Annotated in this window: 143 protein-coding genes and 5 pseudogenes; 82 read left to right on the top strand and 66 right to left on the bottom strand. The window is 44.1% G+C overall.

Going from position 1 to position 199,523, the window contains the following annotated elements; translation table 11 throughout:
- A partial coding sequence (locus OH459_RS16240) for a beta strand repeat-containing protein (RefSeq protein ID WP_443088660.1) occupies positions 1-8,430 on the top strand: 8,430 nt, incomplete at its 5' end.
- 50 nt (positions 8,431-8,480) lie between these two features.
- Here OH459_RS16240 and OH459_RS16235 read toward each other — a convergent pair.
- Together OH459_RS16235 and OH459_RS16230 are read right to left on the bottom strand one after the other, a co-directional pair.
- Complete coding sequence (locus OH459_RS16235) at positions 8,481-9,674, bottom strand: class I SAM-dependent methyltransferase (RefSeq protein ID WP_269987675.1); 1,194 nt, start codon at positions 9,672-9,674, stop codon at positions 8,481-8,483.
- A gap of 186 nt (positions 9,675-9,860) precedes the next feature.
- Positions 9,861-11,264 carry a methyl-accepting chemotaxis protein gene (locus OH459_RS16230; RefSeq protein WP_045489065.1) on the bottom strand — a complete coding sequence of 468 codons (1,404 nt, stop codon included), beginning with the start codon at positions 11,262-11,264 and terminating at the stop codon, positions 9,861-9,863.
- Positions 11,265-11,354: 90 nt separating this feature from the next.
- Between OH459_RS16230 and yccX the strand changes: the two genes are divergently transcribed.
- On the top strand, positions 11,355-11,627 hold the full coding sequence (gene yccX / locus OH459_RS16225) for an acylphosphatase (RefSeq protein WP_005446772.1): 273 nt from the start codon (positions 11,355-11,357) through the stop codon (positions 11,625-11,627).
- 73 nt (positions 11,628-11,700) lie between these two features.
- Here yccX and OH459_RS16220 read toward each other — a convergent pair whose 3' ends face one another.
- From OH459_RS16220 to OH459_RS16195, 6 genes are all read right to left on the bottom strand, one after another.
- The gene (locus OH459_RS16220) at positions 11,701-12,030 is read right to left on the bottom strand and encodes a TusE/DsrC/DsvC family sulfur relay protein (protein WP_005446773.1); all 330 of its coding nucleotides are present in this window, start codon (positions 12,028-12,030) and stop codon (positions 11,701-11,703) included.
- A 354-nt stretch (positions 12,031-12,384) separates the two neighbouring features.
- Positions 12,385-13,047: a Bax inhibitor-1/YccA family protein gene (locus tag OH459_RS16215; protein WP_005446774.1), complete on the bottom strand. Its 663-nt coding sequence runs from the start codon at positions 13,045-13,047 to the stop codon at positions 12,385-12,387.
- 354 nt (positions 13,048-13,401) lie between these two features.
- Positions 13,402-14,151, bottom strand: coding sequence for an amino acid ABC transporter ATP-binding protein (locus OH459_RS16210; protein ID WP_005443945.1), 750 nt, complete (start codon positions 14,149-14,151; stop codon positions 13,402-13,404).
- Positions 14,152-14,174: 23 nt separating this feature from the next.
- Positions 14,175-15,272 (bottom strand): amino acid ABC transporter permease, encoded by a 1,098-nt coding sequence (locus tag OH459_RS16205; RefSeq protein WP_005446775.1) that lies wholly within the window; start codon positions 15,270-15,272, stop codon positions 14,175-14,177.
- A gap of 1 nt (position 15,273) precedes the next feature.
- Entirely contained in the window at positions 15,274-16,479 is a 1,206-nt protein-coding gene (locus OH459_RS16200) for an amino acid ABC transporter permease (RefSeq protein WP_005446776.1), read from the bottom strand.
- An 80-nt stretch (positions 16,480-16,559) separates the two neighbouring features.
- Positions 16,560-17,588, bottom strand: a complete 1,029-nt coding sequence (locus OH459_RS16195; protein ID WP_005446777.1) for an amino acid ABC transporter substrate-binding protein — start codon at positions 17,586-17,588, stop codon at positions 16,560-16,562.
- A 461-nt stretch (positions 17,589-18,049) separates the two neighbouring features.
- Between OH459_RS16195 and OH459_RS16190 the strand changes: the two genes are divergently transcribed.
- Positions 18,050-18,970 (top strand): precorrin-2 dehydrogenase/sirohydrochlorin ferrochelatase family protein, encoded by a 921-nt coding sequence (locus tag OH459_RS16190; RefSeq protein WP_005446778.1) that lies wholly within the window; start codon positions 18,050-18,052, stop codon positions 18,968-18,970.
- Between the two features lie 157 nt (positions 18,971-19,127).
- Here the strand turns inward: OH459_RS16190 and OH459_RS16185 are convergent, their stop codons facing one another.
- Both OH459_RS16185 and OH459_RS16180 read right to left on the bottom strand, forming a co-directional pair.
- Positions 19,128-19,610 (bottom strand): YajQ family cyclic di-GMP-binding protein, encoded by a 483-nt coding sequence (locus tag OH459_RS16185; protein ID WP_005446779.1) that lies wholly within the window; start codon positions 19,608-19,610, stop codon positions 19,128-19,130.
- 32 nt (positions 19,611-19,642) lie between these two features.
- Positions 19,643-20,695 carry a 3-deoxy-7-phosphoheptulonate synthase gene (locus OH459_RS16180; RefSeq protein WP_005446791.1) on the bottom strand — a complete coding sequence of 351 codons (1,053 nt, stop codon included), beginning with the start codon at positions 20,693-20,695 and terminating at the stop codon, positions 19,643-19,645.
- A 396-nt stretch (positions 20,696-21,091) separates the two neighbouring features.
- Between OH459_RS16180 and OH459_RS16175 the strand changes: the two genes are divergently transcribed.
- Positions 21,092-21,583: a DUF4442 domain-containing protein gene (locus OH459_RS16175; RefSeq protein WP_017818121.1), complete on the top strand. Its 492-nt coding sequence runs from the start codon at positions 21,092-21,094 to the stop codon at positions 21,581-21,583.
- A 25-nt stretch (positions 21,584-21,608) separates the two neighbouring features.
- On the opposite strand, the gene OH459_RS16170 is transcribed toward OH459_RS16175, so the two are convergent.
- Positions 21,609-22,961, bottom strand: a complete 1,353-nt coding sequence (locus OH459_RS16170) for a hypothetical protein (RefSeq protein WP_005446794.1) — start codon at positions 22,959-22,961, stop codon at positions 21,609-21,611.
- 183 nt (positions 22,962-23,144) lie between these two features.
- Between OH459_RS16170 and OH459_RS16165 the strand changes: the two genes are divergently transcribed.
- Positions 23,145-23,981, top strand: coding sequence for a CvfB family protein (locus OH459_RS16165; protein WP_005446795.1), 837 nt, complete (start codon positions 23,145-23,147; stop codon positions 23,979-23,981).
- 616 nt (positions 23,982-24,597) lie between these two features.
- Here OH459_RS16165 and rsmF read toward each other — a convergent pair.
- From rsmF to OH459_RS16145, 4 genes and pseudogenes are all read right to left on the bottom strand, one after another.
- Positions 24,598-26,037: a 16S rRNA (cytosine(1407)-C(5))-methyltransferase RsmF gene (gene rsmF, locus OH459_RS16160; RefSeq protein WP_269987674.1), complete on the bottom strand. Its 1,440-nt coding sequence runs from the start codon at positions 26,035-26,037 to the stop codon at positions 24,598-24,600.
- A gap of 134 nt (positions 26,038-26,171) precedes the next feature.
- Positions 26,172-28,731, bottom strand: a pseudogene (locus OH459_RS16155) (MlaD family protein).
- On the bottom strand, positions 28,724-29,971 hold the full coding sequence (locus OH459_RS16150; protein WP_026000329.1) for a paraquat-inducible protein A: 1,248 nt from the start codon (positions 29,969-29,971) through the stop codon (positions 28,724-28,726). The pseudogene OH459_RS16155 and the gene OH459_RS16150 overlap by 8 nt, the downstream one beginning before the upstream one ends.
- Before the next feature lie 24 nt (positions 29,972-29,995).
- Positions 29,996-31,792, bottom strand: a complete 1,797-nt coding sequence (locus OH459_RS16145; RefSeq protein ID WP_005446800.1) for an ABC transporter ATP-binding protein — start codon at positions 31,790-31,792, stop codon at positions 29,996-29,998.
- A gap of 92 nt (positions 31,793-31,884) precedes the next feature.
- Here OH459_RS16145 and OH459_RS16140 point away from each other — a divergent pair, with 92 nt between their 5' ends.
- The 14 genes from OH459_RS16140 to rmf all read left to right on the top strand — a co-directional run bounded on the left by OH459_RS16140 (position 31,885) and on the right by rmf (position 53,105).
- Positions 31,885-32,358, top strand: a complete 474-nt coding sequence (locus OH459_RS16140) for a GAF domain-containing protein (protein WP_005446801.1) — start codon at positions 31,885-31,887, stop codon at positions 32,356-32,358.
- A gap of 98 nt (positions 32,359-32,456) precedes the next feature.
- Positions 32,457-33,083 (top strand): RNA chaperone ProQ, encoded by a 627-nt coding sequence (gene proQ, locus OH459_RS16135; RefSeq protein WP_005446802.1) that lies wholly within the window; start codon positions 32,457-32,459, stop codon positions 33,081-33,083.
- Positions 33,084-33,100: 17 nt separating this feature from the next.
- On the top strand, positions 33,101-35,095 hold the full coding sequence (prc, locus tag OH459_RS16130; protein ID WP_005446803.1) for a carboxy terminal-processing peptidase: 1,995 nt from the start codon (positions 33,101-33,103) through the stop codon (positions 35,093-35,095).
- A 209-nt stretch (positions 35,096-35,304) separates the two neighbouring features.
- Positions 35,305-35,970: a hypothetical protein gene (locus tag OH459_RS16125; protein WP_005446804.1), complete on the top strand. Its 666-nt coding sequence runs from the start codon at positions 35,305-35,307 to the stop codon at positions 35,968-35,970.
- 232 nt (positions 35,971-36,202) lie between these two features.
- On the top strand, positions 36,203-38,809 hold the full coding sequence (pepN, locus tag OH459_RS16120) for an aminopeptidase N (protein WP_269987673.1): 2,607 nt from the start codon (positions 36,203-36,205) through the stop codon (positions 38,807-38,809).
- A 66-nt stretch (positions 38,810-38,875) separates the two neighbouring features.
- Positions 38,876-39,094 (top strand): DUF2835 domain-containing protein, encoded by a 219-nt coding sequence (locus OH459_RS16115; RefSeq protein WP_005446806.1) that lies wholly within the window; start codon positions 38,876-38,878, stop codon positions 39,092-39,094.
- A 199-nt stretch (positions 39,095-39,293) separates the two neighbouring features.
- Positions 39,294-44,135, top strand: a complete 4,842-nt coding sequence (locus OH459_RS16110; protein ID WP_269987672.1) for an NAD-glutamate dehydrogenase — start codon at positions 39,294-39,296, stop codon at positions 44,133-44,135.
- A gap of 304 nt (positions 44,136-44,439) precedes the next feature.
- Positions 44,440-45,450, top strand: coding sequence for a quinone-dependent dihydroorotate dehydrogenase (pyrD, locus tag OH459_RS16105; RefSeq protein WP_017190185.1), 1,011 nt, complete (start codon positions 44,440-44,442; stop codon positions 45,448-45,450).
- Positions 45,451-45,619: 169 nt separating this feature from the next.
- On the top strand, positions 45,620-46,162 hold the full coding sequence (locus OH459_RS16100; RefSeq protein ID WP_017190184.1) for a cell division protein ZapC: 543 nt from the start codon (positions 45,620-45,622) through the stop codon (positions 46,160-46,162).
- Between the two features lie 511 nt (positions 46,163-46,673).
- Positions 46,674-48,797 (top strand): bifunctional 23S rRNA (guanine(2069)-N(7))-methyltransferase RlmK/23S rRNA (guanine(2445)-N(2))-methyltransferase RlmL, encoded by a 2,124-nt coding sequence (rlmKL, locus tag OH459_RS16095; RefSeq protein ID WP_053053148.1) that lies wholly within the window; start codon positions 46,674-46,676, stop codon positions 48,795-48,797.
- 7 nt (positions 48,798-48,804) lie between these two features.
- Positions 48,805-49,056: a glutaredoxin family protein gene (locus OH459_RS16090; protein WP_009702647.1), complete on the top strand. Its 252-nt coding sequence runs from the start codon at positions 48,805-48,807 to the stop codon at positions 49,054-49,056.
- Positions 49,034-50,953: an ABC transporter ATP-binding protein gene (locus OH459_RS16085; RefSeq protein WP_005446816.1), complete on the top strand. Its 1,920-nt coding sequence runs from the start codon at positions 49,034-49,036 to the stop codon at positions 50,951-50,953. The genes OH459_RS16090 and OH459_RS16085 overlap by 23 nt, the downstream gene beginning before the upstream one ends.
- A gap of 7 nt (positions 50,954-50,960) precedes the next feature.
- Positions 50,961-52,760 (top strand): DUF3466 family protein, encoded by a 1,800-nt coding sequence (locus OH459_RS16080; protein ID WP_059678566.1) that lies wholly within the window; start codon positions 50,961-50,963, stop codon positions 52,758-52,760.
- A gap of 171 nt (positions 52,761-52,931) precedes the next feature.
- The gene (rmf, locus tag OH459_RS16075) at positions 52,932-53,105 is read left to right on the top strand and encodes a ribosome modulation factor (protein ID WP_005446820.1); all 174 of its coding nucleotides are present in this window, start codon (positions 52,932-52,934) and stop codon (positions 53,103-53,105) included.
- A 171-nt stretch (positions 53,106-53,276) separates the two neighbouring features.
- On the opposite strand, the gene fabA is transcribed toward rmf, so the two are convergent.
- Both fabA and OH459_RS16065 read right to left on the bottom strand, forming a co-directional pair.
- Positions 53,277-53,795 carry a bifunctional 3-hydroxydecanoyl-ACP dehydratase/trans-2-decenoyl-ACP isomerase gene (fabA, locus tag OH459_RS16070; protein WP_005390081.1) on the bottom strand — a complete coding sequence of 173 codons (519 nt, stop codon included), beginning with the start codon at positions 53,793-53,795 and terminating at the stop codon, positions 53,277-53,279.
- A gap of 70 nt (positions 53,796-53,865) precedes the next feature.
- The gene (locus OH459_RS16065) at positions 53,866-55,506 is read right to left on the bottom strand and encodes a Lon protease family protein (protein ID WP_269987671.1); all 1,641 of its coding nucleotides are present in this window, start codon (positions 55,504-55,506) and stop codon (positions 53,866-53,868) included.
- A gap of 211 nt (positions 55,507-55,717) precedes the next feature.
- On the opposite strand from OH459_RS16065, the gene matP reads away from it, so the two are divergent.
- From matP to OH459_RS16045, 4 genes are all read left to right on the top strand, one after another.
- The gene (gene matP / locus OH459_RS16060; protein WP_005446823.1) at positions 55,718-56,167 is read left to right on the top strand and encodes a macrodomain Ter protein MatP; all 450 of its coding nucleotides are present in this window, start codon (positions 55,718-55,720) and stop codon (positions 56,165-56,167) included.
- Positions 56,168-56,177: 10 nt separating this feature from the next.
- Positions 56,178-56,489, top strand: a complete 312-nt coding sequence (locus OH459_RS16055) for a DUF3634 family protein (protein ID WP_005446826.1) — start codon at positions 56,178-56,180, stop codon at positions 56,487-56,489.
- Between the two features lie 115 nt (positions 56,490-56,604).
- Entirely contained in the window at positions 56,605-56,928 is a 324-nt protein-coding gene (locus tag OH459_RS16050; RefSeq protein ID WP_009697844.1) for a hypothetical protein, read from the top strand.
- Between the two features lie 131 nt (positions 56,929-57,059).
- On the top strand, positions 57,060-58,274 hold the full coding sequence (locus OH459_RS16045) for an HDOD domain-containing protein (RefSeq protein WP_269987670.1): 1,215 nt from the start codon (positions 57,060-57,062) through the stop codon (positions 58,272-58,274).
- A gap of 137 nt (positions 58,275-58,411) precedes the next feature.
- Here the strand turns inward: OH459_RS16045 and OH459_RS16040 are convergent.
- Positions 58,412-58,926 (bottom strand): annotated as a pseudogene (locus tag OH459_RS16040) (helix-turn-helix domain-containing protein); the annotation flags it as partial.
- A 293-nt stretch (positions 58,927-59,219) separates the two neighbouring features.
- Here OH459_RS16040 and OH459_RS16035 point away from each other — a divergent pair.
- The 4 genes from OH459_RS16035 to OH459_RS16020 all read left to right on the top strand — a co-directional run bounded on the left by OH459_RS16035 (position 59,220) and on the right by OH459_RS16020 (position 65,157).
- Positions 59,220-60,674, top strand: a complete 1,455-nt coding sequence (locus OH459_RS16035) for a tyrosine-type recombinase/integrase (protein WP_269987669.1) — start codon at positions 59,220-59,222, stop codon at positions 60,672-60,674.
- Positions 60,658-62,205 carry a hypothetical protein gene (locus OH459_RS16030; protein WP_269987668.1) on the top strand — a complete coding sequence of 516 codons (1,548 nt, stop codon included), beginning with the start codon at positions 60,658-60,660 and terminating at the stop codon, positions 62,203-62,205. The genes OH459_RS16035 and OH459_RS16030 overlap by 17 nt, the downstream gene beginning before the upstream one ends.
- The gene (locus OH459_RS16025; protein WP_269987667.1) at positions 62,202-64,646 is read left to right on the top strand and encodes a hypothetical protein; all 2,445 of its coding nucleotides are present in this window, start codon (positions 62,202-62,204) and stop codon (positions 64,644-64,646) included. Before OH459_RS16030 ends, OH459_RS16025 begins: the two co-directional genes overlap by 4 nt.
- 67 nt (positions 64,647-64,713) lie before the next feature.
- Complete coding sequence (locus OH459_RS16020) at positions 64,714-65,157, top strand: hypothetical protein (RefSeq protein WP_269987666.1); 444 nt, start codon at positions 64,714-64,716, stop codon at positions 65,155-65,157.
- Positions 65,158-65,745: 588 nt separating this feature from the next.
- Here OH459_RS16020 and OH459_RS16015 read toward each other — a convergent pair.
- From OH459_RS16015 to OH459_RS16000, 4 genes are read right to left on the bottom strand one after another with little or no spacing between them, the layout of a single operon-like run.
- Positions 65,746-79,713, bottom strand: coding sequence for a non-ribosomal peptide synthetase (locus OH459_RS16015; protein WP_269987665.1), 13,968 nt, complete (start codon positions 79,711-79,713; stop codon positions 65,746-65,748).
- A complete protein-coding gene (locus OH459_RS16010) occupies positions 79,710-86,432 on the bottom strand; it encodes a non-ribosomal peptide synthetase (RefSeq protein ID WP_269987664.1) in 6,723 nt (2,240 codons plus the stop codon). The genes OH459_RS16015 and OH459_RS16010 overlap by 4 nt, the downstream gene beginning before the upstream one ends.
- Positions 86,433-86,435: 3 nt before the next feature.
- Positions 86,436-93,224, bottom strand: coding sequence for a non-ribosomal peptide synthetase (locus OH459_RS16005; RefSeq protein ID WP_269987663.1), 6,789 nt, complete (start codon positions 93,222-93,224; stop codon positions 86,436-86,438).
- Positions 93,225-93,237: 13 nt separating this feature from the next.
- Positions 93,238-94,152, bottom strand: coding sequence for a TauD/TfdA family dioxygenase (locus OH459_RS16000; protein WP_223156690.1), 915 nt, complete (start codon positions 94,150-94,152; stop codon positions 93,238-93,240).
- A gap of 172 nt (positions 94,153-94,324) precedes the next feature.
- Here OH459_RS16000 and OH459_RS15995 point away from each other — a divergent pair, with 172 nt between their 5' ends.
- From OH459_RS15995 to OH459_RS28320, 3 genes are all read left to right on the top strand, one after another.
- On the top strand, positions 94,325-94,525 hold the full coding sequence (locus OH459_RS15995; RefSeq protein ID WP_017189274.1) for an MbtH family protein: 201 nt from the start codon (positions 94,325-94,327) through the stop codon (positions 94,523-94,525).
- 34 nt (positions 94,526-94,559) lie between these two features.
- Positions 94,560-96,857 carry a TonB-dependent siderophore receptor gene (locus OH459_RS15990; RefSeq protein ID WP_269987662.1) on the top strand — a complete coding sequence of 766 codons (2,298 nt, stop codon included), beginning with the start codon at positions 94,560-94,562 and terminating at the stop codon, positions 96,855-96,857.
- A 65-nt stretch (positions 96,858-96,922) separates the two neighbouring features.
- A complete protein-coding gene (locus OH459_RS28320; RefSeq protein ID WP_354405236.1) occupies positions 96,923-97,639 on the top strand; it encodes a thioesterase II family protein in 717 nt (238 codons plus the stop codon).
- Here the strand turns inward: OH459_RS28320 and OH459_RS15985 are convergent.
- The 8 genes and pseudogenes from OH459_RS15985 to OH459_RS15950 all read right to left on the bottom strand — a co-directional run.
- Entirely contained in the window at positions 97,570-98,280 is a 711-nt protein-coding gene (locus OH459_RS15985) for a 4'-phosphopantetheinyl transferase family protein (protein WP_269987661.1), read from the bottom strand. The genes OH459_RS28320 and OH459_RS15985 overlap by 70 nt on opposite strands.
- A gap of 45 nt (positions 98,281-98,325) precedes the next feature.
- Positions 98,326-98,928 (bottom strand): nitroreductase family protein, encoded by a 603-nt coding sequence (locus OH459_RS15980; RefSeq protein ID WP_017189271.1) that lies wholly within the window; start codon positions 98,926-98,928, stop codon positions 98,326-98,328.
- Entirely contained in the window at positions 98,903-100,459 is a 1,557-nt protein-coding gene (locus OH459_RS15975) for an ATP-binding cassette domain-containing protein (protein WP_269987660.1), read from the bottom strand. Before OH459_RS15975 ends, OH459_RS15980 begins: the two co-directional genes overlap by 26 nt.
- Positions 100,446-101,510, bottom strand: coding sequence for an ABC transporter permease (locus tag OH459_RS15970; protein ID WP_269987659.1), 1,065 nt, complete (start codon positions 101,508-101,510; stop codon positions 100,446-100,448). Before OH459_RS15970 ends, OH459_RS15975 begins: the two co-directional genes overlap by 14 nt.
- Positions 101,507-102,562 carry an ABC transporter permease subunit gene (locus OH459_RS15965; protein ID WP_017189268.1) on the bottom strand — a complete coding sequence of 352 codons (1,056 nt, stop codon included), beginning with the start codon at positions 102,560-102,562 and terminating at the stop codon, positions 101,507-101,509. The genes OH459_RS15970 and OH459_RS15965 overlap by 4 nt, the downstream gene beginning before the upstream one ends.
- Before the next feature lie 2 nt (positions 102,563-102,564).
- Positions 102,565-104,376: an extracellular solute-binding protein gene (locus tag OH459_RS15960; RefSeq protein ID WP_269987658.1), complete on the bottom strand. Its 1,812-nt coding sequence runs from the start codon at positions 104,374-104,376 to the stop codon at positions 102,565-102,567.
- The gene (locus tag OH459_RS15955) at positions 104,376-106,025 is read right to left on the bottom strand and encodes a cyclic peptide export ABC transporter (protein WP_269987657.1); all 1,650 of its coding nucleotides are present in this window, start codon (positions 106,023-106,025) and stop codon (positions 104,376-104,378) included. The genes OH459_RS15960 and OH459_RS15955 overlap by 1 nt, the downstream gene beginning before the upstream one ends.
- Positions 106,026-106,185: 160 nt before the next feature.
- Positions 106,186-106,323, bottom strand: a pseudogene (locus tag OH459_RS15950) (IS256 family transposase); the annotation flags it as partial.
- Positions 106,324-106,420: 97 nt separating this feature from the next.
- Between OH459_RS15950 and OH459_RS15945 the strand changes: the two are divergent.
- A pseudogene (locus OH459_RS15945) lies at positions 106,421-106,788 on the top strand (regulator).
- A 29-nt stretch (positions 106,789-106,817) separates the two neighbouring features.
- Here the strand turns inward: OH459_RS15945 and OH459_RS15940 are convergent.
- Both OH459_RS15940 and OH459_RS15935 read right to left on the bottom strand, forming a co-directional pair.
- Entirely contained in the window at positions 106,818-108,554 is a 1,737-nt protein-coding gene (locus OH459_RS15940; protein ID WP_269987656.1) for an ATP-dependent nuclease, read from the bottom strand.
- Positions 108,555-108,927: 373 nt separating this feature from the next.
- Entirely contained in the window at positions 108,928-109,182 is a 255-nt protein-coding gene (locus OH459_RS15935) for a hypothetical protein (RefSeq protein ID WP_269987655.1), read from the bottom strand.
- A gap of 222 nt (positions 109,183-109,404) precedes the next feature.
- Here OH459_RS15935 and OH459_RS15930 point away from each other — a divergent pair.
- A pseudogene (locus OH459_RS15930) lies at positions 109,405-110,014 on the top strand (group II intron maturase-specific domain-containing protein); the annotation flags it as partial.
- 507 nt (positions 110,015-110,521) lie between these two features.
- Here OH459_RS15930 and OH459_RS15925 read toward each other — a convergent pair.
- From OH459_RS15925 to OH459_RS15915, 3 genes are all read right to left on the bottom strand, one after another.
- Complete coding sequence (locus OH459_RS15925) at positions 110,522-112,252, bottom strand: response regulator (RefSeq protein WP_188015144.1); 1,731 nt, start codon at positions 112,250-112,252, stop codon at positions 110,522-110,524.
- The gene (locus OH459_RS15920) at positions 112,242-113,429 is read right to left on the bottom strand and encodes an FIST signal transduction protein (RefSeq protein ID WP_005445769.1); all 1,188 of its coding nucleotides are present in this window, start codon (positions 113,427-113,429) and stop codon (positions 112,242-112,244) included. Before OH459_RS15920 ends, OH459_RS15925 begins: the two co-directional genes overlap by 11 nt.
- 113 nt (positions 113,430-113,542) lie before the next feature.
- Positions 113,543-113,899: a hypothetical protein gene (locus tag OH459_RS15915; RefSeq protein ID WP_005445770.1), complete on the bottom strand. Its 357-nt coding sequence runs from the start codon at positions 113,897-113,899 to the stop codon at positions 113,543-113,545.
- Between the two features lie 256 nt (positions 113,900-114,155).
- On the opposite strand from OH459_RS15915, the gene ccoN reads away from it, so the two are divergent.
- From ccoN to uspE, 10 genes are all read left to right on the top strand, one after another.
- Positions 114,156-115,583 (top strand): cytochrome-c oxidase, cbb3-type subunit I, encoded by a 1,428-nt coding sequence (ccoN, locus tag OH459_RS15910; RefSeq protein WP_005445771.1) that lies wholly within the window; start codon positions 114,156-114,158, stop codon positions 115,581-115,583.
- 12 nt (positions 115,584-115,595) lie between these two features.
- Entirely contained in the window at positions 115,596-116,216 is a 621-nt protein-coding gene (gene ccoO / locus OH459_RS15905) for a cytochrome-c oxidase, cbb3-type subunit II (protein WP_009697800.1), read from the top strand.
- Positions 116,217-116,225: 9 nt separating this feature from the next.
- The gene (locus tag OH459_RS15900; protein WP_005429887.1) at positions 116,226-116,399 is read left to right on the top strand and encodes a cbb3-type cytochrome oxidase subunit 3; all 174 of its coding nucleotides are present in this window, start codon (positions 116,226-116,228) and stop codon (positions 116,397-116,399) included.
- Positions 116,399-117,373 (top strand): cytochrome-c oxidase, cbb3-type subunit III, encoded by a 975-nt coding sequence (gene ccoP / locus OH459_RS15895; RefSeq protein ID WP_005429865.1) that lies wholly within the window; start codon positions 116,399-116,401, stop codon positions 117,371-117,373. The genes OH459_RS15900 and ccoP overlap by 1 nt, the downstream gene beginning before the upstream one ends.
- A gap of 89 nt (positions 117,374-117,462) precedes the next feature.
- Positions 117,463-117,939, top strand: coding sequence for a FixH family protein (locus OH459_RS15890; protein WP_005445775.1), 477 nt, complete (start codon positions 117,463-117,465; stop codon positions 117,937-117,939).
- A 4-nt stretch (positions 117,940-117,943) separates the two neighbouring features.
- Positions 117,944-120,307, top strand: a complete 2,364-nt coding sequence (locus tag OH459_RS15885; RefSeq protein WP_005445777.1) for a heavy metal translocating P-type ATPase — start codon at positions 117,944-117,946, stop codon at positions 120,305-120,307.
- A 14-nt stretch (positions 120,308-120,321) separates the two neighbouring features.
- On the top strand, positions 120,322-120,486 hold the full coding sequence (gene ccoS, locus OH459_RS15880; protein WP_005429857.1) for a cbb3-type cytochrome oxidase assembly protein CcoS: 165 nt from the start codon (positions 120,322-120,324) through the stop codon (positions 120,484-120,486).
- Positions 120,487-120,495: 9 nt separating this feature from the next.
- A complete protein-coding gene (locus tag OH459_RS15875) occupies positions 120,496-121,173 on the top strand; it encodes a sulfite exporter TauE/SafE family protein (protein ID WP_005445779.1) in 678 nt (225 codons plus the stop codon).
- A 90-nt stretch (positions 121,174-121,263) separates the two neighbouring features.
- The gene (locus OH459_RS15870) at positions 121,264-122,010 is read left to right on the top strand and encodes an FNR family transcription factor (protein ID WP_005445781.1); all 747 of its coding nucleotides are present in this window, start codon (positions 121,264-121,266) and stop codon (positions 122,008-122,010) included.
- Between the two features lie 181 nt (positions 122,011-122,191).
- Positions 122,192-123,139: a universal stress protein UspE gene (gene uspE, locus OH459_RS15865; protein WP_005445783.1), complete on the top strand. Its 948-nt coding sequence runs from the start codon at positions 122,192-122,194 to the stop codon at positions 123,137-123,139.
- A 111-nt stretch (positions 123,140-123,250) separates the two neighbouring features.
- Here uspE and ttcA read toward each other — a convergent pair whose 3' ends face one another.
- The 4 genes from ttcA to OH459_RS15845 form a co-directional block, all read right to left on the bottom strand.
- A complete protein-coding gene (ttcA, locus tag OH459_RS15860; RefSeq protein ID WP_269987654.1) occupies positions 123,251-124,144 on the bottom strand; it encodes a tRNA 2-thiocytidine(32) synthetase TtcA in 894 nt (297 codons plus the stop codon).
- A 198-nt stretch (positions 124,145-124,342) separates the two neighbouring features.
- Positions 124,343-125,005, bottom strand: a complete 663-nt coding sequence (locus OH459_RS15855; RefSeq protein WP_269987653.1) for a DUF2987 domain-containing protein — start codon at positions 125,003-125,005, stop codon at positions 124,343-124,345.
- Positions 125,006-125,022: 17 nt separating this feature from the next.
- On the bottom strand, positions 125,023-125,859 hold the full coding sequence (locus OH459_RS15850) for a glucosaminidase domain-containing protein (RefSeq protein ID WP_017190160.1): 837 nt from the start codon (positions 125,857-125,859) through the stop codon (positions 125,023-125,025).
- Positions 125,852-126,649, bottom strand: coding sequence for a hypothetical protein (locus tag OH459_RS15845; protein ID WP_005445789.1), 798 nt, complete (start codon positions 126,647-126,649; stop codon positions 125,852-125,854). The genes OH459_RS15850 and OH459_RS15845 overlap by 8 nt, the downstream gene beginning before the upstream one ends.
- Positions 126,650-127,050: 401 nt before the next feature.
- On the opposite strand from OH459_RS15845, the gene potA reads away from it, so the two are divergent.
- The 5 genes from potA to OH459_RS15820 all read left to right on the top strand — a co-directional run bounded on the left by potA (position 127,051) and on the right by OH459_RS15820 (position 132,204).
- Entirely contained in the window at positions 127,051-128,166 is a 1,116-nt protein-coding gene (potA, locus tag OH459_RS15840) for a spermidine/putrescine ABC transporter ATP-binding protein PotA (RefSeq protein WP_009697791.1), read from the top strand.
- Positions 128,147-129,007 carry a spermidine/putrescine ABC transporter permease PotB gene (potB, locus tag OH459_RS15835; RefSeq protein ID WP_005441590.1) on the top strand — a complete coding sequence of 287 codons (861 nt, stop codon included), beginning with the start codon at positions 128,147-128,149 and terminating at the stop codon, positions 129,005-129,007. The genes potA and potB overlap by 20 nt, the downstream gene beginning before the upstream one ends.
- Positions 129,007-129,777 carry a spermidine/putrescine ABC transporter permease PotC gene (gene potC / locus OH459_RS15830; RefSeq protein ID WP_005389180.1) on the top strand — a complete coding sequence of 257 codons (771 nt, stop codon included), beginning with the start codon at positions 129,007-129,009 and terminating at the stop codon, positions 129,775-129,777. Before potB ends, potC begins: the two co-directional genes overlap by 1 nt.
- A 106-nt stretch (positions 129,778-129,883) precedes the next feature.
- Positions 129,884-130,915: an extracellular solute-binding protein gene (locus OH459_RS15825; RefSeq protein ID WP_005445792.1), complete on the top strand. Its 1,032-nt coding sequence runs from the start codon at positions 129,884-129,886 to the stop codon at positions 130,913-130,915.
- A 251-nt stretch (positions 130,916-131,166) separates the two neighbouring features.
- Complete coding sequence (locus OH459_RS15820) at positions 131,167-132,204, top strand: extracellular solute-binding protein (protein WP_005445793.1); 1,038 nt, start codon at positions 131,167-131,169, stop codon at positions 132,202-132,204.
- 445 nt (positions 132,205-132,649) lie between these two features.
- Here OH459_RS15820 and cobB read toward each other — a convergent pair whose 3' ends face one another.
- Positions 132,650-133,381: a Sir2 family NAD+-dependent deacetylase gene (gene cobB, locus OH459_RS15815; RefSeq protein ID WP_009697787.1), complete on the bottom strand. Its 732-nt coding sequence runs from the start codon at positions 133,379-133,381 to the stop codon at positions 132,650-132,652.
- A gap of 120 nt (positions 133,382-133,501) precedes the next feature.
- Between cobB and OH459_RS15810 the strand changes: the two genes are divergently transcribed.
- A complete protein-coding gene (locus OH459_RS15810; protein ID WP_005445797.1) occupies positions 133,502-133,684 on the top strand; it encodes a hypothetical protein in 183 nt (60 codons plus the stop codon).
- Between the two features lie 109 nt (positions 133,685-133,793).
- Here the strand turns inward: OH459_RS15810 and OH459_RS15805 are convergent, their stop codons facing one another.
- The 9 genes from OH459_RS15805 to OH459_RS15765 all read right to left on the bottom strand — a co-directional run bounded on the left by OH459_RS15805 (position 133,794) and on the right by OH459_RS15765 (position 142,699).
- On the bottom strand, positions 133,794-134,210 hold the full coding sequence (locus tag OH459_RS15805; RefSeq protein ID WP_005427687.1) for a membrane protein: 417 nt from the start codon (positions 134,208-134,210) through the stop codon (positions 133,794-133,796).
- A complete protein-coding gene (locus OH459_RS15800; RefSeq protein ID WP_005445799.1) occupies positions 134,194-135,246 on the bottom strand; it encodes a formate dehydrogenase subunit gamma in 1,053 nt (350 codons plus the stop codon). Before OH459_RS15800 ends, OH459_RS15805 begins: the two co-directional genes overlap by 17 nt.
- 13 nt (positions 135,247-135,259) lie before the next feature.
- Positions 135,260-135,868 carry a formate dehydrogenase FDH3 subunit beta gene (gene fdh3B / locus OH459_RS15795; protein WP_005427693.1) on the bottom strand — a complete coding sequence of 203 codons (609 nt, stop codon included), beginning with the start codon at positions 135,866-135,868 and terminating at the stop codon, positions 135,260-135,262.
- 11 nt (positions 135,869-135,879) lie between these two features.
- Positions 135,880-138,735 (bottom strand): formate dehydrogenase subunit alpha, encoded by a 2,856-nt coding sequence (locus tag OH459_RS15790; protein WP_050937638.1) that lies wholly within the window; start codon positions 138,733-138,735, stop codon positions 135,880-135,882.
- Positions 138,736-138,745: 10 nt separating this feature from the next.
- Complete coding sequence (locus tag OH459_RS15785) at positions 138,746-138,946, bottom strand: twin-arginine translocation signal domain-containing protein (protein WP_005427585.1); 201 nt, start codon at positions 138,944-138,946, stop codon at positions 138,746-138,748.
- A 73-nt stretch (positions 138,947-139,019) separates the two neighbouring features.
- A complete protein-coding gene (locus tag OH459_RS15780; RefSeq protein WP_017190157.1) occupies positions 139,020-139,652 on the bottom strand; it encodes a TorD/DmsD family molecular chaperone in 633 nt (210 codons plus the stop codon).
- Between the two features lie 9 nt (positions 139,653-139,661).
- Complete coding sequence (locus OH459_RS15775) at positions 139,662-141,323, bottom strand: 4Fe-4S dicluster domain-containing protein (protein WP_005441573.1); 1,662 nt, start codon at positions 141,321-141,323, stop codon at positions 139,662-139,664.
- Positions 141,324-141,633: 310 nt separating this feature from the next.
- Positions 141,634-142,257 (bottom strand): DUF3306 domain-containing protein, encoded by a 624-nt coding sequence (locus OH459_RS15770; RefSeq protein ID WP_020197407.1) that lies wholly within the window; start codon positions 142,255-142,257, stop codon positions 141,634-141,636.
- The gene (locus OH459_RS15765) at positions 142,247-142,699 is read right to left on the bottom strand and encodes a DUF3305 domain-containing protein (RefSeq protein ID WP_009697781.1); all 453 of its coding nucleotides are present in this window, start codon (positions 142,697-142,699) and stop codon (positions 142,247-142,249) included. Before OH459_RS15765 ends, OH459_RS15770 begins: the two co-directional genes overlap by 11 nt.
- A 327-nt stretch (positions 142,700-143,026) precedes the next feature.
- On the opposite strand from OH459_RS15765, the gene OH459_RS15760 reads away from it, so the two are divergent.
- Positions 143,027-143,851: a formate dehydrogenase accessory sulfurtransferase FdhD gene (locus OH459_RS15760; RefSeq protein ID WP_005427802.1), complete on the top strand. Its 825-nt coding sequence runs from the start codon at positions 143,027-143,029 to the stop codon at positions 143,849-143,851.
- 284 nt (positions 143,852-144,135) lie between these two features.
- Here OH459_RS15760 and OH459_RS15755 read toward each other — a convergent pair whose 3' ends face one another.
- Positions 144,136-145,728 (bottom strand): ABC-F family ATPase, encoded by a 1,593-nt coding sequence (locus OH459_RS15755; protein ID WP_005427581.1) that lies wholly within the window; start codon positions 145,726-145,728, stop codon positions 144,136-144,138.
- A gap of 400 nt (positions 145,729-146,128) precedes the next feature.
- Between OH459_RS15755 and OH459_RS15750 the strand changes: the two genes are divergently transcribed.
- Positions 146,129-148,474, top strand: a complete 2,346-nt coding sequence (locus OH459_RS15750) for an ATP-binding protein (RefSeq protein WP_239969409.1) — start codon at positions 146,129-146,131, stop codon at positions 148,472-148,474.
- Between the two features lie 2 nt (positions 148,475-148,476).
- Positions 148,477-149,355 carry a mechanosensitive ion channel family protein gene (locus tag OH459_RS15745; protein ID WP_005427576.1) on the top strand — a complete coding sequence of 293 codons (879 nt, stop codon included), beginning with the start codon at positions 148,477-148,479 and terminating at the stop codon, positions 149,353-149,355.
- 100 nt (positions 149,356-149,455) lie between these two features.
- Here the strand turns inward: OH459_RS15745 and OH459_RS15740 are convergent, their stop codons facing one another.
- Complete coding sequence (locus OH459_RS15740) at positions 149,456-151,498, bottom strand: sensor histidine kinase (protein ID WP_017190154.1); 2,043 nt, start codon at positions 151,496-151,498, stop codon at positions 149,456-149,458.
- Positions 151,488-152,939, bottom strand: a complete 1,452-nt coding sequence (locus OH459_RS15735; protein ID WP_005445819.1) for a sigma-54-dependent transcriptional regulator — start codon at positions 152,937-152,939, stop codon at positions 151,488-151,490. Before OH459_RS15735 ends, OH459_RS15740 begins: the two co-directional genes overlap by 11 nt.
- 343 nt (positions 152,940-153,282) lie before the next feature.
- Here OH459_RS15735 and OH459_RS15730 point away from each other — a divergent pair, with 343 nt between their 5' ends.
- The 6 genes from OH459_RS15730 to OH459_RS15705 all read left to right on the top strand — a co-directional run bounded on the left by OH459_RS15730 (position 153,283) and on the right by OH459_RS15705 (position 158,250).
- Positions 153,283-154,101 carry a substrate-binding domain-containing protein gene (locus OH459_RS15730; RefSeq protein WP_005445821.1) on the top strand — a complete coding sequence of 273 codons (819 nt, stop codon included), beginning with the start codon at positions 153,283-153,285 and terminating at the stop codon, positions 154,099-154,101.
- A gap of 6 nt (positions 154,102-154,107) precedes the next feature.
- Positions 154,108-154,806 carry an ABC transporter permease gene (locus tag OH459_RS15725; RefSeq protein ID WP_005445822.1) on the top strand — a complete coding sequence of 233 codons (699 nt, stop codon included), beginning with the start codon at positions 154,108-154,110 and terminating at the stop codon, positions 154,804-154,806.
- 43 nt (positions 154,807-154,849) lie between these two features.
- Complete coding sequence (locus OH459_RS15720; RefSeq protein WP_005445824.1) at positions 154,850-155,569, top strand: energy-coupling factor ABC transporter ATP-binding protein; 720 nt, start codon at positions 154,850-154,852, stop codon at positions 155,567-155,569.
- Positions 155,547-156,134: a molybdenum cofactor guanylyltransferase MobA gene (gene mobA, locus OH459_RS15715; RefSeq protein ID WP_182878382.1), complete on the top strand. Its 588-nt coding sequence runs from the start codon at positions 155,547-155,549 to the stop codon at positions 156,132-156,134. Before OH459_RS15720 ends, mobA begins: the two co-directional genes overlap by 23 nt.
- A complete protein-coding gene (locus OH459_RS15710; RefSeq protein ID WP_269987652.1) occupies positions 156,131-157,909 on the top strand; it encodes a bifunctional molybdopterin-guanine dinucleotide biosynthesis adaptor protein MobB/molybdopterin molybdotransferase MoeA in 1,779 nt (592 codons plus the stop codon). Before mobA ends, OH459_RS15710 begins: the two co-directional genes overlap by 4 nt.
- A gap of 74 nt (positions 157,910-157,983) precedes the next feature.
- Entirely contained in the window at positions 157,984-158,250 is a 267-nt protein-coding gene (locus tag OH459_RS15705; RefSeq protein WP_005377584.1) for a DUF2960 domain-containing protein, read from the top strand.
- A 165-nt stretch (positions 158,251-158,415) separates the two neighbouring features.
- On the opposite strand, the gene nagK is transcribed toward OH459_RS15705, so the two are convergent.
- Both nagK and OH459_RS15695 read right to left on the bottom strand, forming a co-directional pair.
- Positions 158,416-159,324, bottom strand: a complete 909-nt coding sequence (gene nagK, locus OH459_RS15700; protein WP_009697775.1) for an N-acetylglucosamine kinase — start codon at positions 159,322-159,324, stop codon at positions 158,416-158,418.
- A 172-nt stretch (positions 159,325-159,496) separates the two neighbouring features.
- Complete coding sequence (locus tag OH459_RS15695) at positions 159,497-160,246, bottom strand: tRNA-uridine aminocarboxypropyltransferase (protein ID WP_017190151.1); 750 nt, start codon at positions 160,244-160,246, stop codon at positions 159,497-159,499.
- 180 nt (positions 160,247-160,426) lie between these two features.
- Between OH459_RS15695 and OH459_RS15690 the strand changes: the two genes are divergently transcribed.
- Together OH459_RS15690 and OH459_RS15685 are read left to right on the top strand one after the other, a co-directional pair.
- Complete coding sequence (locus OH459_RS15690) at positions 160,427-161,245, top strand: sterol desaturase family protein (protein ID WP_009697773.1); 819 nt, start codon at positions 160,427-160,429, stop codon at positions 161,243-161,245.
- A complete protein-coding gene (locus OH459_RS15685) occupies positions 161,242-161,466 on the top strand; it encodes a DUF7661 family protein (protein WP_269987645.1) in 225 nt (74 codons plus the stop codon). Before OH459_RS15690 ends, OH459_RS15685 begins: the two co-directional genes overlap by 4 nt.
- A 6-nt stretch (positions 161,467-161,472) precedes the next feature.
- Here the strand turns inward: OH459_RS15685 and OH459_RS15680 are convergent, their stop codons facing one another.
- From OH459_RS15680 to OH459_RS15655, 6 genes are all read right to left on the bottom strand, one after another.
- The gene (locus tag OH459_RS15680) at positions 161,473-161,691 is read right to left on the bottom strand and encodes a hypothetical protein (RefSeq protein WP_009699322.1); all 219 of its coding nucleotides are present in this window, start codon (positions 161,689-161,691) and stop codon (positions 161,473-161,475) included.
- A gap of 37 nt (positions 161,692-161,728) precedes the next feature.
- Positions 161,729-162,109 carry a hypothetical protein gene (locus OH459_RS15675; RefSeq protein ID WP_049536024.1) on the bottom strand — a complete coding sequence of 127 codons (381 nt, stop codon included), beginning with the start codon at positions 162,107-162,109 and terminating at the stop codon, positions 161,729-161,731.
- 51 nt (positions 162,110-162,160) lie between these two features.
- The gene (locus tag OH459_RS15670) at positions 162,161-162,616 is read right to left on the bottom strand and encodes a hypothetical protein (protein ID WP_234352399.1); all 456 of its coding nucleotides are present in this window, start codon (positions 162,614-162,616) and stop codon (positions 162,161-162,163) included.
- 89 nt (positions 162,617-162,705) lie between these two features.
- Positions 162,706-163,176, bottom strand: a complete 471-nt coding sequence (locus tag OH459_RS15665; protein ID WP_269987641.1) for a hypothetical protein — start codon at positions 163,174-163,176, stop codon at positions 162,706-162,708.
- Positions 163,173-163,589 (bottom strand): NUDIX hydrolase, encoded by a 417-nt coding sequence (locus tag OH459_RS15660; RefSeq protein WP_269987639.1) that lies wholly within the window; start codon positions 163,587-163,589, stop codon positions 163,173-163,175. The genes OH459_RS15665 and OH459_RS15660 overlap by 4 nt, the downstream gene beginning before the upstream one ends.
- 249 nt (positions 163,590-163,838) lie before the next feature.
- Positions 163,839-165,857, bottom strand: a complete 2,019-nt coding sequence (locus OH459_RS15655; protein WP_269987637.1) for a methyl-accepting chemotaxis protein — start codon at positions 165,855-165,857, stop codon at positions 163,839-163,841.
- 141 nt (positions 165,858-165,998) lie between these two features.
- On the opposite strand from OH459_RS15655, the gene OH459_RS15650 reads away from it, so the two are divergent.
- The gene (locus tag OH459_RS15650) at positions 165,999-166,487 is read left to right on the top strand and encodes an NlpC/P60 family protein (protein ID WP_045489279.1); all 489 of its coding nucleotides are present in this window, start codon (positions 165,999-166,001) and stop codon (positions 166,485-166,487) included.
- Positions 166,488-166,520: 33 nt separating this feature from the next.
- On the opposite strand, the gene OH459_RS15645 is transcribed toward OH459_RS15650, so the two are convergent.
- The 3 genes from OH459_RS15645 to OH459_RS15635 all read right to left on the bottom strand — a co-directional run bounded on the left by OH459_RS15645 (position 166,521) and on the right by OH459_RS15635 (position 169,105).
- Positions 166,521-166,865 (bottom strand): DUF3802 family protein, encoded by a 345-nt coding sequence (locus OH459_RS15645; RefSeq protein WP_005445842.1) that lies wholly within the window; start codon positions 166,863-166,865, stop codon positions 166,521-166,523.
- A 309-nt stretch (positions 166,866-167,174) separates the two neighbouring features.
- Positions 167,175-168,137, bottom strand: coding sequence for a GGDEF domain-containing protein (locus OH459_RS15640; RefSeq protein ID WP_005445843.1), 963 nt, complete (start codon positions 168,135-168,137; stop codon positions 167,175-167,177).
- Positions 168,137-169,105 (bottom strand): response regulator, encoded by a 969-nt coding sequence (locus tag OH459_RS15635; RefSeq protein WP_045489276.1) that lies wholly within the window; start codon positions 169,103-169,105, stop codon positions 168,137-168,139. The genes OH459_RS15640 and OH459_RS15635 overlap by 1 nt, the downstream gene beginning before the upstream one ends.
- 224 nt (positions 169,106-169,329) lie before the next feature.
- Between OH459_RS15635 and OH459_RS15630 the strand changes: the two genes are divergently transcribed.
- Together OH459_RS15630 and OH459_RS15625 are read left to right on the top strand one after the other, a co-directional pair.
- Positions 169,330-170,196 carry a fructosamine kinase family protein gene (locus tag OH459_RS15630; protein ID WP_005445845.1) on the top strand — a complete coding sequence of 289 codons (867 nt, stop codon included), beginning with the start codon at positions 169,330-169,332 and terminating at the stop codon, positions 170,194-170,196.
- 252 nt (positions 170,197-170,448) lie between these two features.
- On the top strand, positions 170,449-170,643 hold the full coding sequence (locus OH459_RS15625) for a CPXCG motif-containing cysteine-rich protein (RefSeq protein ID WP_005427574.1): 195 nt from the start codon (positions 170,449-170,451) through the stop codon (positions 170,641-170,643).
- A 114-nt stretch (positions 170,644-170,757) separates the two neighbouring features.
- Here the strand turns inward: OH459_RS15625 and OH459_RS15620 are convergent, their stop codons facing one another.
- The gene (locus OH459_RS15620; protein WP_005445847.1) at positions 170,758-171,369 is read right to left on the bottom strand and encodes a riboflavin synthase; all 612 of its coding nucleotides are present in this window, start codon (positions 171,367-171,369) and stop codon (positions 170,758-170,760) included.
- 282 nt (positions 171,370-171,651) lie between these two features.
- On the opposite strand from OH459_RS15620, the gene OH459_RS15615 reads away from it, so the two are divergent.
- A complete protein-coding gene (locus OH459_RS15615) occupies positions 171,652-173,022 on the top strand; it encodes an MATE family efflux transporter (RefSeq protein ID WP_005445850.1) in 1,371 nt (456 codons plus the stop codon).
- A gap of 106 nt (positions 173,023-173,128) precedes the next feature.
- Positions 173,129-174,145 carry a DUF3080 domain-containing protein gene (locus OH459_RS15610; RefSeq protein WP_269987628.1) on the top strand — a complete coding sequence of 339 codons (1,017 nt, stop codon included), beginning with the start codon at positions 173,129-173,131 and terminating at the stop codon, positions 174,143-174,145.
- A gap of 7 nt (positions 174,146-174,152) precedes the next feature.
- On the opposite strand, the gene OH459_RS15605 is transcribed toward OH459_RS15610, so the two are convergent.
- The gene (locus tag OH459_RS15605) at positions 174,153-174,995 is read right to left on the bottom strand and encodes a DNA ligase (protein WP_005445862.1); all 843 of its coding nucleotides are present in this window, start codon (positions 174,993-174,995) and stop codon (positions 174,153-174,155) included.
- 316 nt (positions 174,996-175,311) lie between these two features.
- Between OH459_RS15605 and OH459_RS15600 the strand changes: the two genes are divergently transcribed.
- The 16 genes from OH459_RS15600 (at position 175,312) to OH459_RS15525 (ending at position 193,675) form a co-directional block, all read left to right on the top strand.
- Entirely contained in the window at positions 175,312-175,632 is a 321-nt protein-coding gene (locus OH459_RS15600) for an STAS domain-containing protein (RefSeq protein ID WP_005445863.1), read from the top strand.
- Positions 175,633-175,661: 29 nt separating this feature from the next.
- Complete coding sequence (locus tag OH459_RS15595) at positions 175,662-176,510, top strand: OmpA family protein (RefSeq protein ID WP_005445864.1); 849 nt, start codon at positions 175,662-175,664, stop codon at positions 176,508-176,510.
- Positions 176,507-178,606, top strand: a complete 2,100-nt coding sequence (locus tag OH459_RS15590) for an SLBB domain-containing protein (protein ID WP_009697760.1) — start codon at positions 176,507-176,509, stop codon at positions 178,604-178,606. Before OH459_RS15595 ends, OH459_RS15590 begins: the two co-directional genes overlap by 4 nt.
- Positions 178,606-179,295, top strand: coding sequence for an AAA family ATPase (locus OH459_RS15585; RefSeq protein ID WP_269987623.1), 690 nt, complete (start codon positions 178,606-178,608; stop codon positions 179,293-179,295). Before OH459_RS15590 ends, OH459_RS15585 begins: the two co-directional genes overlap by 1 nt.
- Before the next feature lie 12 nt (positions 179,296-179,307).
- Positions 179,308-179,691: an Hpt domain-containing protein gene (locus OH459_RS15580; protein WP_009697758.1), complete on the top strand. Its 384-nt coding sequence runs from the start codon at positions 179,308-179,310 to the stop codon at positions 179,689-179,691.
- A gap of 213 nt (positions 179,692-179,904) precedes the next feature.
- Positions 179,905-181,446 carry a sigma-54-dependent transcriptional regulator gene (locus OH459_RS15575; protein ID WP_269987621.1) on the top strand — a complete coding sequence of 514 codons (1,542 nt, stop codon included), beginning with the start codon at positions 179,905-179,907 and terminating at the stop codon, positions 181,444-181,446.
- Complete coding sequence (locus OH459_RS15570) at positions 181,421-182,497, top strand: glycosyltransferase family 4 protein (RefSeq protein WP_269987620.1); 1,077 nt, start codon at positions 181,421-181,423, stop codon at positions 182,495-182,497. Before OH459_RS15575 ends, OH459_RS15570 begins: the two co-directional genes overlap by 26 nt.
- Positions 182,498-182,649: 152 nt before the next feature.
- A complete protein-coding gene (locus tag OH459_RS15565) occupies positions 182,650-183,834 on the top strand; it encodes a glycosyltransferase (RefSeq protein ID WP_009697755.1) in 1,185 nt (394 codons plus the stop codon).
- A 10-nt stretch (positions 183,835-183,844) separates the two neighbouring features.
- Positions 183,845-185,017 carry a glycosyltransferase family 4 protein gene (locus tag OH459_RS15560; protein ID WP_269987618.1) on the top strand — a complete coding sequence of 391 codons (1,173 nt, stop codon included), beginning with the start codon at positions 183,845-183,847 and terminating at the stop codon, positions 185,015-185,017.
- Complete coding sequence (locus tag OH459_RS15555; protein WP_269987616.1) at positions 185,010-186,431, top strand: lipopolysaccharide biosynthesis protein; 1,422 nt, start codon at positions 185,010-185,012, stop codon at positions 186,429-186,431. The genes OH459_RS15560 and OH459_RS15555 overlap by 8 nt, the downstream gene beginning before the upstream one ends.
- On the top strand, positions 186,428-187,813 hold the full coding sequence (locus OH459_RS15550; protein WP_039840926.1) for an O-antigen ligase family protein: 1,386 nt from the start codon (positions 186,428-186,430) through the stop codon (positions 187,811-187,813). Before OH459_RS15555 ends, OH459_RS15550 begins: the two co-directional genes overlap by 4 nt.
- Positions 187,814-187,909: 96 nt before the next feature.
- Positions 187,910-189,034 (top strand): glycosyltransferase, encoded by a 1,125-nt coding sequence (locus OH459_RS15545; protein WP_269987614.1) that lies wholly within the window; start codon positions 187,910-187,912, stop codon positions 189,032-189,034.
- The gene (locus tag OH459_RS15540; protein ID WP_005445897.1) at positions 189,031-190,458 is read left to right on the top strand and encodes a GumC family protein; all 1,428 of its coding nucleotides are present in this window, start codon (positions 189,031-189,033) and stop codon (positions 190,456-190,458) included. The genes OH459_RS15545 and OH459_RS15540 overlap by 4 nt, the downstream gene beginning before the upstream one ends.
- Positions 190,459-190,717: 259 nt before the next feature.
- On the top strand, positions 190,718-191,830 hold the full coding sequence (locus OH459_RS15535) for a glycosyltransferase (protein WP_269987612.1): 1,113 nt from the start codon (positions 190,718-190,720) through the stop codon (positions 191,828-191,830).
- Positions 191,827-193,026 carry a glycosyltransferase family 2 protein gene (locus OH459_RS15530; RefSeq protein ID WP_009697749.1) on the top strand — a complete coding sequence of 400 codons (1,200 nt, stop codon included), beginning with the start codon at positions 191,827-191,829 and terminating at the stop codon, positions 193,024-193,026. Before OH459_RS15535 ends, OH459_RS15530 begins: the two co-directional genes overlap by 4 nt.
- Before the next feature lie 10 nt (positions 193,027-193,036).
- A complete protein-coding gene (locus OH459_RS15525; protein ID WP_026000326.1) occupies positions 193,037-193,675 on the top strand; it encodes a sugar transferase in 639 nt (212 codons plus the stop codon).
- A 29-nt stretch (positions 193,676-193,704) separates the two neighbouring features.
- Here the strand turns inward: OH459_RS15525 and OH459_RS15520 are convergent, their stop codons facing one another.
- Positions 193,705-194,094, bottom strand: a complete 390-nt coding sequence (locus OH459_RS15520) for an ATP-binding protein (RefSeq protein ID WP_029788494.1) — start codon at positions 194,092-194,094, stop codon at positions 193,705-193,707.
- A 315-nt stretch (positions 194,095-194,409) separates the two neighbouring features.
- Between OH459_RS15520 and OH459_RS15515 the strand changes: the two genes are divergently transcribed.
- Positions 194,410-198,810 carry an SslE/AcfD family lipoprotein zinc metalloprotease gene (locus tag OH459_RS15515; protein WP_269987609.1) on the top strand — a complete coding sequence of 1,467 codons (4,401 nt, stop codon included), beginning with the start codon at positions 194,410-194,412 and terminating at the stop codon, positions 198,808-198,810.
- 206 nt (positions 198,811-199,016) lie between these two features.
- Positions 199,017-199,409, top strand: coding sequence for a hypothetical protein (locus OH459_RS15510; RefSeq protein ID WP_017190126.1), 393 nt, complete (start codon positions 199,017-199,019; stop codon positions 199,407-199,409).
- Positions 199,410-199,523 lie beyond the last annotated feature (114 nt).

Genomic DNA, 199,523 nt, shown 5'->3' with positions numbered 1-199,523 from the left:
GCTTCGATTGATGACGAAGTCTACGAAGGTCCAGAGAACTTCACGGTAGACGTGACCGGTCTTGGTCCTGTTCAAGGTACCGATACGGGCACAGCCACTATCGTCGATGACGGTACAGGGCCAGACCCAGATCCGGACGACGACCGCCCAACGGTTTCTATTAGTGATGCAGGCACAATTAACGAAGGTGACACTGCTAACTTTGTTGTCTCACTGACCAATGAATCTGAAGCGCCAGTTGAAGTGCAGCTCGACCTTAACCTTGGTGATACCGAAGCAGGTGACCTTGGTACCCTTGAATACAACACTGGCTCAGGATGGGTTGCAGTGCCTGTCGATGGCATAGTAAGCGTTCCTGCTGGTATGACTCAATTCGATGTTCGAATCGCATCGATTGATGACGAAGTCTACGAAGGTCCTGAAAACTTCACGGTAGATGTGACCGGTCTCGGCCCTGTTCAAGGCACTGACACGGGCACAGCCACTATCGTCGATGACGGTACAGGACCAGACCCAGATCCGGATGATGACCGCCCAACGGTTTCTATTAGCGACGCTGGCACGATTAACGAAGGTGACACCGCCAACTTCGTTGTCTCGTTAACTAATGCATCAGAAGCCCCAGTCGAAGTTCAACTCGACCTTAATCTTGGTGACACCGAAGCAGGCGACCTCGGCACTCTTGAATACAACACGGGCTCTGGTTGGGTTGCCGTCCCTGTCGATGGCGTAGTGACTGTACCTGCAGGCTTAACTGAGTTCGATGTACGAATCACTTCGATTGATGACGAAGTCTACGAAGGTCCTGAAAACTTCACGGTAGACGTGACCGGTCTCGGCCCTGTCCAAGGTACCGATACGGGTACTGCAACCATTGTTGATGATGGTACGGGGCCAGAGCCAGATCCGGATGATGACCGTCCAACCGTATCTATTAGCGATGCTGGCACGATTAACGAAGGTGGCACTGCTAACTTTGTTGTCTCACTGACCAATGAATCTGAAGCGCCAGTTGAAGTTCAACTGGATCTTAATCTCGGTGACACCGAAGCTGGCGATTTAGGTACACTAGAGTACAACACGGGCTCTGGTTGGGTTGCCGTCCCTGTCGATGGCGTAGTGACTGTACCTGCAGGCTTAACTGAGTTTGATGTGCGTATTGCATCGATTGATGACGAAGTTTATGAAGGCCCAGAGAATTTCACCGTAGACGTAACAGGTCTTGGTCCTGTCCAAGGTACTGACACAGGTACCGCAACCATCGTTGATGACGGTACTGGCCCAGATCCCGATCCGGATGATGACCGTCCAACCGTATCTATCAGTGATGCTGGTACGATTAACGAAGGCGATACTGCAAACTTTGTTGTATCACTGACCAATGCTTCTGAAGCCCCAGTCGAAGTGCAACTCGACCTTAACCTTGGTGACACGGAAGCTGGCGATTTAGGCATACTCGAATACAACACAGGCTCAGGTTGGGTTGCAGTACCCGTTAGTGGTGTAGTGACTGTACCAGCAGGCTTAACTGAGTTCGATGTACGAATCGCATCGATTGATGACGAAGTATACGAAGGTCCAGAGAACTTCACGGTAGACGTGACCGGTCTTGGTCCTGTTCAAGGTACCGATACGGGCACAGCCACTATCGTCGATGACGGTACAGGGCCAGACCCAGATCCGGACGACGACCGCCCAACGGTTTCTATTAGCGACGCTGGCACAATTAACGAAGGTGACACCGCCAATTTCGTTGTATCACTGACCAATGCTTCTGAAGCCCCAGTTGAGGTGCAACTCGACCTTAACCTCGGTGACACCGAAGCAGGTGACCTCGGTACTCTTGAGTACAACACCGGCTCAGGTTGGGTTGCCGTTCCTGTCGATGGTGTAGTAAGCGTTCCTGCTGGTATGACTCAGTTCGATGTTCGAATCGCATCGATTGATGACGAAGTCTACGAAGGTCCAGAGAACTTCACGGTAGATGTGACCGGTCTTGGTCCTGTCCAAGGCACTGATACGGGCACAGCCACTATCGTCGATGATGGTACGGGGCCAGACCCAGATCCGGACGACGACCGCCCAACGGTTTCTATCAGTGATGCTGGCACGATTAATGAGGGCGATACTGCCAACTTCGTTGTATCACTGACCAATGCTTCTGAAGCGCCAGTTGAGGTTAAACTCGACCTTAACCTTGGTGATACCGAAGCAGGCGACCTTGGTACCCTTGAATACAACACTGGCTCAGGTTGGGTAGCCGTTCCTGTTAATGGTGTGGTGAGTGTACCAGCAGGGTTAACTGAGTTTGATGTACGAATCGCTTCGATTGATGATGAAGTCTACGAAGGTTCTGAAAACTTCACGGTAGACGTAACTGGTTTAGGTCCTGTGCAAGGTTCCGACACGGGTACAGCAACCATCGTCGATGACGGTACGGGGCCTGACCCCGATCCGGATGATGACCGTCCAACGGTATCTATTAGTGATGCTGGTACGATTAACGAGGGCGATACCGCCAACTTCGTTGTCTCATTAACTAACGCTTCTGAAGCCCCAGTCGAAGTGCAGCTCGACCTTAATTTTGGTGACACCGAAGTGGGCGATCTCGGTACTCTTGAATACAACACTGGTTCAGGTTGGGTAGCCGTTCCTGTCGATGGCGTAGTGACTGTACCAGCAGGCTTAACTCAGTTCGATGTGCGTATTGCTTCTATTGATGACGAAGTCTACGAAGGTCCAGAGAACTTCACGGTAGACGTAACAGGTCTTGGTCCTGTCCAAGGCACTGATACGGGTAGCGCAACTATTGTTGATGACGGTACTGGTCCTGATCCCGAACCGGACGACGACCGTCCAACGGTATCTATCAGTGATGCAGGCACAATTAACGAAGGTGACACCGCCAACTTCGTTGTCTCGTTAACTAACGCTTCTGAAGCCCCAGTTGAGGTGCAACTCGACCTTAACCTCGGTGACACCGAAGCAGGTGACCTTGGTACCCTTGAATACAACACTGGTTCAGGATGGGTAGCAGTGCCTATCGATGGAATAGTAAGCGTTCCTGCTGGTATGACTCAATTCGATGTACGAATCACTTCTATTGATGACGAAGTCTACGAAGGTCCAGAGAACTTCACCGTAGACGTAACAGGTCTTGGTCCTGTTCAAGGCGCTGATACGGGTACCGCAACTATTGTTGATGATGGTACGGGCCCAGATCCCGATCCGGACGACGACCGTCCAACGGTATCTATCAGTGATGCTGGTACGATTAACGAAGGCGATACCGCCAACTTCGTTGTCTCTCTAACTAATGCATCAGAAGCCCCAGTCGAAGTGCAGCTCGACCTTAATCTTGGTGACACCGAAGCAGGCGACCTTGGTACCCTTGAATACAACACTGGCTCAGGTTGGGTAGCCGTTCCTGTTAATGGTGTGGTGAGTGTACCAGCAGGCTTAACTGAGTTTGATGTACGAATCGCATCGATTGATGACGAAGTTTATGAAGGTCCTGAAAACTTCACGGTAGACGTAACTGGTTTAGGTCCTGTCCAAGGCACAGGCACAGGTACCGCAACCATCGTTGATGACGGTACGGGACCTGATCCCGATCCGGATGATGACCGTCCAACGGTATCTATTAGTGATGCTGGTACGATTAACGAAGGCGATACCGCCAACTTCGTTGTCTCGTTAACTAATGCATCAGAAGCCCCAGTAGAAGTGCAACTCGACCTTAACCTTGGTGATACCGAAGCAGGTGACCTTGGTACCCTTGAATACAACACTGGCTCAGGTTGGGTAGCCGTTCCTGTTAATGGTGTGGTGAGTGTTCCTGCTGGTATGACTCAGTTCGATGTTCGAATCGCTTCGATTGATGACGAAGTCTACGAAGGTCCTGAAAACTTCACGGTAGATGTGACCGGTCTTGGTCCTGTTCAAGGCACTGATACGGGGACCGCAACCATTGTTGATGACGGTACGGGACCTGATCCCGATCCGGACGACGACCGCCCAACGGTATCTATCAGTGATGCTGGAACGATTAACGAAGGTGACACCGCCAACTTCGTTGTCTCGTTATCTAATGCATCAGAAGCTCCAGTGGAGGTTCAGCTCGACCTTAACCTTGGTGATACCGAAGCCGGTGACCTCGGCACTCTCGAATACAACACTGGCTCAGGTTGGGTAGCCGTTCCTGTTAATGGTGTGGTGAGTGTTCCTGCTGGTATGACTCAGTTCGATGTTCGAATCGCTTCGATTGACGACGAAGTCTACGAAGGTCCAGAGAACTTCACGGTAGATGTGACCGGTCTCGGCCCTGTTCAAGGCACTGACACGGGTACCGCAACCATCGTCGATGACGGTACAGGGCCAGACCCAGATCCGGACGACGACCGCCCAACGGTTTCTATTAGCGATGCTGGCACGATTAACGAAGGTGACACTGCCAACTTCGTTGTCTCGCTCACTAACGAGTCTGAAGCTGCGGTTCAGGTTCAGCTTACTCTTAACACTGGTGACACCGGAGTGGGTGATCTAGGCACGCTTGAATATAATACTGGTTCCGGCTGGGTTGCAGTTCCGAATGATGGTTTAGTCACGGTACCAGCAGGCTCGACTCAATTTGATGTTCGAATTGATACCCTGAACGACGCAGTGTTTGAGCAGGATGAGGACTTCAGTGTTTCTGTTGTAGGCGTTGGTCCTGTATTGGGCTCTGATGTCGGTAATGCAACAATTATCGATAATGATGCACCTCCAGCTATTTCCGACGTTATCGATGCGGTTGTTTCAGAAGAAGGGTTAACCGATGGTATACCTGATTCCACGGGTTCTCCTACCGATACTACAAATGCAGCCAGCTTCTCAGGGTCATTTACAGTTGGAGACCCGGATACAGCGAATGTTTCAGTCGTTCTTTCTGGTCCAAATACACTCACATCAGGTGGAGAGCCTGTGTCTTGGGCATGGAACAGCAATACTCAAACATTGACGGCTTCTACTGCGAGTTTAGCTGTTGTTGCAACTGTTGTTCTCACGGAGCCCGCTGTCTCAGGACAAGGTTCTTGGGATTACAACATCACACTGTTTGAACCTCTCGATCATCCGGTGAATGATGTTGAGGATATCATTGACTTTGATTTGCAGATCTCGGTCAGTGATGGTCAAACCACAACGTCTGAAAGCCTCAATGTTATTGTTGAAGATGACCGTCCATCAGTACCAAGTAACGTGCCAGTAGTAGACGTTACAAACTTGGATATCCCCGATGTTATAACTGGACAAGTGAGCTTTACAGGTAATGGTGCAGATTCTTTCAGTAGAACGTTTGGTGACGTTGTTGTAACGGCCGAAGGTTTTATTTCGGATGAATCGGTGACGCTTGGCGCAGCACAAGTCAATCAGTCTTCGGATGGTATTGGGGTTAAAAGCTCAGGTGACAACGGCTTCCCGTTAGATAATGAGGTCGATTACCGTTTTGCTAACAATCAAGGTGTATCTGAAAAACTCATCATAGACTTGGGTGATAAAGTTGCATTTGGTGCGGAAATTGAGTTTGCCAAAATGTTTGGAGGTGAATTAGAAGAAGGGGTCGCATCATTCTATCGAGATGGCGTGCTAATTGCTCAACAAACCTTTACTTCTGATGCTCAAAGTGGTGATTTCGCAGCAAACTTTAGTGTTCAGCAAGGTGGCTTTGATCAGATCATTCTAGAAGCAACGGATAACGGTAATGGACCGAATATTGAAGATAATAGTGATTTTACTGTTAAATCCATTACCTTTATCGGTTCTGATGGTGGTATTCCAATCGCATCCGCAGAGGGAACAATTAGTTCTACATACGGTGCAGATGGTCCGGGCGTAACAGCTTTAACGGGTGCGGAATCAGGTTTACAGACGGCAGGTGGAGACGATATTACAGTCAGCGTCGACGCGCAAAACCCTAATCGTTTAGTTGGTTCAACAGATAATGGTGTTGCGTTCGAAGTGCAGTTTACACCGAGCACAGGCAAGTGGGAGTTCATCCAATATGAGCCACTCAGCGAACCTATTGGTGATGGTGATATTGACTTCGAGTACACAGTAACGGATGCCGATGGAGACAGTGTTACGGGATCATTTGCAGTTAACCCTGCTATCCCACCAACCATTTCTGGTGCAGTAGCACTTAATGTGTCTGAAGAAGGTTTACCTGATGCGAATGCCGACAATGGAGCATTAGCTGGTTTTATTGATACAACAGATTCCACGAATGATACTGGCTCACTTACATTGGGAGCAACTGTGGAATCCGTCACATTGGGCTTACCAACGACGCTAATTTCAAGTGATGGAGATGCATTAGTTTGGACGCTCTCAAACAACGATAAGACACTTACGGGCTCTGCAAGCGGTCAGCCAATTATTGAGGTGTCGGTTGACGATCTTGGTAATTTATCGACAGAGCTACTAGGAAAAGTCGATCATCCGGATAGTGGTGGCGAAGACGTAATTGATTTAGAAGTTCCAGTGATTGCGTCAAACGCACTTGGTATTACTAGCTCTGCAACTGCTACGGTCGCCATTGAAGATGACTCTCCATTTGCTGAAACGGTTGTTGAAGACGTTAATGCGATGCAAACAACAGGTTCCAACGTTCAGTTGATCCTGGATGTATCAGGATCGATGGGGTGGGATTCAGTTACTGGTTCAAGTTCAAATGTTGTAACTTCGCGTCTTGATGTACTGAAAAGCGCATCGATAGCCTTGTTATTAGAATACCAATTACTTGGAGATACTAAAGTTCAAATCACAACCTTCAGTAGTAATGCAAATGTACTTGGCGAAGATGGTGTTGAATCATCAGATAACAGCTTACCTAATGATTTAACAACAATTTGGATGGATGTTGATCAAGCTATCGCACTGATTAATAGCTTAACTGCAGGTGGCGGTACGGATTACGACGATGCCGTTGCACTTGCTGCCGAAGATGATGTTTGGGGTAATCCTGAGCTACTTGCGGATGCAAACAACCTTAGCTACTTCCTATCGGATGGTAATCCTAGCTCTACCGGGAATCAGATTGATGCAACAGAACAGTCGGATTGGGAAGCGCAGCTAGAGCAATATAATGTAACAGCGCTCGCTTACGGTATTGGTACCGGAGCTGCAACTCAGTTCTTAGAGCCTGTTGCTTATGACGCTAATAATCCAATAGATAAACAAATCGACCCAATTATCGTTCCGGATATTAATAGCCTTCCAGCGATACTCATCCAATCGATCGTAACGCCAATAACTGGTGCTTTAGGTTCGACTGTTATGGGGGGAAGTGCGTCGTTCTTTGGTGCTGATGGCGGCTATGTATCGTCATTTAACTATGGTGGCGTAACGGGTATTACGGTGACGTTTGATGGTACGACTATTACGGTGGATGATGACGCTAACAACACTGGAGCGACAACCATTGTTGATGCAGTTGAAGATACCGTAACGATTGTAGTGGACAGTCAAAACTCTGTTGTTATTGATTTAAACACAGGTGAATACACCTTCTTTGCTTCATCGATTGCGGTTGCTACTCAGTTTGACTTTGATTACGTACTGACTGACGGCGATGGTGATACTACAGCAGAAACCGTTTCATTTGATTTGGAGCCAAACTCTGTTGAAGCTGTAGATGACACAGCATCAACACCTGAAGGGACGCCAATTGTGGTTGATGTACTTTCAAACGATACCAACAGCGACAATGCGGCTACACTAACGTTGGCTGACGCAGTTGTTGATCCAAGTAAAGGTCAAGTACTCGTTGTAGATAATCAGTTGGTATTTATCCCTTCAAATAGTTTGGATGATGGAGATAGTGCAAGAATTTCTTATCGAACTGAGTCATCAAACGGTGATTTTGATATAGGGGCGCTTACGGTGTCTGTTACTGCAAGTGTAGGCGCGCCTTCAGGAGTGGGTGGTAATAGTGATGATACTCTTGTTGGTACAGCTAGTGCCGATATCTTACTTGGAGAGGAAGGAGAAGATACTATCTCGGGCAATGCGGGGGAAGATATCATCATAGGAGGTCTAGACGATGATATCCTGACCGGTGGTGCTGATGGTGATGTGTTTGTTTGGACTCAAATGGATAATGCAGTGGATTCAGTCACAGACTTTGATGCGTCGGAAGGCGACAAACTCGAACTTAGAGATTTGTTCGATGATGTTTCTGGTACCGATATGTCGACGCTGCTTGATGATTTTGAGTCTGGTGACTTCTCTGGACAAGTGAATGGTATTACCTTGTCTGTAACGGAAGATTCTGGAGACTCGACCCTAACCATTAATAAAGGGGGTCAGCAGTTAGATATCAACTTCGATGGCGCATCGGCTGCAGATATTGCCAACAGTATCATTACTAATCTTGAGCAATTGAGAGAATAAAAAAACGGAGCGAAAGCTCCGTTTTCTTTTGAATCTAAAATAGCCAGCGATTAAAGGACTTTACACGCAAAGCCTTTTAGGTAGAAACCTTCTGGGTAAGCGGTATCAGTAGGGTGATCCGCTGCTTGTTCGAAACGTTCCACAAATTTTACTTGGCGATTTGCATCTACTGCGGCATCGGCAATAATTTTTTGGAACAGAACTTGGTCCATCAGACCAGAGCAAGAATAGGTAAGTAGCGTGCCACCAGGGTTTAGAATTTGCATGGCCAACATGTTTATGTCCTTGTAGCCACGACACGCGCCATTTAGTTGTGCTTTGCTTTCAGCAAATTTCGGTGGATCCATGATAACAACGTCGAACTTCGTACCTTGGTCACGGTATTCACGTAGCAGTTTGAACACATCGGCGTTTAGGAATACAGCACGTTTCTTAGAGATATCAAACTCATTCAGCTCTGCATTGAATTTTGCTGTGTCGAGAGCAGGTTGTGATACATCTGCGTTAATAACACGTTTCGCGCCACCTTTTAGCGCGTACAGACCAAAACCACCTGTGTACGAGAAACAGTTGAGAACTTCTTTATCTTTCACGTACTTCATCGCTTGTTGACGGCTATCACGTTGGTCTAAGTAGAAACCAGTTTTATGACCACCAACAATATCTACGCTGATCTTCACGCCGTTTTCTTCAATTACCACTGATTTTGGTGGCTCTTCACCGTGCAATACGCCGATTGTTTCTTTAAGACCTTCTTTCTTACGTACCGCGACGTCAGAACGCTCGTAAACGTTACAACCAGGGAAACACTCAACTAACGCATCAACAATAGCTTGTTTGTTGTATTCTGCACCTGCACTTAGAAGCTGACACACAAAGAAGTTTTGGTAACGGTCGATCGTAACACCTGGCATACCATCAGACTCTGCTGCGATAAGGCGGTAGCCAGTAAGACCGTCGCGGTCGATAACGTCTTCACGAAGAAGCTGAGCGTTGTTGAAGCGCTTAACGAAGAATGCTTTGTTGATCTCTTCTTTTTCAAAGCTCCAAATACGAGCACGAATTTGAGAAGCTGGAGAATATGCTGCTTTAGCTAGCCATTTCCCGTCGTGAGTAAATACATCAACGGTTTCGCCAAGAGCAGGTTCGCCCTCAACTTTACTGATGCCTCGAGAGAAGATCCATGGGTGCTTACGCTTAACCGATTTCTCACGACCTTTAACCAAATAGATAGCAGCTGTCATTTCTTTAGCTCTTGTTGAATTTTGAAAGGGGCGTATTGTCCGGGATGTTGCCCGCAAAAGCAATATCCATCGACAATCCAATCATTTGTAGAGGCTTTAATTATAAACTTGTGAGTGGAATAACGGACGGGTTTTCCAGGCGCAAAAAAGGGCCACCGAAGTGACCCTAGCTATTAGTGTATGTGATTAAGCTTTCAAGCCAGTCAGCAGTGATTCCATAGTGTCACTTTGGGCACGAAGCTGCTCGACATTCTGAGATGTGGTGCTGATCATCGTACACACATTGTTAGCTTGAATGCGGATCTCTTCAACACTCGATGCAATGTTGTCAGCCACTACGCCCTGTTCTTCAGCTGCCGTAGCGATTTGAACGCTGCTGTCAGAAATAGTTTGGTTCTTGTCTGCAAGTGAGCCAATCTCTTGATTCACTTCGGCCATTAGAGTTTGACCTTCATTCGCATTGTGAACTGTTACTTCCATCAACTTAGTCAGTGATTGACTGTTACGTTGTAGCGCTTCAATCATTGCTTGAATTTCGACGGTTGCTTGTTGAGTCCTGCCAGCAAGAGCACGGACTTCGTCGGCTACGACTGCGAAACCACGACCTTGTTCACCAGCACGCGCCGCTTCAATGGCTGCGTTTAGCGCAAGGAGGTTCGTTTGTTCAGAGATACCGTTGATGGTTGTTACCACTTCATCAATCTGCGCCGCGTTTGCATCTAACTCTTCTACCGCTTGAGATGCTGATTGGATCTCAGTGGAAAGGTTGGAGATAGAGTGAAGCGTGTTTTCCACTTTCACCTGACCTGATTGAGCGACGCTGCGAGCATCATCAGTTTGAGTGCTTGAGTCATGAGCCAGCGTTGCTACTTCGCGAATGGTTGATGCCATTTCCTCTGTTGCGCTTGCCAGCGAATTCAAGTGCTCTTGTTGCGTGTTAGAGATTTCAGAACTGTTTTGAATAGATAGGTTTAGATCTGAGCTGATTTGCTGCATAAGCGCCACAGACTCCTGAATCGACTGAACCATCTTTTGTTCACGATCGGCAACTTTATCGATCGTAATAGCAATCTCACTAAACTCGTCACGAACAGGGAAAAAGTTCATACGAGCAGTTAAATCGCCGTTTGCCAATGTGTTTAGTGCTTTGTTCATTGTGAACATCGCACCACCGATGAACGTCATGATGTAGTAAACGCCCATTGCAATGATAAACAGAGTGATAAGAATAATGCTTACTTGCGTTGTAGATAGTGCTGTCCATAGCGACTGTTCGTGGTTAGCAACGAGACTAAAAGCCCCATTCATAACAGAAACAGCTTCTGGACCTGTACCGAAAGCAATCGTATCTGAACTTGAGATTAGGCTAGCAACTTGAGATTGCGAGAGATTGCCTGCCTCGATAAGACCTTTCATTAATATCAACTCTTCCTGATATAAGTCAGTAATGAGTGAGTCTGCGGCACTGTTCAAAACGAGAGTTAGGATGACTAATGCGATGAGAGGGAGCAAGAAGAGTAGGTAGAACTTTTCTTGAATCTTTAAATGGATGAGATATTTGTCAATCCAACGGAAAGGAATTTCTTTCATAATTATTATAACCATATAAAAACCCACTATCCTTAGTGGGGTAAATAGACGGAAATAATATATCACTCAAATTTAGGGAGCGGTATACGGATGGTACTAAAGTGTGAGAAGTTTCTGATAGTAGGTCACGTACAAGGTGTAGGATTTCGATACCACACATCACATCAAGGCTTGAAACTGGGTTTAACCGGGTACGCGAAGAACTTAAACAACGGAGATGTTGAAGTAATTGCCTGTGGCACCGATGAACAAATCGCGGCGTTTTCTAAGTGGTTGGAAGATGGTCCGCGGACGGCAACGGTTGACAGTGTCACTCAAGAGAGTGTGTCTTATAAGCCTTTCCGCGGATTTAAGATCTTATAGCTCCAAGCGCAGTAACTCGATAAGCAACAGCTTTACACGCTGGGCTTGTCGACGTGGCGTTGAGGCGGGCGGTTTATAAGCATTTAGCAGGTTTTGGCAGACCAGCTAGCTTAGTCGCTTGCTTTGCAGGACCTTTCTTGAAAAGTTTGAACAGATACTTGCTGTTTCCTTTCTCTGGACCATGCGCTTTTTCCATCGCTTTAACCAGCATTCTTACAGCTGGTGATGTGTTGAACTCTTCATAGAAATCACGCACGAAGTGAACCACTTCCAAATGCGCCTCTGTCAGTTCAATTTCTTCTTCTTTTGCTAGAAGCTCTATCATGCCTTCTTCCCACTGTGTGTGGTCAAGTAGGTAGCCTTGAGCATCAGTTTCAATTTCTTTGCCGTTATAAACGAACATAGCTCTATTTCCGCTAAGTAACCATTGATAAGTATAGGGTAGCGTAGAGGCTGGCTTGTGCTCAACAAAAGAATCTGTTGAGTCGACTGAGCGAATTAAATTCATACGATTCAACATATTAAACTGTGGGCGATAATCGTTAAGCTTACACCTTTTGATTTATGCAATAAAATGTAAACCTATGCAGGTTGTTAGAAAATTCTCGGGGTGAGTATTTCTATTTTTGCATGAGTATTCAATTTGTTGTTTGAAGGGGCGGTGTAAAAAGGAAGGTAACATCCACAAGGTAAGGTGCAAAGAAAAAGCCCGAAGTACAACTTCGGGCTTTTTGGAGCTTCAATTCAATCTGACGGTTTAGTCGTCGTTCATGATACCTAGAATGCTTAGTAGGCTGATGAAGATGTTGTAGATTGAAACATACAGCGTAATTGTCGCAGAGATATAGTTTGTTTCGCCGCCACGGATGATGCCTTGAGTAGTCATCAGGATTGCCATGGTAGAGAAAACAATAAACAAGCTGCTCATTGCTAGGTGCAGGATAGTAGATTGGATGAAGATACTCGCAATCATACCCACAACTAGAACTACGAACAGTGACAGCATTAGACCACCCATCATAGATAGGTCACGCTTAGTTGTCAGTGCGTAAGCAGAAGCTGCCATGAATGACAGAGCAGTACCGCCAAGTGCTGTTAGCACAACGTCGCCCATGCCAGCACCGATGTACATGTTTAGAATTGGACCGATGGTGTAACCTAAGAAACCCGTAAATAGGAATGTAAATACAAGACCCATGCTGTTGTTACGGTTCTTTTCAGTCAGGAATAGTAGACCGTAGAAACCGACCAACATTAGGATGATACCTGGACGTGGTAGGTTAAACGCCATCGATACGCCAGCAACCAGTGCTGACCATAGTAGAGTCATAGAAAGTAGTGCATATGTATTACGCAATACTTTGTTGGTTTGTAGAGCACTCTCTTGAGTAGTAGTGCGAGAAAACATAGGACTGTTCATAATCTTCCTCTATAAGGGACTGTCTTATCTTTAATATATAGACATATATGGGCCCGATAGTTCAAAAAATCAAGCCCGCCACATGTACATCTAGAACAAAATAATAATAGAAATAATGTGTTATGTATGTGGCAACTTGTAACACAATATTACCGCCTTGCCTAGCGGAGAAAGGCTTATTATTCAAAGCTCTGAAGACCAGTTCACGCAGAATGTTGTAACGTTGCGCAAATTTACAACGCGTTGAATCAACTGGACTTTCGTAACATGGTCTGTTTGCCAGTATGAGAGTAAAGAAAAAGCGCTGATATTTAGTTCAGCGCTTTGTCGGTTATCTCGGTGTTCAGAATGCGTTTAATGGTGAAGAATCTGAGCCAAGAAGTTCTGTGTACGATCCGATTGCGGGTTCTCAAAGAAATCGACAGGATTGTTTTCTTCGATGATTTCCCCCGCGTCCATAAAGATGACTCGGTCGGCGACTTCTTTTGCAAAGCCCATCTCGTGCGTTACACATAGCATGGTCATGCCTTCTTCCGCCAGTTCTACCATTACGTCAAGTACTTCACGCACCATTTCTGGGTCCAGTGCAGAAGTTGGTTCATCAAACAGCATCACTTTAGGGCTCATACACAAAGAACGAGCAATGGCTACACGTTGCTGCTGACCACCGGAGAGCTGCCCCGGATACTTGTCCGCTTGATCGGGGATCTTAACGCGCTCTAAGTACTGCATTGCGATGGCTTCGGCTTCTTCTTTTGGCATTTTCTTCACCCAGATAGGGGCAAGCGTACAATTCTCCAAAACCGTTAGATGAGGGAAAAGGTTAAAGTGCTGGAAGCACATACCCACTTCACGACGAACCGCCTCAATGTTTTTCAGGTCTTCTGTAAGTTCAGTACCCGACACATAGATGCTGCCAGCTTGATGCTCTTCCAGACGGTTGATACAGCGAATCATGGTCGATTTACCAGATCCGGATGGTCCACAGATGACGATTTTTTCGCCTTTCTTAACGTCTAGATTGATATTCTTTAGTACGTGAAACTCACCATACCACTTATTCATGTCCTTCAACTGGATCATATAATCTTGTTGTTGCGTCATAATACGTCCTTGATCTTGATGAGTTATCGTTTGTGACCGGTATGCAATTTGTTTTCAAGCCATATCGAGTAACGTGACATGCCAAAACAAAATACCCAAAACACTAACGCGACAAATACATAACTTTCTGTTGCGAAGCCTAGCCATTCAGGGTCGGTATTCGCAGCTTGCCCAATGCCCAGTACGTCAAACATACCAATAATAAGCACAAGACTGGTGTCTTTAAAGAGACCGATAAAAGTGTTCACAATAGAAGGGATAGTGATCTTAAGCGCCTGTGGCAAAATGATCAGTCCCATCTTCTTCCAATAGGTAAGACCGAGAGCGTCTGCCGCTTCATATTGTCCTTTCGGGATCGCTTGCAAGCCACCACGTACCACCTCTGCCATGTAAGCCGCACTGAACATAACCACACCGATAAGTGCACGGATTAGCTTGTCAGTTTCTGAGCCTTGAGCCAAGAACAGAGGTAACATCACTGATGCCATGAACAGTACAGTAATGAGTGGGACACCACGCCACACTTCGATGTATACAGTACAGATACTGCGGATGATTGGCATATCTGAACGTCGACCCAGGGCAAGCGCAACACCGATTGGAAGGGAGACGACGATACCAACGAGTGCAATGATCAAGGTTACTAGTAGACCACCCCATTTGTGCGTTTCAACCACTTCAAGACCGAATACTCCACCATAAAGCAAGGCTGCAATAATGAATGGGTAAATGTTTACGAAGAACAACCAAATCCAAATGCGTTTCGGCGTTTTCTCATAAGCAAGTAGCGCAGTAAAAATCGCCAATGTGATGTAGAACAGGCGAGGGCGCCAGAGTTCCGCTTCCGGATAGAAGCCATACATGAACTGTTCCCAACGGACGCTAATAAAGACCCAACATGCGCCTTCACGTGTACAGTCGTCTCTCGTTGTGCCAACCCAGTCTGCATTGATAAACGCCCAATCAACAATGTTCCAAAGAGCAGAAAATACGATATAAGCCAGAATCAACGTCACGATGGAGTTGATTGGTCCATTGAATAGATTTTTGCGTAGCCAACCTACGACACCAACAGTGTTTGCTGGCGGCGGGAGATCAGGCTGAAATTGATGTGTACTCATATTATCTCTCCACCAGCGCAACTTTACGGTTATACAAGTTCATTAACGCAGAAGTGATTAAACTCAACGTCAAGTAAACGCCCATGGTCATCGCGATAATTTCGATCGCTTGTCCAGTTTGGTTCAGCGTAGTTCCTGCGAACACAGAAACCAAATCTGGGTAACCAATCGCCATTGCCAGGGAAGAGTTCTTTGTTAGGTTCAGGTATTGGCTAGTAAGAGGAGGGATGATGATACGTAATGCCTGAGGGATCACGACCAGCTTCAGAGTTTTTGTGCGTGGTAAACCAAGCGACATTGCTGCTTCAGTTTGACCATGACTCACAGCGTTAATACCAGAGCGTACAATCTCTGCGATAAACGATGCAGTATAGACGCTTAACGCAAGTAGAAGTGCAGCCAGTTCAGGAATGATACTGATACCACCTCGGAAGTTAAAACCTTTTAATTCTGGGTACTGCAAAGAAATTGGCATGCCAGCAAGGAAGTAAACCACTAAAGGAAGCGCGATTACTAAGCCAAATACGATGCGACCCATCGGAGTTTGTTGACCTGTTAAACGTTGCTTGTTGTTCGCCCATACATTGATCAAAATGCTTGCGATGATACCTATGACTAGTGCCGCGACGACGAAGCTACTACCAGCCTCCATGACAGGTGCAGGGAAATACAGCCCGCGTACATTCAAAAAGATAGCTTCGCCAAGGCTCATACTTTGCCTTGGTGATGGTAGAGCTTGAAGAACCGCGAAATACCAGAAAAAGATTTGCAGAAGTAGTGGGATATTTCGGAAAGTTTCAATATATACCGCTGCTAATCGGCTCACCAACCAGTTTGATGAGAGACGAGCGATACCCATAACAAAACCAATAACGGTTGCTAGGACAATACCTAACACTGAAACCAGCGCCGTATTGAGTAGACCAACGACGAAAGTACGCCCATAAGAAAACGTTTCGTCGTATTCGATAAGAGTCAGACCAATACCAAAGCCTGCTTCTTGATTAAGAAAACCAAAACCTGTTGCGATACCACGGGCATCAAGGTTCGTCAGTGCATTATTAATGATTGTGTAAAAGAAAAATACCAGTGCAGCTACGGCAATGATCTGGAAAATAGCGGAACGAAAAGCTGGATTATAAATCAGGCTCTTACTTCCGCTTGGTTTGGACATCGTACTTGGCGATGTATCATTCGTCGGTTTCATACAGCGATAACCTCAAACCCTTATTTATAGATTCACTCACGAAAAAGGGCGGCATAAACCGCCCTGTGATAATCGTTGTATTAGCGGATTGGTGGTGCGTACATGAAACCGCCCGCATTCCAAAGTGCATTCACACCACGAGAAATCTTCAGAGGTGAACCTGTACCAACCGTACGCTCAAAGCTTTCGCCGTAGTTACCAACTTGCTTAATCACTTGGTAGCCCCAATCGTCGCGAATGCCTAAACCTTTACCCTTCGGACCATCTACGCCAAGAATACGTTTGATGTTTGGATCTTTTGATTTCAACATCTCATCGGCATTTTTAGAGGTAATGCCGTATTCTTCCGCGTTCACCATCGCAAACAGAGTCCACTTCGCAATATTGAACCATTGATCGTCACCTTGACGTACAACAGGACCTAGAGGCTCTTTAGAGATGATTTCAGGAAGAACGTTAGCTGAAGAAGGGTCTTTCAAGTTCAGACGTAGCGCATACAAACCAGATTGGTCTGTCGTTAGTACGTCACAACGACCAGCATCAAAACCTTTAGAGGTTTGCGCTGCCGTATCAAATACTACAGGTTTATACGCCATACCTTGGTTACGGAAGTAGTCCGCAAGGTTAAGCTCGGTAGTGGTACCTGACTGCACACAAACTGATGCGCCATCAAGTTCTTTCGCACTTGAAACACCAAGATCTTTCTTAACCATGAAACCTTGACCGTCGTAATAGTTTACGCCAACAAAGTTCAGACCAAGAGCCGTATCACGGTGTAGAGTCCAGGTGGTGTTACGTGAAAGCACATCGATTTCACCCGATTGAAGCGCAGTGAATCGTTCTTTCGCGGTTAGGGGTACATATTTAACTTTTGTTTTATCCCCAAGAACGGCTGCAGCCAGTGCTTGGCAATATTCTACGTCGATACCTTCCCATTCACCTTTTGAGTTAGGGTTTGAGAAACCAGGTAGACCGGTACTTACGCCACAAGTAAGGAAGCCTTGTTTCGTGACTTTGTCCAGAGTAGTGTCTGCTGCTTGAGCTGAGGTAGCCATCATTGCAGTAGAAGCCGCTACGACGGAAGCAAGAACTGTTAGTTTGTTTGCCATTTGTATCCTTCCTGTATGATCCATGTTTAATCAGGAGCGACCTGATACAACGTGTCCAATTCGTTAGTGTTTTCGTCCTACATGATTGATTTTCGAAGAAACGGCAATCGCTAAATCAATCAGTTATAAGCGTAGGAAAGGATTTGCTAATTCTCAAATATATAATTTAAAAAGAGTTTTGGAGAGAAGTCACAAAGCGCCTTGCGATTTAGGATGACGAAATGTTAATTGTTTGTAAATAGTGCAACTAATTGCCAGATTGGTGCATCAGAACAATCGATAAAAGAGTGATTAAAACAGAAGGATAAAAGTTTGTTATTAAAAGTGTCATTAGTGTAGGGTGGCTATGTCAGCCGAAAATTTGAACAAAAATTATTTGTGAAGCCGAAACAAGGTGAAGTGGTTGCCCCATTTTTGGTAGCATGAATTTAGACAGTTATTTGAAGTGATCATGGATTGAAATGCGATATTTTCCTCTGTTCTTAGATTTAGTAAATAAACCAGTATTGGTTGTTGGTGGCGGTGAAGTAGCAAGCCGCAAAGTGGAAGCATTGCTCAAAGCCGGAGCAGACGTCACGATTGTCTCCCCAAGCCTTGTCGACTTTCTTGATAAGCTTGCTCAAGAGCAGCAAGTGCGATGGATTCAACGTTTTTATTCAAGTGACATTGTCACTAACTCATTCATTCAAGTATGGGCGACAACGGATAACCCGGAGCTTAACCATCAAGTGTATAAAGACGCAAAAGAGTTAGGTATTTTAGTAAACGTCGTCGATGACAAACCTTATTGTGATTTCATTACGCCTTCGATGATTAACCGCGGTCGTATTCAAATTGCCATCTCGAGTGGCGGTGCATCTCCAGTATTGATCCGAAACATCCGTGAAAAGCTAGAAGCCATCCTGCCGCAAAATATGGGACTGATGGCAGAGTTCGCCAACTCAAAACGTAACTCTATTAAAGAGGCATTACCAAGTGTCGATTTGCGTCGTAAATTTTGGGAGAACTACTTTTCGCACCCCGAGGTGGAAAATGCACGTGATAACCGTGAGCTGGAAACCATCTATCAAGAAACCATGACTAAGCCATTAGACGAGACAGGAAGCTGCACTTGGATTCAGGTAGGTAAAGACGTTGAAATGCTGCCTATTAAAGCCGTGCGCTACATGCAGCAGGCGGAGTTAGCGCTTCACTCAACCAAATGCGAAGCAAATGTGATGGAGTTAGTAAGAAGAGATGCGGAGCGTGAGGCATTTTCGAGTGCAACAGAGCTCTCAGATATGCTCAGAAAAGCCAAAGAAGAGAAGCTTCGTGTTTGTATCTTCGTTCCTTATGGAACAAGTGAGTTTTCACTTCTGCAAGGGCAAGACTTGGTAATCTAAGCTTTGTTATCTAGATACAAGTTCGTTATCTAAATTAGTTATCAAAAATAGACGCTTAGATTACTCACAACACATACAAAAACGCCGACGAATATCTCGCCGGCGTTTTTTATTCCACTGTTCTCATTCTCTACATTAAGAGAGTAGGAGAGCGCAATTAATCACGGAAGTTGTTGTACTGGAATGGGATACCCATCTCAGCTTCACGGATCGTTGCAATCGTTGCTTGCAGATCGTCACGCTTCTTACCCGTTACGCGCAGTTTGTCGCCTTGGATAGATGCTTGAACTTTAAGCTTCGCGTCTTTGATTAGTTTAACTAGCTTTTTCGCGGTAGGCGTATCGATACCTTGGCGGAACGCAATGTTTTGGTGCCAGTTCTTACCCGTCGCTTCTGGATTTTTTGCATCCATAGCGTTCGCATCAATGTTACGCTTCGCCAAGTGGCTACGTAGGATGTCACGCATTTGCTTTAGCTGGAACTCGCCTTCTGCTGACACTTTTACATTTTCTTCTACTAGCTCAAAGCTCGCATTCACATTGCGGAAATCGAAACGAGTAGACAGTTCACGGTTAGCGTTATCAACCGCGTTACGTAGTTCAACGGTATCGATTTCTGAAACAATATCAAACGATGGCATGAAGATTCCTTGATTATCTTGTTATAGGGAAATTACTTACTGGATTTTACTGCGGCTGCCAGCATGTCTAGCATCGTTTCAGTATCATCCCAACCTAGACATGGGTCAGTAATCGATTGACCGTAAGTTAGGTTGTTAATATCAGTCATTGGCTGATTGCCTTCAATAATGAAGCTCTCTGCCATGATACCCGCAATGCGAGTGCTGCCTGATTTAATTTGTTCACAAATGTCTTGTGCAACATCAATTTGTTTGCGGTGTTGCTTCTGACAGTTCGCATGACTGAAGTCTACAATCAAACGTTGTGGTAAGTCGAATTCAGCAAGTGCATCACACGCTTGTTTTACAGACGCTTCATCAAAGTTAGGACCTTTCTCACCACCACGAAGAATGATGTGACCATAAGGGTTACCACTAGTGCGGTATACCGTCATACGCCCATTCTTATCTGGAGAGTAGAAGTAGTGTGATGCTTTAGACGCACGAATCGCATCAATTGCGATTTTTACGTTACCGTTAGTACCGTTCTTGAAGCCTACTGGACAAGATAAAGCAGAAGCCATCTCACGGTGGATTTGAGACTCAGTCGTACGAGCGCCAATTGCACCCCACGTAATCAGATCTGCAATATACTGACCTGTGATCATATCAAGAAACTCAGTAGCTGTAGCAAGACCAAGCTTGTTGATATCCAGTAGCAGTTTACGTGCTTTATGAAGACCCGCTTCAAGTGCGTATGAGCCATCTAGGTTAGGGTCAGTGATAAGACCTTTCCAACCAACAACAGTACGAGGTTTTTCAAAGTAAGTACGCATTACGATAAATAGCTCGTCTTTGTACTTATCTTGGATATTCGCAAGGCGAGTTGCGTAATCGATTGCCGCTTCAGTGTCGTGCACAGAACACGGACCAACGATAGCAAGGATACGGTCATCCTCACCAGTTAAAATCTTTTCAATTTGACGACGAGATTGAGCGATGCGATCAGCTACATCATCAGTGATTGGATGTACGCTGCCTAGCTCTGCGGGTGTCGGCATTGGACCCAAAGGTTGGGTTCTCAATTCATCTGTTTTTATAGGCATGTTATAGCTTTATTCTCTATTGCGAAGCGGTAAAGATAACGGAATTATAGTTAGGAATAAACCGTTTCACGGGATTCTTATCTGTTAAATACCGAAATGTATGTAATGCTGTGGCTATTCATTAATGATAGTTATGTATAAATGACAAAAACCGATAAGGAGATCAATACATAGTCGTTTGAATTTATAACTACTTTTTCTATTCGATAACACGTATTTTTGCAAAAAGAAGCTTGGAGGCTAGGTATTCTGGGTGTTTCATATCCAACTTTAGAACTCGATAGAAAGAAACCGTTTGCGAAATTCCGTAGCTAGATCGATTTGTTATTAACAATTCTTTGACATTTTGGTGCTTCATTGATTAACTGGTCAGACTAGTTTGGTAAGGAGACCAAAATGTTATCTGCTGTTCGCCGTGCAAACCTTTATCTCAACTTATTCGGTTTTTCAAAAGTTCCGCTCATTTGGTTATGCCGCCCGAAAATTCTTGCGATCGATGATCAACATGTGGAGGTTAGAATCCCACTGAGAAGAAGAACCAAGAATCATCTTAACAGCATGTATTTTGGCGCGCTTGCCGTTGGTGCTGATGTGGCAGGTGGTTTTCTTGCGATGAGTAAGGCCCAAGAACAAGGGGAGCGCATTTCTCTGGCATTTAAAGGAGTAACGGCTGAGTTTTTAAAACGCCCTGAAGGCGATGTGCATTTTGTATGTTACGATGGTCCTTTGATTGATGAAATGCTTCGTATGACTCTAGAAACAGGTGAACGTATCAATCGAGATGTTAAGATCACCGCATTGTGTCCAAGTATTAATGGTGACGAACCAATGGCGGAGTTTTCCTTGACGCTTTCCATAAAAAAAGCAGCTCAAAGACAAGCTGCTTAATTTCTCAATAACGACTTATGACGTTCTAGTTCAATTCTATTTTCTCAATAGACACAATCTTCGAACGGTTTAAAACCACTTTCCAACGATAGTAAACAGGTTCATCGGTGTGGTTGTCTTCTTTGACAATCACATTGAGCAAGTGGCGTTTCTCAACAGATTCCTTACTCACTTGCCCTTCGTTTAATCGATATACGCGGTTCGAGCTTTTGTCCATTAAACGAATAATCGGGCGTAAACTCATGTTTAATGTCTCACGAGTTTGCTCGTAACCACTTAAGAACAATGATGTCGCCATCTCTGTTTTCGCATGATAGTGAAGGATTTGTTCTTCCCGTTGAACAACTCGTTTTTTACGAATGTTCTGAATACGATCAGGTAGGCTTGAAAGAGAACGGTAATCTAACCATTCCAATTTACGACCCACAACTTTCTTTGTCGTTGGGTCCATGTACTTCTTACGCCACTTTGGCTTACCTTTGCGGATCCAACGCCACATAGCGTCGCGCAGGTCATCTTTAAAGATTTCACGTAGGGCGTAGATAAACGACATCGCGATGATGAAAGATGCAGAAATCTCTCCTAAGTAATCTCGGGCAAGAATAACGGTACTCGTCACGACCACCATCACCAGACCTGTTGCGATGCCTTTAATCGCTCGTTTGATGTTATTACCCATCGACATCGTTTTTTCACTCAAAACGATAGGGTGTTCAATCAAACGTCTTAACAAACGCATTTTGTTCGATAAACGAGTCACATCTTCAACAACGCTTGCAGAGTTGTAATTGTTTAGCTTTCGGTGCGCTTGCTCTTTCTCACACAGTGTAATCAAGCGTTCCTTGATCGTGCTGTAATCTCCTTCACGAGGCAGGTGAGCAACAAGGGATAGGAATTTTTGCTCTGTGTACCAAGACAAGTAATTATCGATGTTAACGTAGTAGCGCTTAAGGTTTTCCTCATAAGGAATCGAACGGCGAAGACGTTTAAGGATGTCGAGCGTCAGTTCAATGACTTCATCTACTTCCTCTGCCGTGACGCTGTCACTCTCATGTTTATTTAGTGCGGCAACAGCTTTGTCGAGCGCGATAACGTATTGATACGCAAACAAACTCAAACTTACACGGTACTGACGGTTAGATAAGCGTCCACGTTTGGCTAGGCGACTGTGGACCAAAGGAAGCAGTACTTCAGTACTGTAATAAGATCGTTTTTGCGTGATCGAAGTGTAGTAGAACTCAGACTCACTGATGATGTCGGAATTTAAACCTAACTCACCAGGGATGAAAATATAGATATCAAGGTCGAGCGTTTTACTCTTTGCCAACGCATGGCTAATTTTTAAAGTTACCGAGTCTTGTTTGTCGACAGTGACCAAGGAAAGCTCCTGATTTTGCTAAAGCATCCTATACCCATAAGCGTCCGTTAATTGAATTAACTTAAGATCGGACTAGGATAAATTGTTGAACTAACACAGCATAACAGAGAGGTTTGCTTTTCTCTCTGATTTTCTTGTTAGTTTGGGTATAATTCCCTGTAAATTTAAAAAGAGACAAATTCGATGATTAAAATTGGTCAAATTAACAGCTTAGAAGTCATTAAAACGGCTGATTTTGGCGTATTTCTGGATGGCGAAGACTACGGTTCTGTATTGCTGCCTAATAAGTATGTACCTGAAGGTACAGAACTTGGCGCGCACCTAGATGTATTTCTTTACTTTGATTCAGAAAGTCAGCTAGCTGCGACCATTGATAAACCAATCGCTCAAGTCGGCGAATGGGGACTAATGAAGATCGAAGGCATCAATAAGACTGGTGCGTTCGTAAACTGGGGTATTAAAGAAAAAGACCTTCTTATCCCATTCAGTGAGCAACGCGCTCGCTTTACTGCAGGTCAAAATATCCTAGTTTACGTTTATACAGATAAGGCATCTGGTCGTATTGTAGGTACAACTAAGTTCAATAAATGGCTAGATAAAACGCCGGCTAACTACGAAGTGAATGAGCAAGTTGATCTGATTATCGCAGAGCGTAGCCAACTTGGTTATAAAGCCATCGTGAACGGCGAACACTGGGGCATGATCTTCCCATCGGATGTGTTCGGTAAGCTGTTTATTGGTAAGAAGCTGAAAGGTTACATTAAGCAAGTTCGTGAAGATGGCAAGATTGATCTAGCGCTACAAAAAGTTGGCGTAGCGAAGATGGATGATCTTTCTAGTAAAGTGATTGAGTTACTAGAAAAAAAAGGCGGCTTCTTGCCTCTAAACGATAAATCTTCTCCTGAAGCGATTTTTGAAGCGTTCCGCACCAGTAAAGGTACTTACAAGAAAACCATTGGTGGCTTGTACAAAGCAGGTAAGATCGTTATTGAAAAAGACGGTATCCGTTTAGCCGAGTAAACAGATTCACAGCTGATGAAAATAGTGTTGGCTGGTGGACTAGTGAGTTTTTCCTTTTGGGTAATTATACCCAAGTAACCTCGAGATGCTAGGTTCAGCGAGAATGACTTGGTTTGTAGACGCGGCGGCGATTTAAAGATCTAGTCATTCTAAATCAAGAATCGGCAACAAAGTATACAAGCCAAGGCAGCTCGCCCTTTGGGAGCGTGTCATTGACCCGATTGCTACGTCAAACAACTTGGAAAGAGCTAGCTATTACACTGCGTTGTTTTCCTTACTCTCGAATCAATGACAACGCTCTGAATCCTGCATCTTGAAGTCACTTGGGTATAGCTCATATAGGGAATGCATCAGTCAAAAAAATGGCCCAAACTCGTCCTTATTTTGGGCCTAGGGGAAACGGCTCCTTTATAGAGCCTGCGCTAAACTTTTTGACCAACACATATTGTCGGTTAAACATAGAGAGAAATGCCGTTTCAAAGCGATGCTTTGATACATTCAGTTTAGTACAGGGCACTCGGATCGCTAGTGAACCCAGTTCCAATCATGCTTTAGAACCAAAAAGCCATCGTAAATACGATGGCTTTTCATTTATTTATAGTATTTCACTTTGCTACTAAAATAAGTTCTTATCTCGCACTAATTCACGTGGAAGACCATTTTTAACGCGGTTACTTACCCATTTCCCAAGACCAATAATCGCGCCTTCGTACTTCACGAGCACTTCGCCTTTACCCGTTTTCATATCTGTTGGAATGTTTTGCGGGCGAACATCGCGACCCATGTACCATTCTCGAGCTTCTTCAATCGTTAACTCAATTGTGTTTTTCTCGTTACCAGTTGCTAGAGCAGTTGCCACTTGATGTTGCCAGCGGTAACCGTTTTTGTGCGCTTCGGCGATTTTAATGCCCATACGCGAAAAGCGTAATTCGCCAATCATAGGTTCTAGCGCGTCAGGGAAAAGCCAAACGTCTTTATCGCGGATCCAAACCGTGCTGTCATCTGGTAGTTCGATGCCCATCGTGTTTTGTAACTGCTTAGCGATTTCTGCTGATTCTTTGTTAGACGCTTTTACAAATGGGAATTTACCCATACGTTTTTTTACTTGTGGCGCTTCTACTGCTGCAAGCTTACGAATTCTAGCTACGAAGAAGCCTTCACAGTCATAAACCTGAGGGAAGATATGTAAGAAGCCTTCTTCTGTTAACGCCGCTTCTGCATTTTCAAACAGATCTTTTAAGCTCTCGAACTGAACTGCGTCACCAAAAGTTTCTTTAAGGTGATGGCAAACCTGTTGGTTCTCTTCGGTACTCAACGTACAGGTTGAATAAACCATCACGCCACCTGGCTTAAGAGCGTGGAAAGCACTTTCAATCAGATCTTTTTGTGTGTCTGCAATTTCAATCACCGACGCTTGCGTCCAGTTCTTCATTGCGTCTTCGTCTTTTCGAATCGTACCTTCACCAGAACATGGCGCATCCAATAGAACCGCGTCAAATTGTTCTGGGAGCCAGCCACCAAACACACGACCATCGAAGTTACTTAGCGCCGCATTTCGCACGCCACAACGCTCTATGTTGGCATGAAGTACTTTTACACGACTCGCGGCGTATTCATTCGCGACCAAAACGCCTTCGTTGTTCATCAACGCAGCAATTTGCGTTGTTTTAGAACCAGGGGCAGCTGCGGTATCGAGAACCGCGTCGTAGGATTCATCATCCATGAACAGGGCAGAGACAGGCATCATTGAGCTTGCTTCTTGAATATAAAATAGCCCTGACATGTGCTCAGCAGTGTTACCTAGTGGGACAACAACCGATTCATCCGCTTCGATCCAAAAACCCGTATCACACCAAGGAACCGGAGAAAGCGTCCAGCCTTTTGATTCTGCACGTTCCAAAAACGCTTCTACGCTGATCTTCAACGTATTAACACGAATACTTTTGCGTAATGGCTTTTGGCACGACGCGATAAAGTCTTCCATGTTGAGGTGAGCAGGGAGAATAGTTTGGATTTTTTCCAGAAAAGCTTCTGGGATGTAAACGTTAGAATGCAAAGTGAAGTCTCGATTGCAGAATTTGCCGCAAATAATATACGAAAGCGGATCAGAAACGAATAGCCAGCAAGGTTTGAGCAATAAAAAAGAGCAGCGATTGCTGCTCTTTACGTCGATAATTTTCTCTAAAAGCACTATGGTTTTGGAATAGCAGTGCGCCACTGAGTCCAACTCTCTTCTGCTTGAGGGTATAAGTAGAAAGATTGCCCTTGTTTTGCCGCTGGTGGAATTTGTGATTGCTCAGGGGTTGAGAAAGCAATGCCGCCACGAACTAAGCTGTCAAATGTACCTGCTTTGATGTTTGCGCCTCCTAGACCAATAGAGACATCTACGCCTGAGACATTCCAGAACACACTGTTTTGACGAACAAGATATGCATATGCGGGCTTTATCTCGATTTTTGTTACCACTCGATCAGCAAACTCACCCAAGCTGACACTCGTTACACTGCCTACTTCCATTTGTCGATATAGGATAGGGGTTCCAACTTGAACTGAACCACGTTGCTCACTTTGCAGTGTGAATGACACTCCTTGTTGTGCTTGCTGGCTTTTCGCTAAATCAAACTTGAATTTCGCGGCGCCATTACCAGGTTCAACACTGATGGATTTTGATACTAACGCGCCTAAGTTCTTCACGCCACCCAGCCCAATTTCAGGTTCCGTTAGCCAGAAGTGTGACCCGGTAACGGCGATATTGTCGACATATTCAGGAAGAATGCGCGCGGTGACTTCCACCATTTCACGACGAAAGTTTGGAACGACTAGAGTAACTTCACCGACCTTAACACCTTGATATTTAATTGGCATACCTTTGGTTACTTCTTGACTGCCATCGGTTTCTAACGCGATAACTCGACCAAACTTACGTGCTTGGTTCTGATCGTTGTATAGCTTCCAACGTTGACCCACTTTATTCTCAATGCCCGGAATGGAGTCAAAAGCAATACCACCTTTGATCAAAGTTTTAAGAGGGTGAGCTTTGACGGTGATACCAGCAAGAGAGGCATCAATCTCTACACCAGAACGGTTCCAAAATACCGTCTGTTCACTGAGTAAGTGCGCGTATCGATTTTCAATGGTTGCTTTGACGATCACGCCACCATCGACCAGATTGAAATCAGATACGCTGCCAACTGGCAAATTGCGGTAGAGCAGAGGGCTACCTTTAGAAATCGGTGGTAACTCAGATGCAAAGAGAGTCAGCGTCTTAGAGCCAGATTGATTGTACTGTGCAAGCTCCGCTAGAGAAGCGCTCTGGAACAATTGGTATTCTTTCTGGATTTGTTCTTGTCCTTGGCTAACGAAGCTGATTGAACCAGTGAGAAGCTGCTTAGCTGGAGGTACTGTGACACTCAATCCTGACTCTGTAAGTTCTGCAGAAGCACTGCCTGTCACGTAGAAACGGTTGTTCGATTTTATTAGATGCTTGTACTCATTGTCGATAAGGACATCCATGAACACTTCATGCTTTGCCGCTTGCGCTTGTTTTTCATCAAGCAAACCGACTTTAATGATCGAGCCAACGACAATGCCTTTGTAAAGTACGTTTGCACCGCTGTCTAAGCCAAAGGAGTTATCAGAAACGAGGCGAATTGCAATCGACTTCTGCTGTTGCTGATTAAATACATTCTGGCGAATGGCAGTAAATCGTCGAGATCTTTCACCTTCACCCGGGACGATGGTTAAAAAGTTTCCGCGGACAAGGTTTGCGATATTCTCAACACCAGAAAGGGAAACTTTTGTTTCTTCAAGAACAAAACGTGTGCCAGAAGTCAACATATCGCTGAAAGCAGGTTGGATTGCAGCAGACGCTAAAATCACTTCACGACCTTCAGATAGGCTTAAATCGGTGATTTGTCCTACTTCAATCCCGCGGTACATGATAGGTGCGCCTTCGCCGCTAATTTTGTTGTCATCAGGAAGCGCGATTTTGATTGGAATACCGCGCCCCGCAGTTTTAAGGTCTTTATAAAGACGGAACTCGGTATTCTCTTCAACGGGTTCGCCATCATCTGGCGAGTCAACAGCAATAGCGCCACCAAGTAGGGTGCTGATACTGCTCTTGTATATTGGCTTGAATGGTTATGGACTTCGCATCATCATTCAGTTGATAGCTGAACACTTCACCAATCGGAATCTTTTTGTAGACGATTTGCGAGCCAATAGAAACGCCGCCCAAGTCTCGGCTTTTCAACTTAATGTTCAGACCTTGAGTGACTCGTAAGTCGGTAGGAGCCGATTCCAAAGCATGAAAAGTGGTTTCAAACTGTTCACCATCACCTGGCTGGATAGAAATGTAGTTACCAGAAACCAACGCATCAAGACCAGACACGCCGGTTAAACTTGCTGTTGGTTTTACTAACCAGAAACGCGTTTTATCGTTCAGCAGTTTCGTCGCTTCAGGGTAGATATCAGCGTCGACATAAATGCTGCCTAAATCTTCAGACAGGTTAATGTCGCGCACCATTCCCACTTCTAAACCTTGATAGCGGATAGTGGTTCGTCCAGCGACCAAACCCGCAGCATCGGAAAAATAGATTTGTACACGCTGTCCTGCGTCATGAATTGATTTCACAACAAGCCAGCCAGCTAAGACCATAGTCAAAATCGGCAACAACCAAAGGGGAGAAATACCTTTACTCCTCTTTACATCTGGCACATATGACGTTTGAGAACTGTTCTGATCACTCATTAATTGACTCTTTTTCTGATTGTGTTGGGGCTTGGTCCCAAATAAGCCTTGGGTCAATGCTCTCCGCCGCAAGCATTGTTAAAACGACCACCAGACCAAACGCAACAGCGCCATAACCCGGTGTGAAGTCGAGAATTTGTCCACGATCGACCAACGTCATCATGATAGAAATAACAAACAAATCCATCACTGACCATTTGCCGATCCATTTTACTGCAAAGTAAACCATCATTCGTTGTCTTCTAAACACCGAACGTTTGAATTTGATACATAACAAGATGTAAGTCAGGCCGAGAATCTTAGCCACAGGAACGACGATACTGGCAACAAAAATGATAACCGCGATTCCGTACATACCGTTTTTAACTAAGCCTGCCACGCCTGAAAAAATAGTGTCTTCCAAGCGCTTACCGTTTGTCAGCAAAATTGAAATCGGAATCAAGTTGGCAGGGAAGATCGCAATCGTCGCTGCAATTAAATATGCCCACGTTTTTTGGATAGAATTTGGTTTACGGTGGTAAAGCGCGTGATGGCAACGATGGCAGTTTTCGCCTTCAGGTTGCGATAAGTGGCACTCGTGACAATGCACATCTTTGTGTTCGAAGTCGTAACTGTTTTCAGGTTGCCATGCTTCCCAATAACGACGAACACTAATGCGAGAGATCAACAGAACCGTAAAAACTTGTAATAGAACAAGACCAATTAAGCCCGGTCCAACAAAAATATCGGAGTAATCTTGCAGCTTAAAACAAGAGATTGCGATGCTCACAAGGAACACATCCAACATTACCCAGTGTTTTAGGTGTTGGATTAACCATAATGAAACGCGAAGCCCTTTAAACCAACGTTTATGCAACGACCAATGTGCCGTTACGACAGAACTGCACACAATAAGTGGGGCAAGAGAACTACAAAAAAGAATGAGGATAGAAAGGAGGACGAAGCCCTCTTGAAATAACGTTATCATTCCAGATGGCAGTGTCGCCGGAATCATCACACCGAATAGCCGAATACTGATGAAGTTAAAAAAGTGCGAAGGTATAAAAAGTAGAATACAAGTAACAGCGATAGCGAGATTACCAGATAGGCTAGGACTACCACCACGATAGAGCTGAGTACCACAACGTGGACAATGTGCATTTTTGCCATTAGGTAGATCGACGATATCGACAGGCAATTCGCAACCTTGGCACAAGCGGACGCTATTCGGTTGCATGGCGTGTTTAGACAGAGAGGTCACAACGACCTCTCTAAACTGAATGGTTTAAGCGTGGGACTGAATGCCACCATATAAGGTTTGATATAAGCCTTCTTGCTCAACGAGCTCACCATGGGTACCTGTTTGCGTCACTCTTCCATCTTCAAGCACATAAATCAAATCTGCTTGCTTCACCGCCGATAAGCGATGGGCGACAATAAGAGTCGTTCGACCGCGTAAGAATTCCGTTAACGCCTTATGCAAAGCCGCTTCAGTTGCGGTGTCCAGTGCTGACGTTGCTTCGTCTAGGATAACAAATTGTGGGTTGCTCAGCACCATACGTGCAATCGCTAAGCGTTGACGCTGACCGCCGGATAGGCGAATACCATTACGACCAATTTGAGTATCCAATCCGTGGTTAAGTTGCGAAATCACGTCCTGAAGCTGAGCGACTTCTAGTGCTCGCCATAATGACATTTCATCAAAGTCACCACCAAGGGTCAGATTATGCCTTAAGGTGTCATTAAATAGTATAGGTTGTTGTAAAACCACGGCAATTTTGTCGCGTATTACTTCAAAGCTGATGTCTTCTGTTAACTCATCATTAAAACGGATAGAACCAGAATTCTGACGGTAAACGCCGATCAATAATTGAATCAGGGTTGATTTACCACCACCACTCGCACCCACAAGCGCCACTTTCTTACCAGCAGGAATGTGCAACGAGAGATCATCCAACACCTTGTTTTCATTGTTGTATGAAAAATCAACATGTTCAATTTTTACATCAACCTCTCGATTTTCTTTGAAAGGATTTACTTTCGAAACAGGTCTATGTTCTTCTTCCAATTCGAGTAGATCATTAATTCGCTTAAGTGCCGCTTTTGCGCTGTACCAAGAGAATTGGATACCCAATAGTTCTTGAACAGGAGACAACATAAACCAAAGGTAACCAAACACCGCGAAAATTTGACCAATAGTAAGGTCACTGAACATTACCATTAGCATTGCAACCGCGCGGAACAACTCGAAACCGATTAAAAACAGAAGGAAAGAGACACGTCCCGCAGCCTCTGATTGCCATGCATACTTGTCAGCATCGATACGAACTTGGTCAGCGCTGCCTTTTAACTGCTGGAGAAACTCTCGCTCTTTATTAGCCGCTCGTAGTTGATAAATGCCGTCAAGAGTTTCGACTAAGCGGTTCTGGAAAATCTCAAATGAATGGTTTTCTTTGCGCTTAAGGTGCTTAACCATACTTCCCAGCTTACGTGAGAAGTAAATGACAATAGGGTTGACGAGAAGAATAAACAGACCCAGACGCCAATCGAGCCAAAGTAGCACGATAGCTGTACCAATCACCGTCAGTAGGCTGATAACAAATTTAGCTAATGTAGAACCAATAAATTTATCAATGGTCTCAATGTCGGTGATAAGGTGAGCGTTGATGCCACCACTGCCTTTTGTTTCGTACTGTCGAATGCTAATACGACCAAGCTTGTCGATCATTTTACTTCGCATTTCAAAGGTGATTGTCTTTGAAACCAAGGTAAATTGTCGGCTTTGAAGAATATTAAACCCTTGGCTTGCTGCCCTCATCAGCACAACCAAGAACAGAGTAAAGAAGATATAACCCGTAGGTGTGTGCCACGCTTCAGGTAAAACCGCGTTCATTGCTGCTAAGCCCGATGCCGGTTTGTCCAATAAGACTTCATCCACCATGAGAGGCATAAGAAGAGGGATTGGAACACTAATCAAGGTCGCAAGTACAGCTATCAAGTTCGCTAGAATCAGCTTGGACTTGTGCTTTTTCACTTGTGTTATCAACCAAGAACGGCTAATAGTGTCGTTTTTCGGATTCATTGTAATTGAGAATAAGTCCTATTAAAAAGTAGGGCTGCATTTTAGCGCCATACCAACAGAATGGAAGCCTAAATAAAAAGTAGGAAGTTAATATGAACATAGAACAATACCAAAGACTTACCAAGCAAGCAGTTGCGCTTATCGAATCAGAGAAAGACTACATCGCAAATCTTGCCAACATCAGCTCTCTTCTATTTATGGAACTTGAAGACCTGAATTGGGCGGGTTTTTACCTAACGAAAGGTGATGAGTTGGTGCTCGGTCCTTTCCAAGGTAAGCCTGCTTGTGTTCGTATCCCAATGGGACGAGGCGTCTGTGGTACTGCTGCACAAACTAACAGCGTACAAAGAGTATACGATGTGCATGCATTTGAAGGTCACATTGCTTGTGATGCAGCAAGTAATTCAGAAATTGTTATTCCTTTTACTATCAATGGGGAAGTGGCTGGCGTGTTGGATATTGATAGTCCAAATATCGGTCGATTCAATGAAATTGATGAAGAAGGCCTCACTCATTTTATGGCTGAAGTAGAAAAGCTGCTTAATTCGCACGCTAACGACGCATAAATTCGCCCTCGAGTGTGGTTTTTCCTTGGCATGTCACTATAATACGAGAATATTTTTTCTTAATGCTTCGCGGAAATCCGCTCAAACCAGGAACCCTCATGACTGAAAAGTTAAAAAACAGCAAAGAAGTTATCGCATACATTGCTGAATGTTTCCCTAAGTGCTTTACTTTAGAAGGTGAAGCAAAGCCTCTGAAAATTGGTATTTTTCAAGATCTTGCGGAACGTCTAAATGAAGACGAAAAAGTAAGCAAAACTCAGCTTCGTGCAGCGTTAAGACAGTACACTTCATCATGGCGTTACCTACACGGCGTAAAACCAGGTGCAGTACGTGTTGATCTAGATGGCAACCCATGTGGTGAGCTAGAAGAAGAACACGTAGAACACGCTAAAGCGACACTTGCTGAAAGCAAAGCGAAAGTTCAGGCTCGTCGTAAAGAGCAAGCTCAAAAAGCTCGCGAAGAGGGTAAGGCGAAAGCGAAACCTGCGGCTAAAAAGCCACAACAGCCTCGTCGTGCTAACAAACCAAAAGTACAAAAAGAAAGTAAGCCTGTAGAAACACGCGCGCTAAACGCTGATGAAATCACAATCGGCAACGCAGTTAACGTGAACATGGGCAAAGGAAACATGGCAGCGACCATTGTTGAAGTCAATAAGGATGATGTACGTGTTCAACTTGCTAACGGCCTACAAATGGTTGTGAAAGCGGAGCACTTGCGCGCATAAGGGAGATACTCCTACGCATGAATTGCCGTTCAAAAGTGACACTGATTGCTGCTAGCTTCTGGCTAGCAGCATCAGCTCAGGCTCTAGAAGCCAAACTAAACAAAGATGATTTGCCGGTTCTTGCACCTGAAGTTCAGCATGAAACAGCCAGCAAACGAGTAACTTCTCGATTTACCCGCTCTCATTATAAGCATTTCAATCTAAACGATGATTTCTCCAAAGCGATCTTTGAGCGCTACGTAGAAATGCTTGATTACAATAGAAATATTTTTACTCAAGCCGATATCGACTCTTTCAAAGATTGGTCCGTCAGCCTTGATGATCAGCTTAAAGCTGGTAATAACAAGATTGCATTTGATGTTTATAATCTTTCGATGCAGAAGCGTTTTGATCGTTTTGCCTACGCATTGACTCTACTCGATAAAGAAATCAAGTTTAATACTGATGAGTTTATTGAACTGGATCGTTCTGAAGCCGCATGGCCCAAGGATGAAGCTGAGTTAAATGAATTATGGCGAAAACGCGTTAAGTACGATGCTCTTAACCTTAAAATGACTGGTAAAGAATGGCCAGAAATCAAAGAGGTTCTAGCGAAACGTTACAACAACGCGATGAAACGCATCACGCAAACTCGCAATGAAGACGCTTTCCAACTTTACATGAATGCATTCGCTCGTGAAGTTGATCCACATACTAGCTACCTATCTCCACGAAACGCGGAACAGTTCCAATCAGAGATGAATCTGTCTCTTGAAGGTATTGGGGCTGTGCTTCAAATGACCGACGACTATACAGTTATTCGTTCATTAGTTGCCGGCGGTCCAGCATCTAAGAGTAAACAGCTAGGTGAGGGCGACCGCATTATCGGTGTTGGTCAAGATGGCGAAGAAGTTGTCGATGTGATCGGTTGGCGTCTTGATGATGTCGTTCAACTAATCAAAGGTCCTAAAGGAACCAAAGTTAACCTACAAGTCTTGCCAGAAGGTAAAGATGCGAAGAGTTACGTTGTCACTATTGTGCGTGATAAAGTTCGTTTAGAAGACCGTGCGGTTAAGTCTGAAATCATCGAGAAAGACGGTAAGAAGATTGGGGTTCTTGAGGTTCCTAGTTTTTACGTTGGTCTTTCAAAAGATACCGATAAACTGCTATCTGAATTGAAGGCGAAAAACGTCGACGGTGTTATCGTTGATCTACGCAACAACGGCGGTGGTGCGCTGACTGAAGCAACGGCATTAACAGGGCTCTTCATTAAAGAAGGTCCAGTTGTTCAGGTTCGCGATAGCTATGGTCGCATCAAAGTAAATGCAGATACCGATGGTCAAGTGAGTTACGATGGTCCACTAACAGTGTTGATCAATCGCTACAGTGCTTCAGCGTCTGAAATCTTTGCGGCAGCAATGCAGGATTACAACCGTGCGATTATTCTTGGTGAAAACTCTTTCGGTAAGGGTACCGTTCAACAACACCGCTCATTGAATCATATCTACGATCTTTTCGACAAAGAACTTGGCTACGTACAATACACGATTCAAAAGTTCTACCGCATCGATGGTGGCAGTACTCAGAACCGTGGTGTTGCACCAGACATCGCTTACCCAACTCCAGTTGAGCCAAGCGAAACAGGTGAGAGTGTTGAAGACAACGCATTACCTTGGGATAGCATTGATAAAGCAAAGTATCAGACATTCCCAAGCAACGACGCGCTTGTTACTAAACTAACTGAGCTTCACAATAAACGTATTGCTGATGAGATGGAGTTCCGTTTCATCAAAGAAGATATTGAGAAGTACCGTAAAGAGAAAGACGATAATTTGTTGTCTCTTAACGAGAAAGTGCGCGAAGACGAATCAGATAAAGCCGAGGCTCTACGCTTAGAGCGCATCAATGAACGTCAAGCAGCAATGGGTAAAAAACCATTCAAAACGCTTGATGATGTGCCAAAAGATTACGAAGCGCCAGACGTTTATCTAGATGAATCAGTTGCTGTTATGGTTGATATGCTGAAAGGCTAAAAATTCAGTCAAAACGACTAATAATTCTCTATATAAAGAGCGAGTCATAGCGACTCGCTCTTTTTTTATGAGTTTATAAAGCGGCGTTTCTATAAAAATAGGTTGTTCCTGCGCTTAATTTGCACCAACAATTTACGTGATGTAGATCAAATATTTCGCGAAAATGAGATCTAGAGCCTAAGCTAAAAGAAAACGATAAGGATACCGTTATGAAATGGTTCATTATTTTACTTAGCTTTTGCTGCTTTAGTGTTTCTAGCGCGGAAACCAACAAGGAAGACGAACTTAGTCACTTTGACACTCCATTCTTGATCGGAGATTGGTATTTGATGAATCCAAACCCTGATGATTCTTCAGAGAACTTTAGAGCGATAAAACTCACCCTTGGCTCGGACTACACGTTCTCTATCGACATTCAGAAAAAAGATTACTCAATCGACCATTGGGAAGGACTCTATAACGCCAATGAGGACACCATCGTCCTTGGGTTGAATACTGATGAACCGCAAATTTATGCATATCGTAATAACCACAACACTCTAGACTTGAATGGTGTAACCTTCACTAAGGGGTTGTCGAATGCACTTGCAGGTATTTGGTCAAGCTCCCAAGTTGGAGGGGATGGCATGCTTGCAAATAACATCAACCAAATGGACTTGATTCTTCAACCAGACTTTGTATTTATGTTTAGAGTGTCAAATGAAGAAGGTGAAGAGGCAGTGAAACAAGGCGTGTTTTACACAGAAGGTGAGCATCTAGTTCTTTTGTACGAGAACGGAGAGCACGGAACCCGCTATACATTGAACCAAAACGAGCTGACGATTCAAGATTCTAACGGTGATATGTACGCGGTACTTAATCGAGTAACACCATAAATGATTCATCACCATTATTTCACGCAGGGTTATTAATAGTGAAATATTCTGATGTTGATTAAATGTTAAACAGAAAGCGGAGCTAAGACACTAAAAGCTCCGTTTTTTTATAGAAAGACTTGTATTCTGATACCACAACCCCTACAAATAGCTTATATCGTGATACCAGTAAGAGGTGTTTGAGCCTCTAGTCCTGGTATTTTTGTGGTTCTATATACAAGGATTTATGGACATGTCTCAAGCTCCCCAAGCGAAATATCGCAAAGATTATAAAGCGCCATCTCATACAATTACCGATATTGATTTGACGTTTGATCTTTATGACAACGACACGATCGTTACAGCAGTATCAAAAGTAGTTCAAAAGGGTGAATTAACCACATTAGAACTCGATGGTGAAGGGCTAGAGCTACGCTCTGTAAAAGTGAACGGTGAAGACTGGTCTCATCATGAAGTCAAAGAAGCCTCTTTAGTTCTTACCGATCTGCCAGCAGAATTTGATTTAGAAATCGTTACTAAGATCGATCCGGAAGCAAACACCGCACTTGAAGGTCTTTACAAATCAGGTGGTGCGTTCTGTACACAGTGTGAAGCAGAAGGCTTTCGTCGTATTACTTACTACCTAGACCGCCCAGACGTTCTCGCGAAATACACAACAAAAGTGATCGCAGACAAAGCGGTGTATCCATTTCTATTAAGCAATGGTAACCGCGTAGCTGAAGGTGAGGCAGAAAATGGTCGTCATTGGGTTCAATGGCAAGACCCACATCCAAAACCTGCTTACTTGTTCGCTTTGGTTGCCGGTGACTTTGATGTACTACGTGATAAATACACAACCACATCAGGTCGTGAAGTAGACCTAGAAATCTTTGTCGACAAAGGCAACCTCGATCGCGCGGGTCACGCAATGACTTCGCTGATCAACTCAATGAAGTGGGACGAAGATCGCTTTGGTCTTGAGTACGATCTTGATATCTACATGATCGTTGCGGTTGATTTTTTCAACATGGGTGCAATGGAAAACAAAGGTTTAAACATCTTCAACTCGAAGTTTGTGCTTGCGAATGAAAAAACCGCGACTGATCGCGAATACCTTGGCATTGAAGCGGTAATCGGTCATGAATACTTCCACAACTGGACGGGTAACCGCGTGACTTGTCGCGATTGGTTCCAACTGAGCTTGAAAGAAGGTCTAACGGTATTCCGTGACCAAGAGTTTTCGTCCGATCTTGGTTCACGCGCAGTAAACCGCATCGACAACGTTCGCATTATCCGTGGTCCTCAGTTTGCCGAAGACTCAAGCCCAATGTCACACCCAATTCGCCCAGATAAAGTTATTGAAATGAATAACTTCTACACGCTAACCGTGTACGAAAAAGGCAGCGAAGTGATCCGCATGTACCACACGTTACTTGGCGAAGAAGGCTTCCAAAAAGGCATGAAGCTTTACTTCGAACGTCATGATGGTACAGCGGCAACGTGTGAAGATTTTGTTTCTGCAATGGAAGACGCAACGGGCGTTGATCTTAAACAATTCCGCTTATGGTATAGCCAATCGGGTACACCAACACTTCGCGTAAACAGCGAATATAACGCTGAAGCAAAAACTTACGCGTTAACGGTTGAGCAATTTACTGAAGCAACGCACGACCAAGCAGAAAAACAAGCGCTACATATTCCATTCGATATTGAACTATACGCACAAAATGGTGATGTGATTCCACTGGTTATCAACGGTGAATCCGTACACAACGTTTTGGACGTGAAGCAAGACAAGCAGACTTTCGTATTCGAAAACGTTGCAGAACAACCAGTACCATCATTGCTTCGTGAGTTCTCTGCACCGGTTAAATTGGAATACGATTACAGCGATGATGAACTGATTTTCTTGATGAAGCACGCAACGAACGATTTTGCTCGTTGGGATGCAAGCCAAATGCTGCTAGCGAAATACATTCGTCAAAACGTAACTAACGTTCAAGCGGGTGGTGAGGTTAAGCTATCAGAAGACTTAATCGATGCATTCCGTGGTGTGTTACTTGATGCAAACCTTGAACCTGCGTTTATTGCTCAAGTGCTTTCTCTGCCTTCCATCAACGAAATCACTGGTTGGTACAAGCAGATTGATATCGATGCGGTAGATACGGTACTGAATAGCATTACAGTGTCACTTTCTAAAGAACTAGAAGATGAACTGAGTGCTACTTATCACGCATTGAACCAAACAGAATACAGCATTGACCATGCAGCGATTGGCAAACGCGCTCTGCGCAACCAGTGCTTGCAGTTCTTGGCTTACACTGAAAAGGGTAACGAGCTAGCAAAAGCGCAGTATGAATCATCAAACAATATGACCGACACAATTGCGGCGATGAGTGCAGCGAACAGTGCACAACTTGAATGTCGTGAAGCGTTAATGGCGGATTACAGCGACAAGTGGAAGCACGATGGTCTGGTTATGGACAAATGGTTTGTTCTTCAGGGCAGCAACCCGATTGAGAACGCACTTGAGAAAGTAAAAGAAACCATGAGCCACGAAGCGTTTAGCTTGAAGAACCCGAACCGCACGCGCAGTTTGATTGGTTCGTTCTTGAACGCAAACCCAGTACGTTTCCATGATAAATCTGGCTCTGGCTACCAATTTGCTGGTGAGATCCTTCGTCAGTTGAACGATAGTAACCCACAAGTGGCGTCCCGCATGATCGATCCTCTATTGAAATTCCGTAAATACGATGAAGGTCGTCAAGCGCTTATTCGTGCAGAGCTTGAAAAGCTTAAAGCGATGGACAATCTAGCGAAAGACTTATTCGAAAAAGTGACTAAAGCACTAGACGAATAATCGACAAAAGAATAGGGTGGTCATTACGATCACCCTAGTTTTTTGTTCTGACAACAATCCATTTTCATGAACCAGTATTACTTCTCTCTCAACATCTCTTATCAAACATTTCTTTCACACTACTCTGGTGCCGCAAGTTCTGTACAAGTCATTACTGACAATGGTTTGAGGGTGCAACTAGATGCATCAAAATTTCGACCATTTCTTAGTCAATTAGGCATTAGAGGTCGTTTTAGACTCACAACTGACCAAAATAATAAGTTTCTAAAGTTAGAAACTCTGTGATGCCTGATATTCCTAGTGAGTTAAACAGGAATCTTAGTCACATAATCAAACATTTCACCTCCTACCACTGCGAATTTTTGTTAAACATTTGTAATTATGCTTTTACAATAAGTGCATGCATTACCTATGCTTAGTTTCGAGGCTAAAACCCGAAGTTAAGTCCCCCTACAAAACAACAATTCTAATGTGGAGTGTGAATATGACCGCGCGTGAAAATGTAGTGCCGGTTCTGCTTGAAAAGGTATACCAACTAATTCAAGACAAACTCGAGCTTTCTCACCAACCGCTTGTAACTAAACTTGCTCAACACTTATTTAGTAACATTGCTGATGATGACTTGATTCAGCGAAACGAATCCGACCTATATGGTGCCGTTGTTAGTCTGTGGCATCATGTCAATGAAAAGAAACCAGAAGACATTTCTGTCAGGGTATTCAACCCAACTGTCAGCCGCCAAGGTTGGCAATCAACACACACTATTGTTGAAATTGTTGTTCCGGACAGCCCGTTTTTGGTGGATTCCATCAAGATGGCGTTAACGCGACTTGACCTTGTTTCTCACTTGATGCTCAACAACCCAACGCAACTAGAACGCGATAAAAAAGGGCAAGTGACGGACGTTAATGGCGAGGGTGGTGTTCTTCAATCTCTGTTCCATATCGAAGTTGACCGCTTAACCAGTAAAGGTGAAATGCAAGAGCTGAAAAATGAGCTACTGACCATTTTGTCTGACACGCGTTTAGTGGTTGATGATTGGAAACAAATGGTTGATAAACTTAAGATCGTTACTGATGATCTTGAAAAGAACAAAGATCGAGTTTCGATGAAGACTGATCGTTTAGATGAGACGATCGAATACCTACGTTGGTTAGGGGATCATAACTTCACCTTCATGGGTTACAAAGAGTATGATCTTGTTAGCGTCAATGGTGACACTGAGCTGCAACCTGTTAAAGAGAAAGGTCTTGGTCTCTTTGCCGATGACAATCGCATTCGCAGCATCAAGCTTTCTGAACTGTCCGACTCTGCGCGCCTAGAAGCGAAAAAGCCTTACGCATTGATCATCACTAAGGGCAATCAGGCATCTCGTATTCACCGCCCAGCTTACACTGACTACATTGGCGTTAAGAAATTCGATAAGAACGGCAAAGTGATTGGTGAGCACCGTTTCACAGGTCTTTACACTTCTGCTGTATACAACCAAGCCGTACAAAGTATTCCTCTGATCCGCGAGAAAGTGGATCGTATTCTAGAAGCGAGTGGTTACCGTAACGGATCGTACTCGTACAAAGCCCTGCACAACATTCTAGAAAACTACCCACGTGACGAATTACTTCAAGCTCGTGAAGAAGAGTTATTAGAAGTGGGGATGGGTGTCGTGCAAATGCAAGATCGTGACTTGTTACGTCTATTTGTTCGTAAAGACCCGTTTGGTCGATTCTTCAGCTGTATGGTTTACGTGACAAAAGATCGATACAACACAGAGCTTCGTCGTCAAACGCAACGCATTCTTAAGCAGTACTTTGGCTGTGAACAAGAGGTTGAATTCACAACCTTCTTCTCAGAAAGCCCGTTGGCGAGAACCCATTACATTGTTCGTGTAGACAATAACAACATTGATGTAGACGTGAAAAAGATTGAGCAGAACTTAATGGAAGTATCGACTTCATGGGACGACCGCCTAAAAGAGTCTATCATTGCTAATTTTGGTGAAAGCAAAGGTCTTCCGCTTTCGAAAGAGTACATGAGCGCATTCCCACGTTCATATAAAGAAGACATGATGCCAGGTTCTGCGGTTGCAGATATCGAACGTCTAGAAGCGTTAAGCGACGACAACAAACTCGGCATGTTGTTCTATCGTCCGCAAGAAGAAGCGGCTGAATCGAAAGCAGTTCGCTTGAAGCTATACCACCGCGACGAGCCAATTCACCTATCCGACGTGATGCCAATGTTGGAAAACCTAGGGTTACGTGTGATCGGCGAATCGCCTTATGAGATCGAAACCAACAATGGTCAAACATTCTGGATCCTAGATTTCTCAATGCTGCATAAGAGCGACAAGACCGTTGATCTTCGTGAAGCTCGCGATCGTTTCCAACAAGCATTCGCAGCGATTTGGGCTGGTAACCTAGAGAGTGATGGCTTCAACCGCTTGGTACTAGGCGCTTCACTGTCTGGTCGTGAAATCTCAATTCTTCGTGCATACGCGCGCTACATGCGCCAGGTTGGTTTCCCATTCAGCCAACAATACATAGAAGATACCCTTAGCCATTACCCAGATTTGGCAACGGGTCTAGTAAACTTGTTTGCCAAACGATTCGATCCAAAACACAAAGGCAGCGAGAAAGGTCAGAACGATCTTATCAAGAAAATAACCGAGCAACTGGATCGTGTTGAAAGCCTAGATGATGATCGTATCATCCGTCGCTACATGGAAATGATCACGGCAACGCTACGTACTAACTACTACCAATTGGACGAAAATAAGCAGCCGAAACCTTGGTTATCGTTGAAGATGAAACCAAGCGAAATCCCAGATATTCCTCAGCCAGTGCCTGCGTTTGAGATCTTCGTTTACGCACCTGATATTGAAGGTGTACACCTACGTGGCGGTAAAGTTGCGCGTGGTGGTTTGCGTTGGTCGGATCGTCAAGAGGACTTCCGTACTGAAATTCTTGGTCTGGTTAAAGCACAGCAAGTTAAGAACACGGTTATTGTTCCTGTGGGTGCAAAAGGTGGCTTCGTATGTAAACGTCAGCCAACTCTAACTAACCGTGATGAAATCTTCGCTGAAGGTCAACGTTGTTACAAACGCTTCATTCGCGCGCTTCTCGATGTGTCCGATAACATCATCGAAGGCGAAGTTATTCCGCCGAAGAGTGTAGTGCGTCACGATGAAGACGACCCATACTTAGTTGTTGCCGCCGATAAAGGTACAGCAACATTCTCTGATTTGGCGAACTCTGTATCGGATGAGTACAACTTCTGGCTAGGTGACGCGTTTGCATCAGGTGGTTCTAACGGTTATGACCACAAAGCAATGGGTATCACTGCGAAAGGTGGTTGGGAATCGGTGAAACGCCACTTCCGAGAAATGGGCATCAACTGTCAAACCACTGACTTCACAGCAATTGGTGTGGGTGATATGGCAGGGGACGTATTTGGTAACGGTATGCTGCTATCTAAGCATATTCGTCTACAAGCTGCGTTTAACCATATGCACATCTTCATTGATCCAAATCCGGATTCAGCCACCAGCTGGGAAGAGCGTAATCGCTTGTTCAATCTCCCACGATCAAGCTGGGAAGATTACAACGCCGAGTTGATCTCGCAGGGCGGTGGTATTTTCTCTCGTCGCTCTAAATCGATCCAACTAACGCCAGAAATCCAAAAAATGCTGGGCACGAAGAAAGCGTCTCTAGCGCCAAACGATCTGATTAAGATGATCCTGCAAATGGAAGTGGATCTGCTTTGGAATGGTGGTATCGGTACGTATGTTAAAGCTTCTAGCGAGACACACACTGATGTTGGCGACCGTGCAAATGACGTACTCCGTATCGATGGACGTGATTTAAAAGCGAAAGTGGTTGGTGAAGGCGGTAACTTAGGTATGACTCAGCTTGGTCGTATCGAATACGCAAGCACAGGCGGTCGTGTAAATACGGACTTTGTGGATAACGTTGGTGGCGTAGACTGTTCGGACAACGAAGTGAACATTAAGATCTTCTTGAATGGTTTAGTATCGAATGGCGATCTAACGGTTAAACAACGCAACCAGATTCTTGAATCGATGGAAGACGAAGTGGGCGAAATCGTATTGGACGATGCATACCGTCAATCTGAGTCTATTTCGGTGACTGAACAGCAAGGTGTTGGCATCGTTAAAGAGCAAATCCGCTTTATCCATACAATGGAGAAAGCAGGGTACTTGGATCGTGCTCTTGAGTACATTCCAGACGATGAAACCTTGATTGAGCGAGAGAAACAAGGTCTTGGTCTGACACGTCCTGAACTTTCAGTACTAGTAGCTTACGGTAAGATGGTTCTGAAAGAACAATTGGTTGTTGACGAAATTGCAAATGATGAATTCCATGGAAAACAGTTAGTTGCTTATTTCCCAAGTGAGTTACGCCGTAACTACAAAGATCAGATGGTAAACCACCCGCTGCGTGCTGAAATCATCGCAACAGCGCTGGCAAACCAAATGGTTAATGAAATGGGCTGTAACTTCGTGACTCGTCTTCAAGAAGAGACGGGCGCGAGTGTCGTTGATATTGCGAACGCTTACAGTGCAACACGTGAGATCTTCGAACTGGAAGATATTCTTAAGCAAACTCGTGCACTCGATAACGTTGCAACTGCAGAAGCACAGTATGAGATCATGTTTTATGTACGTCGCGCATTGCGCCGTATCTCTCGTTGGTTACTTCGCAATCGCAGCGGTAAGAGCACAGTAACTGAGTTAGTTGCGCTATATAAAGACGATGTTCACACTATTACTGAAACGCTAGACACCATGCTAGTTGCATCAGAAGTGGAAGAGCATAACGAACTTGCTCAGAAATGGATTGAGCGCGGAGTAGAGGAGAAACTGGCACACCATGTAGCTCGTCTCTCTAGCCTACAGTCTGCACTGGATATTTCAACAGTAGCAAGCGAAACGGGTAAAACGGTCGAACAAGCCTCGAAGCTTTACTTTAATCTAGGTGACCGTTTATCACTTCACTGGTTCTTGAAACAGATCAATAGCCAAGCGGTTGATAATAACTGGCAAGCTCTTGCTCGTGCAGCATTCCGTGAGGATCTCGATTGGCAACAACGTCAATTGACTGCTCAAGTTCTAACTTGCGGCTGCTCAACAGAAGATCTAGACGTGATGCAAGCACTCGAAGATTGGATGACAACGAATGAATTGTCATTACATCGTTGGGAGAGCATCTTGAATGAATTCAAAGTTGGTTCCGTTCATGAGTTCGCTAAGTTCTCTGTTGCACTTCGAGAGTTGGTTCTACTTAACCTGAACTGTTCTTCGAACGAATAGGGTAAGTGACTTTAGCAAAAGCCTCGCAATCGCGGGGCTTTTTTATGTTCAAATCATTATAACTCCACACAACAAGTGACGCCGTAACGTGCAATTTGAGTTTTCCTGGCATGAAATCGTTTGCTTTTAAATAAAAAGCTAGCAATTTTGTATAGAGAATAGAGTGCTAATCAACTGTTTTTATGAACAAAATTAAAATGAGACATACTATTTTGCTGAATTCACTCATTTTCATTGAATTGCACTGAAAAACAGTAAATAATATTGACCCGTTTACACGGGGCTTTTTTCTTTCGGAGGCACAATGCTTTACCGTCTAGCCAGAACTGGCTTTTTCCAACTTGATGCCGAAAAGGCACATGATCTTGCAATCAAAAACTTCCAACGCTTTAACGGCACTCCTCTCGATCTTTTCTATCGTCAACAATTACCAAATCGTCCAGTAGAATGCATGGGGCTTACATTCCGTAACCCAGTGGGTCTTGCTGCTGGTTTGGACAAAAACGGCGAATGTATCGAAGCGTTTGACGCTATGGGCTTTGGTTTTGTCGAAGTTGGTACTGTTACGCCTCGTCCGCAACCAGGTAACGACAAGCCACGTTTGTTCCGCCTAGTTGAAGCGGAAGGTATCATCAACCGTATGGGCTTTAACAACCTAGGTGTGGATCATCTGGTTGAGAATGTGAAAAAGGCAAAATACAACTGCATTCTTGGTATCAACATTGGTAAAAATAAAGATACACCAATTGAGAAAGGGGCAGAGGACTACCTGATTTGTATGGAAAAAGTGTACGAGTATGCCGGTTACATCGCCGTGAACATCTCGTCACCAAATACACCAGGGCTTCGTTCACTTCAGTACGGTGAAGCGCTAGACGAATTGCTATCTGAACTCAAAGAGAAGCAAGCAGAACTTGCAGAAAAGCACGGTAAGTACGTACCACTTGCGCTAAAAATTGCACCGGATTTGAGCGATGACGAAATCAGCCAGATCTGTGAGTCGCTAATTAAGAATAACATCGACGGTGTGATTGCAACAAACACAACGCTTGATCGCACAGTCGTTGAAGGCATGAAACATGCGAACGAAGCGGGTGGTCTAAGCGGACGTCCGGTTCAATCACGTTCAACAGAAGTTGTTCGTAAACTTCATGAAGAGCTTGGCGATAAACTTCCGATAATCGGTGTGGGCGGTGTTGACTCATACGTTGCAGCGAAAGAGAAAATGATGGCAGGTGCACAACTTGTTCAAGTTTACACTGGTTTCATCTACCACGGACCAGGTCTCGTACGCGATATTGTTAAAAATCTATAAGAGCAATCGCTAAATCGTTGAGAAATCGACGCTTGTTACTAAAAAAAGAGGAATTCGTTTCCTCTTTTTTTTTGCCCGTTCGTTTGTAAAATTTAAAAATCATGAGTAGGTAATTAAGCGTCTTACCTCTTATTACTGATTAACTAGTCACAAACAAGAGAACGGAATAATGCTTAAACCCAGCGACAAATGGAATTGGTATTTTGACGAGCAGAAAGCTTGCCTAATGCTGGATTTGGGGGAGGAGATGATTTTCCAAACCAATCTATGCCGTAAGCTGTTGGTCAATTGTGCCTTCTCAGACAATGAATTCACTGTTGATGACGCAAGCGCGTTTCAAACGTACAACGAACGAATCCGTTGTCTCGACATCAACGAATACCGTCAAGCCGAACTTACGCTCTATTGCGTAGCTGCAAAACGCTTTCATAAACCTGTTCAACCGAAGAGCTGGTTCTTCGACGCCCAATGCGATGGGCATGAGCCAGAAGAAGGGGATATGGTCTTCCTAACAAATCGATATTCAGAAGGCGTATTCATCGTTCTAGAACCAGGTGAAACATCAAGCCTATGTGCTTACGTAGGGCAGGATGAATTTCTACTTGATGGCAACAAAGTACTGCCATTTGGGCAACCAATTAAAGTAATGCACGATCGCATGGTGTGTGCCAATCACTTATTCACGATGGCACCAATGGCGATGGTGGGTTAATTTCCTTTTGATTTTTCTTTATTTTCGTTCCTTTGTTTGCATTAATCGACCTCATTAGGTCGATTTTTTTTGCCTAGAATTTTCTGAATATCTCCTCTTGTGCACGCCAAATACATGCCTAGGTGAGGGCTATTTTGTATCTCAGATATGAAGTAGCTCACTTTTATTCCACTTTTTTCATTTTAGCGTTTCCTTAATTTAGGCAACCAGACGCCTAATATTTCACCTTTTGTTCCCCTATACGCTCATTTTGTAAGTTAATTACACGCAAAATGAGTGATTGGTATAGACCAAAAACGGTGTAAATAAGTATTCACTCTCGCTATGATGCTTGTCTTTACTAGAAAGTGATAAAGAGACGTATTCTGTTTGTAGATGTGCTGTGTTTTGATTTTCAGCAGATGAGATTGGCGACTGTTTGAGCTAATAAAGTAAAAATGCCTTTAAAAACGAGGCATTGATCGTAAAGTCAGGTATAATCAAAGCCATTTTTTATCGACGAAAGAACACTATGAATCAATATCTCGCGGTAACTTCAAACGGCATGGAAAACTTGCTTGTTGAAGAACTGACTAAACTAGGCATTGAAAACGCCAAACCAGTACAGGCAGGCGTTAAATTTAAGGCGACGAATGAACAGATTTACCGTTGCTGTTTGTGGAGCCGCTTGGCGTCTCGATTTGTACGTGTTTTATCGGAATTTACCTGTAACGACGACATGGACCTTTACCTGTCGACGTCTTCAATCAACTGGGTAAATCAGTTCCATAGTTCAAAGCGCTTTGTGGTCGACTTCAATGGTACGAACCGTGAAATCCGCAACAGCCAATACGGTGCAATGAAAGTAAAAGACGGCATCGTAGATTGCTTTGAGAAGAAAGGACTTCCTCGTCCAAACATTAACAAAGAACGCCCTGATATCCGCGTTCACGTTCGTCTGCACAAAGACAAAGCCATTCTTGGTGTGGATATGGTGGGTAGTGGTCTTCATCAACGTGGCTACCGTCCAGAATCAGGTCGAGCTCCGTTACGTGAGACGCTTGCAGCAGCAATCGTAATGCGTTGTGGCTGGGATGGTTCACAACCGCTTCTAGACCCAATGTGTGGTTCTGGTACGTTGCTGATTGAAGCAGCGATGATGGTAGCCAATATGGCACCAGGCGTTAAGCGCAAACAGTGGGGCTTTGAAGCGCTAGAAGATTTTGAACCAGAGCTTTGGGCAGAGATTAAATCAGAGGCAAATGTACAAGCTCGACGCGGTGTCAAAAAAGTTGACGCTAAGTTTTTCGGCTTCGATAACGACCCGAAAGTGTTGAAGGTTGCACGAGACAACGCTCGTAGAGCTGGTGTTGAAGAGTTGATTGAATTTGCACAAGGCGATGCAGCAACCATTACTCGTCCGGCTGGTTTCGAATCTGGCGTTATCGTTTCTAACCCGCCTTATGGTGAGCGTCTTGGCACTGAACCTGGTCTGATCGCGCTATACACAGCATTTGGTGGTCAGCTAAAAGCAGAGTTTGGCGGTTGTAAAGCGTCTATCTTCTCAAGTTCAGACGAGCTACTAAGCTGTCTTCGTATGCGTGCGGACAAACAGTTCAAATTGAACAATGGCGCGTTACCTTGTCACCAAAAGAACTACAGCATTGCAGAGCGCAGCGTTGATGAAGTGAAAGGTGCGGACACTAATATTCAAATTGCACCAGACTTCTCAAACCGTTTGAAGAAAAACATTGGCAAGATTGGTAAGTGGGCACGTAAAGAGAAACTTGACTGTTACCGTATCTACGATGCGGATCTTCCAGAATACAATGTAGCGATCGACGTGTACGGCGATCAAATTGTGATTCAAGAATACGCGGCACCTAAGAATATCCCTGAAGAAAAAGCCAAGCGCCGTCTAACGGACATCATCCGTGCAACGATTCAGGTAACAGGTGTAGAAGCGAATAACGTAGTACTTAAAGTTCGTGAGAAGCAAAAGGGTCGTAGCCAGTACCAAAAATTAGGTCAAGTTTCAGAGACGCTTGAAGTGAACGAGTACGGAGTGAAGCTGATCGTAAACCTTCATGACTACCTAGACACGGGCTTGTTCTTGGATCATAAGATAACTCGTCGTCGTCTTGGCGAAATGGCACAGGGTAAAGATTTCCTTAACTTGTTTGCTTACACTGGCAGTGCAACAGTGCACGCTGCAGTTGGTGGAGCGCGTTCTACAACTACGGTAGATATGTCTAACACGTACCTCAACTGGGCGAAAGACAACATGCAGCTAAACGGTTGTGTTGGTCGCCAGCATCGTTTTGAGCAAGCTGACTGTCTCCAGTGGCTTGAGAACGCCAAAGGTGAATATGATCTTATCTTTATTGACCCACCGACGTTCTCTAACTCTAAACGCATGGAAACGTCGTTCGATGTACAACGCGATCATATTAAGCTAATGACAAACCTTAAGCGTCTGTTGCGTGCTGGCGGTACGATTGTTTTCTCTAACAATAAACGCCATTTCAAGATGGACGAAGCAGGGCTTGCAGAACTGGGCTTAAAAGCGCAGAACATTTCTTCTCAAACTCTGCCATTGGATTTTTCTCGTAACAAACAGATTCACAACTGCTGGTTGGTTACTCACGCAGAATAGGGACAGGATGTTGAACGTGCTAACGCTTTACAGCACTGAAGGATGCCATCTCTGCGAGATGGCGTTTGACCTCGTTAGTCAGATTGGTCTCGCCGAACAAACACACATCGTCGACATAGCGTTCGACGATGCTCTCTTTTCTCGTTACGGCGTAACAATTCCCGTATTAAAATATCAAGATTCTGAGTTGAACTGGCCGTTTGACTTAGAAAAACTCAAACATTGGTTGGATAATAATGGCATTACTTACCATTCATAACGCACAACTTGCATTTGGCGACCACCCATTACTAGACAAAGCAGAGTTCGCTCTTCAAGAAAATGAACGCGTTTGTTTAGTTGGTCGCAACGGTGCAGGTAAGTCTACGTTAATGAAAGTGCTTGCTGGCGACATTTTGTTGGACGATGGCAAGATTCAAATCACCCAAGACGTCGTTGTTTCTCGACTTGAACAAGATCCACCACGCAATCAAGAAGGCACAGTTTACGAATACGTATCTGGTGGTTTAGCTGAAATCGGTGAGCAGCTGAAGATCTATCATGATCTTCTCGATCTTGTCGCTCAAGACCCAAGTGAAAAGAACATTAATCGTCTTGCTAAGATTCAAGAACAGTTGGATCACCTTAACGCTTGGCGCTTTGATGATCGTGTTAAGAATGTACTTGGCGCGCTAAAGCTAAGCCCTGAAACCAAACTGACTGATCTATCGGGTGGTTGGCAACGCAAAGCCGCTCTCGCTCGTGCACTTGTTTGTGACCCTGATGTATTGCTTCTTGATGAGCCAACTAACCACCTTGATGTAACGACCATCGAATGGTTAGAGAACTTTCTAAAGGACTTCAAAGGCTCGATCATCTTCATTTCCCACGACCGTGCATTCATCAAATCGATGGCGACACGCATCGTTGACCTCGATCGCGGACAGCTCGCTTCTTTCCCTGGTGATTATGACCAATACTTAAATGACAAAGAAGAGATGCTTCGTGTCGAAGAAATGCAAAATGCAGAGTTCGACAAAAAGCTAGCTCAGGAAGAAGTGTGGATTCGCCAAGGCATTAAAGCACGTCGTACACGCAACGAAGGTCGTGTTCGTGCCCTTAAGAAGCTTCGTGAAGAACGTCGTGACAGACGTGAGGTTCAAGGTAAAGTTAACCTTAATATCGACGATGCTTCACGCTCAGGTAAGATCGTCTTTGAAGCTGAGAATGTCTCTTTTGCTTTTGAAGGCAAAAAAATCGTTGATAACTTTAGCTTCAACATTATGCGTGGTGATCGAATCGCACTGATTGGTCCTAACGGCTGTGGTAAAAGTACCGTTCTCAAGTTGCTATTAGGGCAATTATCAGCGCAAGGCGGTCGTCTTCATTGTGGAACAAAGCTCGAAGTGGCTTACTTCGATCAGTACCGCGAAATTCTTGATCCTGAAAAGACGGTTATTGATAACTTAGCGGATGGTAAGCAAGAAGTGATGGTTGGAGGGCGTCAGCGTCACGCATTGAGCTACCTACAAGATTTCTTGTTTGCACCAAAACGTGCTCGCACGCCAGTAAAAGCCTTATCTGGTGGTGAAAAAAACCGTTTGTTGTTGGCTCGTATCTTGTTGAAACCTAACAACTTGCTTATTCTTGACGAACCTACCAACGATTTGGACATCGAAACGTTGGAACTTTTAGAAGAAATGCTTGCCAATTATCAGGGTACGTTACTGTTAGTGAGCCACGACCGTGAATTCGTAGACAATACGGTGACGACCAGTTGGATTTTTGAAGGTAACGGCATAATCGAAGAGTTTGTTGGTGGTTACCACGACGCAAAACAGCAGCGTGATCAAGTTCTTGCTTCGCGCAGTCAGGTTGAAAAAGCAGCGAAGAAAGAGAAAGTGGTTGAGGAAACTCCCAAAACTACGCAACCTAAGAACAATTCGAAGAAGTTATCGTATAAGCTGCAAAGAGAATTAGAGGCTCTTCCAGCTAAACTAGAACAATTAGAGGCGGATATTGAGACTCTACAAGAACAAGTGAACGACCCAGAGTTCTTCACTAAATCTGTAGAACAGACTCAACCGGTATTGGAACAGCTCGCTGCGGTAGAGCAGGAGTTGGAAATCGCGTTCGAGAGATGGGAAGAACTCGAAGCAATGCAACAGGATAGTTAAGAATTCGATGAATTGTAGTAACAAATTCAAATTAACCGCCATCGCTATGATGGTCGGTACGGCAATGAATGCCAATGCAGCACTGTATCAAGTAGTTGAAGTTTCCCCTGAAAACGTCACTACGGAAACAGTGTACGGTGTCGCAATTCAACAAGGTGACGTGGATAACGATCCTGATACAGGAAAACCTTTCGCGCTGGGTTGTTTTGATAAAGGCGCAGATTGTGACTCAAAGCACTTTAAACTTGCGCTTGAAACGCGTGTAACCCCAATCTCAACTGGGCAAGAAGTCGACGGTGTTAGCTATCGTGAAGAAGTGCCATTTGCTTTGGATTCGGGTTTCTATTACGTACAAGAGTATGACGATTTTGAAAGATACTGTTTCAACGAACGTCGCTACTCAACCTGTGAATCTTGGGCATCCGTACATTGGAATCCTTGGCAAAAAGAAGCGTTTAATAAAGATTTTACTTCAAATGCACTAGCTTATGTTGAAGGGGATACACCTAATACTATTGATTCTGCAGCGTACACCAATAAGTACAACAATATCATTAACAGTCTGACTAAAGACGGTGAGCCCGTGGGTAACCAGAGTGTTGTTGATCAAACGGTAACCCCTCCGGTACTACAAACTCGAAATACCATTGTCGGACCAGGAGTAGAGCCGAAGTTCGAAACTGATGGTACTGTTCCAAAACTTCTAGAAAGCAGAGCTTGGAAAACAAACGGAACATTTACTGTAGGTAGCGTTTCGCGTTTTGCCAACAATGATAATGGCGACCACTCGACATCTAAAGCAGCCATTTGGGATGCTACAGGTTCAGCGGTCGAATTAGGTTGGCCAAGTGGACAAGCTCAAGAAGATGAACGCCTGGCGCAAGGTAGCATGCGAGATTTTGTTGTAAAAGATTCTACTGTTTATGGCGTTGGCTATAACACATACGACAGTGGCAACAACTATATGAACGCAACGGTGTTCGTTGGACGATTAAAAGACTCTGCAGATCCGTCTAGCATCAAATCTTATGAATGGACTTACGATAAACAAATATCCGGTGCTCAACAGCGCATTGATGGTGATACGGTTCATACCAATTCCCGTTTAACCAATGTAAACTCTAATTTTGTTGCAATTGGTGAAGCCAAACGTTCCGGTGCTTACCTAATGCCAACAGGTTCCGCGCCAAATCGTCTTTTCGTTGTTGATGACGTTACTGCAGATTCAGTCAGTGCATATTACCTTGCAGAAGTCGGTGGTATTTTCTTTAGCGGAGCTGGCGGTCAAATGGGTGGCATCAACTCATACAATGAGATTGTTGGTCAATTAGACGCTGAGAAGACTCGTGAAGAAGAGGGTAAACCTCGCCGTAAACGTGGGTTCATCTACACTTATAAAAAAAATAATGAGCTTCCTAGTACTCGAGCGGAAAGCATATTTGGTGATCAACCGTGGTTCTTAGATGATCTTACTAACGGTGCTAACGATCAGAGCGCAAGCGCCAGAGATATTTCTGACACCAACAACGAGTTCCGTATCATTAGCGCTTCAGATATCAACGATGCCGGCGTGATCTCCGCGACAGCAATGAAGTGTGCAGGCGGTTATGACACAACAGCTCACAACTCTTTCTGTAGTAACGGTGAAGAGAAAATCGTTGCTGTTAAGCTTAAGCCGATTCCAGGTGCAACTAAAGCTAATATTCAACCACGAAGTGTTGAAGAGGAAGCTGCGGAACGCCAAGGTGCTGGTCTAGGTTGGCTGGCTTTGACCATGCTGGGTCTATTCGGGTTCCGTAGAAAATAGTCAGTAATTTTTAAATCAAGCAGAGGCTCACAGAAATGAGCCTCTGCTTTTTTTATGCCTTGAGAAAATGCGCAATTTGATCGATTCTTGTAGATGGAGTCATAAAAACTCCATCAAAGTTTCACAATAACAGTAGTACGTTTGTAAATGGACCTGTATGAGGAATTAACTATGAAGAGACAAAAGCGTGATCGCCTAGAACGAGCTCAATCTCAAGGCTATAAAGCTGGGTTGAATGGAAGGTCTCAAGAGGCTTGCCCATATCAACAAATTGATGCTCGGTCGTATTGGTTAGGTGGTTGGCGTGATGCCAGAGATGAAAGACAATCTGGTCTCTACAAATAAACTCTCCACATACAAACAGAAGGATTTGAAAGGGCTCGTTAAGAGCCTTTTCTGCGTTTAAAGCGGATGTTTTTAAATGTAGCAATTTACGCGTGTGTCTAAACTAAATGCCATAAGATAAAGAAAAGGCTCCTTTGATAGGAGCCTTGATAAATACTTCAGAGTAGGAGATTAGAAGCTTGAAGTGTCTTGGAACAAACCCACTTTCAGATCTTTTGCTACGTAGATTTCTTTACCATCTACACATACACGACCATCAGCTAGACCCATTACTAATTTGCGGTTAACAACACGCTTCATGTGGATCTCGTACGTTACTTTTTTCGCTGTTGGTAGGATTTGACCCGTAAACTTCACTTCGCCAACACCCAGAGCTCGACCTTTGCCTTTACCGCCAACCCAGCCTAGGAAGAAGCCAACAAGCTGCCACATAGCATCAAGACCAAGACAACCAGGCATTACTGGGTCACCAGGGAAGTGACAGTCAAAAAACCAAAGATCTGGAGTAATGTCCAATTCTGCGAGGATCAAACCTTTACCAAAATCGCCTTCAGTCTCAGACATTTTAGTAACACGATCCATCATTAGCATGTTTGGCGCAGGAAGCTGAGGGTAACCTGGTCCAAATAGCTCACCTTGGCTAGAAGCGAGAAGATCGTCACGGTTGTAAGAATCACGTTTGTTTTGCATTATCAATTACTCCAATTTTTGATAGCTGCATCTTAGTGAACACGTGTACGCTAAACAACTCCGATCAGTACTAGACAAACCAGTTTTTGATGCGCTCCACAATTCCTTCTGGATGCTCATGTCTTTCAAAGTTTTCAATACGTTCGGCAATTTTACCAATGATGCTGTCTTCTTCACCGCGAAATGGTTTAGACATAAGAATGGGAATCGCTTCATCAACAGTAGAAACTGACCAAATATGGAACTCACCATTCTTAATGCTTTCTATGACATCTTTATGTAACGCGAGATGTTTTAGGTTAGATTTAGGCATAATCACACCTTGCTCTCCCGTAAAGCCTTGGTGTTTACATACTTGGTAGAAGCCCTCAATCTTTTCATTCAAGCCTCCAACGGCTTGCACGCGACCAAATTGATCCACTGCACCAGTAACCGCGATCTGTTGATTCACTGGAGATTCTGACAAGGCACTCACCAAACAACATAGCTCTGCTAAGGAGGCACTGTCTCCGTCGACTTCGCTGTATGATTGCTCGAATACAATCGAAGCGGAGTATGGTAGTGGTTCATCAAGATTCAGTGCTGAACTCACAAACGCTTGCATGATCATCATGCCCTTAGCATGTAGGTTGCCGCCAAGTTCTGCTTTGCGTTCGACGTCTGAAATATCACCATCACCAAAGTGAATAACACAAGAAATACGCGCAGGCTCCCCATAGGAGACAGGGTGTCCGGCCATATCAATCACTGTAAGACCATTAATTTGCCCAACCTGTTCGCCGGTCGTCTCAATGATCACTTGTCCATCAAGAATATCGTCCACAGCACGTTGTGGTAGGTAAGATTCACGGTAATATTTATCATCAATAGCACGATCAATATCGTCAAACTCGATACTCGATGAGTTTGAATACTGGCTAGCAAGACCTAACAGCTGGTTGTGCCACAGTACACCGAGAGGCAGATAGTGTTGATCTTCTGTATAGCGCATACCGGCAAGAATTAATCTTCGGAAGGCTTCGTTACTCAATGCAGGGTGTTGGTATTCATGGCAAATCCAATTGACCAAACCAACGTATTTACTTAGGTTTTCTTGAGATAAGTGGATATCTTCTTCAACCTCAGTATACATCGTCAGACCTGCAGAAAAGTCTTCATCGACATATTCGATTTCCGCTAACTGGTTTCGATCGCCTGTAATGATCAGCTTTACATCGTAATCTTGTGGTGCAAAAGGCGATGACGCAATTCGATTTGGTGTAAGGTTAATCGGGGCAAAGCTTCCACCTTGAACTGCTGCTTTAATGTTTGGCCAGCGCGCAGCGTTTGCAAGCACTAAGTTGGCAGGAACAACAAGATAACCGCCATCTGCTTTAGACAGTAAGCCAGACTCAAATGTCGTTTGACCATCTTGATTCACGCTGTAGCGATCAAATAACTCTTTGGCATCGAGTGACTCAACTGTCACAACAGGCGCTGACGACTTATTCTTCAATACTTCGCTGACGAAACCACGATAAATCGCATTATCAGTGCAATTCACTAATAAAATACGGGTTAATCCTCGAACACGTGTAAATCGGTCAATGGTCGCCTCAAGCCTAGGCTGAAGGTCAATAAAGGGCTTAATCGGTAGAGAAGTGGCTTTACTTAAAATCTCTTCGTACTGCTCGAAAGAAGGGGTGACATCTTGCCAGTTAACTTGGTTCATTCAAATTCATCATAATTTAGTCTTGCAAGCATTATAGCGAAACGACGATCAACTCCCTAGCGACAATTTGACCAATCCAAAAATTCTGCAAATTCAGTTGATTAAACCTTCGACAAATGAGTGATCAACATCGATACTTTTATGAGTTTTAATTGCCGAATCTGCACACTTGGGTTACGCTGTCACCATAAGTGTATTGAGGGTCAGAAGGATGAAATATCAACAGCTTGAAAATTTAGAATGTGGTTGGAAATGGAAGTATCTCATCAAAAAGTGGAAGGATGGTGAAGCCGTTACCCGATACATCGATACGAGCGAAGCCGATGCCGCAATTGCCGAACTTCGTAAACTTGAGCATGAGCCAACCCAAGTTCTTACTTGGATTGAAAACCACATGTCTGAAGAGCTTGATAATAAGCTGAAGCAAGCGATCCGTGCTAAGCGTAAACGTCACTTCAATGCAGAACAAGTCCACACGAAGAAAAAGTCCATCGATCTAGATTATCGAGTGTGGGAAAAACTCTCCAATCGAGCGAACGAGCTAGGCTGTACGTTATCCGATGCTATTGAGTATTTGTTATCAGAGGCATCTCGAAGTGAAAAAGCCAGTATGAAGGTATCGTCGCTGAAAGAAGACTTGAGTAAATTGCTTTCTAGCTAAGGAGTATCAAATGCTTTACGTAATATTGATTGCTGCTGTTGTCATTTTTTGGCTTATCGCCGTAGATAGACCTGTCCTAAAAGTTAAGTTTGAACAAGGGCAAATATCGAAGGTGAAAGGTCACATACCGCCTTCTTTTAAACACAACCTGCAAGACATCGCTGAGCATTCTCCGTTTGATGGCGAAATGAAAGTCTATAACCAACGTACAGGTATGCGCTTAACCTTTTCCAAAGACGTGCCGAAAAAAGTTCAACAACGCATTAGAAACGTTTTTCCTCACCAAGGCTTTAAGTCCACCAAAGGTAAAAAGCGAGCTTAAGAAAACTATCAATTACTTATTCGTGTTAAACGGGACGCATTTAATGTGTCCCATTTTTATATCAGCAAAGTCAGTGAGTTAAAGTTTCACTTTTTACGAATTGAAAGGGAACTTCATGCGATACACTGTCACGTTTTTGTGCTTTTTATTTGGAATTTCTGTTGCTATAGCTGACGACTCAGAAATCAATCCTGTAGCGAAAAAAATCAAAGCGGAGCTTCAGAAGAAAACAGATAGGGCATTTGATGGTTACCACGGATATTGTGACTTGATGATTGAAATGGAACACAAAGGCAAGAGTGCAACGATCAAGAGAGTTAAAGGAAGTGGTGATAAACGCGTATGTCAGTTCACCAAATCAAATGTGAAAATTGGCAAACGTTATCGTTATAAATTCTCTGAAAAGTACATACGATTACACATAACAACGGGCAATTAGTATTCACTAATAATATTTCGATAATTAGTATTCATTTATAAGTGGAATTAATATCACATTCCATTTACTGCATGTGTCTTTATAGATAAACTTGCCGACAGGAAAATAAAAACAACGTTAGGAATATCAGTTTGTTGCTCACGCAAAAAAATTACACACCAGAAGCAATGGACATCGCGGTCAAAGTATCGAAAGAAGTCGAACTTAGACATGCCAAGTGGCTAGCTAGTATGAACCACCAAGTGGATCAGTCACAAGTGGATAAGCTCCTCAGTTTACAGGGGCGTTATTGTGACGATGTGATCTTTAGTGAAGAAGACAGAATCACGCGCAACCAAAGAATACTTCTCATGTGCGAACAAGAGCGAGTAAAAGAAAAACGCCAAATCGTGGAAGACAAGCAGAAAACACTGCAAAAAGTCATCAGCGATGTATCGAAAGTCGCCGATCGAATGTTAATGAAGAAGCTTGAAACGCTTCCAATTGATAAATTATCGAGCAATATACCCGCATTTGAGTTATTCGCATCGTTTGCCTATTCTCCATCTCTAAGCTTTTCAAAACTGACAGACTTGGCTAACAATAGCCATCAGCTAAGCTCAACGATTATAGATCTGATTGAGAACTCAAGACTGCGTGAGCGAGGGAGTGCGGCTAAAACTAGTTCAGATGCAAGAGTCGCGATTGGGCGCCTTGGAATTGAAAATTGCCGTAAGCTATTCCCGGTTTTAATGGCGCGCCCAATGATGAGATGGTCAGATAATAATACTAAAATCCTGACTCCCAAGTTTTGGCAACAATTGGTTTTGACTGCCAACGTCACCAAAATGCGATTGGAATCGGCAGATGTTCAAGATTCCGATTGTGGTGTTTTGATCGGAACGCTTCGTAGCTTAGGTAGCATCGTATTGATTAATCACTTCACAGATACGTTTGAAGACGCACTCATTGAAGTCATGCTGAACTATAGAAAAACGAACAGGAAAGATGAGTATTATGCCTGCGCCGATGTCCGACCAAATTCCGCTTTCTTGCCTAAAGTCATTGTCGATATGGAAGCTCTGGTGACTAAAAGATTTTTAGAAAACTTTCACTGGCCGAAGAATGTAGAACATATAAAAGTTGCTGTTCTTGAAGACATCGAAAGCAAACCCATCTTAGAGCGCAGTGTCTATGGAGCAGCTTTAGCGCAGGCTAGGGCATATGCAATCTATGATAACTTATCGAGAAGTGAAGTGTTTGCAGAAAAGCACAAACCATTTTGGTTTGCTAACGTCCAGATATCAGGGGAAGCATTGTCATCAATTAGAATGAGTGCTCCAGGAAAGATGACTCTTATGATGTAAAAGAGTCACAGTGTCACAAAAAAACTCAAAGCGACTGTAACAAGTCGCTTTTTTAATGTCATAAGAAAATGAATAAACAAGTGACACCTCAGTATTGTTGAATAACACAAGATTACGTTGTCACCAATGATGAACTATAAGTTCATCAAACGTCCAGTCGCATCCTCGATAAACACTAATAAACAGCATTTGTCAGATCGTCCTTCAAACCAATCGTGGTGAGAGCCATCAATTTGAACGAGTTCGCCTAAACAATCACGTCGGTAGCGAGGTTGGTAAACTTTAGGCTTGCGTTGCGAATGCGGTGTCCATAAACCATCTGCAATAATCTAACTTCGTAAGGTCTCGTTAGATACTGGAAGACTATGTAACTCCGTTAGTTTTTCTCTGGCAAGTGTTGGAGAAAAATCAGAATAGTGATCACGAATCAGTTTTAAAACTGTGTCTCGGTAGTCACTGGGATAGCGGTTATTACTTGGCTTACCTCAAGCTTGGTGAGTCAATCCTGCAGCACCGAATTCTCTCAGGCGATTCATAAGCCTCTGAACTTGACGAACACTCAATCAAGGATGTCTGCCGCGTCGACTCGTCGGATCCTACGATCGCAAACATCTTGGATTACTTTAAAACGATTGATATCAGAATCATTCATAGTAACTAGCATCTTAAACGCATCCTTAGCTGGTTGTAAGCAAAGCTTAGTGACTACGAACTAAAGAGACATTTTAACTTTGGTAAATAGTGACATTACAACTTTTCGCCTACATCTTGAGTGCGCATTATGTATATTATGTTAAATTCACAATGATTATAATCTTGTACACGCTTTAATAGACGTCTATTTAATATCAGATACTTACTAAAACCGGTGATTTGTTTGACACATTAAAATCTTTGTAACTAAACTTGTACATTGGAGTGAAATCTATATAAGGTAATTTGTCCATGTACAAAGTTGAGAGCTGTGGGAATGAATTCTATTGTCTACTTGATGTAGTCACCACAATGCCCCCTCTTTTGGCACTAAGGTGGACTGAACAAGAATTAATTGAGAAATCACTAGGAACACAAAAGAGCTATCTTGACTCGCTTAAGTTGTTTTACGATTTTTGGTTCGCAAAGTTTGGTGCCTCGTTAGACTTCTCATTTCATCGCAGTGGTTATCAGGACGTGGAAATGCTTACGCAAGAACTGCTTCCTTTTTGGGACTACCTTCTAGCGGATAAGAAAATTACCAATGTTGTTATGTTGCCGTCGCCTAACGTGAGATATGAAGCATTAACTAAAAAGAAGCGTACAGCCTCCAAACACTGCCAGGTTGTTTGTAACTTTATTGAATTCCTTTCCGTCACATATCTCAACACCGCCTATCGTGATGAAGACCCTTTTCTCCTGCGGCGATACCGAACCGAAATAAAATTACGATTAAGAGATATAAAGCGTAAGTTTTCTAAATGGCAGAAATCTAACAAGAAAGTTACAGCTTACAGCACACTTCGCAGTTTGACATCAGATCAATATAGGGATTTTATCCGTGTTTTGACTCCCGATATAAAGAAGCCTATTCCCGTCACATTACCCGATGGTCGTGTACAAGCGAATTTTAAGCTAATTAAGGAGAACTCTCTTAATCCTATCATCAGTTACGAAGTACAGGTACGTAATTACCTATTAACCGCACTGTTAGTTCGATATGGTCTTCGCATTGGGGAGTCATTACTTTTACGCAAGCAATCCTTCTTGCCATCAAGAGTGGATCAAAGCAAAGTCCTTATGCGCGTTCGTAATTTGGAGGATGATGAATTTGATGACTCAAAAATGGAAGACGCTCGACGCTACAAGCCACAAATCAAGACTGCAGACAGCATTCGGGATGTTGAGATAGCTGCCGACGATTACAAGAAGATTGAAATGTACTATCGGTTCTTACGTCCTGATATTTGTAACCACGATTTTATTTTCACATCTTCTATGAAGCCATACAAACCCGTATCCTACTCTACCATTCAATCTCAATTTTCAAAGGTCGTGCAAGCATTTGAAATACATTTTTCAGACCATTTTGATCCCCGATATTCAGAGGCTATTACCGACAAAATTACCCCTCACTGGCTACGTCATACATGGGCATACGCGACATTGGCCGCTGTTTACGAAAAGAAAAAGAATCATTACATGGAATCTGGTGTGGTGAACGTAATTGGTCTTATGGAAGATGCTAAGGATGAATTGAGATCCATTGGTGGATGGTCTAAAAATTCCATTATGCCGACTAAATATGCGAAGCGATTTGTTCAAGAGCAAGCAAACAAGACGCTTATGGAACTGTATCGTGAATACTACAGTTCAGATATAGAAACGTATCTAGATAAGGGGGATTGGGATGAAGCATTTAGCTAATAAAAACGTTAAAAAAGAAGTTGTTAATTTCACTCGTGATCAGGTTGAGTTCATAAACAACATAACGCTTCCAAATGTAATAGAAATAACACAAGCTTCTGAGTTTGATACCCCTTTTATAAAAACTAAAAGTGATCGATGGGAGTATGTCCGACTAGGAAGAAAACATATCGAAATATTTAATTTGGATGAAGAAAGCAACAAACTACTAAAGACAATCTATGTTCAATATGCACAATCTCATATGGCACCTCTTGGTGGGGTTCGATTTCGTATGTTAAAGAAGCTTTGGAGCGAAGCTGAGAATATCTCGTTTTCAGAGTTTAATCTGCGCCTTATAGCTCTTTCCAAAAGTGGTAAAGCAATGGATTTCTTCATTCTAAAATCAACCATTAGGATACTAATTCGGATAGGACTCCCTAATTTCGACATCGATGATGAAGAGAAATTGCAACGAATAACTCCCCCAAATGTCGCGGACCCATTCCTACGATATCAAGAAGTCGAAAATACAGTGCCAACTCATTTAAAGAACCTTATAGCTAATCGTTTGGTTGAGTTTAGTACTGAACAAGGTTTGCAGTTGTTATCGGATAAGGAATTAAAAAATCTCTGCGTTTTGGGGATAGCATTTTCCATAGGACCTCGACCACAACAGTTTTCCATGTTGAAAGGAAGTTCGGTCAAGCTCATAGCCGCCAATCACAAGACAGCATTAAAGCTGTATGAGTTATCCGTCCCATTAGCAAAACAACCCGAAGTCCCAATAGATGAACCTAAGGTGACATTGAGTCAGGAAATTGGAGTACTGATTGATGAATACAAAAAGCGTTTTAAGATCGGTGATGACAAGGCATTGTTCCCTTATGACAGTGAAAACAATATTCCTTCCTCACGCGAAGTTCACTGGGCGCTTAATGATGCGTTACTCTTCGTCCAAACAGATGAAACTAAAGAAAAGATCAGATTAAACAAGCTGTATCGTCCCACCTATACCGCTTACGATTTTAGACACAACATTGGCCATTCCATGGCGATGTTGGGGGCCAGCGCTGAAGAAATCTCAATGGTTCTCGGTCAAACCACTACTGTAGCTGCTCAGTACTACATCATGTCTACTCCTGAGCTAGCATTATTGAAACACAAATCGCTTGGCCAAAACCCTGTCTGGAAAGACATGATGGGATTACTGCTTACGGGCTACCTCATTGATGAGTATGAATGGAGTGGAAACACGGTTTCTGGATTGCTCAAAGGTAAACTGCTCCTTCGCATCGGCGGTTGCAGCCGGAAACAGGAAAAATGCCACCTCGCTAAGGTGCGCTCTTGCTATGGTTGCTTCTACTTCCGTCCATTTAGAAACTTGAATAAGCATTCAGCAGTTCTTGAACTCGTCACCCATGAGCTACTGGAACTGATTAAAACATCTCATGACACAGGTAACAGAAACAACCCTCTCATCGACAGTGCAACCCAGACTAAAAATGAAATCGAAATGGTCATTAATCGCCTTAAGGGAGGGATCCGATGAAAGGCAATTATCAACACTTTAATGAATTCATCGCTCAGCAAAAATCCTTCTTTGAAGAAGCTTTACTGCCCGAAGTCAATATTGGTATCAATGATCCCAAAGAGCATTATTCATGGGATACAAATATTTGGAGATATAGTTCAGCTTCTCACGGGTTCTTGGCAAAGGCGCTGACGACGGTCAATTTTGATGAAATAAACTCCCTCCGGCTGAAAGGACTCATAAAATCGGATGAGGAAAAATTCAAATGTCTTCAGATCTGCAAGGTATATGTTGAGTTCCTTAAAGCCTATTGCATTTCTCTCTACAAAGGTCGGAATCCGTCAGGTGCATCTGTGTACGCCCAGCAAATGTTATTGAAGCGTACCTATGTTCGCATGGTGATGATGGGAATTGAACCACACCCTGTGAACATCACTTCTGAGTTGCTTCAAGATGCTACAGATATGCTCGCTCAATCTCGTTCTGGACCCAGCGCTATTACCAATGCATCTAAAGACTACGATGATGCCAATGTTATAGCTAATAATCTGAATTATATGGGTTTCACTTTGACTCAAGTTGAAGTTAAAAAGAAGCAAAAAGGAGTAACAACAAATACTACTAAAGCGGGCAAAAGAGCCAAAAAAGTACAATTCGCCGAAGAGCTCGATCAGGACGAACATGAGAAAAACCTATCCATCCAAACCTTCTTAAACGTGGTAGCGTTGCGTGGTTTGGTGAAAGATGATGGTGAACGGACCGTATTAAACCTTGTACTTCTACTGATAGTCACTGGATTTCGTCACATGGAGGCTGCAGGTCTCCGCTACAACTGCTTCAAAATTGTTGAAATCGAAGACAAGGTAACCAAGGTTCTCATGGAAAAGCGAGGGTTACCCACTTTCTATGTTGGCATCGTATACCTTGGTGAGAAAGGAGCTGGTCATCGAACTCATTGGATTGAGCCACTAGCCGTTGGGGTTGTAGAAGAGCTTTGGGTCGACACCATAGTTTTAACAGAAAAACTGCGCTCACAGATTGAGTATGTGCGTAAAACTGATTTTCAGTCTTACCTTCCTAAAGCATGGCTTAATCGTGTATGCAACAATAGCGAGGTTGAGCGGAATGAGCGTTTAGTAAACTTAGACGACATTGTGGATGAGGTTTACGAAAGTACTTCATCGGCGGTTTCGAAGGTTCGTGGTCGTGCTGCGGCAAGGGATTTCGCTAAGAAGAAAATTAAGAATGCAGGTCTAGGTATAGAGCCAGACTCAGTCGTAGAGATTGATCGAGTAAGAAAAGAAATACGTTATAAGCACTCTGATATTGAGCGCTTTATCCGTCATAAAATCGAAAGTGATGTCCGTATATCGAATGACTTCATTTATCGTCGAACAGACTCACAGACCCGCTCAGTCAGTTCAATACCGTATGAGGAATTGTTGTTTATTATTCCAGAAGGTAGCGGAGCCACCAAACGAACTGGTGCAATGAAAGTGGTGCCTCAAGTGATCGATAAATTCGTTCTTTTACCATTCCTTGGTTGTGGCTCAGTTGATAATCGAAAGCGTAGCGTTTTTGCAAAATACAATCTGACCGATGAAGATGGGGAGATTACTACGATGTACAGTCATACTCCACGACACGGTATTAACACATTCTATGCTATCGCAGATGTATCTGAGCATCTTCAAGCTATGTTTATGGGACGCAAAGACTTCACTCAAAATGAAAGTTATCAGCACCTTGCCATCGCAGACAAAGCGGTATCATCTTCGTTAGTAACGGTTGGTAACAAGGACTCATTTTTCAACGAAGATACTGCTCTTGAACATATAAAAAAGCGAGGCGTTATGTGTGTTAACCCGAAGTTATCCAGCGCCAACGCCCTAGCTCAAACCATGCATACTTACACAACAGCGCGAGATAAAGCATCATTCGTGGTGGATGTAGTCAACAATTCTTACAGCGATGTTTTTTCGGAGTTTGATGAACTGTTCGCCATGATGGAGAATTCTGAAAAACATATAATGGCGATGCGACATACCGATCTCTACGTGATGGATGTCGGGAGTTGTAGACGGAAGCTGACCACATTTCAGTGTCCTTACAACATGAAATGTCAGGATAGCTCGCCATGCCCATATTTCACGCTCACCGGACGTGATGGTGAGCTAATTAAAATTGAAAAATTGGCAGCTAGTATTGAATCTGAAATTACGATCGTCAACCAAATGGAAATATCAGGTCTTATGGACATAGAAGAGGCTGATGAAATCCTAGAGAACTTAAATCATCGCAGAGAATTCATCAAATATCACTTAGGTGAGTCACAAGCTTTTGAGAGGGAGAAGGTGCAAATCAATCTCCTAGGGTTGGATGACATGAGGAAACCAAGGATGCTGTCTTCACTGTTTGCGCTAGAGCAGCGTGATATAGATACATCCAAGGCTAAATAGGTATAAAAAACTAGATCGTATATTAGCAGCACGAAAACGTTACGAAGAAGCTATTCAGGAGTTAAAGATGGTTGAGAAGTTAAAAGGATTAGAACTAGATAAGGCGATAGAGAAGGAACTTATCCGGATGTGTGATGAAGGGTTTGAGAACTCACCTATCACGCAGGCAAATCTATTTAGGAGATTAAATAGCCAGGGGCTAATTAACACGAGGTCAACATTAACCAGTCGTAAAGAACTAATTGATGCTTTTAGTAAGCAGCAGAAAGATGCGGTCAAAGGTACTCTCGGGGAAACATTGAAAAAAACCACATCAATGACAAGGGCAGATTTAGAGAAAGCAAATGCGCGGCTGCATGAGCGAGTGGAAGAATCTCGCAAGATGCTACAGGTGAACACGAAGTCCATCATTAGTATGGTTAAAACCATCCGTTTACAAACCAAAGTTCGAAATGTTGAGCGGTGCCTTTCTCCATACCTTATTCGAGAACTGCACGAAAATAAGGAATAAAACGTAAGTTTTAAAAGCTTCCTAAAGAATACTTAGAAAAACTCGTTGGGATTGTAGGTTGAGAAATTTATCTAATTTAACCGTAATCTATTTACCATAAACTACGTAATCAGAAGAGCTATTTAACTAAAGTTTAATAGTTCTTCTGATTACAATTGCATTTATTTCATGTGATTACTTAGACTTCAATGAGAGTTTGGAGATCTAGTTCCTAAGGAACGGTTTATCAGAGATTTCGACCCCTCCCTGTATAAAGCACGATGGCGGTCGCCCCCTTGTGCTCGCTGTGTGGTGAAGTGGTTACCCAGCCGTATCGGCATCTTCGCGTACTGTAGACGTGCTCCGCGCAGTTCATGTCTAGACCAAGTTGAAAGAACTGACCTAATCGATGACTCGTTGACACTTTGCGACGATATACCTGATTTTGACATCGAGTTAGTATCACTAAGCGCCGATAGTTCACACCCAAGAATTACGTGGCTATCAGATTTGGTTAAAGAAGTTGTTACGGAGAAGGTTTCAAGGCTGCGTAATTCAAGTCATAAGAGTGGAGTGCCTCTCTGATAAGAGGCACTATCATTACTAACTTTATGGTTCACTGATTAAAGTGGTTCGTAAGCGATTGAGTTTGTGAGAAATATCATTAGCTAATCGGACATCCCGGATAATGCTATTATGGTCACCGTTTAAAATTGTTACATTCGTCTTTCCATACACATCCCACTCATATTCAGATGCCCCATGTTGATAGTCGCGATCTACGAGCGTATCGCTCGCCCACCAAACATCTATGGGCGAAGACACCGCTTCAAGTTGATGGTTTTGCATCAAAGAATGGCACTTCATAAATAGTTTCATTTGCAAATAATACAGTTCTTTATTTTCAATACTCATATTGTGACCCATCTCAACATCATGAATCACATCAGAGAAGGCATTAAAAGCAATATCATCGCGACTCGTATCAATTGCTGACTGCAAGCGCAACTCTAATTCATCTAGAAAAACAGCATGTTTGCCAAGAAGGAAGCGTCTCGCTTCATTATCTAAACACGCCAAGTAACGGCTAACATGAGGTAATGTCGGAAGTGTTAGCACTGCCCTTTGAGGATTTGCTCTCGCATCTACCAGCCCAAGCCACTCTACTCTTTCACCATCCGCTTCTAGTAAATGAGTCACTGAAACCGCCAGCCAAGCACCAAATGACCAGCCCAACAAACGTACTGCTCCCGTTTTTTGAACAGAGCGAATGAGATCAGCATACAGGCTAGCATAGCCGTTCACAGAGTCTGGTGCATTCTCCAAATTAACAAGTTGCGGTGATTGAATACCATATACGGTCTGTTCTTTTGGCAATAAGCTAACTAGTTCTTCATAAGCTTTTACATGACCACCCGCAGGGTGAAATACAAATAATGGAGGCTGCATTGACGAACCTCTATTCAAACATACCAGCAGGTCTGAATGGGGTATTTGGCTCGATATTGGTATTTGTGGATCACTACAGTCATAGCCATGTTTGCTTTCACTTTGCTCTTCGAGCAATCGCGCTAGATCACGTAGAACAGGGAATCGAAACAATTGTGTAAGGGATAGTTCGATACCTAGTTTCTTCTTCAGCCCAGATACAAAACGACCAGCTAACAATGAATTACCTCCGATAGCGAAGAAATCATCATCTGCAAATACATCCGCACTATCTAGTAAGGCTTGCCACTCCCCTGCTAGCCAAGTTTCTGTTTCCGTTGCTGGTAATAAACCAGATGGAATGGAATCGTCTGGTTCTGGCAATGCTTTGCGATCAACTTTGTTGTTTGCATTTAGTGGCATCGATTGCAAAACAACAACACGTTTCGGCACCATGTAGAAAGGCAGAGATTTACGTAATCTCTCTAAAACCTGTTCTGTATTTATCTCCTCTCCTGATGCGAGCGTTACATAACCAATTAAACATGCTTTCACTGAGTCCGGGTAGCATAGCTTTACCGCAGACTCTTTTACTGCCGTAATTTTCGCTAGCGCAGCTTCAATGTCGCCAGCTTCGATACGATAGCCACGCAGCTTCAACTGAAAATCTTTCCTACCTACAAACTCAATCTGCCCCTTCATACCAATGCGGACAATATCACCCGTTGCATACATTCTCGCACCTTTTTGAGTACTAAACGGATCAGGGGTGAACGTTTGTGCCGTCAGGCTTGCTTGTCCAGCATAACCACGAGCTAGCCCTTGGCCACCGATGTATAACTCCCCTTCGGCTCCAACAGCGACAGGGTTTAACCAATCGTCTAATACATAGAAATTGGTGTTAGCGATAGGTAGGCCCAGCGAAGGAGACTGTGCTTGCTGTTGATCAACATTAAGCATCGATGACCAAACTGTCGTTTCAGTCGGTCCATAAACGTTCATCACTTTCGCTCCCTGTTCTACCATGTAGGACGCTAGAGGCGCTGGTAATGCCTCACCTCCAGTCAGGACCGTCAGTGCTGACCAATTAACTGACTCGTGCTCCGCAAGCATCTGCCAGGTGACTGGCGTTGCTTGCATAAATGAGATGTCTCTTTCATCTATTAACCGAGCTAGTTGACTAGCATCACGGGCATCATCGTAACTCGCCACAAACACTTGCCCGCCGCTAAGCAAAGGTAGAAACATTTCTAGACCCGCGATATCGAAACCAATGGTTGTTACAGCAAGCAGTCGGTCAGATGCTTGGATTTGGGTTAACTCCAACATGCTTTGCAGGAAATTAGCAAACGCAGCGCGAGAAATCTGAACTCCTTTAGGTACCCCAGTAGAACCAGAAGTAAAAATAATATAAGCCAATTGTTCGGGGTGATTCGCTGGTCTTGTGTTCATCCAACTTGGATCATAGGTACATTGATTTAATAGCTGCTGCGGCGACTTGACACAGCCATAATGGTCAAAGTCAGTCACTGATTCATCAGCTAACATTAATGCAGGACTCGCTTGCTCTAAAATCAACGCCAAACGTTCTTTGGGTTGATTTGGATCCAGTGGAATATAAGCCGCGCCAGACCAATAAACCGCTAGCAAAGATACCAACATATCAACGCCCCGACGCTGACAAACCGCTACTTTAGACTCACAACCAATACCTGACTCACTTAAGCTTTGAGCTAGATATGTCGCGCGCTCCACAAGCTGTTGATATGTCAAAGCGCCTTCAGTATCACTAACGGCAATACGTTGTGGAGATGTGTTCGCTACTGATAAAATTTCAGTTTCTAACGTCCAGCTTTCCGACCAATTTCGCAGGCTCTGCTCCACAAACTGTGAAGGAAGCAAAGTAGGCTGATTCATCACATTTCCTAGCAGCTGATCACAGCTAAACACCATACTTTCAAGAACAGTCTTAAAGGTCTCTACCATTTTGATTACATGAGAATACGACAGTCTTTCGCCATCACAACCAACTCGTAAAACAAGCTCACTTCTTGGCATCACCGTAATAGATAAAGGATAGCTATTACGCTCATAACCGTCTAACGGTGTAACTGTAAGATGTTCAGCAATATTGCTTCGCTCTGACATCGCCTCGTTTTCAAACACAAGCAATGAATCAAACAGCGATTGACCGCGGTTGATTTCACTTTGAGCGATAATCTCACTTAATGGGGTGTACTCATATTCTCTTAACCTTACTCCTTGTTGATGGATATTTTGTAAAAGGGTTCCAGTATCGAGCATTGGGTTCAGTTGAACTCGAACCGGCAATGTATTTATGAAGATTCCCACCATTTGATGAGCTTCCGCCAGTTCAGCAGGTCGACCCGACGTTGTCATACCAAAAACAACGTCATGCTGACCGCTATGGTGCGCTAGGGTTTGTGCCCATGCTGCTTGGATCACCGCATTCAAGGTGACGCCTTTACGCTTAGCGAGTTCTTTTACGTTCTGTGTCAACTCATGAGACAAAGTATGATCTTCAAGGGTAAATTCTTCTCCACTCTGCCCGGGTACCAGTTTTAATGGTGAGTCAAAACCTTTTAACTCTTCATTCCAAAAGCGCTTACTGTGTTCTAAATCTTGCTGACCCAACCAATCTAAATATCGAGTGAATGGCGGCCTTTTCGAAGGCAAGCTCGCTACTTTTCCAATGAGATTAAGATAGCGATGAACCATATCTTTGATGATGATCGACGAACACCAAGCATCAACAATCAAGTGATGTCGGCTCCACACTAACCAATGGCGATTTTCATTTACTTTTATTAAATGCAGCCTCATTAAAGGCGGCTTGGCTAAATCAAACCCTTTCTCCCTATCTGTTTTACAAAGTTGCTTCAACTGAGCTTGTTGCCACTCCAGCTCTTTTCCACACCAATCGTGTCGGGACATGGGTAAAGATGAATGAGCCGAAAACCATTGAGTTGGCGCTTTGTCACCATGATCTTCGAAAGCCGCATTTAAGATAGCTTCCGCATCAACAGTCTGCTGCCAAGCCCGGACAAACGAATCAACATCAAGCTCTCCCTCAAGCTCGACGGTCGTTTGATTAAAATAGAGCGGTTCTTTTGCAGACGCACTATGTAAGAACATTCCTTGCTGTATTGGAGTCAACGGGTAATGTTTTATTTTCGTAACATTGCTCGAACGCTCTAAAGTAGCTTCGTTTTGTGACTCCGCTTTGCTTGCAACTATCGATTTCACGTTTGTTTCAAATTGTTCAAACATGTTTTTTAGTTTTGGTCCGATGTCAGATGGATATTGCCAAGAGACATAGAGTTGCCCTTCACGAATCTGTGCCGTCACTTCGATGAGTTGGCGTCGCAAGCTTTCAGGATGTCTTGATTTTCCAACACCGTCTGCGACCAACTGCCATTCACCATTAGTGCTCATAACTTGCCCTAGATAATTGAACACTAGTTGCGGGTGTACAAACGCTAATTCTTGTTTGAGGTAACGTAAAACACCGTATCCAACACCATTATTAGGCACTTGTGAAAGCGTCAATGCAGCCTCTTCAAGTGATTTCTGCTGCGCAGAAAAAGCGACAGGGTAGCGTGAAGTAAACCATCCTACTGTTTCAGATAAGTCAACATGCGAATCCAATAACTCACGGCCATGACCTTCTAGTTCAATCATTACTTTAGACTTATTGAACTGATTGCAAAGTGCTTGTGAAAGTGCAGATAACATAGCAACTTCACAGCCTGTCTTTCCGTGTATTGAACCAAGGCAAATAAGCGATTGAGTGACTCCCTCGTCGAAGACTTGTACTGTTTTGTCAGCCGTCGCAATCGTTCCATTCTGTGCCTCCGGGAGCAGTTGCCCGTCCAGTGAACGCGCTGCCATTGGTAACCAAAACTCACGAGCCCGCTTCAATACATCGGCAGAGCAATTCATTAGTGCATTATGCCAATCTGACACTGATGCCGATCCTTGACCAAGTTCGATGTTATGACCAAGACACTTTGCTTGATACGCGTGAGCCAGATCGTTTCCAATGATTCGCCATGAAACACCATCAACGACTAGATGATGGGCCACCAGCAACAAACGAGCTCCCCCTTGTTTGAGGTTAAAAGCGACCACTTTGAACACTGGGCCGGTAACTAAATTTAAGCTTTCTTGACAATGTTGTGTTAACTCTTCAACACTTTGTAATGTTTGGTTGTCAAAGGTGGTGTAAACGCCAGCAACTTGCCCACTATGACTTTGTCGTATTTCAGCGCCTTGCTTGTATGCAAAACGACTGGCCAGTGCAGCATGCTTCTCAATCAAAGCTTCAACCGCTGCCGACATCGCTTCATGATTCACAGCTTGTGGAAGAGCAAGCATGATTGCCTGGTTCCAATGATGAATTACAGGTTGCTCGACTTCATAAAACCAGTGCTGGATCGGCAATAAGTTGGACTGTTGAGAAGGCACAGTCGTTTCTATCAAAGGCGTATTAATAACGGAAGACGGCAGTACCTTGGCATCAGAATTATTCGGTTCAGAGATCACCTTATGTTCATTATCAACCAACATATCTACGAGTTCATTCAGGCGCGGCGAACTAAAGATTTGTTTAGGTGTTAACTTCAAATCGAATTTACTCAATCGAGCAATCAATTGAAGCGCCATAATCGAGTCACCTCCCAATTCAAAGAAGTGAGCATCAGGAACAATCGACTCTAAATTAAATAACTCTTGCCATATTTGAGTTAACTGACCAAGTACTTTACTACGTTCGGAGGCATTCAATGACTCTCGCGCTTCCAAATCAAAATCAGTATGTTCTTCGGTTGAAAACTCGGTATTAGATTCAATTATTGGTTCGACAGAAGATCTCGAAACGGTCGATAAGGACTGATTTTCACCCTTATCAGTTGCAGACTCTTCAAGGCGCTTAGCAAGCATACGAATACTTGGATCCTCGAAAACCATTTTAGGCGTCAATGTCAGACCTTGCTGTTTTGCTTTTGCAATCATCTGCAACGTAATGATCGAATCACCACCTAAGGCGAAGAAGTTATCATCCACATTTACTTTCTGTTTTAGAAGCTCCTCCCATAACGTTTGAAGAGTTGCTTCTGTTTTAGAGGTGGATTGAACATTCACCGCTTCAACTACCTTCGTAGCTAGTGCATTTTCAGTTTTGCGTGTTGCTGTAAACTCACTTAATTGCAGCAATGACGGCGCAGAGAAGATCTGCTTAGGCGTGAATTTAAACCCTTTACTAGCTGCTTTAGCGATAAATTGCAGGCAAATGATTGAATCGGCACCCAAGCTGAACAAGTTATCATTGGGCTGTGGCCGCTGACCCAGCAAACCTTCCCATAGTTCAGTTAATACGTGGAGGCTATCATCGTTTTCAACGTCAACCGCACTCGCTCCTCTTGGAGCGCTGCTTGAAGACTTGGATTGCTCTAACCACTGTGCGATTAGAGTACGATCAACCTTACCATTAGAATTCAGTGGTAAGGATTCAACGATCATCCAGAGCGATGGCACCATGTACTCCGGCAAAACTTCTGAGGCGCGTTGCTTAACCGCCGCCAACGAAGCTTCCTTTTCAATCACAACACAGGCCGCGAGACGCAGTCCTGAAGGCCCCGAAACTGCGGTTACGGCGCAATCAATAACAGATTCAAAACTACATAGTGTCTGTTTAACTTCATTAAGTTCTACACGATAACCACGTACTTTAACTTGGTCATCTATCCGTCCTAAGTAAATGAACTCACCATTGTCAGTTTTAGAAACTTTATCACCTGTTTTATAAGCACGAAGCATTTGCTCCTGACCTTTACTATCGATAACTGACACTGACGTAAAGCTGTTTGCTGTCTGTTCTGGCTTATTCAAATAACCTTTCGCGACACCTTGTCCTGCAATTAACAATTCACCTGGTATGCCTTGAGCAACAGGTAAGCCTTGTTCGTCGACGATTAGCGCAATACCGTTGCTAAGTTCAGAGCCCAACGTAATAGATGCTGCCCGATCGTCGACGACTTTAGCCATGCACCCAATTGTTGCTTCTGTTGGACCGTAGTGATTTGCAACATTGATTGTCGGTAATAATGCACGAACGTCTTGCACCAAATCAGTTGTTAATGACTCACCACCGGAAATCAACCATTGACGCGGAAGAAGACGCTCTGGTTTCTCTACAGCGAGTAACGCTTTTAGGTGCGACGGCACAATCTTCAGAACATCAATTGGGAAGCGCTCTAGATATTGTGCTAGTGCGGAAGGGTCAAAACTCAGTACATTCGGTATCAAAGCCAGCGTTCGACCCGTAACTAATGCGCCAAGTACGCAAGTCAAACCAAGATCCGCAGAAACTGTGGCTAATGTCGCCATCGTTGCGTTGGGTTCTATATCAATACGCTCAAACAATGCATCGACATAACTGATAGCATTGCCATGAGTCACTTCGACGCCTTTAGGTTGCCCTGTCGATCCCGATGTATAGATAACATAGGCCGTGTCTTTCGACTGTATTATTGCCGGAGGCAACAACGCGCCTGATTTCGCTGGTAGAGAGAGAAGAGTTCGAATATTTAACCAAATATAACGTTCATCCAACTCATCATTTTCCCAATACTCGGGGGTATCAAGCCCCAAGACACAGCATACGTTGGCATCCGCAAGCATGTAACTCACCCTCTCAGCAGGCAACTGCGGATCAATGCACAGCCACGCAGCCCCTTTCCACCAAGCTGCAAGCATCGCCACTATTTGTTCTTGCTCTCTTGGTAAGACAAGCGCAATGACACGTTTAGAGGCAGTAATATCTGGAAGATAACTTGCCAAATGTTCGGCTTGAGTTAGAAGATGCTGGTAAGTGATAGAAAGTTGTTCTCCCTTGTCATCAACCAATAAGCCAGTTGCAGAACCTGAGTTCGACATCACCCTTTCCAGTAGATTACCAACTGGCTTAGCCATGCTCGTCTGGAGTTTAGGGAACCCTCCTACAACCCAATCTTTAACGCGGGTTTGAAGCGTATTTGCGTCGTTGATTAATTTATCGACCGCTAATAACAATTCGTCGATCATTTTCGTAGCTATATTGTGATCAACACGTTCTAAATCTAGCAGCAGGTCAAATCTCAGGTCTTTTTGAGGTACAACGCGTAAAGTGAGAGGGAAGTTATTACGCACGTGATGATCGTCTAGCGTCAACGTCAAACCATGTTGAGGTTGTTCATCGGACGCAGGTAGGTTCTCAAACACCAATAGTGTTTCAAACAAGACTTGGTCTTGCGGAACTGAAGACGCTCGTTGAATACGAGCGATTGGTGTTTGTTCAAATTCTCGCATAACTAAGTTCTTATCTTGCAACTCAGTCAGCCACTCTAAAACCGACAGATCAGAGTTCAAATCCAATCTTAGTGGCAAGGTGTTAATGAACACGCCCAATATACGATCTGATCCTGGTAAGTCACTTGGTCGTCCCGCTGTCGTCACACCATAAACTACATCTCTCGAACCCATGTAACGAGCAAGAATACTTCCCCAGAGGCCTTGAACAAGCGTATTTAGCGTCAATGAGTTTTGCTGACAGAGTCGTTCAATTTCAGCTGTACGCGCCTTACCCAGATACTGGTGAGTAATCAGATAAGCGTCTTCTTTTATTGCGTGTTTAGGTTTTGAACCTGCGATGTAAGCGGCAGGAAGTGAGTTCGTAGATGTAAAACCCGTTAGTTGCTCACGCCAAAACTTATTTGCACCTACTTCATCTTTTAACTCTAACCATTCAATGAAGTTTCGGAAAGGCACTGCAGGTTGTTTCGATATCTGCTCCCCCGATAGACGAGCAAAATACCCTTGCATCACTTCGCCTACCAGCATATTCAGGCACCACCCGTCCATGATCAAATGATGTATGGTCCAAACCAATTGGTGATGGTTTTCACTATGTTTGATAAGAACAACACGCATCATTGGTGCTTGAGAGAACTTAATCTGGGAAATTTCACGCTGACGTAAACTTTGCAGCATCAAATCTTTATCTGCCTGAGCGATGTCCTGCCAGTCTAGTTCCTCAAATGGCAATTTAGCGGACTGAAACACAACTTGATGGGGTTCGTCAACGTCATCAGTAATCACCGCAGTTCTAAGGGCTGGATGACGTTCCACGACGTCTATCCATGATTCTTGCAATTGCTGAGAGTTAAGCGCTCCCTCACACTTAGCAATGCTTTGGCTGATGTAAGCAGCATCGTGATCCAAACAATGGAAAAGCATGCCTTGTTGCACTGGGGTAAGTGGATAGACATCCTCTACCGCACAATCTACATATTTTCGAACGAGGTTAACCGCTTGATCATCGCTCAAATTCGCCAGAGGGAAATCAGCTGCAACCGCCCCCTTGAGGCTTGGGCTATTATCACATAGTGCATCCAACATATCGCCTAGTTGAGATACATACTCAGCCCCAAACTGGGCTATGGTTTCTGGAACAAATGAACTGCGCGAGTACTGAAGGTTAATTTTCAGCTGATTCTTACTGATAAACGCATTTACTTCGAGTAGCCATGATAATGGGTTCTGAGTGTCACGAAACCCTGTAAGCTTTTCCGGAGCCTGCTGCATGAAACCACTGCTTTGTGCATTATCAAGCTGCCCTAAGTAGTTGAAGACGAGTTGCGGCTCCAACGCATCGCTCAAGAATGATTTAACAGCACTAAAAGGAGTATGGGATTCTGGTAATGCACTCAACTGGCGGCGTACAGTAAGCACTCTTTCTTGCCATGAACCTAATTCACTGCTGATCAACGCTGGGTAAAGTCGAGTAAACCAGCCCACTGTTTCACTGACATCACAATCAACGAGATCACGCCCGTGTCCTTCTAGACTAATGAGGTGGTGCTGAGATTGAGTCCAATTTGACAGCGCCTTAGCGAGCGCTGTCAAACAAAGTTCGTCAATGCGAGCGCGCAGTGTACTTCCTGCATGTTTGAGCAATCGTTCGGTCTGGTCTGTCGATAGGCAAACTTGTGTGCTGCCTTGGAGACCTGCGGGGTATGGCACCTCAACTGGATCTGTTGGTAATGTGGTAGAAAGAGCCTCTCTTGATTCCGGCCTGTTTTGCCACTCATGCCACTTAATAATCCCTTCAGAGCTCGGTTTGTATTCAGCCACTTGCTCAGACCAGCGTTTGAATGGCTTAGTTTGGTATCGAGTTGGTGCCAATGATACTTTGTTACATAACTTGATATAGTCACTTTCCAACTGAGAAAGCAATATACGCCAAGAAACACCATCAACTACAAGGTGATGTGCTACTAGTAGTAAACGGCTTTCTGACCCACCAAAGTGAATTAATGCACATCGAAACACCTCTCCTTGAGCGAGCTTAAGCCGAGTCTGCTCAAATTCACTAATCTCTGAGACAGCGTGCTGTTTCTCTTCATCGGTTAGAGAGTGACGTTCATACACTGTAAACGCGATGTCTCTTTTCGCATCAGTCTCCGAAACACTTTGCACCCATTGCTTGGTATTCTCTTGGTAATTGAAGCGCGCGACTAACATTGGGTGAGCGTTTACCAAGCGCTGTAAAGCTCGACGCAAATAGGAGACATCAACCTCTGTATAACTTGCCAGCAAGAGTGCTTGATTGAAATGATCAGGGTTCACCAACGCTTGATTTAAGTACCACTGTTGAATAGGTGCCAATGGTACTTCACCAAACATATCCCCTACATCGTAATCTTGCTGCTTATCTTGTGTTGCAACAGACGCAAGCAACTCTACGGTTTGATTACGGAATATATCTTTCGGCTCAAGTTTTAGCCCCATATCTCGAGCGCGTGCTACGACCTGTAGGCTGACAATTGAATCGCCGCCAATGGCAAAGAAATTATCGTTAATTCCGATTTGCTCAACACCGAGTAGGCTTTGCCAAATCTCAGCAAGAATCTGTTCTTTCTCTCCTCTTGGTGCCACGAAGTCGTTTCGATTCAATGCTGCTAAATTTGGCGTTGGTAGAGCTTTTCGGTCTACTTTTCCGTTCACACTCAATGGCATTGCATCCAATGAAACGAAAGCGGTAGGAATCATATACTCAGGTAAACTCTCTAGTAGATATGCTTGCCACTGTGTAAGTTCCGGTAGACTATGTTCATCTTTAGCTACGATATAAGCGACTAAGAAATCCGATAATTTCTCATCCTTACAAACTGCGACCACGACTTCTTTCACAGCAGAGTGCGCTGCTATTCTTGCCTCTATTTCACCAAGTTCGATACGTAATCCTCGGATCTTAACTTGGAAATCAGCGCGCCCTACATACTCTATGCTCCCATCTTCAAGGTAACGGGCGACGTCACCTGTTTTGTATAGCCGGCTGTATTGAGCATCACCCACCGCGCCGTCTTGAGCGAACGGATTAGGGATAAAGGTTTTAGCGGTGAGGTCTGGACGATTGAGATAACCACGCGCTAAACCAATCCCGCTAAGATAAAGCTCGCCACTGGCACCGATTGGAACAGGATTGAGCTCTTCATCTAGAATCCAAGTTTGAATATTCGCAATCGGGGAGCCAATTGGCACGAGATCTTTAATATGTTGTTTTCGGCAATCCCAATGCGTCACATCAATAGAAGCCTCGGTCGGCCCATAAAGGTTATGGAGCTCTGCGCCCAGCACTGATAAGCATTGCTGCTGTAGCTGATAAGGTAACGCCTCACCACTACAGAAAATTTGCCTTAAAGAGCGACAACAGGATGCGTGAGGGTTATCTAGGAAAACTTGCAACATGGCTGGGACAAAGTGCAACGTAGTAACTTGGTATTTCTCTATTAGCTCAATAAGTCGTTGACTGTCTTTATGCTCTCCCGCCTCCGCCAATACGAGTGTAGCTCCTGTCATCAATGGCCAGAAAAACTCCCAAACAGAGACATCAAAACTGTACGGTGTTTTCTGAAGAACCACATCTTTACTGCCAAGACAATATTCATCCTGCATCCAGAAAATTCGGTTCATAACACCGCTGTGAGGAACAGCTACACCTTTAGGTTGACCAGTTGAACCTGAAGTATAAAGCACATAAGCCAATTGATGAGGATGATACTCGGGAGTGTTAAATTCAATGCTTTGACCGTCAACCAAACTGAATGCGTCATCTAACGTCCATAGATCTTGTGTTAGCTCAGTTTTTTCAAAACGACTCGAAAACTCGGGAAGCACCAAGATTACCTTAGGTTTGGCATGTTCCACGATGTAATCTAAACGTTGTTGCGGGTGATCAGGATCAAGAGGTAGATACGCACAACCAGCTTTCACAGCAGCGAGAATGCTCACCACCATTTGAGGGCATCGAGTCATACAAATCGCCACTTTGTCTTCCGTTTTACACCCTTGAGCGACTAACCAGTTCGCAAGCTGATTAACCTTTTGGCCTAGCTCTTGGTAGCTCCATGACGCATTTTGATATTTGAGCGCAATATGATTTGGCGTTAACTCTTGCTGATCGGATAACGCCTCTGCCAATGTATTAGGCAAGTCATACTCTTTCGCAGTGTCATTCCAATCTTGTAGCTGAATTCGCTCTTTGTTTAATAATGAGGAGTGTAATGCTAAGGGCTGGTCACCCGCTGAAATTAGATACTCCAGCGCAGCAAGATAATGCTGTGCTAAGTCTGCGACAGTTTCTCTATCAAACAAGTCGACTCTGTACTGGAAAGACAGGCTGATACCGCTTCCGTCATTGTTCGCAAACAAAGATATATCAAACTTGGCGCTATACTCTGGCACAGGTAATGGTTGAAGTCTCATGTCAGCCAACTGGATCGGTTCGCTAGGCTCATTTACTAGATAATTAAACATAGTCTGAGCCAAAGGTTCATGCTCACCTTCTCTAGACGCGACCAATTCATCGACTAACTTCTCAAATGGCATCGCTGAATGTTGTTTTGCGCCTGATAGTGCTTCATTTACTTTCTTAATCCAAGACGTTGTTGTTTGCCCTTCCGACCAATGCGTTTTCACCACCATAGTGTTAACAAATAGGCCAAGCATGCTCTCTAGATCTTGATGTGCCCTTTCAGAAACTGGGCACGCGACTCGAATCTCATGCATACTTGAACGTCTTACAAGCAGCCACTGGTAAGCTGCCAATAACACGGTATTTGGCGTAACTTTATGCATGAGACAGAACGATTTAAGAGCAGTAAAGAGTTCTGGATTCAATTCGAAGTTATACCTCGCACCAGCGTGAGTCGTTTGTGGCGTTTTTGGCCGATCAGTTGGCAATGATAAGCAATAGTCTTCCGTACCAAGTGTTTCGCGCCAATAGGCCTTTAGCTCCTCATAATAATCGCTCTCGAATAGGGCATTTTGCCACGCAGCATAATCCAAATACTGTAATTCTGATGACTGTGTTCTTGTCTCTACGCCCCCTTGTAATTTGGCTTGACATTTTTGGACAAATTGTTTGGTCAATAACTGCAATGACCAGTGGTCGATAACAATATGGTGAAAAGTTAGCACCAAGTGAGACAGATGCTCTCCCAGTTTTAATTGCGTTAGACGAAACAGTGGCGGATTAGCTAGGTCAAATGGTCGAGTCATTGCAGATTGCAATGCTTCTTTATACTCATTGGATTCAAGTTCATTGGCCGCTAATTCAACACATTCAATCTCAAACTCTTGATCCACTGATTGAGCTTCTAGCAATTCTACCTTTGGTTTTCCTGCCACTTCCGAAAATTGAGTATGGAAAATTTCATTTTCTTTAATTAGATCAGAGAAAACTGAGCGAATTGAATCAATATCCGTTGAGCCTTCTATCGACAGCAGCGCATTGACATTGTACTGACCACTGTTTGGCTCCAACTGCTGTAAGAACCACAAACGCTTTTGAGCAGAAGACATCGGTAATACATCGCTTTCGCGATCTATAGCGTCAGGTATAGGCAACTGAGCTATCTTTTTCTGTTCAACAAGGTATTCAATAATGGCTTGTTTATTTTCCATTAACTCTTGCTTAATCTGCGTGGTTAACGCCCCCTTAGGAGCGTCAATTTTCAGTTTTTCGTTTTCCAGGCTAATTCGAATATTGCGCTGAAATAACTGCGTAATATATACAGCAATACTCATAACTCGAAGCTCTCCCATTCTTCATCTACTTCTGTTGCTGACTCGGCTTGATGCATTAACATCTCGATATAGCCAGCTTGCTGTTCCAATACAGACATTTCCAACACGTCAGTTAATCGAATACTCAGCCCATACGTTTGGTTCACTCTATTGACTAGACGTGTGATCAGTAACGAATGTCCACCCAAAGAGAAAAAGTTATCGGTTTTACTGACTTCCTTGACATCGAGCAGTGCTTGCCAAATTTCCGCAAGGGTCTGCTCCGTTTCTGTCTCAGGAGCTACGAAAGCCTGTGTGTGCCATGCCGGTTCTGGCAACGATTTGCGATCCAATTTTCCATTTTGAGTAACTGGCATTTTGTCTAGCTCAGTCACGACTGCGGGGATCATGTATTCGGGTAAAGTTCCAGATAGATAATCGCGCCAAATATTAGGCTCACTGAGTTGGCCAACATAGTCTGGTTGAGGAATTATGTAAGTGGCTAAGTAATCCCCCGATGAGGCGTTCTGACGGACAATCGTCACGACTTCTTTTACACCATGATGCGCTGCGATAGAGGCGTCTATCTCGCCGAGTTCGATCCGTAAGCCACGAATTTTCACTTGGAAATCAGAACGCCCAACGTACTCAATAGCGCCGTCTTCACGATAGCGAGCAACATCGCCAGTACGGTACAAACGTGCATACTCAACATCAGACGACGCATTACAATCAGCAAAAGGATTGGGAATAAAGGCCTGCTTTGTCAGATCTTCACGACCCAAGTAACCGCGAGCCAATCCGACACCAGCAAGATATAGCTCCCCTTCAACGCCTACAGGTACAGGATTGAGAGAAGAATCCAAAATCCACGTTTGCATGTTCGCGATTGGATAACCTATCGGCACGACACCTTGGATATTCTGATTTCGGCAATCCCAGTAGGTGACATCGATAGAGGCTTCCGTAGGTCCGTATAAATTGTGTAATTCGGCTTGCAACGTATGCAGACATTGCTGTTGAAGTTGGTATGGCAGAGCTTCACCACTACAGATGATTCGCGATAACGCGCTACAAGCTTGAGCATTAGGGTTATCCAAAAAGCTTTGCAACATGGATGGTACGAAATGAATGGTAGTAACATGATGCTGTTGAATAAGTGAGATCAAACGGTCAGTGTCTTTATGTTCGTTCGCTTTTGCCAACACAAGCTTGGCACCCGTCACTAGTGGCCAGAAAAACTCCCAAACGGATACATCAAAACTATAAGGTGTCTTTTGTAATACTGTATCTGCGTCTGTTAGTTTGTATTGAGTTTGCATCCAAGCTAACCGGTTGACGATGCCGGCATGCGGAATTGCCACGCCTTTAGGCTTTCCGGTCGAACCCGATGTATAAAGCACATACGCCAGATGATCGCCTTTAAGTTCTACATTAGGTGCCACATCAGGATAGGTTTGGCACAGTGAAACCGACTCGTCTAACAATATTGCACGCGCTTGCTCCTTCGCAGGTAATGCGCTTTTGCATGATTCAATCGTCAATACAACCTTTGCCCGAGCATTTTCAGCGATAAAGCCCAGACGATCGGCTGGGAGATCAGGATCAAGTGGTAAGTAAGCGCAGCCCGCCTTTAGGATACCTAATAGACTTACGACCATTTGCGGTGAACGTGTCATACAAACCGCGACCGTTTGATCAGTTTTGCATTCGTGACGGTTGAGCAAGTAATGCGCTAATTGAGAAGCTTTTTGGTTGAGCTCGTTATACGAGTATTCGCAAATTCCCTCTGACGTTTCGTAAACTAAAGCGACGCGGTCGGGTGTTCTTCTAGCTTGATCTTCAAGCCATTGAACCAGTGTTTCAGGAATTTCATCAAAGCTTGTTTCAGTTTTATTCCAAGCCCAAGGAGCGAAATGTTCTCCTCCCATGCTGATTTGACGTAGCAAACTCCCACAGCTTTGTTTTTTATCGCTGCTTTCTTGCTCTTGCGAAATCAAGACAAGCAACGACTTAAAATCAGCTAGCATGTTTTGAGCGACTGAAAAATCGATATGCTCAGGATTAATCTCAATCCTAAAGTCGAGCTGTTGATGAGGTACAACGACCAACGTTAATGGGTAGTTATTACGCTCTTTTGTTTCACGAACTGAGAGTGTGAGCTCTTCGGTGAGCGGTTGTGGCTCATTCGGATAGTTTTCGAACACTAACAAGTTATCGAACACTTCTAATTGCTGTCCGCACACCCGTTGAATGGTAGATAGAGGTAGGTGTTCGTGTTCTCGACTTTCCGCCATTTGAGATTGTAGCTTCTGTGCCAACGACACCCAACTCGTCGAAGGGTCGATGTTCGCACGTAATGGTATGGTCGTAATAAATACACCAACCATTTCATCAGCACCTAGCAAGTCATTTGGTCGACCGGAACTCGTCACCCCAAAGGCAAGGTCATTGCAACCAGTGTACCGTTGTAGCGTAAGGGCCCAGATCGCCTGGCACAGAGAGTTCAATGTCAGTCTATGCTTAGCTGCAACATTTCGAAGTACTTCAGCATCGAATATAGACAAGCTATCTAATATTTGAGTTTGGGAGCGTGCCACTGGGCTCGATGCTTCTTGAGTCATTGTCTTAGGTAAACGAGCCACATTCTCATAACCTGCAAAACACTTCGCCCAATACTGTTCACTTTTCTGCGTATCTCGCTTGTTAAGCCACGCGATGAAATCTCGATATGGTCGGTTTGAGATAAGTGCAGGTTGAGTGTGTTTACAAATAGCTGAGTAAGCTTGCTGGACATCACGCAATATAATGCTGGTGCACCAACCATCAACAATCAGGTGATGGCGAGTCCAAACTAAGCTGTGATGGTCATTATTCATTTTGACCAACTTAAATCTCATCAACCCCGCGTTAGTGAGATCAAACCCTTGCTTTAGGTCATCATTAGCTAACTGAGCAAGTTGAGCATCTAAGTTCGGTCTAAAAGCATCACCTATTGCTTGTTCAGACCAATCAATAAATTGCCAGTCATTACTGATTTCTCTTGCAACAAACTGAACAGGGTCGTCTAGATGTTTCCAGACGAACCCACTACGGAGCATCGCATGCTGATCGATAACCCACTGCCATGCCAATTCGAGCGCTGTTACATTTAATGCCCCCTTTAAATCAACCAAACTTTGGTTAATGTACATACCTTCAGAATGATCTGTTAACGTATGGTAGAGCATGCCATTTTGCAAAGGCGTCACTGGGTAAATGTCAGCTATATTTTCAATGGAATGTGGGATACTATCCACCACTTTATCAAGCTGGCTTTGTGACATGTTACACAATGGTACATCTGTCGGAGACAATGTGCTCCGAGCGTGACAACAATGTTCAACTAATAGTGTCAGTTTTTCGACAACCATTTCAGCAACGGCCTCAATTTGAGATTTCGAGTGGACTTTGTTATTGAAGTTCCAACGCATTACTAGCTCGCCATCTGTAATCATGGCGTTTAAATCTAGCCAATGAGGGCGCGTATTATCGCCGTGGCGTTGTTTTGGAATTGTCTCTTTTGCCAACGCTAATCCTGAGTTAATCATCCCTTTATCTGTTTGGCCTAGATAATTGAACACCATCGCCGGAGTAGGTACGCGCTGTAGCTCTTTGTGTAAATACTTTAATACACCAAACCCTTGCCCATGGTTAGGTACATTACGCAGTTGGTCTTTTATTGCTAGAACGTGCTGGCGTAAAGCATCTTGGGATTCTACAAATGCCGAGCTCGCCAGTAGCACTGGGTAACGACTAGTAAACCAACCCACGGTCTGTGAAAGGTCAAGCGAGTCGTGGTGTCGCCCATGACTCTCAAGTTCGATTAAGAAGTCATCTTGACCTCGCCACTCCTGAATCGCTAACGACACAGCTGATAACATCAGTTCATCAACTTTTAACTGATACGCAGTTAGTGCTTTACCTGCGAGCTTATGACTAAGGTCTGCAGATAATCGCACCTCGACCACATCGGTATCCTTGATCTGGTTAAGCAGAGGAGTTTCTGGCTGAACACCAGGGATAGCAGTCCATTTTCCCTTTGTTTCTAAATCAACTTGCTCTAGAGTTTGCCAGTAGTCTCTCGCATTGCTGAGATTCTCTTCTGGCCAGTGATTTAGATCGCTGACCCAAGCTTCGTAAGAGCTTGAGAAAAGCTCTAATCCATCATTCAAAGAAGCACCTGAACACAGAGCCTGATACGCTTGCCAAATCTGTGATGCCAAAATTCGCCACGACACAGCATCAACCACTAGGTGATGTGCTGTGAAGAGGATCCGACCATGAGGCTGCCCCTCTATAACCAATAAATCAACACGGAGCATTGTCCCTTCGAAAATATCCAAACGTGCTTGTTGTTGCTCTAAATAATCAGGAAGCTCTTGTAAAGAAAGCGTGTGTCTATCGATCACAATAGGAGATTGGCTGAATGATTTTTGCCAGTTCTGCTTATCTTCCTCTAAGTTATAAGCCATTCCTAACTGAGGGTGATTAGCCACGACATGTCGTACAGCTTGTGTAAATGCTTCGGTCTCTAGTTCACCCTCATGCTGTAAAAGAATAGACTGGTTCCAGTGAGATGGTTGCTCTAACGCTTGTTCAAAGAACCAGTGCTGTATTGGTGCCAACGCCGGTTTACCTGCTTCTAATGCACCATTTCCCTGTGTTTTGTGGTTTTGGTCATTAGCCGCTGAATCTCCTTCGATTAAAGCCATTGCCAAGGCTTTTGAGGTTTGCAATGCAAACACCTGTTTCGGGCTAACTTTTACGCCCTGTTTCTTAAGTAAAGCGACCAATTGAAGGCTTAATATCGAATCCCCCCCTAACTCAAAGAAACTGTCATTTTCGGTAAGAGCAGGATTATTTAACAGTTGCTTAAACGCAGACAATATGGTGTTTAAATGCGACAACTCTGACACCAAAGAAGCGGTCTTAGACTCAACTTGGCTTGTACTGTCATGCTCTATTAGCTGCTGAGCAATGGCTCTTGGAGTTTGTGCTTTAAAAAGCAGCTTAGGAGTCAAACTTAAACTATGCTTTTTAGCTTTTGCCACCAGTTGCAAGCTTAAAATTGAATCGCCCCCCAACTCAAAAAAACTGTCTTCAGGGCGAACTTCGACATCTAATATTTCTGTAAACAAAGCTATGAGTAGCTTTTCTGTTACTGAGTCGATTACATCACTGTCGACATGACGCGTGACAGGCTGAGCCGTCACATCACAGCAATCATGTTCCGCGCTTAAAGCGATAACCTGCTCTGGGTTTGCAACAAGATCTTCGAGCAATACTAAGTAACTCTCAAGCATTTCAACAATTGTCGCTTCATCAAACAGTTCTTTACTGTATTCCATATCAAGACGCAGAGCTTGCTCTGTTTCGTTTAACCTAAGGGTTAAATCAAAGCGCGCTCGATGCCTTTCGCTAGCAACTGGACTAACAGCGACCCCACCAAGCTCAATGGTTTGGCGTGGAACATTTTGATGAACAAACAGCACTTGAAAGAGCGGCGTCCAAGGCTTTCCGCGCGGGATATTGAGTGTATCTACAACCAAATCAAAAGGGACAGCTTGGTTTTCAAACGCTTGACGAGACGTAATAGATACCTGATCAATTAACTCACGGAAACTCACACGATCTTGCAGTTGGTGACGAATCACCAACGTATTTACTAAAAAGCCAATCATTCCCTCTAACTCAGGACGTTGACGACTCGCGACAGAGGTTCCCAAGCTAATATCAGACCCAGCCCCATACTGATTCAGCAGTAGGCTAAAACCTGCTTGCATCACCGAATATAAGGTCGTGCCCTGTTCTTTCGCTAACGCGTTTAAACTCATAAAAGTCTGCGTTGGGATCGTCAGCTGAACCTCTCCACCTTCATACGTTCGCGAAATAACATCAGGTCTTTGGCGATCTAAAGGTAGCGACATACATTCAGGTGAACCGGCAAGTGTTTGCTGCCAAAATGCCAACTGCTGCTCTGCCTGTTCGCTTTCCAACCATTCCTGTTGCCATTTAGCATAGTCTGCGTACTGAAGCTCAAGCGGGACCACCTTTGGCAAAGTACCGCCTTGGTTTGTTGCATTGAGATATTGCTGGTAATAGTTTGCTAGCTCTTTGATAAGAATGGCTTCAGACCAAGCATCAAAAGCAATGTGATGAACGACAAACACTAGACGCCAATGATGTTCTTTCTCTTTTAACAAATAGACACGTAATGGCAACTCAGTACTTAGGTCAAAAACGGCGTTCGCAACTTCTTGGCTTCTCTTGTCGATATCTTTGACATCCGATTCAACCCATAACGGCAGTTCAAAAGAAGCGTTAGGTCGTTGATTAGGCTTGAAAGTGCCTTCAATTGCGTCATCTTCAATGTGATACGTCGTGCGCAACACTTCATGACGTGTAATTAAAGCATTTAAGGCGTATTTCAACGCCTCTATATCGAGTTGACCGATAAGCTGAATTTGGCTGAATAAGTTATATATAGAACTGCCTTGCTCATAATGGTCAATAAACCATAGCCGTTGCTGTGCATTTGATAAGACTTCTTTACCATTCACTCGTGGTGTAGCAACAATGGGCAGTTGCCAACTATCAATGTTTTTGTCCTTTAGCAACGCGCGAAACTGTGTTTTTTTGTCATCCGGTAACTCGGCCAAACGCAGTGCAATATTTTTAGGGTTAAGTTTCTGGTTCATGTTTTACTCAAATAAATCTAATAAGTCTGACATTGCTTCTAAGTCGTCTTGCTGAATCGTTTCCCCTTCCAGCATCTGCGAAAGCTCGGCAATTGTCGGATTGTGAAAAAGATCAGCTAAAGCAATTTGCGCTTGGAAAGTACGCTGAATACGTGCTTGTAAACGAGTGGCGGTTAGAGAATTCCCACCTAAACTAAAGAAGCTGTCTTGAGTACCGATCTGATCGTGTCCTAATAACTCTTGCCATATTTCTACCAATTGCATTTCCAACTCTGTGGTTGGTGCACAATAGTGGCTCATCCCTTGCTGGGCAGGTTCAACTAACGCTTTACGATCGACTTTGCCGTTACTATTTAGGGGCAGAGCATCCATGATCATAAGTGTGCTGGGTATCATGTAAGCAGGGAGATGCTCCGCTGCTAGTTGCAGTAAAGTTTCGCTCCCTAGCACCACACCATCGCGTGCCGTAACATAAGCGACGATATAACCGTGTTGGCTGTCTGCCTGCCAAACTTTAACTACCGCCTCTTTAACGCCCTTTTGAGACAAAAGAACAGACTCAATTTCGCCAAGTTCAATCCTAAAACCGCGTAGCTTAATTTGGAAATCGCTACGCCCGAGGAACTGAAGTTCTTTGTTTTCATCCATAAACACTCTGTCACCAGTGCGATACATTCTTGCGCCTAACTGGTCAGAAAAAGGGTTCGGAATAAAACTGCTCGCGGTAAGGTCAGCACGCCCTAGGTAGCCACGAGCCAAGCTCTCTCCTGAAATGTAAAGTTCTCCTTCAACCCCCTCTGCCACAGGATTGAGTAATTCATCGAGTACGTGAAACTGCATATTTTCAATGGGATTACCTAAAGCAACAGTCTGTCCTTGGGTATGATCAACAGTCTGACTTGATGCCCACACCGTGGCTTCTGTCGGTCCATACACGTTCGTCACCGATTTCGCTTTTTGCTTCAGTCGTTTCGCCAATGTAATCGGTAGCGCCTCTCCACCGGCTAACACCTTCAACGATGCCCACCAAGCTGCATTCATATCCGCTAAGCTCTGCCAAGTTGCTGGTGTCGCTTGCATCACTGTGATGCAATGACGCTCCATCAGATCCGAGAGGCATTGGCTATCTTTGCTCTTTTGATCACTAGCGAGTACGACTGTTGCCCCATGGATTAATGGTAAGAACAACTCCAGAACCGCGATATCAAATCCAACCGTAGTTAATGCCAACAACGTATCTTCACGCGTAAGACGTGCTACTGGAGAAATAGACTGAAGGAAATGGTTAAGTGCGCCACGCTCAATTTGCACACCTTTCGGATTGCCCGTCGAACCAGATGTAAAAATGGTATAAGCAAGTTGCTTAGCATGCTTCACTTTGACTCTCTGCCCATCAATTACCGTTTGTTTGATATCGTCGATGTTGACACTTCGACATTTCGGCAAGACTACATCACTGATTGTTAACTGAGGTTGAGCCTGTTCGATAATGTTACCTAAACGAGCAGGAGGAAGCGCAGGGTCTAGTGGGATGTAACAAAGTCCCAGTTTATATAGACTCAGCAATGTAATTAGTAGTTCTGCTTTTCGGTTTAGGCAAACAGCTACAGGTTGATCATTATCGTAAGTCCAGTGTGAAAGTGACACAGCTAGCGCATCAACTTCGGTGACTAATTCACGATAGGTCAACGTTCTATCCTCTGTGATCAAAGCTACAGCGTCACCACTATCACGCGCCTGATGCTCAATCTCGGTTAGAAAGTCCCAGTTAGAATCACGCGCTGCACGTGGCAAAGGCTCAGGTATAAAGACGAGTGCTTCAACCGCTTGATGTACCTCTTGATACAGGTCTTCAGTAAGGGCGATTAATGCGAGCTCGAATGTCGAAAGCATGCGTTCAATTAGAGTATTTGACACGGACTGACAGTCGTAAGTGCAATTTAATTGAAGAGACTCGTTCGGGGTCACTTGTAGCATAATTGGAAAGTTACTTGTTCCAAATACTTCTAGCAGATCAAATTTAGGGGCTTTCATCTCAGCTAACGCTGGTGGAAATGGAAAATTCTGAAACACAAGAACAGTATCAAATAAGAGCTCACCAGGCTCTAAGCTTACGTTAGATTGAATGTTAGATAGAGGAACATGTTCAATGCCACGAAGTTCAACAACATCGAGCTGCATTTGCTTGGCAACGTCGATCAATTTGGAATCGGGAACCAATTTCACGTACACTGGCAAACTAGAAAGAAAAACGCCTGCCATTTTTTCAATTCCATCCACTTCTTGTGGTCGACCCGAGCTCGTCATCCCGAATAACACATCGTATTGACCTAAGTAACGACTAAGCGTCAATGACCACGCAACTTGGACTAATGTATTTAGAGTTAGACCATGAGAGCGAGCTTGATTTTCCAGCTGTTGAGTAACGTTTTTTGAAATAAACTTTTGGCGGCTCTTCTGCTCCTGCTTAGGTTGTGTTGGTTTAGGTAGATGCGGTACCTGTTCGACATCAGCAAGATAAGTTCGCCACTTCTGCTCTGCGACGTCTACATCTTGCTTCGCAATCCATTTGAAGTAATCTGCGTATCGAGGAGCAGGCGAAACTGGCTGATTTCTGTATATTGTCATTGCATCGTCAGCAATTAAAGTAGACGTCCAACCATCGACCACCAAATGATGGCGTGACCAAACCATTCGATAGACACTTTCATCAAACTTTATCAACGTGATTTTCATCAACGGTGATTCATCAAGAACAAAACCGGTTTGCTTCTCCTCGTCCACAAGTTCTTTAAACAGAGCTAATTGCTCTTGATGAGAAACATCGCTCCAATCCAGCAAATTCGTAGAAAATTGAACATTTCGACAAACAACAAAGTAAGGCTGCTCAAGCTCATTCCAAATGAAACGCCCACGATTAATATCATGACGAAGTACTGCCTCCTCCCACGCAGCCAGAAACGCAGCACTATTTATGGGCCCGTCCAATGACATGCTCGTAACATTGAGGTACAGCTGAGGATTTTGGTCTAATAAACAATGAAACAAGATGCCTTGTTGAGTTGGTGCTAGCGGTAAAACATCTTCTATATTCGTCGCTGGAATATGTTGGCAGATCTCATTCAAATCACGTGCCGATATCTCCGCAGTGACTTCGTCGGTCGTGATGGTTAACGGTAGCCTATCTAGATCACTTCGGTGCTTTTCCTTGGCTTGCGACGCCGGTATATCAAAATCATTGTTCTCCAATTGAGGAAGAATAAATTGAGCCAGCTCATTCACACTCTGATGCTGGAAAACATGTTGCGGGAGTAGCGTTAACCCTTCTTTCTTTGCTGCAGCAATAAGCTTAAGTGCCAATATCGAGTCACCACCAATTGCAAAGAAGTTATCGTCATTGTTTACGTTTGATACAGATAGTGTGCTAGACCATAGCGATTTAACTAGGTTTTGTGCGCTTGCTAAATTGGTTACTCGAGAATCCGAGCTAATTTGGTTTTCTGCACTTTCAGTTGCTTGATGTTGCGAAGCTAAAACCTGAGTAAGCTCTTTCGCGGATTGGTGTTTGAATAACAATTGTGGCGTTAGAGCAATGCCTTGTTTTCTTGCCAAAGCAACTAATTGTAGAGCTCGAATAGAGTCTCCACCAATGGCAAAGAAACTATCTGTCGATGACACGACTTCATTCGGCATATCAAGCACTTGTGCAAACAAATTACACCAAAACGCATCCGCGCTTGATTCTTGTTCACCGCTACTTATTGCATTTTCATCGACTTTTTCCACTGCCAAAGACAAAGTGTTTCTGTCAACTTTGCCGTTTACTGCTCGAGGAATTGTTTCCTTAAATTGCCAAAAGTGAGGCTGCATATGAGCAGGTAATTGCTCGCTAAGCTGATTCTTAAGTTCAGCTAATGCCAATTTATTATCTTTTCGATGCCACTCCTTATCCAGCACCACGATCGCGGTTAAGGCCTCACGAACATTACTTTTATCAAAGAGAACTGCAGCTTCTGCAACTCCTGTTAGTGCATTGATATGACTTTCAACTTCAGCTAACTCCACGCGGTAGCCACGAATTTTTACTTGCCCATCAGCTCGACCAATAAACTGCACTCGACCATCAGGCAGTCGCTTCACACGGTCACCGGTGCTGTACATTTTTTCTTGATCGCTGAACGGATCGTCGATAAAGCTAAGCCTTGTTTTTTCTGAGTCTTTCCAATACCCCTGAGCTAATTGATTACCAGCAATATAAAGATCACCGATTGCCCCTACAGGGACGGCTTGCAGTGACTTATCCAAGATATACACCCGGCAACCGTCTAAGGGCTCTCCAAGTGCGATAGGTTCTTGCGATGATAAACTACCAGCAATAACACCAACGGTGGCCTCCGTAGGGCCGTAGTGATTAAAAATTCGCAATGATGGCGCAGTTTGCTCGATATCCTCTAGCAAGCGTTGGTTAACGCCCTCACCGCCTAGGACTAGTGCATCGCGCGGTAACAACCCTTCACACTCTGAAGCCATTAATCCTTGTAAATGGGATGGAACAACTTTGAGCATATCAACTGGATAACGATTTAGGTGCTCAGACAAAGCCTCTGCATCGAGCATAAAGTCTTCGTCTAAAAGGCGTACTGCGTGCCCTGCAAGCAGCCCCCCCCATAGAGATGTATAACCTAGGTCTGTCGCGACACTAGCTAAACTGGCATAAACGCTTCCTGATGGCATCTCCAAGCGTTTGTTAACTGCAATAACATAGGATGCAAGAGCACCATGGCTAACAGTCACAGCTTTGGGCTTGCCTGTGGATCCAGAGGTAAAAATCAGATACGCTAAATCTTTCGCGTCCACGCCCTCCGGTTCAATGGACCCAGAGGGTAGTTTGGAAACATCGATCCATTCCATCTGTTCTGCTAACCAATCCGCCCTTCTCCCGAAACCAATAACAACACTGACTTCTGCCTCTTCAAGCATCATTGCACTTCGATCAGCAGGTTGTGACAGGTCCAATGGCACGTAAGCGGCACCTACATACCAAGCTGACAGCATAGCTGTTACTTGCTCGACCCCACGAGGCAATAACACAGCGACTCTTGCTCCATGAGTTACACCTTTACCACGTAAAGCAAAAGCCAGGTTCGAAGCACTAAGACCTAACTCTTCGCCTGTAATCAATTTGTCATTATGTAAGAGTGCCGGTTCACTACATTCACGGTTTAACCAGAGTGACAAAGCTGTTGTTTTTTGAGGAGACGATTGTTCAACTGTTGGTAGCCATTGTCGGAAAAGATGTTCGTTCAACTTCACTTCCGGTTTGCTTAATACCGTTTCCAAAATCTCCAAAAAGTCGTGTGAAATCGATTCGACCGTTTGCTTACGATACAAACTAGAATTGAACCTCCAATGCAAGCGGAACGAATCTTCATACTCATATACGACAAGATTTAAATCATGCGCAGCACCTCTTTGACCTGAACTTTCTGCGTGGTCAGTGATAGGCATGGCTAAAGAGTGATCATGAATGCGAGCATAAGTAAACATATGAGACACTATCGCTGTCTTATCAGCTCGACGTTCAGTTAACAACGATTCAGTTAGCGTAGTTAAAGGTACTTTCTGATGACGAACCGTTTTACGATAGAACTCAGTGAACGTCTTTACTAATGCCTCAAAACTCTGTGGCTCAGTGAAATTCGCTGGAATTAAAACAGGATTAACACAGTAACCAACAACACCTTTATGTCTTCGTCCATAACGCCCCATCGTTGGAGAACCTAGTAAAAACTCAGATTGACCCGAAAGTTTATGGAAAAAGAATTGGAAGGCACTGAATAAAACTGAATACGGAGTGGTATTCAACTGAGAAGAAAGCGTTCTAACTTTGCTAGTAATGGACTTGCTGGTATGAAAATGTATTTGCCCACCATCGAACTCTTGGACATCGCCGCGCTCGAAGTCTGTTGGAAGTATTAATGGTTCTGGAAGTGGCGTCAATGAGTCTTTCCAAAACTGCAACGATTTGGTCGCAGCTTCAGATGATAAGTAATCTTGTTGTTCTTGAGCCCAAGAACAATATTGTTCAGACGGCAATGGCTGGTCTTCGCCATTCGCCAAATATAAATAGTATTCTGCCCATGTCTGCATTAACTGCTCAATCGAGTAGTAATCGCCAGCGATATGGTGAAGAGTTAAGATGAGATAAGGTGTTGTCTCTTTTTCAAAAGTGTTAAAAACAACATTCGCACGACATACATAGCCTTTTTCGATGTCGAAAGGTTCATCTGTTTGTTTAGCAACCCAATCATCCAACTCTGACTTAGAGAAACTCGTATAATCAACCGTCAATTTTGCTACATCAGACGTAAACAAGTTCCCATACACCCTGCTCCCTTCCTGTGCGTATCCAGTACGAAGCGAGCGGTGATGTGAAACTGTTTCAAAAAAGCTCTCTTTAAGAATAGTTAGATCAAGCGGGGTCTGTTTTTCTCCCCCTAACACCGAAGTAAAGTACATATTATACGCACTCGATGTTGGAGATAATTGGTACAAAAACCATAAAGATTTTTGATTCGATGACACCAATAAGCGCTCAAAATACTCTGGATACTCAGACATCGTTTCAACAATGTCATCTTGGTTTGATAACAGCCATTGATGTTCCGTTTGAGACAATTTTGAATCCAGCCCAGCATTTATTGGGCTGCTGTTTATTTTCAATAAATCATTGTGAGCCTCAATCTGAATGCCTTTTTCTCGCAAATTAATCAGAGGTTTTAATAAATCCATTTGAGTTGGTTTCCTAGCAGTTAGGTTCAGCCATAGCAACGATGACTTTGCGAGTTCCTGTGAAGCGAGAACGTGCGTGTGCGACTAGCATGTTATCGAGCATTAAGATATCGCCAGATTCCCAAGGAAACTTCACCGTACAATCATCCAAAACACTTCGAATTTCATCTAGAACCGAATCCTCTATGGCAGTTCCATCACCGTAGTACACATTGCGTGGTAGGTCTTTTTCATCAACAACGGAAAGAAGCGTTTCTCTTATGTGGGGTTCTAAGTTAGATACATGGAACAAGTGGGCTTGATTGAACCAAACCATTTCACCCGTTACCGGATGTTTAGCAACAGCCTGACAAATTTGACTCGTTCGCAATTCACCATCTTCTTTCCATTCAAAGTCGATTTGATTTTGTAAGCAGAACTTCTCAACCTCCTTTGGGTTGTCTGTGCCAAACACTTTCTCCCATGGCAGGTCTAGACCATTTCCATAGTTGCGAACATATTTAAGCTTCTTCCGTTCAAAGCGTTCGCGAATTGTAGGGGAGATCTTGTTAAAAACTTGTCTGCTATCAGCTATTGGCGTCTCACCTTCCGTTTCTGCTGGCGTAATACAGTGAAACCAGATCTTCATTGGCCAATTGAGCGTATACGCTTGCTCATTGTGTAATGGAATTGTCTGATGGGCTGGATACTCTGTCGTGGTATACACACCTTCACCAAGATCGGTTCTTGGCGTTGAACCGAACTCATAACTAAGTAGAGGAAAACCGAAGGAACGCGCAAACTCTTGGAAAGGCTCCTCTCCAATTAAATCGAACCCTCTAAATAAAACACCCCCAGTGGTACGTAATTGCTCTTCAGCTATGGCATGTACTTCTTGAATACAGTCAGAGAGGCGCACACCGTTGTCAGCTGTAACGACTTGGGGCAAAAAAGAATCAGATAATAATGGTTTGATATTTAAAAACTTTGGGCTAGTCACTACTGAAGTCTCACTAAATGAAATAAATAAAAATACAAATGATAATGATTATTGATATTACCACCAAGAGTGTTATTATTTTATAAATCAATCAGACAATCAAGTAACATAAGTATTTAAAATGAAACAACAAAGCATTCTCTATAATGTCGTCATAAACATTGAAGAGCAGTACTCCATCTGGCCAACCTACAAAGCAATTCCGAGCGGTTGGAAAGAAGTGGGTTTCCAAGGCGACAAGGAAAGCTGCTTACAATTCATTCAAGAAAACTGGACCGATATGCGTCCAGCCTCTCTCAAGCTATTTCAACAAGCTCTCTAACCACACTTAAAAAGAAGTATTTACAGGAAGTATTATGTTCAAAACCAAATTGGCTACTGCTGTTCAAACAACAGTACAGCCTCATTGTTTGACTCTAGCCCTTTTAGCTTCAACACCAGTTTTCGCTGCAACGGAAGTAAATCAAAGCTCAAACGATGAAGCGCAAGAAGTAATTCAGGTAATCGGCGTTAAGCAAAGCCTGACAACAAACGTTGCGCAATCGACTATGCGCTCCGAAGCGGATTTATCGACCGTTCCTCGATCTGTTCAAGTGATCAATACTGAAGTTATTGAGCAACAAGACATTCAGAGCTTAAGTGATGCTCTTTATAACGTTAGTAACGTCGCAGAACACAACAACTACGGTGGCACACGAGATCAATTCAAAATTCGTAGTTTCGATGCTAATGCCTACGAAGACGGAACGCGTATTTACGGACTAGCACAAGATAAAGCAGTAATAGACGATTTGGAGTTCATTGAAGTAGTAAAAGGACCAGAATCAGTACTTTACGGCAACATGAGTCCGGGTGGTCTCGTTAATTTAATTACGAAACGACCGCAAGCGGTTGCCAACCACCAAGTTAAAGCAACTCTAGATGAACACGGAAAGCAAAAATTCAGTTTAGATTTTACTGGGCCCGCAAATGAAGATGGAACAATTCTTTATCGTCTTGTTGGCGTATTTGACGATTCTGAAGGGTGGCGTGACCACTCGGACAGCAAACAAACATTTATCGCGCCTAGTGTCACTTGGCTAGCAACGGAAGACACAGCTGTTACCTTTGCCTACAAATACAACAAAGAAGAAATGCCATTCGATCGTGGAACTCTGGCAGTGCGAAATGCTAGTAATACCGGGTGGGAGTTTCTTGATATCGATGAAAAACGTCTAGGCGCTACGTTTTCAAACCAAGAACGCGAAACCCATAAATATTCGCTAGAGTTAGAGCACGCTATTAATTACAACTGGACGACGCGCTTTAAAGCCCGTTATCAAGAACGTACTTATAAGGGTGACCGGGTTCACTTTTATGCAGCATCTCCAATTACGACGCCACCTGCTCAAGGGAATTTAACTTTATATATCGAAGACAGAGCGACGAACGCATTTGATGGGACAATTGCCCGTTATATTGCTAGCAGTAATGAGTCAAGCGAAACAACATTGTATTCATGGGAGAATGTCTTTGATGTGGAAACTGAAGATTTCGCTCACCGTATCATTGCAGGAGCAGACTACACATCTTACGAATCCAAGACCAAAACGATGGCATCATCTTCATGGAGTGACCCAGACCTTGTCGGATACTCTGCTTTAATTCAGCGTACGGTGAACCCTAACAGTGGTGTATACAACTACTACAACGACGACCCTTCTACCGCTACACACCCGAATGACATGTATAACGTCAATACAGATACTTTTGAACTGAAAGAGTACAGCATATTCTTACAAGATCTAGTCGAGTATCACGACTGGAACTTTGTACTGGGTGCTCGTTACGACATCTTCGACGCCGAGTCTTCAAAAACTTGGGACTCAACTGTGCAACAAGGCGCGGCTAGACTTAACGTAACGCTTCAGAACTCTAACTCAGACAGCCCTAAAGAGAAAAACCTAAGCTTACAAGCAGGTGCGCTTTACGCGTTAAATGATCAAGTATCATTGTTTGGTAACTTCACTAATTCATACCTACCAAACCAAAAATACGACACAGTCAAAAACGAGTGGGTAGACTCTCAACGAGGCACTCAGTATGAATTTGGTACGAAAACATCATTATTAGATTCGCGACTCAACTTAACAGCAGCTATCTTCCATATTGACTTAGAAAACGTAGCGTACCAGGGTGATGTACCAGGTAGCTACGATGTGTACAAACAACGCAGCCAAGGTTTTGAGGTTGACGGCGATTTCGCTATTACAAGAAAGCTAATGGCATTATTCGCCTACGGCTACAACGATGTTGAATTCGTGAACTCTCCATCTTCTGTTAATAAACCAGTAAATGTACCTGAGCACAATGCGAGCCTTTGGTTATCATACCAAGCAACACAAGAATGGGGACTGGGTAGTGGTGCTCGTTACGTAGGTGACCGCGCAGGTAACCGCCGTGAAGCTTACGATTACACACTTCCAGCATATACCCTGATTGATATGGCAGCTTGGTACACACCAGATTTCGCTGATCAAGATTTACGTTTACAACTTAACGTTAAAAACGTATTCGATGAAGAGTACTACTCGGCAGGATCAGATTCGACACAAAACGCTGTGTATCTAGGCTCTCCAAGAACAATCTCTTTAACCGCAGCATACAACTTCTAATTATATTTTGTGTAATAAGCTGAGGGGTACAAGGTGTACCCCTCTTATATGTTGTAAGGATAGATATGTTGACACTTTATTGCTTCCCTTCTTCAGGAAGTGCCGCAAGCATGTACCATGCATGGATACAGCCATTACGCGAACATAATATCAATGTAGTTGCCCTAGAATACCCTGGCAGAGGAAGTCGATTCGGCGAACCGTTCATCAGTAGTATTCAAGCACTATGCGAAGATCTGTGTTCACAAATTGAAGACAATTTATCAGAGAGAAGTGAATTTGCTTTCTTTGGACACAGTCTGGGTGGCCTAGTTAGTTTTGAATGTACCAAGTTAATTTGCAAGAAACACCACCGCCTACCTACCCATCTATTCGTATCTTCACGTCACTCTCCCAACAACAAAGTGGCGTCTTCGCTTTCAAACTCTTCAAGTGATTCCGATCTCACAGCAACATTGACCAAAATGGGTGGGCTTCCAATAGATATTTTAGCAAACAGCGAGCTTATGGAATTGTTACTACCCATCATCAGATCAGACCTAAATCTGAATGAGCAGTACGAGAATGTTGACCCTTCGAAAATAGCTGTACCGATCACTGCGATCTACGGTGATATAGATCCAGTGGTAGACACAGACAAAATCCAACAATGGAGAGAGTTCACCCAATCAGATTTCAAGTTACTTGAAATGCGAGGAGACCACTTTTATTTTCACTCAGACTTGGAGCAACTCTTGCCTTCACTAATTTCTGTATTTGAAAGTAGTTCTAACTTATCCTGACTTGCCACGTGTAATGAATCAACCTTTATAGCGTTGTTCCAAGCAACGCTACATACACCCCAATCAAACTTATATGTTTGAAGCCCAAATTCTTGGTTGTTCCAAAGTATTGAACACCTCTCTTTCACCAGACACTCACTACAATCAAGCTCTTTGAGATTATCCACCAACCCAGAACCAACAGCTTTTAATAGAGACTCTTTTGCCGTCCATAAGCAATAGAAACTTTTATGTTCATCAATCTTCAGTTCAAGTCTTGCTAATTCATTAGGGTGACAGATTAGTTGAATCAACTCGTTCAAATCTTCAATTTTTTGGTAGCATTCAACATCTATCCCGATTTGTAATTCACTTTGCCCAACAGCAGCCACCATTGCGACCGCTTCTTTACTATGACTCAAGTTAAATGAAATTGGTGCTGTTAAAAAGGGCTTACGCTCTGGCGATTTGGTAATCACCCAATCACTGGGGAAAATATCTGGATATTCTAAACTCAGTACATGTCTTTTAAAGTTATGAGCGAATACATAACGGCGCCTATCTAATTCATAACGAAAAGATAAAGAGTGAGCCCACTCCTCGTCATTTAAGCTAAATGGGATCGAAAATGAACTCGGTGTAACGTAGATTGCTAGATTCATATTAACAACACATTATTTTAAACCTTTCACTCCGCACAAAAATTTTTATTTTTCAAAAAGTTCGGAAGGTGGGACACCAAGCCCTTGCCATTCGAAACAGTACTTTGCGGGAGACTGACGCTTTATCTTCTTCACAAATTCGGGTAACGGCGTACCCACTGCAATAGCACCAACAATTTGGTCATCAGTTTTCATTCCAAAAAGAGGTTTCACTTGTTCGTTCGCTAAGAACGTATACCACAGACCGCCGTATCCCATTAGATGAAGTCCATTCATGATATTCTGCGCGGCGGCGGCGGCTGACAACTGCTGATCCCATATGGTCACTTTTTTATGATTGGGGTCAACGTTAGTCATTACCAAAATCATCATTGGCAGGTTACTAATATACTCTGCCGATCGCTTGCCATCTTCACTAACTTGCCCATCAGAAGACTGCCGTTTGTATAGCTCTAATGCCATCTCCCCAGCTTTTTTCATATTTTCACCACGAGCAACCACGAACTTCCATGGCTTAATATTCCCATGATCGGGGGTTGTCATTACAAGATCGAAAAGTTGCTTCAACTCCTCATCAGAAGGACCTGGATAAGTCAATTTTGAAAAACTGTAGGAACGTCTATCAAGCAGTGGCTCTAATGGATTCATTTTCATTTCCTTCTAAACTTGTAAATTCATTTTGTTGTGTTGTTAGCCAAGTGTCTGAAGACTCATAACTAATTTGCTCTCCACTTGATAAAGTTAGAACCTTGTGGCACAACGCTTCTATCAACGTTAAATCGTGAGTAATCAATATAAAACTAACTTGGTGTTTGTCTTGGATCGACTTAAGAAGGTGGATCATTCTTCGACGATTTTTTCGATCGAGAGCAGTAGTGGGCTCATCTAGAATCAAAAGCTTCGGTTGCAAAATCAATGCTCGGGCTATCATCACCCGCTGCCTTTGGCCACCAGAAAGTTGATGAGGATAACGTTTTAAAAAAGCGATCGGTAAATCGACCTCTCGCATAACCTTTTTTACTCGAGATGCCAAGCCGATTGTTTTCTGTTGCGCAATACAACCTTCTTTAAGCGTCTGCTCGATAGTCATTCTCGGGTTCAAACTCGAGGAGGTGTCTTGAAATACAAACTGCATTTTGTGACGGAATGCTCTTAAATCTCTTCGACCGGCTTTTAGCCACTCCAACCCATCAAATTCGACAGAACCTCGACTTGAGATTAACCTAAGCAAACTCTTAGCAAGAGTAGATTTTCCCGAACCGCTTTTTCCAATTACACCGATACTTTCTCCCTTATTAAGAGAAAAAGATACATCGCGTAAAAGGGAGTGAGGTGACTGCCACCACAAAGTGGCTTTGATCTCGGTATTCAAATGATCGACGCGCAACAAGGACTCTGAACTTGCAGGTAACGGTTTGGCAAATTCAATTGGTCGCATTAATGAACGGGTATAATCATGCGTAGGTGACGAAAATAATTTGCGAGCTGACTGTTTTTCGACAATAGCACCTTCCTTCAAGACGACCACCGTATCTGCAAATCGCTCAACCATATTTAGATCATGAGAGATTAAAACGATAGCCATTCGGGTACGTTGTTGAATATGCCTTATTAAACTCAAGATTTGATCACGTACTGACGGATCAAGCGCAGTCGAAGGTTCATCTGCGACAAGTAACTTTGGTTTATTCGCAACCGCAATGGCGATCAATAATCTTTGTCTTTGTCCGCCCGATAATTGATGAGGGTAGCGACTGGATAGAGAAGTTGGTAATCCCACTTGTTCCAACAAAGCGGCAATACTTTTTGCTATCTTCTTGCTCGTTTGGAATTGCGTTGCGCTATGAATTAACAAGGCTCGTTTTAAATGCCAGTACACACTTTTTACTGGGTTTAGCGCAGACAATGGCTCCTGAGATACGAAACCAATCTCTTTACCTCGGATGTTTAACCAATCTTTCTCGGAAAACAGTCGGGTATTCTTACCATCGACCATTACCTCCCCCTCTACTAAACTCCCTTGGGGCTCGATTCCAAGCAACAGCTTAGAAAGTAATGTCTTACCTGCTCCGCTTTCACCGACAATAGCGAGAGTTTCACCAGCCTGTACATCAAAACTCACGTTACTTAGAAGAAGAGATTTGTCGACAAGTAGGCGGACATTTTTAACGTTGAGCATGGTGATGCTCCTTAAATGGACTCAACCACTCCTGTACAGCTTCGCCAACTAATACAACAAGCGTAATAACAAATAATATTGCACCACACCCTGTCATTCCCAGCCAGGGAGCATGAAGGTTATTCTTGCCCTGTGCTATCAACTCGCCCAATGATGGATAGCCGACTGGTAATCCAAAACCCAAAAAGTCGAGAGTAATCAGGGAGCCTAAAGATCCTGCAAAGATAAAAGGTAGAGTACTTAACGTTGTGATCAGCGCATTAGGAAGCACATGTCGCAACATTATTCGAAAATCAGACACTCCAGCAATAAGTGCAGATTGAACATATTCTAACTGACGTGTTTTGAGTACTTCGGCACGAATTAGTTGAGCAAGGTAATGCCAACCAAAGAGAGCAAGAACTAGAATCAATGTCGCAAAGCCGGGGTTAAGTATACTTGCGACTATCATGACAACGAACATAACCGGAATAGCACCCCATATTTCAGTAAGACGCTGACCAATCAAATCAACCCATCCACCTAGATACCCCTGAACGGTACCGGTAACAAGAGCTATCGCAGAGATAACCGATGTTAAAGTTAAAGCAAAAGCCAAACTGATTCTCAAACCATAAATTAAGCGGGCGAAAACATCTCTTCCTTGATCATCAAGCCCTAGCCAATTTTGTTTTGAAGGCGGTGATGGGTAAGTTAAATCATAGTTAATCGTATCGTAGTGATAACGGACGAGTGGCCAAAGAACCCAACCCGACTGTTCTATCATGCTAAGTACATATGGATCTTTATAATCCGCTTCTGATTCAAAATCTCCTCCAAAAGCGGTTTCAGGATAGCTCTTGAAAATCGGCACAAACCAATCACCATCGTAATGGACTAGGATCGGTTTATCGTTTACGACTCCTTCAGCAAACAAACAAATGAAAGTCAAAAGTATCAAAACCAATGCCGCACATTTACCGCGAAAAATCACACTATTCTTTTTACGATGAACAAATGATTTATCTGTGACTTGTGCTGCAGCCAAAGGCTTATTCTTCGAATCGTTCACCCTGACACCTCAGAAAATGAGACCCTTGGATCTACCAAACGGTAAAGGAGATCACCAACTAAATTTAATATCAAACCTAATATTGTATAGACGTATAAAATACCCAACACGACAGGGTAATCGCGTTCAAGCAATGCTTCGAACCCCAAAAGAGCGATACCATCTAAAGAAAATACGATTTCAACCAGCAAGGTACCTCCTATAAACACCGACAACAGATCGGACGGCAACCTAGCGACGATAACTAATAAAGTGTTTGGTAACACATGATGAATCACAGCGCGTGACTTACTTTCACCCATACAGATTGCCGTATCTACATATTGCTCGGACATTTGGTCGAGTATGGAGTTTTTCGTCAACACGGTTAAAGACACCAATCCACTTGCGACACACGCAAGTACAGGAAGAGCTAAATGCCAGAAATAATCTAGTATCTGCCCAGTCAAACTCAATTCATTATGATTAGATGAAACAAGTCCTCGAAGCGGAAACCAGTTAAAAACGCCTCCACCAGCAAAAAGCATCAGGAATATAATGGCAATAATGAAAGTGGGGATCGCATAAGCCAGCAGCAAAATAAAACTGGAAAATGAATCAAATACACTGCCCTGTCGACTTGCCTTAGCAACCCCTAGAGGTATAGCAATCAGGTAAGTAATAAATAATGTCCACCCACCCAATGACAAAGAAACCGTTAATTTATCTAAGATGAGTTCGCTAACAGGTAAACCATTAAAGTAACTGTTGCCCAGTTCAAAAGATATATAGCGTGAAACTGTGTCTTTATAACGTTCCGATAAAGGTTTATCGAATCCATACTCCTTAGCAATTTTTTCTTGTAGCTGCTGATCTATAACATTATCCGATAGAGCACTTTCTACGCTATCAAACAGATCAACAGCTGAATTATCTACTCCTTGTAGCTTAGCTAATGCCGACTCTACTGGACCACCAGGGAGCCATTGAAGCAATAAAAAATTCAGAGATATAACGACAAAAAGCGTAGGCACTAACAATAAGAGCCTGCGGAGCACATACAAACCTAACATAGTTATTCTTTACGACTATCCCACCAAAATTCGACTTCATAGCCATACTTAGGAGCTTGCGCTGGCTTCTGGATATAACTCTGATAGGCAACTAATTGAAAATTGCGGGCCCACAGTGGTAAATAGTAATAGTTCCACTTCAACACTCTATCGAGAGCACGACCATATGCTTGAGTTTCAGCATACGAGTTGGCATGAACAAGCCCTTCAACAAGTTCATCCACCACAGGGTTACTGATACCCGTAACATTGTAACTTGCTGATACATCAGCAAACTCAGACTTGAGTGATGAGCGCAATTCTGTATTCGGCGGAATTCGAACCTTATATTGAATCGGCGTCATATCGAATTGCCTTTGCAATAACAGTTTGAAGTACTCAGTGCCCGTTTTCACTATAACATTAGACTCTATTCCTAGTCTCTTTAGGCTTTGAATGTAACCACCTATAGCGGGCTTCAGAGAAGGAGAAGGCAATAAAAATTGGATAGTCATTGCTTCACCTGACTGACCATTAATCAGTCTACCATCTTGCATAACCCAACCAGCTTCCTTCAGTAGTAGCTGAGCCTTCCTTAGATTCTGACGATTCCGTCCTGAGCCATCAGATGTGGGCAATGAAAATGAATCACTAATTACAGACTTTGGTACAGAGTCAGCGAACTGCTCTAAGATCTCGAGTTCATCTTTATTCGGCATTCCGTAAGATGCTAAAAAACTATTATTAAATAGACTCTTAGCCCTAATATATTGATGATCAAAAGCCTTCGCGTTTAACCATTCAAAATCAAACGCATAAACTAAAGCTTCTCGTGTTCTAATATCTTTAAACTTATCCAAACGAAGATTAAATGCCATTGCGGTAACAAAGGAAGGCGCCTCATAATTGATCTTATCCTTGACCACGCTACCAGCATCGAATTCTGAACCTTGATATAACTTGTTCCAACGTAAAATATCGGTTTCAGCAATGTAGTTTACTTGGTCAGATTTAAGAGCTTGCACTGCGGCAGTCCTATCACGGTAGTACTCGACCTTAATTTTCTTAAAATTGTACTTACCTTTATTGACGGCAATGTCTTTACCCCAATAATCTTCTCTCAATTCGTAAGTAATGTTACGTCCCGGCTCTACTGAAGCTACTTTATAAGGGCCTGAACCAACAGGTACATTTAAGGAAGGCTTTGTGAAGTCATGATTTTCCCATATATGTTTTGGTAAGACTGGAAGGTTGCCTGAATTCAAAATCTGGAGCTTGCTACCTTCTTCACCAAAATCAAGCTTAACTGTATGAGAGTCGATAACTGAAACTGATTTAAGCGCTTTAAATCGTGATTTGATATTACTTAGCCCATGCTTCTGATAAAGATTGATTGAGTAAGCAACATCTTCAGCATCAACAGGGTGCCCATCACTAAACTTAGCTTCTTTTCGCATGTGGTAAGTCACAGATGAATAGTCATCTTCAATAACCATTTTTTCAGCTAACCATCCGTAACGTACCTTAGCTTCATCTTTATCATGACCGCGTACAGTCAAGCGATCATAGATCCAGAACAGTCCTCGCGGCTTTTTGCCAAGATCAATGAACTGATGTAATGAGTCGAAGCTACCAATCTCCACCATAGCAAGTTCACCTTGCTTAGGTGCATCTGGGTTAGCATATTCAAAATGCTCAAAACCCGGCGGATATTTAGGTTCATCATACAGGCTAATGGCGTGTGTTGTGTCACTCGCCACTGCCGGTTGCACCATTAACAACGACAACGCCAGACTAAAAATAGTCGTCCTGTAAGAATAATTTGGTCTAATCATTAGTAAGTCACTTTCATTTGAGGTTGTTGACGATGTTCTTTTTCTACGATCGATATGTTCCCAGCATCAACTCGATACACTTTATCTGCTAAATGGAAGTAATGATCATCGTGCGTAATTGCAATTACCGTTTTGCCATGAGCTTGTAACTCTGGTAAAAGCTCTGTGTAAAATACACGCCTAAACGTCGGATCTTGGTCAGCTGCCCATTCATCAAGAATAATCAAGCTTCGCCCCTCTAGATATGCTAGAAGTAACGCCAAGCGTTTCCGCTGCCCTTGTGAAAGTTGTGTGGTGCTAAGTTGACTTTCTTCAACCGAAACTTTGTCACGCAACGCCAATTTGGTGAGGTAGCTCTCGACGAGCTTCCTATCAGGTCGTTTACCTTCCTCATTAATTAGATTTTTAAACAAATAGAAATCAGCAAAGACCACTGAAAAATGGTTTCGATACCAATCGATATTATGCTGCTCGATACGTCGTCCCGAAAACTCAATAGATCCTCTATGCGGTTGGTACAGACCTGTGATCAGTTTGGCGCATGTAGACTTACCACAACCATTTCCACCGACCCAAAAAATAAGCTCCCCTTGTTTAATTGTTAAGTTGATCGGTCCAACGGAAAAACCAGGCTCTCCGTTTTCTGTTGAATAATCATATTCAACACCTTTTAAAGTCAATTGCTGCCAGTTTTTAAGCTGTGGGTCTAGTTGTATATTATTTTCGCGTTCTTCAGAAAGCGCTAAAGAGCGAACTTTGGCGTAAGCGACTGCACCTTGAATTAGAGCCGGTAAAGACCCAACAAAACCAGCTAAAGGTGAGCGTAAGAATAAAATCGCGAGCGCATAGCCAGTTACTTGCTCTGAGGTTCCAATTGCGAACTTAACGTGCATCAAAACAACAACTGCAATAACGAGCAAAACCGAAGTATTGACCCAACTTCCATTCAATACGTTCATGCGATCCGCTTTCGTGTCTAGCACTCTGGAATGCTCAGCTGTGGGCTCCAACTGATCTCGATAAAAAGACGAACGTCGTTCATAACTTAACTTAAGCTCATTTCTTCCACTCAACATTGCCTGGTACGTACCATACAAAGTGTCATCATTTTCTCGAACTTTTCTTTTGTATTCGCGGGATACCAACATTAGCTTGCGCCCCAAGAAAACAGATACGATGGTCATTGCAATGGTCGCGGCAAAAAATGGAATCGATAACCAAAACAGATAACTATATGTAAAGACAATAACCGAGATACCAAACACCACGAATGGCAAGCTGTTAAACGCTTGACTAATTGCAGTAATATCCTTGGTAAGAGTAGCAAGTATTTTAGGCTGTCCAAGTTGTTCAACTCGTTCAACTGAAGTATTCATGAGTCGACGACTAATACTTAACCTAAGTTCATATACAACTTTATGCCCTAAAGCAGTGATCATAGATTGAGATAAAAAACTCAACCCAAACAAAAACAGAATCAGGACGAAAAAAATTGAGACTGGAAACTCGCCACCGCGACTCAATTGACTGATAGCTTCATTGATAAAAGCAATAACGGAAACACCAGCCACCGCACTCAAACCACTAAGTAAGATTGCGAAAAGAAACTGACGCTGACTGCCTTTCAATAACGATAGGATTAATTTCATGGGTAGACAACACTGCTAGGAGGCTTTATTTCTGTAACTAAGCCTTCTCTATGATAAATATTTATAAAAAGAATCGTAATGATAACACTTATCAATTCTATTAACATGAGTTAATTAACAAAATTTCGCATTTGTATAACCCCCAGTCAAAACGCTTGTAGAGACGATGATGTTGGGCTAGTAGCTGTTGAAGCTGAGCTTCAACAGCTTGTGCAATAAAATCTCTAGCCCCTTGACGCATCAGTTCAGTAAGTGGGTCTTGTGGCGCATTTAATGAAACAACAGTCTTATCAGTCATGCGGTGTACTTATCTGTTAATCGTTCTGGGGAGAACGGCATCAACAGATTACACCGCAACTTCCTTTCTCTTCCATACACCAGAAATCAGTATAGCTCTGAAGTATCACAAAATGGCCAAAAACTACTTTTTTCGTGAATTTGAATGTGGATTATCTATTGAACAAACTGCTGAACTTTGTTTTAAAAGTGTCAGAACAGTCAAAGAATGGACCGGGGCAAAGATATTCCTAAAGAGTGCAGGCGTCTAATGCGGTTAGCCACAGGAAGGCAGTTATCTATTCGCGAGGACTGGAATCAATTCAAAATACATCTCAACAAACTTGAACTACCAACAGGACAGTTGGTTAGCCCTCAACAAGTATTAGCAGGGATCGCGTTGCTAGAAATACAATCTGAGCTTGAAATCAAAACGACGACAAAATTGTTAAAATACGCGCGAGCCATATCTAAGTTCAAACAATAGTCAAAAGGGCTCGTTAGAGCCCTAAAAGATTAGTGTTCAAGCATTGACTTAAGATAGGAGATAAAAGGCACTTTGAAAAAATCAGGGTGATCCAAGTTTGGATACAATGTGTTCTTCCAATAAAGATTTGCATTGTAGGGTTTACCTGCACTGGTGCTAGTCTCACTAAACCTTAATTCTTGAGGTAAAAGTGACGACTGATGTGCTGGTTCAAATGTTGTATCATGTACACGGAGTAACCCTACAGAGTACGTAGTTTTATCTTCAATAAATTGCTTACTTATCGAACCTTGAATGTGAGTATCGAAACGAGGGTTTCCGTCAGTGTCAGTAGAAGAAATTGCTCTTCCATCTGTATCAAAGATAGCGTGATACTTAATCTTAAATTTAGATAAGATTTTTTGATAAAACGGAATGTTATTTACGGTTCCACAGTTTAAAATGAAAAAATCTTTTGATGTGGGGAACTCTTGTAAATATGCGCGCGCAAGAACTTCTTCCGTTGGTCCTTCAATCAGCAAAACTTCATCAGAGTAAAACGCTTCGCAGACATGAGGGTTAAATCGAAGCATTTCGTTCATTTCCTGCTTTAGTTGCTCGTCCGTAGTGATGTTTTTTGCCGACTTCAAAAAGTGGTCATTGATTTGATAGATATTTGTTCCTGACTGATCTTTTACTAAGCGGATAATAGAAGACTTCGGCTTTGATATATCAATCATCGAGGGAGAATGAGATGCACATAAGACTTGATAAGGTAAGTCATCTTCACTAACTTTATAAATTAGCTCTCTTAGTTCTTTTATTATGCGGGGGTATAAGAACAATTCTGGCTCTTCGAACAGAACCATATAGTCCTTTCTACCTTCTTCACGTTCAAACTTTTCTGCTACATCCTTCATTAATAGTAACGTGAATATCGCCGTTCTAATCGTCCCATGCCCAACCTTGTCAGAAGTTGCAGGAATTGACGAGTCGATAGAACCCAGATTATCTAGCTTAGCAAATTCAACATTAAATTCTTTACCTAGCTTGTTTTCAGTCCATGCCAAGCGATCTTTTGACTCCGTGATTCTAAGTACAGTATCGCCAAAGATCTGTGAAAAGTAAGAATTAACTGACGTTTGATAGGATTCAATTAATTCAGGATTATACATTTTTGTTTGCAACTCCTGAATTTTTGTTTTTGCCTCTTCTAGAGCTGCCAAGTCATCCGCCATAAGAGTATTTTCTGCCATACTTTTCAAGATAGAATTCAGTATCTCTTTTGCTTCACCTTCAGTAGGCATTGCCTTAATAAAAACTGGTTGAGGGAGACAAGATTGAAATACTTGGTGAAGACCAATACTCGCGTAGCCAATATCTTCAAATTGTTCGGTTTCATAGTTATATGTTTGGTTTATCGGCTTCGCTGTTTTACCAACCTGATTCCAAGTTTTTTTAATCCTCATACGGTCATCGTTGAGGTACTTTTTATAAGATTCTCGTTGCTTCGGAGCCGCAGCTTCGATACGAGTTTTATCAATCGGTAACAAACGCACTTCAATTTCAAACTCAAGATGGTTTTTGACATCGCTTTTATAGAAATCCTCTTTAACCGGCTTCTCGTCTTTATAAAAGTACTGATAAGCCTTCAAGAAGGTTGATTTTCCAACGTTGTTTTGTCCATAAATGAACAGTGTGTTTGTATCTTCAAAGACAATCTTGTTTTGATCTAGTCCTCCAGAGATCCCACGAAAGTTATTGATAGCAAAATAGTTAATTTTCAAAACGAGCCCGCCGTGTGTCATGTTGTATACGGAGTCATACTACACAAGTTGAATATTTCTGTCTTAAAAAACATTTTGTCTTTTCGATACAACATTACTAGGAAATCTATTAGAGACTTTCACCCCGTATTACATCTCGGGGATTAAGAGCCAACAACATGAGAAGAATGGATAACTTTTAATAGGGCAAAAGCCCATGAACAGGATATGAATGAGTAAAGGTCCACCAAATAATGGGGCAAAAGTAAATCCATCACGCACCCTGCGCGATGGATTTACAACAAAGAAAGGAGAAGAAGTACATTAAGGTGAGTCGTGGAACGGGCTATTGTACATTTGGGAAGCTTGTTGTTTGGTAGTTTGACTTAACTAGCTAAAGATCAAACTCAGAGTCACCTTTTAATCGGTCATACTCAGCTTTAACATCTGGGTCGTCAAATGCTTTGAGTTTTAGTGATTCCAACTGACTAAGCTTCTTGAAAGAACAACTTCCATCACCATTATCAATCCACTCTATTGGATCACCTTCATTCCAAGATAAATCTTTCTGTAACTCATCAGGTATTAAGAAGTAGTGTTCACCATCTTCATTTTGCTCTATTTTTACTCGCACTGTATGCATGCTCATACTAAATCTAGGGGTGTATTAAGTTTGTCGCATTACAATAAATTAGGCAAAGATGATATCGTAAAAATGTTAGGAAAAGCAGCGTTGAATTGAAATTGGGTACTTCTGAGTCACAAAGTGCCAAGTATGAAGGCTCTGGACAATAACGACTTAGAGTAGATACTTTATAGTCCCACTTTCAGATAACTTCTCGAATCTCAAAGAGACAAAGACCACCGTTAAGTGCTGGAGAACGATATCAAACCGTTGATTACTGATTTCTTAGCAGAAAGAGGCTTAATACTCTTCGGAGAGAAAACGCACATTACATATCAGCCGTGGTTTTGATTTCTTAGGTTTTAATCGTAGGAAATACAAAGGGAAATTGCTCATTAAACCGAGAAAATCCAACACACTACTGTTCTTGAGCAACTTGCGCGAACTCATCAAAAAGCACGCAACCATCCCTGTTAACAATTTAATCAAGTTAATCAAGTTGATGAATCCGAAACTCAGGGGCTGGTCGAATTACTATTGACACTGTGTGGCCAAACAGATATTCGGATATGTAGGTCACAAGTTATTCCATACGTTGTGGCATTGGGCTAAAAGGCGTCATCCAACAAAATCCAGAACTTGGATCGCCCTTAAATACTTCATCAACCGTCAAGGTCAATGGCAATTTCACGGTTGACAGAAGATCATGAATATGGATTGTCAGTTCAATCTGTTTCAAATAGCCAAGGTGCCAATAGAGAGACATGTGAAAATCAGGAGTGCCACAACGCCTTTTGATCCTCAATACCAAGAATGCTGTAACTCTTGGCATGAGCCTGCTCTCATTGCTTTATAAGTTGCGAGGTGCCAATAGGTGCCTTAGTGAAAGCTTCACGCTGGGTCCTCAGAGGAACGACTCTCGGTAACAGGTGTCGTGTGATCTGATTGAACCTTGAATTGAAAAAGAACATTTGCCTAACATCACCAGTAACTCTTACAGACGAACGGTTATAAAGTTATTACATGATGTACATGTACAACATGTGCACAAAGAGTACACTTTACTATCAAAAACGACCTGTACATGTACAAATGACGGAAGAATTGATATGGATGATAGCATAGCTCATTGTTATTTATTGACTTTTCCCTTTATCTTAAACGGTATGCAAGGTCCAGATAATAGATTTGTTAAATGAAGTATCAACGTACGCCAATTATTTCTTCGTTTGGGCTCCTATCCCTCTCAGATTTTAAAATATGAGGCTTTTTATGATTGTCATTAAACATAACCGCGATTTACCATAAAATACTTAATATAGATCTTACTAATCTTACGATTGTTAAGATCTATATTAATTCGCTACGCGATCTCCACTAATGAATGGATCGCTTCGTAGATATCCTGTCTGCGAACTGGCTTTGATACAAATCCGTCCATGCCAGCTTTCATGCATGTCGCTTTATCACTCTCAAGCGCGTGTGCAGTCAATGCAATGATTGGTGTTTTGATTCCTTTCTTTCTGATAAGTCTTGTCGCTGTAATGCCATCCATAACGGGCATCGACACATCCATTAAAATGATATCGATGTCTTGTGTTTGTTGCTCCAAAAACGTTAAGGCTTCCGCGCCGTGGCTGGCAATAAATACATTGTGCCCGAGTTTATTCAGAATAAGCTTTATCACTAACTGGTTAGATTCAGTATCTTCCACGACTAAAATGTTGGTCGACTTTGATGGCTGATTTGATTCTATCTTTACCGGTCTTTCTTGATTAGTCCTGGTAAGAACCGGGATTTTGACTGTAAAATGAGAGCCGACTCTCTCTTCACTTTTTACAGAAATTGAACCTCGCATCATCTCAACAAGGTGTTTGGTGATGGCAAGTCCAAGCCCGGTACCACCGAATCGACGAGTAATTGAGCTGTCGCCTTGATGAAAAGCTGTAAACAAATGACCAATTTTAGCTTGAGGGATTCCTATCCCAGTATCTGTGACAGATATGATGATTTCACCATTGCTTTCTAGCACAGAAACATGCACATCTCCAAAGTCTGTAAACTTAATCGCGTTTCCAATCAAGTTAAAAAGCACCTGTGATATACGAGTAGAATCAATCCAGTACTGTTTATTTCTATCTAGATTGCAGTGTAGGTCAAAGCTCAAACTTTTGCTTGTAGCCACTTGTTTTTGTTGAGAAACAATTAGTGTTACCGCGTCACTTAAGTCTGTCCACTGTTCATTTAAATGAAAGCTTCCTGACTCTATCTTTGATAAATCCAAAATGTCGCTGATAATCGCCAATAGCAAATCTGCAGAGCATTCCATTTGGTTCAATACGTCTGACTGGGCATCGGTTAAAGTTGATTGTCTCAAGATGTCTAACATCCCAAGAACTGAGTTCAAAGGCGTTCGAATTTCATGACTCATCATGGCCAAAAACTCAGACTTCGATTGGTTAGCTCTTTCTGCTTCTTCTCTAGCCCGTGCTAATTGAGACGTCCTCACCTCAACGATACGTTGTAACTTCTCTTTGGTTTCAATATCGATAACAGCCCTTTCAATTAAGGGTCTAAAACGCCTTAACGTTTCTTTGTTTTCAATACTGAAGTGACCTTTTTGAGCTCCCACAAGGATGATAATAGTCTGGGTTACTTCAGATCGAATGCCCGTAAGTAGCATTGAATTCACGTGGCTTTTAATAAAGGAGTTTAAACTCTCAAACTCCTTTAATCGCATCGGCTCGAACAACAAAATACATTCGCCATTAAGCGCCCTTTCCGACGCGTTACCCGGTAACCAATCTGCTCTATCAAAAACACTATTTGTTGATAATAACGTCTTGAAGTTTTGTCTATTACAGTCGCGGGTAATGACGATGAAGTCATCAAAATCAATGTACTTCTTTAGAACACTGTTTAGACCGGAGAAAATCTCGTGACGGTTTCGAGCTTCACTCATTGCAGAGATTGCTGACAGAATGGCTTTGTTTTCATCAGCCAATAACTTCTCACGTTGCCTTGCCTCTTTGAGTTCGACAAGTGCCTCTTGTAACGCTTCCTGCTGGTATATCTCTAAATATTTATCTTTCATAAGGTTTATGGAATATCGCTGATGATATCATCAGGTTTCCATGTCCATTCTCACCACCTATAAATCTTCCTTGCTCACCAAAAGTAAACGGGCAAATAAAAGGCAGGTTCTCTAATTCCTGATTAATTTGTTCACAAACACTGTTGATGTCCTGTTTTAAGTGCAACATAGGACCAGCACAAAAGATATTGATCACCCCTATTTTTCGAGATTCCTCTAACTTTTGATTGAATGCAGCGTTCACAACTCTCGCCGCTCTTGCGACAAGATGCTGGCGACTACCTTGCATCAACGTTAGCATTTCGCCTTCTTCAATATCGGTGAAAAGCTCAATGCCACCTTGTTCAGTTTCTCTTATCGGGTGTGAGAGTTTGTAATAAGGCCTCTCATACAATTGACCCGCGATGCGCCCTAACGGATATGCACTTGAGTTAGTGAACAGGAAGCTTTCTCTATCAGTTTGTGTTTCTTGATGATTTGTCCACGCTCGATATACATCGAGAGCAGGTTGATTATCTATCTCAAGTAAGATGCGACCTTTCGTTTTCGTCGCAATACCAGTTATCCCTGTTGGCGAGTGTCCTGCGCTGAATGCGATATCGACCGGCTGTGAGGAGTAAAACAACGTTAAGCTCACGCCATTTTGTTCGTACCCTTGAGAGGTAATAATTGACCAATTGCCTTCAATGTTATTGTCAGCAGCAGAACCACCAATGATTGGGACTAATGTTCCGAACCGACTGTCAATGCATTCTATGACAGATTCTTCATTCCCAGGTGTCGCATGTAAGAGAATTAAGTTAGGAACCTCACCTACTCTATCTGCATGAAATAAAGCCATATTCAGCGCTTGGTCTACGCTGGATTCAATATCCGTACTATAAGTTGAAATTCCTGTCCCGTAAGAATGTAAACCTGAGTCATAGATCGCGAGTATCGCAATGGTAGGACCTTGATGGTAACCATGGTTAGTCATGATAGCTTGGCATGAGCTAGCACCATGGAATGGAATGTCAGGGAACAGGTCGGAGAATGCGTACTGAATTGCTCTGAAGTCGTACTCTTCAGTGTAGTAGCAAATGATATGTGAGAGATTCTCCTCACTGAGTTCAGAGCGAAATTCTTCTATCGCTAAATATTCGTCGGTGATATGAGTAAATAATGATTGGCACTGCATACGGTTTTATTATTGGTTATCACTTTACTGTTATACCACTGCAAATTTTTACTGCTAGGCAAGAAAGCATTAATTGCATAAACAAGATGCAATTATCTCGCGTCAGATCAGATTTATAAATGAACTTGGACAATATTTTCATTTAATTTGATATTAATCGCTTTTGTTTCCGAAATACTATTCCAATTGATGTCTCGATATTTATCGTTGAGATTAATAAATTCACCAGATTGATTTAGATCAATTTTTATACTGCGATTTTCTGGGCTTTCGATTGAAAAGCCTTTCGAAGTCTTATTTATAGTGATTTTTGATACACCAATTGTTACATCACATCGTTGTTTTTGTGAACAGTCCACCTCTTTGCTCGTCTCATAAGTAAAGGTGCGCCAGAAAAAGGCACCGATTAAAAGACTGAGCATGATTAAGATTTGTGCAAGTCTCGCCTTTGTTAACTTTTGTGCGGCCATAATTCCTAATATCCTTGTTACAAACTTCAAACTTTTTAAATAAAAAATGATTTCCAGAGGTCTTGTAAGGTTACTACTCTGTCATTGAAATGTTAATTCAAGTATAGTGTCACGCTGAAAATGCCACTTTTTATTAAAGTCAGCAATGGAAATAAAGTGATGATAACACTTGAATTCTAGAGTTTACTTGGGTGGTGTTACGACGCAAGTCGTGTTGGAAGTAAAGTGTAGTTAATTAGAAATTGGAAGCATGCAAATGAGCCAAGTAAAGCAGCTTGAACAAAACTACAACTATACAGTCGTTCGCCAATTTACCCTTGTGACCATTTTATGGGGCATAGTTGGTATGGCTGTTGGTGTTTTGATTGCCGCTCAGTTAGTTTGGCCACAGCTAAACTTTGATACGCCGTGGTTGACGTACAGTCGTTTACGTCCATTGCATACTAATGCGGTAATTTTTGCGTTTGGTACCAGTGCTCTGTTCGCAACATCTTATTATGTTGTTCAGCGCACCTGTCAAACACGTCTTTTTGGTGGCCCACTCGTTGCCTTCACCTTTTGGGGTTGGCAAGCAATTATCCTAGCCGCAGCAATCACCCTACCTTTAGGTTTAACCTCTGGTAAGGAATATGCTGAGTTAGAATGGCCTATTGATATCGCAATCGCGATAGTATGGGTATCTTACGCAGTCGTGTTCTTTGGAACATTGGTCAAGCGTAATACCTCTCACATCTACGTGGCTAACTGGTTCTTCGGTGCCTTTATCCTAACAGTAGCAGTACTTCACATCGTGAACAGCATGGCTATCCCTGTGTCACTTGGTAAATCGTACTCGATTTATTCTGGTGCAGTGGATGCAATGGTTCAATGGTGGTATGGGCACAACGCGGTAGGTTTCCTACTGACCGCTGGTTTCCTAGGTATGATGTACTACTTTGTCCCTAAACAAGCTGAACGTCCTGTTTACTCTTACCGTTTATCTATCGTTCACTTTTGGGCACTGATTTCCCTATACATCTGGGCTGGTCCTCACCATCTGCATTACACAGCATTACCTGACTGGACTCAGTCTCTTGGTATGGTGATGTCTTTGGTTCTATTTGCTCCATCTTGGGGTGGTATGATCAACGGTATCATGACGCTGTCTGGCGCATGGCATAAGCTTCGCTACGACCCTATCCTACGTTTCCTAATCGTTTCATTGTCTTTCTACGGTATGTCTACTTTCGAAGGTCCAATGATGTCTATTAAGACAGTAAACGCGCTATCGCACTACACAGACTGGACCATTGGTCACGTTCACTCTGGTGCACTAGGTTGGGTTGCAATGGTTTCAATTGGTTCTGTATATCACCTTGTCCCTCGTCTATTCGGTCAAGAGCGTATGTACTCTGTAAGCCTAATCAATGTTCACTTCTGGTTGGCGACTATCGGTACTGTTCTTTACATCGTAGCGATGTGGATCTCAGGTGTAATGCAAGGTCTAATGTGGCGTGCAGTTAACTCTGACGGCACACTGACTTACAGCTTTGTAGAATCTGTAGAAGCATCTTACCCGTTCTACTTCGTACGTTTCTTAGGTGGTTTCATCTTCCTATCAGGTATGTTCTTAATGGCATACAACACGTACAAGACGGTAACTGCGCCTAAAGAAAGCTTAAAAGCTATCCCTCAACCGGCATAAGGAGATTAAAGAATGAGTAATAATTCGAATAATCGCCACGAAATCCTAGAACGCAATGTCGGTTTGTTGGCTATTTTCATCGTCTTTGCAATCAGTTGGGGTGCGCTTGTTGAAATCACTCCTCTGATTTTCCAGAAGCAAACGACGGAGCCTGTAGAAAATCTACGAGCTTACACTCCTCTGGAAATGGAAGGTCGTGACATATACATCCGTGAAGGTTGTAACGTGTGTCACAGCCAGATGATTCGTCCTTTCCGTTCTGAAACAGAGCGCTACGGTCACTACTCTGTCGCTGGTGAGAGCGTTTGGGAACACCCATTCCTATGGGGTTCTAAGCGTACAGGTCCAGATTTGGCACGCGTAGGTGGACGTTACTCTGACGAATGGCATCGTGTTCACCTTATTGACCCGCGAGAGCTAGTACCAGAATCAAACATGCCAGGCTTCCCTTGGCTTGAAGAGAACGTACTAGACGGCAAGCTGACACAGAAGAAACTAGAAATCTTCCGTGACCAGTTCGGTGTCCCTTATAAGGATGAAGAAATCGCGAATGCGGCTAAAGAAGTAGAAGGTAAAACAGAGATGGATGCAATCATCGCTTACCTTCAGTCTCTTGGTCATGCAATGAAGTAAGGGGATCATATGGATTTCGGTACAATTCATAGTATTTATACCGTTGTGCTCTTCGCTAGTTTTATTGGCATCGTATGGTGGGCATTTGGTAAGAAGCGTAAAGCACGCTTTGAGGAAGATGCTAACTTGGTGTTTGCTGACGAAGAACAAACGACCCCAAATAACCAAGGAGTGAAGAAGTAATGACTACATTCTGGAGTCTCTGGATTATCGTGATTACTGTCGGTACGCTAGTAGGCTGTGCGATCCTCCTGACTTGGTGCGCTAAAGACAAAATGGGCGTCGAGGAAGGGGAAGACATGGGCCACGAGTACGATGGTATTCGCGAGCTTAATAACCCTCTACCAAAATGGTGGACATACTTGTTTGTGAGCACGTTTGTGTTTGCTGCTGTATACCTGACCCTATTTCCAGGTCTAGGTAGCTTCAAAGGTGTTCTAAACTGGCAGAGTTCAGATCAAACTGTACGTACGTTGGAAGAGTCGAAAGAAGCCATCGCACGAGCACAAGAAAACAAGCAACTTAACCAATACGCTAAAGAGCTAGATGATGCTGATGCATACTTCGGTGAAGCATTCCGCGCACTTGCTCACAACGCAGATGGTCTACGCCCTATCCCTGAGATTGCGCAAGATCCTGAAGCAATTAAAGTTGGTCAACGTTTGTTCCTACAGAACTGTTCGCAATGTCATGGCTCTGATGCTCGTGGTCAAAAAGGTTTCCCTAACCTAACTGACGACGCATGGCTATACGGCGGTGAGCCAGCGGCTATCGTTACAACTATCATGCAAGGTCGTATCGGTCAGATGCCAGCGTGGAAAGATGCACTTGGTGAACAAGGTGTTCAAGAAGTCGTAAGCTACACATTAAGCCTTTCTGGTCGTAAAGTGAACGCACGTGAAGCGGAAGCCGGCAAAGCTCGTTTCGTTGTATGTGCAGCTTGTCACGGCACCGATGGTAAAGGCAACCCTGCTGTAGGTGCACCAGACCTAACTGACCAAGATTGGTTATTCGGCGATTCACGCGCTGCAGTAACAGAAACAGTTATGAACGGTCGCTCTGGTGTAATGCCTGCTTGGAAGGACATCCTAGGCGAAGACAAAGTTCAACTTGTCGCGGCATACGTCTGGAGTTTAAGCAACTCTGACAATAAGTAACATTTCAATAACAGCCCCTTTCATAGGGGCTGTCTTTCCTTTAAATTTAAAGCCTTACATTTTTTCATTTAGCTGTTGAGAACTTTTTTATGGTAAAGCCTTGGTATAAACAATTTTGGCCGTGGTTCCTGATCATCCTGCCTCTAACTGTTGTGGTATGGACAATCGTTACAGTGGTCGTATTCGCCAATAACTCAGTTTCTTTGGTCGCCGAGGATTACTATAAAAAAGGCAAAGGCATCAATATCGATATCAGTAAAATGAATGTCGCTCGTGACCTTGGTCTTAACGCTACTGTTTCGTCTGATAACAACACAGTGGTTATCTCTTTCAATAAAGGTGAATTACCGCACTTCCCTGCACTAACAGCGACATTCACACACCGTACATTGCCAGACCGTGATTTCACTAAGCTACTTACTGCTGATGCGAAAGGTAACTATCGTTTAACGCCAGAAAACTCAATTCAAGGTCCTTGGTTCGTTGAGCTTGAACCGCATAACAAAGAATGGATGATTCAAGGTCGCGTCGAATTCCCAGCACAACCAACAACATTAATGAAGTAAGCCTATGTGTAAATCCTGTTATCACTGTGGTGAAGATGTACCAGCCAACACGGATTTCAAAGTAGAAATATTAGGTGAAATTCGCGACATGTGTTGCCCGGGTTGTGAAACGGTGGCGCAAACCATTGTTGATAGTGGTCTTGTCTCCTATTACCAATATCGAACTGCGCCAGCAGAAAAGGCGGATCTAGTCCCCGAGCAACTCCAAGCTCTCATCCATTATGACAATGAGGACGTTCAGTCAGAGTTCGTTCGTAACCACGAGAACACTTCTGAAGTAACCCTTTCTTTAGAAGGCGTGTCCTGCGCTGCTTGTGCGTGGCTGATCGAAAAGCAAGTTTCCGGCGTTAAAGGATTGGTTTCTATTCGTGTAAATACCACCACTAACCGAGCTTTACTTGCATGGGATAAGACACAAGTACGTCTGAGCGAGTTACTATCAGTGATTCACAAGCTTGGTTACAAAGCAGCACCTTTTGAGGCAGACAAGCAAGAAGCTGCCTACCACCATACGATGAAACAGTACCTTTATCGTTTAGGTATCGCAGGTCTTGCAACCATGCAAGTAATGATGCTTGCAGTAGCATTGTATTTGGAAGTTTTTGGCGATTTGGAGCCAGAGTTTAAAAACTACTTTCGATGGGTAAGCTTAATCTTCGCAACACCTGTACTGCTCTATTCAGCGCTTCCCTTTTACCTCAATGCATGGCGAAGTATCAAAGGTCGAACCCTTGGTATGGATGTTCCTGTTTCCATTGCGCTGATTTTTGCTTATGTGGCGAGCTTAGTCGCAACAGTGACTGAGCAAGGCGAAGTGTTCTTTGAATCTATCTCGATGTTTACCTTCTTCTTGTTGGTCGGTCGATTCTTAGAAATGCGCGCTCGTCGCAAAGCAGCTGCGGCTAGCGGCAACCTTCTTAAGTTAATCCCTGCAATAGCGACAACACTAGACGGTGAACAAATTCCGGTGAAAACCCTAAAGGTTGGCGATCGCATTCGCGTTCTTCCTGGCGAACATATTCCTGCCGACGGTAAAGTGATTTCTGGTCGTATCCATATCGATGAATCGATGCTGACCGGCGAATCTGTTCACGTGGTTAAGAAAGCAGGAGATGCAGTTTACGCGGGAACATTAAATGGAGACGAATCGTTCGAACTTGAAGTGACGAATTCTAAAGCAGATTCAATGATTTCTAATATCGTTCGTCTTCAAGATGAAGCCCAACATTCCAAACCAAAAATCGCAGAAATTGCCGACGTAGTAGCGCGCTATTTTGTTGGCGCAATTTTAATCATTTCTGCAGGAACTTGGTTCTACTGGCACCAAACTAAACCCGATGATGCATTCTGGATTATGCTCTCTGTTCTGGTTGCTACTTGTCCATGCGCCCTATCTCTAGCGACACCAACCGCGTTAACGTGTGCAACTTCTCGTATGGGTAACTTTGGTATCTTGTTACGTAAAGGGCATGTTTTCGAAACGCTGTGTAAGATTAATCATCTTGTCGTGGATAAGACCGGCACCTTGACTAAAGGCGATATCGAGATTAGTGAAACCAAAACTTTAGCTGAGTTAGATAAGTCAGTGGCATTAGCTCTTGCTGCGGCACTTGAGGCGCATGCAAATCACCCTATCGCACGAGCATTTTCTGGTTTTGGTCATGAAGATATCTACGTCGATGAGGTTCAAAACGTCATTGGTTCTGGTATTCAAGGTGTTTGGAACAACAAGACAGTAAAAATTGGCAGTGCTAATTTTGTTGTTGGTGAAAACCGAGATGAAAGCAATGCTGTGTATCTTTCTGTAAACGAAGAACATGTGGCGACCTTTTACTACCGAGATCCCATTCGTAAAGAGAGTAAAGCATTCATCCAACGCTTTGCTGACGCTGGTATTACAACTACCTTATTGACAGGCGATTCATTACAAAATGCCCAGCCTGTTGCAGATGAAATGGGTATCGACCATGTGATCGCATCGGCAAAACCAGAAGACAAACTCGCGTATCTTAAAGGACTAGATCAAGACGATATCACCATGATGGTTGGCGATGGCATTAATGATGCGCCTACGCTGGCTGGTGCGCACCTTTCTGTAGCAATGGGTGGTGGTACGGACGTCGCTAAAGCTTCTGCAGATATGACGCTTCTAGGCGATAATTTAGAAAAGCTATTAGAAGCAAGGTTGCTTGCAATACGTACAAGAAAGATAATTCGAGAAAACTTGGCTTGGTCTTTGGGCTACAACCTGCTAATTTTGCCGCTTGCTGTTGCAGGCTTAGTCGCCCCCTACGTCGCCGTAGTCGGTATGTCAGCGAGTTCTATTATCGTTGTATCCAACTCGTTGCGACTGCTTAAAGAGAAGTAAGTGAGAGATCAAACATGGAAAGTCTTTACATATTAATCCCTATCGCCATTGTGTTGGTCTGTGTCGCCGTTGCTATTTTTCTTTGGGCTGTTCGTAGCGACCAGTTTGAAGATCTAGAGCGACAAGGTCACAACATTCTTCTTGATGAAGACGAAAAACCAAATAATAAAAAACAATAGCGTTATTTTATGAGCCCAGACTTTATTGGTGCATTTATGATCGGTCTCGTTGGGGCTGGTCATTGCATGGGAATGTGTGGCGGTATCGCCTCACTACTCTCCATGGGCGCACCGAACAATAAACCTTCTTCCTCTATTCCCCTTTTCTATAACGTTGGCAGACTCGCAAGCTACGCGTTAATTGGCGCAATTGTTGGTGGTGCTATATCAGGTCTTTCAGAGTTGAGCGGTTTAACCCAGTCTCTCGCTTGGCTTCGATTTGTCGCCGCGCTTTTCATGATCTTAGTCGCCCTATATATCGCAAAATGGTGGCAAGGACTGCTTGTTATTGAGAAAGCTGGTCAACATATCTGGAAGTTCATCTCTCCAGCAGGAAAACGCTTGTTGCCACTGAAGCACCCAATGTATGCCTTTCCATTTGGCTTTATTTGGGGCTGGTTACCGTGTGGACTAGTATACTCGGCGTTAACCTGGTCTGCAGTTTCAGGAGACGCTTTAAACGGCGGATTAATCATGCTGTCGTTTGGTCTCGGAACTCTTCCATCAATGCTTGCCATCGGATATGGTGCGAGCCATTTTCAGAAGTTGCAAAAATCGTTAATATTTAGAAACATCTCTGCATTAATCCTAATAAGCTATGGCATGTATACTGCCGCCGGCGCGATGCGAATGCTTGGTTTCATATAGCATCAAAGTCGTTTTCCATCATTTTTTTGCTACCCTTTAGAAGTAAGCGGTGATAAAATATTGATGTATATCAAATAGTGAAAGGTTGTTATGATTTCTGAAAAACCTGCAACAAAGCGTATCCAATCAGGTGGTTGCGCGATTCATTGCCAAGATTGTAGCATTAGCCAACTGTGTATTCCGTTCACTCTAAACGAGTCTGAACTGGATCAGTTGGATCAAATCATCGAGCGTAAAAAGCCAATCCAAAAAGGCCAAGAGCTTTTTAAAGCAGGTGATGAGCTAAAATCTCTGTACGCTATCCGCTCTGGCACAATCAAGAGCTACACCATTACAGAACAAGGCGATGAGCAAATTACTGCGTTTCACTTAGCAGGTGACCTTGTAGGTTTTGACGCAATCACGGGCGATCTACACCCAAGTTTTGCTCAAGCACTTGAAACTTCAATGGTTTGTGAGATTCCTTACGAAATCCTTGATGACCTATCAGGCAAAATGCCTAAGCTTCGTCAGCAGATCATGCGTCTAATGAGTAGCGAAATTAAAGGTGACCAAGAAATGATCCTTCTGCTTTCTAAAAAGAATGCTGAAGAACGTCTTGCGGCTTTCCTTTACAACCTATCAACACGTTTCTCGCAACGTGGTTTTAGCCCTCGAGAGTTCCGTCTAACCATGACTCGTGGTGATATTGGTAACTACCTCGGTCTAACAGTTGAAACCATCAGCCGCCTACTTGGTCGCTTCCAAAAATCTGAAATTCTGAGCGTAAAAGGTAAGTACATCACCATCTTAGATCACGATGCATTGATGGAACTTGCTGGCGTCAGCAAAGACTAATTTGCCCTATCAATTGATGTAGCTCGAAAATGAGCTACATCATATTTCTTCCAAAATCCCTTCGAAAGTCCTCAAATTCTTCCCCAAACTGAGCTACAGTAAAAATGTACCTTGTGTACTCCAATATACTGATTTACCTTATATTCAGTATTTGGTTTTACAATAATAAGTGGGCTTAGATATGAGTATATACAGTAAGATCCTTGTTGTTGCTGACATCAATAATGATGAGCAGCCAGCACTTGCAAGAGCAGTTCAACTCGCTCGAAAAAGTGTATCCAGAAGCCGAATCACTTTCTTTCTGTCAATCTACGATTTTTCGTATGACATGACCTCAATGCTGTCGGTCGATGAAAGAGATGCTATGCGTCGCGGTGTTATCCACCAACGTGAACAATGGATGCGTAAGATAGCCCAACCGTATTTAGACGATAGCTTCGACTTTGATGTTTGTGTTGTTTGGCATAATCGCCCTTATGAAGCGATCATTGCTGAAGTCTTTGCTGGCGGTCACGACATCGTTATTAAAGGAACGCGTAAACACGATGTTCTAGAATCCGTCATTTTCACTCCTACAGATTGGCATTTGTTGCGTAAGTGCCCTATCCCTGTACTTTTGATTAAAAATGCTGATTGGCCAGAGCATGCGAAGATTCTTGCTTCTGTCCATGTTGGTTCTGAAAACCCTACGCACATTGACTTGAACGATTCGATGGTCGAGCGTCTAAAAGAAATCACTAATCGTCTTGATGCAGACCCGTATCTTGTTAATGCTTATCCGGTTACACCGGCGAATATCACGATCGAATTGCCTGAGTTTGACCCAACGACGTATACCGACGCAGTGCGTGGTCATCACTTAACAGCAATGAAAGCGCTTCGCCAAAAACACGGACTGGATGAAGAGCAAACTATCGTTGAGCAAGGCTTACCAGAAGACATCATCCCTGCAACGGCTGAAAAGCTAAATGCGGCAATGGTTATTCTTGGTACAACCGGACGCACAGGGCTTTCTGCAGTGTTTATTGGTAACACGGCTGAGCATGTGATTGATAAGATCAATTGTGACGTACTGGCATTGAAACCAAACGGTTATATCAGTCCACTTGATCCAAATACGGCGACTTAATAAGTTGTAACGTTATCCAGAAATAAAAATCCCCCAATAACTGGGGGATTTTTTATGTCTATCATTGCGTTATACACGTAATAAAAAGGAGGCTAACTTAGCCTCCTAGAATCAAATGTTGGTGACATCGATAAACATTGACTCGTCAATGTTCGTCGAAGACACAGTCGCTTCGCTGAATTCGTATTCTTCACGGTTACCTTCACGATCTAGTGGAAGGTTTTCAAAGTCAAACAGTTCGCGGTCAGCAAGCTGGCTTGGGCTTACGTTCTGGATTGACTTGAAGATCGCTTCTACGCGACCAGGCGTTTTCTTGTCCCAATCGATCAACATTGCTTTAATCGATTGGCGCTGAAGGTTCTCTTGAGAGCCACAGAGGTTACAAGGAATGATTGGGAACTCTTTGTGTTCTGCGTATTTGATCAGGTCTTTCTCACGACAGTAAGTAAGAGGACGAATCACAACGTTGCGACCATCGTCTGAACGAAGTTTTGGCGGCATCGCTTTAAGGCGAGAACCATGGAACATGTTCAGGAACATTGTTTCTACAATGTCATCCATGTGGTGACCAAGTGCCAATTTAGTCGCTCCGATCTTCTCTGCGAACGAGTAAAGCGTACCACGACGAAGGCGTGAGCATAGACCACACGTCGTTTTGCCTTCTGGCACTTTCTCTTTAACGACTGAGTAAGTGTCCTTGTCTACGATGTAGTAAGGAATGTTCAGCGTTTCAAAGTAATCTGGGAGAATGTGCTCAGGGAAACCTGGCTGTTTCTGGTCAAGGTTAACTGCGACCACTTCAAACTTGATTGGTGCTGCCTTTTGTAGATTCAGCAGGATATCAAGCATCGCAAATGAATCTTTACCACCACTAATACATGCCATTACAACATCGCCTTCTTCGATCATGTTGTAATCAGTAATGGCATTTCCAACATTTCTTCTTAGGCGTTTCTGAAGCTTGTTGAATTCTAGGGTTTCTTTTCTTGTATCTACTTGGTTCATTGCGGGCTCTCACATCGCCGATAAATCGACCAGGGCTTCCTAACATGGGTTTCTTTGGGGCGTGGATTATACGAGCTTTTTGCGCAGGATTAAATGTTTGTGTGATGGAGTCGTCAATAAATAGTGTGAAAAAATGGTGAGAGTACGTTGGAAATAAAAAAGAGCCGCAGTTGCGACCCTTCTTGCTTTTCTTAACGCTTATTTTTTCGCGTTGGGAAGATAAGGTAATACACGGGTTGTTGGTTGAGGGAGTGTCATGTGCCCACCTTCACCAATTTCGCTCAGTGCAACTTGAACTTTTCCATCCACGATTGCTTTCTCTGTCCCATTAGAGAAGGTAATCGTATCATTAAGAGCATCAGCAAACTCCATCGTCACACCTTGTACTTGAGGTGTAAACCAACCAGCAAACATACCGCCTAGATCTTCAAGTAATGCTTGCATTTGAGGCATCAAAGGCGTGAGTTGTTCGTAAGATACGATACCCTGTAATGGTTCTTTGGTCATTACAACTAAAGAATAATCACATCGAGTATCTTTTGGTGTTTGGACGAAGACAAGCGGGTTCGCAGACTTTAAGTTCTTATCGATCGGAATTGGAAGCTCTTTAGAAGCTGGAATCACAAACTCTTCGTAATGCTCTTCTTTTTCCATCCATGCTTTTTCTATCTCACACAGTTGCTTGGTATCTGCATCCACAAAAAACACACCGACTTTAACGTCATCGTGCCCTTCTTTCGCATTGTTCTTCAATTGTGTGTAGAGCTTGGAATACGTAAACATGTATTCTTGCGCGTGAGTTGCAGGCGATGCTAAGACCAGTACCGCACTGCCTAGTAAACTTAAGCTTAACTTCTTCATCCGATCCGTTATTTCTTTTATTGTGTCCAGTAAGCGTTATTGTGGCGAATCATCGCACGTAAGTCATTAACATAGGCAATGCCACGTTCAGAATACGCAAGCAAGCCATGAGTCAACTCCGATGCTGTCGCCACAGATAACAAATCCTTGTGTTTCCCTGCTAAATTCGCACGAATGTCTCGTAAATCCGCGTACGCGCGGTTACGGTTCACATTCATAAAGTATCCATGTACAGATTCTTGAACAGTATCGAACTTCTCTACTTCATGCGTTTTACCAGCGCCACGTTTTGCAGGGACAATTCCGCAGCCCTTCTTATAACACCATTGACCAAACAAGTTGTTTGCTTGTTTAGCAAAACGAGAGGTACCCCACGCAGATTCATTGGCAGCTTGAGTTAACACCAGCGCCTCCGGCAACACATTGACACGCTTAAGCATTTCATCCAGCCAAGCTTGTGTGACAGCTCCATCTTTCAAAGGATAAGAATATAGTGCAGCCAAACGTTCGGCATAGGATGTTTGCTCTGAACTAATCTCTCCAACCGTCAAAGACGTTAGGAATACACGTTCTTTTTCAATGCGCTTATTTTCTAGCGCGATTTTCGGACGAAGAAAGTCGAAGAATGCCGTCTTCTTATCTTTCGTGTCCTTAATCGAGTTAAAATCCGGAATGTCACCAATATAAGGAAGATGCGACAAATCTGGGTGTGAAACGGGTCCATGCACAACTTGCGGATCAATCGCCTTGCGATACTCACGGTCATAGTGCAAATAAGGACCAATAGAAACAAAAGTGGCGGCTATTGTGATAGCCGCCACTCGTAAACTCATAGATTTTAAAGATTTAGGCATCAAACACCTGAGAGTTACCATCGTGATCGTTATCGTTTTGTTGCGTCGCTACGATCTTCAACTTGATACCAAACATTTCGCGGTACAGGATTCCCTTCAAATGGAAGAAGAACGGTAACACGAAGATCAAGCCAATTCCGTAGAACATTGCAGCAACAATAAACATCAACATCACGCTTAAGTAAAGCCCTGCGACAACAAAAAGCTTTTTGTTTATGGCACGAAGAGACAATAAAAGCGATTGCATTGGTGGTACTCTTTTCTCACAAATCAATAAGATAGAGTGACTAAATGCTAAAGAAAGGTATAGCGACAGCAAAGGGAAAATCATTCCAGCAACACCCTGCATCATCAGGCTAAATAGTGTTGCTAAAATCACAGGAACCGTAAATTGAAGACCTTTACCAACATGACGTACCTTTGTCTTCAACCCCGCCACGTGGCTCATTGCCATTAAACTAATACCAGCATAAATCGGCGCACTGATCACTTCATAACTGAAGTTAGCGACATAAATAGCGGACACGATATCTGTGGTAAAAGATTCAGGGTTTTGAAGCGCATCCAAAATAACACTTGGATCTCCGAGTTGAAGTTGAAGTGCAATATAGAAAATACCCAGCTGAACGAATAGGAGGAGAATAATCGCTGGCGAGAAGGACAAAAACTGTTGGATGGTTGTGCGCCAAGCTTCGCTAAAAACGGCTGCTGCTTTTAGTTCATACTTGCCAGAAAGAGCTCGCTCTACACTCCCTCCAAGATTGAAATCTTTCTCAAAATCGTTGTTCATATTTTATCCAAGGCTAACTTGTAAAATTTTTTCTGGAAAACCAGTTAATTAATAAGGGCGTCATTATAAAGAAATCTTTGCACGTCTAAAATCATAAGTCGGCCTCAATACTTGCAATATCTGCTATTTGGTCGATAATTAACCACTCGCAAATCTATGAAATTGAAAACATTTGCACAAGAAATTAATGCCTTTCTTATGTATAGCTGAAATGTAAATACCCCTACAAAAACAGTATGGTAAGGAATGTTTACTTTTGCCTGCAAAATTTTTTCTGTTTCAAGATAAGAAAATGCTTTGATTTCACAATTTTGGTGATTATGATGCGCGCCTCAAAAGTGAATGACTAATGTCACATCAATTGGATACACCCCAATTTGAACGTGGGAGAAATACAGACGTTGAACGCTAAACAGCAAGCAGGAAAGCCAGTAGTTCGTCTATCTGGTATTAGCAAAAGTTTCGATGGTAAGGAAATCATCGGTAATTTAAATCTGGATGTTAATCATGGTGAGTTTCTGACAATTCTTGGTCCTTCTGGTTGTGGTAAAACAACGGTTTTACGCATGATCGCGGGCTTTGAAACGGCAGACAACGGTCAAATCGTACTAGATGACCAAGATGTAACACAGGTTCCTGCAGAGCAAAGGCACGTCAACACGGTATTTCAGAGTTATGCACTCTTCCCTCATATGACCGTATTTGAAAACGTTGCTTTCGGTCTTCGCATGCAGAAAACACCTGCTGCTGAGATTGAACCAAGAGTTATGGAAGCGCTACGCATGGTTCGCCTAGAAAAAATGGCACAGCGTAAGCCTCACCAACTTTCTGGTGGTCAACAACAACGTATCGCGATCGCTCGCGCGGTTGTTAATAAACCAAAAGTACTGCTGCTAGATGAATCTCTATCTGCACTTGATTACAAACTACGTAAGCAAATGCAAATCGAGCTTAAACAGCTTCAGCGTCAACTTGGTATTACCTTTATCTTTGTTACACACGATCAGGAAGAAGCCCTATCGATGTCTGACCGCATTATTGTTATGCGCGACGGTGTTATCGAGCAGGATGGTTCCCCACGTGAGATTTACGAAGAGCCTAAGAACCTATTTGTTGCTCGCTTTATCGGTGAGATCAACGTATTCAACGCAACCATGCTAGAGCGTATCGACGAGAAACGCATCCGAGCAGAAATTGAAGGCGTTGAATCTGTTGTTTACTACGATCAAGCAGCTCAAGCAGGTGAGAAACTACAAGTACTACTTCGCCCAGAAGACTTACGTATCGAAGAGATCAAAGAGTCTGAAGAAAAAGGCATCGTAGGTCACGTAACAGAACGTACCTATAAAGGTATGACGCTTGATTCAGTTATCCAGTTGGATTCAGGCATGCGCGTGATGGTAAGCGAATTCTTTAACGAAGATGATCCAGATGTGGACCACTCACTCGGCCAGAAAGTCGCTATTACTTGGGTTGAGAGCTGGGAGGTAGTACTAAATGATAAGCAAGAAGCTTAATCTTCAGAACGCGATCATTACCCTAATCGTTGGCTGGCTAACGCTGTTTGTTTTAGTTCCAAACCTAATGATTATCGGTACGAGTTTCTTGACGCGTGATGAAGCGAACCTAATTGAATTAACGTTTACTTTCGACAACTACCTTCGCCTGCTCGATCCTCTGTATGCAAAAGTGTTGATGCACTCTTTCTACATGGCGATCATTGCAACCTTATTGTGCTTGGTGATTGGTTACCCATTTGCTTACATCGTAGCGAAAATGCCTGAAAAATGGCGTCCGTTCATGTTGTTCTTGGTGATTGTGCCATTTTGGACTAACTCTCTTATCCGTACTTACGGCTTAAAGATTGTTCTCGGTACTCAAGGCATTTTGAACAAGTCGTTAATGGCAATGGAAATCATCGATAAGCCGATGCGTTTAATGTATACCGAAACAGCAGTAATGATTGGTCTTGTGTACATCTTGCTTCCATTTATGATTTTGCCGCTTTACTCGGCAATAGAGAAACTAGACAACACATACATCGAGGCAGCAAAAGATCTTGGTGCGAACAAGTTTCAAACCATTACACGAGTGATTTTGCCTCTGACAATGCCAGGCATTATCGGTGGCTGTTTGTTGGTTCTACTACCAGCACTAGGTATGTTCTACATCTCTGACCTTCTAGGCGGCGCGAAGAACCTACTGATCGGTAACGTAATTAAGAGCCAAGTACTGAACGCTCGTGACTGGCCATTTGGTGCCGCGACCAGTATCGCCCTCACCTTCGCAATGGCTGTGATGCTTTACGCTTACTACAGAGCAGGCAAACTATTGAATAAGAAAGTGGAGCTAGACTAATGGGACGCACAGTTAGATTTAGCTTTATGGCGCTGGTATATGCATTTTTGTATCTGCCAATCATCGTCTTAATTGTTAACTCATTTAATGCCAACAAATTTGGTATGAAATGGGGCGGTTTCACCACGAAATGGTACGAAACCTTAGTAAATAACGACAGCCTAATGCAGGCTGCATGGCATTCATTGAACGTAGCGGTATTCTCAGCGACAGCAGCAACCATTATTGGTAGCTTGACGGCTGTTGCCCTATTCCGTTACTCGTTCAAAGGTAAAGGTGCGGTAAACGGCATGCTGTTTGTCGTAATGATGTCTCCAGATATTGTCATGGCGATTTCATTACTTGCTCTGTTCCTTGTATTGGGCGCACAGCTTGGCTTCTTTACTCTATTGATTGCTCACATCACCTTCTGTCTACCGTTCGTTGTGGTAACAGTGTACAGCCGCTTAAATGGCTTTGATGTGAAAATGTTGGAAGCTGCAAAAGACCTTGGTGCAAGCGAATGGGTTATCTTGAAACAGATCATCCTTCCTCTTGCTAAACCAGCGGTTGCTGCAGGTTGGCTATTGAGCTTTACGCTGTCTTTGGACGACGTAATTATCAGCTCGTTTGTAACAGGCCCAACATACGAAATCTTGCCATTGAAGATTTACTCAATGGTTAAGGTGGGCATTTCACCGGAAGTGAACGCCCTAGCAACGGTCATGCTGATTGTTTCTTTGGTTCTGGTAGTAATTTCTCAGTTGCTAGCAAGAGAAAAAGTGAAGTAAAATCCGCACCCGTTAACATCACGAAACAGAATGGTTACATGCCATTCTGTTTTTCTATCTATCGTCCAAAATTAATTGGACAACGTTTGGTTTGGAGCTAACGTCAATGAAAAAATGGGCTACTCTATTAGCTGGTAGTGCATGTGCGCTTTCTCTGTTCTCTGGTACAGCGGCAGCGAACGATAAAGAATTGGTATTTATGAACTGGGGTCCTTACATCAACAGTAATATCCTAGAGCAATTTACCAAAGAAACTGGCATTAAAGTGATCTACTCGACTTACGAGTCGAACGAGACTTTGTATGCAAAGCTAAAAACTCATAACCAAGGTTATGACCTAGTGGTACCTTCTACGTACTTCGTAGCGAAGATGCGTGACGAAGGCATGCTACAAAAGATCGATAAGACTAAGCTGAAAAACTTCGGCAACCTAGATAAAAACTACCTAGACAAGCCTTACGATCCAAATAACGACTACTCTATTCCACACGTTGTTGCGATTACAGGTCTAGCGGTTAACGCAGACATGTATGATCCAAACGACTTCCAAAGCTGGGCTGACCTATGGAAGCCAGAGCTAGAAGGTCAAGTAATGCTGATGGACGACACTCGTGAAGTGTTCCACATTGCACTACGCAAACTGGGTTACTCAGGTAACTCTACGGATCCAAAACAAATCGACGAAGCATACGCAGAACTACAAAAGCTAATGCCAAACGTTCTAGTATTTAACTCTGACAACCCAGGCGCACCATACATGTCTGGCGAAGTTGGCGTTGGTATGCTTTGGAACGGTAGCGCAGCAGCTGCTCAAAACGAAGGCATGAACCTGAAACTTGTATTCCCTAAAGAAGGCGGCATCGGTTGGGTTGATAACTTCGCAATCTCTTCTGGCGCGAAGAACGTAGAAGCGGCTCACAAGATGATCGACTTCCTACTGCGTCCAGAAATCGCAGAGCAAATTTCAGCGGACACGGGTTACCTAACAGCGGTTGCAGAATCTAACGCTAAATTCAAAGACGTTGCACCACTGTTTCCTTCTCAAGAAGACCTTGACCGTGTTGAATGGCAAGACTCTGTTGGCGACATGACAGTGAAGTATGAAGATTACTTCCTGAAGCTAAAAGCGGGTCAATAATCTGATCTTGCTTAATAAGCCATCTACTAAATGAAAATAGGCAGCAATACGCTGCCTATTTTTGTAATTGACTGATATAATTGTATGTTGCTAGGTTTATTTGACTCGAGTTAAAGCATTACGTTCTATTTTGACCCTAATGCTGGTTTTCGTGGCTCAGATAAACAGGATTGTGCTTATCGCAATTTGGCTCAAATCGTTATTTGTTACTAGTATTGATTTGTCCTGTTGCTGAACAAAACGGAAAACAAATGAAAAGTAAATTCTACGCAAGCGCACTGTGTGCGGCGACGCTAATCGCTACCCCTGCAATGGCTGCTGATCAAGAACTGTATTTCTACAACTGGTCGGAATACATTCCAAACGAAGTTCTTGAAGACTTTACAAAAGAAACTGGTATCAAAGTTATCTACTCTACGTACGAGTCTAACGAAAGCATGTACGCGAAGTTGAAAACTCAAGGTTCTGGTTACGACTTGGTAGTACCGTCTACCTATTTCGTATCTAAAATGCGTAAAGAAGGCATGCTGCAAAAGATCGACAAAGAGAAACTTTCTCACTTTGCTGATCTAGACACTAACTTCCTGAACAAGCCGTTCGACCCGAACAACAACTACTCTATCCCATACATTTGGGGTGCGACCGGTATTGGTATCAATGCTGATATGCTAGATAAGTCTTCTGTGACTAAATGGGATGACTTCTGGGATAGCAAGTGGGAAGGTCAACTAATGCTAATGGATGATTCTCGCGAAGTATTCCACATTGCATTGACTAAGCTTGGTTACTCACCAAATACCACTAACCCAGACGAGATCAAAGCCGCTTACGAAGAGCTGAAAAAGCTAATGCCGAACGTATTGGTATTCAACTCAGACTTCCCAGCGAACCCATACTTAGCAGGTGAAGTATCACTTGGTATGCTTTGGAACGGTTCTGCTTACATGGCTCGTCAAGAAGGCGCGAACATCGATATCATCTGGCCAGAAAAAGGCACTATCTTCTGGATGGATAGCCTCGCAATTCCAGCGGGTGCTAAGAACGTTGATGCAGCTCATAAGATGATCGACTTCTTACTACGCCCTGAGAACGCAGCTAAGATTGCACTAGAGATTGGTTACCCTACTCCAGTGAAAACAGCTCACGATCTACTACCGAAAGAATTTGCTAACGATCCAAGCATCTTCCCACCACAAGAAGTGATGGACAGCGGTACATGGCAAGACGAAGTTGGTGAAGCTAGCGTGCTTTACGATGAGTACTTCCAAAAGCTAAAAGTAGACAACTAATCAGTCTGTCGAAATAGTTTAGAAAAGCGGCTTCGGTCGCTTTTCTTGTATCTGAAGATCGTGCTTTGCATCTCAATCTATACTGCTCGAATTACAAAGCGGCAGAATACAAAGTTTCAAGATATACCCAAGTAACCTCGAGATGCTAGGTTCAGCGAGACTGACTTGGTTTGTAGACGCGGCGGCGATTTAAAGGTTTAGTGGGTCTAAATCAAGAATCGGCAACAAAGTATACAAGCCAAGGCAGCTCGCCCTTTGGGAGCGTGTCATTGACCCGATTTGCTGCGTCAAACAACTTGGAAAGAGCTGGCTATTACACTGCGTTGTTTTCCTTGTTCTCGAATCAATGACAACGCTCTGAATCCTGCATCTTGAAGTCACTTGGGTATACAAAAAGGCATCGAATCACTCGATGCCTTTGTTAGATTTTGGGGTTAACTCTTTTTTAAGCGCTAGGTTCGTTTTCCAGAGCAAGAATCTCGTCAACAAGCTTCGGTACTTCGATGCTTGCCTTACCGTAACGCTTCTCTTCAAACTCACTCTCGACGGCACTTGGCTCTAAATTAATTTCAATCGTATGTGCACCGTGCATCTTTGCATCATGTACAAAACCTGCGGCTGGATATACCACGCCAGATGTACCAATAGAAATAAACAAGTCTGCTTCTTCCAATGCCGCGTATATCTCACCCATACGCAATGGCATTTCACCAAACCAAACAATGTGTGGACGCATTTGAGCAGGAATCTGGCAGCAGTGACATAATTCGCCAGTTTCAATGTCTTCTGAATGCTCGATGACTTGATTAGATTCACTACAACGCGCTTTAAGCAATTCACCGTGCATGTGAATAATATTGGCGCTACCGCCTCTCTCATGCAGATTATCAATGTTTTGAGTAATGATAGTCACTTTACCTTCCAACTGCTCTTCTAGGCGCCCTAGCGCGATATGAGCAGCATTAGGCTTGATATCTTCGCCTTGTAGTTTTTTTCGACGTTGATTATAGAACGATTGAACAAGATCGGGATCGCGAGCAAACCCTTCGGGTGTTGCAACGTCCTCAATGCGGTGATTCTCCCAGAGACCATCTTGAGCGCGAAATGTTTGAATACCAGACTCAGCCGAGATGCCAGCGCCAGTAAGTACTACAATATTTCTATAAGGGAAATTCATAACCTATCCTTGTTGTTCTTTTTCATTAGCTTAACACCGATAGAATAACAACAGTAGTAATATGGATTAGACCATGGTCGTAGTGGTCATGATTAGAATGATAAATTGAGAGGCAAAGCAATGAGAGGTGTATCTCTTGTCCTTATCTTACTGGGAACTTTGGCTGGCTGTCAGATCACCAATATTGAAGGTGAGGTCGATGACGTAAAAGTCAAAGTGAGCACCAATGACAAGGATAATGGTCACCCTGTTCATGGTGGTGATTTCTGTCCGCCGGGACAAGCGAAAAAAGGAAACTGTTAAATCAGTATTCCCTATAAAGACGAGATAAAAAACCCTCGAACTGTGTCGAGGGTTTTGCATGTTTACAAACTGTTTTTCTCTGGCTTTCTCTTCAATAAAGCCATTGAATTTACAGGTTTGGACCTGTAGACGGTCTGTGCGGCATGTTATTTCGCAGTTGGTTCATACCCTGGTACATGCGTAGGAACCACACAAGAATTGCCAACGCAGCAAACAACATACCAATCCAAGGAATAAAGTACGCAACAGAGTCTAGCAACGTACTATGCATCCAGTAATCACTTACACCAATCAACACACCATTTGATGTTGCTACCGTTACAATCAGAACAACAAAGAATGTCAGGTACAGGAAGAAAGTACGAATCAAACCGTAGTAATGCGAGTTCACTACGTCGCTGTCTTCGCCTTTGTCCAAACGGTACCCAGCGTAAATGATTGCGACAACGCCTGAGATCAAAAACGTAAACGGGGTCAAACAGCTCAGGATGTACGCAACCCAAATCCCGTTATGAGGTTTGTTCATTCGCTTTTGCTCCTTTTGCTTCCGTTTGTACCGTATCTGTTTCGCCCATCGCTTCTTTGGATTTTACTTCTTCATACCAAAGATCGTGATGCTCTTTCGCCCATGTCTCGTCAACTTCACCAGTGACCATCCCCTCTAGCGCACCTTCCATACCGAATAGACCGATGTAAATGTGGAAGATGAAACCACAGATTAGAATCAGTGCCGAAATCGCGTGAACAAGGTTAGACAGCTCCATATGGCGACGAGTCTGACCGAAAATTGGGAAGTCCAGAATTAAGCCACTCACTGCAGCGATAGCACCAAAGAAGATCAGCAACCAGTAGATCGCCTTTTCACCACCGTTTGAGAAGCCAGCCGATGGGTGCGTGCCTTTATGTTTACCTACCATGCCGCCCATTTTCATGAACCAACGGATGTCTGTCATGTTAGGGATAGATTTGCGCCACCATTTCAGTAGAACAAACATCAGCAAGATGAAGAACAGCGGACCCATGTAGTTATGGTACTGCTTCGCCAACATGACGATGAAGCCCCAGAACTCAGTCGGTACGTACGGTTTTAAGAAGTGCTTACCGTAAACCAGCATCAAACCACTGAATGCTAGCGTTAAGAAGGTAAACGCCATGCTCCAGTGTAGTGCGCGGTCTAGTCGAGACCAGCGTTTCATCTTCTTGCCAGTACGTGGCTTGCTTAGCATCAGAGGACCAACGAATACGTAAGCCATGATAACCATTGCGATACTGCCGAAAATTGCGACAGCGCCCGCAGGAGACATCCATTTCTCTTTAAGAATGTACCATGTCTCACCCGGAGTACTGATCAGCACACCGTGTTCCGCTGATTTCGACGTGGTATAGCCTTCTTGCCCCTCTTTGACCTGACGCCAAAAGTCTGCACCTGCAAGTTGCGTCATCTCCTGTTGTACCACTGGAGATGTGTCTTCTTGCGCAGACGCTGGCATCGCAAAGGTCAGCAGTAATGCTGTCATCATCGACAGCATTACAAGAGACGCACGTTTAAGAGTATTTAACATGTGTCTCTCCTACTTAGCTTTTAGTTGCGTCGTAAGAAAGATCGTTACCGTCTGTCCAACCTGCGTTTTTCGCACCGCGCTCAACCACACGTTGACGGAAAATGTCAGAAACTTTCTCTGCATCACCCGCTAGCAGTGCTTTTGTTGAACAAAGTGACGCACACATAGGTAGCTTACCTTCAGCAATACGGTTCGCGCCGTACTTCTCACGCTCTTCTAGAGAACCTGGTTCTGTGTTTGGGCCACCTGCACAGAAAGTACATTTGTCCATTTTGCCACGCTCACCGAACGATGCTTGTTTCGGGAACTGAGGCGCACCGAATGGACAAGCGAACAGACAGTAACCACAACCGATACAAAGATCTTTGTTGTGAAGGACGATGCCATCTTCTGTGTGCTCGAAACAGTCAGCTGGACAAACCGCCATACAAGGCGCGTCTGTACAGTGCATACAAGCAACAGAGATTGAGTTTTCGCCTGGTTCACCGTCGTTCAGTGTTACTACGCGGCGACGTTGAATACCCCACTCAAGCGCATCATCGTTTTCGTTCTTACATGCAGTAACACAGCCGTTACACTCGATACAGCGTTTGGTGTCACATAGGAATTTCATTCGTGCCATTGTCAGACTCCTTACGCTTTACGAATGTTACATAGGGTTACTTTAGTTTCCTGCATCAAAGTAACAGGGTCGTAACCATAAGTGGTTGCCGTGTTGGCTGCTTCACCAACAACATAAGGGTCCGTACCTTCTGGGTACTTAGAACGTAGGTCTTCACCTTCGAACTTACCGCCGAAGTGGAACGGAATGAACGCCAGACCCGGTTTAACACGACGAGTGACCATCGCTTTCACCTTGATGCGACCTTTTTCTGCGCCTTCAACCCAAACGTCATCGCCATCTTTGAAGCCAAGATCGTTTGCGTCTTTCGGGTTCACTTCAACGAACATTTCTTGTTGAAGTTCAGCAAGCCATGGGTTTGAACGAGTCTCTTCACCACCGCCTTCGTACTCAACCAGACGACCAGAAGTCAAGATGATTGGATATTCGCCAGACTTGTCTTCTTTCTGGATAGACTTGTAAAGCGTTGGTACACGGAAGATTGCTTCTTTGTCGTCCCAAGTTGGGTAATCCGTTACAAGGTCACGACGAGGCGTGTATAGCGGCTCACGGTGTAGCGGTACGCGGTCTGGGAATGTCCAAACAATCGCACGCGCTTTAGCGTTACCAAATGGGATACAACCGTGCTTGATTGCTACGCGTTGGATACCACCAGACAGGTCAGTTTTCCAGTTTTTACCTTCCGCTGCAGCTTTTTCTTCAGCCGTTAGGTCGTCCCACCAACCAAGCTGTTTGATTAGCTTGTCAGAGAATTCTGGGTAACCGTCTTTGATTTCACAGCCTTTTGAGTAGCTGTCTTCAGCAAGTAGGCTTTGACCTTCGAATTCAACACCGAAACGCGTACGGAAGTTACCGCCACCCTCTGCAACCGTCTTCGACGTATCGTATAGAATGTGTGTGCCTGGGTGTTTCATCTCTGGCGTACCCCAACATGGCCAAGGTAGACCGTAAGTCTCACCATTCACAGGGCCACCTTCTGCCTCTAGAGACGTTTTGTGGAATGTATGCCAGTTTTGTTGATGCGCTTTTAGACGCTCCGGGCTTTGACCTGTGTAACCGATGGTCCACATGCCTTTGTTGAATTCGCGCGTGATGTCTTCGATCACTGGCTGGTTGTTCTCAACACGGATGTTTTTGAACAGCAGATCTTCATAACCTAGCTTCTTGGTTAGCAGGTACATGATTTCGTGGTCAGGTTTAGATTCGAACAATGGCTCGATAACCTGATCACGCCACTGAAGTGAGCGGTTAGATGCTGTCACACTGCCGTGTGTTTCGAACTGAGTTGTTGCAGGAAGCAGGTAAACGCCGTCAGTACGATCGTTCATTACCGCTGCGACAGTTGGGTATGGGTCAACAATAACCATCATATCCAGCTTTTGCATCGCTTTCTTCATCTCAGGACCACGAGTCTGAGAGTTTACTGCGTGACCCCAGTAGAACATGGCGCGGATGTTTTCACGTTGACGAATGTTGTCTTTGTTTTCAAGAACACCATCCACCCAACGAGATACAGGGATACCTGCACTGTTCATTGGTTTTTGACCACCGTAAGCGTTGTCATCGAAACGACCTTTCACCCACTCGTAATCGATTTCCCACACTTTTGACCAGTGACGCCATGAACCTTCAGACAGACCGTAGTAGCCTGGTAGTGTGTCAGATAGTACGCCAAGGTCAGTTGCACCCTGTACGTTATCGTGACCACGGAAGATGTTCGCACCGCCGCCCGATTTACCGATGTTACCTAGCGCAAGCTCAAGTACACAGTAAGCACGTGTGTTGTTGTTACCAGTCGTATGCTGAGTACCACCCATACACCAAACGATACAACCCGGACGGTTTTCAGAAAGCAGTTTCGCTGTTTGGTAAACTTCAGACTCAGGAACGCCAGTTACGCGCTCAACTTCTGCTGGTGTCCACTTAGCTACTTCTGCACGGATTTCATCCATACCGAATACACGTTGACGGATGAACTCTTTATCTTCCCAGTTGTTCGCAAAGACATGCCACAGCACGCCCCAAATGAACGCAACGTCAGAACCCGGACGTAGCGATACGTAGTGATCCGATTTTGCAGCGGTACGAGTACGACGAGGATCCGCAACAACGATCTTACAATTGTTCTTCTCTTTCGCGATTAGGATGTGCTGCATCGCAACAGGGTGCGCTTCTGCAGGGTTTGAACCAATGAACAGCATCGACTTACAGTTGTGCATGTCATTGAAAGAGTTGGTCATCGCACCGTAACCCCAAGTGTTTGCAACACCTGCTACGGTTGTTGAGTGACAGATACGTGCTTGGTGGTCAACGTTGTTGGTACCCCAAAGCGACGCCATCTTACGGAACATGTACGCTTGTTCGTTGTTGTGCTTCGCACTACCCAACCAGTAAACGGAATCTGGACCCGACTCTTTGCGGATGTCCATCACCTTGTTACCGATTTCTTCGATCGCTTGATCCCAAGAAAGCTTCTTCCACTTACCGTTTTCAAGCTTCATTGGGTATTTCAGACGACGCTCACCGTGACCGTGTTCGCGCAGTGCTGCACCTTTTGCACAGTGTCCACCAGCGTTGAATGGGTGGTCGAATGCAGGCTCTTGACCTGTCCACACGCCGTTTTGAACTTCAGCGTAGATACCACAACCTACAGAACAGTGAGAACAGATGGTACGTTTTACTTCTGTTTTCGCTTCTGGATCCACCGATTTAGCTTGTGCTTTCTTCATCATGCCCGGTGCAAAAAGACTTGCACCTACAACCGCACCACCAGCAGCAAGCGAGGTGTTTTTCATGAATGCACGGCGAGAAACGCCAAGCTGATTGGTTTCTTTGCTCACACTGTCGGAGCGTTTGACAAGTTTCATCCGTTATCTCCTAAAGTGTGTCGTAGTAATCGCGAATGTGTTGAGTTTCACGATACCCTTTCTTCTTCACGTCTTTTTCAGAAGGCTCAACCGTTTCTGAAGCGCTTGCCACTTTTGTTGTTCCAGCGACAACCGCACCAGCTACGGCTGCAGTCGTTAAGCCTTTTAGGAGATCCCTACGGCTTGTGTTTATTTCTTTATTATCTTTCATCATTGCTTCCTTACCTTACGGTAGATCTTTGGAGGCTATTGCCCCTCTATCGATATGACCAAGTACTGCTCGATTACTCGTAATCAGTGACGTTTTTCACATCAATTTTTAATTTGTGCTTACTGCTTTTGGTGTTCACGCTAAAGCGCACTTGTTCCAGTGTTAAGAACGCCTCACACAATTGAGCTGCTGGCTTATAAAAGTTCGCGCTCTCTGCGTTTTCTAGTTGCTGAGTGAAAGAGCTGAACCAAGGTGCGATGTGTTTGTTAAACACCGCTTGTTGAAGATCTTCTTCTTCACCCGTTAGCATCGACATCACTTCACAAAGTGCTGCGATGTGGTCTTCCGGCTCTTTCACATTCTCATCACGCTCGAAACCAAGCAGTTCCAAATCGTGACGAATTTCAGCCAGTGGTTTTTCCATCATTGCACCCGTCATGTGCCATGAGCCAAATGGCATCACTTCACCACGACCGATACCAATGAAAAGATCTTGGTATTCATCTTCTAGCGCTTCGCGGTTGGAATCTTTTGCCGCTTGCTGAAGCGCAATCCACGCTTTTTGCATTGCGCTTTCTGATGGTTCAACTTCTAGAGAAGTCAGGAACTCGATCATCTCTTCACTTGGTGCGCTACGGAAAAGCGCTGACAAAACCAAGTAGATCTCTGTTCTCAGTGTTTGTTCTTGTTCTCGTTGTGTATCCACTGCGAGCTCCTAGTATTTCAGTTGTTTCATTGGGTCTTCTGCCATCGACTCAAACATGTCGATCACACGGCAGTCTTCACACATCGCGATACGATTGATCGCCGCTTCATCAGAGAAATGAGAGTGACCGCGTAACTTGTTTTGTAGCATGTCGATCATAGACTGAGGTGCGAATGGCTTATGACAGCGAATACATTCCGCTGCTTTCTCTTCGTGAATCACAACCGCTTTTTGGCGCTCTTCTTTCACCCAGTTCATGCGTGGCGTTAGAGTCAGAACTTTCTCTGGACATGCCTTTTCACACAAACCACATTGAATACAATCTTGTTCAACGAATTTAAGTGATGGAGATTCACCATCGGTATGAAGTGCACGCGTTGGACATACCGCCACACAGCTCATACACAACGTACAATCTTTGCTCTCACAAGAAACATTGCCGTAAGGCGCGTTCGCAGGCAGTTCAACAATGTTCTCAACCGGAATACGAGAAGAAGACATTGCATCCAGCGCAGTAAACAAACGTTGACGCTTGTTACCTTGAAGATCGCCAAGAGCAAGATCGAATGAATCTGTACATAGTGTTGGAGGACCTTCACGAAGCGATTCCAAGTAAAGGATATCGATGGTCTCTTTTGCGATGCCAAGTTGATCCAACAGCTCTTGCGCGATACCCACTTCGTTGTTCAGAACACGAATGATGGTTGCAGGCATAAAACGAGAAGCTGCAAATAGCACTTGCGTCGCGCCATTAACTAGAGCTGCAAACCATGTATCGATACCGATAGAAGGGAGCTCTTCAACCACAATTGGAATCACGTTATCTGGTAGCGCTTTCAGTGCCATCACATTGTAAGTCTCATGACGAGAGCTACAGATAAGAACGATAGGATCCAGACCGCCCGCTTGCTCGTAGTTCGCTAGCGTGCGTTCAATGAATTTTTGTGTATCTTCAGGATTAGGTAGAGCGTAATGAATCGCTTCTGTCGGACAAGCCGTTGCACAAGTACCCACGCCCTGACATAGGTATGGGTTAATCTCGATGCGATGGCCTGTTTTATCGCTGCCTTCACTTGATAGTGCGCCAGCAGGACATGCATCGACACAACGCTCACAACCTTTAACGCCACGGGAACTGTGCGCACATAGATCAGTGTCCAGACGGAAGAATTTTGGCTTATCAAACGTACCCATTAATGTTGGGATTTCTTCTAACGCTTCTGCCAGTTTTGGATAACCACGTCCTACTGGGTAGTAACCCGGAACCGGAACCTCTTCTGACATACAGCTGCTTAGACAAAGATCGAGAACAACATCGAAACAATCACTATTAATAGCGACTTTTGCTAGGTTGCTTGTTAGACCGTTATTTTCGATAAGCACTTCAAACGTGCCTAGGAAACCAGAAACCTGAACTGAGTTAGCAAAGTACAGTTCTGGATTGGTGCCTTTCTCTCCGTCTGTAGAAAGAAGTGTCAGGCTGTTCATTTGAGATAGCTGCGCGGCTGCACTCTCAATGATGGCAGTCGGTCCAACAATCAGTGTATTACCGCCACTCTCGTAGCTCACCGTTGGTGGAATAAGATTGGTCAACTCTACGGTATTCTCAAACGCATACAGACGCGCTTTACCGTTATTGGAAGTTGCTTGTTCTAATAGTTGTTTCAACATTGCTCAGTTCCATTTATACGCATGGATAGTTTCTTCCATCTTTCATTGTAGTTAGCGCAGGCGATTCTGCTGATTAACTCGTCAGTAACTACCCCTTTTAGGTAGTCCCACGCGGGTTATCACTGCCTGTTGGGCAAATGGTCTAACTTCAACAAGAATGGTAATGAGCAACAGATAGCAAATGTCGTGCCAATTAAATATCAACTAATTTTCAATAGGTTAGCTATTTATCTTAGAAATTGTAGGGATAAAAAAACCGACTGAGACATTTTGTCTCAGCCGGTTCATTGAGCGTTTAGTCAAAATGTACCTATTCTTTGTGTGGTATATTTTGTCCCACCTCTTCAGGGGCTAGTTTTGTCTCTAGAATATCACTTTCATTAGATGCTGTATTTATATCCAGTTCTTTTTGTTCTTCGGGAATTTCGGCACCTTCAGCAAGTTCTACATCAGCCGATTCAATATCACTTTCTTCATGAGATTCAGTTGATTGTGTCGTTTCTTCTGCTGGTTCTTCTTCCGTTTTCTCTTTCACCCAATCACGAAGTGTTTCAGCCACCCCTTCAGAAAGCGACTTGAGGTTACTGTAATCATCGTCGTAATCATCCAAACCATCGCGAACGTTAAACTCTTCTGACAAGAACATCTTACGCAGTGCGGCTTTCTTAACGCTCTCTGAAGCCTCAGACACTAATAGCTGCGCTACGGACATCTCTTCAGGATCAGTAGTTTCGTTTGATGCCTGTTGAGATTCAGTCTCTGTCGCAGAAGCCTCAGTAGCTAATGCTTGCGCTTCAGTGCTTAATTCTTCATGAGCTTGTGCGGTTTCTGGTTCAGTAGATTCAACAGACTCCACGACCTTAGCGTCTGTAGGCTCGGTTGTGGTTTCTTCTAATTTACGTTTCGACCAACGGCTAAAAAAACTAGTTGCCATTTGCTCTGCCCGCTCCTTTGCGTTTCTTACGTCTTACTTCTAACAATTCACCGTGGCGCCCAATAAAGGCTTCCATCCAAGCTTGAATAGCTAACGGCATATCATTAGATAATACTAGGTTATCGCCATCCATATATTGCGCAGCGACAGTTTGAGACGCCGTAAGCAATTGAATCGTCGGTGTATCACCAGAGTCGACATTATCCATAACCAAAAAAAGCTTTGGTTGTTGCGAGCTCAGGTTAAAGCGGTAATCGGTGCGCTCGTCTTTGTGCAATTGCAACAAGCACACGTGTTGAGTGTCTTCGGTTGGGTTAATTTCAAATCCCGTCAGTTGCCATTGGGTCGTGACCCAAATACCGGTACTGATCTCATGCTCTACAAGATCCACGCCTATCGACCATGAATCTTCATTTTTCTCGAACTGTTTCTTATCCGACATAACTCACCCAGTTTGTTCTATGTTGGCTTTAAGACAGAAAAGGACATTTTGTACTTTGCTTTCAACCATTTTAGCGGTACAAAGCAATAAACGCGCCAGATTAAGCCTTACCTTCGCTAAGCTCATAAGTTCAAAACTAGTAGAAATTCAAATTAGCACCTGTGTCATTGCTGCGATATCGCAGAATTAATCCAGAATCGAAGCAATGCCTCGCAATTTTCCTTATAACAGCTATTTTGGAATGAGAATTGCTTTGTTGTAGCGTTAAGACGAATAGACCCATTAATGAGAGCGTGTATCGGCTCTCTCATTCATTAGGACATGACTGTGGTAAAACCAAACATTATTAAAACCAGTGAAAATCCCCTACAGACCATCGAAGTAGAAGTGTTTGACGAATACGGTGAGAAGCTAACTAAGCAAATCGCCTGTGAGCGCCCTCTTACGGTGATGTTGAACTGGAAGGAAGTCGTTACGCTAATGACGCTTGGCTCTCGTCCTGAAGCGCTTGTGTTGGGTTATTTGAAGAACCAGAGCTTCTTGTCTGATCCTGAAGCGATTGAATCGGTCATTATTGACTGGGAAACGCACTCAGCTGCGGTTATCACCAAAGAAAATACTGAGCACTTAGAAGGCGCGCTGAAGAAGAAGACGGTGACGTCTGGTTGTGGTCAAGGCACTATGTATGGCAACGTGATGAAGCAGCTTGAAGATTACCAAGTGCCACAAGTGCCGCTGAAGCAATCTGAAATCTACGCGGCGCTTGAAGCATTAACGCATTACAACGATACCTACAAAAAAGCGGGCGCTGTGCATGGCTGTGCCGTGTGTAAAGGCAACGAAGTGCTGTCTTTTGTGGAAGATGTTGGTCGTCACAACGCAGTTGATACGCTAGCGGGTGAAATGTGGCTTAATCAAGAAACGGGTGAAGATAAAATTTTCTACACAACGGGGCGCCTTACATCAGAGATGGTGATTAAAGTAGCGCAGATGGGTATCCCTGTTTTACTTTCTCGCTCGGGCGTAACTCAAATGGGTTTGGATCTGGCGAAAAAGTTTGGCATCACTACTATCGCTCGTGCGAAAGGCTTACGTTTCCAAGTCTTCACTGGTGCAGAGAAGATTGATTTTGACGTGAAGGGAAATCAATAACTCATCATTAATTCACCAAATGAGTTAGACTTAAGTCATCATGTGGATTCACAAAGGATGTGAACTATGAACAACGATCAGCTGTGGAATTATCTACTCACCCCAAGCGGCATCATCGTTTCGATGATCATTACCTTCGGGCTCGTTGGGATTTATGCTTATCTAATGAGGCAATTTAAGGATTGAACGCCACAATATAGCGCTAGCAAAGCATTAGCACTAACACAGAATAGACATAAAAAAAGACCTCGCAATGAGGTCTTTTTCTTTATTCGGAAGAAGGATTAGCCTTCGATACCACGAGATTTTAGGAACTCAGAGTAAGTACCTTTAAAGTCTGTGATTTTACCATCGCGGATTTCGATGATGCGTGTTGCTAGCGAGTCTACGAATACACGGTCGTGCGATACGAAGAACAATGTGCCTTTGTACTGCTCTAGTGCCGTGTTCAATGATTCGATCGATTCCATATCCATGTGGTTGGTTGGTTCGTCCATTAGCAGCATGTTTGGTTTGTGCATCATTAGCTTACCAAGCAGCATACGACCTTGTTCACCACCAGACAGTACTTTTACTGACTTCTTGATGTCATCTTGACCAAACAGCATACGACCTAGGAAACTACGAACCACTTGCTCGTCATCGCCTTCTTGACGCCATTGACCCATCCAATCCGTTAGGTTTAGGTCTTCTTCGAAGTCGTGTGCGTGGTCTTGCGCGTAGTAACCGATGTTCGCGTTTTCGGACCATTTGAACTCACCAGTACGTGGTTCTAGTACACCAGCAAGTGTGTTTAGTAAGGTTGTTTTACCCACACCGTTCTCACCGATGATTGCAACGCGCTCACCGACTTCAAAAATCGCATTGAAGTTAGCAAACAGGTCGTCTTCAAAACCTTGGCTTAGGTTTTCAACAATCAGAGCATTACGGAATAGCTCTTTAGACTGCTCAAAACGAATGAATGGGTTTTGACGGCTAGACGCTTTTACTTCGTCCAGTTTGATCTTGTCGATTTGCTTAGCACGAGATGTTGCTTGTTTTGCTTTCGATGCGTTTGCAGAGAAACGTGCAACGAACGTTTGTAGCTCAGCGATTTGTGCTTTCTTCTTCGCGTTGTCGTTTAGTAGACGTTCACGAGCTTGAGAAGCCGCTGTCATGTACTCGTCGTAGTTACCTGGGTAAACACGTAGCTCACCGTAATCCAAGTCAGCCATGTGCGTACATACTGAGTTTAGGAAGTGACGGTCGTGCGAAATGATGATCATTGTGCAGTTACGCGCGTTTAGCGTGTCTTCCAACCAACGGATAGTGTCCATATCCAAGTTGTTGGTTGGTTCGTCAAGAAGCATTACGTCTGGGTCTGCGAATAGAACCTGCGCTAGAAGCACACGAAGTTTCCAACCCGGTGCAACTTCACTCATTAGACCGAAGTGTTGCTCCATTGGAATACCCACAGCAAGAAGAAGCTCACCCGCTTTTGCTTCTGCCATGTAACCGTCCATTTCCGCGAACTGAACTTCTAGATCAGCCACTTTCATGCCGTCTTCTTCGCTCATTTCAGCAAGTGAGTAGATACGGTCACGCTCTTGCTTCACTTCCCATAGCTCTTTGTGACCCATGATTACTGTATCGATTACAGTGAATTCTTCGTATGCGAACTGGTCCTGGTTCAGTTTTGCAACGCGCTCGTTTGGATCGTAGCTTACGTTACCACTTGTTTGTTCAAGCTCACCGCTCAGGATTTTCATAAAGGTTGATTTACCACAACCGTTAGCCCCAATTAAGCCGTAGCGGTTACCTTCGCCGAACTTAACTGAGATGTTTTCAAATAGCGGCTTAGCGCCAAATTGTTGAGTAATATTCGCTGTGGAAATCAAAACCTTTACCTTAGCAATTCAAGTTTATTGGGAAAAACCGCGCAACGTTACTGCTTAAGGCTACACACTTCAAGTTTTGTTTTTATTAATTAATGAGAAAAAGCACTGTTTAGCGAACTGATTTTTGAGATTTGGCTAACATAAACCTTGCTAAATTTAAGTGTTCTCACTCTAACCGACTCAAAACTGAGACATAAATCGGTCATGACTAACCATTGACATACCCCATGAAATTGGGTTTATAGTGCGTCCCCTTTTATCAATTCCGTACGTTATTCCTTTATTAAGCGTCAGTCTCTATTAAAGAATCGAAACTAAACGTACGGTCATTGGGTAAAACTCGCATATCGCGATAAAGCAACTACACTAACTCTAACCTTCTAAGTTTTAAGAGAATTTTATGCATTTCATGGCGCGCATTTTAATGCTAGTCGGTCTCGTGCTTTCTTTACCCGCTCACGCTGAGTGGGAGTACGAATTCCAACCTGAGCCTCAAGTCTTGCCTGTAGCGCAAGAGATCACTCAGGAGATCAATAAGCTGCCAGAGCCTTTGTTTATGTCTGACCAAGACAAACGTAAGGTCAACCAACTGCTCAATGCAGTAATGAATGAGCAGCGCAAACAGACCCTTATCTTTGATCAACACCTAAAGACATACCGCAATTCTGGTGAAGACAAAGAGTGGTTTGAGACACAATCCAGTTACCTTACGGTTAACAGCCTAGGACAAAGTAAAGAGCGTTTATTAGAGCTTACTGACCCCATCACGCACGATAAACTGACTGGTTTCGGTCCTTATGGTGTCACGCAGTTTAAGCAAGAGTGGCGTCAAACTCAGCTTAACGTCGAGTACTTGGTATTCTTCCAGATTCGTTCTTTCCAATCTCTGATTAAAGAAATTCTGATTTCACCGATTCCGGTTGTTTGGGCTGGCATCAAAGTGTTGTTTATCTATTTCGGTCTGGTCTGGTGGTTAACTAACAGCAAGCGCATCATTACTCTATTCCGCGAAACGCAGCTAGATAACATCACAAAGCCGCCAATCTGGGTTCGTTTGATTTGGTATATCAGTCGTGCGCACAGAGCAATTGCTTGGTTGATTGCGATTACGCTCTCGCTTCGAGTGCTATCAGAAATCCCAAGCTTGCAGCATTTGATCATTCTAGAAATCTTCACTTGGTGGGTTCTGGGTGGTTCTATCGCGATTAGCTTTATTCTCGAGTTTGCTTATCGCAACAGTCGCAGCACTAGCCAAGAAGTGATTGCCCTACGCCTTTCGACCATTCGTCGTTACGTTTGGAGCGCTATTGTTGCTGGCGTAATTCTTCAAATCTCGATTCGTACGCTGGGTAAAGGCACCATCTACTCGTGGATCTACAGCGCGCTGTTCTTCTGGTTTGTATTGGTGACGCTGTCGGTATTGCGCCTATGGCGTAAAAAGGTATTTGAAGTCGCGGAGAAGCTCTCTGATCGTCCTGTGTGGGTAAACTGGTCTATTCGTCGTAAAGACACCTTGTTTCTAAGCATCATTGGTACGGCTATATGTGCCGTGTGGATTACGCTGCATAGCTTCAAACACCGTATTGTCGCAATGCTGTCTAACTACACCATGTTTAGCCAAGCGTTGGCATACTTGTTCCGCATCGAAGTTGCCAAACAAACAGGTAATAAAGGCGGTGATACTAATCTAGTAAGAATCAAAGGCGAGCAAACATTCGAGTATATTCTTCCTGGTAGCGAAGACAGCGAGTTGGTCGAGTATGCCTCAGACGAAATCAAGCAACTGTCTAAATACCTGCTGACAGATAGTCCTGCGGTATGTGTAATTTCTGGTGAACGTGGCGTTGGTACAACGACCTTCCTTCGTACGATCCTTAACAAAGTGAAGAACGCCAAACCGCTTTATTTGAACTGTCCATACGCAGGTTACAGTGAATTACTAAAAGAGTTGGCACTGCAGCTTGGTTTGGAAGAAGACGCCTCTGAGATTCAGGTTCTTGCGCATTTACGTAAAAGTGACACGCCTTACCTTATTGCAGTTGATAACGCCCAGCGCTTAGTTAAGCCAATGGTAGGCGGTTTAAGCGGTTTGATTAAACTGACTAATCTACTTCGTCGTTCTAAGAAAAATCACCGCGTTGTCATGGCGATTGAGAAAGCAAGTTGGCGTTTTGTCGACCGCGCTCGTGGCGAACGTCTGTTGTTTGACTGGGTGGCGTTTATGCCGCGCTGGAGTGAAAAACAACTGTCTGCGCTGTTTGATACGCGTATTAACCAAGAGATTGAGAACCCAGTAACGTTTGATGGTCTTGTCGTCCCTAAGCAATGGGACCAAGAAGACATCACGGAAGAAGAACGTGCTAAACAAGGTTTCTACCGTATTCTGTGGCATTACTCTGATGGTAACCCGACAGTGGGCTTGCGCTTTTTCCGCTTGTCTCTGCGTCAAGACAAAGAGACGCAACAAGTGGTGGTTCGATTGTTCCATGCACCAGAGTCTCAAGAGCTAGAGAAAATGCCGAAGCCAATGCTAGCCGTGCTGCGCTCAATTGTTCAGCTTGAAGTGGCGTCGCCGGAAGAGTTGTCTGAGTGTACTCAGCTAAGTATTGCGGAAGTTATTGGTACTCTGCGCTACTTCCAAAGCCGCGGCTTTATTGAATGGAGCGAAGACAAAGCTCGCGTGTCGGATCACTGGTTCCGTCACATTACCAACGTTCTCGACCGTCAACATTTATTGGTGAAATAACGATGAAAAAACTACTCACCGTATTAGCGTTATCGCTATTAAGCACCTCTGCATTGGCGACTGAAGAAATCGCGAGTGTGGATAATATCTCGCAAATCGCTAGCCTAATTCGCTGGAGCGGCGTGTTCTTCTCCATCATTGTGATTGCCTCAACGTGGCTATTGCTTAAGTTCATGAACTCGATGGTAGAAAGTATTGGTAGCCAATTCGTGCAATACCGCATGGTGCTGCAAAAGCTTCAATCTTTCTTGCAGTTCTTTATCTACTTAACCGCTGGTTCTGTCGTGTTTATGATGAGCTTCCGTATTAACGATCAAATCCTTGCTCTGATCGGTGGTACGTTAGCGGTTTCGGTTGGTTTCGCATTGAAAGACCTAGCCGCATCCTTCATCGCGGGTATGACAGTTATGGTGGATCGTCCATTCCAAGTTGGTGACCGCGTCACGTTCGAAGGTAACTACGGCGATATTATTGCAATTGGTTTGCGCTCTGTGCGCATGCGTACCCTAACCGATGACATCATTACGATTCCAAACAACAAGTTCTTAAGTGAAGTGGTCGTCAGCGGTAACTACGGTGCTCTGGATATGCAGGTAGTGATTCCGTTCTATGTGGGCATGAATGAAGACATTACGTTAGCACGTGACTTGATTCAGGAAGCGGCGTCTTCAAGCCGTTATATCCACCTACCTAAGCCGGTAACGGTTCTCGTCAAGCAGACCATTACGGATAACTACTTGGCAATTCAGCTAACGTGTAAGGCTTATGTGGTAGACACCGCCTACGAGAAGCTGTTTGAAACCGACATTACTCTGCGTGTGATGAAAGAGTTCAAGAAGCACGGCATAAATCCACCGAAGATTGCAGTGCATACGGGTTAATTCTGCGTATTCCTCTCGCGTTTAGAGAAGGACAGATACAAAAAGGGTCAGTGATTTACACTGACCCTTTTCTTTGCGCGTTACGAATTGGAATCGCCGGTTAAGCGATATTCGTTACCTCAAGCAGTAGCTCGGCTTTCTTTGGCAGGTAGATACTGAACGTACTGCCTTTGCCCCATTCCGATTCAGCTTTTAGCTCGCCGCCTGTTTGACTAAGAATACTTTGCGAAACAGAAAGCCCTAGCCCAGTACCGTCGCGTTTAGTGGTATAGAATGGCGAGAAAATACGACTCAAGTTTTCTGGCTTAATACCACAACCTTCGTCAGTGACATGAATCGCGGCGCCTTTCAGTTCGCCATCTTCAATCCAATCTTCACTCACGACGGTTAGCTTACCTTTGCCGTCCATCGCGTGAATGCCATTCATCTGCAAGTTCACCAGAATCTGCAACAAGTGGTGGCGATTGATCTCAACCGAAGTATGAGCCTGTAAATCGGTGACAAACTCAATATCACGCTTCTTAGTACCGGTTTTAACCAGCGTGATGCTCTCATCGATGATTGGATTCACGTGTTGCCACGTAATTTCGTCTTGTACACCGCCCTGACGGCTGTATTGCAGTAAGCTGCGCGTGATATTACGAATACGGTCAATTTGAGCGTGAATCGCATCAATCTCTTCCTGAACGCGGCTTGCCTCTTCACCTAGCTCAAATTGAATCAATTCAACGTTACCCAGAATCACTGCGGTTGGATTGTTAATCTCGTGGGCGATCCCAGCAGTCAACTCACCCAGTGCGGCAAGCTTTTCGTTGACGACGAGCTTGTCACGGGTTTGGTTGAGTAGTTGAATATGAAGTTCAAGCTCTTCAGTTTTGTCTTTCAAACTCGCCGTACGTTGTTGAACTTTACCTTCCAGCTCCATGGCAGAGTTCTTCAGCTCGACTTTACGATCTTCCAAAGCATCAAGCATGTTGTCGAACTGACGCGCTAACTGAGCGAGCTCATGGTGTTCATCCAACCCTAATGGACCAATACGCTTTTCTTTACCCAACTGGACAAGCTTCACAACTTTGTAGATGCGCTCGATTGGACGGAATAGATCGCGAGAGCCGCGATACACCATCACGCCAGAAACTAAGAGCAACATTAAGGTAATCAAGCTAATCTCAACGATATTTGTCATATACGCTTTGACGAATGGCCACATCAAGTAACCGGTGTAGAGCATACCAATGACATTGTCGTACTGGTCTTTGATTGGTTGATAAGCAGTGATGTACCAAGCATCGTAAACAAACGCGCGGTCGACCCATTGCTCACCTTCCGCCAATACCTTGTTGTATACCTCAGAACTTACTCGCGTACCGATAGCGCGCCCCAAACGTTGGTCGCTATCTAAGGGAACGTTAGTACTAACACGAAGATCATCCAAGAATACCGTCAGAGTCCCCACTGGACGGAGGGTGTCGTTATCGCTCAAATAGATAAGATCACGAATTTGATCGACCAACACCGTGCTGTTGTTAAGCAGCAAACCGCCATCTAAGAAACCAATTAAGTCGTTCTGTTGGCTGTAAACTGGGATCACGGTTCGACTTACCAAGCCACGTGCTTCCACACCACCATTCTTTAGAATCGGTACTTCAGCACGTTTGGCGAGTTCAGGGTCTAGCTTTTCCAGCTCTTTTCTGTCGAGAACATCGAAGAAAGATTCGCGCTTAGTTAAATCCATAAAGCGGAATTTGTTTTCCATCGAATTAACACGTTGGAAGGACAAAAAGTCCAAACCGTAGCGTTTTTTCTGTGCAGTCACCCACTTTTGCAACTCTGCTTGTGGGACATTTTGATTCACTCGGGTACGGAAGTCATAAGAGTCCGCGAACGATTTCACGTAGTTCGCCTGCTTTTGTTGCAGCAACGTAATACTGTTATTAGCAACGCCCAAACGCTCCGATACGTCTAACAACGCGTTTTGCCACGTATAATGAATCGACCAATAGATCGTAATGCCAATAAGGGCTATTAGCGTTAGAAAGATTGGCGCAGATGTCAAAATCAACAGTCGATAACGCACCATGGTTTTGAATCGGTACGTCCATTTAGACAATCCTTTGTGTTGCTGCCAACTACTACTCGGCATAATCCTCGTCCTCAGAATCCCACTCTTTGTATTTGCGCTCTAGCGTTTTTCGTGCCACTCCTAAATCTCGAGCCGCCGCCGACTTGTTGCCTTCGTGCAAATTAACCAATTGTTGGATATGCGCTTTTTCCACTTCTTTTAGTGTCCAAGTGTTTGGATAGCCTTCACCAGAGAACTCTTTGCCTTCTTTGAAGGTTGGCAATTCTTCACTGTGTGACACGGTAATGGAGACATTAGGTAAAGCATGACCGCCATTGAGTTCACGCCAGTGATGCGCAGGTGGTTTACCTAACAAAATACAACGCTCGATGAGGTTTTTAAGTTCACGAATGTTACCTGGCCATTCGTATTCGCTCATCGCTTCCATATCTTCATGCGCCCACTTCGGTGCTTGCATACCCAGCTCACTGGTCAGCATATTGCTGAAATATGGAACCAGTTCAAACAAGTCTGTTTTACGCTCACGTAGAGGAGCAACTTCAATCTTCAAAACGTTTAAACGGTAGTAGAGGTCGCTACGGAAGTTACCTTTGTTGACCTCTTCTTGCAGGTTGCGGTTGGTCGCCGCGACAATACGAACATCAATGCTAATTTCACGCTCAGAACCAACCGGACGAATGGTGCGCTGCTCTAACACGCGTAGCAGTGACGCTTGCATGGACAAAGGCATCTCACCGATTTCATCAAGGAATAATGTGCCGCCATTGGCTACGCGGAAAAGACCCTCGCGAGATTTCTTAGCGCCAGTAAAAGCCCCCGAGGTATGCCCGAATAACTCACTCTCTAAAAGCTCTGGTGCAATCGCGCCACAGTTAAGTGGGACGAATGGACCTGTTCGACCGCTTGCTTGGTGAATACCTCTCGCCACCAACTCTTTACCGGTGCCCGACTCACCTTCCACTAGGACAGATGCGCGAGACGGCGCAAATTGAGTGATCAGTTGTTTGAGCTGGCGAGTTTTTTCCGAACCGCCAATAATCTCTGAGGTGTTGTGACGCTGATAGTCACGCTTCATCGCGTATTGCATGCGTTCGTTCAAACGGCGATCCATACAACGACTGACCGCTTTCAGCATCTGTTCTAGGTTAAACGGCTTGAGGATAAAGTCCGATGCACCAAGCTGTAGGGCTCGAATCGCAATTTCCAAATCCGCGTAGCCTGTCATAAAGATGACATCCGCGCGTTTGTCGTCATCTTCAAACGCCTCTTCCCATTCAATCCCTGAACGCCCCGGCAGGTTGATATCTAACAGAATCAAATCGTAGTGGCGTGAGTTACGTAGCTCTTCCGCTTCTTCAATGCTGCCCGCTGTATCGACTTGAGAAAACAGCTTGCCCAGCGCCTTTTTAAGGATGGCTTGCATACCGAGTTCATCATCAACGACCAGTACTGAAAAAGCGTTGTATTGTTGGTTTGTACTAATATGGGATTGAGTAGACATATTTACCCCAGTTGGATTTGAATGGGACAGAGTGTACCAAGTTTAAACAGAGATACCCTACAAAAAGTGCGACATTTTGTACCAACGCAAATTTTTATGCAAATAAGTCCATGAATTAGCGCATAAATCAAACATTTTGAGCTTGTAAAATGTTGGCATCTTGTTTGCTATATGGAGTGTCCAAGTGGTCTCAGGATGCGGGAGACATTAACGCGTAATCATCGCTTCTCGCTCTCTCACCCTAAGGTGACTTGTGATATGAGCGCGCTATGACGCTCTGGCGACTTCTTTAGTAACCCAAGACTTTAGAAGCCAAAGAATCATTGGAAAGGAAACAACTAAAATGAAAAAAATTGCGCTGACTCTAGCTGCAACGTCAATCACTCTTGTAAGCTACTCTGCTTTTTCAGCTCAAGATGGCGAACACATTCGCCTGGCAACAACAACAAGTACTTACCACTCTGGCTTACTGGACTACCTACTTCCTCAATTTGAAAAAGACACTGGCTACAAAGTGGATATCATCGCGGCGGGCACTGGTAAGGCGCTGAAGATGGGTGAAAACGGCGACGTTGATTTGGTAATGACACACGCTCCTAAAGCAGAAGGTGTGTTTGTTGAGAATGGCTACGGCGTCCTTCCACGTAAACTGATGTACAACGACTTCGTTATCGTTGGTCCTAAGTCTGACCCAGCACAAGTGAAAGACGATGCATCCGTACTCGACGTGTTCAAAGAGATCGCAAACAAAGATGCAACTTTCATCTCTCGTGGCGATGATTCCGGTACACACAAAAAAGAATTGGGCATTTGGGCGCAAACTAAGATGGAACCAAACTTTGGTGGCTACCGCAGCGTAGGCCAAGGTATGGGTCCTACTCTGAATATGGCTTCAGAGATGCAAGGCTACACCATGACTGACCGTGGTACATGGTTGGCTTACCAAAACAAATTGGATCTTGCGATTCTATTCCAAGGCGACGAAAAACTATTTAACCCATACCAAGTGATTTTGGTTAACCCAGAGCGTTACCCAACCATCAACTACCAAGGTGCGAAGGCGTTCAGTGACTGGTTAGTGAATCCGCACGGTCAAGAGCTGATCAACAGCTTCCGCCTGAATGGTAAACAATTGTTCGTTGCGAATGCTGAGACCAAATAACGCAATATGAATCTTGCTGATACAACACTAGAAGCCTTGCGCTTACTGGTGAATTTTGATGCAGACCTATGGGAGATCGTTGCGGTCTCCTTTAGTGTTTCTATTACGGCAATATCTTTGGTGGTATTGCCGTCTATTTTGATGTCCTTTGTCCTCGCCTACACCGACTTTCGTGGTAAGTGGTTCTTGCTGTCCATTGTGAACACCTTACAGGCGGTGCCAACGGTCGTAATCGGTTTGCTGCTCTACATGCTGCTATCGAGAGCGGGACCTTTAGGTGATTGGCAAATGCTGTTTACGCAAAAAGCCATGATCTTAGGACAAATGATCGTCTGTTTTCCGGTTCTGGTTTCCATGATGCACGGTGCGCTTCAATCGAGTGACCGTCGCGCGGTTGAAACGGCGATTACGTTAGGAGCGTCAATACCTCGTATCGCTGCTACTATGATCTGGGAGACACGTTTTCCTTTATTGGCGGCTATCATTGCGGGATTCTCACGAATCGTCACAGAGGTAGGCTGTTCAATGATGGTTGGTGGCAACATTATGGGCGTAACCCGTAATATTCCGACTGCCATTGCAATGGAAAGTAGTAAAGGTGCTTTTGCGCAAGGAGTTGCATTAGGAATTGTATTACTATCGTTAGCGTTAGCGCTCAACTTCCTCTTATCGAGCATGAGAGGCAAAGGCTATCTAAGAACATGAAGCAAGCAATCGACTCGCCATCGACCCAATGTAAGGGTGAATTATGACTATAAAAATTACCGCCGAGCAATTGTCCATGCGCTTTAAAGAGCGTGTGCTTTTCCACATCCCTGAATTAGCCATTGGTCCAAACGACGCGATTTACCTAAAAGGTGACAATGGCGTTGGTAAAACCACCTTACTTAAGATCCTTGCGGGTTTGCTCAAGCCTTCAACGGGTAAAGTAGTGGCACCGAAAGATACTTGGTTGAAGAAGTGGACGCGTCGCAATGGTCGTGTTGACGTGATTTATCTCCATCAGTCTCCTTACCTTTTTGACGGCACTGTGTACGAAAACGTCGTTTATGGAGTTAAATATCAACAAGACACGGCAAAAGATAAGCGAGCTCAAGTTATTAGTGCGCTGCGCATGGTAGGGTTAGAAACCTTAGCCGACGAACACATCTCTGTATTGTCCGGCGGTGAAAAGCAACGCGTAGCAATGGCACGGGCTTGGATTTTAAAACCATCGATTTTGTTGATGGACGAACCAAGTGCCTCTCTCGACCAAGAGTCGATTGAACGTCTGGTTATCATGGCAAAAGATCTGCTTGATCGTGGCTCTAGTATTGTTGTGACTAGCCACCAAGCGAACGCGTTGACGGATTTATGTAAAAAACAGTGGTGGATTAAAGACAAGACTTTGATAGAGTCTCCACTCTTGTATGTCATACCAAAAGAAACATCCCAAGAGAACGCATATGCTTCAGCCAACACAAACTAGTTGGGTCATTTTGGCTGGTGGTCAAGCCAGCCGTATGGGTGGAAAAGACAAAGGTCTGATCGAACTGAATCAGAAGCCACTCATCGAACACGTTATCGAACGTTTATCTCCGCAAACACCACGCATTCTAATCAATGCGAACCGAAACCAAGACGCCTACCGTGCGTTTGGTTTCGTCTTCAGTGATCAATTTAAAGATTTCCCAGGTCCGATGGGCGGTATCCATGCGGGCTTGGTTCATGCAAAAACCGATTGGGTTGGCTTCGTCCCTTGCGACAGCCCACAAATCAACACCGACCTTGTTGAACGTTTTTGTAATGCAGTAAAAGAAGACACCGATATTTTGGTTGCTCATGATGGCGATCACCAACAGCCCGTCTTCACGCTTTACCACAAGCGTGTACTGCCAAAGCTGACCGCGTTTTTAGAACGTGGCGATCGTAAAATCATCCTACTCTATAAAGAGTGCAACACCAGTTACGTTGACTTTAGCGACTCACCAAACTGTTTCGTCAACTTAAATACGCCTGAAGAATTGGCGCAATTTGGACAACTCGAATCATGAAACACACGCTAAACATCCCTATTCTTGGTTTTGCTGCCTACTCTGGTACGGGCAAAACTACGCTACTTGAAGCATTGCTACCAAAGTTAACCGACGCAGGTTTACGCATCGGTATGCTAAAGCATGCCCACCATAACTTCGATGTCGACCAACCGGGCAAAGACAGCCACCGCCTACGTAAAGCAGGTGCATCGCAAATGCTGATCTCTTCTCGTAACCGCTTCGCGCTGATGACAGAAACACCAGAATCAGAATCTGAGTTTGATTACCTACTGACGCGATTTGATGAAGACAAGCTAGACGTGGTTTTGGTGGAAGGCTGCAAAAACATTGCCTTTCCTAAGATCGAATTACACCGTGAAGAAGTCGGCAAGCCTTGGCTTTATCCAAACGATGAAAACATCATCGCGATTGCTTCAGACAGCGGCGAATTGGAATCTGAACTGCCACAAATGAACATCAACGATCTTGAAGCAATTGCCCAGTTCGTTATTCAGTATGTTCAAGAAGCGAAAGCACCAAAGAGTAAAGAGAAAGAAGGTGCTTGCTGCGATACCCTTTCTCCGGCTTTCCTTTCTGTCGTTCAAGGACAAGAAAAGATCCTATCTTTGGTGAACACAGTTGCTGAAACCGAAGCGTGCAAGATTGAAAATGCATACGGTCGCGTGCTAGCAGACCACGTGGTGTCACCAGTTAACGTGCCGCAATACACCAACTCAGCGATGGATGGTTACGCTATTCGCGGTGATGACATCGAGCGCGACAGCTACCAAGTGGCTGCTGAAGTGATGGCGGGTCACGCTTACGATCAACCTCTGGAAGTTGGTCAAGCGGTTAAGATCATGACGGGCGCCCCAACACCTATCAATGGTGATACCGTTGTTATGCGTGAACAGGCAACACAGCATGGCGATACAGTCACTTTCAATAGTGCAAGCATCAAAACCGGTCAAAACGTTCGTCAAGCGGGTGAAGACTTAGCAATTGGTAGCGATGTGTTTACCGCAGGCACTCGCCTAGCCTCCCCTGAGATGGGCATGATTGCTTCTCTTGGCTTTGGTGAAGCCAATGTGTTCCGCAAGTTGAAAGTTGCTGTGTTCTCTACCGGTGACGAAGTGCAAGCGCCAGGTACAGATCAGAAAGCGAATTCAATCTACGATTCAAACCGTTTCACTATCATGGGCATGTTAGAGAAACTTGGCTGTGAAATTTTGGATTTCGGAATTCTAGAAGACAACGAGCAGTTGATGATTGAAGCGCTCGAAAATGCTTCTGTGCAAGCCGACGTAGTGATGACTTCTGGCGGCGTATCCGTTGGCGATGCCGATTACATTAAGCTGGCGTTGGACAAACTGGGGCAAATTGATTTCTGGCGTATCAACATGCGTCCTGGTCGTCCGCTTGCGTTCGGTCAAATCAACGATAAACCTTTCTTTGGTTTGCCGGGTAACCCTGTTGCCGTGATGGTTTCATTCATCAACTTTGTTGAGCCTGCGCTGCGTAAGATGCAAGGTGAACAAGGCTGGAAACCACTCAAAGTCAGTGCCATTGCCACAGAAAACCTCCGTTCTCGCCAAGGTCGTACCGAGTTTAGTCGCGGTATCTACGAACTCGACGAAACAGGTCGTCTAACGGTCCGCACAACGGGTAAACAAGGCTCTGGTATCTTGCGCTCAATGAGCGAGGCAAACTGCCTGATCGAAATCTCCCCTGCTGTTGATACTGTAAAAACGGGAGAAAGCGTGACAATTATCCCACTTCAAGGCAGAATCTAGCCCAACTAAAAATGAGAAGGTCAGCACGTCTGACCTTTTTATTGATGACAGAAAAACTTTTCAGAGAGACAGCTATGGCTCGCACCATTCTTTACACTTACAAAGACCAAGACAAAGAACTGACGTTCTCATACCAGCAACACCGCAATATTCAAGAAGCGGTTGCAGAAGCAGAAGGTATCGATATCACTGAGTTCCTAAAGATGGAGCAACAAATCGAAGCAGTGTCTGACACTAAAGCAGTGCGCAACTACCGTGATAACTACTTCAGAAAATTAGGCTTTAGCAAAATCACCCTAGCTCAAAAAGAGAACTTGGGCGTAGGTAAAAAGAACAAATAAGCCAAGCTACACAGACCAAAACAAAAACTCGCGATTCGTCGCGAGTTTTTTATACCTATTCTTTTTGTTCGTACTCTATAGGTAAAAAGCCCCGTTTCACCATAAAGGAAAACGAAGCTTTCAATATAGACCTTATGTATTTTCGCTTACCGAAAACTCAGACGATTATTTGATGTTTAGGAACGCAGCACCACGTACGCCGCCTGAATCACCGTGTTTTGCTTTGATGATCTTTGGACATTTCGCGACAGAAAGCAGGTACTTAGGAATACGTTTTGGCATCTCTTCGTAAATCAGTTCGAAGTTAGATAGACCACCGCCTAGTACAACAACGTGTGGGTCAGTCGCAGTAAACAGGTTCGCAAAGCAGATTGCGAGAAGCTCCATAAAGCGCTCAACGTGCTCAACCGCTTTTGCTTCACCTTCTGCGTTTGCTTTGATAATGTCGATTGCTTTCTTCTCTTCGCCGTAGTAATGCGCATAAAGAAGCTCGAAACCACGACCAGATAGGTAGCTGTCTAGACAACCTTTCTTTTCGCAACCACAACCTAGTAAAGGCGCGTTTTCGCCTAGGTGGAACCAAGCGTCGATAGGAAGACGTGTATGACCTACCTCACCCGCAACGTGGTTACGACCAGAGAACACTTTACCTTCGTAGATAAAGCCACCGCCAAAACCCGTACCAAGGATCAAACCTAGTACAGATGGTTCGTCTTGAAGGTCTTCATCCCATGCTTCAGAAAGCGCGAAACAGTTTGCATCGTTTTCGATTTTTACGCTGCGACCGATTTTAGCTTCCAGATCCGCACGAAGTGGTTTGCCTTTTGCGGCAGGTACGTTAACCGTTAGTACAGTTGCGTCATCCGCATCTTCCATGCCAGGAAGACCAAGACCAATCGTACCTTCACAACCAAATTCCGCATCGTATTTGTTAACCAGACCTGCGATGGTTTCTACCAGCAAATCGTAGTTGTCTGTTGGTGTTGGTACACGTTCAGTTGCTACACGCTCAAGTTTTTCGTTAAACGCACCAAACTCGATTTTAGTGCCACCGACATCAAAGCCGTAATACATGCAATTCTCTCCTAAAATGCTCAAACGACTCCCAAAATATGCTGGAGTCAAAAAGATAAACTTTAGGCATTATCCATATCTGTACGCCTGCAAACCGTGACGGAATGCAGATTTATCCCCTCGTTGAAGCCAGTTGAACAACAAGCCATCAACAAAAGTTCATTCCTTAGAGTTAGCTCTCGATTTTAGCCCACTCTTTGAAACGTTTCAGATGCGGGCGAGACCAGTCGGTTTTTACTCGAGTTTTCGTCAGCATGTAGGTTTCACGGAAGGCTTCAAACCACAATTGCAGACACTCCGAAGCTTGCTCTTCACCTGCCTGTTTGAATACTAACGTCGCCACTTCTGCCGTTGATAAGTGTTGCTCGTTATCCGAGCGACGCATAATGTATTCAGACAGTGATTCCGGCTCAATAGAAAGCACAGGCAAAGATTTAAGAAACTCTGAACGGCGGAAGATCTTACGTGCCTCACGCCAACTACCATCAATGAAGATCATTAGCCACTTTTTATCCGAGCCATCGGATATCTTCAAACGCTCTGGATTTAAACCGTCCAACAAACGTTCAGGCTCATCCACGTAATCTGCTGGGAAGACAACAACAGGTTGATAAGCATCGTTCTCTAGCAATGCCAACATCTCTTCAGAAGGTTCGGTACGATTCCATTGATACACGTAGGTCTCTTGAATCGTATCAGCAATAAGACGCCCAGTATTACTTGGCTTAAACACTTCGTTTTCCGATACGATCAGCATACAGGCAATATTGGATTCAATGTTCGGCTGAATCTCGCACAAACAATATTGTTCAGAAACCTGACAATAAGGACAGCGAACCACTTTACAACCGCGAGCGTTAAACGGCTTCGTTGAGATAGATTGACGGTGCTGGTATAAACGATGGAAAGCGTGGATTCTCATGGATAGAAAGTGCCAGTTGTTAGGGTCTTCATAAAGTAGAGCGCGATTCTACTTGCATAGAGGGTTAGTCTCAAGAAATGCTGATAAACGGACGGACATTCACATTCCTTTCTTCTCGTTGAAAGATACGGTGGAGTGTTAAGGTCTTAACAAATAAGCGAATCAAACAAGGAAATTAGTGTGCCCGAAACTGCATTTAACGACCCTTCTTGGCTACGACTCAGCATCTTCATTGGTGTTTTGTTGCTGTGCACCTTGTGGGAAAACAAGCGACCGAGAAAGCAGCTGACTGTCGACCGTTCATTTCGCTGGTTTAACAACCTCACATTGGTCGCACTAAATAGTGTCGTTATTGCCATAGTTATGCCGATTGCAGCCTTTCAAGCGGCCATCATCGCTTATGAAAACCATTGGGGTCTACTCAATGCTCTTGCCTTCCCGACTTGGTTAAATGTGCTGATAACCGTTGTGCTACTCGATCTCATCATCTACCTACAGCATTTAGTCTTCCATCGAGTTAAACCGCTATGGAAGCTTCACCGCATGCATCATGCTGACTTGGATATCGATGTCACAACCGGGACACGATTCCACCCGATAGAAATCATTCTCTCGATGGTGGTAAAAATCGCCGCTGTGTTTACTTTAGGCGTATCTCCTATTGGCATCGTTGTGTTTGAAATCGTATTGAATGCCAGCGCCATGTTTAACCATAGCAATGCAAAGCTGCCACTGCCTTGGGACGCGACGTTACGTAAGTTGGTTGTGACACCAGACATGCATCGCGTTCACCACTCCGTCATCGTGCGCGAGACACATTCAAACTTTGGCTTCTTCTTGTCTATCTGGGATCGCTTGTTTGGCACATATCGAGCTCAACCGGAGTTAGGACATGATGATGTTGTGATTGGTGTTCCAGAGATTCGCGACAAAGACGAGCAAAGATTAGATAAACTGATTACCCAGCCATTTCGTTACAAAGAAAAGTCTTCCTCATGAGCCGCTCAATGAAAGTGAATGTGTTTGGAAAAGTCGTGCTTGCGGAATGCAAAGATGGGATTTGGACGCTTTATATCGATTCAGAAACATCGATAAAGCGCCCAGTCAGAGATTTGGTAGTGCCGCCTTTTCTAGAAGAAGAGGAGTTGCTGACCTACCTCGATGATATGTATCACGAACATGCAACCGCTACTCACCCCAGTGTATTTAGGATTGAATAGAAATCTTTAGGCTTTAATCAAATTACGTTTCTTGTTTGATTGAGTGACGCCAACAAACAAGCCGATAATCCCCAAAACAATCGATGAGATGGCGAGCACACTCACGTCTTGTTGTTTATTTATGGCTGCGTATACAAATGCAATACCAAAAAAGATGGCACCAAAGCTAAAGCCTGATAGCGCAGCAAAAATACCGAAGCTCGCCAGCTCCTTAAAGTTATCCATAACACTTCCCTGTTGAAAAATAAGTAATGTCAAAAAGTTAACGGAATATCTGACGAGAGTGACGATTCTTTTGCGAATTCCACAACCAAATTGATACCCCAATAGAAAATCCTAATAGCAACGTTTGCCATTGCAGTTGTCCACTGCTCTCGAAGATACCCAATCCATAGTGTGCATACGAGTTAAAGCCTACGCTGCTTAACATAATCAATAAAACTAAAACCAGCCCGGTCCGTCGATGCTTGATCAACAAATACACGGCAAGCAAATCTAGGAGACCCAAAGCACTCCAATACATGTTTAACCAGCCTGGGGCAAAATCGTAAGGCAAAAGGCCATCGACAATATTGTCGTAAAGGTGAATAACGCCACCTACTGTCAGGCAAAGGCATAGGAGAAACACTACGAATTTATCCATTATCGTTTCCTTTCCTTATCTGAATGAATGCGCAAAGCATATAGAAGTCAGCTAAACAATTGTAATTTCATGACCATTTTTGAGACCGACAGAGCCTTTAAACAGTACGTGAGGGGTACGAAAGAATAACAATGGCACTTCTTCCTTATGAATTCGCTCCTGATAAAAGCATAGCGTTTTGCTCGGAAGTTCGCTGAGCTGTAAAAGTTCGGTCTCTTTGTAAGGCATAAAATCCTCTTTTGATTCTTTCCAATCACCAAATTCTTGATTGGGCGACCAGAAAATCACGGTATTGGTTTTATCAAAGCCAAGCTCCCTCACATCAAACCGAAACCAACGACCTAGCGTTGTCGTCTCAAGGCCGCTCTTTCTCAATCCCTCTAGTACCTTGCCCGGATGAATCGGTGTAAAGTGAAGCACGTCATTCCAATAACAATCCAACCCATGAACGCGACGCTTTAGAGCTTGCGGGCGATACTCGTATTTCTTGACATGTTGTTGATACAAGTTCGGGTGTGACGCTTTCAAGCAGTTAAGAGGTTTCAATCGGTCTCCCGTCAAGTTGCTTGGTACGCGATGGTAAACGTAGGTCAAAGTTATCCCTCTTGTGGTGCTTTTAAGTCAATGAACAAAAACTTCATCGAAGGCGGAAAGATAAAGGCATCCTCACATCGATAACCTCTTAGCCACACACCATCATCCCACTTGCGCAGATATAAACCTCTGGGATAGGTCTCTTCCTGAGCAAGAGGCAAAGAAGCGAGCATTATGTATTCATCTTTTGTGAGCGAAATACCTTGAAGTAACAAGTATGATGCGACGGCGAGCGGACAAGGCTCTAGCCCTTTCAGAGCTGCATGAGCAACAAGCTCAGCCAGCGTTGCTCCAAAAGGAGCCCTTAATTCCGAAGGCGTTGTTTCCAATACAGACAATGTCTGGCCACGTTGTTTGGTTTGTATCATTTGGTCTTCAAACAGCTGTAAGGCAAACTGATTGAATTGAATACGTTGTTCTTTGAGTTCTTGAAACAACTCACCATTCGTGTGATTACCGATTCCAACTTTCACTTCATTGCCTCAAGACGAATAAACTCACGAACTTGCTCTAAAGCATGTTGAAAAACAGGGTGCGCACGAAAAGAAATGTCTTCTGTCACCTTATGCCAAAAGAATTCAAAATCATGCCCACCATCATCTTGAGTGTGGAAGACCCACTGTTCCGGCAACGCTTCACATTCACACAAAACGAAATGCCAAATCTGCTCTTGAAACCCACTCTCCCAAGCCCCTAAGTAGGTTGTTTGATTGACCAGTTCAATCCCCGACTCTTCTGCCAATTCTCTTTTTGTCGCACTTAAGAAGTCGTAATCGAGGGGTTCAACAGTGCCTTTCACCAACTGAACGCCTGCAAGAGGATGTTTGAAAAGAAGAATCTCGTTATTTTGGTCTCTTAATACCACTGGACATACTTTATCGACCAAAGAATCATTCCTCATTTTGTTGGCATTTTTGTTTTGCTTCTTCTGAGTACAAAGGCAAGTGACCTAGCGCAGAAAAGCTTACCAGCTTCAACGTATATCGGTTGGCGTTAGATTACCTTTGCTTTTTGGGTGCAATGAGCCAATTTGCGATTTAGGTCACTCACTCTTGGAGTCGAAAATTAAAAAGGCAGAGCGATTGCCCTGCCTTTGGTCGTATAGGAAGTTCGGTTGCTCTTACCTAATGTTGGATCAACTCACTTTAAGCAGTTCGTATTTATGCAGCATCGTTTGTTGATGCCCTGCGATGTCTGCGACTTGTTCCGAGCTCTCAACCATGGCTTCCAACTGAAGTTTGGTATGTTCACCTTGCTCAGAAAGGTGTGAGATAGCTTGAGAAACTTCAGCAGTAGCGCGTTCTTGCTCTTCTGTCGCAACAGAAATTTGGTCGACACGTTGCTGGATAAGCTGAACCGCTTCATTAATTTCAGTAAAGGTAGATTTCACTTGATGACTTGACTGCAACGCAGAAGACATTTCCTCACGTGAATCATTCACAGCCTTCCGAGAACGATCCGCTGCGATAACTAACTCATTCATCATTTCACGAATATTGGTGGTTTGCTGCGAGGTATCACTGGCGAGCTTACGAACCTCATCGGCAACGACCGCAAAGCCTCTTCCTTGCTCTCCTGCACGCGCTGCTTCAATCGCTGCGTTCAACGCAAGTAAGTTAGTGTTGTCAGCAATGCCACTGATCATGTCAACCATTTCACGAATTTGTTTTACGCGCAGATCGAGCTCCATCATAGATTGTTCGTTTGTGTTGAGAGAGCTCTCTAGTGATTCCAAACGCAGGCGATTTTGTTCCACAACACTCACACCTTTCACTGTATGCTCCGTCGCTAAATACGAATCTTCAGACGAAGCATTAGTGACCGATGCAATCTCCCGAATCGACGCTTCTAACTGAGTGATCGTCGTCACCATGCTCATTAACGCTTCATTTTGCGTGGTTAAGCTTTGATTTGTTTGCTCAGCAGCACCGTGGCTGATTTCTGCAGTTTGGTACAAGATATCGCAATTACGAGTCACGGTAGAAATAGAGTCGTGCGTTGAGGCGATGACAAGATTGAGCTTGCGTGCGACTTCTTTGAGTTCAAACGGACCTACCTCTTGAGCTTTGTCGCGAAAGTCATGCTCTGTTAATGCCGACAAGCGATTCAGAATATTTCTAAGACCTCGATTAATCCACATTCTTAGACCAAACCACGTTACGAGGATAACCAGAGAGATAACACCAGCGGCAGTAACCACCATAAAAATAACGTTTTTAATTGTTTTCTGGACCACGGTTTCACGTTCTTTGATCAAAGCGGAGGCCGCATCAGACACTTGATCGAGTAAATACATGGTTTCATTTGAAAGCTGAGAGGCACGTTGAAACTCAGCTTTTTGCTGCTCACTCCTTTCCAACTTTGCCAATATTAAACGGAGTACACCATCGTCCTTGAAGCCCGCCTGTACCATTTCATAAGGCGCAATGAGGCTAGCAAACTCGTTAACTTCTGGGTGCCATTCTTTGAAATCATCAAAAGCGAGATTGATGCCAGCGATGCGATTGCGCATCTCCTTGTATTCTCGCTCCGCTTTTCCTAGCTCAGTTTGCATCATCATGACCAAGAAAGTGCTTTCCATTGAACTTGCAGAGGCGATAAAACGATTTGCTGCATCACTCGATTCAGGATTTTCGTTACTAAGAAATGAACTGATGCGGTTCATCTCAGGTCCAATCGAACTAAGACCGTAACGAAACCCGCCAACAGCCGAGTTAATGTCACTTTGCATCTGAATCACCGCAGACTGTTTGGATAAAATGGAGTTGGTGATTTGATGAAGTTCTGCGACATTTCCTTGGAGCATACTGGAGAGATGATCAGCAACGCCGGACGTTTGCTCGATTAGGTCGTCGCTTTGACTTGCCAGTTCTTCGATTTGAGATGTAATCAAAGGAAGTTCATTAGGATCGGTTATTTGCATTCCATAATTAAGCAGTTTCACCTGTTCCAACACGTTCCTTGTGAGTGTCGCGTTTGCCATTGCCATTGGTAACGCTTTTTGAGACAAGGCATTAAATTGGTCACCCACCTGCTCCACTCCTTTGAAACTTGAGATAGAAAGGGCTATAACAAGTGCGATGATAGTTAGAAATGTTGCACTGATAGTTTGAATCAGTGAAAAAGAAAGGCGTAAACGTTTGCGCTTTGTCATAATCAATGGATGTTCTTTCCTGAGTTTGAATCAACGTGTCCGCTTTTTCGTCACATAAGTGAGACAAAAACGTGATTTTCAGCCCATACTAGGTGTTGATTATGACGCTAATATTTCAGTTTTAAGTCATGGAGATGACCAGTGAGCAAGGTTCGTCATTTATTTTTTCCTTTAATAATCAGTGTGCTACTCAGTGCGTGCTCGTCAGGTCCAGATCCAGAAACGCAAGTCAACGCCTCCCTGCCCGTCAATCAGCTGTTGTCCGACAATCAGGATTTGTACCAATTCTATAATGAGTGGGAAGGCACGCCTTATCGACTAGGTGGAACTAAAAAGTCAGGCATCGACTGTTCGGCTTTTGTTCAAAAAGCGTTTGTTGAGGCATACAAAATGTCGCTGCCGCGTACTACCCGCCAACAGTCTAAACAAGGTGTTGAAATGAGTTGGTCGGACGCCCAACAAGGTGATTTGGTATTTTTCAAAACCAAACGAAGCACATACCACGTGGGCATTTATCTTGGGAACAAACAGTTCATGCACGCTTCTACTTCAAAAGGCGTGATCATTTCGAGAATCGACAACCCATATTGGGCATCGAAATTTTGGCAAGTAAGAAGAGTTACAATGTAACTCTTCTTGAATTTGAATGACGCAAGAAGAGAATCAGTCGTAGGTCGCTACCGCGGTATCAAACAGGTTTTTAACTAATGCGATGTACTCATCCAAAAAGGCAATCTGCTCATTCGTCGCTTTCTTTGACCATACACCCGCAAGTACTTCACCCAAATCTTCAACGACCGCATCTGCCTCTTTTAGCAACTTAAAACGCACGCTTGAATGCAACTCTGGGTTTTGCTCGAATATCGCCATGATGTTCGATGCAACCATGTCAGTCACAACATCTTCAATGCTTTCTGATCCTGTGTCACCGATTTCAGACGTGAAAATATCTAAGTTAAGTGACAAGTGCTCAATTAGAGCGAGATATCCATCGGTTTCTACAACCACTGTTTTTCTCCGTTTAATGCAAGCCTTCGAAGCTGAAAGCGAAATAGTTTCAATAGTAAGACATGCCGAGAAAATTTCATTAACTTATTTCATATTAATGAGAGTTGACGCACTAACTGGATGGTTTTCAACCAATTGAGTTCGGTACTGTTCACCTTTCGAGCTGATGTTTTCAGCAGTTTGTGAGTTATTTATACAAGGCAGAGGCATTTACTTAAAATGACTAGGCGACAAGCCTCTCGTCGCGATTAAAACGCCTTTATCTCGAATAAAATTTAACTACAAAAGTTCAACAATCCCTAGTATCCCCTAGTCGTCTTCATGACTACAAGTTTGGTTTCGACCATTTTCTTTAGCGCGATATAACGCAGCATCGGCACTCTTAAGCCATTGTGTGTGGCTTTCGAAATACGATTTATACTCGCAAACGCCGATACTGATCGTGTAGTTAATCAAAAAGTCTTCAACTTTCACGATTTCTTGTTCAATTCGCTTTCTTAAACGTTCTGCAAAGTAACAAGCTTGCTCTTGATTAGTATGTGGCAGCAAAACCGTAAACTCTTCACCACCAAAACGACCACATACATCGCTGCTACGTGCCGTTTTACGTAACAAGCTTGAGGTACGACGAATCACTTCGTCCCCCGTGTGGTGTCCATAGGTATCGTTGACCTTTTTAAAATGGTCGATATCAAAGATCACTAACGAGCTCGCCCCTTCAATCACTTTAAGTTGCGCAAATTCGTCCTTCAGAGATTGTTCCCAAAAAGCCCGATTAAATAGACCAGTGAGACCATCTTTACGGCTGATTTCCGATAAGTGTTGGTTAGTTTCTCTCAAATGGATACGGTTACGCGCCGTTTCTGAAACATCATTAATCTGAATTGCAATATGGCTAATTTCACCTGACAACGAGCGCAATGGCGTAATCACAATGTCTTGGAACATCAAGTTGCTGCTGTTAGAAACCGGAGAAAAGTTGTTGAACTTGAAAAGGTATGGTCGATTTTCCCAGCTAGAAAATGAACGTGTTTCTAAATCTGCTGATGTCTTGAGTTTTGTCTCTAACCACCTTCTCGGAAGATCTTCAAAATGGTCAAATAAGCACTCTCCGAGAATGTTTTGCGACAAAATACCACTGTACGACTGCATAAAGCTGTTCCAAACGCAGACTTTATAGTCTTGGTCGAGGACAATAAGCCCAGAGTCCATGGTATCCAGAATTTGGGTAACCCAGTGAAAGTCTGCTATGTCCAGCGTGATTTCGGACATTAGATTAGCTCCATGATGTCATAGATGATGTCTACGGATGATTTATCTATCAAAAACAGAACTTCACACTCAAAATCGAGTGATTCTGCCATGTAGGTGTATTCAATGGTAAAGAGTTCACCAGATTCGTTTTTCTCTTCGCTGTAAGGGGTAATGTTCTCGATGATTCCTGGTTGGCGTAACGAAAACTGCTTGTCTAACTGGCTCCCAAGAGAAGTTAGGAATGAAGACACCAGTAAGTTCGATACATTAAGGATGATTTCGTTGTGTGGCGTGAATTCAAGTAAGTATCCGAGTCGTTCGCCGATTTGGTTGATATCTTTACCACGCAGACAAACCAACGCCTCTCCGTGTATACCTCCCCCTACGAACCTTTGTGCCACCGCAACTGAGCTGTCTCGCCCAATCACATCCACCAGCGTCATATGTAATTCACCGTAAGACAAAGGACCAACGTGAGGGACAGGCAATTGAATAAACTCACGTAGATGGTCCGCCATAATTGCAGCGCCCTTACCTAATGCAATATTGGCAACTTCACGGAACTTTGCTAGCGGCGTAACTTCTAACGTATGTTGAGGTTCAATTTCAGTGTGAGCACTAACGGCATAATGAAGACCGAGCGTTTCATAGAGAGGAATAACCTGTTCTTCGGATAATGGTTTAGCAATGAAATCCATCGCCCCAAGATCTAAGCAGCGTTGTTTAGCCTCTTGCTGGACATCACCCGAAATGATGACAATTTTGGTTTGGTATTGACTAACAGGCAGGGACTCTAGTACTTCGAAGCCATCCATGACTGGCATAGTCAAATCGAGGAACAAAACGTCAATATTTTGTTCCGTTAGGATTTTCAATGCCTCGTGACCATCTTGGGCTTCGAGTAGGTGCAATGATGTATCTTGTACGATGGATCGGGTAATCAACTTTCGTGCGACCGCCGAGTCATCACAAATCAGTATTTTCATGCCACCAATGGAACTAAAGTCAAAAAAATAATAATACTAGCTGTGCTGTTTTAGCTCCATATGTTAAGCCGATAAATCATAGGGTTATAGGCGACGTGATTCACACTTATAAACATTTTCTACTATATGCGGAAGAATTATTGTCGAAGTTTGCTTAACTGCGCGTCAATGTTCCGCCGTTTATCCTAAACTATTGTTGGTCAAATAGATAAGCGAGGTTTTGTATGTGGCAAGCAATATCGCAGCAGCTTTCTGATACCTTGATGTTCGAATATCAGATCACCGAGAAGGTAAAACTTTCCGGTGGAGACATCAGTGAAAGCTATATGATCAATGACGGAGAGCAGCGCTATTTCGTCAAAATTAATGATCGGGATTTCTTAGCCAATTTTGAAGTAGAAGCAGAAAGCCTTCACCTATTGCGCGAAACCTCTACTCTATTTGTCCCAGAAGTCGTTTTGGTCGGTAAAACCAAAACGCACAGTTTTATCATCCTCAATTTCCTTCCCACTAAAACGCTTGAAGATAGCGATAACAGCTTTAAATTTGGTGAACAATTAGCGCGCCTGCATTTATGGGGTGAACAGAAAGAATTTGGCTTCGATACAGACAACTACATAGGCTCTACACTTCAGCCAAACCAATGGCATAAAAAGTGGTCAGTATTTTTCGCGGAGCAACGCATCGGGTGGCAGTTACAACTGCTTAAAGAGAAAGGCGTTTCTCTGGTAGACATCGATGACTTTATTGACGTCGTGAAACAGCTTCTCGCTAATCACTCCCCACAACCTTCCCTACTGCATGGTGATCTATGGAACGGCAATGTGGCGCTCACACCCGCTGGTCCTATTTGTTATGACCCTTCTTGTTATTGGGGAGATCGAGAATGTGATCTTGCTATGACCGAGCTATTTGGCGGTTTTCAACCTGAATTTTATCAAGGATATGAATCAGTTGCGCCACTTCCGCTCGGCTATCAAGAACGCAAAGACATTTACAATCTTTATCACATCTTGAATCATTGCAACCTATTCGGCGGGCATTATCTTGAGCAAGCACAATCGATAATTAAGAAGATAATTTCCTATTGATTTGGAAGGGAAAGATCATTACTGAGTGTAAATTTTCGACGCATATCACCCTAGATAATGACCTCAAGTCCAACGTTGGGTTTGGGGTCAACTTTTGTACTTATTTCGACTCAATTAGCAACCATAGCGCCTAATATTCTAAGTAACTCGGCTTACGTTGTATCTCTAACCCTAAGAGGCAAGCGAGTAACTAAGGGCTGTATTTTCTAAACAACAAAGTATTAAAAGCCCTGCAATACTAGGAGTTTATGTATGCAAAATTACACTGAAAGACATGTGAAATGTCCCCATTGTGGGCACTCAATCGGCATCACCCTCGATGCAAGTAACGGTAATCAAGAGTTCTATGATGACTGTCCGGCTTGTTGTCATGCCATTCACCTCAACATGAAAGTTGATGAATTGCAGCAGAAAGTTGAATTGTTCATCGACGACAATTACGAGTAATTACGCAAATCCCCCCCAATAGAAATATGAAAAGGAGCCGCAAGTGCTCCTTTGTTATTTATGTCCGTTTATTTTGACTACCTCGATAAACCAAGCTCGCTATGCCTTACAGACTTAAAGCTGCTTCGCTGCTAATACACGCTCGACCGTATCAACAATCGCTTGTGTTTGTGGGTCAAATTCTACGTTGATCTTTTCACCGACTTGGCGACGCCCGAATAGGGTTCTCTCTAACGTTTCTGGAATTAAATGAACGGAGAAACGATTATCTTCGACTTCACCAATCGTGAGCGAACATCCGTCTAAACCAATGTACCCTTTCGCAAGTACGTATTTCATTGATTCTTGTGGTAGCGTAAACCAAATCGTGCGGTTGTTTGGTGTATCAATCACTTCAGCGATTTCTGCCATTAAGCTAATGTGCCCTGACATGCTATGACCGCCGATCTCATCACCAAACTTAGCAGCGCGCTCAATATTCACACTATCGCCTGCTGTCAATTCGCCAAGGTTGGTCAGCGCTAGCGTCGCTTGCATTAGGTCAAAGCTGATTTGCGATCCTTCAATTTTCGTTACTGTAAGGCAACAACCGTTGTGCGCAACAGAGGCACCAATTTCAAGACCTTCACTTAGCGCGCCTTCAAGTTCAACAACGTGAGTTTGAAAACGATCTTTCTTGTCGATATGAACGACTTTAGCCGTACCCTGAACGATTCCTGTAAACATACTTTTTACCTATTTTTTTAGAAGCGACTGATAGCCAAGACAAACGTCCGCAGATGATTTTTATAATCGTCTATCAATTAACCAAAAATCCACATCTTGTGGGTATGGTATCTGAGCATACAATTGTTTATCATCTGCGCGGAGTTCCTTCGAGGCATTTTTTCACCTTATAGTGACTAAAATCAACCATCAGATCAGTTCATCACGTCTTTTGTCCTCAAGCGCTCTCTATCTTTTCAAATAATTTCTTTTACAACATATTGTTCCGCTCTGGAGTATTTCGTGCATCGCTATAAAGAAGAAGCATCGAGTCTTATCAAATTAGCAACCCCTGTGTTGATCGCTTCTGTCGCGCAAACAGGCATGGGCTTTGTGGATACCGTAATGGCTGGTGGCGTCAGCGCGACCGACATGGCGGCGGTATCTGTGGCAGCAAGTATTTGGCTTCCATCAATTCTGTTTGGTGTGGGCTTATTAATGGCGCTTGTACCAGTAGTCGCTCAGCTGAACGGCTCTGGTCGACGCGTTAAAATCCCATTTGAGATCCAACAAGGCATTGTCCTTGCGTTGCTTATCAGTATTCCTATTATCGGCGTACTATTCCAAACGCAGTTCATTCTTGGGTTTATGGACGTTGAAGCCGCTATGACAGAAAAGACGGTGGGTTACATTCATGCCGTGATCTTCGCTGTACCTGCATTCTTGTTGTTCCAAACCTTGCGTAGCTTTACTGACGGTATGTCTCTGACCAAGCCAGCGATGGTGATTGGTTTTATTGGCTTGATGCTGAATATCCCACTGAACTGGATTTTCGTTTACGGTAAATTCGGAGCGCCGGCACTAGGCGGCGTGGGCTGTGGTGTTGCTACGGCAATTGTGTACTGGGTTATGTTTGGCTTACTGCTTCTATACGTGACGACGTCTGCTCGACTAAAAAGCATCAACCTGTTTGGTGAGTTCCATAAGCCTCAACTAAAAGCACAGATTCGCTTGTTCAAACTGGGTTTTCCAGTTGCTGCGGCGTTATTCTTTGAAGTTACCCTGTTTGCTGTGGTTGCGCTTTTAGTCTCGCCACTAGGTTCGATCATTGTTGCCGCGCACCAAGTCGCAATTAACTTCTCTTCGCTGGTATTTATGTTGCCAATGAGCGTGGGTGCTGCAGTAAGTATTCGCGTTGGTCACCGTTTGGGTGAAGAAAACGTCGATGGTGCTCGTGTTGCCTCTCGCGTAGGTGTCATGGTGGGTCTTGCGCTTGCGATGATGACAGCGATTCTAACTGTCATCTTCCGTGAACAAATTGCCCTGCTTTACACCAATAACCCAGAGGTAATTGAATTGGCGATGGTGCTATTGCTGTTTGCAGCAATCTACCAATGTACAGATGCGGTGCAAGTGATAGCGGCCGGTGCTCTGCGCGGCTACAAAGACATGCGTGCTATCTTCAATCGTACCTTTATCGCATACTGGTTGCTTGGTTTGCCAATCGGCTATGTGCTCGGACGTACAGATTGGATTGTGGAACCAATGGGCGCTCAAGGCTTCTGGTTAGGCTTTATCATTGGTCTTTCTTCAGCAGCGTTCCTATTGGGTATTCGTCTACGCTGGATGCACCGCCAAGATCCAGAAGTACAACTGAACTTCTCTCAGCAATAATTCGGACTTCAACGCCCTAAATATTAAAGCCAGCACTCGCTGGCTTTTTTGATCTCTCCCGCGTATCACAAAGTATACTTATCTGAGTGATTAAAAAGGAAATGCTGTGAGAAGTTCACTTGTTGCTACGGTGCTTTTGCTAACGACAACCTTACTCTGTGGGTGTAACGAATGGTTTAACCCAGAGAAAGCTGTATTCGAAAAATACAATCAACGCCTGGCGAATGTGTTAGATGTATCAGAATCTCAACTAGAAGCCTCTCCTGCCGTTACCATTCCTGATAAAAGAGATCTATTCCAAGAGCTCCCCCGCCTATCACTTGGTTTGCTAGAAAGCTACCAATTACGCCAATGTGGTCTGTTTAACTTGCTCGCAGAAAAGAACTCGCAACTGGGTAAGGTCCAAGATGCTTTTTATGACTTCGATTACCAAACGAGTTTGCTTAGAACGTTGAATGGCTGTTTGAGTGATTACCCTCTAAGTGATGAAGAAAGTGTAAAGCTTAACGGCTTGTACGATCAGAAATGGCATCATCTAACAATACACCTCGACAATATGCTGCTTACCAGCGATGCGATGCGCAAACAACTTACGGGCTCTGAATGGTTGCCGTTGGACAGTAAAGACCAAGTTGCCCATGTGCGAGACGCTTTCCTTGCGCTGGACGAGATGTATCAAACACCTTATCGAACCCTTTCGCGCTTACCCGACGTAACCATAGTGAATTATCAAGAAGAGATTGAAAAAACACGCCTTGTTGGTCGACTCTATTACACACTCATTGATGCGACCCAGTGGCTAGAACAAACCACGCAAATGCTTAAAGCAAACCAAGACAAAATAATTTGCGGTGCGAATCGTGATACCACGCAATTTCGTTACTTGAGGAACGTCTTTCAGTCCATTTATGTCGCCGAGGTTCAACCATACATGGCGTTTGTCGATAGTACCTATCAGCAACTTGACGGTGGAATCAACTTAGTCGAACAGAGAATGGCGGCGCACGGTGCAAGTTACGGAATTGAAAATGCACATGAGCAGTTCAGACTTCAGACCATGGATCACGTGCAATTCTGGAAAAGTTTGTTCAAAAGATGTGGTGTTCAAGTAGGAAGCCAATAGAGCATCATCAATGAGGCACTCGCTCTCTTAAGAATCGCGCGAATCTTGGCTTACCGTTATGCGTATAGCCGTTGTATCGGAAAGTAATCGTTGCCCCAATTCTTGGCGGGGACTTCCTCACGTCATCAGTAAAACCGCTGCCAATGTAAAACTCTGTGCCGTCAGCTAACCTTACCAGTACTGCACCCATCATCCCTAACAATCGCCCTGTTCCTGGCTTATAACCGATGACCGTCGCTTCAGCATCCTCAAAGCGTTTAAGCTTGAGTAAATCACTGCCTCTTCCCGCCTGATAACGGCTTGATACCTTTCTCAACATCACACCTTCACCATCAGATTGCGAAATTTGGTCAAGTTGTTCGAACAAATGTTTCTCATCTTGAATCGCACGATGCTCAACATACTTAATATGAGGTGCGTCGATGGCAAATACCAAATCTTGAATGTTGTAGTAACGCTTCCTGTAGTCACCCGCCGAATAAGGCATATCAAACAACATAAAGTCGATACGTTGCCATGCACTTTCAATTGGGGTTTTATCTAACACGGTTTGTTGAACAAGGTGGAAGTTGCCCCGCCCGGCCCATAGCTCCCCATCTAAGGGATAATCAGGCAAGACGCGAATAAACCAATCAGGCGCGTAAATACGATTTCCATTTCGTGTCACTAAATGTTGTCCCGTCCAGTAAGCACGAATGCCATCGAGCTTTTCACTATACCAATATTGGGAAACATCAATTCCATCTTGGTAGGAATCAGCGAGTGAAACAGGTGGTTGTAAATTTGGATCAGCATGAGGCTGGGCGGAAGCAATTACAGCGAGGGCAATCAATGTCATTCTTAATGGCATGTGGGAACCTTGTACAAAAAAGCATCTCCATTGAACCGTACTAAGCTCAAATACCCAACTTACATTTACCAATCTACGATCAAGAACAACACCAATAAGCAATTAAGTGCAATCTAACACATAAAGATCAGACAGATATGGCACTTTCAAATGCTTGCCGCCTTTGTCTTTTTTGACTCTCAAAATGAGAAGAAAGCCATTCTCAAAATAAGAGCGTCTCAGCACCTCGATTAACCAACTGTTTATATTGATATTTTTTATTGGCACATTCTCTGCTCTATTCAAATCAGGACATAATGAGCACGGAGAATGGAACATGGAACTGCGCAAACAAGAAACTGCACCCAATACATTGATGGTTGAGTTTTTCGGTGACCTCGACGCCAAAGGTTGTCGTCAAGCCCAGCACCAAATAGATGAAGTGATCCACAGTGACGATCACAAGGAAGTGGAAATCAACCTGCAACACGTCCAATTTCTTGATTCTTCAGGGATTGGTGCCATTGTTTATTTATATAAGCGCCTAGTTGAACGTGAACGCAGTATGTGTATTGAAAATGTATCGGGACAACCATTAGAAATCATGAGCCTGTTGCGTATCAATCACGCTATCCCGGTCAATTCTAAAGGTCATTAATAAAAATACCGGTTAATACGGAGGTTGGCATGGTGAAACTTATACGACAAAGCGTGTTGTGCGGTCTCGTTGTCGGCATGTTTGGTTGCTCGACGTTCAACTACCCCGATCACGGTCAGGGTGGCATGGCGGAAAGCTACCAAGATATTTCTATCGAGAATTATCAGTTTTCACCAGTAATGCCAGACGAGCCTCTTGGACCTGAGCACGGTTTACGTTTTGATTGGCAACTAACCAAGCTGCATTTGGACGCGTTAATCCAGGAGGGCGCGCGCTGGTGTTTTCCTGCAGCCGTGGTACAGGCGCTTGAAAAACAAAACCGCATCGCACGTGAATTGGAAGGAGGATTGCTTCTTGATGCCGCCAATGACATCGTGATTCAACGCCGTCGCCTAAATCAGCTTGAGCAACAACTCGATTACGTTCTGTCACAAACCACGTGTAAACCGCCACAAGATATCGAAGCGCTACGTAGTGACCTCAATATCGTTGCTGACATCTATGACTTACTGAACGTAGACAATCAATTTGCTGTAGACTCCGCGGAAATCAACCCTAAATACATGGGGCATCTTGCTGAAGCGGCGTATATTCTCCGCGATCACCCTTCTTTGTCATTGGTTGTAACCGGACACGCAGACGCAACAGGCACACCAGAATACAACCAAAAGTTGGCACAAGCCCGAGCAGAGCAAGTGAAACGCTACCTCAACGTCTTCGGAATCACCTCAGATCGTGTGCAAACCAAATCTGTGGGAGAAACACTCCCCCTTTACGAAGGACAAACTCCTGCAGTTCGTTTGACGAATCGTCGCGTGAGCATTGAAGTTCTAAACGCTAAATCTGACACAAGCGCAGAGATGGGAGGCACACTATGAGGATCCTCAAAGCCATCACCACCCTACTAATGTTGTGTTTGATCACCTTTAATACAACGTGGGCAGCGGAAGATGATGTGGTTAAAGTCGGTGACTTGGTGCAAATTAACCTTCCAGGCGAAGCATCGCTGAACAAAGGCTTTCAAGTAGATAAACGTGGCCGCATTAATCTGCCAGAAATCGGTCCCGTTTTTGTTGCGGGTTACAACGAGACTCAACTTCAGAACGTCATCACCGACAACCTTAAAACTGTATTCCGCGATGTAAGCAACGCACGCGTGTTCATCAAACAGCAACAGCTTCTAATTTCAGTACAAGGCTACGTGGTTAAGCCGGGCGAATACACGCTTCCATCGGGCTCAAATATTCAGATGTTCCTCTATGAAGCAGGCGGTCTACGTGCCGGTGCTCAACTTGATAAAATCATCGTAAAACGTGGTAACAAGAGCATTGAGTTCGACTACAAACGCTTTCTCGACACGGGGGACGATTCAAAACTACCAGCCCTAGAATCATTAGATGTGCTCTTCGTCCCTGCCTCACCTTTGGTTGGTAATATCGAACAAGAATTCGATGCTGCGAAACTGGCAAACTCAGGTGACAGCGCTGATTCTGCTCGTGCGATTAAAGTCTTCGGTGAAGTAAACGCACCGGGCTCATTTACCTACAAACCTAACACGACCCTTGTTGATGTGGTCATGCGCGCTGGCGGCGTGACTCGTTATGCCAGTGTTGAGCAAATCCGTGTTATTACCAACAACACGCCTATTATGTTTAACCTTAAGCGCTACCTAGATACAGGTGACCAAAGCTTGTTGCCGGAGATCCTACCGGGAGCAACCATCTTTGTGCCAAAACAGGAAGAAGAGATCAAAGCCGGTGCGAACGTGGTTTATGTAATGGGTGAAGTAGCTCATCCTGGTGCCTACGAAGGCAAAAAAGGCGCGAGTTTCATGGACATCCTTGCTAACGCAGGTGGTCCAACACGTTTTGCTGAATCTCGCCAAATCCGCGTCATCAAAGCCGATGGCGGCGTAATCAATTTCGACTTAACAGCTCATACCGAAGGGTTGTCGAATCAGAGAGTGCCCGCAGTGGGGCCGGGTGATGCCATCTTCGTCCCTGAGAAAACGGACATGAATGAAAAATCATGGCTTAAAGTAGCACCAAGTCGCGCAGTGGCCGTGATGGGCGAAGTGGTTCGTCCTGGTCGTATCGAATGGTCAGACGAAATGGACTTAATCGATTTGATTGCCCATGTGGGCGGCCCTACTCGCCGTGCGGATACCAGCAAGATTGAAATCTCTAACAACGGTAAAGTGACCAAGTTTGATTTGGATAAATACATTCTACAAGGATCGCCACATTCTAAGCTACCAAGTGTATCCGCGGGCACAGTAGTTCGTGTGCATGCATTACCAGACGATCCATCAGACAACAAATCACAGTGGGTAAGTCAAAGCTCTGATGCGTCGATTTACGTGTTTGGTCAGATCAACGCTCCGGGTCGTTACCGCTTTACGACTGAAATGCATTTCTTAGATATTCTTTCTGCGGCAGATGGTCCAACGAAAGACGCCGATATTCACAACATCCGAGTGACACATCGTGGTTTGGGTTATGCCAAAGTAAGCAAACTCAACCTGTCGCTTTACTTTGAAACTGGTGATGAGTCGATTCTGCCAGATGTGCGCCCCGGCGATACCATCTACATTCCAGAAAAAGACAAGAACTGGCTAGATCGCTCTAAAGAGTCCACAGTTCGCGTACTGGGTGAAGTACACGCACCAGGTCGTTATGTCTTCAATGACAACATGACCATTCTCGATCTGCTTGCTGAAGCTGGTGGACCAAGTGACAGCGCTTACGTTGAGAAGATCAGTGTGGTGAACATGTCTTGCTGCCAAGGTCAGGCGCGCGTGTTTAACTTGGTTGAATTCAGCAAAACCGCCAATATTTACGACCTGCCTGTAATTCGTGCGGGTGACACGATTTACGTTCCGCATAAAGACGAAAGCTTTGCTGAAAAAGCCCGTGCTGGCTTGCGTGACTTGCTACAAATCACCACCACCATAGTGTTAATAGGAGCGCTGTAATGACAATTCCTGCAACACATGCTGAGATTGAGCAAATCTACCTTCAAAGTGAACTCAAGGGCTACAAATCTATCGGTGTGGTTGCATGCCAATCTGAAGACGGGGTAACGTCGGTCGCATCTGCACTGGCAGAACGTTTGATTTTAGCGGGTCATAAAACACTTTATGTCGATTTAAATCTGTTTAAGCCAGCCTATCGTACTGTGCACGCATTTGATGAAGAGACCGAGGGTGTCGGACAACTTATCGCTCGTGAAGAAGACCATCAAACACTTGTTGGTCTGCCTGTACCTTCTATGGCAAGCACCCAACTCACCTACCGAGACCCAGCCATGCTGACAAAAGCAATAGAGGCTTGGCTTGAGCAATACGACCGAGTGGTCATAGATACCTCACCACTATTGAGTATGAACCGCAGTAATATCCCAGCTCAAGTGGTGGCAGGAGTCTGTGATACTTGCGTATTGGTTGCCAGTTACGGCTCCACAACGACAAGCCAAATAGACCAAGCTAAAGCACTGTTAGAAGCAAGTAATGCCAACCTTTTAGGTGCGGTTCTCAACATGAAGCACAACGCGGGTTTAAAGGACGAACTGATTCGTCAGGTGAAGAAACTGTGCTTTTTGCCAGAGAAGCTGAAAGCGAAAATATCTCAACAAATAAAGAACAGCGAATTATTTACTCTATAGGGAGCGCGCACCATGAATACTCAAACTGACACCACGTTGGAGCAAGAGTTAGTCGACGAATTAATTCTTCAACAAATGATCAAAGATACCTGTGCGGAAATCATGCCTACGTTAATCGATCACTACATTGAGGAATCACGCGAGCGGGTCGAAAAAATCCAGCAAGCGCTTAATGAGCAAGACAAAGAAATTATGGAGTTTGAAGTCCACACGCTTGGTAGCTCAGCACTCGCCCTCGGAAACCGGACTCTATCGCGTCACGCTCGTACCATCGAAAAACACTGTGTCGAAGGCGACATAAAACGCGCATTTGAACTTTGCCAGTCATTACCTGCGCTTGCAGAGCAGTCTTTTATTGCGCTAACCCAAAGAAAAGAACAAGGTTTCGAAGACTGAAAGTAAAAATAAGTAATTTAATTGACTAAAAAATATAGAACTTTCTGCAATCCTCACAGCATATGCTAATACTTAAATATAAAGATTCTCAAAATGAGAATCGAAAAGAAGCCATCAGCTTGAGGTAAGAAAAACAAATTCATCATTACTGCATGAACCTCAAGCCGACTTAACGCATTAAAACAACGAATTGAAGAAAGTTGGGAAAGGATTATGAGACCAAGGGTGTTACTGGTAGAAGACTCTACTTCACTAGCCATACTTTATAAGCAGTATGTCAAGGATGAGCCTTACGATATCTTCCATGTAGAAACGGGGCGTGAGGCGATTCAATTCATTGAGCGCAGCAAACCACAGCTCATTATTCTCGATCTAAAGCTTCCTGACATGTCAGGCGAAGACGTATTGGATTGGATCAATGAAAACGAGATCCCGACCTCCGTGATCATTGCAACCGCACACGGCAGTGTTAACCTTGCCGTCAATCTCATACAAAAAGGCGCTGAAGACTTTCTAGAGAAGCCCATCAACGCAGACCGCCTAAAAACTTCCGTTGCTTTACATTTAAAACGCGCGAAGTTAGAAAATCTCGTCGAGAACATTCAATCAACCTTCGATCGTCACAACTACCATGGCTTCATTGGCTCTAGCCTTCCAATGCAAGCGGTATACAAAACCATTGACGCCGTGGCTCCTACCTCTGCTAGCGTATTCATCGTCGGTGAGAGTGGTACAGGTAAAGAAGTGTGTGCTGAAGCTATTCATCAGCAGAGCGATCGCAGAGACAAACCCTTTATCGCCATCAACTGCGGTGCCATTCCCCGAGATCTAATGGAAAGTGAAATCTTCGGTCATGTCAAAGGGGCATTTACCGGTGCAACCACAGACCGTAAAGGTGCCGCAACGCTTGCTCATGGCGGTACCCTGTTCCTCGACGAATTGTGCGAGATGGAATTAGAAATGCAGAAAAAGTTACTGCGTTTTCTACAAACCGGAACTTACACACCACTTGGTGCGACTAGAGAAATGAAAGTGGATGTACGTATTATCTGCGCAACCAACCGAGACCCATTAACCGAAGTGGAAGAAGGTCGTTTCCGTGAAGACTTATATTATCGTGTGCACGTTGTCCCCATCGATATGCCCCCACTTCGTGAACGTGGTAGTGACATTGTCACGCTGGCTAAACACTTCTTAACTACATACGCCAAACAGGACAAGAAGAAGTTCAACAATATCGACAGCGAAGCGCAACATGTGATTAAGCATTACGACTGGCCTGGCAACGTGCGCCAGCTGCAAAACATCATTCGTAACATTGTGGTATTGAATAATGAAGACAAAGTTTCGCTCGCACATTTGCCCGCTCAACTGACTCGCAAACCGGTGAAAGAGCGTAGCGCAACAATAGAACATGATGCACGCTATAACGATTCATCTTTTTCTCCTTTAGAGAATCCACCTACAGGCACTGTTAACTTGAGTACTTCGGAGCGAGAAAGCATGCCAGTTGCTACTGAGGAGAGTAGTCTGGTGCCCTCAGCCTCTGTCACACCAGTAGCGTCACCATACTTTAATTCCGATGGCACGATCCGCCCTATGTGGAAAGTGGAACGCGAAGCCATTCAAAATGCGATAGCTTATTGTGATGGTAACGTGCTTAACGCGGCGGTGATGTTGGAACTGAGCCCATCTACGGTCTACCGCAAAAAACAAGCGTGGGAAGCGGATGAAGCTAATCTCGAACAATCTTGAGATCCCTGTCGTTGGCGAAGTTTGGATACTGCTGGATAGCCGCATTTACGGTGGCATTGAAAGCCATGTAGTCGAACTCGCCACTGGGTTGCAATCCTTTCATGTTAACGTACGAGTTGTGTTGGTGGTGGAATACGATCCACCACCAACACTTATCGACAAATTAAACCAAGTTCAAATACCAGTGAGTTATTTGTGGCACCTATGCCCAAAGTCAGAACGGTCAAAAACCATTCCAGTAAAACAAATTACTGGTGCAGTGGCTGAACATCAACCCAGCGTTATTCATACCCATGGTTACAAAGCTGCCTTACTAGCCAGAAGCGCAAAGTTATTTACTCGAACCTTCCCTCGCCTCATATCGACATTTCATGCAGGAGAAACACCGAAAGGTAGAGTCTGGCTTTATGATTGGCTTGATCGATACTCAGCTTGCCTTTCTGATCATTGCTTCGCCGTTAGCCAAACCATTCAAAGTAAGATTCCATCTCAATCAGAGCTATTGAACAACTTTGTATCGATTCCCAATCAGCATTGTCGTTATAAACAAATCGCGTTTGTGGGTCGCCTCAGTCATGAAAAAGGTGCAGACCGCTTCATTGATATTGCCCGTCATATTCCTGATATTGAGTTCTCTATTTATGGTGACGGCCCAGAAAAGCCGAGACTGATAGAAAACGCACCAGCCAACGTGATATTTCACGGTCATCAAAATGACATGGATGCCGTTTGGTGCAATATCAGCGCTCTTGTCATCTCATCACGCTATGAAGGTTTGCCAATGGCGGCGTTAGAAGCGATGGCCCGAGGTATCGTTGTGATCAGTCTTGACGTTGGTCGCCTTCCTGACCTCATCGAAGATGGTCAAAATGGCTTCCTCGCTTATGATATTCCCGCACTAACTGACAAACTTAATCGCTGGTTGGGAATGAGCCATAGCGAACAATACCCAATGCGTCACAAAGCGATTGAGACCATCAAAGATCACTATTCCTCCCGCAACATCATTCCTATTCTGATTCAGCGCTACCAAATTGAGAATCATACTTGATGCATATCCATTCTCAAATTGAGAAGTTTCGCGCTAAGTTTTCACCTTTGTATCACTTTCCATTCAAAAACAGATAGTTAAACTAATGGCATATTTTGGCATCTCGGTTGCAATAGCTAATTCAAACAGATTGGCTAACCGAGGTAACGACGATGACTACTCCAAAACGCATTCTTTACGTTCATTATGGTGATAACTGGATTCGCGGTAGCGAAGTCGTACTGCTTGACCTCATCACAAACATTGACCACGACCAGTACCAACCGATTGTTTGGTCAAACTGCGAACCTTTGATTGAGAAATGCCAATCTCTAGGCATCAAAGCGGAACATTCAAACTTCAGCCTTGTTGGAGGTTGGAACACGCCTCGCTGGGACATCAGCGGTTGGAACGATTTGATCAAACAAGGCACGGCATTGATCGAAAAGCACAACATTGACCTTGTCCATGTAAACAGTGGTGGTCCGTGCCAATGGATGTGCCTAGCCGCTCGTATGAACCACATCCCTTTGGTGACGCAACTACACTGCCACTACACCTTGCGTGACCGCTTCTCACTGGGTCTACACCTCTCTCCAAAATTGATTTGCGTGAGTAAAGATGTGGGTCACGAGATTCTCAAAGATGGCTACCCAGAAGAACATCTTCATGTCGTTCATAACGGTGTGTCATTGGAGAGTCACGATGCACCCATCAATGTTAAAGATCGTCTGGGTATTCCCCAGCAAGCGTTCACCTTTATTTCGGTTGGATCTCTCATTAAACGCAAAGGCTTTGACCGCTTAATCCAAGCTATGCGTATGCACAACTACCATCAACATAATCCACATTTGGTGATTGTTGGTGATGGTGAAGAACGTGTCGCGTTGAAGCAGTTAGCCATAGATTTGGGTGTGGAGGATCGTGTGCATTTTGTTGGTGAACAACATAACGCCGGAGACTGGATGAAAGGTAACGTAGATGCCTTCATCAGTGGCGCTTACGAAGAGGCGTTTGGTCTTGTTCTTGGTGAGGCGGCACTAGCAAAGCTACCAATCATCGCACCAAAAACAGGTGGCATCCCGGAATTGTTTGAGCACAACCACAGTGCCTTATTGTTCGCCAATCACGGTATGGCGAGTCTGTTAAATGCAATTCAGCAGATGATTCAAGATGCGCCACTACGCAATAAGTTAGCGGAGAATGCGCATCAACACGCGAATCAGCATCTGACGGTTTCTGCTTCAGTCAAAGCGATTGAAGACATTTACCGCGATGAGCTCTTGCAGAGAGAACCAACACCAATGCCCGTCACCCACTGCATGAAACCCATTTCGCGCTGGCTAAACATCAACTAAGGAGCTGACCATGAAACGTGTATTGATGTTTGACGCTATCACAATGCAAGGCGGTTCGAAAATTGCCAACGCCGAGTTGATTAAACAGTGTGACCAACGTGACGTGATTAGCTATATCGCAACGACAAATCCAGAACATTGGATTTCAACACTCAGCTCAAATCCTCGCGTACAGGTATTGAAAATCAAGCGCTCTCCAATCACGTCTCATCATGGTATCGCTTATTGGCTGATGAACTGCTTTTATCTAGTTCAACTGATTCTGGTGACGCTCAAACTACCGAAACTCGATTGGTTTATGGGCTTGTCTTCACCAAACAACGACATGCCCATGTACTTGCTTCGTCTGTTCAATCGCAAACCTATCGTACAAATGGTGCATGGCCCTGTGGGCGTGTCTCGCTCATCTGGCTACTGCTTAGTAAAAGCGGCTGCCATTCATTATCTCGCAAACACGCGCGCCTCTATGATCGATGCTCTTATGGCTTACCTAAAAATGCCTAAGCCAGCCGTTGAACGCTACTGGACAACTCTAAATACTGCATCATTCGTCAATGGTCTTTCTTCAAAGCGCTCACCAAAGCAAGCAAACCCAATTTCTAATCGCGTATTTTGGGCCGCAAGTCTATTGAAATGGAAAAATGTGGATTTATTGCTCGATGCGATGAAACTGGACGACTCATGCCACCTAAATGCAACCATTTGCTACATCAAACCAAACATCGAAGGCGTCGAGTGCTCTGAGCCAGATTTCAATCAATCAAACATTTCATGGCATGAGTCACCAGAGAACCTGGATGAACTTCGCGCACAGTGTGGTGTGTTTGTTTCTACCAGTAACAACGAACCATTTGGGTTGTCGATTTTAGAGGCGTTAGCCGCTGGTATGTGTGTCGTGATTCCTCATGATGACAGTTACTGGGATCGTGTACTAACTCACGGGAAAAACTGCATCAAGTACACACCAAAAGACGCCGCATCTCTGTACAATGCAATTGTCCTGTTGAATGAATCGCCATGGTTGAAAGTGACAATGGGGTTAGAGGCACTGCACGTTGCTCGCTTATATACAGCGGAACGTTGTTACTTCTCTATTACCCAGCAGCTTTGCAAAGATCCATCAAGCAAAGAACAACAAAACGCAAAGAAGCGTGACAACGTCAAAGGATATGACCATGTCTAAAGCCATGACCAACATGTCGTTGTTCGCCATTGCGTTGGTGATCAACAAAAGCATCAGCTTAATTATGCTGCCAGTGCTTCCTCAGTTTCTCTCACCAGAGCAAATGGGCAAACTCGAGTTACTGACCTCTTTTGGTGTCGTTACTGCGCTACTTGCGAGTATGGCAATGCACGAAGCGCTATACCGCTTTGTCGGCGTGGAGAAAGACGGCAAGACGAAAGTGACCATGCTCAACCAGATCTACTCGCTTTCCGTTTGGATTGCGGCGACGATTAGCTTGGTTCTACTGGTTGCGATTTTAGCTGCCCCGATTCCTAGCCCATTTTCTCAGCTTGAATTTATCGTGCTAATGTTCGCAATTATCTTGGAAGGCGCGATTGGTATCGGCACTGCTTGGCTGCGCATGCAAGATGATAAAGCAAAAACTCTTCTCAGCGTGATGGTGACTGCCACCGTTCTTCAAGTGGTGTTCATTGTTGCCGCTCTATTGATTCACCCACACGTCATTTCTGTCTTGCTTGGTGGTCTGCTTGCTGCCGTAATCCAATTTACCTGGTTGCACATTATCAATAAATACAAAGTCGCCATGCCTGACATAGCGATTGCAAAGCAACATCTGCATTACTGTATCCCTGTCATGATGTCTGCGCTGGTTGCGTTTTGCTTGAACGGTGCTGAGCGTTGGTTCATCGGCGCTAATGCTTCACTGGCAACACTTGGGGTGTACGCAATTGCGGTTAAATTTGCCATTGGCATGTGTATTTTGGTTCAGCCATTCGGTATGTGGTGGATGCCACGTCGCTTCGCGTATCTGGAGCGTAATCGTGGTAAAGAAGCCGTTAGGATTTCTCACTTCGGTATGATTTATATTGCGGCACTCACGGTGTTGGTCGCAACGCTTGCCTTCATTATGATCAGCCAGTTTTTACCAGAAACATACCAAGAAGCTGCGCTTTACACATTATCCCTTCTACCAATCGCCATGATAAAAGAATGGAGTGAACTGCTGAACATCGCGATTCTTTACAAACGTCGCACTCGTTGGTTATTAGGAATCAACGTCGTTGCCGCTGGTGTTGCAATTGCTCTTCTGTTTGCGCTTTCTTCCCTTGGTATCTATGGCGTATTCATCGCGCTTTACTATGCCCAACTCACCAAACTGGCGATGACGTTCGTTATTGGACAACAGTGCATGTACCTGCCTTTCCACCTAAGTTTGATGGTCGCATTACAAATCATCTCAGGAGTGGCACTGTTCCTGCTTTACTCTACTCAATCCATCGGAAGTGCGATTGTGATTTGCATTCTGACATGCACACTGTTTGCTGGTATCGCCTTCCGATACATGTCTAAGGAAACACGCAATAATCTTATGATGAGGTTAAGAACGGAAGCAAAAAGAGTGACGTTATGAATGCCACGGATGTGAGACCAACCCAAATCATCGCTGCGACAACCGTTACTGTGGTCATCGCTTTAGCGTGGTTAGTGATGCCGCATCCAATTTTAATTGTCGCAATTTGTTTTGCTCCGCTTGCCATCTTGTTTGTCCTCAACCAAACCTTTTGGCTGGTGACTCTGTTCGTCATCTTCTCTTTCTTTCGAATCCACGAAGCGTTTCCCGTTATCTACAACTTCAAAATTCCATTGTTGTTGTCTTTAGGCGCACTTGGCGCGTTATCTTTTCATCTATTGATCAGTCGTCAGCTATCGGTCTTTTGGCACCCTTCTTTAAAGTGGCTGTTCATCTTTTGGGCGTTAGTCATAATCGGTATTGTGTTCGCCTCTGCGCGCGACATCGCGATTACCGTGTTTAAGAATACGTATTGGAAGATCATTGTGATGACACTGGCGATCACTTGGCTTATCACCACACCCAAACAGCTCGCACAAATGTCAAAAGCAATTATCGTTGCTGGGTTGTTGGTCGGACTCGTTGCACTTTATAACGCCACCAACGGTATTGATATTGTCGAAGGAACGCGTGTGTCGATTGGTCGTTCGTTTGGCTCGGTATTAGGTGACCCCAATGACTTAGCGCTGGTTTTGATGTTCCCCCTCGCCTTTACGGTGAGCCAATTGGTCGAGAAACGATCGTCCATGTGGTTGCGAGGTTTTGCACTGCTCACTTGTATCATCCTGTTTATGTCGATCCTTGAGACACAAAGCCGCGGTGGCTTATTGGGAGCACTGTCAGTCTTCGCCTATTTCGCGTTCAAACACATCAAGAGTAAGGCATTGGTTGTCTTTCTAGGTTTGGTCGCGGCTTTGATTCTTTATGCTGTTGCTGGGATCTCTGGCCGAGCATCGGGTGGCGCGGCAGAAGCCGGTATTGATGCCTCTGCAATGGGACGTTTGTACGCTTGGGAAGCGGCTTTCAAAATGGCACTCGACAATCCGATAACCGGCGTTGGTTTAGAGAACTTCTACTACAACTACTTCTTCTATAGCCCGCATTGGGATGGCATTAACCACGCGGTGCACAGTACTTGGTTTGGTGTACTGGCTGAAACCGGTTTTGTTGGTTTAGCGGTTTTCATTACTCTGATTGTTTCTCTGGTCAAAACGTCATTAAGTTCAATCTCACTTCTGACTGAAAAGTCCCACTTCACGCTTTCTGTAGGTGCAAACGCCGTATTGAGCGGACTTATTGGCACCATAGTGTCGGGGACCTTCCTCACCCAAGGCTTCACTTGGCCGATTTACATACTTGCCGCATTAACTATAGTGATAAATCGCATCGTTCAAACTGATTGTCAAAATGAGAAACCGTCACCCTCTCAAATCAAGAAATAACCTAACCTATTGTTTTAATGAAACTTAGCCCCTTGGCACGCATCATGATACATCTTTGAGTAACAACAACGAATCAATTGGCTCAAGGAGAGAACGATGACAGATATCGTAGTATTTGGAGAAGACTTCGGCGGCTTGCCATCTTCCACTCAACATCTGATAAAGCACCTAGCGAACAACCATCGTATTCTTTGGGTCAACTCGATCGGCTTAAGACAACCAAAGTTCACACCAAAAGACGCTAAACGCCTCGTCACCAAACTGACTGGATCATTCAAACAACAAGACAAGGTTCAAACGCCTTTCGGCCGAGAGGATGTCTCAAACATCCACACCATCACTTTGCTGACGATCCCTGCTCCCAAATCTAAATGGGCACGTAACGTCGCGACGAAAATGATGAAACATCAACTGAGCAAAAAACTGAATGAGCTCGGCTTTCAACATGCCGTTTTTTGGACGTCACTGCCTACCGCTGTGGATATTTGTCGAGAAATGAGTACCAAAGGCATTGTTTATTACTGTGGTGATGACTTTGGCGCACTCGCGGGTGTCGATCATCGAACCATTTTGGAACATGAAGCTGACTTGATTGAGAACGCAGACCTTATTTTGGCTGCCAGCGATAAGCTTGCCGCGGAGCTTCCGCAAGAGAAAACCGTGACTCTACCGCATGGTGTGGACTTCAGTTTGTTTTCAGAGCCAACGGCGAAAGCGCAAGATATGCCAAACAATGGTCGTAAGGTACTGGGTTTTTACGGCAGCCTATCAGAATGGTTGAATTACCGTTTAATAGAACAAGTCGCCGATCAAGCCCAGGATTGGGATTTGGTCTTTATTGGTCCAAATGAATTTCCTTACAACCCGTTGCCACAACGAAACAATATCCATTACCTAGGTCCGCGAGCACATCAAGATTTACCTAGCTACTCACAACATTGGGATGCGAGTTGGCTACCGTTCGTCGATAACGCACAGATTCAAGCCTGTAATCCACTTAAACTATTGGAATACCTCGCCACAGGAACACCGGTCATCAGTACGGCTTTCCCGGCACTTAAGCCCTACCAACACATGTTGCATGTTGTGGCGGATGTGGATGATGTTCGTGCGAGCCTGGATCACTTACTCCCACCACCAGAGGGTTCACTCTCGATCATCCAACAACAAAGTTGGCAGTCAAGAGCACGTCAAGTTGAGCGACTAGTGAGGGCGTTATGAACGATTTAAGAGACAACATCACCTTATTACTGCATGGTGCATGGCGACGCCGCTATCTGATTGTTATTCCTATGCTGGTATTGCCTATCTTAGGCTTTGTCGTCAGTAAAATGATGCCAACGAAATATGTGGCGCACACTAGTATGCTGATTCAAGAAACAGCCAAGATGAATCCATTCCTCGAAGATCTTGCCGTCTCAACCATGCTGAAAGATCGCTTGAGCGCGTTAAGTACCCTATTGAAAAGCCGTCATGTGCTGTATTCGGTTGCTCAAGAACAAGGCTTGATTGATGACACCATGGGACCAAAAGAACAAGAGTCCATCATTAAAGAGCTTGCCAATCGCCTCACGGTGCAACAGCTTGGTAAAGACTTCATTCAAATCCAGTTAACCAGCAGTAAGTCTGAAGGTATGGAAGATATACTTGGCTCCGTCAGCGATCATTTTGTAGAACAACTTCTTGCCCCAGAGCGATCTTCGATTAAAGACTCAAGCCACTTTCTTACCATGCATATTGATAAACGTCGTGAGGAACTGGATAAAGCCGAGCAAGCCTTTGCCGAATACAAAAACGCCTATTCGCACGCAACACCAGAGATGCAGGCACAAAGCCTGACTCGTTTAGCGAGCCTAAAGCAGACATTGGCAGAGAAAGAAGCGGAACTGGCTGGTGTAAAACGCAGCTTAGGTAGCTTGGACCAACAACTTTCTAAGACCAACCCAGTGATTGGTAAAATTGAAGAACAAATCATCGAGATCCGCAGTGAACTAACCCTACTTCGTGCTAAGTACACAGAAGCGCACAGTATGGTCCAAGGTAAATTGCGAGAATTGAATCGCCTAGAACAAGAGCGCGCCGTTCTACTCAACTCAAAACAACCTGAGATGAACAGTAACCAGCTTTGGGATATCGCCAGCACCGCAACGGTAAGCAATATTGGTGATGCGCAACCTCTGCTTGTTTCTCAGCTCCATCAATTGCAAATCATGCGCGGTCGATATGAATCGCTTCAAGAAGAGACAGCGAGTCTGCAAAGCATGATTCAAGAGTTAGAAACCAATGCGAATCGATTTGGTAGCACCGCAACTGAAATCAATCGACTGGCAAGAGATGTGACAGTCAAACGCCAATTGTACGAAGAACTGGTTGAACGTTATGAAATGGCCCAACTCACCGGTTCTTTGGGTGTATTTGAAGAAAATAAACGCGTGAAAGTCATTGATGAGCCTTACACTCCCACAATTCCAGCCAATTTACCCGCTTTTATGTTTGTTATCTTAGGGTTCATTGGTGGTGCTGGATTAGGTATCGGATTAGCAACCATTGCGGAACTGGCAGATAACTCGATTCGCTCACGAAAATCCCTTGAAAAACACTTGGGCGTCCCTGTGATTACCACTATCCCTAAAGTAATCTTCTAGCCAGAATTTTAAATTTCAGTATCATGTGAAGGCACTCGTTCGTTGAGTGCTTTCTCATCCCCATTCCCATTAAATCAAGCAATTAGCTGGAAATTTCTTTCATCCGTTAATTCTGAATTTCAAAATGAGAATATTCTTTTCTCATTTTGATGTTCAGCACGTCCAAATCATTAACTTGTTGTTTTTAATTACTTTAATTTTTGGCACATAGCGTGCACAAGTCAACATGTAGAAAAACAAATATATCGAGGACTCAGGAATGGAAAACTCAGACACTCGAACCTCAACCAAGAACGGCAATGTGATTGTACACGTCGTCCAACATCTCGCCCCCGGCGGATTAGAAACTCTGGTACTAGAGATGCTTCGTTTTGCTAAAGCAGAAGACTCCGTTTTTGTGGTTAGTCTTGAGGGGAACAAAACGGTTGCACTTCGTCATTGGAGTAAGTTGTTGGATTACCGAGACCAACTTTGCTTTCTCGATAAAGCGCCAGGTTTTAGCCTAACCACACTCCGAACATTGAAACATATACTCAAAAGACTCAACGCAAATGTCGTTCATACTCACCATATCGGTCCCTTGCTGTATGGCGGGATTGCGACACGATTGCTAGGCATTAAAACCTTAATCCACACGGAGCATGATGCTTGGCACTTAAACAACCAAAAAGCAGCTAGATTACAAACAGTATTACTCAAGAGTCTTCGCCCCCAAGTTGTTGCAGACGCTGAGTTTGTCGCTGACCAAATAACCAACAAGCTAGGCTATCTTCGAGTCAGCACCATTCATAATGGGATTGATTGTGAAAAGTTCACCAATGGTAATCAAAACCAAGCCCGTGAGCGCTTTTCGCTTCCCACTGATAAGTTCATTGTCGGAACAGCAGGTCGTTTAGAAGCCGTTAAGGGGCAAGAGATCCTAATCAAAGCCTTCTCACATCTACCAACACATACACACCTTGCCATTGCAGGAAACGGTAGCCAAAGAGAGTTATTAGAAGCGCAGGTACGCACTTTGGGACTGGAAGACAGAGTAACGTTCTTGGGCTTGGTTAGTGACATGCCGCACTTTTACCAAAGCTTAAATGTCTTTTGTCTACCTTCACTTCAAGAGGGTTTTCCACTTTCAACCATAGAAGCACAAGCCTGCGGCGTCCCTTGCATTGCCAGTGATGTTGGTGCGGTAAAAGAGACGCTATGCCCACAAACAAGCGCATTGGTTGAGCCAAATAAAGTTCCCGTTCTAGCGGATGCATTGTCACAGCATTTATCAGAAATACCGCGTTCGCCTAGAGCCCATATTCTTAAGCATTTCGATATCCGCAATATGGTTAACCGCTACGCGATGTTAGCTCAAGGAGAGGACTTATGATTGATTTACTTTGGACCACTGGCTTCGTTTTGTCTGCGCTATTAATTGTCTACCATCACGTTGGCTACCCTCTTGTTCTGAACTGGCTTTCAACACGTCGTGAACAGCGCAAGGTAGCGAAGAAAGCAACGGTAAAAGAGCGTTGTTACAAAGCATCCAAAAACGACTGCATCTTACCTACGATGACAATCGTTGTACCTGCCTACAACGAAGAACAATGGATCGCAGAAAAGATCCGAAACCTTGCAAGCCTTGACTATCCGCGAGATAAATTAACGATTGTCATTGCTTGTGATGGATGCACCGACAACACAGCAGAGATAGCACAGAACACCATTCAAGAAGCGATCTGTGCTGACACTTTATTCATCATTCGAGACCACGCAATCAATCGTGGCAAAGTGACGCTCATCAACTCTGAAATGAAAAACATAACCACTGAGATTACCGTCCTTAGTGATGTTTCTGCCCTAGTCTCTTGTGATTCCTTACTGCTAGCGAGCCAACACTATCAAAATGAGAATATCGGTGTAGTCAATGCGACTTATCAAATCATGGCGACACAAAACCAAGGTGAAGCAGCTTACTGGCAGTACCAATCTAATGTGAAATACAAAGAGTCGTTGATTGGCTCAACCATTGGTTCTCACGGCGCGTTCTATACATTTAGAACCAAACTGTTCACGCCGCTCGAACCTGAGATCATTAACGATGACTTCATTTTACCAATGCGTATCGTACTACAAGGTTATGCATCCATTTATGAACCTAGGATGCTGGCTCTTGAGCTAGAAGAAAGCTCTGATAACTCTGACTTCAAACGACGCCTACGCATCTCTGCAGGCAATATGCAGCAGTTCTTGAAACTTAAAAAGCTGCTGTTACCCCGCTATCGTGGCACTGCATTTGCATTTTTATCAGGAAAGGTACTGCGTCTTGCGACTCCTTACCTAATGATCATGTGTTTCGTGAGTTCGTTATTGTTGATGGAATACCCTACGTTTCAAGCTCTACTCGTAGCGCAGTTAGCCGTTTACTCAATCGCTCTCATCACTTATTTAATCCCAGCGTTCAATTTGTTTAAGCCATTCAAGTTGATCAACTACATAGTAGTCGGACACATAGCAAACTTCGCAGGCGGGCTTCGTTATCTTCTAGGAATGGAAAATGGTCGCTGGAAGCGCGTTAATCAATAAGGAAAGTATCATGAAGACTTCACGTTATGACTCAAATATTCATTTAGCAAAACGCGCTTTCGATGTTGTGGTTTCAATGCTTATTTTGCTTGTAGCCCTACCAGTCATGCCAATCATTGCAATGGCAATCATGAGCAACTCAAAAGGACCTGTCATTTATCGTCAGCTTCGTGTGGGTCGTTGTACACCAGACAAGATGGAGCTGTTTGAAATCATGAAGTTTCGCACTATGTATGTCGATGCCGAGCAACGTTCTGGCGCGGTATGGGCTTCAGAGAATGATCCAAGAATCACACCTGTCGGTCGATTCTTACGTAAGACACGCTTAGATGAACTGCCACAGTTATTCAATGTGCTAAAAGGTGAAATGTCGTTGATTGGTCCTCGTCCTGAGCGCCCTGCTTTTTACCAAAAGCTAGAAGATGAGATTCCTTACTTTGTTGAACGCACTTACGGTGTTCTACCAGGCATCACAGGATTAGCACAAGTCAATCAAGGCTACGACTCATGTATTGAGGATGTTCGCCGTAAAGTCGGCTTCGACCACAGCTACGCATTGAGCCTAAGCTCATTTTACTCGTGGATTTCGATGGACATCGCCATTATGAGCAAAACACTGGTTGTCATGATCGATGGCAGGGGTCAGTAGTATTCTTGAGACCAAAAGAGGTTAAAACGTTATTCTTGCCATTGGCGACGCATGTTTTCTATCGTCGCTGATGGCACATCATGAATGCTTTGATATTGCTCACGACACACCTGCACTTCCACTTCAATTTGCTTTTTCTCACAATACTTTAGGTAGCGCTTCATTTCCCAGTGACGAACAAAGGTATTGCTGACAATCACCACCTTACCTTTATTAAGCCACTTACGGGTTTGTTGAAAACACCATTCATGGGCATCCGCTAGCTTGGTACCATCAAAAACGTATTCTCCAATTTCATTCTCAAAATACATGTCAGCTTCAAAGTGTTTCGCTTTGAGCTGTTTGGACAATTTCTTAGCAAGCGTTGTCTTTCCAGAGCCTGGTAAACCACGAATAAGAAGGAGTTTTGCGTTGGTCATGATCGGATGATTTCAGTGAAAAACCAGCAAACTGTACGCTATTTTTGCAGAAAAGAAAGTCCAACTAACCACTAGGCTTATTCATTCTGTGAATCCCACCCTCAGTTGTGAAAATTTGTTCAATACAAAGCTAATCTTTTTGTTCCCTACTGCCGCTTTTAAAACTAGAATGCGCGCGCATTTATCGAGCCCTAAAAACTTACTAAAAGTTAATTACTTAACAGCATAATCTCGATAGCTTTGAGCTTTAAAATAAAGCAACTCTCAACCAACTCGCCATCCAAATGACGATGGTACTTCATAAGGGTTTAGTCTTTGAAACGAAGTCTTCTTTCAATCCTTGTCGCTTCGCTGCTGTTTGGCTGCGGTGGCGATGAAAGCAACAACTCAACAAATACCACGCCACCGACTGTTGAACCTGATTTACCGCCAGATCAACCAGATATAGGTGTAACCACGTATCAAGGTAAACTGTTTATTCATAGTAAACAGTTAACCGGTGATCTTGAGTGTGATGATCAGGATATCAGTGAGTCAGGCTACTTCACTTATACCGCTTCTGAAGGCACATTCACCTGTCAATTCGGTGGTATTACTCTAGGTACGTTCAACTACCTAGTGCCAGAACAAACACGTGAAGGTTCACAACCATCTGAGTTAACTCAAGCGTATGATCTTAAAGATGTGCTAGGTAAACACGCAAGTAATGCTACTAAGCTGTTAAACAAGATCGACACATGCCCTACTCAAGATACACAAGTGTGTTTAGATGAAATCAACAGCTACGATATCCAAGACCTGTATCTAAGCGAAGATCAAGCGGCGATTGATGAGTTTCTCAATCCAAGTGTCGCGAATGAAGGTGAGCAACCAAGCGCACACGTTGATCCAGAGCTTCAGCCAGAAGTTACCCCAGGTGCAAGTAACAACTTAACCGGGTCGTTTGTTTCTGCCAACGCCGAAGCAACTTATGAATACAAACCAAGCGCTGCAAACAAGCCACTAACGACAAGTCGCATGACGGACTCGCAAGGGCACCCCCTTGCCGGTGTTGAGTTCTTCAGCCACTCTGCACGTGGTATGACAGATGCAAACGGCGAGTTTGAATACCTATGGGGCGAGAACCTGATCTTTGGTATCGATACCTTCACACTCGGGCAAGTTAAAGGTAACAAGGTAAATTACCAACTTGCGGATTTAAGTGACAATCCGTTGGTAAAACAAAACCTAGAGGCGTTTGTTCGTCGTTATGGTATTCAGACTGGCAGCAACATTGAGATCAACGATAACGTTCGTCAGGTATTTGCGCAGTACCCTAACGTAATCAATGAACTGATCAACCTTAGCTTACCAAACGGCGCAAAGATTGAAGGTACTAACTTCACGACGCCAAACGAGTTTGCTGCACAGTTTAGCCAAGGTTTAACGCAGATCATCGATGGACAGTTGAAACAAGCACCACAGTGGTCAGGCTTTGCGGCACCTATGTTGCGTACCGTTCGCGCTACAGGGAGCAATTATGTAACGCAATCTCTGCATCAAATTTATGCAGGCGTGGATAGCGTGCACATCTTCCATGATAACCATGGTTGGGGCGGTTCTGGTTATACGCGTGCAATGCGTAACTTCAACCTAACCAATGAAGCATTCCCTGTGCTAATGCCACGTAATGACAACAGTTACTGGCTTCCTTTTGGTGAAGAGGCCGCTTGGACACGTGGCTCAGGTAAAGACAAGAAAGCTTACATCGTAGATGCGACGACCATTGATGAGACATCGACGGTCAAGATGCTGCGTCCGGAAAAAATCTCGAAACAAACAGCGACCTTCAATTTACCAACCATGACCGCGGGTATGATTGGTTCAGGTAAAGTAGTGTTCTTGGGTAACGCGATGTACACCTCTATTTTCTCGTGTCCAGAAAACTACTGGGCAGGCGCAGATTTGGGCATTGATAGCGAGAAACAAACATGTCGCTACAGCACACCACACAACCAAGTTGCTCAAGACGCAGATACTCGTACCGACAACGGCAGCATGCAAAAGATGTTCGGCAACTTGATCAATTGGCTAGTACCAAACGCATCACAGGATTCGATTGCCATTGCAACGAACATCAGCAAAGGGCACGCTTTCCGTTGGGACCGTAAAGAGGGTCAAATCTACGACTTCTTCGTTAACCCAAGCTACCAACTTGGTGATATGGAATTGCTAAATAGTGGTTCATTCAGCACTCTTGATGCAACGACGACTCCGCTATTACTGCTTCAATCTTATGAGATTAAAACCGATGGCTACGATACTAAGTCCGTCGTTTCTGATATTCAACAGCCTAAGTTGGATGCAGATGACGTCACAGCGCTGATCGAATATGTAAACAACGGCGGCAACATCATCTTCTTTGATGCTCTAGAGGCAAGTAATCCTGAGCCTATCGCTCGTTTAGCTGATGCCGCTGGCGTCTCTGTAGGTGGTGCAAACGTTGCGAAGACCTTCCAGTCTCTTTGTTCAGATAGCTATTGGTGTCATAGTACATCGGGTCCAAACGTCCCTAACCTACACACAGTGGCGGAATTCGATCTTGTGGTTTATGAGCGTTATGCCGATACCACAAAAATTGAAATCAATGACAATGGCACCGTCACATGGCCGGGTAATATCGACATGCCAACGCTTGAGATTCCGTTGTACAAGGTAACTGTTGGCGACCAAGAGCAACAGCGCTATGCCTTCCACATGGTGAAATCTGAGCAAGAGAAACAAACAGCCATCGCGGAACTGCAAAAGAACTTCCCTGGCGTGCCATTGTGTAAGAACGAATACCAATACGAAGTTAACTGTATTGAAGTACGTAAAGGTCATGGTATTCCGAGCCGAGGTAACCACCACCGTCCTGACTTCACTCGCTACGAAATGAGTCCTGAAGTCGTCGATAGTATGGTCAAGGCTGCAAACCTAGGTGCAAACATTGATCGCTTATTCTCTCACGAGCTTTACTACCGTAGTAAAGGTGAGATTGGTGAACGCTTGTCGCAAGCGGAGTTAACATCAACTTACGACAACCTATCAGTTTGGCTATGGAATGACGAACAGTACGAGTATAAACAGGACGTACAAGACGAGCTTGGCTTCAAACGCGCAGTCGAAATACTGAACTGTTACACCAATAACACTCACCAAGGCGGAAGTGCATGTGGGCAAGAGACACAAGAGCAGTTAGCTAAATGGTCAATGATTACAGAATCAGGCGAACTTAACCCTTCTTACCCACTAAACTGGATGGAAAAACCGTTAACTCGCATGATGCTAGGTCGCTCATACTGGGATTTAGACATCAGTGTTGATACGACAGGCTACCCAGGTCGACCATTGCAATCTGGAAGTTCGGCTAGTGTCGATATTCACACTAACAACAAAACCGTAATTGGCACCGCTGGCAGTATGCAATCGACAGGTTTGTGGGCTCCACAACTTGAAAATGTGACGATTTCCGGGGGCGTAAAAGCTTCGATTAACGTGGCGTTAGTTGATGATCTGACAGGGCGCGCGAATCATGAGTTGAGTTTGAAACGTCCACCTCGCGTTCAGAAGACCTTCCAGTATGACGGGGCGCAATTAACCTTTAAAGTCCCTTATGGTGGTTTGATTTACATCCAGCCTCTTGAAACAGCCCAAGGTGACGTGGTGACATTCAACTTTAACGGCGTACTACAAGCATCTTGGTGGAAAGATGGCAAATGGGTAAACAACATCAATGCTGACGTACCACTTGCCGAAATCGATTCTGGTCATTTCATCTACACCACTCCTGTCAACAACGTACAGGAAACTGATGTACCTAAATTCGCTGATGAACTGAATGCCTTCGCAAATCATGCAAGCGACTTTTACGGACGCGATCAGGTGACGGAAGATGGCAAGCATCGTCGATTTACCTATGATGCTCTCTTAGCGAACCGACACCGCTTTGTGAATGATGTGCAAATCTCTGTTGGTGCAGCACACTCTGGTTACCCAGTACAAAGCAACAGCTACTGGCCGACATGGACAGTGGTTCCAACGAACCCAACGAATGATTGGTTGCTATGGCACGAAGTGGGCCATAACTTAGCATCAGCACCATTTATGGTAGCTGGCTCAACCGAGGTGACCAACAACATTCTTGCGTTATACATGCAGGAGCAACGCGAAGCGAAGCCATACATGGACCGCATCGCAAGTGACTTATCTAAGTCACCTCTATGGCTAGACCGCTTTGAAGGTCACGCTTGGAGTGAGGCAGATGTCGGTATGCGCTTAGCCATGTTCGGTCAGTTGAAGCTTTGGGCAGAAGATCACTTTAACATCGACACTTGGTACTCTAATCAAGCATCTAAACCAAGCATTTTTGGTGAAGATCAGGGTTGGAACTTCTTCAAGTTGGCTCACCGCAAAGCTCGTGGTGACAGTGTTGGTGACCAGGGTATTAACTACTGTTCAACGCAGAGTAGCCAGTTAAGTCAAGGCGATTTGCTGATGGCGTGTACGTCTTATTTAACCCAGTACGATTTGACGGATTACTTCCGCAAGTGGAATCCATCAGAAACTAAAGCCAACTTACCAAATGGCAGTGTTGATTACTCTGGTGGCTTAACACAAGCAGGCTTCAACGCCGTAGCGGCAATGAAACTACCAAAAACAGACAAATCCCCTTCTGAGTATTTGTCCGTTAAGTAAACCGCAGTAAATCAAAAGCCGACAGAATTCGACTCTGTCGGCTTTTTTTGTTCATCGCACTTTTAGTGCTCAAGCGGGATTACCCTGTACGGACTTGCTTCTCAAGATAACCAATTCACGAAAATTTACATATCCCGTTGTAATCAGATAAGAAAAACCGCGGTCTGCCATTGAGAACTTATTCGTTACTCTTTAAAGGACTCCAAATGAAAGAAACACTGCCACTTAAATTAGGACTAGGATTATTAGCATTGCGATTAAGTATCGCCTTGGTGTTTATTATGTGGGCACTAGATAAAGTCTTTGTTCCAGAACACGCAATGAAAGTATTTGCCGGCTTTTATGGTTTAGACATTTCAAGTGGAATCTCTGTCGCGATGGGGCTTGCCCAATTAGTATTTATTGGGATTTTTGTCGCTGGCTTATGGAAAAATATAACCTACCTCGCCATTTTAGTTTTACATGCTGGCTCAACCTTTTCTTCGTTTGCTAAATACCTAGACCCATTTAACAACCTGCTGTTCTTTGCTGCGTGGCCAATGCTCGCAGCTTGCTTCGCGTTGTACCTGCTTCGAGAGCATGACATCTACACTTTGTAGTAAAACACAGAAAACGCCAATAAAGGCTTATACCTGACTGAAAACAAAAAAGGTCTAGCATTACGCTAGACCTTTTTTTCATACCTTCAGTTGGTTTGATTACATATCTTTAAG

Source organism: Vibrio sp. MM46, from assembly GCF_027587135.1.
Classification (GTDB): domain Bacteria; phylum Pseudomonadota; class Gammaproteobacteria; order Enterobacterales; family Vibrionaceae; genus Vibrio; species Vibrio harveyi.
This window is presented reverse-complemented; position numbering and strand designations above follow the sequence as displayed.

Coding starts and splice junctions, on each gene's coding strand:
- ccoS (WP_005429857.1), top strand. CDS start 120,322: ATGGAAAGTCTTTACATATTAATCCCTATCGCCATTGTGTTGGTCTGT.
- pepN (WP_269987673.1), top strand. CDS start 36,203: ATGTCTCAAGCTCCCCAAGCGAAATATCGCAAAGATTATAAAGCGCCA.
- OH459_RS15685 (WP_269987645.1), top strand. CDS start 161,242: ATGAGCCGCTCAATGAAAGTGAATGTGTTTGGAAAAGTCGTGCTTGCG.
- OH459_RS15655 (WP_269987637.1), bottom strand. CDS start 165,857: ATGACAAAGCGCAAACGTTTACGCCTTTCTTTTTCACTGATTCAAACT.
- OH459_RS15870 (WP_005445781.1), top strand. CDS start 121,264: ATGATTTCTGAAAAACCTGCAACAAAGCGTATCCAATCAGGTGGTTGC.
- OH459_RS15575 (WP_269987621.1), top strand. CDS start 179,905: ATGAGACCAAGGGTGTTACTGGTAGAAGACTCTACTTCACTAGCCATA.
- OH459_RS15800 (WP_005445799.1), bottom strand. CDS start 135,246: ATGTTAAATACTCTTAAACGTGCGTCTCTTGTAATGCTGTCGATGATG.
- OH459_RS15850 (WP_017190160.1), bottom strand. CDS start 125,859: ATGCCTAAATCTTTAAAATCTATGAGTTTACGAGTGGCGGCTATCACA.
- OH459_RS16205 (WP_005446775.1), bottom strand. CDS start 15,272: ATGAGTACACATCAATTTCAGCCTGATCTCCCGCCGCCAGCAAACACT.
- matP (WP_005446823.1), top strand. CDS start 55,718: ATGAAATATCAACAGCTTGAAAATTTAGAATGTGGTTGGAAATGGAAG.
- OH459_RS15810 (WP_005445797.1), top strand. CDS start 133,502: ATGAGAGGTGTATCTCTTGTCCTTATCTTACTGGGAACTTTGGCTGGC.
- OH459_RS15765 (WP_009697781.1), bottom strand. CDS start 142,699: ATGTCGGATAAGAAACAGTTCGAGAAAAATGAAGATTCATGGTCGATA.
- OH459_RS15875 (WP_005445779.1), top strand. CDS start 120,496: ATGAGCCCAGACTTTATTGGTGCATTTATGATCGGTCTCGTTGGGGCT.
- OH459_RS16030 (WP_269987668.1), top strand. CDS start 60,658: ATGAAGCATTTAGCTAATAAAAACGTTAAAAAAGAAGTTGTTAATTTC.
- OH459_RS16005 (WP_269987663.1), bottom strand. CDS start 93,224: ATGGATTTATTAAAACCTCTGATTAATTTGCGAGAAAAAGGCATTCAG.
- ttcA (WP_269987654.1), bottom strand. CDS start 124,144: ATGAACCAAGTAGATACAAGAAAAGAAACCCTAGAATTCAACAAGCTT.
- OH459_RS15525 (WP_026000326.1), top strand. CDS start 193,037: ATGAAGACTTCACGTTATGACTCAAATATTCATTTAGCAAAACGCGCT.
- cobB (WP_009697787.1), bottom strand. CDS start 133,381: ATGAATTTCCCTTATAGAAATATTGTAGTACTTACTGGCGCTGGCATC.
- OH459_RS15695 (WP_017190151.1), bottom strand. CDS start 160,246: ATGAGAATCCACGCTTTCCATCGTTTATACCAGCACCGTCAATCTATC.
- nagK (WP_009697775.1), bottom strand. CDS start 159,324: ATGTATTACGGCTTTGATGTCGGTGGCACTAAAATCGAGTTTGGTGCG.
- OH459_RS15565 (WP_009697755.1), top strand. CDS start 182,650: ATGACTACTCCAAAACGCATTCTTTACGTTCATTATGGTGATAACTGG.
- OH459_RS15520 (WP_029788494.1), bottom strand. CDS start 194,094: ATGACCAACGCAAAACTCCTTCTTATTCGTGGTTTACCAGGCTCTGGA.
- OH459_RS15915 (WP_005445770.1), bottom strand. CDS start 113,899: ATGGCCGCACAAAAGTTAACAAAGGCGAGACTTGCACAAATCTTAATC.
- OH459_RS15600 (WP_005445863.1), top strand. CDS start 175,312: ATGGAACTGCGCAAACAAGAAACTGCACCCAATACATTGATGGTTGAG.
- OH459_RS15720 (WP_005445824.1), top strand. CDS start 154,850: ATGACTATAAAAATTACCGCCGAGCAATTGTCCATGCGCTTTAAAGAG.
- OH459_RS15965 (WP_017189268.1), bottom strand. CDS start 102,562: ATGTTAGGTTTGTATGTGCTCCGCAGGCTCTTATTGTTAGTGCCTACG.
- OH459_RS16185 (WP_005446779.1), bottom strand. CDS start 19,610: ATGCCATCGTTTGATATTGTTTCAGAAATCGATACCGTTGAACTACGT.
- yccX (WP_005446772.1), top strand. CDS start 11,355: ATGGTACTAAAGTGTGAGAAGTTTCTGATAGTAGGTCACGTACAAGGT.
- OH459_RS15925 (WP_188015144.1), bottom strand. CDS start 112,252: ATGAAAGATAAATATTTAGAGATATACCAGCAGGAAGCGTTACAAGAG.
- OH459_RS15595 (WP_005445864.1), top strand. CDS start 175,662: ATGGTGAAACTTATACGACAAAGCGTGTTGTGCGGTCTCGTTGTCGGC.
- OH459_RS15530 (WP_009697749.1), top strand. CDS start 191,827: ATGATTGATTTACTTTGGACCACTGGCTTCGTTTTGTCTGCGCTATTA.
- OH459_RS16125 (WP_005446804.1), top strand. CDS start 35,305: ATGAAATGGTTCATTATTTTACTTAGCTTTTGCTGCTTTAGTGTTTCT.
- OH459_RS15805 (WP_005427687.1), bottom strand. CDS start 134,210: ATGAACAAACCTCATAACGGGATTTGGGTTGCGTACATCCTGAGCTGT.
- OH459_RS16080 (WP_059678566.1), top strand. CDS start 50,961: ATGAATTGTAGTAACAAATTCAAATTAACCGCCATCGCTATGATGGTC.
- OH459_RS28320 (WP_354405236.1), top strand. CDS start 96,923: ATGTTGACACTTTATTGCTTCCCTTCTTCAGGAAGTGCCGCAAGCATG.
- fabA (WP_005390081.1), bottom strand. CDS start 53,795: ATGCAAAACAAACGTGATTCTTACAACCGTGACGATCTTCTCGCTTCT.
- OH459_RS16210 (WP_005443945.1), bottom strand. CDS start 14,151: ATGACGCAACAACAAGATTATATGATCCAGTTGAAGGACATGAATAAG.
- OH459_RS15855 (WP_269987653.1), bottom strand. CDS start 125,005: ATGAAGAAGTTAAGCTTAAGTTTACTAGGCAGTGCGGTACTGGTCTTA.
- OH459_RS15585 (WP_269987623.1), top strand. CDS start 178,606: ATGACAATTCCTGCAACACATGCTGAGATTGAGCAAATCTACCTTCAA.
- OH459_RS15995 (WP_017189274.1), top strand. CDS start 94,325: ATGAAACAACAAAGCATTCTCTATAATGTCGTCATAAACATTGAAGAG.
- OH459_RS16015 (WP_269987665.1), bottom strand. CDS start 79,713: ATGAGTATTGCTGTATATATTACGCAGTTATTTCAGCGCAATATTCGA.
- OH459_RS15935 (WP_269987655.1), bottom strand. CDS start 109,182: ATGAGCATGCATACAGTGCGAGTAAAAATAGAGCAAAATGAAGATGGT.
- OH459_RS15710 (WP_269987652.1), top strand. CDS start 156,131: ATGAAACACACGCTAAACATCCCTATTCTTGGTTTTGCTGCCTACTCT.
- OH459_RS16235 (WP_269987675.1), bottom strand. CDS start 9,674: ATGACAGCTGCTATCTATTTGGTTAAAGGTCGTGAGAAATCGGTTAAG.
- OH459_RS15775 (WP_005441573.1), bottom strand. CDS start 141,323: ATGTTGAAACAACTATTAGAACAAGCAACTTCCAATAACGGTAAAGCG.
- OH459_RS15620 (WP_005445847.1), bottom strand. CDS start 171,369: ATGTTTACAGGAATCGTTCAGGGTACGGCTAAAGTCGTTCATATCGAC.
- OH459_RS15990 (WP_269987662.1), top strand. CDS start 94,560: ATGTTCAAAACCAAATTGGCTACTGCTGTTCAAACAACAGTACAGCCT.
- mobA (WP_182878382.1), top strand. CDS start 155,547: ATGCTTCAGCCAACACAAACTAGTTGGGTCATTTTGGCTGGTGGTCAA.
- OH459_RS16190 (WP_005446778.1), top strand. CDS start 18,050: ATGCGATATTTTCCTCTGTTCTTAGATTTAGTAAATAAACCAGTATTG.
- OH459_RS15635 (WP_045489276.1), bottom strand. CDS start 169,105: ATGAAAATACTGATTTGTGATGACTCGGCGGTCGCACGAAAGTTGATT.
- ccoN (WP_005445771.1), top strand. CDS start 114,156: ATGAGCCAAGTAAAGCAGCTTGAACAAAACTACAACTATACAGTCGTT.
- OH459_RS16035 (WP_269987669.1), top strand. CDS start 59,220: ATGTACAAAGTTGAGAGCTGTGGGAATGAATTCTATTGTCTACTTGAT.
- OH459_RS16175 (WP_017818121.1), top strand. CDS start 21,092: ATGTTATCTGCTGTTCGCCGTGCAAACCTTTATCTCAACTTATTCGGT.
- ccoO (WP_009697800.1), top strand. CDS start 115,596: ATGAGTAATAATTCGAATAATCGCCACGAAATCCTAGAACGCAATGTC.
- OH459_RS16220 (WP_005446773.1), bottom strand. CDS start 12,030: ATGTTCGTTTATAACGGCAAAGAAATTGAAACTGATGCTCAAGGCTAC.
- OH459_RS15825 (WP_005445792.1), top strand. CDS start 129,884: ATGAAAAAATGGGCTACTCTATTAGCTGGTAGTGCATGTGCGCTTTCT.
- potC (WP_005389180.1), top strand. CDS start 129,007: ATGGGACGCACAGTTAGATTTAGCTTTATGGCGCTGGTATATGCATTT.
- OH459_RS15535 (WP_269987612.1), top strand. CDS start 190,718: ATGGAAAACTCAGACACTCGAACCTCAACCAAGAACGGCAATGTGATT.
- OH459_RS15630 (WP_005445845.1), top strand. CDS start 169,330: ATGTGGCAAGCAATATCGCAGCAGCTTTCTGATACCTTGATGTTCGAA.
- OH459_RS15640 (WP_005445843.1), bottom strand. CDS start 168,137: ATGTCCGAAATCACGCTGGACATAGCAGACTTTCACTGGGTTACCCAA.
- OH459_RS16010 (WP_269987664.1), bottom strand. CDS start 86,432: ATGAACCAGAAACTTAACCCTAAAAATATTGCACTGCGTTTGGCCGAG.
- OH459_RS15750 (WP_239969409.1), top strand. CDS start 146,129: ATGCATTTCATGGCGCGCATTTTAATGCTAGTCGGTCTCGTGCTTTCT.
- OH459_RS16165 (WP_005446795.1), top strand. CDS start 23,145: ATGATTAAAATTGGTCAAATTAACAGCTTAGAAGTCATTAAAACGGCT.
- proQ (WP_005446802.1), top strand. CDS start 32,457: ATGACTGAAAAGTTAAAAAACAGCAAAGAAGTTATCGCATACATTGCT.
- OH459_RS16195 (WP_005446777.1), bottom strand. CDS start 17,588: ATGGCAAACAAACTAACAGTTCTTGCTTCCGTCGTAGCGGCTTCTACT.
- OH459_RS15885 (WP_005445777.1), top strand. CDS start 117,944: ATGTGTAAATCCTGTTATCACTGTGGTGAAGATGTACCAGCCAACACG.
- OH459_RS15590 (WP_009697760.1), top strand. CDS start 176,507: ATGAGGATCCTCAAAGCCATCACCACCCTACTAATGTTGTGTTTGATC.
- OH459_RS15845 (WP_005445789.1), bottom strand. CDS start 126,649: ATGAACAACGATTTTGAGAAAGATTTCAATCTTGGAGGGAGTGTAGAG.
- OH459_RS15510 (WP_017190126.1), top strand. CDS start 199,017: ATGAAAGAAACACTGCCACTTAAATTAGGACTAGGATTATTAGCATTG.
- OH459_RS16090 (WP_009702647.1), top strand. CDS start 48,805: ATGTTGAACGTGCTAACGCTTTACAGCACTGAAGGATGCCATCTCTGC.
- OH459_RS15605 (WP_005445862.1), bottom strand. CDS start 174,995: ATGCCATTAAGAATGACATTGATTGCCCTCGCTGTAATTGCTTCCGCC.
- pyrD (WP_017190185.1), top strand. CDS start 44,440: ATGCTTTACCGTCTAGCCAGAACTGGCTTTTTCCAACTTGATGCCGAA.
- OH459_RS15920 (WP_005445769.1), bottom strand. CDS start 113,429: ATGCAGTGCCAATCATTATTTACTCATATCACCGACGAATATTTAGCG.
- OH459_RS15955 (WP_269987657.1), bottom strand. CDS start 106,025: ATGAAATTAATCCTATCGTTATTGAAAGGCAGTCAGCGTCAGTTTCTT.
- OH459_RS15570 (WP_269987620.1), top strand. CDS start 181,421: ATGAAGCTAATCTCGAACAATCTTGAGATCCCTGTCGTTGGCGAAGTT.
- OH459_RS15790 (WP_050937638.1), bottom strand. CDS start 138,735: ATGAAACTTGTCAAACGCTCCGACAGTGTGAGCAAAGAAACCAATCAG.
- OH459_RS15550 (WP_039840926.1), top strand. CDS start 186,428: ATGAATGCCACGGATGTGAGACCAACCCAAATCATCGCTGCGACAACC.
- OH459_RS15900 (WP_005429887.1), top strand. CDS start 116,226: ATGGATTTCGGTACAATTCATAGTATTTATACCGTTGTGCTCTTCGCT.
- OH459_RS15985 (WP_269987661.1), bottom strand. CDS start 98,280: ATGAATCTAGCAATCTACGTTACACCGAGTTCATTTTCGATCCCATTT.
- OH459_RS15680 (WP_009699322.1), bottom strand. CDS start 161,691: ATGGATAACTTTAAGGAGCTGGCGAGCTTCGGTATTTTTGCTGCGCTA.
- OH459_RS16110 (WP_269987672.1), top strand. CDS start 39,294: ATGACCGCGCGTGAAAATGTAGTGCCGGTTCTGCTTGAAAAGGTATAC.
- OH459_RS16025 (WP_269987667.1), top strand. CDS start 62,202: ATGAAAGGCAATTATCAACACTTTAATGAATTCATCGCTCAGCAAAAA.
- OH459_RS15740 (WP_017190154.1), bottom strand. CDS start 151,498: ATGCCGAGTAGTAGTTGGCAGCAACACAAAGGATTGTCTAAATGGACG.
- OH459_RS16140 (WP_005446801.1), top strand. CDS start 31,885: ATGAACATAGAACAATACCAAAGACTTACCAAGCAAGCAGTTGCGCTT.
- OH459_RS15580 (WP_009697758.1), top strand. CDS start 179,308: ATGAATACTCAAACTGACACCACGTTGGAGCAAGAGTTAGTCGACGAA.
- OH459_RS15730 (WP_005445821.1), top strand. CDS start 153,283: ATGAAAAAAATTGCGCTGACTCTAGCTGCAACGTCAATCACTCTTGTA.
- OH459_RS15960 (WP_269987658.1), bottom strand. CDS start 104,376: ATGATTAGACCAAATTATTCTTACAGGACGACTATTTTTAGTCTGGCG.
- OH459_RS16200 (WP_005446776.1), bottom strand. CDS start 16,479: ATGAAACCGACGAATGATACATCGCCAAGTACGATGTCCAAACCAAGC.
- OH459_RS15820 (WP_005445793.1), top strand. CDS start 131,167: ATGAAAAGTAAATTCTACGCAAGCGCACTGTGTGCGGCGACGCTAATC.
- OH459_RS16065 (WP_269987671.1), bottom strand. CDS start 55,506: ATGAACCAAGTTAACTGGCAAGATGTCACCCCTTCTTTCGAGCAGTAC.
- OH459_RS16215 (WP_005446774.1), bottom strand. CDS start 13,047: ATGAACAGTCCTATGTTTTCTCGCACTACTACTCAAGAGAGTGCTCTA.
- OH459_RS16085 (WP_005446816.1), top strand. CDS start 49,034: ATGGCATTACTTACCATTCATAACGCACAACTTGCATTTGGCGACCAC.
- OH459_RS15560 (WP_269987618.1), top strand. CDS start 183,845: ATGAAACGTGTATTGATGTTTGACGCTATCACAATGCAAGGCGGTTCG.
- uspE (WP_005445783.1), top strand. CDS start 122,192: ATGAGTATATACAGTAAGATCCTTGTTGTTGCTGACATCAATAATGAT.
- ccoP (WP_005429865.1), top strand. CDS start 116,399: ATGACTACATTCTGGAGTCTCTGGATTATCGTGATTACTGTCGGTACG.
- OH459_RS15540 (WP_005445897.1), top strand. CDS start 189,031: ATGAACGATTTAAGAGACAACATCACCTTATTACTGCATGGTGCATGG.
- fdh3B (WP_005427693.1), bottom strand. CDS start 135,868: ATGGCACGAATGAAATTCCTATGTGACACCAAACGCTGTATCGAGTGT.
- OH459_RS16115 (WP_005446806.1), top strand. CDS start 38,876: ATGAACCAGTATTACTTCTCTCTCAACATCTCTTATCAAACATTTCTT.
- rmf (WP_005446820.1), top strand. CDS start 52,932: ATGAAGAGACAAAAGCGTGATCGCCTAGAACGAGCTCAATCTCAAGGC.
- OH459_RS16180 (WP_005446791.1), bottom strand. CDS start 20,695: ATGCCTATAAAAACAGATGAATTGAGAACCCAACCTTTGGGTCCAATG.
- OH459_RS15555 (WP_269987616.1), top strand. CDS start 185,010: ATGTCTAAAGCCATGACCAACATGTCGTTGTTCGCCATTGCGTTGGTG.
- OH459_RS16055 (WP_005446826.1), top strand. CDS start 56,178: ATGCTTTACGTAATATTGATTGCTGCTGTTGTCATTTTTTGGCTTATC.
- OH459_RS16020 (WP_269987666.1), top strand. CDS start 64,714: ATGGTTGAGAAGTTAAAAGGATTAGAACTAGATAAGGCGATAGAGAAG.
- OH459_RS15735 (WP_005445819.1), bottom strand. CDS start 152,939: ATGTCTACTCAATCCCATATTAGTACAAACCAACAATACAACGCTTTT.
- OH459_RS16145 (WP_005446800.1), bottom strand. CDS start 31,792: ATGAATCCGAAAAACGACACTATTAGCCGTTCTTGGTTGATAACACAA.
- OH459_RS15705 (WP_005377584.1), top strand. CDS start 157,984: ATGGCTCGCACCATTCTTTACACTTACAAAGACCAAGACAAAGAACTG.
- prc (WP_005446803.1), top strand. CDS start 33,101: ATGAATTGCCGTTCAAAAGTGACACTGATTGCTGCTAGCTTCTGGCTA.
- OH459_RS15745 (WP_005427576.1), top strand. CDS start 148,477: ATGAAAAAACTACTCACCGTATTAGCGTTATCGCTATTAAGCACCTCT.
- OH459_RS15675 (WP_049536024.1), bottom strand. CDS start 162,109: ATGGATAAATTCGTAGTGTTTCTCCTATGCCTTTGCCTGACAGTAGGT.
- OH459_RS15770 (WP_020197407.1), bottom strand. CDS start 142,257: ATGGCAACTAGTTTTTTTAGCCGTTGGTCGAAACGTAAATTAGAAGAA.
- OH459_RS15725 (WP_005445822.1), top strand. CDS start 154,108: ATGAATCTTGCTGATACAACACTAGAAGCCTTGCGCTTACTGGTGAAT.
- OH459_RS15625 (WP_005427574.1), top strand. CDS start 170,449: ATGCAAAATTACACTGAAAGACATGTGAAATGTCCCCATTGTGGGCAC.
- OH459_RS15980 (WP_017189271.1), bottom strand. CDS start 98,928: ATGAATCCATTAGAGCCACTGCTTGATAGACGTTCCTACAGTTTTTCA.
- OH459_RS15975 (WP_269987660.1), bottom strand. CDS start 100,459: ATGCTCAACGTTAAAAATGTCCGCCTACTTGTCGACAAATCTCTTCTT.
- OH459_RS15785 (WP_005427585.1), bottom strand. CDS start 138,946: ATGAAAGATAATAAAGAAATAAACACAAGCCGTAGGGATCTCCTAAAA.
- OH459_RS16050 (WP_009697844.1), top strand. CDS start 56,605: ATGCGATACACTGTCACGTTTTTGTGCTTTTTATTTGGAATTTCTGTT.
- potB (WP_005441590.1), top strand. CDS start 128,147: ATGATAAGCAAGAAGCTTAATCTTCAGAACGCGATCATTACCCTAATC.
- OH459_RS16230 (WP_045489065.1), bottom strand. CDS start 11,264: ATGAAAGAAATTCCTTTCCGTTGGATTGACAAATATCTCATCCATTTA.
- OH459_RS15545 (WP_269987614.1), top strand. CDS start 187,910: ATGACAGATATCGTAGTATTTGGAGAAGACTTCGGCGGCTTGCCATCT.
- OH459_RS15890 (WP_005445775.1), top strand. CDS start 117,463: ATGGTAAAGCCTTGGTATAAACAATTTTGGCCGTGGTTCCTGATCATC.
- rlmKL (WP_053053148.1), top strand. CDS start 46,674: ATGAATCAATATCTCGCGGTAACTTCAAACGGCATGGAAAACTTGCTT.
- OH459_RS16100 (WP_017190184.1), top strand. CDS start 45,620: ATGCTTAAACCCAGCGACAAATGGAATTGGTATTTTGACGAGCAGAAA.